The following is a 224,219-nucleotide window of genomic DNA, read 5'->3' as shown; positions in this document are numbered from 1 at the left end:
TGAGGAACTTTGTCACTCCCTCGAAGGTCCACCAATCATGCGTTTCGGCCTCGTGAGCGAGGTTCGTGGTGCTGCCGTGGTAGAGGCCTTTGTCGGTTAAGACGAAGATTCGGTTGGCCCAAGGTTTGTTCGCCATCCAATCGGCGAGCCTCTCCGGTAGTTGAGATGCTGCCGCCTTTTCCTGCTCACGGACAAACGCCACCAGGACCGTCTTGCAGTCGGGCTTGGCCATGGCCTCCTCGATCTGGAGGTCGACGTGTTCGTCGCCAAAGCTGTAGCCGCAGATCGCAAAGACCATCGGCTGGGGCGAACGCAGTGCCTCGCGCAGCTTCTCGAACAGTGAGGCGAAAGGGTCGCGCTGGGTGGCCACGTATTTGGTAGCTTGCGGATAGATCAGGACGTTGCCGGCTCGATCGGGATAGCTGCACCCCTCACGACAGCGGATCACCGATCCGTTGCCTTCGGCGTGCCAGTCAATCGAGCCGTGTAGCTTGATCAAGTGAGCGGCCACACGCCCGCCGGCGCCATTTTCCGCATAGGCTGTTTCGGGTGCCCAATAGGCCATCGCCCCGCCGCTGAACCCATCGGCGAAACTGATCCGCTCCAAGGCCAGCGCATCCTCGATAAGCGTATCATAGTTCAGGGTGAAGAAATGCACGGGACGCAGGGGCCGGCCCACCTTATCGCGAGCTGCAAAAAGGGTTCTCAAAAAGTTGCGATGGTGCTCGACCTTCACGACATGCTGCCCTTCTTCGGCGACCTTCGGAGCTTCGCCGCCCTCTCCAGGCAAATAGCCACGCTGGATCACGTCGCGGATCGCATCACGAATTCCGCCGTGCAGCCCCCGCAGCGTCTCCACCCCATAGCCCGCTCCGTCGATAGTGACCGTTTGGTCCCTCGACCTTTCCGCCAGAGCGATGAAGTCACCGAGGTGGCTGAGCACGTGTTCGATATGAGCCTCGTCAGGCAGGCTCGACCTCAGTGACGCGAAAAGCGCATGATGATCTGCACCCGCATCTGCATAATTCGCCGCAACCAGTTCGGTGAGCGGATACATCAGTGGGAGACCTGAGCGGCAGCTGATGCCGGCGCCAAAGAGCCAAGCCTGACGCTCCGAGGTGAGGTGTGCCGTCACATCCTCGACCGCTGCATCGAAGTCCGTCGTCATCTCGTACCTTCACACTCGGGCCGAAGGTCATATGCTCGACTGAGCATGCTATCGATACAAGCACGACCTTGAACTCCAACGTGCATTTTTCCGGGCTCACCTCCCCCCGGAAAGGTGACCGACAGCGTTAAGTTCACCAACTACGGCGGACCCTTCATTTGCAGAGCCAAACCCCGGAAAACGACCGCTCCGAAGGAGGAGAAGAAGAGGCAGAGCCGCACCAGGTCCGGCTAAGCTGGCTGCTCCGTGCCCAACACCGGACCTTCTAAAGGTCACTTGTGGGTCAGGCGTAGCCAGTCGCCGAAAGCCGCTTGGCGGCTGAAACGCGAAATTAGCAGATGGCGACCGCGGCCTGACTTCGGACGTCCCGGGCGCCTGCTATGGTCATGATTCGGCTGTTCTCCTTCGGTGAGGAGCTTCGCGCCAGGGCCTCAGGCGTCATCTAAGAGTCCTCCGAGTGCCGCCAGAAACGACTTCACTTCCCCGCCGAACAGAGCGTCAGTGTCGACGTCGTTGAGGGAGGTTTGGGCGTGTCGTCGAAGAAGCTCGGGAAGGTCTGCCTGCAGGCGATGATGCACCGGGTGGTGGAGAGCGGCGAGCGAGCGCGCGGCGCGCAGGAACTGTTGAAGCTCGGGCGCTTCGACGAGGCGATGGACATCGCTTACGACATCGAGCCGCTGCTCTATGAGGCAAACCACCTGATGCAGAGCGCCAGCCTCCTCAGGAGCGCCAGCAGGCGGAGAGAGAAGAGCGAGAAGGAAGCTTAAATCCACCTAGCGACCGGCAGGCCGGGCTTCTCCGGCGTCTTCTCCTAGCCCCGCGCTCGCGGGGTCGCGTCAGTGGCGGCGACCGATCGCCGCCTTCAATGATGAAGGAGAAGGTCTCATGACTAACGCAACCTCGTCCGCATGCACCATCAAGCTTACCGACGCGCAGCTCGTCCTGCTGTCCGCCGCATCCCAGCGCGAGGACAGCCTCGTGGTCCTTACCGACGCGCATCCCTCGGTCGCGCGGACCATCGCGGCGCTGCTGCGCAAGGATCTGCTGGCGGAGTTCGTCGTCCAGCGCCGGCAGCCGCACTGGCGGCAGGACGAGAATGGGAGACCCGTCGGACTGAAGCTCACCAGGCTCGGCTATGCCGCGATCGGGGCCGAGTACGAAGAGGCTGCTGAGGAGGAGGCTCCGCCCGCCGTCGCTCGGATCGACTCCGTCCGCTCCGGCACCAAGCAGGCGATCGTGATCAATCTGCTGGCGCGGCCGGGCGGGGCCACCCTAGGCGACCTGATCGACGCCACCGGCTGGCTGCCGCACACGACGCGAGCGGTGCTGAGCGGCCTGCGCAAGAAGGGTTTTGATCTCACCTCCGAAAAGCCGGACGAGGGCGAGCGTCGCTACTCCATCACGGCAGCGGCTCAGGCCTCGGCCCCGTGACCATGCGCGGCGATCCCGTGAAGATCGAAGTCGAGCTGGCTCGTCTAAGCGAGCTCGACTTAGCAACGCTGAAGGCGCGGTGGCGCAGCGTGACCGGCCGCGCTGCGCCAGCCGGCGTCCAGAAATTGCTGCTGCTGAAGATGCTGGCTTATCGGCTGCAAGCGGAAGTCTTCGGCGACCTCGATGCGGACACGGCGCGGTTCCTCGATCGCGTCGCTTCGGATCGCAATCTTGCGGGAGCGAAGACCCTGCCGCTGCCCGATAAGGCGCGGGCAGGGCAGGGGGCGATCTTCGTCCGCGAGTGGGAAGGTCGGGTCCATCACGTCATGCACATGACGGATGGCTACGCTTGGAACGGCTCGACCTACCGCAGCCTGTCCGAGGTGGCGCGGGCGATCACCGGAGTCCGCTGGAACGGGCCGCGCTTCTTCGGACTGCGCGACAGAGAGAAAGCGGCGTGAGCCGCGCTTCGGCGAGCACCAGTAACACACGCCGCTGCGCGGTCTACACCCGCGTCTCCACCGACCACCGTCTCGAGCAGGACTTCAACTCGCTCGATGCGCAGCGGGAGGCGGCGGAGGCTTATGTCCGCAGCCAGGCCGGCGAGGGATGGAAGCTCATCAGGAACGGCGTGTTTTCAGACGGCGGCTTCTCAGGTGGCTCGATGGAGCGTCCTGCGCTTCAGCGGCTGCTTGATCTGGTGCGATCGCGCAGCGTCGACGTGATCGTCGTCTACAAGGTCGATCGCATGACCCGCTCGCTCGCCGACTTTGCCAAGCTCGTGGAGCTGTTCGACGCAAACGGCGTGTCATTCGTGTCGGTGACGCAGTCGTTCAACACCACGACCAGCATGGGGCGGCTGACGCTCAACATGCTGCTATCCTTCGCCCAGTTTGAGCGGGAGGTCACGGGCGAGCGCATCCGGGACAAGATCGCGGCGTCGAAGAAGCGCGGCATCTGGGTGGGCGGGGTCGTGCCGCTCGGCTATCGCGTTGAGGCGAAGAAGCTGGTCATCGCCGAGGACGAAGCCGCCACCGTCCGGCTGATCTTCGAGCGGTATCTTGCGCTGGGGTCACTCTCAGCGCTGCAGCGGGAGCTTCGGGAGAGGGGCGTCGTCACCCGCGCGCGCAGTCTCGCCTCAGGCAGAACGATCGGCGGCGTGCCTCTTACCAACGGACCGCTCGCGCATCTGCTGGCGAACCGGGTCTACCTCGGCGAGATCAACCATAAGGGCCTGAGCTATCCGGCCGAGCATCCCGCGATCGTGTCGGCGGAGCTGTTCGCCGCAGTCGCCGCCAGGCTTGCCGAGAATCGGAATAACACTCGGACGCAGCGGGCGAGCTTGAGCGCACTGCTGCTCGGCCGGCTGTTCGACGATCGCAGAAACCCGATGACGCCGAGCGTCACCAACAAGAAGGGGATCCGGTATCGCTACTATGTCTCCTGCGTCGTGGCGCAGGGCAGGGGAGCCGACGCGGGATCGGTCAAGCGCATCTCGGCGCCGGCGATCGACAGCGCCGTCATCGCGGCGCTTCGTGCGAGATCATCGTCGGGCGCTGATGACCGCACGCTGATCGACGAACATCTGAGCCGAGCCAGCCTCTCTAGTGATGCCATCGAGCTCCAGCTCACTGATGGGGATGTGATTCGAATCGCGTCACCCAAACGATCGAGCGGGCGAGGCATCATGGGCCTTACGGACGCAGCTGCTCGTCCGATGAAAGCCGAGGCGCGCGCGGTCCTGCTGAGGTGCATCGCGCTCGGACGCCAATGCATCGTGGAGCTCGCGCGCGGGCTATCGGTCGATCTGGATCAGCTCGCCGCAAAACATGGCTGCAGCCGGCGGCACGTCGAGCGGATGATCGACTACGCCTTCCTCGCGCCGGACCTCGTGAAGGCCATTGCTGATGGTTGTCTGCCGCGCGGCGTCACCGCGAAGGCGCTCGCCGACGCCCCGATGCTGTGGTCCGCGCAGTGGCGGATGATCGGGCTCGAGCAGCCCTCAGCCTGAGCCTCGAATCCTTCCACGATCGCGTTGTGGATAAGCTCTGCGGCTGGCGGTCGGCCGCGCGCTCCGATGACGCCGCGAGTGCATCGCTCGCGCCGTACGACATTGCTCTCGGAGTGCGGAGACGGGAGGCGCTTGCGCGGCCTATTGAACCGCTCAGCCGAGGTCAGAGACAGCCGGAGGGGCGCACCCGGCAGCTAAGCCACGGAAAAGGCGGCACTATCCGTGCGGCCTGGAATATCCCGAGTTTTCAGAAAGTGTCTGGTGGAGCCAGGCGGAATCGAACCGCCGACCTCTTGAATGCCATTCAAGCGCTCTCCCAACTGAGCTATGGCCCCACCGGGGTGCGGTCGAAGGCGGGCGTTGGGATCGCCTTCGGCCGGACGTCTCGCGCCTCCTGGAAAGGCGCTTCGCCGGATCGCTCCGGCCAGTCGCTGCGTCGGCTAGGCCGGCGCGGCGCATCTCTCATCACGTTTCGGCGCGCCGTTCAAGCCTCGTCGTCTTTTTCGCGGTCGCCGATGATGTCCGTCATGTCGTCGTCGCTGTCCTCGTCCGGCTCGAGGAAGGTCTCGTCCGGCTCGTCGTCCCCGGAATCGATCTCGACCTCGTCGTCGTCCTCGGACGTCGCGACCTTCTCCGTCGCGGAGGCCTCCTCGTCGGCGTCCTCCAACGAGATCGCGTCGATGTCCTCGTCGGCGTCGAGCTTCTCGACGTCCTCCTCCTCGTCGACGACCGCCGCCTTGTTGCGGGCGGCGTCGGCCTTGGCGGCCCGGGCCACCGCGGCGCTCGACATGATCACCGTGGCGACGAAGGTGGCGCCGCATTTCGGGCACACCGGAGGGTCGCGCATCAGGTCGTAATATTTGGCGCTGCAGGACGGGCAGGTCCGTTTCACGCCGAGTTCAGGCTTGGCCAAAGCGTCATTCCGGGCTGTCGAAGCGAGGCGGTGGATTGACGTGACGGGACCGGACTGTCAAGAGCCAATCCGCAGCCAATCCGCCCGTGCGCGCCTCGCCGCGCCGCAAGACGAAGCGCTTCCGGTCCCGTGTCCTCAGCCTCCGCCGCCGTTTCCGCGCACGCCAGCCGCTCGCCTTCGCTCAGGGGCCGGATCCGGGTCCCGGGCGACAAGTCGATCTCGCACCGGTCGCTCATCCTCGGCCTGCTCGCGGTCGGGGAGACGCGGATCGAAGGGCTGCTCGAGGGCGAGGACGTGCTGGCCACCGCGCGCGCCTGCCGGGCGCTTGGCGCCGGGGTCGAACGTGTCGGGCAGGGCCGCTGGCGGGTCCAGGGCGTCGGCGTCGGGGGTCTTGGCGCGCCGGAAGCGCCGCTCGACTTCGGCAACGCCGGCACCGGCTCGCGCCTGATGATGGGCGTGGTGGCCGGTCACCCGATCGAGGCGACCTTTGATGGCGACGCGTCGCTGCGCTCGCGGCCGATGCGGCGCATCCTCGATCCGCTCGAGCGGATGGGCGCGACGGTCGTCTCATGTGCGGAAGGCGGCAGGCTGCCGCTGACGCTGCGCGGCGCCGAACGGGCGCTGCCGATCGAATATGAAAGCCCCGTCCCGTCCGCGCAGGTGAAATCCGCTGTGCTGCTCGCGGGGCTGAACGCGCCGGGCGAGACCGTGGTGCTGGAGCGCGAGGCGACCCGCGACCATACCGAGCGGATGCTGCGCGCGTTCGGCGCGGAGGTCGCGGTCGAGCCCTGGGGCGCGCATGGCCGGCGCGTCGCCCTCAAGGGCGAGCCGGAGCTGTCGGCGGTCGAGATCGTGGTCCCGGCCGATCCGTCCTCCGCGGCGTTCCCGCTCGTCGCCGCGCTCGTCGTTCCGGGGTCCGAAGTCACGCTCGAGGGCGTGATGACCAACCCGCTGCGGTCGGGCCTGCTGACGACGCTGCTCGAGATGGGCGCCGACATCCGCCTCGAGAACCCGCGCGAGGAGGGCGGCGAGGAGGTGGCCGATCTGGTCGCGCGCGGCGGCCCGCTGTCGGGCGTCGACGTCCCGCCCGAGCGCGCGCCCTCGATGATCGACGAATATCCGATCCTGGCGGTCGCGGCGGCCTACTCCTCGGGCGAGACCCGGATGCGCGGCCTGCACGAGCTGCGGGTGAAGGAGAGCGACCGGCTCGCCGCGGTTCATGCCGGCCTTGCCGCCTGCGGGGTGGAGGCGCGGGTCGAGGGCGACGACCTGGTGGTCGTCGGCCGCGGCGGCGTCCCGGGCGGCGGCCCGGCGATCGCGACCCATCTCGACCACCGAATCGCGATGAGCTTTCTTGTCATGGGTCTCGGGGCGGAGAAGCCCGTCACGGTCGACGACGCGGCGATGATCGCGACGAGTTTCCCGGCCTTCGGGCCGTTGATGCGCGAGCTCGGCGCGGAGATCCATCTGGGGGACGGGGCATGATCATTGCGATCGACGGTCCGGCGGCCTCCGGCAAGGGCACGCTCGCGCGCCGGCTCGCCGAGCGCTACCGGCTGAAACACCTCGATTCCGGCGTGCTCTACCGCGCGGTCGCGCAGCGGATGATCGATCTCGGCCTCGACCTCGCGGATCCGGCGGCCGCCGCCAGGGCGGCGCGCGAGATCGATCCGGCCGGCTTCGGCGACCCGGCGCTGCGCAGCCGGCGCACCGGGGAGGGCGCCTCAATCGTCTCCGCGGTGCCGGAGGTGCGGGCCGCGCTGCTCGACTTCCAGCGCCGTTTCGCGTCCGAACCGCCCGGAGCCGTGATCGACGGCCGCGACATCGGGACCGTGATCTGTCCCGACGCCGACGTGAAGCTGTTCGTGATAGCCTCCGCCGAGGAGCGCGCCCGGCGGCGGGCGCTCGAGCTCACCAGGGCCGGCGAGCCGGTCGACGAGGCGGCGATCCTGCTCGACATAAAGGCGCGCGACGAGCGCGACATGAACCGCGCCACGGCGCCGCTCAGGCCCGCGGAGGACGCCGTGCTGGTCGACACCACGACGCTCGACGCGGACGCGACCTTCGCAGCGGCGGTCGCCGTGGTCGAACGGCGGATGGCGACCGCTGGCTGACGGCCGCCGGCCGTTGCGCCGGAAAGCCTGATCTGGTAACGACGCGCGCATCCGGACGGCCTCGGGTCGGGACCGACGAACGGGCGCGCCTCACGCGCGCTTTTCGCGTTTCCCGGCCGCCATGGCCTCCGGTGGATTCTTCGCGGTTGCTGCGTCGTCGAGCGCCGGCCCGCCCCTAAGCCGGGGCGGCCATCAGGCGCGGCGATCGCGCCGGAATCCCGTTCAACGCCAACGCCGGCGCCGATAAGCCCGAAGACGGGCAGGAGATTGAATGAACGCCACCGCCGCAGCTGCAGCCAACCCGTCGCGCGATGATTTCGCTGCGATGCTGGAAGAGTCCTTCGACAAGCACGACGTCGCCGAAGGCTCGGTCGTCAAGGGCACCGTCACCGCGATCGAGAAGGACATGGCCGTCATCGACGTCGGCCTGAAGACCGAAGGCCGCGTCGCCATCAAGGAATTCGGCGGCCAGGGCCGCGAGAGCCCGCTCAAGGTCGGGGACGTGGTCGAGGTCTATCTCGAGCGCGTCGAGAACGCGCTCGGCGAAGCCGTGCTGTCGCGCGACAAGGCGCGCCGCGAGGAGAGCTGGGTCAAGCTCGAGGTCGCCTTCAACGAGAACCAGAAGGTCGAAGGCGTCATCTTCAACCAGGTCAAGGGCGGCTTCACGGTCGACCTCGAGGGCGCGACCGCCTTCCTGCCGCGCAGCCAGGTCGACATCCGTCCGGTGCGCGACGTCGGCCCGCTGATGGGCACGCCGCAGCCGTTCCAGATCCTCAAGATGGATCGCCGCCGCGGCAACATCGTCGTGTCGCGCCGCACCGTTCTTGAAGAGTCCCGCGCCGAGATGCGCCAGGAGCTGGTCCAGAACCTCGAAGAGGGCCAGGTCATCGAGGGCGTCGTCAAGAACATCACCGACTACGGCGCGTTCGTGGACCTCGGCGGCATCGACGGCCTGCTGCATGTCACCGACATCGCCTGGCGGCGCGTCAATCACCCGACCGAACTGCTGCAGATCGGCCAGCAGGTGAAGGTGAAGATCATCAAGATCAACCACGAGACGCACCGCATCTCGCTGGGCATGAAGCAGCTGCTCGACGATCCGTGGCAGGGCATCGAGGCCAAGTACCCGGCCGGCGCCCGCTTCACGGGCCGCGTCACGAATATCACCGACTACGGCGCGTTCGTGGAGCTCGAGCCGGGCATCGAAGGCCTGATCCACGTCTCCGAGATGTCGTGGACCAAGAAGAACGTGCACCCGGGCAAGATCGTCGCCACCTCCCAGGAGGTCGAGGTGATGGTGCTCGAGGTCGATCCGGTGAAGCGCCGCATCTCGCTCGGTCTCAAGCAGACCATGCAGAACCCTTGGGAGGCGTTCCTCGAGAACCACCCGGTCGGCTCCGAGGTCGAGGGCGAGGTCAAGAACAAGACCGAGTTCGGCCTGTTCCTGGGCCTCGACGGCGACGTCGACGGCATGGTCCACCTGTCGGATCTCGACTGGAACCGCGCCGGCGAGCTCGTCATCGAGGAGTTCAAGAAGGGCGACATCGTCCGCGCCCAGGTTCTCGACGTCGACGTCGAGAAGGAGCGCATCTCGCTCGGCGTGAAGCAGCTCGGCGGCGATCCGTTCGTCGACACCACCGGCGAAATGCGCAAGGGCTCGGTCGTCACCTGCGAGGTGACCGAGGTCAAGGAGGGCGGCCTCGAGGTCAAGATCGTCGACACCGAGCTCACCGCGTTCATCCGCCGCGCCGACCTCGCCCGCGACCGCGCGGACCAGCGGCCGGAGCGGTTCTCGGTCGGGCAGAAGTTCGACGCCCGCATCACCCAGTTCGACAAGAAGGCCCACAAGGTCGCCCTGTCGATCAAGGCGCTCGAGATTGCCGAGGAGAAGGAGGCCGTCGCGCAGTACGGTTCGTCCGACTCCGGGGCGTCGCTCGGCGACATCCTGGGCGCGGCCCTGCGCAAGCGCACCGAGGGCGGCGCGGAGGAGTGATCCTCCGCTTCGCGGCGTAAGCCGACTGACTTTGAAGGCCCGCGCGGAGGTTCCGCGCGGGCCTTTCTCATGTTAGGCCATCGGCTCACGATCAGCGCCGCATCGGGCGGCGCGCTTTTTTTCAGAGCCTGCATCCCATGGCACTCGACACCGACGCGATCCTGGAGCGGCGGGCGTTGCGGCGGCGGCTCGCCTTCTGGCGGGTCGGAGCGGTGGCGCTGGTCGGCGCGCTGATCATCGTCGCGGCTCTCGCGGTTCGCGACAGGTCCGGCCCTGAGGGTCCGCGTGGGCCGCACATCGCCAAGGTCAGCATCTCGGGCGTCATCCTCGACGACGAGAAGCGTCAGAAGCTGCTCAAGGACATCGCCAAGAGCGACGCCAAGGGCGTGCTGCTGATGATCGACAGCCCGGGCGGCGGCGTGACCGCCTCGGAGGAGATCTACGAGGCGGTGCGCACGATCGCCAAGGATCGGCCGGTCGCGGCGGTGGTCGGCTCGCTCGCGGCGTCGGGCGGCTACATCGCGGCGCTCGCCGCCGACCACATCGTGGCGCACAAGACCTCGATCACCGGATCGATCGGCGTGCTCGCGCAGTACCCGAATTTCACCGGCCTGCTGAAGAACATCGGCGTCGAGGTCGAAAGCGTGAAGTCGTCGCCGCTCAAGGCGTCGCCGAGCGGTCTCGAGCCGACGAGCCCCGAGGCCCGCAAGGCGATCGAGGCGCTGATCCTCGACAGCTTCGCCTGGTTTAAGGGCATCGTGCAGGAGCGGCGCGGGCTTGACCCGGCGGCGCTCGCGAACGTCTCCGACGGCCGCGTCTTCACCGGCCGGCAGGCGCTCGGGCTGAAGCTCATCGACGAGATCGGCGGCGAGCAGGAGGCGATCGCCTGGCTCGGCGGCAAGGGCGTCGACACCTCGCTGCCGGTGCGGGAGTGGAAGCCGAAATCGAGCGGTTTTGGCGTGTTCGGCGTCAGCGGCGCGGCCGCGGCGATGGCGGACGCCTTGGGACTGAATTCACTTGCGAATGCGCTCCGCCGGAATGGCGAGGGCGCCGTTCTTGACGGTCTTCTCGCCATCTGGCAACCTTCTTAATAATCATTAATCCTGTAGAAAACGTGTCTTCTTGAGAGCAATCCGGTCTGGGTCGGAGGGAACAATGATCAAGTCGGAACTCGTTACCCGCATCGCCGAGATGAACCCGCATCTCTACCAGCGCGATGTCGAGAATATCGTCAACGCTATACTTGACGGCATCGCCGACGCGCTGGCGCGCGGCGACCGGGTGGAGCTGCGCGGCTTCGGCGCGTTCTCGGTCAAGGCGCGGCCTGCGCGCCTCGGCCGGAACCCGAGGACCGGAGAGCACGTTCCGGTCGACGGCAAGGTCGTGCCGTTCTTCAAAACCGGCAAGGAGATGCGCGTGCGTCTGAACAAGGACGAGGCCGAGGGCGCCAGCGCATGACGTTCCGCCGTTTTCTCGCCGGGCTGATCGGGATTCCGCTCGCTCTCGTCATCGTGCTGTTCGCGGTTGCGAACCGGCAGGCTGTGGTGGTCGGCTTCGATCCGTTTTCGCCGGACGCGCCTGTGCTCTCGGTCACCCTGCCGCTGTTCGCGGTGATCCTGATCTCGCTGATGATCGGCGTCCTGGTGGGCGGCGTCGCCTCCTGGAGCCGGCAGGGCAAGTGGCGCCGCGAGGCGCGCCGCCGGCGCTCCGAGGTGTCGCGGCTCGAGAATGAGCGCGAGGCGGCCCGTCGCGAGGCCTCGATGGCGCGCGCCGCCCTGCCGGCGCCGCAGCGCGCGGCCTGAGCTCAGCCGGCTCGCGCCGGCTCGTTCCGTTCGACGATGATCTTCGCCACGATGGTGAGCAGCGCGATCGCGGCCAGCACGGTCGCGGCCGCGAAGGCGCCGGCCGAGTTGTAATCCTGGTAGAGCAGCTCGATCTGCAGCGGCAGGGTGTTGGTCACGCCGCGAATGTTGCCCGACACCACCGAGACCGCGCCGAACTCGCCCATCACCCGGGCGTTGGTGAGCACCACGCCGTAGAGCAGCGCCCAGCGGATGTTCGGCAGTGTGACGCTCCACAGCGTCCGCCAGCCTGACGCGCCGAGCGTCAGCGCCGCTTCTTCCTCGGCCGACCCCTGCGCCTGCATCAACGGCAGGATCTCGCGCGCCACGAACGGCGCGGTGACGAACAGGCTCGCCAGCACGATTGCCGGATAGGCGAACATGACCTTGATCCCGTGGTCGAGCAGCCAGGGTCCGAGCCAGCCCTGCGCGCCATAGACGAACAGATAGGCGACGCCGGCGACGATGGGCGACACCGAGAACGGCAGTTCGACCAGCGCGATGAGGAGCCCCTTGCCGCGGAACTCGAATTTGGCGATCGCCCAGGCGGCCGCGATCCCGAAGGCGGTGTTGATCGGCACGGCGACGAGCGCGGTCGCGACCGTCAGAAGGATGGCGTGGCGCGTGTCGGGAGCTGAGAGATTGGCCGCATAGGCGCCAAGACCGACCCGGAGCGCCTCGCTGAAGATCACCGCCAGGGGGCCGCCGATCAGCAGCGCCGCGACCAGCACGGCGAAACCGATGATCAGCGTGCGGGCCAGCAGCGAGTCGCCGACTCGCCGGCGCCGTTCGACGCTCATGACGCCCTCGCATAACGCAGCCGCCAAAGCTGGATGGCGTTGGTGATCAGCAGCATGACGAAGGCGGCGGCCAGCATCACGGTCGCGATCGCGGCGGCGGCCTGGTAGTCGTATTCCTCGAGCCGGATGAACACGAGCAGCGCAGCGATCTCGGTGCGGAACGGCTGATTGCCGGCGATGAAGATCACTGCGCCGAATTCGCCGAGCGAGCGCGCGAAGGCGAGGCTGCAGCCGGCCAGGAAGGCCGGGAAAATCTCCGGAAACAGCACGCTGCGGAAAATCCGCCAGGAGCCCGCGCCGAGCGTCTCGGCGGCCTCCTCATAGTCGCCGGTGATGTCCTGCAGCACCGGCTGGACCGACCGCACCACGAAGGGCAGGCTCGTGAACGCCATCGCGACCACGATGCCGAGCGGCGCATAGGCGACTTTTATGCCCAGCGGCTCCAGCAACGAGCCGTACCAGCCATTGCCGGCGAACAGCGCCGTGAGGGCGACGCCGGCCACCGCGGTCGGCAGCGCAAACGGCACGTCGACCAGCGCGTCGAGCAGCCGCTTGCCGGGGAACTCATAGCGGACCAGCGCCCAGGCGAGCGCGAGGCCCAGCACGGCGTTGAGCGCGGTGGCGGCGAGCGCTGTGAGAATGGTGACGCGGAAGGCGGCGAGCGCCCGGTCGCCGGTGACGACGGTGATGAAGCGCGCCGCGCCCATGCCCCGGGTTTCGAGCACGAGCGCCGCGAGCGGCAGCAGCACGATCACGCCCAGATAAGCGAGCGTCAGGCCGAGCGCGAGACGGAAGCCGGGGAGGGGAGAGCGGGGCATGAGGACTCAAGGCGTCGTCCCGGACGGCCCTGCGGCCGCGCCGGGATCGTCGGCGGGAGACGCCTTATACGCAACGCGCTCCCGGATCGCGACCCTTGGGTCCGCGTCCCGGGCGACGCGTCAGGATGGAGGGCTCAGCGGCCCACGAACACCTGGTCGAGCTTGCCGCCGGACGCGAAGTGGGTCTCGCTGGCCTTCTTCCAGCCGCCGAAGACGTCATCGACGGTCAGCAGCTCGACCTTCGGGAAGCGATCCTTGTTCGCCTCCATGATCTTCGGATCCTGCACGCGGTTGTTGAACGAGGCGATGATCTCCTGGCCCTTGGGGCTGTAGAGATAGTTGAGATATTCGGTCGCCAGCGCCCGGCTGCCGCGGCGGTCGACCACCTTGTCCACAATCGCGACCGGGAATTCGGCGAGCAGGCTGACCGGCGGCACCACGACGTCGACCTTGTCGGCGCCGTACTCCTTCTTCACCGCCGCAGTCTCGGCCTCGAAGGTCACTAGCACGTCGCCGATGCCGCGCTCCACGAAGGTCGTCGTCGAGCCGCGCCCGCCGGTGTCGAACACCGGCACGTTCGCGAGCAGCTTCTTCACGAAGGCGTCGGCCTTGGCCTCGTCGCCGCCATTCTGCTTCAGCGCGAAGGCGTAGGCGGCGAGGTAGGTGTAACGGGCGTTGCCGGAGGTCTTGGGGTTAGGGAACACCACCTTGACGTCGTCGCGGACCAGATCGTCCCAGTTCTTCACGTTCTTCGGGTTGCCGGCCCGCACCACGAAGGCGGGCAGCGAGTAGTAGGGCGAGGCGTTGTTCGGGAACTTGCTCTTCCAGTCCGCCGCGACCAAGCCGCCTTTGTCGGCGAGGATCTGGACGTCCAGCTCCTGGTTGAAGGTGACGACGTCGGCCTCGAGGCCTTCGAGGATGGCGCGCGCCTGCTTGGAGGTGCCGGCGTGGCTCTGGTTGACCGTGACGTCGCGGCCGTCCTTGGCCTTCAGATCCGCCGAGAATTGCTTGTCGATCGCGGCGTAGAGCTCGCGGCCGATGTCATAGGAGACATTGAGCAGGGTGTTGGGCTCGGCGGCCCAGACGGGCGACGTGGTGAGGCCGAGCAGGCCAAGCGCGAGAACGGCGCGGCGGACGAACAAGGCGGACATGATGCGGCTCCGAAACGGCCGCCGCGGATGCGCGACGGCGCGGGCGACCGCCCGCGGCTCCGGTGTACAGATGTACATCCTGAATGTCGAATTTAATGTGATGCACATATAATTTGTGTATTAACGAGCTCGTCGGCGCGAAGAACGCATTTCGCGTTGGACCTCCGCGGCGCGTCATGCGAAGCGAACCCGCGAAGGAGCCGGAGCGGGCGATGTCTCTCGAGATCAAGATCTGCGGGCTGTCGGAGCCTCGGACGCTCGACGCTGCGCTCGATGCGGGCGCGGATCTCGTCGGGCTGGTGTCGTTCCCGAAAAGCCCGCGCCATGTCTCGGTCGAACAGGCGGCGACGCTCGCCGCACAGGCGCGCGGCCGGGCCCGGGTGGCGCTGCTCACGGTGGACGCGGAGGATGACCTGATCGCGGAGCTGGTCGCCGCCACCATGGCGGACGTGCTGCAACTACATGGTCAGGAGAGCCCGGAGCGCGTGCGGGCGCTGCGGCTGATTTTCGGCCGCGAGGTCTGGAAGGCCGTGCCGATCGGCGGAGCCGAGGATCTCGCGCTGGCGGAGCCCTATTGGAGCGTCGCCGACCGGGTGCTGTTCGACGCCAGGCCTGCCCCGGGCGCCGATCTGCCCGGCGGCAACGGCGTCGCCTTCGACTGGCGCCTGCTCGCCGACCTTGACCCCAAGCGACCCTTCGTGCTTTCCGGAGGCCTTACGCCGGAGAGCGTGGCCGAGGCCGTTCGGACCACGAGGGCGTCTGCGGTCGACGTGTCTTCGGGCGTCGAGCGCGCGCCCGGCGTAAAGGATCCGGATCTGATCGCCGCCTTCGTGGCGCGCGCGCGGTCGGCCGCCATCCCGTCCAGCGAAAGGTGATCGTCTTGACTGCGCAGCCGCAGCCGAATTCGTTCCGGAACGGGCCCGACGAGCGCGGGCGCTTCGGCATCTTCGGCGGCCGTTTCGTCGCCGAGACGCTGATGCCGCTGATCCTCGATCTCGAGCGGGAGTACGAGGCCGCCAAGCAGGATCCGGTGTTCCACGCCGAGATGGCGTCCTACCGCACGCATTATATCGGTCGGCCGAGCCCGCTCTATTTCGCCGAGCGCCTCACCGAGCATCTCGGCGGCGCGAAGGTCTATCTCAAGCGCGAGGATCTGAACCACACCGGCTCCCACAAGGTGAACAACGTGCTCGGGCAGATCCTGCTCGCGCGCCGCATGGGCAAGAAGCGGGTCATCGCCGAGACCGGCGCCGGCCAGCATGGCGTCGCGACCGCGACGCTTTGCGCGCGCTTCGGGCTCGACTGCGTGGTGTTCATGGGCGCGGTCGACGTCGCGCGGCAGGCGCCCAACGTGTTCCGCATGAAGATGCTGGGGGCGACGGTCGTGCCGGTGCAGTCCGGGGCCAAGACGCTCAAGGACGCCATGAACGAGGCGCTCCGCGATTGGGTGACCAACGTCGCCGACACCTTCTACTGCATCGGCACGGTGGCGGGTCCGCACCCTTATCCGGCGATGGTGCGCGACTTCCAGTCGGTGATCGGCGTCGAGACCCGCGCGCAGATGCAGGAGATGGAAGGTCGGCTTCCCGACAGCCTGATCGCGTGCGTCGGCGGGGGCTCGAACGCGCTCGGCCTGTTCCACCACTTCCTGGACGATCCGGAAGTCGCGATCTACGGCGTCGAGGCCGCGGGCCACGGCCTGTCGGGGCTCAACGCGGCGTCGATCGCCGGCGGCGCGCCCGGCGTGCTGCACGGCAACCGCACCTATCTGCTGATGGACCAGGACGGCCAGATCGAGGAGGGCCATTCGATCTCCGCCGGCCTCGATTATCCCGGCATCGGCCCGGAGCACGCCTGGCTCAACGATGTCGGCCGGGTGAAATATCTCTCGGCGACCGACGACGAGGCCGTGAACGCGTTCCAGGTCCTGTCCAAGCTCGAGGGCATCATCCCGGCGCTCGAAAGCGCCCACGCCATCGCCAAGGTGCTCGAACTCGCGCCCGGCCTGCCGAAGGACCATCTGATGGTCGTCAACCTCTCCGGCCGCGGCGACAAGGACGTCCCCCAGGTCGCCGAGCTTCTGGGAACCAGCCTGTGAGCCGAGCAGAATCGGTCGCGGCTCTTCACCTCTCCCCGGCGGGGAGAGGTCGCCGCGCAGCGGCGGGTGAGGGGGCCTCAGCGTCCCGAAAGCTGAGCTACGATCGCCTCCAGCACGCCGTCCAGGTTTTCGTAGACATCGACGTTCGTGACGCGGATCACCATAAATCCAAGGCGCTCGAGTGCGTCCGCTCGCGCCGCGTCCCGCGTAATCTCCGCCCCGCCGCCATGCGTCACGCCATCAACCTCGATCACGAGCTTGCCCGGAAGGGTTACGAAGTCGACGACGTAGCGATCGATCGGATGCTGTCGCCGGAATTTCCAGCCTGCCAGTCTGCGGCCGCGGAGCGCCTGCCACAGCCGCGCCTCGGCGCTTGTCTCCCGCGCCCGCAGCGCTCGCGCCCTGTTATGGAAGCCGCTCATCCCCCTCACCCGCTCGCTTCGCTCGCGACCTCTCCCCGCCGGGGAGAGGTGAAGGCCCGCGCCACGTCCTCCCAGGATTCGAATATGATCGCGGCCGCCGCCGTGCGTCACCTCTCCCCAGCGGGGAGAGGTCGCCGCGCAGCGGCGGGTGAGGGGGCTTGGCCTCGGGAGAGTTGCGCATGAGCGCCCGCATCGACGCGCGTTTCGCGCTAACGGCTCGCGAGGGCCGGGCGGCGCTGGTGACCTTCGTCACGGCGGGCGACCCGGACCATGAGACCTCGCTCGAGATCCTGCGCGCGCTTCCGGGCGCGGGCGCGGATGTGATCGAACTCGGCATGCCGTTCACCGATCCGATGGCCGATGGGCCGGCGATTCAGGCGGCGGGGCTGAGGGCGCTCGCGGCCGGCGAGACGCTGGCCAAGACGCTAGACCTGGTGCGCGCCTTCCGGGAGCAGGACGACAGCACGCCGATCGTGCTGATGGGCTATTACAACCCGATCTATGTGCATGGCGTGCAGCGCTTCCTCCACGAGGCGCGAGAGGCGGGCGTGGACGGGCTGATCGTGGTCGACCTGCCGCCCGAGGAGGACGAGGAGCTCTGCCTTCCGGCGCTGCAGGCGGGCCTCGCCTTTATCCGGCTGGCGACGCCGACGACCGACGACGCGCGGCTGCCGGCGGTGCTGAAGAACACGGCCGGCTTCGTCTATTACGTCTCGATCGCCGGCGTCACCGGCGCGGCGACGCCCGACTTCAACCTCGTCGCCGGGGCCGTCGCGCGGCTGAAGCGTCACACCGCGCTGCCGGTGGCGGTCGGCTTCGGGGTCAAGACGCCCGAGCACGCCGCAGCGATCGCCGCCGGAGCGGACGGCGTGGTGGTCGGCTCTGCGCTGGTCGACGCCGTGCGCGCAAGCCTCGACGCTCAGGGCCGCGCCACGGAAAAGACCGTTCCGGCTGTCACCGATCTCGTCGCCGCGCTGGCGGCCGGCATCCGCCGCGCCCGAGCCGCCGCGTGAGCGACGACCGCGCCGAAGGAGTTTCCAGGCCGATGAACTGGCTGGTCAATGTCGTCCGTCCGAAGATCAACAGTCTCTGGACGCGGCGCGAGAGCACGCCCGAAAACCTCTGGATCAAGTGTCCGGAGACCGGGCAGCTCGTGTTCCACAAGGACGTGGAGGCCAATGACTGGGTGATCCCGGGCTCCGGCTACCACTTGCGCATGGGCGCCAAGCGTCGCCTCGTCGCAACCCTCGACGCCGGGTTCGAGGACATCGGGCTGCCGGACGTCGCGGCCGATCCGCTGCGCTTCCGGGACGAGAAGAAATACGCCGACCGCCTGAAGGACGCCCGCGCCAAGACCGGGATGTCGGACGCCGTGAAGGTCGCGGTCGGGACCATCGAGGGCGCGCCCGCCACCGTCGTGGTGCAGGATTTCGACTTCATGGGCGGCTCGCTCGGCATGGCGGCCGGCGAGGCGATCGTGCGCGGCTGCGAGACCGCGGTCGAGCGCGGCACGCCGTTGATCCTGTTCGCAGCCTCCGGCGGCGCCCGCATGCAGGAGGGCATCCTGTCCCTGATGCAGATGCCGCGCACCACCGTCGGCGTCGAGATGCTGCGCGAGGCGCGGCTCCCCTACATCGTGGTGCTGACCAACCCGACGACCGGCGGCGTCACGGCCTCCTACGCCATGCTGGGCGACGTCCACATCGCCGAGCCCGGCGCGCTGATCGGCTTCGCTGGTCCGCGGGTCATCGAGCAGACGATCCGCGAGAAGCTGCCGGAGGGTTTCCAGCGCGCCGAATATCTCAGGGACCACGGCATGGTCGACATGGTGGTCCACCGCAAGGACATGCGGGCGACGCTCGCCCGGCTCTGCCGGCTGCTGACCAAGGCGCCGTCGCCGGCGCTCGCTCCGGCCGAGCAAGGGTCCGACGAACTCCAGGCGGCGGCCGCCCACGCGTGAGCGCGCTGCCAGCCCGGACCGCGTCCCTCGGACCGAGCGACGCCTATCTGGAGCGCTTCCTCGCGCTGCACCCGAAGGAGATCGATCTCTCCCTCGGCCGCGTCGAGGGGCTGCTGGCCGCGCTCGGCCGCCCGCAGGATTCGCTGCCGCCTGCGATCCAGATCGCCGGCACGAACGGCAAAGGCTCCACCACCGCCTTTCTTCGGGCGATGCTGGAGGCCGCCGGCAAGAGCGTCCACGTCTACACATCGCCGCATCTGGTGCGGTTTCACGAGCGCATCCGGCTCGGTTCGCCGGGCGGCGGCGGCTTCGTGGACGAGGACCGGCTGGCGGAGACCTTCGAGGAGGTCGAGCGAGTCAATGACGGGCGCCCGATCACGCTGTTCGAGATCACCACCGCTGCGGCGTTCCTGCTGTTCGCCCGCAATCCGGCGGACGTGCTGCTGCTGGAAGTGGGGCTCGGCGGCCGCTACGACGCCACCAACGTGGTGACCAACGCGCTCGCCGGAATCATCACGCCCGTGAGCCTCGATCATCAGAAATTTCTCGGCGACACCCTCGGCGCGATCGCGCACGAGAAGGCCGGCATCCTCAAGAGCCTGGTGCCGGCGGTGATCGCGCGGCAGGAACCGGAGTCGCTGGCCGCGATCGAGCGCGAGGCCGCGCGGGTCGGATCGCCGCTCGCGATCTCCGGCCAGGACTGGCAGGCCCGCGAAGAGCGCGGCCGGCTGGTGTTCGAGGACGGCGACGGGCTGCTCGACCTGCCGCTGCCCCGGCTCGTGGGCCGCCACCAGATCGAAAACGCCGGCGCCGCGATCGCCGCACTGCGCGGCCTGCCGGGCCTCGGCGTCGGCGCCGGGGCGATCGAGGCCGGGCTCGGCGCCGTCAACTGGCCCGCCCGCATGCAGCGCGTCGCCGCGGGCGCCTTGCACGAGCTCCTGCCGCAGGGCGCGGAGCTCTGGCTCGACGGCGGCCACAATCCCGACGGCGGTCGCGCCGTAGCCTCCACCCTCGCCGAGCTCGACGAACGCTCGCCGAAGCCGATCGTGCTGGTGGTCGGCATGCTGAACACCAAGGATTCCGACGGCTTTCTGGAGGCGTTCGCCGGGCTCGCCGGCCGCGTCTACACGGTGCCGATCGGCTCCTCCGCCGCAGCCCTGCCGCCGGAAGAGGTGGTCGAGGCGGCCGAGCGCGCCGGCCTCGCGGCCGAGGCATGCGTCTCAATCGAGCAGGCCCTGACCAAGGCGGCGCGCGCCGCCGGTCCGGTTCCGCCGCGTGTGCTGATCACCGGCTCGCTTTATCTCGCGGGCGACGCGCTGGCTGCGAACGGCACGCCCCCGGCCTGAGCGTCGGCCGGTCCCGAGGCCTCAGATCGCCTGTGTCGGCAGCACGCGCTTGCGCAGCCGCCGGCCATGCTGCAGCAGACGTTTGGCGCCGTTCGCCATGCGCAGCCGGAACGTGTCCGCCGCCATTCTCCGGGCGGCGAGCTCCAACAGTTCGGCCACCGCCGGCGTCGCCGCGAGCGCAGCGCCGTCATAATAGGTCCAGCTGTCGGCCTCCGACTTGAAGATCCGGTCGCCCTGCGGGAGAGGCCGCATCTGCGGACGAAGCTTGGCGAGCAGCCGCTCCTCGAGCGCCAGCGTTCCGGCGGACTGGCGGGAGATTTCCAGGGTCCGGCGCGCGGCCGCGCCCTCTGTCCGCACCGTCTCGACGATCATGCGCCGCTCCTGCTCCGACGTCAGGTAGCGGACGCTCTCGCCGATATGCAGCGTCTCGCCGCCTTCCATGTGCGGGCTTCGCGCCGACAGCAGGCGGATGAACTCGGTCATCTCGATCGGCAGCCGCTGGTTGGCGTCGGCGTCTTTGAGCGGCTTCAGTCCCGAGACGCCGAGAATCTCCTCGCAGAACACCGAGAAGATATCGAGCCGGCGCCGGGCGATCTCGTCATAGAGCAGGAAGCTGTAGGGCAGACCGCGCCGCATCATCGGCTCGATCTCGATCAGCGGATTGAGGATTCGCGACCGCTCGTTCTTCCGCCGGTGGCGCTCGACCCAGCTCGGCAGATCCTCGGTGGCGCCGAGTTTCACCGCCTGGGCCCAGAGCGAATACATCACGCTCATCGGATCGCGCAGCGCATAGACGAGGCGGAGCTCGTGGGGCCGCGCAATCTCCCGCAGCGCCTCGTAGTGCTGCGGACGCCAGCGCCGAAAGCCTTCCGAGGACAGCAGGACGTCGAAGCCCTTGCGGGAGGCTTTGACGATGCGGACCAGATCGGCGCGGGCCGAGCCTTCGCCGGCGATCAGGTGCTCGCGGTGGTCCGAAATGTCGTGATGCGCGACGCCCACGCGCTCGCCGGTGGCCGGGTAGAGCCAGCCGCGCCTGCGCAGGGCGCTCCGCTGCGCGTGGAAGTTGGTTTGCAGATAGGTGGTCGCGGTCTTATGCGGCCCGACATGCAGAACCATCATCCGCGGCAGGCTCCTGGCGCGGCTGCGCGCGCAACGAAAAAGCTCTCCGGCCAGGGCCAGAGAGCTTTCTGCAGTCGGGTCGGTCGCAGCGGCGCGACCTCGATCAGACGGAGGTCTCGATCCAGCTGACGAGCTTGGACTTCGGCGCCGCGCCGCGCTGGGTGGCGACGTGCTGGCCGCCCTTGAACATCATCAGCATCGGGATCGCCGAGATGCCGAAACGGCTCGCCGTCTCAGGGTTCTCGTCGACGTTGAGCTTCACGATCTTCACCTTGCCGGCCATCTCATTCGAGATTTCCTCGAGCGCCGGCGCGATCGCGCGGCACGGGCCGCACCACTCCGCCCAGAAATCGACGACGACGGGTTCGGCCGACTTCAGCACCTCTTGCTCGAAGGTGGCGTCGGAGATCTTGCCGGTGGCCATGAAAAGCACCTCTGTGTGAGAGCGGCCAAAATGCGCGGCGGCCTCTCTGTTTCGCAGCGGAAGGTATGGAGGCCCCCCGTGAGCGTCAAGCAAGGGGCCTTCGCGGCTGCGCCGCGGCAGGCGCAGACCTGAGACGCTCAGCCGAGCGAGAGGCTGAGCTGCGCCGGGGCCGTTTCGGGCTCCGGCAGCAGGTCGAGTCGGGGCGCCGCGGTCCACAGAATCGCTGCCTGCACCGGCCGGTCCGGCCAGATCTGGCGCAGCAATTCGGCATAGGCGCCGAGCTGCGCCGCGTAGGACGCGGGCAGGGGCGCGTCGGGCGCAGGCGGCGCCCGGTCCGTCTTGTAGTCGACCACCAGCACCCGCTCCTCGCTGACCGAAAGCCGGTCGATCCGACCCGAGACCGGCCGTCCGTCAGACAGGCGGCCCACCACCGGGACCTCGCCGCGCCCGCCGGGGGCGAACACCTCCGCGAAAGCGGCGTCGGCCAGCACCGCAAGCGCCGCGCGGACGATTTCGTCGCGCGTTTCGTCTTCAAGAACGCCCGCCGCCGTCGCGACGATGCGGGCCGCGACCTCCGGCCGGCGCTCGGGATCGACGTCCGGCAGCGCCTTGAGCAGACGATGGAGCAGGACGCCGCGCAGTCGGGCGGCGTCCGCGCTCGGGCCCGGAACGAAGGCCGGCGACTCGCTGTCGTCCGCGACCAGCGCGGAGGGCGACAGCGGCGGTCCCGGCGCCGCCTCATACGGCGCCGCTTCGGCGAGCCAGGCGGGGGCGGGCTCGGGCGCCGCGCGCTCCGCCGCCGGAGCCAGAGCCGCCGCGCTCTCCTCGCCGGATTTCAGGCGCAGCAGCACGGCGCCATCCCCGGCGTCGAGCCGCTCGACATCGTCCGCCCCGGCGAGGCCGTCGCAGACCAGGTCGTACCAGGCGCCGTCTGGGCGTTTGCGCGACGTCTCGTGGCCGCAGACGATCAGCCGGTCCTTGGCGCGCGTCATCGCGACATAGAGCAGCCGCCGGTGCTCGGCCTCGGCGCGGGCGGCCACGACCGCGCGGGCGGAAGCGAGCGCCGGAGGATCGTCGTCCTTGCGGCCGGCCCATACGGGGATCTCCGGCGCGTCCCGGCCCGCATGCGGGCGCGGCAGCATGATGAGCGGGGAGCCGCGCCCGGCGGAGGCGCCGCCGCACGTGTCGGCGAGGATCACCAGCCCCGCCTCGAGCCCCTTGGCGCCGTGCACGGTCATCACCCGCACCTCGCCCGACGAGACGTCGAGGTCGCGCTTGATCTCGGCCGGAGCCGCCCGCATCCAGCGCAGGAAGCCCGCGAGCGTCGGGGGATGCGAACGGCCGAACTCGGCGGCGAGGTCCAGAAAGGCGTCTAGCGGATCATCGACCTCATGGCCGAGCCGCGCCCGATAGGCGCGCCGCGCGCCTGCGCTCGACAGCAGATGGGAGAAGAAGCCAAACGGCGTCCTCGTCCGCGCCTCGGCCTCATAGGCGCGATAGGCTTCGTAGGCCGCCCTCGCGCGCGCCGGCCCGTCGCGCAACGCCTCCAGCAGCCGCCCCGGCCGACGCGGCGCGACCTCGAGCAGGTCGCTGTCGTCGAGCCCGAACAGCGGGCTTTTGAGCGCGCAGGCGAGCGCGAGATCGTCGTCCGGCGTGACCAGCGCGTCGCCGAGTGCAAGCAGGTCCATCACCGCGATGTGCTCGCCGACGATCAGCCGGTCCGCGCCCGCGACCGGAACGCCGCGCGCCTTGAGCGCGCGCAGGATCGCCTCGAACAGCGCTTTGCGCTGGCGGACGAGGATGAGAATCTCCCCGAAGGGCGTCCCGTCCTCGCGGTGGGCGCGCGCGATCTCCTCCGCGATCTTCTGCGCGAGCCGCACCACGGCGCTTTGCGGGTTCACCCGGTCGAAGGGCGCGTCCCACGCCTCCTCGGCGAACACGGCCTTCTCTGCGGTGACGATCGGCCAGGCCTCCACCGAACCCGGCGCGTTCAGCCGCGTCGTGAAGTGCACCGTGCCGACGGCCTCGTCGGTGGACAGGCCCTGATGCGCGGCAGGGCGCGCGAACACGGCGTCGACGCCTTTCAGCACGGCGGCCGTCGAGCGGAAGCTCTCCTGCAGCCGGACGTCCTCGAACGCCTTCTCGACCGTCTGGTGCGCCGCCTGATAGGCGCGACGGGTGGAGCCGAAGGCCGCGGGCTCGGCGCCCTGGAAGCCGAAGATCGACTGCTTCTCGTCGCCCACTGCGAACACCGTGCGGTGCGACGGACGCGCGCTCGCGCCAGCGAGGAAATCCTCGGTCAGGCGCTGCACGATGTCCCACTGCGCGGGCGACGTGTCCTGCGCCTCGTCGACCAGGATGTGGTCGAGCCCGCCGTCGAGCTTGAACAGAACCCAGGCGGCGTCCGTGCGGGAGAGCAGGGCGCGGGCGCGCGAGATCAGGTCGTCATAGTCGAGCAGGCCCCGTGCGGCCTTGGCGCGGCCATAGGCTTCGATCGCGGCGTCCGCCAGCGTCAACAGCGCGTGCGTCCGCTCGACGATCGCAGCCGCCTTGAGCCGCGGTAGCAGGCTTGCGAGCCGCGCCATCTCGGCGTCGAGCGCGGCGGCGAGCGTCGGCCGCGCCTTGCGGGTCGCGGCGGTGACGAAGCGGCTCTGGGCGCGCACGCCGCCGGACGAGGTCGTGAACACGCAGAGATAGGCCGCGCGGCGGCCCGCCTCGTCGCGCGCGGCCGAGGCTGCCGAGAAGGCTGCGGCGAGGTCGCAGTCGGTTTTGGAGCCGGTCGCGAGCTCCGCCGCGAGCGCCGGCCATTCCGAGGCCGCTATGCCGTCGCCGAGGATGGCGGCCTCAAGCGCCGCCTCGGTGTCCGCGGGCCCCAGCGAGAACATCGACCGCAGCTCGCGCGCCGCGCCCGCAGCGTCTCCGACGCCGCCGGGGCCGGTGAACAGCTTGCGGATCACGTCCCGCTCCGCCACGGCGTCGGACAGCGCGTCGTCGATCGTCTGCTCCCCGAACCGGGCCACCAGGTAGCTGAGCGCCCGCCCGACCGGTCCGTCCGGCCGCCGCGCGGCCTGGCCCAGCACCTGCGCGCGCGCCTCCGCCATCAGCTCGGCCTGATCGCGGTCGTCGAGCTCCGCGAAGCCGGCCGGCACGTTCGCCTCGAACGGGAACTGGTGCAGCAGCCGGCCGCAGAAGGCGTGGATCGTGTAGATCTTGAGGCCGCCGGGGGTTTCGAGCGCGCGCGCGAACAGCTTGCGGGCGAGGGCGAGGCGCGCCGCGTCCGGCGGCTGGCCCTCGAGCGCGCCGATCTCCGCCGCGAGCGCGGCGTCGGAGGCGGTCGCCCAGCCGCGCAGCCGCTCGACCACGCGGTTCTGCATGTTGGCCGCCGCCGCCTTGGTGAAGGTCAGGCACAGGATGCGCGACGGCTCCGCGCCGGCGAGCAGCAGCCGGACGACACGCTGCACCAGCACGTAGGTCTTGCCCGAGCCGGCGTTGGCCGAGACCCAGGCGGACCTGCGCGGATCCGAGGCCGCGGCCTGCCGGGTCAGGGTTTCGGCGCTCGGACCGCTCATTCGCCGTAGCCCTCCGAGGCGCCGCCGGTCGCGGACCATTCCTTCACGCGGGCGAGGTGGCCGTAAGGCCCTTCCGGCCGGGCGAGGAACTTGGGATGCGACAGCGAGCGATAGGGCTCGTCCGGGTTCTCGAAGCGGTCCACCACCTGACGGAAGCGCTCGAGCGCCGTGGCGGCGATCTCGTCGGGCGCCTCGGTCTCGCCGCGGATCTCCACCAGCTCGCCGGCAGGGTCGCGGCCGATCAGCTTCACGAAGGCGAGCTCGCTCACCGTCGCGCCCTTGGCGGCGGCGTCCGCGAAGCCGCCTTCCTGAAGGATCGCGCCCTCCAGCGGCAGCTGCGGCGCGAAGCCCGCGAGCGCCTGCTTCAGGCCCGGGACCGCGCCGGTCTTGTAGTCGAGGAAGGCGAACGTGCCGTCCGTCAGCGCGTCGATGTGGTCCGCCCGGGCGCTCAGCCTGAAGCTCCGGCCGGCGACGGTCTCGAAGTGGATCTCGCCGCGTTTCTCGACATGGGACGTCTCGACCCTCTCGGCCCGGCCGCGGTGGAAGGCGAGCGTCCAGTCGGCGATCCGCTCGAAGCGCGGCCACCACAGCGTTCTGGCGTCCTCCCGCTCGAGGAGCGCTCCGAAGGCCTCGCGCCCGAAGGCCAGCAGCCTTTCGCGGGCGTCGGCCGCGTTGAGCGCGACGCCGGCCTTGGCGAAGCGCTCCAGCGCGCCGTGGATCGCGTTGCCGAGATCGGCCGCGTTCGGCTCCGGTCCGACGGCGCCGAGCTCCTCAAGATCGAGGATGTAGCGGGCGTAAATCGCATAAGGGTCGCGCAGCCAGGTCTCCACCGAGGTGACGCTCATGCGGCTCGGCCTGAGCTCGAGCGGCGGCCGCGGCTCGGGCGGCCGCGGCGCGGGCTCGCGCTCCGCGTGGCCAAGCTGTTCCGCGAGCGTGACCAGCCGGCGCCCGCGTTCGAGCGCCGCCTGATGGGCCGGGCCGGCCGCCACCGCGGCGATGCGCTGCAGCCAGCGCGAGGGAATCGTCGGCGCGCCGCCGACCTTGGCGGCGCGGGTGAGCACGACCTCCTCGGCGCCGAGGCCTTGCGAGAAATCGTGAGCCGAAAGGCCGATGCGGCGCTCCGGAGGCGCCAGGCCGAGCAGCGCGCGCAACGGCCGGTTGATCCACGGGTCCGCCTGCGGCACCGGCGGCCACACGCCCTCATTCAGGCCGCCGAGCACCACGCGGTCGAAGCGCAGCAGGCGGGCTTCGAGCGGTCCTAGGATGCGCAGCCGCGGATGCCGGTCCCGGGGAGGGCGCACGACGCGTCCCGCCATCAGCGCGTCGAGCACGCCCGGAAAAGCCCCGGGCGCGAGCGGGTCAGCCGCGGCCGCGGCGTCGGCAAGCTCTTCGAGGAAGCCCGCGACAGCCGCGTGGTCCTCGCTTTCGGCGCCTTCCGATAGCGCTCCATAGGCGTGGCCGAGCGCCCGGACGAGCGCGTCGAGCGGAACGGCCCGCTCCGCCGCCAGCGACGCCAGCGGCTCGAGCGCCGCCGCGAGCCGCTCCACCAGCGCCGCGGCCTCTGTCCTGTCCGCGGAACCGAACCGCTCGGGGATGGCGCTGCGGGGGTTGGATGGCGCCGCGACGCCGGCCCGCAGACCATCCAGGCCCGCGCCCGGCAGCGGCGCGCGCAGCACGCAAGAGTCGAGGAAGTCGAGCGCGCGCGGCGCGAGGCCGGCGGCGGAGGCGAGCCGGGAGGCGGGGGCGCGCAGCAGCGTCAGGATCGCCTCTGGCCGGGGGTCGAGGGCGGTCTCGGCCGCGAGCCGGAGCAGCGCGCCAGCGGGCGTGCAGGCGAGCGCCGCCCCCGCGCTGTCGTCGATCGTGACGCCCCAGCGTTCAAGCTCGCCGGCGACCCGCGCCGCGAGATCGCGGTCGGGCGTCACCAGCGCGGCGGTCTTGCCCGGGACCGCCAGCGCCTCGCGCAGCGCGATCGCGATCGCCGCCGCCTCGCCGCGCAGATGCGGCGCCTCGACGATCGTGACGCCCGCGAGCGCAGCCTCGGTGTCGGCCGCGGACCGGCCGCTGTTCGCCCAGAGATCAGTGGTCTCGGCCGGCCGCAGGGCATCGGCGACGAGCCTCGCGCGGGCCCGAAGCGCAGGCTTCTCCGCGCCGAGCGTCCGCACCGCGCGCCGGGCGAGGCCGAGCGCCTCGACGAGCCGCGCGAGGCCTCGCTGGGGGTGTCCGTAGAGTCCCGGCCCATCGCCGGAGAGCAGGGTGGCCCAGCCGGCCTCGTCGAGGCCGTCGGTGTCGAGGCCGGGCAGCACGACCGCCCCCAGCGGGTGGCGGGCGATCGACGCGATCAGCCGACGGGTCGCGGGCGCGGTGCCGGTCGAGCCGGCTGCGATCACCGGGGCCGCGCCGTCGGCGACGCGACGCGCGGCGGCGTCGAGCTGCAGCCGCCGCCTGCGGCTCGGGTCGAGCCGCCCGCGCTCCCCGACATGGTCGGGCCAGGCGGCGAGCGCGACCTGGAGGAAGGACTGGGTGATGGCCCAGTAGCGGTCATGCTCGCCGGGCACCAGCTGCGACAGGCCGGCGAGGTCGATCTCCTCGGTCTCGACGGCGTCAATCAACGTCTCGACGTCGCCCGCGAGGTGGATGGCGTCCGCGGCGGTCGCGGGGATCAGCGGGCCGTCATCCGCGGCTAGCGACAGGACCGACCGGTCGAGCGCCTCGGCGAAGCGCAGCACCAGCTTCGCCAGCACGAGCCGCCGCTCGAGCGGCGCGGCAGCCGGCGGCAGCTCGGCCTCTTGCGCGTCGAGCGGCTCGGCGAGGCTGAGATCCTCGTCCACGTCGCCAAGCGGCGCGATACGCGGCAGCAGGGTCGCGCGCCCGTCGAGCTCGGCCAGGAAGGCGTCGCGCAGCGCGCGCGCCGAGCGCCGGCTCGGCAGGAAGATCGTCGCGCCGGCGAGCGCGATCGGGTCGTTCCGCGGCGCGAAACCGGGAATCAGCTCACCGTCGAGCAAGCCCCGCGCGAGCGTCGGCAGGAACGCCGCGCCGGCCGGGATCGTGCGGACGTTTGGATCGCGAGAATCGGCCATTGGGCGCAGAATAGCGCGCCCAGCCGCAGCGGGTCAGGGGAAGCTCAGGCGGCCGAGAGCGCGATCGCCTGCTCGGCCTCGGTGATCGCCTCCGGCGTGCCGACATGCAGCCACAGCCCGTCGAGCCGCAGCCCGAACAGCCGGTCGCGCGCGATCGCCGCGTCCCAAAGCCGGTTCAGCGAGAACGGCCCGTCGGGCGCGTCCGCGAAGGCCGAGCGCGGCATCACGGCCGCGCCCGCATAGACGAAGGGCGCCACCTGCCGCTCCGGCCGCCGCTTGAGCCGACCGTCGGAGGCGAAGCTGAAATCGCCCGCGCCGTCGAACCCGACGCTGCCGGTAAGCGCCGCCACCAGTAGCAGCGCGTCCATCTCGGCGGGGTCCCACTGCGCCATCAGGCGCTTCAGGTTCGAGCTCGCGCCGTCGACCCAGAAGGTGTCGGCGTTGAGGATCAGAAACGCCTCGCCGTGGAGCAGCGGCAGCGCCTTCACGACTCCGCCGCCGGAATCGAGCAGCCGCGCGCGCTCGTCCGAGATCGCGATTTTCGGCGCCCGGCGGGCGGCGAGATGGGCCTCGACCTGCCCGGCGTGGTGATGGACGTTGACCACCGCGCGCTCGACGCCGGCGCGCGCCAGGCCGTCGAGCGCATGGTCGAGCAGCGTCCGGCCCCCGACCCTGACGAGCGGTTTTGGCAGCGTGTCGGTGATCGGCCGCATGCGCGTGCCGAGCCCGGCGGCGAGCACCATCGCGTCCGTGACGCCGGTCACGCCGCGTCCTCCGCGACCCCCAGATGGGCCTGGTACCAGGCGGCGAGCTCGGCGAGGTCGGGATGCGCGAGGTTCGTCGCCAGCGCCCGGCGCACGCGCGGCAGGTTCTTCAGATAGCCGGGCTTGCCGTCGCGCTTGGCGAGGCGGACGAAGATGCCGAGAATCTTGGTCGCGCGCTGCGCTCCCATCGTGGCGTAGGCGCGGGCGAATTGGCGCGGCTCGAAAGCCGGATCGGCGGCGCGACGGCCTGCCAGATAGCGGGCGGCGAGCGTCATCTCGAGCTGCTCGGGCATGTCGACGCGCGCGTCCTGCAGCAGCGAGACCACGTCATAGGCCGGCGGCCCCAGCACCATGTCCTGGAAGTCGAGCAGGCCAAGGCGCCTCAGGCCCTCGCGGTCCGGCCGCCAGGTCAGGTTCGGCGAGTGGTAGTCGCGCAGCGTCCAGGTCAGCGGCTCCGAAAGCACCGGCTGCAAAGCCGCAGCCCAGAGTTCGCGGAACGCCTGCCGGGCCTCCGGCTCCGGCGCGAAGCCCGCGACATGCGGCAGATACCACTCGTTCAGCAGGTCGCTCTCGGCGAGGAAGGCCGACAGGTCGTAGAAGGGCGGCCGGTAGAGCTCCTTGCCGACCGGCAGCTCCGTCGGCAGCGGCCGGCAGTGCAGGTCGGCGAGCAGGTCTACGGCGGCCTCGTAGCGGCCCGGTATCGGCGAATCGAGCGCCACCACCGGCTCGACGCCGAGGTCCTCGACCAGCAGGAACCCGGTCTTGATGTCCGAGGCGTAGATCTCCGGCGCGGCGTAGCCGAGCGCCCTCAGGCCGTTCGCCACCGCCACGAAGGGCCGCACGTCGGTCGCGAGCTTGGCGAGCTGCGCATAAGTCTTGCCGTCGCGGACGATCGGCCCCGGCGCGCGGGGCGGCGAGTCCATCAGGATGGCCGTGCGGCCGTCGAGCGTCAGGCGCTCATAGAGCCGGCTCGAGGCGTCGCCCTGGATGTGGTCGTGCGCGGCGGGGGCCCAGCCGGCGCTTTCGAGAAATTTCTGGCTGTCGCGCAGCCGCGCCAGCCGCGGCGCGAAGCTGCCGCGGCCGGTCAGCCGCGCCCGGCGCGCATTCGGATCAGGGCCGAGGTCGAGCTCGAGATCGAGCCTGTCGGGCGGCGGCTCGGCGCCCAGCCTGTCGGGCCACTCGACCAGCACGATCGCGTCCTCGCCGGCCTCCTCCCAGCCGAGCTCGTCGAGCTCCTCGGGGCCGGACAGCCGATACAGATCGGCGTGCACGATAACGCCACGCGGCAGATCGTAAATCTGCAGCAGCGTGAAGGTCGGACTCGGAGCCTCGAGCTCGGGATCGCCGGCGCGTGCCCGCACCAGCGCCCGCGCGAAGGTGGTCTTGCCGGCGCCGAGCTCGCCCGAAAGCGTCATCAGGTCGCCCGGCCTGAGAGCCCGGGCGACGACCGCGGCGAGCGCGGCGGTGGCCGCCTCGTCGGCGAGCGCGACATCCCAGCGCGCCTCGCCGAGGGTCTCGGGCTGAAGGGCGGTCTTGGTGCGCGCGGCGGGACCTCTCATTCGGCGGCCTCGGAGTTCATGGCGCGAAGCGGGAAGCGACAGGTCACCACCGTGCCTTCTCCGATCCTGGAGTCCAGCGAAACCGATCCGCCGTGCAGCTCCACGAAGGAGCGCACGATCGAAAGGCCGAGCCCGACGCCGCGGTGGGCCGCGCCCGCCGTGCGGCTTTCAAACCGGTCGAACACCTTGTCGGCGAGCTCCGGCGAGATGCCGCTGCCCTTGTCGGCGACCCTGAAGATCATCGCGTCCTGCGTGCGCTCGGCGCTCACCCTGATGGCGTGTCCGGGCTTCGAGAATCCGATCGCGTTGGCGAGCAGGTTGAACAGGATCTGGCGGACGCGCTTGCCGTCCGCCACGAAGGTTCCGACGCTCGGCGGCGCGTCGATCTCTAGCCCGAGACCGGCCTCCGCCAGCCGGTCGCGCACGCCCTCGACCGCGCCGTCGATCGCCTCGCGGGCGCTGACGGGGCCGAGTTCCAGCTCCATCGCGCCAGCGTCGATCGTGGTGAGGTCGAGGATGTCGTTGATGATCGCCAGCAGCGCCGAGGAGGACGACAGAATGTGGTCGACATATTCGCGCTGCTTGGGGCTGAGCGCGCCGAGCCGCGGGTCGCCGAGCAACTGCCCGAAACCGATGATGTTGGTGAGCGGCGACCGCAGCTCGTAGGAGACGTGGCTGGTGAAGTCCGCCTTGAGGCGGGCCGCGGCCTCGACCGCCTCCGCCCGATCGCGCAGCGCGCGCTCGACGTTCACCCGCGCCGTCACGTCGGTGAAGGTGGCGAGCGTGCCGCCGTCCGGCAGCGGGAGCGTCACGACGTCGATCACCGCGCCCTCGGCGCGATCGATGCGCGCCGTCAGCGGCTGGCGCTCGTCCGGCATCGCGGTCATCGCCATCTTGAGCCGGCGCCAGAGCTCGGCGTCGGCGTGGCGGGCGCCGCAGGCCGTCAGGATCTGGTCGGCGTGCGGCCGTTCGGCGAGTTCTTCTTCCGTCAGGTCCCACAGCGCCTGAAACGCCGGGTTGTGCAGCCGCAGCCGTCCGTCCGAGCCGAACACCGCGACCGCTTCCTGCAGATGGTCGATGGTCTCGCGCTGCACCTTCGAAAGCGCGTTGAACCGGCTTTCGAGCGCCAGCCGCTCGGTGACGTCATCGAACAGATAGGTGACGCCGCCACGCGGATTGGGCGCCGCCACCACGCGAAGCGTGCGGCCGTCCGGCAGGTGCCACCAGTGCTCGCGCGCCTCGATCGCCCGGTAGGCCTCGTGAAGCTGCGCCTTCCAGGTGCGGAAGTCCGCCTGCTCGGGCAGTTTGCGGTCCGCCCGCAGCCGGTCGAGGATCACGGCGTCGCTCGGAGACGTCTCCAGGAAGGCCGGGTCGAGCGACCAGAGCTGGCGGTAGGCCTGGTTGTGGAACACCAGAGCGCCATCCGACCCGAAGATCGCGACCGCGGTGGTGAGTTCGTCGAGCGTGCGGCGGTGAGCGTCCATCTGGCGGGAGAGATCGGCGCGCACATCCTCGAGCTCCGACACGTCGGTCGCGATCGCGGCTGAGCCGAACGCGGCCGGCGCCTCGACCACGTCGAAGATGCGCCGCGCGCCCGCGAACACAGCCGGGGCGCGTTTTCGGAAGACGTGGCCGGCGTCGTTGGCGCGGCGCGCCGCCGCCCGCTCGCCCTGGTCGAGGAACTCGGCGCCGCGCTCGACCGCGCTGCGGCCGTCGGACGCCTCGACGGCCCGGCCATAGGCCTCGTTGGCGTAGATCAGCCGGCCATTCTGGTCACGCAGCCACACCGGGTGCACCAACGCCTCGGCGAGCGCCGTGAAGCGGCCAAGCGAGGCCTGCAGCTCGGCGTTTCGAGCGTCGGTCTCGGCGCGCGCCAGCCGCTCGCCCGTGACGTCGCGCAGCCGCAGCATCACGGCCGAGCCGATCGCGCGGCCGTCTGCCTCGATATGCGCGCCCCTCAGCGTGCGCAGCATCAGGCGGAGCGGCTCCCCGCGACGGCGCAAGGCCTCCACGCCGGCCTCGATGAGCCGGGCCGAAGAGGCGTCGAGCCAGGTTCCGAAGGCGAGCAGCCGGGTTCCGGTCGGGGCGCCCGGCAGACGCGAAGCGTCGCCGACGATCTCCGGATCCTGCGCGCCGGCGCGCCAGATCACGATCGCCTGGACGTCGGCGGCGGCGAGCACTTCGGCGAGGTCGAGGCGGGCGCGCAGGCCGCCGATGGTCGCCTCGGCGGCGGCGCGCGTCTCTGCGATCCGCCGGCGAGCGCGGACCAGCAGCACGGAGCTCACCACTGCGGCGAGCACGGAGCCGGCGAACAGCGCGAGCGCGGCCGTCTCCGGCGCGCCGAGCGCCGCGGCTTGCGCCGGGCCTGGAATCAGAGCGCCGACGGCTGCTGCTGCGGCCGTCGGAAGAGCGGCGCGTGGCCGTTCGGACATGTGGCGAAGCCCCCGACGACGACGGGAGAGCTTCTGGCTCCCGCCTTCAGGCGCCTCGCCCCCGAGGGCGCCCGTCCCGAATCATCCTGAAGTTAGCCGAGGCCAAGGCCCCGCCCCAAGAGTCCGGAACGGGAACGGACAGCGAAAAACGCCGCCCGTGGCGCCTCAGTACCGGTAGGTCTCGGGCTTGAACGGCCCGGCCTGCGGCACGCCGATATATTTCGACTGCTTGTCGGACAGCTTCGAGAGCTTGACGCCGATCTTCTCCAGGTGGAGCGCGGCGACCTTCTCGTCGAGGGTCTTGGGCAGCACGTAGACCTGCTTGCCGTACTTGCCGTCCTTGTTGTTCGCCCAGAGCTCGATCTGCGCGAGCGTCTGGTTGGTGAACGACGCGGACATCACGAAGGACGGGTGGCCGGTCGCGTTGCCGAGATTCACCAGGCGGCCCTCGGACAGCACGATGATGCGCTTGCCGTCAGGGAACTCGACCTCGTCGACCTGCGGCTTGATGTTGTCCCACTTGAAGTTCTTCAGCGCGCCGATCTGAATCTCGCTGTCGAAGTGGCCGATGTTGCAGACGATCGCCCGGTCCTTCATGGCGCGCATGTGGTCGACGGTGATGACGTCGACATTGCCGGTCGCGGTGACGAAGATGTCCGCGCGCTTGGTCGCCTCTTCCATGGTGACGACCTCGTAGCCCTCCATCGCCGCCTGCAGCGCGCAGATCGGGTCGACCTCGGACACCATCACGCGGCAGCCGGCCTGGCGCAGCGAGGCGGCGGAGCCCTTGCCGACGTCGCCGAAGCCCGCGACCATCGCGACCTTGCCGGACATCATGACGTCGGTGCCGCGGCGGATCGCGTCGACCAGCGACTCACGGCAGCCGTAGAGGTTGTCGAACTTCGACTTGGTGACCGAGTCGTTGACGTTGATCGCCGGGAACAGCAGCTCGCCCTTCTTGGCGAACTCGTAGAGCCGGTGGACGCCGGTGGTGGTCTCCTCGGTCACGCCCTTAATGGCGTCGGCGTTCTTCGTGTACCAGCCCGGCGAAGACTTCAGGCGCTTCTTGATCGCGGCGAAGAGGATCTCCTCCTCCTCATTGGTCGCGCCTTCCAGGAAGGCGACGTCGCCGCCCTCGGCGCGCTTGCCGAGGTGGAGCAGGAGCGTGGCGTCGCCGCCATCGTCCAGGATCATGTTCGGGGTGCCGCCGTCGGCCCACTCGAAGATGCGGTGGGTGTACTCCCAGTACTCCTCGAGCGTCTCGCCCTTGACGGCGAACACCGGGGTGCCGGAGGCCGCGATCGCGGCGGCGGCGTGGTCCTGCGTCGAATAGATGTTGCACGACGCCCAACGGACGTCGGCGCCGAGCGCCTTGAGCGTCTCGATCAGCATCGCGGTCTGGATGGTCATGTGCAGCGAGCCGGCGATCCGGGCGCCCTTGAGCGGCTGCGACGGTCCGAACTCCTTGCGGCAAGCCATCAGGCCCGGCATCTCGGTCTCGGCGATCGCCAGCTCCTTGCGACCCCAATCAGCGAGAGAGATGTCTTTGACGACGTAATCGGGCTGGCTCATGCGGGGGATCCTTGCATCTAGGAGGCGCGCGTCAGCGCGCGCGGGCGCTCACGTTCGCCGCCGTCCGTAGCACGTCGCCGGACAGGGTTCAATAAAGACATAAAGAAGTCTTTATGTCGCGTCGGACGGGCAAACGGACGCGCGCGTCCGACGTTCCGGAGACGTTGAGCGGGGAGAGGAGGTGAGCGGGCGGCGCCCGCGGGTCACTCGCCGGGAGCGGCGTAGGCGAGGAGCGTCGGGAAGGCGACCAGGGCGCGCTGCTCGGCGGTGCGCACCACGGCGGCGCGCATCGAGGCGGTCACGAAGCCGTTCGCCCCATAGGCGAGGGCGTTCGCGTCGGCCGCCCCGAAATCCACGAACGCCAGGGCGACGCGGCGGTCCACGGGGCCGCTGGCGGCAGGCGTCGCAGCGGCGTCCGCCTCAAGCGGCGGCCGGGACAGACGCTCCTTGTCCGCGCGGACGGCGGCGGCGACGACTTCCGGCTGGAGGCTCGGATTGGAGGCAGGCGTCTCGAAGCCTGACGTGTCGAGTTCGCCGACCCGGATGGTCAGCAGCGCGGCGCGAAAGTCGCCGGCGAGCGCCGTAGGCGCGGCAGGCATGGCCGGGAACGGCGCGGGCGCAGGTCCCGCGTGGGCGGCCGCAGCGAAACCCGCCGCAGCGACGCAGATCAAAACCCGGTGAGAACGGCGAATCCGCCGAGCCATGCTCATACACAACCGATAGGTGATCCTCGCCGCGGAGCCGAGCACGAAATGCCGGGCCGAGGCGGTTCGTCGCACCCGTGGCATTTGGGCCGCACTGTGGCGAAAGCCGGGCCGCCGTGGGTCGGCGGATCTGCACGATGACATTTCGCCTTCGCATACCCATGTGATGCGCGAGGCGTATTTCACGCCCCGAAGGCGCAATGCGCCTGAAACGGATTGGAACATGACCGCTCGATCGTCTCGCCGCCTTGCCGCCATCGCGCTTGCGACCCTCGTCGCCGGAGCGGCGTTCGCGCCGCTCGACGCCGACGCGCGGGCGGGTCGGAGCGGGAGCTTCGGCAGCCGCGGCACGCGGACGTTCTCCGCGCCGCCTCCGACGGCCACGATGCCGGGCGCCGCGCCCATCCAGCGCTCGATCACCCAGCCGGGTCCGTCTATTGGAGCGCAGGCGCCTCTCCAGCAAGCGCCGCGCCGCGGCCTGTTCGGCGGCGGTCTCGGGGCGGGGCTGCTCGGCGGCTTCCTGGGCGCTGGTCTGTTCGGCATGCTGTTCGGCCATGGCCTGCTTGGCGGCCTCGGCTCGATGTCGTCTCTGTTCGGGCTGCTGCTGCAGGTCGGCCTGATCTTCCTAGCGGTGCGCTTCATCATGGGCTGGTTCGCGCGGCGCAACGGCCAGCAGCCGGCTGCGATCGGTCCCGCCGGCTATCGGTTCGACCCGCCCGAGGAGAGCCCGCGCAGCGCTTTCGGCGGGGGGTTCGGCGGCTCGGCCGCCGGCGCTTCGCAGCCGGTGACGCTGGAGAAGTCGGATTTCGACGCGTTCGAGCGGCTTCTCGGCGAGGTGCAGCGCGCCTGGTCCGATCAGGACATCAGCCGCATGCGGTCGCTCGCCACGCCCGAGATGGTGGAGGTGTTCGCCGAGGACGTCGCGCAGGACGCGAGCCGCGGCGTGATCAACCGCGTCTCCGACGTGAAGCTGCTGCAGGGCGACCTGGCGGAGGCTTGGCGCGAGAACGGCCGCGACTACGCGACCGTCGCGATGCGCTACCAGCTGAAGGACTGGACCGAGGATCTGGAAAGCGGACGGGTGGTGGACGGCGACCCGAACGTCCCGACCGAGGCGGTCGAGCTGTGGACCTTCGTGCGGGCCAATGGCGGTCGCTGGCTGCTCTCGGCGATCCAGCAGTCCGCCTGACGCAAAACCGGCGGGGAGGCGCTATTCCTCCTCGCCGAACCTGCTTTCGACCAGATGAGTCAGGGCGTTGAGCGCGGCTTCCGCGTCTGCGCCCTCGACCTCGACATGGATGGTGGTGCCGGGACCGGCCGCCAGCATCATGAGGCCCATGATCGAGGTGCCGCCGACCGTCTCGCCGGCGCGGCTGACACGCACAGAAGCCTCGAACTTCTCCACGGTCTGAACGAATTTGGCGGACGCGCGAGCATGAAGCCCGCGCTTGTTCACGATCGCAAGCTCGCGAGAGACGCTTTCACACGAGTCCACGAGCGTCTCCGCCTCCACGCGACGATCATTTGCCGGAGAGCACGCGGCTCGCGACGTTGATATATTTGCGCCCCGCCTCCTGAGCCTGGACGACCGCCGCGTCAAGCGGAAGATCGGAGCGTACGCTGGCGAGCTTGATCAGCATCGGCAGGTTTATGCCGGCGATCACCTCGACCTTCCGCCCATCCATGCACGATATCGCGAGGTTGGACGGGGTGCCGCCGAACATGTCTGTCAGCACCGCGACTCCATCGCCGGTATCGACGTCTCGGACCGCGGCGAGGATGTCCCCGCGGCGCAACTCCATATCGTCTTCCGGGTCGATGGTGATCGTCGCGATCTGTTGCTGAGGACCCACGACGTGCTCGAGCGCGGAGCGGAACTCACAGGCGAGACGACCGTGTGTCACAAGGACGAGGCCTATCATGCAGTCTCTGCGCAAAACTCATTGCGCTCCGGGTCGGGGCTGGCGGCCATAGGCCGTCCGGTCCGTTTGACAGGCGCGTGCGGCGCCGAACGCATCATTTTTCCATGTTGCGGCGCGAACGCAAGCTCTGATCCGTAGTGAACGACCGACGACCAGTTGCGCGCCGCGAAAAGCGCGACCGCCGCCGCCTCGGGATCGCCGCGCCTCACCGCGATCCGCGGCAAGGGCGCGTCCAGCAGGCGCGTCGTTGCGGACTCCGGCTCGGGCATCCGCTCCGGCAGATCCTCGATATCGACCACGAACCTCACCACGCACGCCCTCAGCGTCGGGAGCCGGAACAGGCCGACGCCGCGCCGCTCGATCAGCCCCTTGAGAGCTTCCGGCGGTTCCGCGAGCACCCGGCCGCCCACGCGGCTGAGCCGCGTCCTGTCGTCCGCAACGAGCCGCCCGAACAGTCCCTGAGCCTCGGCCCGGTCGATCAGGGCCGCCGAAAGGCTCGACTTGCCCGCGCCTGAGGGGCCCCGGATCAGCACGCCCGCTTCGCCGACGACCACGCAGCTGGCGTGAATGGTGGCGGGGGCCATCATTTCATCGCCGCCGGCAGCCGCACGGCGAAGCGGGCGCCTGTCACCTTCGGTTCGCCCGCGACCGTCTTCATGCGGTTCTCCGCCTTGATCCGCCCGCCATGGGCTTCGACGATCTGTTTCGAGATCGAGAGGCCAAGGCCGGAGTTCTGCCCGAAGCCCTGTTCCGGTCGATCGGTGTAGAAGCGGTCGAAGATCTTGTCGATGGCGTCGGGCCGGACGCCGGGCCCGGTGTCGTCGACCAGGATCTCGACTGAATTGCGCACCCGCCGGCACGTCACCTTCACGACCGCTCCGTTCGGCGAGAATGAGCGCGCATTGTCGATCAGATTGGTGACCACCTGGGCGAGCCGCGAGTCGTGGCCGAGCACCAGATAGGCGTCGCGGCCCTGGGCGGCGTCCACGACCTTGAGTTCGACCGTTACGCCGTTCTCGCGCGGCGCGCCGTTCTGCATGTCGATGACCGTGGTCAGCAGCTTGACCATGTCGACCGGCTCGGCGTCCTGCCGCTGCAGTTCGGCGTCGAGCCGGCTCGCGTCGGAGATGTCGCTGATCAGCCGGTCGAGCCGCCGCACGTCGTGCTGGATGACGCCGAGCAGCCGCTCGCGAGACTCCTCGGTCTTGGCGAGCGGCAGCGTCTCGACGGCCGAGCGGAGCGAAGTCAGTGGGTTCTTGAGCTCGTGCGCGACGTCCGCCGCGAAGCGCTCGATCGCCTCGATGCGACCGTAGAGAGCGCTCGTCATATCGCGCAGCGCGCCTGACAGGTGGCCGATCTCGTCCGAGCGGTTGGTGAAGTCCGGGATTTCGGCGCGGTGCTTGTAGCGGTGGCGCACGCGCTCGGCGCCGTCGGCGAGCTTGCGCACCGGACCGGCGATCGTGCTCGCGAGCAGCAGCGAGAGCAGCAGCATCACGGCGGCCGCCACCAGAAAGACACGCATGATCGCGAACCGCTCGGCCTGCACGATCGCGTCGATGTCGCCCCCCTGGGTCGACAGCAGCAGCACGCCCGTCACCGCCCGGAAGCGCTGGATCGGCACCGCGACGGAGACGATGATTTCGCCGGCGTCATTCACCCGCACGATGCTTTGCGGGGAGCCGGAGAGCGCCTTCGTCACCTCGGGATAGCCCCGCCCATTGGCGGCCCCGAGCTCCGCGTAAAGCGGGAGGTCGGAGCGCCGCAGCCAACTCTTGACGGTCCGCCCGATCTGCTCGAGCAGTCCGGGCTCCTGGGTCCGGGGCGGGGGCAGGTCGAACCGCAGGATGTCGCCGCGGGCGTAGAGCGAGCGCGAGTCGAGCAGCAGCGCGCCGTCGCGGTCGTAGATCCGCGCTCGCGTCCGGGTCGGCGTCACCAGCCGGCGCAGCACCGGCGCGACGCGCTCCGGATTGATCGGAAACTCCAGGCTCTGCAGCCCCTCGTCGCCGGGCGAGGCGGTCTGTCCCGCCTGCAGCTCCAGCAGCTTGTCGGGGTCGACATAGAGCTGGTTGGTCTCGACGGTCGCCGAGGAGGCGATCGCGCCGGCGATGATCTCGCCCTGGATCAGCAGGCTCTGAACGCGGGCGTCAATCAGCCCGGCGCGGAACTGGTTGAGGTAGAGGATGCCCGAGACCAGCGCGACCAGGCCGGCCAGGTTGAGCACCACGATGCGGCGCGTGAGGCTGGAGAAGCCGAGGACGCGCAGCGCGCGGAGCCCGCGCACGACCTTGGCGCGCCATGGCTCGCGCTGGCCGGCGTCCTCATCTGCGTCGGTCTGGACGATCTCGTCCGCCCGCTCGGCTTCCACGCTCATGAGTGATGGACTGAGGCGCCGCGCGAGCCGCCGGCGCTCAGATCTCCTTGAACCGGTAACCCACGCCGTAGAGCGTCTCGATCATGTCGAAATCGTCGTCGCACGATTTGAACTTCTTGCGCAGCCGCTTGATGTGGCTGTCGATCGTGCGGTCGTCGACATAGACCTGATCGTCATAGGCGGCGTCCATCAGAGCGTTGCGGCTCTTGACCACGCCGGGCCGCATGGCGAGCGCCTGCAGGATGAGGAACTCGGTGACGGTGAGCGTCACCGGCTCGCCCTTCCAGGTGCAGGTGTGGCGCTCCGGGTCCATCATCAGCTGACCGCGTTCGAGCGCCTTGGAATCGGGCCCTTTGGCGCCGCCGGGCACGATCGGCTCCTTGGCGGCGACGCGGCGCAGCACGGCCTTGACGCGCTCGACCAGCAGGCGCTGTGAGAACGGCTTACGGATGAAGTCGTCGGCGCCCATCTTGAGGCCGAACAGCTCGTCGATCTCCTCGTCCTTCGACGTCAGGAAGATCACCGGCAGCTCGGACTTCTGACGAAGCCGGCGAAGCAGCTCCATCCCGTCCATGCGCGGCATCTTGATGTCGAAGATCGCCAGATCGGGCGGCGAGGCGCGCAGACCCTCAAGCGCCGTCGCGCCGTCATTATAGGTCTGGATCCGGTATCCTTCGGCCTCGAGCGCGATGGAGACCGAGGTCAGGATGTTGCGGTCGTCATCGACCAGGGCGATCGTCGGCATGGCGCCTTCTTGTATAGCACAGAGTGCATGGCATGAACTGACTTGGCGTGGCTGAAATGTGACGCAAGGTCGGAAGGCCCTCTTTTTGGCCGCGTTGATGAGCGACAGGCCGGCCATCACGGCTGAAGGAGCGACAGTGACGACCTCGAACGCCTCTGCCACGCCGGGCGGGACCGCCGCCTTCGATCCGGCCGCGGCGGCCCGCGCGCTCGTCAGGTCCGCCCGCCGCGCCAGCCTCGGCACGATCGACCGCGGCTCGGGGCTGCCTCACGTGTCGCTCGTCGGGGTCGCGACCGCGCCCGACGGCGCGCCGCTCCTGCTCGTCTCGAATCTCGCGCGCCATGCGGCGAACCTCGCCGCCGATCCGCGAGCGAGCCTGCTGTGCGCAGAGGCCGGCGCCGGCGACCCGCTCGCCCATCCGCGCGTCACGCTGTTTGGACGCTGCGTGGCGGCGGAGAAGGCGACGCACAAGGCGCGCTGGCTCGCGCGCCAGCCGGACTCGGCGCTCTACTTCGACTTCGCCGACTTCAACATGCTCCGGCTTGAGCCCGAGGGCGCTCATCTGGTCGCCGGCTTCGGCCGGATCGTGGATCTCGCCTGGCCCGAGATCCGGACCGAGACGGCCGGCGCGGAGGCGTTGCTCGCGGCGGAGGACGGGATCGTCGAGCACATGAACGAGGACCACGCCGACGCGACGCGCCTCTACGCCACGGCGCTGCTCGGCGCGCCCGACGGCCCGTGGCGGATGCAGGGCGTCGATCCGCTCGGCTGCGAACTCGGCCTCGACGGACGGGCGCTCTATTTGGGCTTTCCCGAACGCGTCGCGAGCCCCGGCGAAATCCGCCGCGCGCTGGTCGCGCTCGTGAACGAGGCGAGGGCGGGCGCAGGGGCTGAGGGGCAGCCGGAGACCCCGCTCAAGGAAACCTGACTGTGGAGAACGCCCGATCGTCACGTTGACGTCTTTTTTGGCTGTTTGATGCCGCGCCTCGCGTGCTAGCCACGGCCCCCGGTCAGGCGGCCTTCTCAAGCCAAGGAGTGAGGCGTGAGGCAGATCGGCGTTTGGAATCAGGACTTCGGCGCGGAAGCGTTCGGCTTCGACGCGCTTGCCGGCGTGAACTGGAACCTCGGACCTGCGGCCCTCGTTGAGCGGGCGGTGCGGCGCGGCGAAGGCGCGCTGGGGTCGACCGGCGTCCTGGCGGTCGACACGGGCCCTCACACCGGCCGATCTCCGGATGACAAGTTCATCGTGCGCGACGAGGCGACCGAAGCCACGGTCGACTGGAACTCGCACGCCAGCCTGACGCCGGAACAGTTCAAGGCCCTCCGGCAGGACTTCCTGGCGCACGCCCAAGGCCGCGAACTGTTCGCTCAGGATCTTTATGTCGGGGCCGATCCAGAGCGCCTCCTTCCGGTCCGCACGTTCAGCGAATACGCCTGGCGCTCGATGGCGGCGCGCACCCTCCTGATCGAGCCGCGGCAGGACGAGCTTGCCGGCTTCACGCCGGAGCTGACCGTGCTGGACATGCCGTCATTCCGTGCTGATCCGGCGCGCCATGGCGTGCGTTCCGCTGCGGTCGTGGCGATCGATCTGACGCGCCGCGAGGTGCTGATCGGCGGCACGTCCTATGTGGGCGAGGTCAAGCACGCGATCCTGACCGTCATGAACCACCTGCTGCCGGAGCGCGGCGCGCTGCCGCTGCACTGCGCGGCCTCGGTCGGTCCTGACGGGGACGTCGCGCTGTTCATCGGTCTCTCGGCCACCGGCAAGACGACGCTTGCGGCCGATCCGGAGCGCAGCCTGATCGGCGATGACGCGCATGGCTGGGGGCCGGATGGGGTCTTTAATCTCGAGGGCGGCTGCTACGCCCGGGCGGCGGATCTGTCGGCCGAGGCCGAGCCTGCGCTTCATGCCGCCGCGCAGCGTTTCGGCGCCCTGCTGGAGAACGTGCCGCTCGATCCGGAGACGCGCGAGCCCAACTTTGCGGCGCGCGGCAGGACCGAAAACACCCGCTGCGCCTTCCCGCTGAGCGCTTATCCTCGCGCCAGCGCGGCTGCGGTCGCCGGCCATCCGAAAAACCTTGTGCTGCTGACCTGCGATCCGCATGGGGTGATGCCGCCGATCGCGCGCCTCACGCCCGAGCAGGCCGTCTATCACTTCCTGTCGGGCTATACGGCCCGCATCGCCGACGCCGAAAAGGGCGCGCGCGAGCCGCAGGCGACGTTCTCCGCCTGCTATGCGGCGCCCTTCATGCCGCGTCCGGCGGCGATCTATGGCGAGATGCTGAGCCGCCTGATCGCGGAGCACGGCGTCAATTGCTGGCTGGTGAACACCGGCTGGACCGGAGGCGCCTACGGCGCCGGCCAGCGCGTGCCCATCGAGGCGACGCGCGCGCTGATCGCCGCGGCTTTCGACGGCTCGCTCGACGCCGTGGAGACCTACACGGACAAGTTTTTCGGCTTCACCGTGCCGCTCAGCGTGCCGGGCGTGGACACGCTGTTGTTCCGGCCCCGCAAGGCGTGGGCCGACAAGCGCGTCTACATCGGGACCGCCCGGCGAGTCCTGGGGATGTTCCAGTCGAACTTTGCTTCCTTCGGCGATGCGGTCGATCCCGAGATCGCCGCGGCCGGGCCGCACGAATACCGCGAGGCCGCGGAGTAGCGACGCCGCGAAGCGCCAAGCAGCGTCGACCGCCTTACATCAGGGTAAGGACGGTGACCACGGCGAAGCAGGGCATCAGCACGATCGACGACCAGACCATGTAGCCGAAGAAGCTCGGCATCGCGACGCCGCGGTTCCGGGCGATCGACAGCACCATGAAGTTCGGCGCGTTGCCGATATAGGTCAGCGCGCCCATGAACACCGCGCCGCCCGAGATCGCCGCAAGCGTCTTGGCCTTCACGGTCATCAACTCCACGGCGTCGCCCCCCGCCAGGTTGAAGAACACCAGATAGGTCGGCGCGTTGTCGAGCAGGCTCGACAGCAGGCCCGTCAGCCAGAAATAGACCGCGGGCCGGGGCGCGCCGGCCTCGTCGGAGACCAGCGCCACGAGCGGCGCGGCGGCGCCGTCGACGCCGGCCTTCAGGATCAGAAGCGCCGGGATCAGCGTCACGAAGATTCCGGCGAACAGCTTCGCCACTTCGCGGATCGGCTCCCAGTCGAAGCCATTGCGCTCGCGGTACTCCGTCGGCGTGATCTTCAGCGAGACCAGCGCGAGGGCGATCAGCGTCACGTCGCGCGCGACCGCCTGAAGCGAGACGTGAGCGCCGTAAACGTCGAACTCGACGCCGGACTTCCAGAACCCGCTCATCAGGATCGTCGCCACCGCCAGGGCGAGCACCGGGATGTTGCGCACGCCCGACAGGCCCAGCCGCGCGTCGGGCGAGGGATCCGGCTTCGGGATGAAGCCCTCCCGGGCATAGAACCAGCGGTCCAGCAGATAGAACAGCGGCAGCAGGATCGCGACCAGGATGGCCGTCTCGGGCCCGAGATGCGTCGTCGTCCAGAAGAAGTCGACGCCCTGCAGGAACCCGAGAAACAGCGGCGGATCGCCGAGCGGCGTCAGCGAGCCGCCGATGTTCGAGACCAGGAAGATGAAGAACACCACCACATGGGCGTTGCGCCGGCGCTGGTCGTTGGCGCGGATCAGGGGGCGGATCAGCACCATCGAGGCGCCGGTCGTGCCGATCACGCTCGCAAGCAGCGACCCGACCGCGAGCAGGGCGGTGTTGACCGCCGGGCTGCCGTGCAGATTGCCGCGCACCAGCACGCCGCCCGAGATCGTGAACAGCGTGAACAGCAGCACGACGAACGGGATGTATTCGGCGACGGCGGCGTGGACCAGTTCGGAGGAAGCGGGCCCGACGCCGTGGACGAACCCGAACGGGATCAGCAGCATCGCTGCCCAGAAGGCCGCGACCTTGCCGTAGTGGTGGTGCCAGAAATGGGGCGCCGCGAGCGGCATCACGGCGATCGACCCGAGCAGCCCGACAAGCGGCGCGACCCAGACCAGCGACAGGTCCCGCCCGTCGACATGCCCGGAGATCAGCCGGCGCAGCGCCGGGTCGAAACCATAGAGCACGGCCGCGAGGACGACGATGAAGGCCGCGATCTGCGGGAGAAGCCGTCGCTCGGCGCGGCGGGTGTTCATGCGGACCTCGTCGGCGGCGTGGCGGGGATCAAGGTCCTAGACGGCGGCGCGACGCGCGCCAAGGGCTAGCGCGCGGGCGCCGCGCCGGACGCCCTTGAACAATCCGAGAGCAGTTCACCTGTCAGGGCTTCAGGTCCATCGGGATCGCGCCCGGCGCGGCGGTGAGCGCGATCGTGACGCGGCGGTTGGCGGCGATCTGCGGCGCGTCGGGGAACATCGGCTCGGTCGCCGCCTTGCCCTGCACGGTCGCGAAGCGGCTGTCCGGCACGCCGCCGGCCGCCAGCAGTCCGCGCACGGCGCTCGCGCGTTCGGCCGAAAGCCGCCAGGGATCGGTGTTGGCGCCTTCGGAGACGCCCGCGGCGGTGTGGCCGGTGATCGAGATCGGATAATTCAGCGCCCGCAGCGAGGGGGCGAGCGCCGCCAGCGCGTCAATCACGCGCTGCGAGGGCGCGGACGATCCGGCCGTGAACATCGAGCGGCCGTCCTGGTCGACGATCGCGATCGAGACGCCGTCGGAGGTGTCCTCGACCACGATCTGGCTCGAGACGTCGGCGATCTCCGGCATCGAACGCAGCGCCTGTCGCAGCGTCGCGGCGGCGCGGGCGAAGCCGCGCGCGGCCGGCTCGGTGTCGCGCCGGTCGGGCGACAGGGGACCGGCGAGGTCGGAGGTCTCGTCAGGGGTCCGCGCCGTGTTGTTGAGCAGTTCGGTGCGCGCGGGGGAGCCCGAGATGTCGATCACGCCGTCGGCGATGATCTGCTTCTGGGAGCCGAAGGCCTCGCGCATCGAGCCCGCGACGATCGCCATCTTCTTCTTGTCCTGGGACGAGAACGCCACCAGGACGACGAAGAACGCCATCAGCAGACCCATCAGGTCCGCGAAGGTGACGAACCAGCCGTGACCGCCGCCATGCGCGTCATGCTTCTTGCGCGCCATCAGGCCGCCGCTTCGAGCAGGTCGGCGCGATGCTTCTCCGGCAGGTAGGCGAGCAGCATCTCCTTGATGACCGCCGGGCTCTTCGACGCCCTGAGCTGCAGCACGCCGTCGATCACCAGCGTCTGGTTGAGCTCGTCATGCGCGAACTTGATGGTCAGCTTGTCGGCGATCGGCAGGAAGAAGAAGTTCGCCACCACCGCGCCGTAAAGCGTCGCGAGCAGCGCGATCGCCATGAAGGTGCCGAGCTTCGAGGGGTCGGACATCTCGGCGAACATCTGCACCATGCCGATCAGCGTGCCGATCATGCCGAAGGCGGGCGCGCAGTCGCCGATCCCGCGGAACACCTTCGCGGCCATCTCGAGCCGGTGCAGGTTCAGGTCGCGCTCGCGCTCGAGCGTCTCGCGGATGAAGTTCTCGTCGAAGCCGTCGGCGACGTAGCGCACGCCTTTGGCGAGGAACGCGTCGTGCGGCGTCGCCTTGTCGAGGCCGACCGGGCCGGCCTTCCGCACGATCGCCGCCATTTCGGCGATCTCGGAGATCAGGTCGCGCGGATTGGTGTGCTGGCCCTTTACCACGGTCTTGATCGCGGTCGGGAAGGCCGACAGGATCGCCGAGAGCTCGAAGCGGATGAAGGTCGCCGCGAAGGCGCCGCCGAAGATCACGATGACGGCGTGTTCGGAATAGTAGCGCTCGAGCCCGCCGCCCTCGTGGATCAGGAACGCCAGGACGCCCGTGCCGAAGACGAAGCCGATGATGGTGGCGAGATCCATGCCCGTCCCTCAGGCGCGCCGGAGAGGCGGCGACGCCCGCATCCTGAGGAGTTACGGTTAAGGGGCGTTTAAGGCGCGCGGCCGTCGGAGGATCTCGCCGGGACGGATCGCCTTTCCGACACGGACGTTTGGAAGGCGTCGCACCCGAACCAGAGGTCCCGATGCCCGAAGCGGCCGCCGCCGACCGCCAGCCGATCCAAAAGCCTGAGATCACCGAACAGCGGCCGCTCAAGGTGCTGATCGTCGCCGCGTCGCAACGCCGGCTGAACAGCTGTCCGGGCCTCGACTCGAAAGCCCGCGCGCTGATGCACAGGATGCTGGCGCGGCTGCCGCTCGGCTGGCAGATCGATCACGAGGACATCGGCAACGAGCACGGCAAGCCGAAGATCCAGAGCTGCAACGCCTGCGTGAGCTCCTCGATGGCGCTGTGCGTCTGGCCCTGCAACTGCTACGGGCCGGAGAGCGATCATCAGCCCGACCTGCTCTGGAACCTGCACCTCTACGAGCGGCTGGCGCGGGCCGACGCCTGGGCGTTCATCGGACCGATCAACTGGTACGGCCCGAGCAGCAATCTCAAGCTGCTGTTCGACCGGCTGGTGTGCATGAACGGCGGCAATCCGCGCCCCGACCTGATCGAGAAGAAGAGCACGCTGCTCGCGCAGGCGCTTGAGCGCTCGCCGCAGTGGCGCGAGCTCTCCCGCAATCACCTGGAGGGCCGCACCGCCGGCTTCTTCTGCTATGGCGACCGGGGAGCGGACGAGATGGACGCCGACGGCCGCCCGCGCCTTCTGGCGCACAAATCCTGGTTCGATCCTGCGGAGGAGCCGTTTCCGGCCGAGCGGCTCGCCTATCAGCCGGTGGTCTGGCAGTGCCGCTATTCGGGGATCGAGGTTCCGGACGCCCTGTGGCGTCACGCTGATATGGGACTGGGCCGCCCTTATGCGGACGACCAGGCCGCCGACATGGCGAGCGAGCCCGCGGCGCTCGCCGCCTTCGACGCCTGGACGGACGCCTTCGCGGCCCATGTGTCAGCGAAAGGGCCGGTCGAGGGCACGACCGAGGCCGAGCGCGGCGCGCGCTCGACCACGCAGTAGCTGACGCGCCGCCTCAGGCGAGGCCGAGCTTCAGCAGGTCGTGGATGTGCACGAGGCCGGCGGGCTTGCCCTTGTCGACGACGAACAGCGCCGTGATGGCGCGGCTCTGCAGCTCGCTCAGCGCGCTCGCGGCAAGATCGTCCGGCGTGATCGCCCGCGGGGCGCGGGTCATCACCGTCTCGACAGGCTTGGCGGTGAGGTCGGGCCCCATATGACGGCGCAGGTCGCCGTCCGTCACGATCCCGACCAGCGCCCCCGCCGGATCGATGACGCCGACGCAGCCGAAGCTCTTGGTCGTCATCACGATCAGCGCCTCCGACATCGGCGTGCCGACGGGCACGAGCGGCACCGCGTCGCCGACATGCATGACGTCGCGCACGAAGGTCAGCACCGCGCCGAGCTTCCCGCCCGGATGGAAGCGCTTGAAGTCGCCCGGCGTGAACTCGCGGCTTTCGAGCAGCGCGACGGCAAGAGCGTCACCGAGCGCAAGCTGCATCGTGGTCGAGGTGGTCGGCGCAAGTCCGTTCGGACAGGCTTCCCCGACGCGCGGCAGGACCAGCGCGACGTCGGCGGCGCGCGCGAGCGCGCTGCGCGCATTCGAGGTGATCGCCACCACCGGCACCCGGAAACGCCGCGAATATTGCACGATGTCGCGCAGCTCGGCGGTCTCGCCCGACCATGACAGCGCCAGCACCACATCATCCGGCGTGATCATGCCGAGATCGCCATGGCTGGCTTCCGCCGGATGCACGAAGAACGCGGGCGTCCCGGTCGAGGCGAGCGTCGCCGCGATCTTGCGCCCGATATGGCCGCTCTTGCCCATCCCGCTCACGATCGTGCGGCCGCGGGCCGAGGCGATCCTCTCGACCGCCGCCGCGAACGGGCCGCCGAGCTCTTCGCGCAGCGCCCGTCCGAGCCGCTCGAGTCCCGCCGCCTCGATGTCGATGGTGCGTGTGGCCGACGCCACGGTTGCGGCCTGCGCGGCCGGATCGCCGAGGGATCGCACGCTCTCGCCGGACGGCGGAAGGGGCGACGGGGAAAGCAGCGGTTGAGCCATTCGGGACGCGGACTCCAGCGGACGCAGTGACGAAAGTTGGACGGTAGCACTTTTGATCCGGCCGCGCAGCGACGCGCTGAAGCGCAAGGCTTTGTTAACCATGCCGGTTTCATCCTCGTTAACCATGCAGGGGCGCACGGCGCCATGTTCCTCCGCGGTCAAAGGAAGAGATGTCCCGTCGCCGGGCGATCTGTGTCGGCCTGCTGATCGGCGGCGCGCTCGTCGCGTGCGGAGGCGCGCGCGCGCAACAGGCGCAAACAGGCGCCGCTCAGGCAACGAACGCCCCCGGAGAGGAGCCGCTGCGCCGGCTCGATCCCGCGACGCTCGCGGGCGGCGATTATGGCGGAACAGAACCCGTGCCGCTCGCCGGCGGCGATTACGGCAGGCAGACGCCGACCGAACCCGACACCGCCGCTCCTGGCCCGACGCTGATCGGCGACCCGCTGGCGTCCCCGCCGGGCGGCGCCCGGCCGCGGCGGCCTCAGCCGCCGGGCTTCGAAGCCGACGACGCCTATGCGCCGACCGCGGTGCGCGCGGGCGCGTTCATCCTGCGGCCGTCGCTAGAGACCGCGGGCGGTTATGACAGCAATCCGCTGCGCGATCCGGCGGGCGGCAAGAGCTCGCCCTTCTACCGCCTGCGAGGGGCCATCGAGGCCCAGTCCGACTGGGATCGGCACGAGGTCGACGTCAGGCTCGACGGCCAGATCCGCCGCTACACCGATCTGCCGTCGCCGGGATACGAGCCCAATCTGAGCGCTATCATCGACGGCCGGCTCGACGTCAGCGACCGGACGCAGATCAATTCCGAGCTTCGCGCCTCGCTCACCACGCCGCGGCGCGGCGATCCGGACACGCCGACCAACATCAAGGGCGACGAGGTCGACAAGTCGATCGGCGCGACGCTCGGCGTGTCGCACGCCTTCAACCGGCTGAGCTTCAAGGTCGAGGGCCTCGCCGACCGCTATCTGTTCAACGACGCCAAACTCCAGAATGGCGGGACGCTCGACAACTCCGACCGGATCTACAACGCCTACGAACTCAGGCTGCGCGGCGCCTATGAACTGTCGCCGGGGCTGCAACCCTTCGCCGAGGTCGCGGTCGACACCCGCGACTACGACAAGACGTTCGGCGACGACGGCCGCAGGCTGGGCTCGAGCGGCTACGCGATCCGCGGCGGCGCGCGCTTCGAGGCGACCCGGCTGATCACCGGCGAGGCGGCGATCGGCTACGGCCGGCAGACCCCGAAGGACAAGGGTCTGAAGCCTGTCGACGGGCTGATCCTGGACGGCACGGTGGCCTGGGCCGCGACCGGGCTGACGACGGTGCGGCTCGACGCCAAGACGTCGTTTCAGGAGACCACGCTGCCGGGCGCCGGCGGCGTCCTGGGGCGCAGCGCCGGCATCGCGGTCGAGCACCGGCTGCGACGCAACCTCATCCTGACCGCGCGGGCCGATTTCGAGCGTTCGAGCTACCGCGGCATCGGCCGCGTCGACGACGGCCTGACGCTGGCGCTCGAGGGCGAGTACCGGCTGAACCGCACGCTCTCGATGATCGGCAGCTTCCAGCACGAGCGGCTCAACAGCAACCTTGCGGGCGAGGACTACCGCGCGTCGATCGTCGAGTTCGGTATGCGGATGCGGCGCTGAGGCCGCCGTTTGCGCATGGCCGGCATGCGCCAAAAATCGCGTTTGGTTGACGCGCGTTAAGCTTCGCTGGGGTAGCTAAAGGCCTCCTCCCGCTCCCCGGCGCATATCTTCATGTCAGTCACCGATATCGGCTTTTCGGCGCGCGGCCGCACGCTCGATCCAACCACGCGCGGCGTCATCGCCATGGTCGTGGGCATGGCGTTCCAGGTGACCAACGACGCCATCGTGAAGCTCGTCTCTGCGCGGCTGCCCGCCTCCGAGATCATGGCGATCCGCGGCGTGATGGCGGTCGGGCTGATGCTCGCCATCATCCTCTCGGTCGGGCAGGGGGCGCGGCTCAAGGCGGTCGCGAACCCGCTTGTCGCGCTGCGCTCGGTGCTGGAGGCGGCGTGCTGCGTGGTTTACCTCACGGCGCTCTCCGGCCTCGGCCTCGCGGAGTTCACCAGCATCGTGCAGGCGACGCCGCTGATCATGACCGCCTTCGCGGTCGCGCTCGGCTGGCAGAAGGTCGGCCCGCGCAGATGGGCGGCGATCGGCGTCGGCTTCGTCGGCGTGCTGCTGGTGGCCAAGCCCTCGCCGACGGGGGTCAACGCTTATGCGGGGCTGGCGCTGCTGGCGGCGGTCATCATGGCGGTGCGCGATCTCGTGACGCGCCGAATCCCGCCGCACGCGCCGTCGCTGGTGGTGACCCTCGGGGCGACCGTCACGGTGACGCTCGTCGGAGCGGCGGGCGGCCTGCTCGAGCCGTCCGCCTGGGTCGCGCCGAACGCGCGCGAGATCGTCCTGCTGACCTCCGTGGCGGCGCTCGTCTGCGCCTGCAACATGATGATCGTGCTGGCGTTCCGGCTCGGCGACATGGCCGTCGTCGGCCCCTTCCGCTACAGCGTCATCCTGGGCTCGCTGATCCTGGGCTATGCGGTGTGGGGCGACAGGCCGGACGCGCTCGGCCTCGCCGGCGCGGCGCTGATCGTCGGCTCGGGACTTTACGCCCTGCGGCGCGAAAGAGTCCGCGGCGAACCGGCGAGCGCCGCGGAAGGCGCCGCCGGACCGGTCTGAGCCGGCCCGGTCTGAGCGGGCGCGCTCACGCCTTCAGCAGGGTCTCGAGCTCGGCGCGGAAGTCGTCCGCCATGTCGGCGCGCGCGAGCGCATAGGCGACGTTCGCGGTCAGGAAGCCGATCTTGGAGCCGGTGTCGTAGACCTTGCCCGGGAAGGCGTAACCCGAGAAGGGCTGCGTCTCCGTCAGCCTGAGCATCGAGTCGGTGAGCTGGATCTCGCCGCCCGCGCCGGCCTCCTGCTTGCTCAGCAGCTCGAAGATCTCGGGCTGCAGGATGTAGCGCCCGGAAATCGCGAGGTTGGATTCGGCCGTGCCGGGCTTTGGCTTCTCGACCATCGAGGTCATCCGAAAGCCCTTGCCGACCTTCTCGCCGGCGCCGACGATGCCGTACTGGTGCGTCTGGTCCTCCGGGACCTCGTAGACCGACACGACGTTGCCGCCGCCGGCCTCCTCGTAGACGTCGATCATGTCGGCGAGGCAGCCGCGCGGCGACTGGTGCAGCATGTCGGGCAGCAGCAGCGCGAACGGCTCGTCCCCGACGATGTCGCGGGCGCACCATACGGCGTGGCCGAGGCCGAGCGGCTCCTGCTGGCGCGTGAAGCTCGTCTGGCCGGCGGCCGGGAGGCTTTCCCTCAGCAGCTCCAGCTCCTTGGACTTGCCGCGCCGCTCAAGCGTCGCGTCGAGCTCGAAATGCTTGTCGAAGTGATCTTCGATCACGCTTTTGTTGCGTCCGGTCACGAAAATGAAATGTTCGACGCCGGCAGCGCGAGCCTCCTCGACCACATGCTGGATCGCTGGGCGGTCGACGATGGTCAGCATCTCCTTCGGCACCGCCTTGGTGGCGGGAAGGAAGCGGGTTCCGAGGCCAGCGACGGGGAACACAGCTTTGCGGATCTTGCGAGACATGAGGGCTCCGAAGGGCTGCAGCCGCAGATTGGCCGCGGTCGGCGTGTAGATTTGTGTCGCAATCCCGGTCCGTAAAGAGCGCGGGCCGCGATCGGCGTATCAAAGCGGGATTGGAACGCGGTTAACGGAATGCAAACTCTGAAGCGTATTCTCGGGCCGAACATCCAGAGCAGCGGCGCCGGCCGCCTTAAGGGCCGGACGTCGCCGGGAGACTGCGCCATGACGATCGGAACCCGCACGCGCGTGCTGCGCGTCCTCGCCGCCGCAGCCATGGGGCTGGCCGCCACGATGGCGGTCACTCCGGCGTCCGCCCAGGCGGACCCGCGGCTCGCGGCCTTCATCGCGGGGCTCAAGCCCGACGCCGCCCGCGCCGGCGTCAGCCCCGCCACGGTGGATCGCGCCTTCCGCAACGTCCGGCTCGACACCGAAGCGATCGCCAAGTCGCAGACGCAGCTCGAGTTCAAGCTGACGATCGCTCAATATGTCGACACCCAAGTCTCCGACACTCGCATCGCGGCCGGCAAGCAGAACTATGCGCAGTGGAACGACCTGCTGGGGCGCATCGAGCGCGCCTACGGCGTCGACCGCTACGCCGTGCTGGCGGTGTGGGGTATGGAGACCAATTACGGCGCCTCGATGGGCGGCCATAACGTGATCGAGGCGCTCGCGACGCTCGCCTGCTGCCAGCCGAAGCGCCCGCAATTCTTCCGTAAGGAGCTCATCGCCGCCCTCCAGATCCTGCAGCACGGCGACATCACGCCCGACCGGATGGTCGGCTCATGGGCTGGCGCGATGGGCCAGACGCAGTTCATGCCGACGAGCTACAAGGCCTACGCAGCCGACGGCGACGGCGACGGCAAGCGCGACATCTGGACCTCGGTTCCGGACGCGCTGGCGTCGACGGCCAATTATCTGCACAAGCACGGCTGGCAGCCTGGGCAGACCTGGGGCTACGAGGTCGCGCCGCCTCCGGGCGCGAAGTCGGGCCAGACCATGTCGCTGGCGCAGTGGCGCGCCGCCGGCGCAGAGCGCGTCGCCGGGCGCCCGCTGCCGGGCGGCGCCGCACGCGCGACGCTGTTCATGCCTGGAGGGGCGGGCGGGCCCGCCTTCCTGATGCTGCAGAACTACCGGGTCATCAAACGCTACAACAACGCCGACGCCTATGCGCTGGCGGTCGGCCATCTCTCCGATCGCATCCGCGGCGGCGGCCCCTTCGTGACCGAGTGGCTGAACCACGATCGCCCGCTGGACGAACAGAGCCGTTTCGAGCTGCAGGCGCGGCTCGCCCGCATGGGCTTCGAGGTGGGCGAGCCGGACGGCAAGATCGGTCCGGCGACGCGGTTGGCGATCATGTCCTACCAGAAGGCCCAAGGGCTCGCGCCGACCGGCTACGCCAGCGTCTCTCTGCTGCGCCGTCTCCAGACGGCGCGCTGAGCGCCGGCCCGCCGCGTTGGCGGGTTGAGCGTGGCGTGGTAGCGTGATCCGCATGAAACGGCTGCTCCTGGGCGCGCTGCTGGCGATCTTCGCCGCTCAGATGCTCGCCTTCGCGCCGAGCGCGGGGGCGCAGGATTATTACCGCCGCTACTATGAGGGTCCGCCGCCCTCTGAGCGGGCCGTGCGTCAGCGCCGCTATGCGGACGACGACGCCTACTTTCAGCAACGGCTGCAATATTACCGCCGCGATCAGGTGGCGCGTCGCCAGGCGGAGGCGCGGCGCTCCGCCGAGTCCTCCCGGCCCCGCTCCGTGTTCCCGATCCCGTTCCTGCAGCGGCTGTTCGGCTCGCGCGAGGATGACGACGACGCCGGCGACTGGCGGGCGCGTCGCGATCCCGGCGCCGTCGAGGTCCGGCCCCAGCGCAGAACCGTGCGGCGCAGGCCGCCGCCGACCGATCCGGCCAAGACGCCGCTGCCGCCGAACGTGGTCGCGCTGCCCAAGGCCGCGCCGGACACCTTCGTGGCCGTGTTCGGCGACACGGTGGCCGACGAACTCGCGGGCGGGCTGGAGGAGGCTTTCGTGGATGCGCCGGGCCTTGCGGTCCGCCGTCACGTAAAAGCCAATGCGGGTCTCGTGCGGTCGGATTATTTCGACGTGGTCGAGGACGCCAGAAAGGCGGTCGAGAACGAGCAGATCACTTATGCGGTGATCGATGTCGGCGTGAACGACCGGCAGCCCTTTATCGACATGCGCCAGGCCGCGCCGCTTTCGGGTGATTGGACCAGGCGCTATGTCGGCCGGATCGACGCGCTGCTCGCCCCGTTCAAGGAAAAGAAGATCCCGGTCTACTGGGTCGGGCTCGCGCCAAGCGAGAGCCGCAAGGCCAGCGCCGACCACACCGCGCTGAACGCGCTGATCAAGGAGCGCGTCGAGGCCGCGGGCGGCGTCTATGTGGACGTCTGGGAGGGCTTCGTCGACGAGGACGGCGGCTATATGGCCGACGGCCCGCAACTCGACGGGCAGATCGGCCGACTGAGGCTCGACGACGGCGTGCATTTCTCGCGCGCCGGCGCCCGCAAACTCGCGCACTATGTCGAGCGCGAGATCCGCAAGGTCTACCGGCCTTCGACGGCGGATCCAGCGGCCATGATCGGCGCGGTCGCGCCTGAAGGCGATCCGCAGCCGGCGCCTGGCGCGCCGGACGATGTGAACCGCCCGCGCCCGATCTCGAGCCCGCTGATCGTGCTGACCGCGCCGCGCAAGGCGGAAGGCGGCGCGCTCGCAGCCGCCGCCATGGCGGTCCCGGCGCGCGACGCTTCGCCGGACGCCGAGCGGGTGCTGGTGAAGGGCGAGACCCTGGACGCCGAGCCGGGTCGGCTCGACGACCACCGCTGGCCTGCGGCGACGCCGGCCAAGGCGGACGCCAAGCCGGAAGCGGAGGCTAAGCCGGCCGCCCCGGCGGCGCCCGAAGCGGCGCCTCAGGCGGGCGCCCACGACGCGACGCCACCCGAGCCGCCCGCAGGCGCGCCGCCTCCCCAGGAGCCGCAGGCGCGGCCCTGAACGAGATCTGCGGTTCGCGCTCCGTCAGCGCGGCAGGGTGGTGGCGCCGGTCAGAAACACGTCGATCGCGCGCGCGGCCTGCCGGCCCTCGCGGATCGCCCACACCACCAGCGACTGGCCGCGACGCATGTCGCCGGCCGCGAACACCTTGGGGTTCGAGGTGACGTAGTTCTCATCGTCCGCCAGCACGTTGCCGCGCTTGTCGAGCGCGACCCCCGACTGCTCGACCAGGCCTTCGAACACGGGGCCCGAGAAGCCGAGCGCGATGAAGACGAGGTCGGCCTTGATGACGAACTCGGTGCCGGGGATGGGCTGGCGCTTGGCGTCGGCGCGCGCGCAGCGCACGCCCGTGACCCTGCCGTTCTTGCCCTCGATGCCGAGCGTGACGGCGGCGAACTCGCGCTCGGCGCCTTCCGCCTGGCTCGACGAGGTGCGGAACTTCGTCGGCCAATAGGGCCAGGTGATCAGCTTGTCCTCGATCTTCGGCGGCACCGGCCGGATGTCGAGCTGCGTGACCCGGATCGCGCCCTGGCGGAACGCGGTGCCGACGCAGTCCGAGGCCGTGTCGCCGCCGCCGATCACCACCACATGCTTGGCGCTGGCCTCGACCGTCGCCTCGGGGACATGGTTCTCGAATCCGTTGCGACGGTTCTGCTGGACGAGATACGGCATCGCGTAGTGGACGCCCTCGAGCTCCTGGCCCGGCAGCTGCGGGTCGCGCGGCTTCTCGGCGCCGCCGGCGAACAGCACGGCGTCATGGCCGGCGACCAGCTCGTCGACGCTCATGTCGACGCCGACATTGACGCCGTAATGGAAGACCACGCCCTCGGCCTCCATCTGCTCGATCCGGCGATCGATGTGGCGCTTCTCCATCTTGAAGTCCGGGATGCCGTAGCGCATCAGGCCGCCGGCCTTCGGCTCGCGCTCATAGACGTGGACCTCGTGGCCGACGCGGGCGAGCTGCTGGGCGGCCGCCATGCCGGCCGGGCCCGAGCCCACGATGGCGACCTTGCGGCCCGTCTTGTGCTCCGCCGGCTCCGGGACGACCCAGCCGTTGGCCCACGCCTTGTCGCCGATCGCCTGCTCGATCGTCTTGATCGCGACCGGGATGTTTTCGAGGTTCAGCGTGCAGGCCTCCTCGCAAGGAGCCGGGCAGATGCGCCCGGTGAACTCCGGAAAGTTGTTGGTGGAATGGAGGTTGCGAGAGGCCTCCTGCCAGTCGTCGGCGTAGATCAGGTCGTTCCAGTCCGGGATCTGGTTGTGGACCGGACAGCCCTGCGGGCCGTGGCAGAACGGAATGCCGCAATCCATGCAGCGCGCCGCCTGCTTGCCGACTTCCGCGTCCGACAGCGGCAGGGTGAATTCGCGGAAATGACGGATCCGGTCGGAGGCCGGCTGATACCGCGCCTCCTGCCGCTCGATCTCGAGAAAACCTGTGACCTTGCCCATTTCCTGGCTTCCTCCTCGCGGAGGCCCCGTTCGTGTGTCCGCGCGCCACGGCCGTCGCGGTCTTCAGACCCGGCGGGCGTGGCGATTAGACCCGTTCTGATAAGGGTCCCGGAGCGGCCCTATTAGGCTGTCCGGGACGAGGACGCTAGTCGCGGCGGCGCTTCACTCCGCCGCCTGCAGGCTGCGCGCCTTCTCCATTTCGCGCAGCGCGCGGCGGTACTCGACCGGCATCACCTTGACGAACTTGTTCCGATAGGAGGCCCAGTCGTCGAGGATCGCCTTGGCGCGCGCCGACCCGGTGTGGGCGAGATGCGCCGAGATGAGCTGCTTCAGCCGCTCCTCGTCGTGGCGCGTCATGTCCGGATCGACATGGATTCGGCCCTTGAACTCCAGGTCGCCGCCATGGTGATGAAGCTCCTCGAGAAGCTCCTCCTCTTCAGGCACCGGCTCGAGATCGACCATCGAGAGGTTGCAGCGCGCGGCGAAGTCGCCAGCCTCGTCCAGCACATAGGCGACGCCGCCCGACATGCCGGCCGCGAAGTTGCGCCCGGTCTTGCCGAGCACCACCACGACGCCGCCTGTCATGTATTCGCAGCCATGATCGCCTGCGCCTTCCACGACCGCGATCGCGCCCGAATTGCGCACCGCGAAGCGCTCGCCGGCGACGCCGCGGAAGTAGCACTCGCCCTCGATCGCGCCGTACAGCACGGTGTTGCCGACGATGATCGAGTCCTCAGCGGTGATGCCGGCGTTGTCCGCGGGCTTGATGACGATGCGGCCGCCCGAGAGCCCCTTGCCGACATAGTCGTTGGCCTCGCCGGTCAGCTCGATCGTCACGCCGGCGGCGAGGAACGCCCCGAAGCTCTGGCCGGCGGTGCCGGTCAGCTTGACCGTGATGGTGTCGTCCGGAAGGCCCTGGCTGCCGTAGCGCTTGGCGACCTCGCCCGAAAGCATCGCGCCCGCGGCCCGGTTTCGGCTGATGATCTTGTGCTCGATCACCACCGGCTCGCCATTCTCGAGCGCGGGACGCGCCGCCTCGATCAGCGTGCGGTCGAGCACCTGCTCGAGATGGTGGTCCTGCCGCTCGGCGTGCCGGATCGCGACGTCGGCGCCGACGACGGGCTTCGCGAACAGCTTGGTGAAGTCGAGGCCGCGCGCCTTCCAGTGTCCGATGGCCTCGCGCTTGTCGAGCAGGTCGGCGCGGCCGACCACCTCGCCGAGGCTGGTGAAGCCCATCTCGGCGAGCAGCAGGCGGACCTCTTCGGCGACGAAGAACAGATAGTCGATGACGTTCTCGGGCGTGCCCTTGAAGCGCTTGCGCAGCACCGGGTCCTGCGTGGCGATGCCGACCGGGCAGGTATTGAGGTGGCACTTGCGCATCATCAGACAGCCGGCGGCGATCAGCGGCGCGGTCGAGAAGCCGTACTCGTCGGCGCCGAGCAGCGCGCCGATGACGACGTCGCGACCCGTGCGGAGGCCGCCGTCGACCTGCAGGCGGACGCGGCCGCGCAGCCGGTTCATGACCAGCGTCTGCTGGGTTTCGGCGAGGCCGGTCTCCCACGGGCCGCCCGCGTGCTTGAGCGAGGTCAGCGGGCTCGCCCCGGTGCCGCCCTCGAAGCCCGAGATGGTGATGTGGTCGGCGCGCGCCTTGGCGACGCCCGCCGCGACCGTGCCCACGCCGACCTCGGAGACGAGCTTGACCGAGACGTCAGCCGCCGGGTTGACGTTCTTCAGGTCGTAGATGAGCTGCGCCAGGTCCTCGATCGAGTAGATGTCATGATGCGGCGGCGGCGAGATCAGGCCGACCCCCGGGGTCGAGCGCCGCACCTTCGCGATCGCCGCGTCGACCTTGTGGCCGGGCAACTGGCCGCCTTCGCCGGGCTTGGCGCCCTGCGCGACCTTGATCTGGATCATGTCGCCATTGACCAAGTACTCGGCCGAGACGCCGAACCGGCCGGACGCCACCTGCTTGATGGCCGAGCGCTTGGAATCGCCGTTCGGCAGACGCGTGAAGCGCTCCGGCTCCTCGCCGCCCTCGCCGGTGTTCGACTTGCCGCCGATCCGATTCATGGCGATCGCGAGCGTCTCGTGGGCCTCGCGCGAGATCGAGCCGAACGACATCGCGCCGGTCGAGAACCGCTTGACGATCTCGGAAGCCGGCTCGACGTCCTCGATCGCGACCGGCTCGCGGCCGCGCTCCTGAGCCGGGCGGATCCGGAACAGGCCGCGCAGCGTCAGCAGCCGCTCGGCCTGCTCGTTCATCTCGCGCGCGAAGTCGGAATATTTGGCGAAGGAGCGCTGCCGCACGGCGTGCTGAAGGTCGGCGACCGACTCCGGCGTCCAGGCGTGGTCCTCGCCGCGCATCCGGTAGGCGTACTCGCCGCCCACCTCAAGCGCGGAGCGCAGCACCGGCACGTCGGAGAAGGCGAGCGTGTGCCGCCGCACAGTCTCCTCGGCGATCTCCGGCAGGCCGACGCCGCCAATGGGGGTCGCGGTGCCGTAGAAGAACTTGTCGACGAATTCCTTCGACAGACCGACCGCGTCGAAGATCTGCGCGCCGCAATAGGACTGGTAGGTCGAGATGCCCATCTTGGACATGACCTTGAGCAGCCCCTTGCCGATCGACTTGATGTAGCGGGTCTGCACTTCGCGCGCGTCGACCCGCTCGGGGAAGTCGAGCGCCTTGTGCATCGACTCGAGCGTCTCGAAGGCGAGATAGGGGTTAATGGCCTCGGCGCCGTAGCCCGCCAGCACCGCGAAGTGATGGATCTCGCGCGGCTCGCCGGACTCGACCACGAGGCCGACCGAGGTGCGCAGGCCCTTGCGGATCAGGTGGTGGTGCACGGCCGCGGTCGCCAGCAGCGCAGGGATCGCGATGCGGCTCGGGCCGACCAGCCGGTCGGAGAGCACGACGATGTTGAAGCCGCCATGGACCGCGGCCTCGGCGCGCTCGCACAGCCGCTCGATGGCGTCCGCCATGCCGGCGGCGCCCTTTTCGGCCGGGTAGGTGGTGTCAAGCGTCCGGGTCTGGAAATGGCTTTCGGCGAGGTCGTCGATCGCCCGGATCTTCTCCAGATCCTCATTGGTGAGGATCGGCTGGCGCACCTCGAGCCGCTTCTTCTTCGAGGAGCCCTCGAGATCGAACAGGTTCGGCCGCGGCCCGATGAACGACACGAGGCTCATCACGAGCTCCTCGCGGATCGGGTCGATCGGCGGGTTCGTGACCTGCGCGAAGTTCTGCTTGAAGTAGGTGTAGAGCAGCTTGGAGCGCGTCGAGAGCGCCGACAGCGGGGTGTCGGTGCCCATCGAGCCGACCGCCTCCTGGCCGATCGTGGCCATCGGGGGCAGCAGCAGCTTGACGTCTTCCTGGGTGTAGCCGAACGCCTGCTGGCGATCGACGAGGCTCGCCTGGGCGCGCGGCCGCGGGGCCGGCGCGTCAGGCAGGTCCTCCAGCACCAGCTGAGTCTTCTTCAGCCACTCCTTGTAGGGCCGCGCCGCCGCGAGCTCGGCCTTGATCTCCTCGTCGGAGACGATGCGGCCCTGCTCGAGGTCGATCAGCAGCATGCGGCCTGGCTGCAGCCGCCACTTGCGGACGATCTTCTCCTCCGGAACCGGCAGCACGCCCATCTCGGACGCCATGACGACGAGGTCGTCGTCGGTCTGGAACCAGCGCGCGGGGCGCAGGCCGTTGCGGTCGAGCGTCGCGCCGATCTGCCGGCCGTCCGTGAAGGCGACCGCGGCCGGTCCGTCCCACGGCTCCATCATGGCGGCGTGGTACTCGTAGAAGGAGCGCCGCTGCTCATCCATCAGCGGGTTGCCGGCCCAGGCCTCGGGCACGAGCATCATCACCGCGTGGGTCAGCGAGTAGCCGCCCAGCACGAGGAATTCGAGCGCGTTGTCGAGGCAGGCGGTGTCGGACTGGCCCTCGTAGGAAATCGGCCAAAGCTTCGAGATGTCGTTGCCGTAGAGCTCGCTGTCGAGCGAAGCCTGGCGCGCGGCCATCCAGTTGACGTTGCCGCGCAGCGTGTTGATCTCGCCATTATGCGCGACCATCCGGTAGGGGTGGCTGAGCGACCAGGTCGGGAAGGTGTTGGTCGAGAAGCGCTGATGCACAAGAGCGAGCGCGCTCTCGAACCGCTCATCCTTCAGGTCCGGGTAATAGGCCGCCAACTGGTCGGCCAGGAACATGCCCTTGTAGACGATGGTCCGGCAGGACAGCGAGACGGGGTAGTAGCTCGAAGCGCGCGGATCGGCGCCGTAGATCTCGGTCGACACCACCTTGCGCAGGATGAACAGCCGGCGCTCGAAATCGTCCTCGCTCTCGATCGAGGGGGAGCGGCCGACAAACAGCTGGAGCTGCGCAGGCTCGGTCGGCTTCACGCTCTCGCCGAGCGAGGAATTGTCGGTCGGCACCTCGCGCCAGCCGAGGAAGATCTGGCCCTCGTCGGCGATGACGCGTTCGAACACCGCCTTGACGTGCGCGATCGCCTCCGCGTCGCGCGGCGCGAACACGTGGCCGACCGCGTAATGGCCGGGCTCCGGCAGGGTGAAGCCGAGCCGCTCGGCTTCCGCGGCGAAGAACCTGTGGGGGATCTGGACCAGCATGCCGGCGCCGTCGCCGGCGCGCGGGTCGGCGCCCACGGCGCCGCGATGCTCGAGATTCTCGAGGATCTTGATGCCGTGCTCGATGATCTGGTGGCTCTTGCGGCCCTTCATGTCGACCACGAAGCCGACGCCGCAGGAATCCTTCTCGTGGCGCGGGTCGTAAAGCCCCTGCGACGCCGGCAGGCCGGAGTCGATCGCCGTCGGCGCGCGACGCGTGGCGGTCGCAACGGGACCGGGATTCCGCAGGTCGCTCTCGCTGGTCTTCGTCATCGCCGTTCCTCGCGCTGGGACGGCTTCCGCCGCTCCCGCCAATCGGCCGCACACACGTTTGGCGGCCGAAACGGGGCCGGCCGGTCCGAGACCGCCCGCCGCCGCACCGTCCGCAATCGCCCGAACACAGCCGCAGCTCGCAAATGGACAGCCTTGCTGTCCTATCGCGCACCTTTAATCAGAAAACCGTCGGTCGGTAAAGCGTCCGCGTCAACCCGTCCCCGACAGATGCACAAGTCGGCGGGAGCGGCCCCGCGCGAATAAAAAAGGCGCCCCGGTCGCCCGGGACGCCTCTGGCAGGGCCGTTCAGCGGGTTACGCGGCCTGAGCCTGGGGCTCCACCACCTGCGCGTCGATCTGAGCCGGCTTCGCGCCGGCGCCGATCGGGATGGTGCGAGGCTTCTTGGCCTCCGGCACCTCACGCACGAGCTCGATGTGGAGCAGCCCGTTCTCCAGGTTCGCGCCCGTCACCTGGACGTGGTCGGCGAGCTGGAACCGGCGCTCAAAGGCGCGCGCGGCGATCCCCTGGTGGAGAACTTCGCTCTGCCGCTGCTCCGCGGCCTTCTCGCCGCGCACGGTAAGCGTGCTCTCCTTGACCTCGATGTTGAGGTCCTTCTCGCTGAAGCCGGCGACCGCGACCGTGATCCGGTACGCGTTCTCGGCGGTGCGCTCGATGTTGTAGGGGGGATAGCCCGGCGTCGACGCATCCCCGCCCGCCACGCTGTCCAGCAGCGAGAACAGACGGTCGAACCCGACGGTCGAACGGTAAAGCGGGGCAAGGTCGAACTGGCGCATTCTCATATCCTCCGAAAGAAGCGACACAAGCTCGGTCCGCCATCATGGCCGGACCGGATTTCACCTGTCGTCACAGCCGGTTGGCCTGTGACGGACAAAACGTGGGAAGTCCGCCGCAGAGCGTCAAGAGGGGAGCGGCGACGGCGCGAGTGATGTTTGATAAGAGGGACGGGGAGCGGCCCGGCCGCTCGATCTCTGGCCGGTCCGCGATGCCGTTTTTCATCCCACGACGCCCTGCGCCGCCGCGTCAGGCGTTCGACTCGCTGCTGTTTCCGCCCGGGGCCGCCGCGCCGGCGGGCGCTCGCCTCCGGATTCTTACGGCCGCCGACGGCGTGCGGCTGCGCGCCGCCTCATGGCGCCCCGCCGGGGCTGCGCGCGGCACCGTCTGCGTGTTTCACGGCCGCATCGAGTTCATCGAGAAATACGCTGAGGTCGTCGGCGACCTGCTGGCGCGGGGCTTTGCGGTCGCGACGCTTGATTTTCGCGGGCAGGGCGGATCGCAGCGCCTGCTGCGCAACCCGCTGAAGGGGCACGTCGCGGATTTCGCCGACTATCGGCTCGACGCCGAGGCGCTGATGCGCCAGCTCGTCTTCACCGACTGCCCGCCGCCCTTCTTCGCGCTCGGCCATTCGATGTCGGCGCCGGTCCTGCTCAGCTTGGGCGAGCGCCAGCCGCAATGGTTCGAGCGCATGGTGCTGACCGCGCCGCTGATCGGCGTTCCCCGCCGGGTGAGCGGCGCATGGGCGCGCGGCCTTGCAGCGGGCCTGAGCGGGATCGGCCTTTCGGGAGCCTACGTGCCGGGCGGGACCAACCGGCCGATGTCCCTACTGCCGTTTCAGGGCAATCCGGTCACCTCCGATCAGGCGCGCTATGAGCGGACCGCGGCCCTGATCCGGCACGCGCCGGAGCTCGGCCTCGGCGCGCCGACGATCGGCTGGTTGCGGGCCGCCTATCGGGCGACGGCGTCGATCGCTGCGCGCGGCCGGCCCGAGTCGTTCCGCGTGCCGACGCTGATCATGACCGCCAGCGACGACCGCATCGTCGATCCGCTCGCCGGCGCCAGCTTCACGGCGCGGCTCAGGGGCGGAGGGCATCTGATGATGCGCGGGGCGCGCCATGAGATCATGAGCGAGCGCGACGACATCCGCGACCTGTTCTGGGCGGCCTTCGACGCCTTCGTGCCGGGCAGCCGCACGCTCCGCTGAGCGCTCTTCAGGCGAGCGGGTCGGGACCGTAGTGGTTGGCCCTGCGCGAGCCGCGGACGAAGCCGAGATAGACGAAGAGCGCGAGGCTGACGGCGCCGCCCAGCACAGCCGCATAAGGCGGCGCGAGGCCGAACTGGCCCGCATAGGCGACCGCCGCCGCGGCGACCAGCACGCCGAGCCCGAGCCAGCCATTGCGGCCGTGGTCCTGGAACCGCCGCACCGAGAGCGACGCCAGCGTCAGCGCGGAGATCGCGAAAGCGAGCGCGTCCAGGATCAGGAAGCCCGGCTGGCTGTAGGGCGCGAGCAGCCAGCCCGCGGCGACCAGCAGGAAGCTGACGACGCCGGCCGCGAGCGAGCGCCGCCAGTAGACGAGCCGGGGAATGCGGCCCGCAAATCCGAGATAGTCGCGCTTGATGCGCCCGAGCATGAGGCCGCTCAGCCGCGCGCGAGCCGCTCGAGCGCGGCCTCATGCAGCCGGCGATCGCCCGCCGCCACGATTCGGCCGCCCCGGCTGGCGGGCTCGCCCTCCCAATTCGTCACCACCCCGCCGGCGCCCTCGATCAGCGGGATCAGGGCGACGATGTCGAACGGCTTCAGGTCCGCCTCGATGATCAGGTCGAGATGGCCGGAGGCCAGCATGGCGTAGGCGTAGCAGTCGGCGCTCCAGCGCGTCAGCCGGGTCTGCGCCGAGACCGCGTCGAAGGCGGCGCGCTCCGCTTCGTTGAACATGGTCGGCGAGGTCGCCATCAGCATCGCGTCCTCAAGCCTGCGGCAGCCGCGCGTCCTGAGCCGGCGCGTGCCGGCCGGGCCACGATAGGAGGCGCTCATCCCGTCGCCCGAGAAGCTTTCGCCGATGAAGGGTTGATGCATCAGCCCGAAGCATGGCGTGCCGCGGCGCAGCAATCCGATCAGAGTGCCCCAGATCGGCAGCCCGAGGATGAAGGAGCGTGTGCCGTCGATCGGATCCAGCACCCAGACGAATTCGGAATCCGTCGCCTCGTCGCCGTGCTCTTCGCCGATCACGCCATGGCCCGGGAAGGTGTCCCGGATGATAGCGCGCATCACGCTCTCGCCGGCCTTGTCGGCGGCCGTCACGGGATCGAAGCCCGAGCCGCGACCCTTATCCTCGATCCCGATGGAGGTTCTGAAGAAAGGCAGGATGGCCTGCGCCGAGGCGGCGGCGAGGCGATCGACGAAGGCGGAGAAGTCGACGGCGGTCATCCGGTGTATCCGCTGAACAGCGACTCGGGAGCGCGCCCGGCCGACCGTGTATAGCGCCGGTCACGCCTCTTCGGCGCAGGGCGCAAAAAAATCGCCGGCTAATGCGACAGGCCGTCGCATCCGGCGATTAGAGCGTTTTGCCCTTGCTTTTTGTGCGGCGCAGCCGCATTTTATTGCGGCGCGGCATTGCGATCTTCGATCGTAGCGCCGCTGCCCTCCTTGGGCGTTTCCTCCCTAGACTTGGCCGCTCGCTTAACTGCGGGCGGCCTTTTTTTAGGTCATTTTGTCCAGGCAGCGGGACATTGGCGTCATCCGCGGCGGATTGCAACGATTTTTCCTATCAGACGATAGGAGGCCGTCCGAAGCGCCTATTCGGCGGCGGCGCGCGGCGCGGCGAGAGCCCCGAAAGGGGCCTCAACCAGCTGCTGGACAAACCCCGTCAGCTTCTGGCGAAGCTGCTCGAAACCCCCGGTCTTGCAGTGGTTTCGCTCGTCCATATAGAGCGCGCGGTTGATCTCGATCTGCAGGGCGTGGAAGTCGCTCGCAGGCGCGCCGTAATGTTCGGTGATGTAGCCGCCCGCATAGGGCCGATTGCGGACCACGCTGAAGCCGAGGCTCCGCAGCGTCTCTTCCGCAAAGCCGATGAGCGCCGGAGAGCAGCTCGCCCCGTAGCGGTCGCCGAGCACGATATCGGCGCGTGAGCGCTCGTCGCGCGCCAGTCCGACCGACGGCATGGAGTGGCAGTCGACCAGCACGGCGACGCCGTGCAGCCGGTGGGCGCGCGCGAGCACGCGCCGCAGCGTGCGGTGATAGGGCTTGTAGATGAGCTCGATGCGGTCGAGCGCTTCGCCGACCGGCAGTCGGGCGCCGTAGATCTCCTGCGCCTCGCCGACGATCCGGGCGATCGTGCCGAGGCCGCCCGCGACCCGCAGCGAGCGGGTGTTGGCGAAAGGCGGCAGCCGCCCTTCGAACATGCGCGGATCGAGCTCGTAGGGCTCGCGGTTGACGTCCAGGAACGCGCGGGGGAAATGCGCCCGCATCAGCGGCGCGCCGAACTCCGGGGCGGCCCCGAACAGCTCGTCGACGAAGGCGTCTTCCGAGCGCCGCAGCGCCCGCGCGTCGAGCCGCGAGGCGGCGAGAAAACGCGCCGGGTAACGCGCTCCGGAATGCGGCGAGTTGAACGTCACGGCCGCGGGGGAGCCGTCAGGCTCGATGACCTCGAATGCCGGGTCGAGGAGATCCGGTTCGTCCAAGAACGTCGCTTTCCTCAATGCCGCTCGCCGCGGTGATCGAACGATTGTGGCCCGCGGAAGACGCTGCTGTCCATCGTCGTGGCGGCGGAAACCATCTGTTTACCAAAGCGTCCCCTTATGGGATGAATCCGTGGTCCTCGCGCGAACATGCAGAGCTCTTTCTCAGTGAACGCCAACACCAAGATCCTCCTCGCCGAAGACGACGACGACATGCGCCGCTTCCTGGTCCGGGCGCTCGAGAACGCCGGCCACTCGGTCGTCTCGTTCGACAATGGCCTGTCGGCCTATCACCGGCTGCGGGAAGAGCCGTTCGAGCTGCTCCTCACCGACATCGTGATGCCGGAGATGGACGGCATCGAGCTCGCGCGCCGCGCGACCCAGCTCGACCCCGACATCAAGGTGATGTTCATCACCGGATTCGCGGCGGTCGCCCTCAACCCGGACTCGCAGACCCCGAAGGACGCCAAGATCCTGTCGAAGCCGTTCCACCTGCGCGAGCTGGTGACGGAAGTCGACAAGCTGCTGGCCGCCTGAGCGCCGTTCTGCTCTCCACACGCGATATCGTCCCGCTGGCGTTAATCGTCGGCGCGATTCTGCTCTGGGCGTCCGGCGTTCTGGATCGCCTCGGCCTCGAGGGCGCAGGCGAGGGCCTCGCGCTCGGCGCCGCCATCTGCACGCCGCTCTGGCTGCTCCGATTGTGGCGCAGCCGTCGGCAATGACGGAAGCCGCGCAGAGGGCGTTCTGTTCCGCTCCATGCGCTTGCCAGCTTTGCGGCGATCCGATATAGCCGCGCTCTCTTCGGGGCCGTCCCGCGCGGACCTCGGAACGACATCATCGCCGGCCTTCGGGCCGGCGAATGGGCGTGTAGCTCAGCGGGAGAGCACTACCTTGACATGGTAGGGGTCACAGGTTCGATCCCTGTCACGCCCACCACTCTGATCCCCGGCCGTGCGGCGACGCGCGCGCCGGGGATTTCGTTTCCGCCGATTCGATTACCGTCGCCGATATGACGCCGAGGCGCGTTGTAGGCCTGCCGCGAACGCCGGAGGCCAGCCGCCATGAAGATCGCGACTTTCAACGTCAACGGCGTCAACGGCCGCCTGGACGTGCTGCTGCGCTGGCTCGCGCAGGCCCAGCCGGACGTCGTCTGTCTCCAGGAGCTGAAGGCCCCGCAGGAGAAGTTTCCCGAGGCGGCGATCCGGGAAGCCGGCTACGGCGCCGTCTGGCACGGCCAGAAGAGCTGGAACGGCGTCGCGATTCTCGCGCGCGGCCGTGAGCCGGTCGAGACGCGCCGCGGCCTGCCTGGGGACCCCGAGGATTCGCACAGCCGCTATATCGAGGCGGCGGTGAACGGGGTGCTGGTCGGCTGCCTCTACCTTCCGAACGGCAATCCCGCGCCCGGCCCGAAGTTCGACTACAAGCTGCGCTGGTTCGAGCGCCTCGCCGCGCATGCGGCCGAGCTCCTCGGAAGCGGCGCGCCGGTCGCGCTGGTCGGCGACTTCAACGTCATGCCGACCGAACTCGACGTCTACAAGCCTGAGCGCTGGACCGACGACGCGCTGTTCCGGCCGGAGGTCCGCGAGGCGTTCCGTCGGCTGGTCGCGCAGGGCTGGACGGACGCTCTACGCGCGCTCCACCCGGACGAGCGAATCTACACGTTCTGGGACTACTTCCGGAACGCCTGGGGTCGCGACGCCGGGCTCAGGATCGATCACCTGCTGCTGAGCCCGCCGCTCGCCGGCCGGCTCGTCGCAGCCGGCGTCGACCGCGAGGTCCGGGGCTGGGAGCATGCGAGCGACCACGCGCCGACCTGGGCGGAGCTTGCCGACGAGGACGCCGCCCCGACGCCCCGCCGCGCCGCCCGCAAGGGAGCGAGCTGATGACTCGAGACGATCCCTATGATCTCGAACGCTTCGTGGCGGCGCAGGCGCCGGTCTTCGAGCAGGCGGTCGCCGAAATCCGCGCTGGCGAGAAGCGCAGCCACTGGATGTGGTTCATCTTGCCGCAGCTCCGCGGCCTCGGCTCATCGCCGGTGGCGAGCTTCTACGGACTCGCATCGCTCGACGAGGCGCGCGCCTATCTGGCGCATCCGACGCTGGGGCCGCGACTTGCGCGCTGCGTCGAGGCCGTATTGAGCGTGCAGGGCCGCTCGCTGCGCGACATCTTCGGGACGCCGGACGACATGAAGTTCAGGTCGTCGATGACGCTGTTCGCGCGCGCCGCCGGCGGCGGTTCTGGGGACGTCTTCCGCCGCGCGCTCGCGCGCTATTGCGATGGGGCCGAGGACGAGCGGACGCTGGCGCTTCTCGGCGGCTGACCGGCGCGGGGCGCCGCGGCCCAGCACGGCGAGAGCTCAAGCCCGCGCGGCGCGCTCTCGGCCGCCTGCGAGCCGCCCGCCACGAAGGCCAGTGCGGCGGCGATGTCGGCTGGCGCATAGGGCTTCGCGATCACGCCCAGCGCGCCCGCGAAATCATCAGGCACTTGCGCGCGGCGGCTCGTGGTCAGCAGGGCCGCCACGCCTCGGTCGGCGGCGGCGCGGGCGACTTCGAGTCCCGTCTGACCGTCGGCGAGGCCGAGATCGATCAGAGCGAGGTGTACGCGCGCGGCGCCCAGCAGGGCGATCGCCGAGTCCCGGTCGGCCGCGAGCCCCACCACCTGATGCCCCGCCTCGACGACGACCGGCTTCAGGCAGCCCGCGACGACCATGTCGTCCTCGACGATCAACACCCGCATCAAGTCCCCCCGAATCGTCTCCCTCCGGTGTTACCGCCATGGCCGCGCGGGCGCCACGTACCTCCGCGGGAGGGGCGCACCGGACGCTGACGTTTGGTCGCGGAGCGCGGCGCCGAAGAGACATGTTAAGCATCGCTCTGGGGAGAGTTCGACCTTGCATCGGGGCCGCAAACTCACACGGCTGCTCGGCGTCTGGATCGTCGCTTATGTGCTGATCGCACAGGCGGCGCTGGGCGCGTTCGGGATGGTCGGCCAGGCGCACGCCTCGCCGGACGATCCGTTCGGCGTCCACTGCCTGAACGGGGCCGCCGCGGCCGACGAGCAGGATTCCGGCGACGGCCAGCTGCATCACGGTTCGTGCTGCACGGCCGCCTGTCTGAGTCATGCGGCGGCTCCGCCGCCCGAACCGGCCGCCTTCGCCTTCGTCTATGCGCCGCCGCCGCCCGCGCCGCGGCCCTCGCTCGCGTCGGAACGGCCGCGGCGATCGATCGCCGAACAAACGCCGGCGCGTCCGCGCGACCCTCCCTCGGCCGCCTGATCACCACGCAGCGGGACGTTCGGCGCGCCAGGGCGCCCGCGTTCTGCGATCGCGTGGCCGCTGCGTAACGGCTCGCCCGGTGGAACCGCGCGAGCCGACGCGACCGATCGGCCGTCCGGACCTTCAGAAAAGATGTCGAGACCTGTCCTGTTCGCGGGGGTCGCGCTGTGCTGCGCAGGCCTGCCGCAATCCGCTTATCCGCAATCCGCCGACAGCACCGAGCTTCAGGAGATCGTCGTGCAGGGCGCCGGCGCCGCCCGCAGCCTGACCTCTCCGCCGCTCGATGAGCGTCGCAAGGAGATCGAGCGCACGCCCGGCGCCGTCGAGGTGATCGACGCCGACGGCTACAAGAAGTCGACGCCGGCGCTCACCATCAAGGATGCGCTCGACTTCACGCCGGGCGTCTTCGCTCAGCCCAAATGGGGCGACGACACGCGGCTCTCGATCCGCGGCTCGGGCCTGTCGCGCAACTTCCACCTGCGCGGCGTCCAGCTCTACATGGACGGCATCCCGATCAACACGGCGGACGGCTACGGCGATTTCCAGGAAATCGACCCGTCCGCCTATCGGATGATCGAGGTCTACAAGGGCGCCAACGCGCTGCGCTTCGGCGCCAACGCGCTTGGCGGCGCGATCAACTTCGTCACCGCCACCGGCCGCGACGCAGACGCGAGCCTCGCCCAGGGCGCGGTGGACGTCGGATCGTTCGGGACATACCGGCTGCAGGCGAGCTCCGGCGGCGCATACGGCGCGGCCGACTACTTTCTCACCGGCTCATGGAAGCAAACCGACGGATTCCGCGACCACAGCGACGGCCACGCGGCGCGCTTCAGCGGCAATGTCGGCTACCGCATCGGCGACAATGTCGAGACGCGCTTCTACCTGAACGCCAACGAGGTCCGGCAGAACATCCCGGGCAGCGTGTCCCGCAGCGCCGCTCTGCACGACCCGAAGGCTGCGGCGCCGAACAACCTGTCGATGGATCAGGAACGCAACATCGACACCGTCCGCTTCGCGAACAAGACGACGATCCGGCTCGCCGAGACCACCTCGGTCGATTTCGGAGCCTTCGTAGTCGACCGCCATCTGCGCCACCCGATCTACCAGTGGCTCGACTACAAGTACCTCAACTATGGCGGTTTCGCCCGGGTGACGGACGAGCGCGAAATCGGCGGGCGCGCCAACCGCTTCGTGGCTGGCGCGAACGTGCTGGCGGGGACCACGGACGCCAGGCAGTACGTCAATGTCGGCGGCCGGAAGGGCGTCAAGACCTTCGACGCCGACCAGTTCTCGAACAACGTCTCGCTCTACGCCGAGAACACGTTCTACGTCGTCCCGAATGTCGGCGTGGTGACTGCGCTCCAGTACCTCTACGCGAGACGCAAGCAGGACGACCACTTCCTCACCGAGGCGGGCCTGCCGGACGACGCCGACGATTCCGGCGCGAAATCCTTCAATCTCGCGAGCCCGAAGCTCGGCCTGCTGTGGGACATCGACCCGACCTGGCAGGCCTTCGCCAATGTCTCGCGCAGCGTCGAGGCGCCGAGCTTCGGCGAAAACAACTTCGCCGGCCCTGCGCTCGCCAAGCCCCAGAAGGCCTGGAGCTACGAGATCGGCACGCGCGGGCGGCGCGAAGACGTCACCTGGGACGTCGCGCTCTATCGCATGAACATCCGCGACGAGTTCTTCTGCAGGGACAGCGGGACGAACGCCGGGTCGTGCATGGTCGTCAACCTAGACAAGACGGTCCATCAGGGCGTCGAGCTCGGCTTCGGCGCCGTCCTGCTGAAGGACATCTTCGCGAAGGGCGGCGCCAGCGGCTCGTCCGGGGACAAGCTCTGGCTGAACCTCGCCTACACGTTCAACGACTTCCGCTTCGACGACGACGCCGATTTCGGGAACAACAAGCTGCCCGGCGCGCCGCGGCACTATCTGCGGACCGAACTGCTCTACCGGCACGCGGCCGGCTTCTACGCCGGCCCGAACGTGGAGTGGGTCCCGCAGGCCTATTACGTCGACAGCGCCAACACGCTGAAGACGAAGGCCTATGCGCTGCTTGGCGCGAAGGCCGGGTACGACGCCGGCGGGCCGTTCTCGGCCTATGTCGAAGCCCGCAACCTCGCGGACAAGAAATACATCGCGAGCGTCAGCGTCACCGACCGCGCGAACCCGCAATCCGCGCTGTTCGAGCCGGGCTCCGGCCGAGCCTTCTACGCCGGCGTCAAATACCGCTGGTGAGCCGCCGCCCCTCGGCCGGCGGTCGCCGCCGGCCGCGCTCTACGACGACATCCCCGATCCCGATGAGGCTGATGCCGATGCTGAAACCCGCTCTCGTTCTCGCCGCCGTCGCGCTGGGAAGCGCCACGGCCGCAGCCCACATCGTGGTCGATCCGGCCGAGGCGCCGGTCGGCTCGAGCGTGCGGGCGACGTTCCGCGTGACCCATGGCTGCGACGGCGCAGCCACGACCGGGCTGCGGGTGGTCGTTCCGGAAGGCTTCATCGGCGTGAAGCCGATGCCGAAGCCGGGTTGGTCGCTGAAGACCGAGACCGGCAAATATCAAGGCTCCTACGCCTACTATCACGGCAAGACGCTGAGCGAGGGCGTGACGGCGGTCGCCTGGTCGGGCGGAGAGTTGCCGGACGCCTATGTCGACGAGTTCACCCTGTTCGGCTTCGCGGCCCGCGAACTGAAGCCGGGCGAGGTGCTGCGCTTCGCGGTGATCCAGGACTGCGCCGGCGGCAAGACGACCCAGTGGACCGAAATCGCCAAATCAGCCGACGATCATCCGGAGCGGCCGGCGCCGGGCGTCACGCTCACGCCCGGCGCCGAGCCGCATCACCACTGAGCCGCAAGCGGCGTTAGCCGCCCCGGGCGGCGATCGCCTCGTGCCAGGCGACGGCGCGGCGCGCCATGCCGATGTGCTGGCGCTCATACATCCGGCCTTCGACCCGGATCGCGCCGCGCTTGGCGTTCTCCGGCAGGTCGAAGGCCGCGATCACCTTGCGGGCGCGCTCGACCTCCTGGAGGGAAGGCGCGAAGCAGGTGTTCGCCGGCTCGATCTGGTTCGGGTGAATGATGGTCTTCCCGTCGAAACCGAGATCGCGGGACTGCCGGCATTCCTCGCGGCAGCCCTCGACGTCGTCGAGGTCGTTGAACACGCCGTCGAGGATCGCGAGGCCCTCCGCGCGCGCCGCCGCGAGCGCGAACATGATCCAGGGCATCATCGGCGCGCGGCCCTTCACGATCTGCGCCCAGGTGTCCTTGGCGAGATCGTTGGTGCCAAGCACGAGGCAGGACAGCCGGCAGCCCGGCACGGTCCTGCGCGAGGCGGCGACCTCCTTGATGTTGAGGATCGAGGCCGGGGTTTCGATCATCGCCCAGACGGCGATGCTCTCGGGCGCGTCGAGCGCCTCGAGCCGGTTGGCGATGCTCTCCAGAACGGCCGGCGAATTCACCTTCGGCATCAGGATCGCGTCCGGCCGCGCCTCGATCGCAGCCTTCAGGTCCTCCTCGCCCCAGGGCGTCTGCGGGGCGTTGACGCGGATCACGATCTCGCGGTCGCCATAGCCGCCGGCCTTTACCGCAGCGCACACTTGGTGGCGGGCAAGTTCCTTGGCGTCCGGGGCGACGGCGTCTTCGAGGTCGAGGATCAGCGCGTCCGCAGGCAGCTGTCTGGCCTTCTCGAGAGCGCGCTGATTCGAGCCCGGCATGTAGAGCACGCTGCGGCGGAGACGGAGATCGGCCATGTGAAAGCGTCCGTTCGATTGACGACGCCGATCACCTAGCAAAGTTTTTGCGCGTGCGAAGCCCCGCCTATGGCAGGACCCAAAAAGCGGTCAGGCGCCGCGACGCGCCGGATCGTTCTTGAGGGCCGTCCGCACGAAGGAGGTGACGGCCCAGACGCCGAGGCACAGGCCGATCGCCTCAAACGCGTAGGCGGCGTACTCGCCAAGGCCGAGGAAGCCGGCGATCGCCCACCCGCCGGCGACCGAGGCCGCGATCGTCTGGGTCGCGATCAGGATCGTCGCCGAGGCGAGCGTGACGATCCTGGCGAGGCCGCTCGAGGGAACCTGATCGGGCGCGTCGGACACGGGGAGCATGCTCCAGAGAGAGCGGCGGAGAGCCGCCGGGGCCGTCCTTTTAGCATGGCGGCGGCGTGCGTCGAGGCCTGCGGGTTGCTCCCCGCGGGCCGGGCCTATAGGCCTTGCGCCTTCTTCGACAGCAGGACTTGATCGCTGATGGAAGCAGCCCGTTCGGATCGCGGCGTCGTCGCCGCGCCTCATGCGGCCGCCGCCGAGACGGGGCGCGCGATTCTCGCCGAGGGCGGCAACGCCTATGAGGCGATGACCGCCATGGCGGCGACCATCGCGGTCGTCTACCCGCACATGAACGCTATCGGCGGCGACGGCTTCTGGCTGGTGCGCGAGCCGTCCGGCGAAGTGCGCTACATCGAGGCCTGCTGCCGCGCCGGCTCCCGCGCCACCATCGCGTTCTACCGCGACCGTGGCCGCGACGTGATTCCGCCGCGCGGCGCCATGTCGGCGCTCGCCGTGCCGGGCGCGATCAACGGCTGGCGGCTCGCGCTCGAACTCGCAGCGGCCGCGCGCGGAAGGCTGCCGCTCGACGTGCTGACCTCGGACGCGGTGCGGCTCGCCCGTGAGGGGACGCCTTTGTCGCGCAGCCAGGGCCGCACCAAGCCGAAGGCCTGGGAGGATCTGGTCGAGGCGCCGGGCTTCCGGGAGACCTTCATGCGCGAGGGCAAGCTGCTCGCCGCGGGCGAGATCCTCGTCCAGGCCAAGCTCGCCGATACGCTCGAGCATCTGACGCGCGCCGGCCTGAAGGATTTCTACGAGGGCGACATTGCTCGCGAGATGGCGGCCGATCTCGACCGAATCGGCGCGCCGGTGTCGCGCGAGGACTTCGCAGCGCACCGCGCGCGCCTGCTGCCGCCGCTCGAGATGCGCATTCGCGGCGGGACCATCTACAACGCGCCGCCGCCGACCCAGGGCCTCGCCTCGCTGATCATCCTCGGCGTGCTCGACCGGTTGACGCTCGCCGAAGACGGCAGCGTCGGCTTCGTGCACGCGGTAGTGGAGGCGACCAAGCGCGCCTTCCGCATCCGCGATCATGTCTGCGTCGACCATGACCGCGTCCCGGTCGACCCGCAGAGCTTCCTCACGCCCGAGCGGCTCGACCGCGAGGCCGCGGCCATCGATCTCGCGCGCGCCGCGCCGTTCCCCACGCCGAAATTCGACGAGGGCGACACGGTCTGGATGGGGGCGATCGACGCCGAGGGCAGGGCGGTGAGTTACATCCAGAGCATCTTCTGGGAATATGGCTCCGGTTGCGTGCTGCCGGGGACCGGCGTGCTGATCCAGAACCGCGGCGCCGCCTTCTCGCTCGATCCGGAAGACCGCAACCCGCTCGCGCCGGGCCGCCAGCCGTTCCACACGCTGAATCCGCCGCTCGCCGTCATGGACGACGGCCGGGTGATCTCCTACGGGACGATGGGCGGCGAGGGGCAGCCGCAGACCCAGGCGATGACGTTCGCGCGCCATGTATGGCTGAAGCGCTCGATCGAGGACGCGCTGTCGGCGCCGCGCGTGCGGCTAGGCCGCTCCTGGGGGGAGGACGACGCCTCGCTCAAGTACGAGCCGCGCTTCGACGGCGAGACGCTCGACCGGCTGGCCGCCATGGGCCATGAGCTCTCGGCGTTCGAGGAAGGCTTCAGCGACGAGGCGGGCCATGCCGGCATGATCGTGCGCGACGCCGCGGGCCGGATCGAGGGCGCGCATGACCCGCGCTCCGACGGCGGCGCGCTCGGCGTCTAGGCGCGCCGGCGGAACCGGAATGGCCCCCATGGAGACGATCCTCACCAATGCGCGCCTGGTCCTTGAGGACCGCGTCGCGACCGGCACGCTCGTGCATGCGGACGGGCTGATCCGGGACGTCTCGGAGGGGCTCTCACGTGCGCCCGGCGCCGTCGACCTTGAGGGCGACCTTCTGGCGCCGGGGCTGATTGAGGTCCACACCGACAATCTCGAGAAGCATTTCGTGCCGCGGCCGGGCGTGATCTGGCCGAATCCGCTCGCGGCGGCGCTGGTGCACGACATGCAGATGGCGGCGGCCGGCGTCACCACCGTCTGCGACGCCGTCTGCGCCGGCGGCTACGACGCCGACAATGATTATCGCCGGGCGATCTTCCACGACATGGTCGCGGCGATCGAACGCGGCGTCGCGGAAGGCGTGTTCCGTATCGATCACAGGCTGCATCTGCGCTGCGAACTCAGCGACCCGAACTTCGCCGAGGACGTCGCTCCGCATGTCGCGCGGCCGCTGGTGGCGCTCGCCTCGCTGATGGACCACACGCCGGGCCAGCGGCAGTGGCGCAACGTCGCCGATCTCAAGCGCTTCATGGCGGGAGAGGGGCTCCGCGGGGCCGACGCCGACGCGCTGCTCGCAAAACGCATCGCAATCGGCGCGGACGCCTCGGCGGCGAACTGGCCGCACGCCGTAAGGCTGTTCCGCGAGCAGGGCATCCCGCTCGCGAGCCATGACGACACCACCGTGGAACATGTCCGGCAGGCGGTCGCGGCCGGCTGCGCGATCTCGGAGTTTCCGACCACGCTCGAAGCCGCGCGGGCGGCGCGCGCCGCGGGGCTCGGAACGGTCGCCGGCGCGCCCAACGTGGTGCGCGGCGGCTCCCACACCGGCGGGGTCGCAGCCGAGGAGCTCGCGCGCGCCGGCCTGCTCGATGCGCTCTCCTCCGACTACGTGCCGGCGAGCCTGCTGCAGGCGGTCGAGCGGCTGACCCGCTCGCCCGGGCTGCCGCTCCACGAGGCCTTCGGGCTGGTGACCGCGCGGCCCGCGGCGATGCTCGGCCTCGCAGATCGCGGGCGCCTGGCAGCCGGGCTGCGGGCGGACCTGGTCCAGCTGCGCTTCCTCGACGGGACGCCGGTGGTCAGGAGCCTCACGGTCGCCGGACGCCGCGCCTTATGAACGCGGCCCGCTATGCGATCTACTATGCGCCCGCGCCCGAGAGCCCGCTCTGGGGGTTCGGCTCCGACGTGCTCGGCTATGACGCCGCCACGGGCGCCACGCGCTTGCCCCTCGCGCCGGCGGGTTTTTCGCCGGAAGACTGGCTGCGGCTGACCGCGCAACCCCGCCGCTACGGATTTCACGCCACCCTGAAGGCCCCGTTCCGGCTGGCCGAAGGCGCGACAGAGGACGACCTGGTGGCGGCCGGGCGGGCCTTTGCGCGCAAGCGCCGCGGCTTCGAGCTCCCGGAACTCGCCGTGCGGCCGATCGAGACCTTCGTGGCGCTGACGCCGAAGGAGCCTTCCGAGGCGCTCTCGGGGCTCGCCGCCGCCTGCGTCGAAGCCTTTGAGCCGTTCCGCGCCCCGCACTCCCCGGAAGAGCTCGCGCGGCGCCGGCTGGCGGGGCTGACGGAGCGCCAGCAGGCCAATCTCGATCGCTGGGGCTATCCCTACGTGTTCGAGGATTTCCGGTTCCACATGACGCTGACCGGCAGCCTGCCGGAGGCGCGCGTGCCGGCGGCCGTCGACGGCCTCGCCGCGCTCTACGCCGAGCAGGTCGGCGCTGCCGTCTCGACGGTCAAGGCCGTGACGCTCTATGTAGAGGAGGCGCTCGAGGACGGCTTCAGGATCGTGGACCGGTTCGTCTTCGGAAGCTGACGGAAGGGGAAGCGGGCATGATCGCCGTGATCTTCGAGGTGACGCCGCACGAGGGCCGCGCCGCGGACTATTTCGCCATGGCGGCGGCGCTGAAGGCCGAGGTCGAGCAGGCCGACGGCTTCATCTCGGTCGAGCGGTTCGAAAGCGTCACGCAGCCCGGCAAATTCGTGTCGCTGTCGTTCTGGCGCGACGAGGAGGCGCTGAGGAAGTGGCGCGCGCACGCCCGGCATCAGAACGCGCAGAAGGCGGGGCGCGGCGAAGTGTTCGCCGACTACCGGCTGCGCGTGGCGTCCGTCGTCCGGGACTACGGCATGGACGCGCGCGCCGAGGCGCCGGAGGACTCAGTCGCCCTGCACGGCTGAGCCGGCCTCTGCGAAGGGCAGTCCCTCGAAAAGGTCGATGGAAGCGAGCCGGCAGCCGATCTCGGGCAGCTCGATCACCGCGCCGAGCTCGTCATGCGTCCGCATCGCCATTGAGCGCCTTCGCGCACATAAAGCGTGATCTGCGGCCTGTGGTGTCGAGCAGCAGAATATAGGCGAGCGACGGGACGGTCTTGTATTCCTCGAGCTTGCGGAACCGGTCGAGGTTCATCGTGGAGGGCGACAGCACCTCGGCGCGCCCGTCATCGCCTTCAGCGGCAGGACAGGCAGCCCGTCGACGAGCTCGAAATTCTGCTCCTGATCCTGCTGCCAGACCAGAAACTCGTCCGCCGTCATGGCTTCAGCTCGGCTCGCCCATCCGCAGCTCCCGTCTCTCGGGCCCTTCTAGCACGGCCCATGCGGACGGCGGAGGCGCTCGCCGTGACAGGCGCGTCCGCGAGCCCTATCTAGCGGCTCGCGAAACAGAGAAATTCCGATGAACGCGCCCCTGCCTGCCGGCGACGCCCGCGCCGTCCGTCTCCCGATCGATCATCCGCCCGTGAAGGTCGGCCGCATCGGCGTGCTGCTCGTCAACCTGGGCACCCCGGACGGGACTGACTATTGGTCGATGCGGCGCTACCTCAGGGAGTTCCTGTCGGACCGGCGCGTGATCGAGACGCCGCGGATCATCTGGTGGCCGCTGCTGAACGGGATCATCCTGACCACCCGGCCGGGCCGCAAGGGCAAGGATTACGCCTCGATCTGGAACCGCGAGCGCGACGAGAGCCCGCTCAGGACGATCACGCGCAGCCAGGCCGAGAAGCTCGCCGCGAGCCTCGCCTCGGCCGCGCCGAAGCTCGTGGTCGATTGGGCGATGCGCTACGGCAATCCGTCGATCGCCTCGCGGATCGAGGCGCTTCAGAAGGAAGGCTGCGACCGCATCCTGCTCGTGCCGCTCTACCCGCAATACGCCGCCGCGACCTCGGCGACCGTGTGCGACAAGGCGTTCGACGCGCTCAAGGCGATGCGCTGGCAGCCGGTGCTGCGCGTCGCGCCGCCCTGGGCTGACGACCCCGTCTATATCGACGCCGTCACGAGCGCGCTGAAGAAGGAGCTGGCGAAGCTCGCCTTCGAGCCGGAGATCATCCTGGCCTCGTTCCACGGCGTGCCGCAGTCCTATCTGGCCAAGGGCGACCCGTATCACTGCCAATGCCAGAAGACTGCGCGGCTGATGCGTGAGGCGCTCGGGCTCGACGACAGCCGTTTCCGGATCACCTTCCAGTCGCGTTTCGGCCCGGAGGAGTGGCTGAAGCCCTACACCGACAAGACCGTCGAGGCGCTCGCCAAGGAGGGCGTGAAGAACCTCGCTGTGGTAATGCCGGGCTTCACCGCCGACTGCCTTGAGACGCTGGAGGAGATCGCCGGCGAGAACGCCGAGATCTTCCATCACAATGGCGGCGAGAACTTCGCCGCGATCCCGTGCCTCAACGATTCCGAGGAGGGCATGCGGGTGATCGAGCACGTCGTCCGGCGCGAGCTGATGGGCTGGATCTGAGCCCCGCGGCCGCGCTGCGGCGCTGATCGTCCGACACGAGGACGTCATCGGGCGGGCGGCTTGCCTTCGGGCGGCCCGTGGCGCCTCATGCGGCGAAGCAGGGGGAGCGAGCCATGCCGTTGTCGGGCTTCGACATCGCCGCCATCGTCGTCGCGGCGCTGGTGATCTTCGTCATCTTCGCCGGCGTCAAGACGGTGCCGCAGGGCTACAACTACACGGTCGAGCGCTTCCAGAAGTATACCCGCACGCTGCGCCCCGGCTTGACCCTGATCATCCCGTTCATCGACCAGATCGGTCGGCGGATGAACATGATGGAGCAGGTGCTCGACATTCCGAGCCAGGAGGTGATCACCCGCGACAACGCCTCCGTGCAGGTCGACGGCGTGGCCTTCTACCAGGTGGTCGACGCGGCCCAGGCGTCCTACGAGGTCACGAACCTCGAACGCGCCATCATGGCGCTGACCATGACCAACATCCGCTCGGTGCTGGGCTCGATGGACCTCGACCACGTGCTGTCGCAGCGCGACGAGATCAACACGCGCCTGCTGCACGTGGTGGACGCGGCCGCTTCGCCCTGGGGCGTCAAGGTCACGCGCATCGAGATCAAGGACATCACTCCGCCCGCCGACCTTGTCGCCTCGATGGGCCGGCAGATGAAGGCGGAGCGCGAGAAGCGCGCCTCCATCCTGGTGGCGGAGGGCGCCAAGCAGGCGCAGATTCTCGAGGCGGAGGGGCGCAAGGAGGCGGCCTTCCGCGACGCCGAGGCGCGCGAGCGGTCGGCGGAAGCCGAGGCCAAGGCGACGACGTTGGTGAGCGAGGCGGTGGCGCGCGGCGACACAGCCGCGTTGAACTACTTCATCGCCCAGAAATATGTCGAGGCGCTGAAGAGCATGGCGACTTCGCCCAACCAGAAGACTTTCGTGCTGCCTTATGAGGCGACCGCGCTGCTCGGCTCGCTCGGCGGCATCGCCGAAATCGCGCGCGACGCGCTCGGCCGCGCGGCGCCGGGCCCGACGGAGCGGCCCGTGCGGCAGCGCGGCAGCGTGCCGGCGAGCGGATCGGTCCCGCCGGGGCCGGAGAGCGCCTGAGCATGCTCCCGAACGTTGTCGTCGCGCTGGGCGCCTGGCGCTGGTTCGTGTTCGGCCTGCTGCTGCTGACGGCGGAACTGATCATCCCGGGCAGCGTGCTGCTGTGGCTCGGCATCGCGGCGATCCTGGTCGGCTTCGTGGCCTTCCTGTTCGATCCGGGCTGGCAGATCGAACTGGTGGCCTTCGCGGTGCTTGGGCTCGTGGCCGCGATCGCCTGGTGGCGCATCGGCCGACCCCGCGACGAGCCAAGCGACGAGCGGCCCATGCTGAACCGGCGGGCCGAGCGCCAGATCGGCAGGGTGTTCACCCTCGAGGCGCCGATCGCCGGCGGCGACGGCCGGGTCAGGATCGACGACACGTCGTGGCGGATCTCCGGGCCGGACCTGCCGTCCGGCACGCGCGTCAAGGTCGTCGCGGTCGACGGCGCCACCCTGCTGGTGCTTCCTGAGGTCTGACCGCGCCTCCTAGAGGTCGAACCGCACGCCCTGCGCGAGCGGCAGGGCGCCGCCGAAATTGATCGTGTTGGTCGCGCGCCGCATGTAGGCCCTCCAGGCGTCCGAGCCGGACTCGCGGCCGCCGCCGGTGTCCTTCTCGCCGCCGAACGCGCCGCCGATCTCCGCGCCGGACGGGCCGATATTGACGTTGGCGATGCCGCAGTCGGAGCCGCGGGCGGACAGGAACAGCTCCGCCTCGCGCAGATCGTTGGTGAAGATCGAGGACGACAGGCCCTGGCCGACGGCGTTGTGCAGCCGGATCGCCGTGTCGAGCTCCGAATGGCGCATGACGTAGAGGATCGGCGCGAAGGTCTCCTGCAGCACCGGTCCGGCCTGCTCCGGCGCTTCGACCAGCGCAGGCCGGACATAGAACGCGTCCGGATCTTCAGTCTCCACGCGCTCGCCGCCATAGACCACGCCGCCGGCGGTCTCCGCGACGGCGAGGGCGGCCCGCATGTCCTCGAACGCCGCGCCGTCGATCAGCGGCCCGACCAGCGTCCGCTCGTCCAGCGGATTTCCGACCGCGACGCTCGCATAGGCGGCCTTCAGGCGCCGCAGCAGAGCGTCATAGACCGCGTCGTGCACGAACAGCCGCCGCAGCGTGGTGCAGCGCTGGCCGGCCGTGCCCATCGCGGCGAATGCGACGGCGCGTACGGTCAGGTCGATGTCCGCCGAAGGACAGACGATCGCGCCATTGTTGCCGCCGAGTTCGAGGATCGCGCGCGCGAAACGGCCGGCCAGGCGGGGCGCGACGGCGCGGCCCATCTGGGTCGAGCCGGTGGCGGAGACGAGCGGAACCGCCGGATGGTCGACCAGCGCCTGACCCACGTCTGGACCGCCGACCAGCACGCTCGACAGGTTTTCGGGCGCGCGCGCGAAGCGGGCGGCGGCGCGTTGGAAGAGCGCCTGGCAGGCGAGGGCGGTGAGCGGCGTCTTCTCCGACGGCTTCCAGACGATCGGGTTCCCGCAGACGAGCGCGAGCGCCGCGTTCCAGGCCCAGACCGCCACGGGGAAGTTGAAGGCCGAGATGATCCCGACCGGGCCGAGCGGGTGCCAGGTCTCCATCATGCGGTGGCCGGGGCGCTCGCTCGCGATGGTGAGCCCGTGAAGCTGGCGCGAGAGGCCGACCGCGAAGTCGCAGATGTCGATCATCTCCTGGACCTCTCCGAGGCCCTCGGAAAGTATCTTGCCGCACTCGATGGTGACGAGCCCGCCCAGCGCCGCCTTGTGGACGCGCAGCTCCTCGCCGAACAGCCGCACCAGCTCGCCGCGGACGGGGGCCGGCGTGTCGCGCCACGCCGGGAAGGCGCGGTGCGCGGCCGCGATCTTCGCCGCGGCGTCCGCCGGGCCGTCCTCGGCGACGCGGCCGATCGGTCGCCCGTCGATCGGCGAGCGCACCTCGAGAGTTCCATCCGCCGGCGGCGCGGCGCCGAGCGCCACGAGCAGCGTTTCGGTCTCGACGGCGAGCGAGGTGCGGAGCGTCATCGCTCTCCCATATCAGGAGAGCGGGGCCGCGCAGAAGCGGGCCCGCAAGACGAGGGCCATCGCATGCAGAAGTCCTTCCCGGCCGGGAGGCCCTTTGCGGACTTCGTGGAGCTGCCCGAGCGCGGGCCTCTGCGCGCCGCGATCACGGCCGCGAACCTTCGCCCGGAGCCGGATTGCGTGCCGCCGCTGATCGAGGCGGCGCGTCTTGCGCCCGAACAGATCGCTGCGGCGCAGGCGACTGCCGGCCGTCTCGTCGAGGCGTTGCGCGCCAAGCGCTCCTTCGAGGGCATGGAGGGGCTGATCCACGAATTCTCGCTGTCGAGCCAGGAGGGCGTCGCGCTGATGTGCCTGGCCGAGGCGCTGCTGCGCATCCCGGACGCCGCGACGCGGGATGCGCTGATCCGCGAGAAGATCGGTCGCGGCGACTGGCGCGCGCATCTCGGCCACAGCCCGTCGCTGTCCGTGAACGCCGCCACCTGGGGCCTGCTGGTCACCGGCCGGCTGGCCGCGCCCGCCGAGGATGCGACTCTTTGGGGAGCGCTGAAGCGGCTCGTGGCGCGCGGCGGCGAGCCGCTGGTGCGGGCGGCGGTCGACCTCGCGATGCGCCTGCTCGGGGAGCAGTTCGTCACCGGCCGCACGATCGAGGAGGCGCTGGGTCGCGCCCGAAGACGCGAGCGCGCTGGCTTCCGGCATTCCTTCGACATGCTGGGCGAGGCGGCGCTGACCGCCGCCGACGCGCAGAACTATTTCGAGGCCTATCGAGAGGCGATCGGCGCGATCGGTCAGGAGGCTGCCGGCCGCGGTTGGCGCGAAGGGCCGGGCATCTCGATCAAGCTGTCCGCCCTGCATCCGCGGTACCAGCGCGCGCAACGCGGCCGGGTGATGGCGGAGCTCGTCCCGCGGCTTACGGCGCTCGCCCGGATGGCGCGCGATGTCGACATCGGCCTCAACATCGACGCCGAGGAAGCGGACCGGCTGGAGCTGTCGCTCGACGTGTTCGAGGCGCTCTGCCTCGACCCGGAGCTCGCCGGCTGGGACGGGGCCGGATTCGTGGTGCAGGCCTACATGAAGCGCGCGCCTTTCGTGATCGACTGGCTCGCCGATCTCGCCCGGCGCTCGGACCGCCGGATCATGACGCGTCTAGTCAAGGGCGCCTATTGGGACAGCGAGATCAAGCGCGCGCAGACGCTGGGGCTCGCGGACTTCCCGGTCTTCACCCGAAAAGTCCACACCGACGTCAGCTTCCTCGCCTGCGCGCGAAAGATGCTGGCGGCGGGCGACGCGCTCTACCCGCAATTCGCCACCCATAATGCGATGACGCTCGCCTCGGTGCTCGAAATGGCCGGGCGCGACAGGCCGCCGGAGGACTACGAGTTCCAGTGCCTGCACGGCATGGGCGAGCCGCTCTACGAGGAGGTCGTGGGCCCGGCGAAGCTCGGAAGGCCGTGCCGCATCTATGCGCCCGTCGGCGACCATGAGACGCTGCTCGCCTATCTGGTGCGGCGGCTGCTCGAGAACGGCGCGAACTCCTCCTTCGTCAACCGCATCACGGACGAGACGGTCCCGCCGGCGGAACTGCTCGCCGACCCGGTCGCGGCGGCGCGCGCCGTTTCACCGGTCGGCGCGCCGCACGAGGCGATCGCCGCGCCCGCCGATCTGTTCGCGCCCGAGCGCGTGAACGCGGCGGGTCTCGACTTTTCGGACGAGCGCGCTCTCGCCGGTTTGGCCGAGGGTCTCGACGCCAGCGGACGCGCGGACTGGTCCGCAGCCCCTGCGGCCGGGGAGGGGATGCCCCGGCCGGTCCGCAATCCGGCCCGGCCCGACGACGTCGTCGGCCATGTGGCGGAGGCCTCGCCCGCGGCCGTCGTCGAGATGCTCGACCGGGCGGAGCAGGCCGCGACGCGCTGGCCCGAGAGCCCGCCGATGGTCCGGGCGGCCATTCTGGAGCGCGCCGCTGCGCTGATGGAGGCGCGGCGCGGCGAACTGATCGGCCTCATCGTCCGCGAGGCGGGCCGCACAGCGCCGAACGCGCTCGCCGAACTGCGCGAGGCGGTCGACTTCCTGCGCTATTATGCGGGCCAAATCCGCGGCTGGTCGGAAGCCGCGCACCGGCCGCTCGGGCCCGTCGTCTGCATCAGCCCGTGGAATTTCCCGCTCTCGATCTTCACCGGACAGGTCGCGGCGGCGCTTGCGGCCGGCGACGCGGTTCTGGCCAAGCCCGCCGAGGAAACGCCGCTGACGGCCGCCGCTGCGGTCGCGCTGCTGCACGAGGCGGGGGTCCCGAAGGACGCGCTGCAGCTCGCTCCGGGTGGCGGCGAGGTCGGTGCGGCGCTGGTGGACGATCCGCGCGTGCAGGGCGTGCTGTTCACCGGCTCGACCGAGGTCGCGCGGCTCATCCAGAAGCAGCTGTCGCGGAGGCTCGGGCCGAACGGCGCGCCGGTTCCGCTCATCGCCGAGACGGGAGGGCAGAACGCGCTGATCGCGGACTCCTCGGCGCTGCCCGAGCAGGTCGTGACGGATGCGCTAGCCTCCGCCTTCGACTCCGCCGGCCAGCGCTGCTCGGCGCTGCGGGTGCTGTGCCTGCAGGAGGAGGTCGCGGACCGGCTTCTCGGCATGCTGAAGGGCGCGATGGCGGAGCTCGCGGTCGGCGATCCCGCCAGGTTGGCCACCGACGTCGGACCGGTGATCTCCGGGGAGGCGCGGCGGACGATCGAGGCGCATGTCGAGGCCATGCGCCAGCGCGGCTTCGTGGTCACCCGCGCGCCGCTGCCGGGGGATTGCGCGGCCGGGACTTTCGTGGCGCCGACGCTGATCGAGATTCCGCGGGTGTCGGAGCTGCGGCGCGAAGTGTTCGGACCGACGCTGCACGTCGTCCGCTACGCCCGCGACCAACTGGACGAACTGATCGACGAGCTCAACGCGACCGGCTACGCGCTCACCTTCGGGCTGCACACCCGGATCGACGAGACGATGACCCGCGCCCTGGCCCGGATCGCGGCCGGCAATGTCTACGTCAACCGCAACATCATTGGCGCGGTGGTGGGGGCTCAGCCCTTCGGCGGCCATGGGCTGTCGGGAACCGGGCCGAAAGCCGGCGGGCCGCTCTATCTGCGGCGGCTGCTCGCCTGGACGGTGCCGGATCCGGAGCTCGTCGGCGAGGCGGCCCCGGCCGCTGACCCTTGGGCGCAGTGGCTGTTCGAAGCCGGCTTCGAGGACGCCGCGGCGCGCTGCCGTCGGCTCGCGGCGCGCTCTCCGCTCGGGCTCAGCCTGAAGCTGCCTGGCCCGGTCGGCGAACAGAACGTCTATGAGCTCCGCCCGCGCGGCGCGCTGCTGTGCCGCGCGCGGAGCGCCGAAGCTCTGTTCGTCCAGATCGGCGCCGCGCTCGCGACCGGCAATGTCGCGCTGGTCGACGCGCCGCCGCAGGTCGAGGCGCTGCTCGACGGCCTGCCCGAGGATCTTTCAGCCGTCGTGCGCCTCGCGCGGTTGGACCGGTCACGGCCGTTGGCCGCAGCTCTTGTCGAGGATCAGCCGGAGGAGACGCTTGCGCTGCTGCGCGAGATGGCGGCCCGGCCCGGACCTGTCACGCCGGTCCATGTGGTCCCGGCCCCGGCGGGCGACGACGCGATCGGGCTCGAATGGCTCGTGGCCGAACGCAGCGTCAGCGTGAACATCGCGGCGGTAGGCGGCGACGCGAGCCTGATGTCGCTCGCGCCCTGAACTCAGGCGCGCTGCAGCGCCTCGGTCGCGTCGGGCAGGTCCGGAACGTTGATGCGCCGGTAAAGCGCCTGCACCACGCCAAACGCTCCGAAGGCGAACAGGCCGAGCGCGACGGCGCCGAGCAGCGCCCATCCGTAGGGCTGGCTTTCGAGGCTCTGCAGCGCGCCGCCAAGTCCCTTCGCCTCCTTGGAATTGCCGTGCAGGGCCGCGAGCGCAAGAAAGCCGCCGATCAGGATGAAGGTCAGTCCTCGGGCCGCATAGCCGACCCGCCCCAGGTTTCGCGCAAGCCGCTCCCGCGCGGGCGGAACGGAGAGCCGCTTCAGCACGTCGCCGCGCCAGCCCTTCAGCGCGTGGATGCAGCCGCCGACGACGAAGCCCAGTCCGACAGCCGCAACGAGCCAGCGCCCGAAGGAATGCGCGAGCGCCCATTCGGTCCAGTCCTGCGCAGCCTGATCGTCGCCGCCGGAGCTGAAGCCGAGGCCGAGCGCAAGGCTGATCGCCGAAACCGCGAGGGCGCCATTGGCGAGGCCGCTCAGCGCGTGGACGGCGCGCGTCGCAAGCCCCTTGGCCGACGAGCCGCAGCCGTCGGCGTCGGCCGCCGCCTCGACGAGCCGCCAGATGGCGAAGAAGGCGAGGCCCAGCCCGACCGCGAACAGCATCGCCGCGCCGAAGGGCTGGCCGAGCAGCGAGCGCAGCGCGCTCTTGCCGCCGCCGACATCGCCGCCGGAACCTATCGCGGCCAGGAGCGCGAGCCCGCCCACCAGGCAGTACACGACGCCGCGCGCCGCAAATCCGGCGCGGGCGAAATGTTCGAGGCGAAGGGCGGTGGGCGGCGTCACCCAAGGATCATCGGTCGCGGCGGCCGACCTTCAAGTCGGGAGCGCAGCAGAAGTGGAAAAAAGCTAATGCGCGCTCGCTGTTAGCTTGCAGGCGCGGACCGCCCGCCCCACATTGGCGCTGTCGTCAACAACCGAAAGGAGGTGATCCAGTGTCTCATTGCGCCAATCGCCGTTCGCAGAACGCCGTGACCTGGATCTTGGCCTCAGCCGGGATTCACGCCTGATCAAGGCGAAGGCCGCGGCCTTCTCGAAGCCGCGATCTGCAATGTGAAGGGCCGTCCCTCCGGGGGCGGCCCTTCTTCTTTTCAGGCGACGGCGGCGGCGCGCGCGCCGAGCGGCCGCAGGTTCACGGTCGGCAGGATTTCGAAGCCAGGCCGGGCGAACAGATAGCCCTGCATCAGCCTGACGCCCATCTCGTGCAGGCGGCGGAACTCGGCGTCGGTCTCGATGCCTTCGGCGATGAGCTCGATCTTCAGCTCGCGCGCCATGCGCACGATGCTCGCCACGATCGCCTGGCGGGGGCGGTCGTTCGCGATGCCGCGGACCAGATCCATGTCGAGCTTGATCACGTCCGGCTGGAACTCGGCGAGCAGGTTGAGGCCCGAATGCCCGGCGCCGAAATCGTCGATTGCGGTCGTGAAGCCCTGCCGCTTGTACTCGTTGAGGATGCGGACGAGATGCGGCCGGTCCTCGATCCGCTCGCCTTCCGTCACCTCGAACATAATGCGCTCGATCGGGAAGGCGTGCCGGCGGGCGGCGGCGAGCGTGGTGCCGAGGCAGAGGCTCGGCTGGTAGACCGCGTTGGGCATGAAGTTGATGCTGACCCGGCTCTCGATCCCGAGCCGGGCGGCGTGCTCGACCGCGGTTCGGCGGCAGAGCTGGTCGAAGGCGAAGCGGTTGTCGGGCGTGACGCGCGAGAGCACGGCGCCTGCGCCGGAGCCGTCGGCGCCGCGCACCAGCGCCTCATAGGCGAAGACCGATCCGTCGGCGACGTCCACGATCGGCTGGAACGCCATCGTGATGGCGGTCTCGAAGGGGGCGCGGCATCCGGGGCAGCCGGTCTCCGCCAAGAGATCAGATGATTCCTGTCCCTCGGTCATGCCATTCTTTCAGCAAGAGGAGTTGGGGTTTGGTGCTCGGCTACCACCCTGCGGCCAAAATCTTACGAGCCGGTTACTCCGCGGGCAGGATGCGTTCGATGACGAGCAAGTATTACGACGTCTACAAGGCTTCGCTGGACGATCGGGACGGATTTTGGCTGAAGGCCGCGGAGGCGATCGACTGGTTCGAGAAGCCGCTCAAGGCCTTCGATCCCGCGCTCGGGGCCTATGGCCGCTGGTTCCCGGACGGAATGACCAACGCCTGCCACAACGCGCTCGACCGTCACGTGGAGGATGGCCGGGGGGAGCGGGCGGCGCTGATCTATGACAGCCCGGTCACCGGCGCGAAGCGGACCTACAGCTATTCCGAGCTACTCGACGAGGTGTCGAGCTTCGCCGCGATCCTGCAGGATCTGGGGGTCCGCAAGGGCGACCGCGTCGTGATCTACATGCCGATGGTCCCGGAGGCGGTCGTCGGCATGTTCGCCTGCGCGCGGCTCGGCGCCATTCATTCGGTGGTGTTCGGCGGCTTTGCGGCGAACGAACTCGCCAAGCGCATCGACGACGCCAAGCCCAAGGTGATCCTCACCGCCTCCTGCGGCATCGAGCCGACCAGAAAGGTCGCCTACAAGCCGCTGCTCGACGAGGCGATCCGGCTGTCGAGCCACGCGCCCGACGCGGTCGTCCTGCTGCAGCGGCCGCAGCTCGACGCGGAGCTCGTCGCCGGCCGCGACCATGACTGGGCGGCGCTGCGCGAGGCCGCCCGCGGCCGTGAGACTCAGTGCGAGCCCATGCGGGCGACCGACCCGCTCTACATCCTCTACACCTCCGGCACGACCGGAACGCCAAAGGGCGTGGTGCGCGACACCGGCGGCTATCTGGTCGCGCTCGCCTGGTCGATGGAGGCGCTCTACGGGGTGAAGGCCGGGGAAACCTTCTTCTGCGCCTCCGACATCGGCTGGGTGGTGGGACATTCCTACATCGTCTATGCGCCGCTGCTCGCGGGCTGCACGACCATTCTCTATGAGGGCAAGCCCGTCGGCACGCCTGACGCCGGCGCGCTGTGGCGGGTCGCCGCCGAGCATGGCGCGGTCGCGCTGTTCACCGCGCCGACCGCGATCCGCGCCGTCAAGAAGGAGGACCCGAGCGGCGACAAACTCGCGGGCCACGATCTATCGAGGATGCGCGCGCTGTTCCTGGCCGGCGAACGCGCCGATCCCGCGACCGTCGCCTGGGCCGAAAAGCTGCTCGGAGTTCCGGTGATCGACCATTGCTGGCAGACCGAGACCGGCTGGGCGATCGTGGCGAACCCGCTCGGCCTCGGCCTGCTGCCGGTGAAGCACGGCTCGCCGACCGTGCCGATGCCGGGCTACGACGTGCGGATCCTGGACGACGCGGGCCATGAGGTCGCGCCCGGAACGCTCGGCAACATCGTGATCCGCCTGCCGCTGCCGCCGGGCTGCCTGCCGACGCTGTGGAACGACGAGGCGCGCTTCCGGTCGGCCTATCTCGCCGGCTTCCCGGGCTACTACCAGACCTCGGACGCAGGCTTCATCGACGAGGACGGCTATGTGTTCTTCATGGCCCGCACCGACGACATCATCAATGTCGCGGGGCACCGGCTGTCGACCGGCGGTATGGAGGAGGCGATCGCCAGCCACCCCGACGTCGCGGAGTGCGCCGTGGTCGGCGTCGCCGACGCGCTGAAGGGCCAGACGCCGCTCGGCTTCGTGGTGCTGAAGGCCGGAGTCGAGAAATCGGCGGAGCAGATCGAACGCGAGATCGTCGCGCTGGTGCGCGACCGGGTCGGCCCGGTCGCCTCGTTCAAGCACGCGGTGACGGTGCCGCGCCTGCCCAAGACGCGCTCCGGCAAGATCCTGCGCGGCACGATCCAGAAGATCGCCGACGGCGAAGACTGGACCATGCCGGCGACGATCGAGGACCCCAGCGCCCTCGACGACATCGGGGGGGCGCTCGCGGACCGGCGCTAGCGCGGCGGGAGGAGCTCGTCGGGCGCTCCGACGCCTTTGCGAGCGCACTGAGGGCCATCCAGCCGCTCATACTTCACGCCGAGTTCCGCGGCGATGAGCATCCAGATCTGCCGCAGACGATGAACGTGCAGATCGTCCATCATCAGGCGGACAAGGCGCCGAACGCCCTCGGTCGACAACGCCGAGGCCGTGAAGGCGAAGCGGTCGCGCCCGTCCGCGGGAGCCGACCCCGCGTAGGTGGGTGCGAGCCTGAAGCCGCTCCGGCAGCGAACATTGCGGTCGTAATCGCTGAGCAGAACCGTGCCGACGAGCTCGATCAGCGTCTCGTCTTCGTCCTTCGGGAACACGGCGCGCTCGAGGTCGAAGATCGTGCGAACGTTGTAGGACTTGAGCAGCAGAAAGCGTTCCGGCCCGACGACCGTGCAGAGCTGGGCCTGCGCCACCCAGTCGATGGCCTCATAGATCCCATACGGGTTTTCGATGTGGACCATGATCGGATTGGCGGTCGCGAGGTTCTGCACATCGAAGATGTTGGACTCTTCGAGCCGGAACGCCGTGAAGGCGTCTATGCCGTCGAGGATCGTCAGCGGGATCGTCTTGGCGTGATCTTCGAGCTCGACATATTGCGCCTTGAAACGCACGCCTGAGCGCTGCAGCACATATTGCAGCGCCGAGTCCGGCACGAAGCCGAGCGCGAAGGACAGCATCAGCCAGACGGAATTGACACCGTCGCGAGGGTCCGGGCCGGCGCCGGCGGAAGGCTTGTCTGTGAGCCCGACAGCAGCCGCGCTCTCCCTGATGAAATCGGCCGCGCCTTCGGCGCTCGGAAACACCCGGTAGAGGACCACCGCAAGGGTCGTCGCGAGCACCATATGGGCGAACGCCCGCAGGAAGGTGAGCGGGGAAAGGTCGAACACCGCCACCGCCCTGAGCAGCAGCCTGACGCAGTAGAAATACGCGCCCGCGAAACAGAACGCGCCGACGGTCAGCAGATTGGCGTGCGCGGCGGCGAACATTTCGGGGTGGCGGATGAGCTTTGTCGGCGCTCCTCCGAGAGCGAGGAAGCTCGCCCACAGCCAGCTGCTGATGCTCTTCTGGGGATCGAGCACCTCGATGATCGGCGCGAACAGGATGAAGCCCCAGAAGAACGAATACGCCATCAGGGGAAGCGCGCAGACCAGCAGCATCCAGTCCGCGTGCAGCATCATCGGAAAGCGGGGGATCGCCTCGAGCTTCGGCTCCTCTCCCTCCCGCAGGTCGAGATCGACGTAGTACTTGCCCTTCACGAACTCGAACGAGACCGGAGCCTTGCCGCGGCTAGGGTCTCCCGGTGCAGCCTTGCTGAGATTGAACGTGGTCGCGAACAGGTTGATCAGCTTGATGCGCGTCAGCCGGATCTGGTGCCGGATCGCGATCGTCGTCACCGGCAGGATGACGGCGAGGAACAGGCTCGTCACGATCGGAAACAGCAGCTGGGTCTGCCGGCCGAGCGCGGTGAAGACCAGCAGCCCGATCAGCGCCGCCAGCGCAGCGAAGCCGAGAAATCCCAGAACGCCGACGACGGCGCCTCGTCTCCGGTAGGCTTCCATCGTTGTTCCCCCAGATCATGCCCGCACCGCGAGCTCTCTTGGGGAAATGCTACCTAAGATTGTATATCGGAAAAGGCGTACAACTACGTACCGGCGGAAGCCGGTCCGGCGGCTTTCAGAAAATCTGAGGTCGGTGGTGAGAGGCCCCGACGAGACGGCAAGCCGCCTCGCCGGGCGGACGGCGTTAGCGGCCGTCCTCGTCCTCGTCCGGGTTGTCGCGCTTGAGCTGGTTGAGCTTGGCGAACACGCTCTGGACGTCGAGCTCGGCCTCCGCGGCCGGCTCGGCGGTCGTGACCTCGGCCGGCAGCAGCGTATCGTCCGGCTCATCCTTGCGGAGGACGGCGTCCGGATTGGCCTTGGCGGCCTTGCTGACCTCGAAGTCCAGATCGATCTGGGAGCACAGGCCGAGCGTCACCGGATCGGCCGGCGCGAGGTTCTGCGCGTTCCAGTGGGTGCGGTCGCGGATCGCGGCGATCGTGGTCTTGGTGGTGCCGACCAGCCGCATAATCTGGCTGTCCTTGAGCTCCGGATGGTTGCGCACCAGCCAGAGGATCGCGTTAGGACGGTCCTGGCGGCGCGACACCGGCGTGTAGCGCGGTCCCTTGCGGGGCTTCACCGGCGGCAGGCGCACCTTCGAGACGGCGACGTTGAGGCGATAGTTCGGGTCTTTCTGCCCGCGCTCGAGCTCTTCGCGGGTCAACTGGCCCGACGTGATCGGATCGAGCCCGCGGATGCCCTGCGCCGCCTCGCCGTCGGCCACCGCCTTCACCTCGAGCTCGTGCAGTTTGCAGAAATCGGCGATCTGCGCGAACGACAGCGACGTGTTCTCGACAAGCCAGACCGCGGTCGCTTTCGGCATCAGCGGCGCGTTCGACATCTTGCAAAACTCCTCTCGCTCCGTCCGCCGGAACTGCGACGGAGCCCTGACCGATATCTCGATGACGGGATGGCCTCGATATAGGCCTTTCGGCATAGCGGCGCAACGGAGCCGGCAGGCCTCGCGCGCCGCGCCCGCCGGACGGACGGCGGCGCCGGATCGGGACTCAGGCGCCCGCCCCTTGCGGCCGGACGTCCCGCTGCGGCACGGTGCCGGGCCCGGCGCGACAGGAGATGAGACATGGCGGCGTTCGACGACGATCTCCCCCGCACCCCGGGCCCGCTGCGCGAGCATGTGATCGGGCAGGATCTCTCGGTCCTGTCGGTGGAGGATCTGACGCAGCGGGTTGCGGCTCTGAGGTCGGAGATCGAGCGGCTCGAAGCGGCCATCGCCGCCAAGACCGCGCAGCGGAGCGCGGCGGATTCCTTGTTTCGCCTCTAGGCTGATGGCCTTAACCGGACGTTAACCTTTCGGTCGGCTCAATATTGGCGAGTGGTTTTCCTGCCCACTCGGGACGCCTCCCTAGATCAGCCTGCGGCCGCCTCTCCCGGCGGCCTTTTTTTGGCTTAACGATTCGGTAACCCTCGCTTCGCATGCGCTGGGGACAAGCCGCCGATTGGTCCGGCGTTTGCCCCTTGGGCCGCGTTGATGCGAGGATCGGGGGCCGCTAAGCGTGCGGCGCCCGCGTGGCGTTCCGGAAGGGTGGCGAGGATGACGGACAGAACCGCGAAAGCGGATGACGGCGGCGCGGTCTCGTTCGGCGCGCGGCTGGTCGGCTCTGCGGGCTTCACCTCGCTGTTCCGCGAGGGCATGGCGCTGGTCGAGGAGACCGCCGCCTATCTGGACGGCGATGGCCGGTCCGAATCCCGCAATCTCGGCCGGCCGGAATCGATCGCCTACGCCACCGAGAGCATGCGGCTCACCACGCGGCTGATGCAGATCGCCTCCTGGCTGCTGGTGCAGCGCGCGGTCAATGACGGCGAGATGTCGGCCGACCAGGCGCGGGACGAGAAGCGCAAGGTCCGCCTCAGCCCGATCGCGTCGACCTTGTCGCCGGACATCTTCGAGCGGCTCCCCGAGCGTCTGCGCGACATCGTCGAGCGCGCCGGCCGGCTGCAGGAGCGGGTCCAGATCCTCGACGCCCAGCTCGACGGGAAGTTCGTCGCCGAAGAGCCGTCGCGCAATCCGCTCGAAGGCCAGATGGAGCTGCTGCGCCAGGCGTTCGGCGGCCGCGGCTGACGGCGCAAACGAAAACCCCGGCCGCAGGGCCGGGGTCAGGCAGGCCGGGCTTGTTAGGCCGGCGTCACTTCTTCGAGATGCCGAAATTCGCAAAGCGCTTGTTGAAGCGCGACAGCCGGCCGCCGCGGTCAGTCAGCTGGGCGGAGCCGCCGGTCCACGCCGGATGCGTGTTGGGATCGATGTCGAGCTGGAGCGTGTCGCCCTCTTTGCCGTAGGTCGAACGCGTCTCGTACTCGGTGCCATCGGTCATCACGACCTTGATGGCATGGTAGTCGGGATGGATGTCGGCCTTCATGGGTCGTCTCTATCGGTTGCGCGCGAAAAGCCGCTGCGCGTCTCAAATCGTCGCGATGGCGTAAGGCGGCAGCCTATAGCGCAAAGGCCGCCGTCGAACAACCGCGCAGGACGAAGCCGGGCGCGGGCTTGTTCTTCGGCGCCCAAGGGCTCAATAAGGCCGCGCATGCAGCTTGGAACCACCCGAAAGAAGGGCGCCCATGGCTCGACGCCGCTCCGCCGCTGACGCCGAGACGACGGCCGCGCCCCGCTCCCGCTCGCTGAGGCCGCTCGCGGCCCTCAAGCCCTATGCGCTCGCCCACAAGGGCCGGGTCCTGGGCGCGCTCGTGGCGCTGACCGCCGCCTCGGCCGCGACGCTCGCAATCCCGGTCGCGGTCCGCAGGCTGATCGACTTCGGTTTTTCGCGCGACCACCCGGGCATGGTGGACGCCTATTTCGGCGCGGTGCTGGCGGTCGTCGCCGTGCTCGCGCTCGCAAGCGCCGCCCGCTACTGGTTCGTGACCACGCTCGGCGAGCGCGTGGTGGCGGATCTGCGCAAGGCGGTGTTCGCCCACCTCACACGCCTGTCGCCCGCCTTCTACGACGCCACGCGCTCTGGCGAGATCGTCTCGCGGCTCACCGCCGATACGACCCAGATCAAGTCCGCCTTCGGGGTCAGCGCCTCCCAGGCGCTGAGAAACCTGTTCCTGTTCATCGGCGCGGCCGTGATGATGGTGGTCACGAGCCCGAAGCTCTCCGCCATGGTGCTGATCGCGATCCCGGTGATCGTGCTGCCGCTCGCGGCCTTCGGGCGTTCGGTCCGGCGCCGCTCCCGCGCCGCCCAGGACACGCTCGCCGAGGCTTCGGCGCTCGCCGCCGAAGCGGTGGGCTCGATGCGCGGCGTGCAGGCCTTCACGGCCGAGCGCAGCGTCACCGCGCGCTTCTCGGCGGCGGTCGAGGACGCCTATGCGGCCGCGCAGGGCTCGATCAGCGCGCGCGCCGTGCTGACCTTCATCGCCATCTTCCTGATCTTCGCGAGCGTGGTCGGCGTGCTGTGGTATGGCGCGACCGGCGTGCTGACCGGCGAGATGACGCCCGGCACGCTCGGCCAGTTCGTGCTCTACGCCGTGTTCGGCGCGGCGGCGATCGGCGAACTCTCCAATGTCTGGGGCGAGATCTCGCAGGCGGCGGGCTCCGCGGAGCGGCTGAACGAGTTGCTCCTGACGCAGCCCGCGGTGACCGACCCTGCCGCGCCGCGCCGGCTGCCGGCGCCGCCGCGCGGCGCGCTGGCCTTCGAGGACGTCGGCTTCTCCTATCCGGCCGAGCCCGCCGCCGGCGTGCTGAACGGCGTTACGCTCGCCGTCGCGCCGGGCGAGACCGTCGCGATCGTCGGACCGTCCGGCGCGGGCAAGAGCACGCTGTTCCACCTCGCGCTGCGGTTCTACGACCCGCTCAGCGGGCGGGTGACGCTCGACGGCGTCGATCTGCGCGAGGCGGCGCTCGCCGAGATCCGCTCCCGCATCGCGCTGGTGCCGCAGGATCCGGTGATCTTCGCCGCGAGCGTGCGCGACAACATCCGGCTCGGCCAGGACGAGGCCGCCGACGCCGACGTCGAAGCCGCCGCGCGGCTGGCCGGCTGCGAGCGCTTCGTGTCCAAACTCCCGCAGGGCTACGACACGCCGCTCGGCGAGCGTGGCGTCAACCTTTCCGGCGGGCAGCGCCAGCGGATCGCGCTCGCGCGCGCGCTGCTGAAGGACGCGCCGGTGCTGCTGCTCGACGAAGCCACCTCCGCGCTCGACGCCGAAAGCGAGACGCTGGTCCAGGAGGCGCTCGCCGCCACCCGCGCCGGCCGCACCACCCTCGTGATCGCCCACCGGCTCGCGACCGTGCTCGCCGCCGATCGCATCGTCGTGCTCGACGGCGGCCGGATCGTCGAGGAGGGCGCCCATGCCGAGCTCGTCGCGCGGCGCGGCCTCTATGCGCGCCTCGCCGAGCTGCAGTTCGGCGGCCATGAGCGCATGCGCCGCGCGGAGACCGCGGCCGGCTGAGGTGGCGCTCGATATCGTCCTCGCCGATCCGCCCTCGGCGGACGACCACGCCGCGATCGCGCGGCCGCTGGTCGCCTTCAACACCGCCGCCTTCGGCCCTTCGGGCTATCACCCGCTGGCGCTGTTGCTGCGCGATGAGTCCGGCCAGACGAGAGGCGGGCTGTGGGCGCGGGCGAGCTTCGGCTGGCTCTATGTCGAGCTGCTGGTCGTGCCGGAAGCCGAGCGGGGCAGGGGGCTCGGCGCCGAACTCATGGGCCGCGCCGAAACTGAGGCGCGCCGTCTCGGCTGCCGCGGCCTGTGGGTCGACTGCTTCGGCCAGATGCGCGGCTTTTACGAGAAGCTCGGCTACGCGGCCTTCGGCGCGATCCCGGACCACCCCGAGGGCGTCGAGCGCGTGTTTCTGAAGAAGCCGCTCTGAGCCGCGACCGTCGCGGCCTCAGCGTTCCGTCAGCTTGAGCTCGATGCGGCGGTTGCGCTTGTAGGCGTCCTCGTTCTGCGCCGTGTCGAGCGGCTGGAACTCGCCGAAGCCGGCCGCGAGCAGCCGCTGCGGCGCGACGCCCTTCGAGACCAGATACTGCACCACCGCGATCGCGCGGGCGGCGGAGAGCGACCAGTTCGACGGGAAGGCGCCGCGCGTCGGGCGGATGTCGGTATGGCCGTCGACCCGCATCACCCAGTTGATGTCCGGCGGGATCTCCTTGGTGAGCTCGATCAGCGCTGTCGCGATCTTGTCCAGCTCGGGCTTGGCGGCCTCGTTGAGGTCGGCCTGGCCGGTCGCGAACAGAACCTCCGACTGGAACACGAAGCGGTCGCCCACCACCCGCACGTCCGGCCGGTCGGCGAGGATCTGGCGCAGCCGGCCGAAGAAATCCGACCGGTAGCGGTTGAGCTCCTGGACACGCTGGGCGAGCGCCACGTTGAGGCGGGAGCCGAGGTCGGCGATCTTGGCCTGGCTCTCGCGGTCGCGGGATTCGGAAGCGTTGAGCGCGTCCTCGAGCGCGCCGATCTGGCGGCGGAGCGCGGCGATCTGCTGGTTCAGCAGGTCGACCTGGCTGAGCGCGCGGGCGCTCGCCTCCTTCTCCTGGTCGAGCTGGCTCGCGAGCCCGCTCGCCTTGTCGCCCTCGGCCCTGGCGCGATCCGCACCGCTCGCCGCGTCGGCCTTGAGCTTCTCGTTCTCCGCCTGCAGCGCGCCGAGATTGGCCTGCAGGCTGGTGAGCTCGTCCTTGGCGGAGCGCGCCGTGCCGCGCTCCAGCGCCAGCAGCTCGGTCAGCTCCTCGATCTGCGCGTTCAGCCGCTGCAGCGCGGTGTCCTTGCCCGTGACCTCCCGGCCGAGCAGGAACTGCGCGATCATGAACACGGTCAGCAGGAAGATGATGACGAGCAGCAGCGTCGACAGCGCGTCGACAAAGCCGGGCCAGTAGTCGACCGCCCGGTAGCGTCGCCGGGAGCTCAGCGCCATCAGGCGCGCTCCGGGTAAATCACGGCTCGACCTTGGCGCGCTGCTCCAGCAGGCGCTCGAGCAGCGCCTTGAGGTCGCCCTGCTGGTTCGACTGCGCCTCGACCCAGTCGCGGATCATCTGCTGCTCGGAGCGCATGTGCTTCACGAGGCCCTGGATGCCTTCGGCGAGATGGGCGGTCGCCTGCGTCGCCGTCTTGGTCCCGGATTCCGACAGCGTCTTGTTGAGCCGCTCAAGCGCCGCCACCAGCTCCGCCGGCTCGCCGCCGCCGGCGGCGACGCGCACCGCGGACTCGTCGTCGAGCTCGAGGTCGGAGGAGACCACCGCGGCGAGCCAGTCCTCGAGCTCGTTGTGAAACCGGTTCTGCGCCTGCCCGGCCTGCAGGTCGAGGAAGCCCAGAATAAGCGAGCCCGACAGGCCGAACAGCGAGGCGGAGAACGAGGTGCCCATGCCGGCGAGCGGCCCTGCGAGGCCGGACTTCAGCTCCTCGAACAGCGCCGCCGTGTCCTGCGTGCCGTTGCCGCCGAGGGTGGAGATCACGTTGGAGATCGAGCCGACGGTCTCCAACAAGCCCCAGAAGGTGCCGAGCAGGCCGAGGAACACGAGCAGCCCGGTAAGATAGCGCCCGATCTCGCGCGCCTCGTCGAGCCGGGTGCCGATCGAATCGAGGATCGAGCGCATAAGCGCCGTGCCGATCGGCGCGTTGCCGAGCCGGTCGCCGAGCAGCGAGGCCATGGGCGCAAGCAGCCGCGGCTGCTCGCGCAGCGCCAGCCCCGGCTCGTTCATGCGGAAGCCGTTGACCCAGCGGACCTCGGGAAACAGCCGGATCACCTGCCGGAACGCCAGCAGCACGCCGATCACCAGCACCGCGAAGATCAGCGCGTTGAGCCCGGGATTGGACAGGAAGGCGCGCTTGATCTGCTGGTTCAGGATCAGCGCGACGAACCCCGCCAGCGCGAGGAAGATCACCATCCGGAGCAGGAAGACCCGGGGCGACGACAGCTTGTAAGGGTCGAGCTCGGACAAGGACATCGCGGACCGGCGGCCGTGTTGAACGCTAACGCGGCCATCATTGTGCACGGTTTGCGCCCGCGAAGAAGTGCGATGCAGCCACGCAGGCCGACAGACCGTGAGGTGAGGCTTTACGCGCCTCCGCCGTCAGGCCTTGACCAGCTTCAGCAGCTCGCCATGCATCGCCTCGTTGCCGGCGACGATCGAGCCGTTCGTCAGCATGGCGTCGCCGCCCTGGGCGTCGGTGACGAAGCCGCCGGCCTCGCGCACCAGCAGCACGCCGGCCGCCATGTCCCACGATTTCAGGTGGCGCTCCCAGAAGCCGTCGACCCGTCCCGAGGCCACCCAGGCGAGATCGAGCGCGGCCGAGCCGAAGCGGCGGATGCCCGAAACCTTGATCTGGACGCGCGCCAGCTCCTCGCGGAAGCGGTCATGGTTGGGCTTGCCGAGATGCGGCACGCCGGTCGCGATCACGGCGTCGGCGAAGTCGCGCCGCGCCGCGACGCGCAGCCGGCGGTCGTTCATATAAGCGCCGCCGCCGCGCTCGGCGGTGTAGAGCTCGTCGGTCGCCGGGTTGAAGATGACGGCCGCCACCAGTACGCCGGCGCGCTCGAGCGCGACCGAGATCGCGAACACCGGAATGCCGTGCAGGAAATTGGTGGTGCCGTCGAGCGGGTCGATAATCCAGCGATGGTCGGGGTCGGTGCCCTCGATCACGCCGCCTTCTTCCATCACAAAGCCATAGCCGGGCCGCGCGCGCGAAAGCTCGGCGCGCAGCGCTTCTTCGGCGCGGCGGTCGGCGACGGAGACGAAGTCGCCCGGCCCCTTGGTGGAGACCTGCAGCTGCTCGACCTCGCCGAAATCGCGCCGCAGCGCGCGGCCGGCCTTCATGACGGCCTGGACCATGACTTGGAGAACGGGGGAACGGGCCATGGGCTCTTTCGTGTCGGAGGCGCGCGGCCTTGAGCGTCGTCCCGACCGACACGTAGGCGGCGGGGCGCAAGCGAACGCCTCCACGGCGCTCATTTGGGGCCGTCGGCGCGCTCTGGAAGGCGCGCCGACGTCCTAGATCTCAGTCCGCGCGGCGGAGATAGGTGACTTCGTTGGTGTCGACCACGATGCGCTCGCCGGAGGCGATGAAGGGCGGCACCATCACGCGCAGCCCGTTCTCGAGCTTCGCGGGCTTGTAGGAGGAGGCGGCGGTCTGGCCCTTCACGACCGGATCCGCCTCGACGATCTCGAGCGTCACCTGGTCGGGCAGCTTGACGCCGATCGGGCGGTCCTCGTGCATCTCCACCGTGACCGCCATGCCGTCCTGCAGGAAGGCGGCGCGCTCGCCGACGAAATCCGTCGCGAGCTGGATCTGCTCGTAGGTGTCGAGGTCCATGAACACCAGGCTGTCGCCCTCGGCGTAGAGGAACTGGAAGTCCTTCTGCTCCAGCCGGACGCGCTCGACGGTCTCGTCCGCGCGGAAACGCTCGTTGAGCTTGCGGCCGTCGATCAGGTTCTTGAGTTCGACCTGATTGAAGGCGCCGCCCTTGCCGGGCTTCACGGCGTTGGTCTTGACGGCGGCCCAGAGGCCGCCCTGGTGCTCGATGACCATGCCGGGGGTGATCTGGTTGCCGTTGATCTTCATTCGTCAGGTCTTTCGAGAGAGGCGGCGCCGTGCGCGCGGAGCGCCGCGTCGGCGCCCGCTCGTTTGCCCGCGGATCCGTGCGGCGTCAAGGTTTGGGGGCGGCGGCCTCGGCCGTCGCGCCCTGAGCGATTGGCCCGAAGCCCTCGCTCCATTTCGCGATCAGTTTGTCGGCCGCGTCGCGGTCTGTCGCGGGCAGGCTCGCCACGAAGCCGTCGAGCCACGCGTCGCCGAGGCCCTGCCGGCGGGCGAGCTGGTGCCAGGCGGCGGCGCGCGCCGGATCGCGATCGAGCCCCCGGCCATGCGCGTAAAGCCGGGCGAGCCGGTTCTGGGCGACCGCGTTTCCGCGCTCGGCGGCCCGCCGGAACAGCTGGGCCGCGGCCGCTTCGTCCTTGTCGACGCCGGCTCCGTTGAACAGCGCGATGCCGTATTCGACCATCGCGGGGATGTCGTCCTGCGCCGCGGCGCGCTTGAGCCATTCGGCGGCGGCCGTAGGATCGCGCTCGACGCCCTGGCCCTCCCTCAGCAGGACCGCATAGGCGTACTGGGCCTGCGCCTCGCCGAGCTCGGCCGCGGCTTTCATGTGCTTGGCGGCCGCCGCGAAGTCCTGCGGCCGGCCCTGGCCCTGAAGTTCGATGACGGCGAGGTTGTAGAGCGCCTCCGGCTCGCCGAGCGCGCCCGCCTTCTCGAACAGTTTTGAAGCCCCCGCGACGTCGCGCGCGTCGTCCGCGCCCTGGAGCTTGAGCAGGCCGAGCTGCAGCATCGCCTCCCGATCGCCCTTGGCGACGGCGCGCTCGTACCAGCGGGCGGCCTGTTTCGGATCACGCGCCACGCCCGCTCCGTCGGCGTAGAGCTGGCCCAGCAGCGTCATCGCGGCGGCGCTCGGCGGATTCGCCTCGGCGCGCTTCTTCGCCTCCTGGAAGGCGGCGCGGTAGAGCCCGCGCTGATAGGCCCCGTAGGCGAGGTCGGCGTTGGGATCCGCCGGGCCTTCATCGTCGGCGGCGTCGGTGGGGGCCTTCTGATCCGCCTGCCACGGCTTCACCAGCATCATGTCCCGGAAGCTCGGCACCGGCGTCGCGGGCTGCTGCAGGTCCGAGGCCGAGGGAACCGGCGCAGACAGCGCCTTCTTGGGCGCGTTTGCCGCGAACGCCGCGCCGGAGGCGACCATCAGCGCCGTCGCTGCGAGCAGCGCCGGCTTCATGGCGCGGGCTGGCGGGCGAGCGACAGCATGGCCTCGGCGGAGGCGACCGCGGCGGCCGGCCCCTCCTCATGGCGCCAGACGGCATCGCCGAGCGCTGCGAACTCGGCGTCCGCCGCCGCGAGCGCCGCGACGTCGTCGATGCTGCGGGCGAGGCCGACGCAGGGCACCTCGAAGATCGGGACCCACCAGGAGACGCGTTCAAGCGTCGTCTCGAAAGCCTCCTCGCGCGACGGATCGCCAAACAGCACGTAGTCCGCGCCGGCCTCGCCGGCCTCCATCGCGTCGTCGCGCGCTCCCTGCGCGACCGCGCCGACGATCTTCTCCGGCTTGAACCGCTCGATCAGCTCCCGGAAGCCGTCGCCGGCGTTCGCCTGCAGACCGTCCGCGCCGGACTTGCCCACAATGTCCTCGACGCCGTCGCCCGCGAGCAGCGCCGCCGCTCCGGCGTCCTGCACCGTCTGCACCAGCGTCTTGGCGCGGGCGAGCCGGGCCCGTTCATCGGCCGGCGCGAGCCGGATCACGACGGCCGCGATGTCGCCCGCGGCGAGCGCCGCCCGCAGCATCGGCTCGAACGCCTCGATCTCGGCGAGCTCCGGCGTGATCAGCATCAGGCGTGTGGCGGGCGTGGCGGCCATGGGCGGGGACTCGGGATGGGGAACGGGGTTCTCGCGAAGCCCGGTGGCGAAAGCGGGGCGAGGCGGGCCGGATCGGCCTCCGGAACGACAAAGGCGCGGCAGTCGCCGCGCCCTATCTGGTCTTATCCGCTCCCGAATGGGCGGGAGGCGGCGCGAAGCCCGATCACGCCTTGGCGTAGATGTCCATGATCTGGTGCAGAAGCTGGATCGCCTCGTCCTTCGGGCGCTGGAACGCGTTGCGGCCCATGATAGAGCCGAAGGCGCCGCCCGCCGCGATCTGGCGGATTTCGTCGAGCACGGCGTTCGGGTCGCTCTTCGCCTCGCCGCCCGAAAAGATCACGATGCGGCGGCCGTTGAAGCAGCTCTTCACCACGTCGCGGATGCGATCCGTCAGCGTGCCGAGCTCGATGTCGCCGGCCTTGTAGGCCTTCTTGGCGGCGTCGAGCGCGATGTGGTCCGACGGCGGCTTGACCTTGATGATGTGGGCGCCGAGGAGCGCAGCCATGTGGGCCGCATAGGCGATCACGTCGGCCGCGGTCTCGCCCTTCTTGTCGAGCGTGCCGCCGCGCGCATAGGACCAGATCACGACCGCCAGGCCGACCGACTTGGCCTCGGCGGCGAGCTGGCGGATCTCCTCCATCTGCGCGTAGGCGCGGTCGGAGCCCGGATAGATGGTGAAGCCGATAGCCGAGCAGCCGAGCCGCACCGCGTCGGCCACCGAGGCGGTGACCGCCTGGTCGGCGTCCTCGTTGAGGCGCGACAGCGAGTTCGCGCTGTTCATCTTGAGGATGGTCGGGATCTGGCCGGCGAAGGTGTCGGCGCCGGCCTCCAGCATGCCGAGCGGCGCGGCGTAGGCGTTCAGCCCGGCGTCGATCGCGAGCTGGAAGTGGTAGTGCGGGTCATAGGCCGCAGGGTTGACCGAGAAGGAGCGCGCAGGGCCGTGCTCAAAGCCCTGGTCGACGGGCAGGATCACAAGCTTGCCGGTGCCGGCGAGCCGGCCCGTCATCAGCAGCCGGACCAGATTGCCCTTCGTCCCCGGATTGTCGCTCTCATACCAGGACAGGATCTCGCGCACCCGCGGGGTGATCGCGAGGCGGCGTTCGGCGGTGATGGGGGTGGAGACGTTCATCGTACTCTCGGCAGCGCGTTTTTGATTGGGCGCGGAATATAGTGCGGCAAGGCTACTTTGTCGCGCCCAAGGCTGCGACGCCGGGCAGTTCCTTGCCCTCGAGCCATTCGAGGAACGCCCCGCCGGCGGTCGAGATGTAGGAGAAATCGTTCGCCGCGCCCGCCGCATGCAGCGCCGCGACAGTGTCGCCGCCGCCTGCGACCGTGAGCAGCCGGCCCGCGCGGGTGAGCGCCGCCGCCTTCTGGGCAACCGCCACCGTGCCCTCGTCGAAGGGCTGCATCTCAAACGCGCCGAACGGACCGTTCCACACCAGCGTCTTGGCGCCTTCGAGGACTTCAGCGACGCGCTCGACCGACTTGGGTCCGATGTCGAGGATCATCTCGTCGGCGCCGACCTGGTCGGCCGGCACGACTCGGTTCTCCGCATGGGCCCGGAACTCCTTCGCGACGCGGCCGTCGACCGGCAGCACGATCTCGCAGCCGGCCTCCCGAGCCTTCGTCACGATCTCGCGAGCGGTGTCCAGCAGATCGCGCTCGCACAGCGACTTGCCGATCTCGGCGCCGTTCGCGGCGAGGAAGGTGTTAGCCATGCCGCCGCCGATCACCAGCGCGTCGACCCGCTTCACCAGGTTGCCGAGCAGGTCGAGCTTGGTCGACACCTTGGCGCCGCCGACGATCGCCACCACTGGCCGCTCCGGCGACGACAGCGCCTTGCCGAGCGCCTCGAGCTCGGCCTGCATCGACCGCCCCGCGTAGGACGGCAGCAGCCGCGCCACGCCCTCGGTCGAGGCGTGCGCCCGATGCGCGGCCGAGAAGGCGTCGTTGACATAGATGTCGCCGAGCTTCGCCAGAGCTTTGGCGAAATCCGGATCGTTCTTCTCCTCGCCGGCGTGGAAGCGGGTGTTTTCGAGCAGCAGCACGTCGCCGGGCGTGAGCTTGGCGACCGCGGCTTCCGCAGCTTCGCCGACGCAATCATCGGCGAAGCGAACGTCCTGCTTCAGCGTCGCCTCAAGCGCGGCGACCACGACCTTCAGCGACTGGCTGTCGTCGCGCTTGCCCTTCGGCCGGCCGAAATGCGCGAGCAGGATGGTCTTGGCGCCCTTCTGAGCGAGTTCGTTGATGGTGGGGGCGATCGCGCGCAGGCGGGTGTCGTCGGTGACGCGGGCGCCGTCCATCGGCACGTTGAGGTCGACCCGCACCAGCACGCGCTTGCCGGCGACGTTGACGTCGTCGAGGGTCTTGAAGGCGGTCATGAACAAAAATCCCCGGAGCGGACTTGGCCGTCGTTCTTTGGCTGTCGTTCTAGAGAACTTTGCGCGCGCCGCCACCCGTTCCCGACCGTGAGCGACTGAATCCCGGAACGCCGGGCGCCGGCTCCCGCACTTGCTGCAAGGACCAAACGCCCTGTTCACAGGAGGAGCGTCATGGTCCGGCTTGATCGGACCATCCATCTTTGGCGTCGCGCCCAACGTAAGACGTGGATCCTCCGGTCACGCCGGAGGATGACGCCTTGTCTCGAACCGCGCGGCTCCGCATCCCGGCTCACGGCCGGGACGCGGAACTGGCGTTCGATCCTCAGCCGAGCAGCTTGCCCATCGCGACCGCCGTGTCCGACATGCGGGACGAGAAGCCCCACTCGTTGTCGTACCAGCTGAGCACGCGCACGAAGGTGCCCTCGAGCACCTTCGTCTGGTCGAGCGCGAAGCTCGACGAGTGCGGGTTGTGGTTGAAGTCGGACGAGACGAGCGGCGCGTCGACGACGTCCAGAATGCCCTTCATCGGGCCGGCGGCGGCGGCCTTGATGGCCTCGTTCACCTCCTGCACGGAGGTCTGCTTCTTCGCCACGAACTTGAAGTCGATGCACGACACGTTCGGCGTCGGCACACGGATCGAGACGCCGTCGAGCTTGCCCTTGAGCTCCGGCAACACGAGGCCGACCGCCTTGGCGGCGCCCGTCGAGGTCGGGATCATGCTGAGGGCCGCTGCGCGGGCGCGGTAAAGGTCCTTGTGCATCGTGTCGAGCGTCGGCTGGTCGCCCGTGTAGGAGTGGATCGTCGTCATGAAGCCGTGCTCGATGCCGATCGCGTCGTTCAGCACCTTGGCGACGGGCGCCAGGCAGTTGGTGGTGCAGGACGCGTTCGAGACGATGACGTGATCCTTGGTCAGCTTGTCCTGGTTGACGCCGAACACGACCGTCAGGTCGACGCCGTCGCCCGGCGCCGAGACGATCACGCGCTTGGCGCCGGCCTGAAGATGGGCCGCGGCCTTGTCCTTGGCCGTGAACAGGCCGGTGCATTCCAGCGCGATGTCGACGCCGAGATCCTTGTGCGGCAGCTCGGCCGGGTTGCGGATCGCGGTCGCCTTGATGTCGCCGTGGCCGGCGACCGTGATGACGTCGCCATTGACCGTGACGTCTGCAGGGAAGCGGCCATGCACCGAATCGTAGCGCAGCAGATGCGCGTTGGTCTCGACCGGCCCGAGGTCGTTGATCGCGACCACCTGGATGTCCTTGCGCCCGGACTCGACGATCGCCCGGAGCACCAGCCGACCGATGCGCCCGAAGCCGTTGATCGCGACCTTCACCGCCATTTTCGTGATTTCCTTCCTGAACCTGTGCGCGGCGGGGCCGCCGCGAGCCTTATCTAGGCGCCGACTGCCCGTTTTTCCTTAGCGAGCGCGACGATCGCGTCGGTCGTGATGCCGAAAAGCTGGAAAACCTCCTTGTAGGGGCCGCTTTCGCCAAAACCGCTCATGCCGACGAAGCCGCCGTCCGAGCCGACGATCGCGTCCCAGCCCTGCCGGATCGCCGCCTCGATCGCGATCTTGACCGGCGCCGTGCCGATCACCTCGGCGCGGTAGGCGCCGGGCTGGTCGAAGAACAGGTCCATGCACGGAACGGAGACAACCCGCGTCGGCAGGCCCTCGGCGTCGAGCCGCTGCTTGGCCTCCATGGCGAGGCTGACCTCCGAGCCGCTCGCGAACAGGCTGACCGCCGCGACGCCGTCGGCCGGCGCGAGCTCATAGGCCCCCCTCGCGGTCAGGTTCTCGCCGGCGTCCGTCAGGCGCAGCTGCGGCAGGTTCTGGCGGGTCAGCGCCATGACGCTCGGCCGGGTCTTGCTGGCGACCGCGATCTCCCAGGCCTCCGCGGTCTCGATCGGGTCGCAGGGGCGGAACACATTGAGGTTCGGGATCGCCCGCAGCGCCGCCAGATGCTCGACCGGCTGATGGGTCGGGCCGTCCTCGCCCACGCCGATCGAGTCATGCGTGAAGACGTGCACGACGCGGATCTTCATCAGCGCCGCGAGCCGGATCGCCGGCCGGCAATAGTCGGAGAACACCAGGAAGGTGGAGTCGACCGGCAGCAGCCCGCCATGGATCGCGAGGCCGTTCGCGGCCCCCGCCATGCCGTGCTCGCGGATGCCCCAGTGCATGAAGGAGCCGCCATACGCGCTGGGGCGAATCACCGTCATGTTCTTGGTGAGCGTGTTGTTGGACGGCGTCAGGTCGGCGGAGCCCGAGATCAGCTCCGGCAACTGGCCCTTGACCACGGTGAGCGCGGCCTCGCCGGCCTTGCGCGTCGCCATCTCCTTGGGCTCGGCGTAGAGCTTCGCCTTGTAGTCGGCCATCGCGGCCGAAAAGCCTTCCGGCAGATCGGCGCGCATGCGGCGCTCGAGATCGGCCAAAACCGCGGGGTCGAGCGCGTCGCGCCGCTTCTCCCAGGCCTCGCGCGCGGCCGCGCCGCGGCGGCCTGCTTCAAGCCAGAGCGCGCGCAGATCATCCGGGATCTCGAACGGCGGGTGGTCCCAGCCGAGCGCCTTGCGGGCGCCTTCGATCTCCTCCGCGCCGAGCGGCGAGCCATGCGCCTTCTCGGTGCCGGCCTTCTTGGGCGCGCCGAAGCCGATCACGGTCTTGCAGGCGATCAGGGTCGGCTTGTCGGCGTTCTCGGTCGCCTTCAGGGCCGCCTCGATGGCGTCGGCGTCGTGGCCGTCAACTCGAACCGCATTCCAGCCGCAGGCCTTGAATCGAGCGATCTGGTCGACCGAGTCCGACAGCGACGTGTCGCCGTCGATCGAGATGGAATTGTCGTCCCACAGGAAGACCAGCTTGTTCAGCCGGTAATGGCCGGCGATCGCGATCGCCTCCTGGCTGATGCCCTCCATCAGGTCGCCGTCGGAGCACAGCGCGAAGGTGCGGTGGTCGAACAGCGTAGGGTATTCGGCCGCGAGGATGCGCTCGGCGAGCGCGAGGCCGACCGAGTTCGAGATCCCGGCGCCGAGCGGCCCAGTGGTGGTCTCGACGCTCTCGGTGTGGCCGCGCTCCGGATGGCCGGGCGTCTTCGAGCCGACCTGCCGGAAACGCTTCAGCTGGTCGATCGTCATCTCCTTCGAGCCTGTCAGGTGAAGGAGCGCGTAGAGCAGCATCGAGCCGTGACCGGCCGACAGGATGAAGCGGTCGCGGTCGATCCAGTGCGGGTCGGCCGCATCGTATTTCAGGACCTTGGTCCACAGCACGGTCGCCACGTCCGCCATGCCCATCGGCATGCCGGGATGGCCGGAATTCGCCTTCTCGACCGCGTCCATGGCGAGCGCGCGGATCGCGTTCGCCATCCGCCGGGTCGTGGTCGCATCAGTCATTGCGAGAAGTCCGATCCTGGATATGCGGGCCGCGCCCGCCTGCGTCCGATCCTGGCGAGGTCCGGAGCCGTCGCGGCGGACGTTTAAAGTGGACCTAGGGCATGTCAATACAGCGAAGCCCTGCGGTTTTGCGGAAACTCCCGTGGACGAAGCCGACCACGGATTGACGGCTTTTCAAGGCGGCTTCTAAAGTCGTCCGCGCAAAGCGTTGCGGAGCCGTCCGTTTCGCCGCGCAGCGTGGCCTGCGACTTTGGCCCGAGGGGGATGGGTGAGCGATCTCGACGTGGCGCTGCGGCGCCTCGACCAGGCGCTGGAGGCGGCGGAAGCCGCGGTCGGCCGCGCGCTCGACGCCGCTGACGCCGCCCGCGCCCGCGAGCAGGAGCTGACCGCCTTCGCGGACGACCGGCAGCGGCTCGCCGAGCTGCTCGACGTCTCCGCCGCGCAGGCCGAATCCGCCAAGGCGGTGCGCGACGAGGTCAAGACCAGGCTCGACGCCGCGATTTCGACCGTGGAGTCGGTGCTGGCCGAGGCGGGGGGCTGACGCCATGGCGCAGGTGACGGTGCAGATCGGCGGCCGCGACTACAAGATGGCCTGCGGCGAGGGCGAGGAGCAGCACCTGCTGTCGCTCGCCCAGAGCGTCGATGAGCGCCACGCGCGGCTGAAGCGGCAGTTCGGCGAGGTCGGCGACATCCGCCTGTCGATCATGACGGCGATCATGATGGCCGACGAGCTCAACGAAGCCAGCCGGATGCGGGCCGAGCTCGAAGCCGAGATCGTGGCCCTCAAGGCCGCCGATCAGAACGCCGTGGAGGCCTTCGACGCCCGCCACGCCGATGTCGCCGAGCAGATCACCAACGCCGCCGCCCGGCTCGAGCGCCTCGCCGAAGAACTCGCCGACGGCGTTCGCCGGGAGTGATGCGCCCGTCCCACTAGCGCGACGCTTCCCGGTCCCTTATCTTCGGTGGCGCGGTGCTGCGGGGTGCGTCAGGAAACTAGAATCCCCGGGCCCTTACGATTCCGAACGGGAGCTGTCACTGGCCTCGACCGTGGTCTTGGCCACAACGGCGCCCACCTACTCTGTAGGTGTCCCGGGATCAAAACTCCAACGGCCATCGTGGCTCCGCGCTCAGTTCCTTGATGATCCAGCAGGCCTTTCAGACCACCGCCGCCGACGAGCAGAAGGCGGCGCTCCGCGCCAGCGCCCTGAAGGCGCGCTCGGAGCTCGCCGAGTCCACCCGCGCAGCGGCAGGCCAGGCGATCGCGGCCGAAGGCGCGGCGCTGGTCGCCCGCCACAAGCCGAAGCGCGTCTCTCTGTTCTTCTCCGTCCGCGGCGAGATCGACGCGCTGCCGCTCGCGCGCCGTCTTGCGGAGCAGGGCGTTCCGCTTTGCCTGCCGGTGATCGTGAAGAAGGCCGCCCCGCTGGTGTTCCGCGAGTGGCGGCCGGGCGACGCGCTCGAGGACAGGCCGTTCGGCCTCAAGGAGCCGCCCGCTGGCGTCGCTGAGGTCACGCCGGACTTCGTGTTCGTGCCGCTCGCGGCTTTCGACGCCGCCGGCGGCCGGCTGGGCTATGGCGGCGGGTTTTACGACCGCACGCTTCAACAGCTGCGCGCGAAGGAGCGCGTGGTTGCGGTCGGCCTCGCCTTCGCGGCGCAGGAGGTCGAGGCTGTCCCGACGCTCGAGCACGACGCGCCGCTCGACGGCGTGCTGACCGAACTCGGCTTCCGCCCCACCGCCGGAGCGGACGTCTGATGCGCTTCCTGTTTCTGGGCGACGTGGTCGGCCGCGCCGGCCGCAACGCCGTGGCCGAGCGTCTGCCGGAACTGCGAGAGCGCTGGTCCCTCGACCTCGTCGTGATCAATGGCGAGAACGCCGCCGGCGGTTTCGGCATCACCGAGCAGATCTACGACGACCTGCTGACCGCCGGGGCGGACGCCGTCACGCTCGGCAACCATTCCTTCGATCAGCGCGAGGCGCTGGTGTTTTCCGAGCGCGCCGAGCGGCTCGTCCGGCCGATGAACTTTCCGCCCGGCACGCCAGGGCGCGGGGCCGCGGTCGTCGAGGCCCGCAACGGCGCGCGCGTGCTCGTGGTCAACGTCATGGGCAATGTGTTCATGGGCCAGGCGCTCGCCGATCCGTTCCGCTCGATCGACGCCGAGCTCGAGGCCTGCCCCCTCGGCCGCGGCGCGGACGCCGTGATCGTCGACTTCCACGCCGAGGCGACGAGCGAGAAGCAGGCGTTCGGGCATTTCCTCGACGGGCGCGCGAGCGTCGTGGTCGGCACCCACACCCATGCGCCGACCTCGGACCACCGCATCCTGCCGGGCGGCACCGCCTTCATGTCCGACGCCGGCATGTGCGGCGACTATGACAGCGTGCTCGGCATGCGGAAGGACGAGCCGATCCACCGCTTCCTGACTAAGCTTTCCGCCGGCCGGTTCGAGCCCGCCGACGGCGAGGCGACGCTCTCGGGCCTTGCGGTCGAGATCGACGCCGGCGGTCTTGCGGCGAAGGTCGCGCCGGTCCGTGTCGGCGGCGTGCTGAGCGAGGCGCTGCCGGAGTTCTGGGAAGCCTGAGCCGCTGCTTCCCGGATTGCCGGATCACGGACTTTCCGCAGCGCCGCCGCGCCTGCCGCGCAGGACCGCAACGGCCCGCCCGGCTTGCCAATCCCCCTGCCAGGCGGTATGTATTCATCGTCGATCTTGTCCGTTGGATGTTGTTGAGCGCCTCTGCGCGGCGGCGAACTTCCTCTCAATATCGATGTTTCAGCGCCGTCGGATTTGTCCCGGCGGAGTAAATCCGCGTCGATTTTAAAAGGAAATCGCCATGACCACCGGAACCGTCAAGTTTTTCAACGTCCAGAAGGGCTACGGCTTCATCCAGCCGGACGGCGGCTCGACCGACGTGTTCGTTCACATCTCCGCTGTCGAGCGTTCGGGCCTCCACACCCTCGTCGAAGGCCAGAAGGTCAGTTTCGAGATCGTGCAGGACAAGCGCTCCGGGAAGAGCGCCGCCGAGAACCTGCAGGCCGCGTAAGGCCTGATCCGTCGTGGGGAGACGCGATGCGATCCCCTCGGCCGTTCAAACGCTTCGAAGGCCGGGTCCCGACCCGGCCTTTTTGTCTTTCAGGCGGAGGTGACCGGCATGCAGAAGATGTCCAAGGAGACGTTGTTCAAGCCGTCCCGCGGTGAGGTGAAGGGCGACGCCACCACGCGCGCGGCCCGCGAGATCATCGATCGCGAGCGCACCGAGCGCGACGCCAAGACCGAACGGCTGCGCACGGCGCGCCTCGCCAAGGAGGCCGCTGACGAGGAGGCCGCCCGGCTCGCCCCGCCGCCGGCTCCGCGTCGCGCGGCCAAGAGCCCGGCCAAAAGCTCGACCAAGACCGCCGCGAAGGCGAAGCAGTCCGCCTGATCGCAGAAGGGCTTACGCCGCGAGCGCCGCGCCTTCAAGGAGGCGTGCGCCGGCGTCGGTGAGCTCGAGTCGCGTGCGCTGCGTGCGCGGATCGCACCCCGTCACGGCGACCAGCCCGAACGCCTCCGAAAGCTCGCTCGTGGCGCGCAGCACCAGCGCGTGCGGCACCCCAAACACCTTCGCGAAGCCGCGCGTGTCGCCGGCGACGCCGAAGCGCAGCGCCGCGAGCAGGCCCGCGTCGAGCGGCGACAGCTCCGGCGCGCGGCCGACCAGCGCCTCGACCGCCGCCATAAAGGCGCCGGCGTCGAGAGCCTCGGCCGCCATCAGGCCGCCTCGCGCGGGCGGAACGTCACCATCACGGATTTTGACAGCGGCGTGTCGCTGAGGTCGCCGGCATCCGAGAACGGCACCACGGCGTTGAGCTCCGGGTAGTAGCCCGCGACGCAGCCGCGCGGGATGTCGTAGGCGACGAGGCGGAAATCCTCGGCGATCCGGGTCCTGCCGTCCTCGTGCAGCCCAACCACGTCGACCCGCGCGTTCGGCGTCGCGCCCATCGCGGCGATGTCGTCCGGATGCGCGAACACCACCCGGCGCTCGCCATAGACGCCGCGATAGCGGTCATCCAGACCATAGATCGTCGTGTTGTACTGGTCGTGGCTGCGGAAGGTCTGCAGCACGTAGGCGCTCTTCCGGCGCCGCGCCTGCTGGTGCTCGATCTCGGCGGGCAGGGGCGCCGCCGAGAATTCCGCCTTGCCCGACGGGGTGTCCCACGCTCGCTCGGCGGCGGCGTTGCGCAGGCGGAAGCCGCGCGGCCTCCGGACGCGGACATTGTAGTCCTCGAAGCCCGGAATCACCCGCGCGATCGCGTCGCGGATGCGGTCGTAATCTGCGGCGAGCCCCGCCCAGTCGATCCGCTCCGAGCCCACTGTCGCGGCCGCCATGCCGGCGATGATGCCGATCTCAGACTTCAGATGCGGCGAGGCCGGCTTGTTGATGCCGCCGGAGCCGTGGACCATGCTCATCGAATCCTCGACGGTCACGATCTGCGGCTTGCCGGCGGCGTCGCGGTCGATCTCGGTGCGGCCGAGGCAGGGCAGCAGGTAAGCGACCTCGCCGACCGCCATGTGGCCGAGGTTCGGCTTGGTGGCGATCTGCACCGTCAGCCGGCAGCGCCGCAGGGCCTCGGCGACAAGCGCGGTGTCGGGGGTGGCGCGGGCGAAATTGCCGCCGAGGCCGATGAAGGCGCGGGCGCGGCCCTCCACCATGGCGTGGATCGCGTGCAGCACGTTGTGGCCGGGCTTGCGCGGAACCGCGACGCCGAATTCGCGCTCTAGCGCAGCAAGAAACCACTCGGGCGCATTCTCGTTGATGCCGACCGTGCGGTCGCCCTGCACGTTCGAATGGCCGCGCACCGGGCAGAGCCCCGCGCCCTCGCGGCCGACATGGCCGCGCAGCAGCAGCAGATTGGTGATCTCACGCACTGTGATCACCGAGTGGCGGTGCTGGGTCACGCCCATCGCCCAGGTGGCGATCACCCGTTCGGCGCCGAGATAGACCTCGGCGAGGGTCTGGATCTCGTAGAAGGTCAGGCCGGACTGGTCCTCGATCTGGCCCCACGAGGTGGCCTCGACCTCGGCCCGCCAGGCGTCGAGGCCGGTGGTGTGCTGCGCGATGAAGGCGTCGTCGAGCAGGCCCGGCTGGCCCGCCGCCCGGGCCTCGGCGTCGCGCATGAACACGATCTTGGCGACGCCGCGGATCGCGGCCATGTCGCCGCCGAGCTTCGGCTGGAAGTAATGCGTCGCGATCGAGGTCGAGCCGCCGCGCAGCATCTCGATCTTGGCCTGCGGATCGGCGAAGCGCTCCAGGCCGCGTTCGCGCACCGGGTTCAGCACCGCAACTTTCGCCCCGCGCTGCGCCGCCCGGCGCAAGTCGCCCAGCATGCGCGGATGGTTGGTGCCGGGATTCTGGCCGATGACGATGATCGCGTCGGCGTGCTCGAAATCCTCGAGCAGCACCGTGCCCTTGCCCACGCCGAGCGACTGCGTCAGCCCGACGCCCGAGGCCTCGTGGCACATGTTTGAGCAGTCGGGAAAATTGTTGGTCCCGTAGGCGCGGGCGAACAGCTGGTAGAGGAATGCCGCCTCGTTCGAGGCGCGGCCGGAGGTGTAGAACTCGGCCTCGTCCGGCGAGTTGAGGGCGCGCAGCTCGGCGCCGATCTCGGCGAACGCCTCGTCCCACGACACCGGCAGGTAGCGATCGGTCTTCGCGTCGTAGCGCATCGGCTCGGTCAGCCGGCCGACATTCTCGAGCTTGTAGTCGGTCCAGCCGCGCAGCTCGCTCACCGTGTGCTCGGCGAAGAAGGCGGGGGTGGCGCGGCGCGCCGTGGCCTCCCAGGAGACCGCCTTCACGCCGTTCTCGCAGAACTCGAAGGACGAGCCGTGCTCCGGGTCGCCCCAGGCGCAACCCGGGCAGTCGAAGCCGTCGGACTGGTTCGCCTTGAGCAGCGTCATCGCGCCGGTGAGCGCCGAGCCGCTCTTCAACAGGTGCTTGCCGCAGCTGCGAAGAGCGCCCCAGCCGCCGGCGGCGTGGGACTTCTTGAGAGGCGGCGCGATGTTCGCCATAGTGTTTACCTATTGGAAAGAAGCCCAGGTCCGGTCCAGGCCCGCCTTCGCCATCTACGTCCGAATGCACTGATGTTCAATAGGAAAGCAGCATTTTGGAAGCGGTGGAAGATACCAGAGGCCGATCGCTTGATTGAAGATCATGATCAAGCTGCTCACCTGCGTCGATAGACAAAGTCGATCGTGCAATTCGGCGAAGACCCTCTGTTGGCATTCCAGAGCGGGGCGCTCTTGCTGCGATGCAATGCAGAACAGGCGCCGGTCGGGCGCCGCGGGCTCACGGCCGCGCGCGCGGAGGCAGACGCTTCGGCTTCCTTTCGGGCCGGCCCGGTCCTATAAGGCCGCCTTCCTCAAGCGCCGGACGTCCGCCGCGCGCGCCTCGCCGGCGACCGGGACGTCCTCACATGTCGGAGGCGACCCGTGGCCGGGCATTCGCAGTTCAAGAACATCATGCACCGCAAGGGCCGCCAGGACGCGGTCCGGGCGAAGCTGTTCTCAAAGCTTGCGCGCGAGATCACGGTCGCGGCCAAGGCGGGCCTGCCCGACCCCGACATGAACGCCCGGCTGCGCCTCGCCATCCAGGCCGCCAAGGCCCAGTCCATGCCGAAGGACAACATCCAGCGCGCCATCAGCAAGGCGTCGGGCGCTGAAGGGGAGAACTATGAGGAGGTGCGCTACGAGGGCTACGGCCCCGGCGGCGTCGCGATCATCGTCGAGGCGCTGACCGACAACCGCAACCGCACCGCTTCGGCGGTCCGCTCCTACTTCACCAAATCAGGCGGGGCGCTCGGCGAGACCGGCTCGGTCGGCTTCATGTTCAATCGCGTCGGCGAGATCGTCTATCCTGCCAAGGCGGGCTCGGCCGACGACGTGCTGGAGGCCGCGATCGAGGCCGGCGCGGAGGACGTCCAGTCGGACGCGGAGAACCACGTGGTCACTTGCGCGTTCGAGGATCTGAACGAGGTCTCAAAGGGCCTCGAGGGGAAGCTCGGGGAGGCCGAGAGCGCCAAGGCGGTGTGGCGTCCGACCGTCACGACCGCGCTCGACGAGGACAAGGCGGCCTCGCTGATGAAGCTGCTCGACGCGCTCGACGACGATGACGACGTCCAGAACGTCCACGGCAATTACGAGATTCCCGACGACGTGATGGCCAAGCTCGGCGGCTGAGAGCGCGCTCAGCGCCAGATCGTGTCCCAGACCGGCGCCGAGAGCGCCGCCGCGAGCAGGATCACCGCATAGGCGGCGCGCCGGTAGCCGGCGTCGGTCGCCCCGACGAAGCGGCGGGCGCCGAGAAAGATGCCGATCCCGTAGGCCGGGCCGAGCCACAGGCAAAGCCACAGCACCTCGGTCGTCAAAAGTCCGGCCCAGAGCAGCGACGCGAAGGTCGCGAACGACACCAGGGCGAACAGCGCGATCATGTTGGCGCGGATCACGCCGCGCTCGCCCGGGCCGGCCAGCCAGTAGGCGGCGATCGGGGCGCCGGAGATCTGCGCCGAGCCGCCGAGAACGCCCGCGGCGGCGCCCACCGCTAGCGCCGCAGCGACCGGCGGCCGATGCGCGTAGCGCAGCCCGCTCGACAGCAGCGCCAGCGTTCCCGCGACCGCGATTGCGATCGCCCAGCGCAGCGTCACCGGATCGACCACGACCAGCGCATAGACGCCGAGCGGCGTGAAGGCCGCGGTCGTCAGCGCCATCGGGGCCACCTCCGGCCAGTCGCAGCGCCGGAACGCGCGCAGCGCCATGGGCGCCATCAGGGCCGCGTCTATCAGGCAGAACACCGGCGTCGCCCGCGCCGGGTCGTAGAGCGCCGAGATCAGCGGCACGAAGATCAGCGCGCTGCCGAAGCCCGAGAAGCCGCGGACGACGCCTGAGAGCAGCGCGATGGCGATGGCGAGAGCAAGCGTCATGGGAAGGCCGGCGGCGGGGCGTCCATCTAGCACTGGCCCGCGGGCAGCGACGACCCATCCTTTAGCCGGCGGCGCCGCGGCGCGGCGCTTCGTCCAATCGCCTTTGCGGACGTCCTGCGCGACAGGAGCGTCATGACAGCCTGCGGACTCGACTTCGGCACCTCCAACACCACGCTCGGACTCGCTGAGGCGGGACGGCCGACGCTCGTCCGGCTGGAGGGCGAAGAGACCACCATCCCGAGCGCGATCTTCTTCGCCCCCACCGCGGAGGCGAAGGTCGGCCGGGCGGCGATGAGCGCCTATCTGGACGGCGAGCCGGGCCGGCTGATGCGCAGCCTGAAATCCGTGCTCGGCACCGGGCTGATCGACGAGGCGACGCAGGTCGGCCGCGAACGCGTGAAGTTCCGCGAGGTCATCGCCCGCTACCTCGCCGTCGTGAAGCGCCGCGCCGAGGCGGCGGTTGGCCGCCCATTCGATTCCGTGGTGCACGGCCGCCCGGTGCATTTCGTCGACGGCGATCCGGAGGGCGACGCGCGGGCCGAGGACACGCTGCGGGAGATCGCGCTGTCGCTCGGCTTTCGGGAGGTGTCGTTCCAGTACGAGCCGGTCGCGGCGGCGCTCGACTATGAGCGCGCGGTGGCGCGCGAAGAACTCGCTCTGATCGCCGACATCGGCGGCGGCACCTCGGATTTCACGGTCATTCGGCTCGGCCCCGACCGCCACGGCCGCGACGACAGGGCCGGCGACATCCTCGCGAATGAGGGCGTGCGGGTCGGCGGCGTCGACTTCGACCGCCGGCTCAGCCTGGGCGCAGTGATGCCGCTGCTCGGCTACCGCTCGCCGATGAAGCGCGCGGAGCTCGAAGTCCCCTCGACCTACTTCCACGAACTCGCCACCTGGTCGAGCATCAACAGGCTCTATGACGGCCGCGCGGTCCGGCAGATCCGCGAGGTGCGGCGGGAGGCGGCGCGGCCGGATCTGCTCGATCGGCTGATCCGGGTGATCGACGACGAGCGCGGCCACGGACTCGCGGCCGAGGTCGAGAGCGCGAAGATCAGGCTGTCGGAGGCGGACGCCACGACGCTGCCGCTCGGCTGGGCGGAGAGGGGGCTCGAGGCCCCGATCCGCCGCGACGCGTTCGAACGGCACACATATGCGCTGGCGGAAAAGATCCGCGAGCGCATTGCCCGCTGCCTGATCGCCGCCGGAATCGCGGCCGAGCAGATCGACGCCGTGTTCCTCACCGGCGGCTCGACGCGCATTCCGCATGTCCGGGCCGCGATCCTCGGCGCGGTTCCGGCGGCGCTCGCGGTCGAAGGCGACACTTTCGGCGCGGTTGGGGCCGGGCTGACGATCGAGGCCGCCCGCCGCTACGGCTGAGGCAGCCGCGTTCCGCTTGTGTTCCGTCAACTTGTCCGCGGCTATGCTGGCCGCATGAGCCACGCCCCGATTCGCATCCTCGGCATCGATCCCGGACTTCGCCGCACCGGCTGGGGCGTGATCGGCGTCGCGGGCTCGCGGCTCTCCTTCGTGGCCGCCGGGGTGGTGAAGCCCGACGACGCGCTCGACCTCGCGCGCCGGCTGGCGCTGCTGCACGCCGGCCTCTCGGCTGTGCTCGCCGCCCACGCGCCCGACGAAGCGGCCGTGGAGGAGACCTTCGTCAACACCAACGCCTCCGCCACGCTGAAGCTCGGCCAGGCGCGCGGCGTCGCCATGCTGGTTCCCGCGCTCGCCGGCGTGCCGGTCGCCGAATATTCCCCGAACCTGATCAAGAAGACCGTGGTCGGCGCGGGCCACGCCGATAAGCGCCAGATCCAGGCGATGATCTCGATCCTGCTGCCCAAGGCGATCGTCAGCGGACCCGACGCCGCCGACGCGCTTGCGATCGCGATCTGCCACGCCCAGCACCGCGGCGCGGCCGCCCGCATCGCCGCTGCGAGGATCTCGGCATGATCGGAAAGCTCACGGGCAAGGTCGACTCTGTCGGGCCGGACTGGGTCATCCTCGACGTCGGCGGCGTGGGCTATGTGGTGCATTGCTCGAGCCGTACGCTCGGCCGCCTGCCCAAGGCCGGCGAGATCGCGCGGCTCTCGATCGAGACCCATGTGCGTGAGGATCGCATCCAGCTGTTCGGCTTCATGGCCGATCTCGAGCGTGAATGGTTCCGGCTGCTCAACACCGTGCAGGGCGTGGGCACGAAGGTCGCACTCGCGGTGCTGTCGACGCTCGACGCCTCCGACCTCGCGACGGCGATCGCGCTCCAGGACAAGGCGGCGATCTCGCGCGCGCCCGGCGTCGGCCCGAAAGTCGCGGTGCGGATCGTGACCGAGCTCAAGGACAAGGCGCCGCTGTTTTCCGACGTCGATCCGGGGCTTGCGCGCTTCGCCGGGGAGGTCGCGGAGGCGCGCGGTCCGCAGCCGGCGCGCGACGCCGTCTCCGCGCTCGTCAATCTCGGCTACGCGGCGCCGCAGGCGAGCGCCGCGATCGCCGCCGCCATGAAGGCCACCGGCGAAGACGCCACGACCGAGCGGCTGATCCGCGCTGGGCTGAAGGAGCTGGCGAAATAGCGAGCTTCAACGGACTCCCGGCGCCGTCGGCCGCTCGCGCGTTTGCCGATGGCCGCGGATGCCGTATCACCGAGCAGCCCTCTTCGCACCGATCGGCCGCATGACCGCTCCCAGCCCCGTCCGCGATCCCGCCGCACGCGAGGACGACGCGCTCGACGCGACGATCCGGCCGCAGACGCTCGCGGACTTCACCGGCCAGCGGCAGGCGCGCGAGAACCTGTCGGTGTTCATCCAGGCCGCCAAGGCGCGCGGCGAGGCGCTCGACCATGTGCTGCTCGCCGGCCCGCCCGGACTTGGCAAGACGACGCTCGCCCAGATTCTCGCCCGCGAGCTCGGCGTCGGTTTCCGGGCGACCTCCGGGCCCGTCATCGCCAAGGCGGGCGACCTCGCCGCGCTGCTGACTAATCTGGAAGAGCGCGACGTCCTGTTCATCGATGAGATTCATCGCCTCAACCCCGCGGTCGAGGAGATCCTCTATCCGGCGATGGAGGACTTTCAGCTCGATCTGATCATCGGCGAAGGCCCGGCGGCGCGCTCAGTCAGAATCGACCTGTCGAAGTTCACGCTGGTCGGCGCCACCACCCGCGCGGGCCTGCTCACCACCCCGCTGCGCGACCGCTTCGGCATTCCGATCCGGCTCAACTTCTATGAGGTCGATGAGCTCGAGCTGATCGTGGCGCGCGGCGCGCGGGTCCTCGGCCTGCCGATGAGCCGCGACGGCGCGCGCGAGATCGCCCGGCGCGCCCGCGGCACCCCGCGCATCGCCGGCCGCCTGCTGCGCCGCGTCCGCGATTTTGCGGCGGTCTCGGGAGAGGCCGAGGTGACGCGGGCTTCGGCCGACCGCGCGCTCAAGCTGCTGGACGTAGACGATCTCGGGCTCGACGCGATGGACCGCCGTTATCTTTCCGCCATAGCGATGAACTACGGCGGCGGACCGGTGGGCGTGGAGACGATGGCGGCGGCGCTGTCGGAGCCGCGCGACGCGATCGAGGAGATCATTGAGCCCTATTTGCTGCAGCAGGGCTTTTTGCAGCGCACCCCGAGAGGCCGCATGCTGACGGCGCACGCCTATCGGCACCTTGGCCTCGAGGCTCCGACCACGACCGGCCAGATGCCGCTGTTCGACGGGACTGAAGATTGAGCGCAGACGTGAATGACCCCCTCGGGGGACGGATGGACGGGGTGCGTCACGTGCTGACGCTCCGCATCTACTACGAAGACACCGATTTCTCGGGCGCGGTGTACCACGCCAGCTATCTGCGCTTCCTGGAGCGCGCCCGCACCGAAATTCTCCGCGCGATCGGCTTCGACCACCGCCGTCTCTACGAGACCCAGCGCGAGGGCTTCGTCGTTCGCCGCATGACGATCGACTATCTGAAGCCGGCGCGGATGGACGACGTCGTGGCGGTCGTGACCTCAGCCGAAAACGTCAAGGCGGCCTCGCTGGTGCTGCGCCAGACCGTCGTGCGCGACGGCGAAACGCTCGTCACCGCGCTCGCGCAATGCGCCTATCTGCGCGACGGCCGGCCCGCCCGCATGCCGGAGCGCATGCGCCAGGAAATGATGCGCACGGAGTAGCCGCTACGGAGTAGCCGCGCTCAGCTCGAGCGCTTGGCCTTCGCCAGCATGATCCTGAAGCCGCGCGAGCTCGGGTCGAGCACGGCCATGAACACGGTCGAGTTGCAGAGGCTCTTCTTCCGCACGATCGCGATCACCACGCCCCAGACGCCGGCGGACGAGGCGACCGGGCCGCCGCTGTCGCCGCGGCAGATCGAGCCGCCGGCGACGCCGAGCGCGACCGCCGTCGGTCCGTCGGTCACCACTTCGGCGCTGACCTTGGCGATGCGCAGATGGCCCGCCGAGCCTTCGTCTGCCGGAACCCGCAAGCCGGCGCCCAGCAGCACCGACGACCGCTTGGCGGCGTCGAGCGGCCGCGACGCGAGCGCGATCGGGCGGCGGTCGGCCGGGGCGGGGTCGGCGAGCCTCAGAATCGCGAGGTCGGCCCCGAGCAGTTCGGGCTTCGGGTCGTCGGCCGTCGCACGCCCCGCATAGTCGGGATGCAGCGTGCCCGACGCCACCTGTACGGTGCGGGCGACGCGATTGTAGCGGTCGAAGAACTGCGCGACCACGAGGCTCGGGCCGCCGAGGTCGGACAGGCAGTGGCCGGCGGTCAGCACCAGGTCCTTGTCGATCAGCACGCCGGTGCAGTTGCCGACCTCGGCGCGGTCGCGGCCGGAGGGCGTCAGGCTGGTGATGAACACCGTTGCGCGCGTCAGCCGGTCGCCGGTGCGGGCCGGCGAGCCGCCGGCGAGCGCGCCGGCCGGCGAGGCCACGCCCAACGACAGGCACGCCGCGACTGTCATACGCCACACCGTCGACCGCATGCTCACGCCGTCCCGTACGAGCCGCGATGGCGGCGGTCCCCGATGCGGCGCACCTTGGCACGCCAAAAACCGCACGCGCGATCACTAATCGTCTGCCTGAGCCCCGCGCGGCCGGGCTGTGGCCGCACGGCGACATCCCGTCAGGGCGCCGAAACGGCCGAGCGCATACGGACGAAGTCCGCCGAGGCAGGGTCGACCAGCGCCGCCGCAAAACGTCCGCCGCAGCCGGAGGCCGGGCGCAGAACCGCGACCGCCACCGCCCAGACATGCGCTCCGTCCGCCGCCGGCGCGGCGACAGGGCCGCCGGAATCGCCGCCGCAGACCGTTCCGCGCGACGTCGCGAACGCGATCCTGGCGCCGGTGCCGGTCGAGAGCCGGATCGCGCTCAGCGCGAGCCGCTTCTTCAGGCCGGAGCGCCCGCCGGGCGCCGCAGCGCCGGTTCCGGCGAGCGTCCCTTCCGGCGCGCCGGCTTGCGGCGGCGGCCCCAGCCGCGCGGGCGCGGCCCCGGCGAGCGGGGCGGCGAGGCGCAGCAGCGCAAGGTCGGCGGCGATCTCGCTCTGCCGCGTCTCGGGACCGCCGGGGCGCGCCCGCCAGCCGACGACGTGGTCCGGATGCCGGGCGAAGGCCGCGACGGCGAGCGGACGCGGGATCGGGCGCTCGCCCTGATAGGCGAAGGCCGCGACCTGCGCGGGAGCCGAGATCAGGTCTAGGCAGTGGCCTGCGGTCAGCACGAGGTCGGGCGCGATCAGGACGCCGCTGCACTCGGTGACCTGCGCGCGGCCGTCGGGCGCCGGCGCGACCGCCTGCACGGCGACCGTCGCGCCGGCTGGATCCTGCGCATGGACGGGCTGGGCCGCGAATGCGAGCGCCGCGGCGAGAAGGAGGAGAGGGCGCATGCGCGTCAGCCTAGCAGCCGCGGCGGCGGGGGCCGTCGCTCTGGGGCCACAGGGCCGCGCGGTAACGCCGTGTTAACCCTGACGGTCCATGAACGAAGCCGGACATGCGGGATCGGGTCGCAGTTTCAACACATTGACGCGCGACACGCGCCGTCGCTCCGAGCCTTGGGTCGAAGGATGCGGCCGGCGGCGGCGATGGCCGCGGCGCGCCTCCCGTGACCGCGGCCCGCGCGCGGAGACTGGAGACGACCTGACGATGCCAACTCCCGACATGTCGCTGTGGGGCCTGTTCCTGCAGGCCAGCATCATCGTGAAGTTCGTGATGCTCGGGCTGATCAGCGCCTCGATCTGGTGCTGGGCGATCGTCGTCGACAAGCAGCTGCTGTTCTCGCGCACCAAGCGGAACATGGACCGCTTCGAGAAGATCTTCTGGTCGGGCCAGAGCCTCGAGGAGCTTTATCGCTCGCTCGTCAATCGCCCCAACACCTCGATGGCCGCGCTGTTCGTCGCGGCGATGCGCGAGTGGAAGCGCTCCTATGAGGGCGGCGGCCGCTCGGTCGCGGGCCTCCAGCAGCGCATCGACAAGGTGCTCGACGTCACCATCGCGCGCGAGGTCGAGCGGCTTGAATCGAAGCTGCTGGTGCTCGCCACCGTCGGCTCGGCCGGCCCGTTCATCGGCCTGTTCGGCACGGTGTGGGGCATCATGACCTCGTTCCAGTCGATCGCCGCCTCGAAGAACACCTCGCTCGCCGTGGTCGCGCCCGGCATCGCGGAAGCGCTGTTCGCCACCGCGATCGGCCTCGTGGCCGCGATCCCGGCGGTTATTTTCTACAACAAGTTCTCCAACCAGGTGACGCGCCAGGCGAGCCGGATGGAGGGCTTCGCCGACGAGTTCTCCGCGATCCTGTCGCGCCAGATCGACGAGAGGGCCTGAGCCGCCATGGGCATGAGCGGCGCAGGCGGAGGATCGAGCGGCCACGGCGCCCGCAGGCGGCGTCGCACCCATGTGATGTCCGACATCAACGTGACGCCGATGGTCGACGTCATGCTGGTGCTGCTCATCATCTTCATGGTCTCGGCGCCGCTGCTGACGGTTGGCGTGCCGATCGACCTGCCGCAGACCTCCGCCAATCCCCTCAACGAGGAAAAGGAGCCGCTTACCATCACGGTGAAGAGCGACGGCGCCGTATTCCTTCAGGAGACCCCGATCGACGTCGACGAGCTCGCGCCGCGCCTCATTGCCATCACGAACTCTGGCTATGAGGAGCGCATCTACGTCCGGGGCGACCGCAACGTGAATTACGGCCAGGTGATGAAGGTGATGGGCACGCTGTCCTCGGCGGGCTTTCGCCGGGTGGCGCTCGTCACTGAGCTGGAGCAGGGGAGCTGACGGGTGAAAGTGCGGCCGGGCCTTGTCTGCTCGTGCGCCGGCCACGCGCTTATCCTGGCGTGGGGGCTGATCAATTTCTCGTCCGCGAAACCGTTTGACGTCGGCCCCACCGAGGCGCTGCCGATCGAGATCCTGACTCCTCAGGAATTCGACGCCATGACCAAGGGCTCCAAGGCCTCCAAGAAGGTCGACGCGCCCAAGGTCAAGGCCGACAAGGTCGCGGAAGCCGATCCCGAACCCGTCGACGACGACACGCCGGTCGCCAAGGAGGACGTGCAGGCTCCGCCGCCGCCGCCGGCCGCCGCGCCCGAGCCCGCCAAGGCCGAGGCGCCGCCGAAGCCGGAGCCGAAGCCCGAACCCAAGCCGGATCCGCAGATCGCTAAGGCGGAGGCCGAAAAGGCCGCCAAGGCCGAAGCCGAGAAGGCCGCGCAGGCGGAGGCCGCCAAAGCCGCCGAGGCGAAGGCCGCGCAGGAAAAGGCTGCCGCCGACAAGGCCGCGAAGGCCCAGGCCGAGAAGGCCGCCCAGGAAAAGGCCGAGAAGCTCGCGCAGGCCGCCGAGGCCGAGCGCCTCGCCAAGGCGGAGGCCGAGAAGGAAGCCAAGCAGAAGGCGGAGGCTGAAAAGGCGGCCGCCAAGGCGCAGGCCGACAAGGAAGCCAAGGAGGCCAAGGAGAAGGCGGACAAACTCGCCAAGGCCGAGGCCGAGAAGGCCGCGAAGGAGAAGGCCGAGAAGCTCGCCAAGGCCGAAGCCGAAAAGGCCGCCAAGGAGAAGGCGGAGGCCGCCAAGGCCAAGGAGCGCAAGTTCGACCCGTCCAAGATCGCGAGCCTGCTCGGCGACAAGCCGTCTTCGAGCGACAGCGCGATGAAGGATGCTCGCGAGGCGAGCCGCAAGGCCGCGGCGGCGCGCGAAACGGCGCCCGAGACCACCGCCGGCACCTCCCGCGGGACCGCGACGAAGCTGTCGATGTCGCAGCGCACGGGCATCGACAATGCGGTGCGCGAGCAGGTCATGCAGTGCTGGAACCCGCCCTTTGGCGCCTCGACCGACGGCAGCCTGGCGGTGCGGGTGCATTTCACGCTCAACGCCGACGGCTCGCTCGCCGGCGGCCCCGACGTGACGAACTCGTCGTCCAATCCTGCCTTCCGCGCCGCCGCGGACGCCGCCACGCGCGCGGTTCGTCGCTGCTCGCCCTTGAAGCTGCCGCCCGACGCCTACGATTACTGGCGGCAGGTGAACATCAATTTCGACCCCAAGGACATGATGGGCGGATGACGGCGTTCCGACGTTCTCCGTTCCGGCCGGTCCTGCTCGGCCCGACCTCCTATTCGCGTACGCGCTCCGTCGCCACTTCATTCCGGCGCCAGCGCGCCTCATCCGGAAGAGCCTGATGACGCTTCTTTCTGCACGCCTTCTTCGGGCCGCGCTGTTCGCGGCCGCCGCCCTGTTCGCCGCAGCCCCGCTCGCGCCGGCGCGTGCGCAGGTGTCGATCGACATCAACCAGGGCAATGTGCAGCCGCTGCCGATCGCGATCCCGGATTTCCTGCCGAACGGCAGCGACCCGAAGCTCGCGAGCGACATGGCGGGCGTCATCACCGCCGACCTGCAGCGCTCCGGCCTGTTCGCGCCGATCGACAAGCGCGCCTTCATCGAGAAGATCTCGAACTTCGACGCCGCGCCGCGGTTCGGCGACTGGCGCATCATCAACGCCCAGGCGCTGGTGACCGGGCAGATCGTCCGGCAGGGCGACGGCCGGCTGCGCACCGACTTCCGGCTGTGGGACGTGTTCGCCGGCAATCAGCTCGAGGGGCAGCAGTTCTTCACCGACAAGAACTGGCGGCGCGTCGCGCATCTGATCGCCGACATGATCTATGAGCGGCTGACGGGCGAGAAGGGCTATTTCGACACCCGCGTGGTCTATGTCGACGAAAGCGGCCCCAAGAACGCGCGCGTCAAGCGCCTCGCGATCATGGACCAGGACGGCTATGGCAGCCGTTTCATCACCTCCGGCAGCGAACTGGTGCTGACCCCGCGCTTCAGCCCGACCAGCCAAGAGATCACCTACATGTCGTTCGGGCAGGGCGACCCGCGGGTCTATCTGCTCAACATCGAGACCGGTCAGCGCGAGGCCGTCGGCAATTTCCCGGGCATGACCTTCGCCCCGCGCTTCTCGCCGGACGGCCAGAAGGTCGCGATGAGCCTGGAGCAGGGCGGCAACGCGTCGATTTACGTGATGGACCTACGCTCGCGCGCGACCACCAAGCTGACCGATTCCGGCGCGATCGACACTTCGCCCTCGTTCTCGCCGGACGGCTCCAAGATCGTGTTCGAGAGCGACCGCGGCGGCAACCAGCAGATCTATGTGATGAGCTCCTCCGGCGGCCCGGCGCAGCGCATCTCGTTCGGCGACGGCCGCTACTCGACGCCGGTCTGGTCGCCGCGCGGCGACCTGATCGCCTTCACGCGGCAGTCCGGCGGCAAGTTCGGCATCGGCGTCATGCGGCCGGACGGTTCGGGCGAACGCATCCTGACCGAGGGCTTCCACAATGAGGGCCCGACCTGGGCCCCCAACGGCCGCGTGCTGATGTTCTTCCGCGACGTCGGCCCGGGCCCGAAGATCTTCTCGATCGACATCACCGGCCGTAACGAGCAGCGCGTTCCGACCCCCGGCTTCGCCTCCGACCCCGCCTGGTCCCCGCTGCTGAACTGACGCTCTTCCGCGGCGCGACACCTCTCCACCCTCCTCGCGGCGCGGCCGCGGGGAGGGTGGACGCGTGCAACGCGGCCGGATGGGGCGTTTGGCCGTAGAGCGCACCCGAAAACCTTTTGGCCGTCGACGGTCGCGCCGGAGCGCATGCGGCCGTCCGCGGCTGTGGCCGTGCGGACTCACTCCGGGCGGAAACCACGCCGCGCCGCCGCCGCGCCACGATCCGGTCGCGTTCAGGCGGAACAAGGTTATCAGCACGGGCTTCTGAGGAAGCCGAAATAAACCTCTGTTTAAGCCTAACGGAACCTTCGGTTAAGGGGGAGAATGCTATGGATCGCGCAACCGACAGCCACAAGGAGTCATCGGGCATGTTGCGTACCATGCGTATTGGTCGGAGCGCGAAGATCGCCGTCGTGCTCTGCGCCGCGCTCGCTCTCGGCGCTTGCGCCAAGAAGTCGGGCGACGGCCTCGACGGGGCGAACGGGGCTTACGGGGCCGGCGGCCGCGGCGGCCCTCCCGGCAGCCAGCAGGATTTCGTCGTGAACGTCGGCGATCGCGTCTTCTTCGAGACCGACTCGACCGAGCTCACCTCCACCTCGCGCGCCACCCTGGACAAGCAGGCCCAGTGGCTGTCGCGCTATCCGCGCTACGCCATCACCATCGAGGGCCATGCGGACGAGCGCGGCACGCGCGAGTACAACTTCGCCCTCGGCGCCCGCCGCTCCCAGGTCACGCGCGACTACCTGACGGCCCGCGGCGTGCCGGCCAACCGGATGCGCACGATCTCCTACGGCAAGGAGCGGCCGGTCGCGGTGTGCGACGACATCTCCTGCTGGTCGCAGAACCGGCGCGCCGTCACGGTGCTGGGCGGCGCCGGATCGTGATGATCCTTCGATTCCGGCGGTCGCGCCTCTGGCGTCGGCCGCCGGAATCGGCCCTAATTCAGCCGAACTGCGAGCGTAGCGGCGTATGATAGCCCTCGCGTCTCAGCCGGGATTCTCACTCCAGATGTTCGACGTTCTGCGCTCTTCGCCCGTCCGACGCTTCGCGTTCGGCGCACTGCTGGCTTGCGGCGCGTCCGGCGCGGCGGTCGCCCAGCAGCCGCAGGAGACCAGGGCGCCGTCCTGGCTCGAGCAGCGGGTCAGCGGGCTCGAGCAGAAGCTCGCCTTCTTCGGCGATCGGGACGAACGCCGCGCCGCGCCGAGCTACGTTCAGCCGGCGCAGTCGTCCTCGATGGCCGACATCGCGGTCCGGCTCGACCGGCTCGAAAACCAGATGCGGCAGCTCAACGGCCGCCTTGAGGAGCTCGAGTATCAGGGCCGCAAGAATGACGAGGCGCTGAAGCGCTTCCAGGGCGACGTCGAGTACCGCTTCCAGGACATGGAAGGCGGCAAGGGCGGCGGGGCCAAGCCGACGCGGCGCGGCGACGCCGGACCTGCGTCGAGCCCGAGCAGCGCCGGCGGCTCGGCGCAGATCGGCTCGTCTTCGGGTTCTGGCGGCTCGTCGGGTCCCGGCGCGCCGCCGGCCTCGCTGGGCTCATCCCGCTCCGCCGACGGCGGCGACGCCATAGGCGGTCTGCTCGACGGCGATCCGGGCGACGACCCGGACGGGCCGATGAGCATCCAGCCGCCCGGCCTGTCGACCGGCGATTCCGGCTCCAGCCGTGCGCCCGGCGCGACCGCCGCGCTCGGCGACGGCGGCGGCGTGGTGGCCGGGTCGGGCAGCGCGCGCGACCAGTTCGACCTGGGCGTCGGATTCATGCAGCGCCGGAATTACGACCAGGCCGAATCCACCTTCCGGGACTTCCTCCGCAGCTACCCGAACGACGCCAAGGCGCCGGAGGCGCGCTACTGGCTCGGCGAGAGCCTTTATCAGCGCAAGAAATACACCGACGCAGCCGACAGCTTCTTCACGATCTACAAGGAGGCGCCGCAGTCCTCGAAGGCGCCCGAGAGCATGCTCAAGCTCGGCATGTCGCTGAACGGCATGGGCAAAAAGGAGGAGGCCTGCGCGACGATCGCGGAGGCCGGGCGCAAATATGCGCGCATCAAGGCCCAATCCGACCGCGAGCTGAAGCGCATCTCCTGCTAGTCTGAGACGCCGGCCGGTCAGCGCCGGAGCGGACCAGGCGATGCTGCAGAAGGTCGTGTCTCCCGAGACGTCGCAGCGCCCGATCGAGGCCGCTGAGGCTGACGCGCTGTTCTCCGCAGCGTTCGGCGGCGTTTCCCATCTGGTTCTGGCCGTCTCCGGCGGAGCCGATTCGATGGCGCTGCTCTGCCTCGCCGCCGAATGGGCGCGCCGAGCGCCCGCGCCGGCACTTTCGGTCGCGACCGTCCATCACGGACTGAGGCCGGAGGCCGAGCAGGAGGTTGCGCTGGTCGCCGCCCGCGCTGGGGCGTTCGGCTTGCCGCACGCCCGGCTCGACGCGCCGCTCGCCGACGGAGCGAGCCGCGTCGAGGAGACCGCCCGGGATCTGCGCTACGCCGCGCTCGCTTCCCATGCCCGGGCGATCGGCGCCGACGCGATCGCGACCGCCCATACGCTCGACGATCAGGCCGAAACCGTGCTGCTGCGGCTCGCCGCCGGCAGCGGCCCGCGCGGCCTCGCAGGCATGCGCAGCGCGATCAGACGGGAGGGACTCGGCCATCTTCGCCCGCTGCTCGGCGTCGCGAAGAGCCGGCTGGTCGCAAGTCTCCGGCTCCGGAACGTGGCCTGGGCCGAGGACGCCATGAACGCCGACCCGCGCTTCGCCCGCGCCCGGCTCCGGCGCTCGCGCGCCGCGCTGGAGCGGGAGGGCCTGACGGCCGAACGGCTCGCCACATTCGCCGCCCGGATGGCGCGCGCCGAGGCGGCGCTCGAGAGCGCGGCCGACGCCGCGGAGCGCGCGCATCTCGAGCGGAGCGGCGCCAGCTGGCGCATCGCCCCGGCGGTCGCTGCTCTGCCGGCCGAGATCCGCCTGCGGCTGCTCGAGCGCGCGCTTGCGGCAGGCGAGGGCGGCAGGGTGCGGCTCGACCGCCTGGAGCGGCTCGCCGCCCGGATCGCCTCAGAGCCGACAGGCGTCGCGACGCTCGCCGGGCGGCGCATCGTCTGGGCGGCCGACGGAGAAATCGCCGGGGCGCCGGCGCCGCCCCGGCGATGGCGCGGCGAGGCGTCCGAGCGTATGCAGCCCGTATGATCCGCCTGCTGCGCGGCCGCCGCCGCTTCGCCTACGCCATGGCCTCGATCTTCGCCGCCTATCTGATGGTGGCGGGCGTGACGCTCGGCGGCCACGCTGCGCGGGCGGCGGAGTTCGGCGCGCGCGTCACCTGCCTGGGCAAGATCGGCGGCGGCCTGCCGGCGGATCCGTCCTGTCCCTGCGCGGATCTCTGCCGGATCGCCGCGACGCCGCTGCTCGGCGCCTCCTCGCCCCAAGCGGCGGCCGGGCCCGCGCCGCTGGCGTTCCGGCCGGACGTCACGCTGCGCCGGCTGGCGCGCGCGGCGCCGCCGACCGAGCCCTCCGCCCGCGGTCCTCCGCGGCTCATCTGACTGCCTCTCGTCGTCAGATCGCAGCTTCGCGGCTCCGGCTCAGCCCGGCCGCGCTTGGAGGTTCCAAAATGCTCAAACTGCTCGTTTCCGCCCTCGCGGCGCTCGGCCTCGTCTGGGCCGGCGCGGCCGGTGCGCATGAATACAAGGCCGGCGACCTTCTGATCGGTCATCCCTGGTCGCGCGCCACGGCGCCCGGCTCGAAGGTCGGCGCGGGCTATTTTACCGTCGCCAACCAAGGGTCGACGCCCGATCGGTTGATGTCGGTCTCAAGCGCCTTCTCCGAGAAGGCCGAGATGCACGAGACCTCGACCGAGAACGGCGTCTCCCGCATGCGGCCGATCACGGGCGGGCTCGAGATCAAGCCGGGTGAGAAGATCGAGTTCGCCCCTGGCGGCAAGCACGTGATGTTTGTCGGGCTCAGGGAGCCGCTGACGCAGGGCGAGCGCGTCAAGGGCGCGCTGGTGTTCGAGAAGGCCGGCAAGGTGGACGTCGAGTTCGCTGTCGAGGCGGTCGGCGCCACCCCGAAGGCCGGCGACATGGGCGACATGAAGCACATGAACCACGCCAACTGAGGGCGGCGGCGGATCGCTTCCGGCCAGCGAATCTCCTAGACCGGCCTGATGACGGCGACAGTCCTTGCTCCGACGTCCGCCGCGCCTGTCCTGCAGCCGGCGGTCGAGGACGAGAAGCGGCGGGTGCTGAAGAGCGCTTTCGGCTTCGACGAATTCCGTCCCGGGCAGGAGCGCGTGATCGACGCGCTGCTGTCGGGGCGGGACGTGCTCGCCGTGATGCCGACCGGCGCGGGCAAGTCGCTGTGCTACCAGGTGCCGGCGCTGGTGATGGGCGGGCTGACGGTCGTCGTCTCGCCGCTGATCGCGCTGATGGAGGACCAGGTCGCGGCGCTCCGGCTGAACGGCGTCGCCGCCGAGGCGATCCACTCGGCGCGCAGCCGCGAGGACAACGTCGCCTCATGGCGGCGGGTCGCGTCCGGCGAGGCGCGGCTGCTCTACCTCGCGCCCGAGCGGCTGATGACCGAGCGGATGCTCTCCGCTCTGTCGCGCCTTCCGGTGTCGCTGATCGCGATCGACGAAGCGCACTGCATTTCCCAATGGGGCCACAGCTTCCGCGCCGAATATCTCGCGCTCGGCAGGGCGCGGGACGTTCTGCCGGCCGCCCGCCTGGTCGCGCTCACCGCCACCGCGGACGAGGCGACGCAGCAGGACGTGCTGCAAAAACTGTTCGGCGGCGAGGCCGAGGCCTTCGTCGCAGGCTTCGACCGGCCGAACATCGCGATCGGCGTCGCCGAGAAGCGCGACGCAGCGGCCTCGATCGAGCGCTATGTCGCCGCCCGAAAGGGCCAGAGCGGCGTCGTCTACCGGATATCGCGCAAGAAGGTGGAGGAGACGGCGGAGCGCCTCAGGCGGTCCGGCGTCAACGCGCTCGCCTACCATGCCGGCATGGACGCCGCGGCGCGCGCGGCGGCCCAGGAGGCGTTTCTGGCAGAGCCGGGCGTCGTGATGGTGGCGACCGTGGCGTTCGGCATGGGGATCGACAAGTCTGACGTGCGCTACGTCGTCCATGGCGACATCCCAGGCTCGCTCGAAGCCTATTACCAGGAGATCGGCCGGGCGGGCCGGGACGGCGCGCCGGCCGAGGCGCTGATGTTCTATGGGCTTGAGGACGTCCGCACGCGCCGCCGGTTCATCGACGAGCAGGACAGCGCGCCCGAGCGCAAGCGAGTCGAAGCCCGCCGGCTCGACGCGCTGATCGGCTTCTGCGAGACGACCTCCTGCCGGCGGCAGACGCTGCTCGCCTACTTTGGCGAGACGTCAGGCCCCTGCGGAAACTGCGACGTGTGCCTCAACCCGCCCGAGGTGGTCGACGGCACCGAGGAAGCGCGGCTCCTGCTGTCGCTCGTGTCGGACACCGGCGAACGCTTCGGTGCGGCGCATATCGTGGCGCTCGCGGTCGGCCATCTGTCGGAGACGGTGGAAGCGCGCGGACACGAGAAACTTCCGGGCTTCGGCCGTGGCGCGGACCGTCCGGCCGCCGAGTGGCGCGCGATCCTGCGCCAGCTGGTCGCCGCAGGCGCGTTGACGGTCGAAACCGGCGCCTATGGCGGGCTCACCATCACGCCCAAGGGCGCGCGCATCCTGCAGGCGGGCGAGCGGATCTCGATCGCCAAGCCGAAGCCGAAGACGCGCGAGCGCCGCCGCATGGCCGCCGAGGCGGTCGCGCCTGACGGTTACGACGCGGAGCTGCTCGCGCGGCTGAAGGCGCTCAGGCGCGAGCTCGCGATCGCGCGCGCGGTGCCGGCCTATGTGATCTTCTCCGACAAGACGCTTGTGGAGATGGCTGCAGGCAAGCCGCGCGACGCCGAAGCGCTCGCCCGCGTGAAGGGCGTGGGCGCCGCGAAGCTCGAGGCTTTCGGGGACGTCTTCCTGAAGCTCCTGCGGGGCGCCTGAGGCGTCACGCGCTGCGCGCCAGCCTGTAGAGCGCGATTCCGCTGGTGGTCGCCACGTTCAGGCTGTCGAAGCCGGCGGCCATCGGAATACGGACGGCGGCGGCGCGCGCCATCAGCTCGGCTGGAAGTCCGGGCCCCTCGGCGCCGAGCATCAGGCAGGTCCGGGCGGCCGGTCGCGCCTCCTCGAGCGTGCGAGCGCCGCTCGGGCTCAACGCGAAAGTGGCGAACCCCGCGGTCCCGAGTGCGTCCAGCAGCTCCGCGCCGGAGCCGCCGCGCGCGAATGGCGTGATCAGGCTTGCGCCGACCGAGACGCGGATCGCCTTGCGGTAAAGCGGGTCGCAGCTCGCGCGGTCGAGCAGCACGGCGTCAGCGCCGAACGCTGCCGCGTTGCGGAAGATCCCGCCGACATTGTCGTGGTTGGAGACGCCGATCAGCGCGACCACAAGAGCCTGCGGCGGAAGCCGCGCCAGCAGGACGGCGGCGTCCTCGGCGGGAGCGCGCCGGCCGATCGCCAGAACGCCACGATGGACGTGGAAGCCCGCGATGGCGTCCATCACGGCGGCGCTCGCGACATAGACGGGCGCGTCGGAGCCGGCGAGAAGAGCCTTGAGGGGCTCGGTCCGGTTTTCAGCCAAGAGGACGCTCTCGGGCCGATGCCGCGAGCGCCCGCCGAGCAGCAGGCGCAGCACGACCTCGCCCTCGGCGATGAAGCGCTCGCCGCGCCCGACGACGTCCCGCTCGCGCACCGCTCGATAGGCGGCGATCCGCGGGTCGTCGGGATCGTCGATGCGGATCACCCTGCGGCGAGCTCTTCCCGCAGCATTTCGAGCTCGAGCCAGCGGTCCTCCGCCGCCGCCCGCTCGCGCTGCGCCGCCGTCAGCGCCTCGCTCGCTGCGGCGAACGCGGCGGGGTCGGAGGCATACAGCGCCGGGTCGGCGAGCCGCGCCTCGAGCCGGGCGATCTCGCCTTCGAGCCTGGAGATGTTCGCGGGCAGCGTCTCCAGCGCGTGCTGGTCCTTGAAGGAGAGTTTTTTCCGGGCCGGCGGCGGAGCGGAAGGGGCCGTCAGCGAGGGAGACTTCCCACGGGGAGCGGCGGCTTCGGCGGCGGCGCGCGGATCGACGCCGCGGCCGCGCTGCGCGACCATGTCGCTGTATCCGCCCGCATACTCGACCCAGCGGCCGCCGCCTTCCGCGACGATCACCGAGCCCACGGTGCGGTCGAGAAAGTCACGGTCGTGGCTGACCAGCAGGATCGTGCCCGGATAGTCGGCGATCATCTCCTGCAGCAGGTCGAGGGTCTCGAGGTCGAGGTCGTTGGTGGGCTCGTCGAGGACGAGCAGGTTGGCCGGCTGGGCCAGCGCGCGGGCGAGCAGCAGCCGGCCGCGTTCGCCGCCCGACAGCGCGCGCACCGGCGAACCAGCCTGTTCAGGTCCGAACAGGAAGTCCTTCATGTAGCTGACGACGTGCTTTGTCTGGCCGCCGACCTCGACAGTGTCGCCGCGCCCGCCGGTGAGCGCGTCGCGTAGCGAAGTGTCGGGGTCGAGACTTGCGCGGCGCTGGTCGATCGTCGCGATGGCGACATTCGCGCCGATGCGCACCGTCCCCTCATCCGGGGCCAGGGCGCCGGTGAGCAGGTTGAGCAGGGTCGTCTTGCCGGCGCCGTTGGCCCCGACGAGGCCGATGCGGTCGCCACGGGCGATGCGGAGCGAGAAATCGGCGACGATCGGCCGTCCGCCAAAAGCCTTCGAGATGCGACGGGCCTCGATCACCAGCGCGCCCGAGGTCTCCGCCTCGGTGACCGTGAGCTGCACCGAGCCTTGAGCCCGACGCGCGTTGCGGCGCGTCTCGCGCAGCGCGTCGAGCGCGCGCATGCGGCCCTGATTACGCTTGCGGCGGGCGGTCACGCCATAGCGCAGCCAGTCCTTCTCCATCTCGATCTTGCGGTCGAGCTTGTGCCGATCGCGCTCCTCCTGGGCGAGCAAGTCGTCGCGCCAGGCCTCGAACGCGCCGAAGCCCTGATCCAGCCGGCGCGTGCGGCCGCGATCGAGCCAAAGCGTGGTGCGGGTCAGGTTCTGCAGGAAACGGCGGTCATGGCTGATCAGCACCAGCGCCGAGCGCGAGCCCTTGAGCTCGGCTTCGAGCCACTCGATCGCCGGCAGGTCCAGATGGTTGGTGGGTTCGTCCAGCAAGAGGATGTCGGGCTCCGGCGCGAGCGCGCGGGCGAGCGCTGCGCGGCGCGCTTCGCCGCCGGACAGCTTGTCGGTGGCGGCGTCGCCGGAGAGGCCGAGCGCGTCGAGCAGGTAAGCGCCGCGATAAGGGTCGTCGCCGGGCGCGAGCCCCGCGTCGACATAAGCGCGCAGCGTCGCAAAGCCCGACAGGTCGGGTTCCTGCGGCAGATAGCGGACGGTCGCGCCGGGCTGCAGGAAGCGTGAGCCGTCGTCCGGCTCGACCGCGCCGGCTGCGATCTTGAGCAGCGTCGACTTGCCGGAGCCGTTGCGGCCGACGAGGCCGAGCCGCTCTCCGGCCGACACCGACAGTTCGGCGCCGTCCAGCAGGGGCTGCCCGCCGAAGGTGAGCCGTACGTCTTTGAGCAATAAAAGGGGAGGGGCCATGGCGGTGGAGATAAGCCGGGGCGGCATGGTCCCGCAAGATCGGCGGCGGCGCTCAGGCCGCCGTTCGCGACCGCATGCCGATCGTGGGCTTCTCGGACGCGAGCGCGACCACCAATCGGATCGCGCCGCCGTCGAGCTCTTCGATCGCCGTCGAAAGCTGATCCGCATAGGCGCGGATCAGCCGCTGCGACAGGCTAGGCCCGGGCAGCCAGCCCGCCGCCGGCCCGGAGATCGTCAGCGCCAGCTTGCCCTGGGGCTCCGCAGCGGCCTGGACCGTCGCGGAATCCGCCGCGGCGGCAGCCGCGCTCAGAAGCTCGGTCAGCAGCAGGGCGAGCGAAACCGCCAGGTCGAGATCGACCTCGAAGGCGTCTTCAGGAAAGTGCGCCACGACCTCGAACAAGCGCGCGCCATTGGTCTGTCGCGCCTGGAGGGCCACGTCCCGGATCAGCTCGGCGACCGCCACATGGCCGATCTCGCCGGATGCGTAGGAGACCTTGTAGGCTGCGGCCATCGCGCGGACCCGATCTTCCGGCGCGCGGAGCACGGCGCTCAAGGTCTCAGGCGCTTCCTGGCGTTGCAAGGCGAGCAGGCTCGCGATCATCTGGAAGTTGTTCTTGACCCGGTGGTGCAGCTCGCGCAGCAGCCGGTCGCGCTCGTCGACCGCCGCCTCGAGCGCCAGCGAACGCTCCTCCACGCGCCGCGACATCGCCGCGAGCGTGTCGCCAAGCTCGGTGAGCTCCCGAGGCGCTCCCTGCAGCTTTGCGGCCTTGGTGTCGAGATGGCCGCCGTCGTAGGACGCGGCCGTCGCTCGCAACTCGCGGATCCAGCGCAGGACGAAACGTTCGATGCCGAACAGCACGAGGCCGACGCACAACAGCACCATCAGGGCGGGAAGCCCGAGCGCGAGAAGCAGCCATTGCGTCTGGCTGTGGCCGATCACGTCGAACGGCGCCGCGACGATCGCCAATGCCGACGAGTTCTTGATCGGCGCGACCGCATAGCGGTAGGCCCGGCCGTCCTCGCCCCGGGCCTTCAGGACGCGGTCGTCATTGTCGAGGCGCGCTGTCGGAAGACCGTCTTTCGGCAACCAGGCCGAGCCGTAGGGAGCCGTCTCATCGTCGCGAGCGAGCGGGCGGCCGTCCTTGTCGACGATCGCCGCGGCGATCTCCCCTCTCGAGCCGCGATCCAGGAAAATCTGGTCTCGCGCTGCCTGCTCGATCGGCCGCTCCCCCGGCGCAATGCCGGAGGCGCGCGCGGAAACCAGCTCCGCCGCCTGTACGAGTCTGTCGCGATCGAATCGATCCGAAAGCGCGAACTGCTGCAGCCCGATGGTGATCGCGAATGCGATCACCGGCAGATTTGCGGCGATCAGGAGAACCGCGATTCGGCTTCGAAGCGTCTTGAACATGAACCTACGATTCAGCGCGGTCGCGCCGGCTCAAGCGGTTCCGGAGCCGACCGTCGGACCTAGGGCAGCGCGAAGGGCGGGCTCGATGCCGATTTCTCCCACCTCGAGGTTGAGCCGACGCGCGAGCGCCGTGCGGGCCCGGTTGACCCGGCTCTTCACCGTGCCGACGGCGCAACCGGAGATTTCCGCCGCCTCCTCATAGGAGAATTCGGCGGCCCCGATCAAAATCAAGGCCTCGCGCTGCTCTTCTGGAAGGTCGGTGAGCGCCTTGCGGAAGTCCTCGAGGTCCATGTGGCCGTTCTGCTGCGGCGCGACGGCGACGTTCTCGGAGAACACGCCGTCGGTGTCCTGCACCTCGCGCCGGCGCCGGCGAATTTCCGAGATGTAGACGTTGCGCAGAATGGTGAACAGCCACGCGCGCATGTTCGTGCCCTCGGTGAAGCTTCCGAGGTTGCGCCAAGCTTTGACCAGCGTCTCCTGAACCAGGTCGTCGGCCCGGTCCAGCTGACCGGAGAGCGACACCGCGAATGCGCGGAGGCTCGGGATATGTACGAGAAGTTCGTCGCGCGGAGCGCGGCTGGCAGGTTCGCTCATCGAGAGCCGTTCTGACGCAGCTCGTCACTCGCCTGGTTGACTTCGCCCTCTCGCGTATCGAGCTCCGCAAGAAGTTCCAAAAAACGGTCCGGGACGGGCTGGTTGAGAATGTCCACGTATCCGGCCCGCAGTTGCCGGCCAATATGCGCCTGCACGTCCGGATCCAGCTTATTCTCGGGCTTTCGCTGGGTCATCCACTCACCTTCCCGCACGCTCGCAGGCTGCTGCAGCGAGGCGCGATGAACCCGCGCGTGATGCGCAGGCGCGCCGTTAACGGCGCTCGAACCATGATCGCCGACTGCGGTTGACGATCCGCTAACGATATTGGGGCGGCACGCGCCTCCGACGAGTGCCGCCTTGCCTTGATTTTGCCCCATCCTGAAGACGTCACTTCGTCGCATCGCCCAATGGCGAATAATGCGTCAGCGGCACGGTGGCCCCGCGCGAGACGGTCGTCGTCTGGGCGGCGGGATCATTCACATAGACGACGCGGCCGGCGCCGTCGCGGCGGATTTCGGCTCCGCCCGACAACCTGCCCGCGTCGGGGATCGCTGCCGCCATCTGGATCGGCGCGCCAGCGAGCCGATCACCCTTCCGCGCTGCCTCGCTCGAGAAATCGTGGCTGCTGAGACCGGCGCCGGACAGCGCCACCACCGCGGCGCCGGCCGCGATCGCGACCAGAGCCGAGCGGGCCAGAAGGCCGCCGGCCGCGGAAGCGTCTACTTCGTTACGGCGATCCACACGGTACGCGCGATATTGGCCTTGGCTGACATACGCCATGATCGGCTCCTTTGGTCAGTCGGCGACGATCGCCCTCAGCATCCAAATCGCCTTCTCGTGGAAGGCGAGACGCTCGGTGAGAAGGTCGTGCGTCACGAAGTCGTTGAGCTCTTCGGCCTGCGCCGCTCCCTCGCGGATGAGGCGCACCAGCGCCTCATGATCGTCGACGAGCTCCAGGACCATCGCCTTCGCGGTGAGCCGCGAGCCGAGGGAAAGCGCCTTGTCGAGACCGAGCGCGGCTTTGCCGGTCGGAACCGGGTAGCCCAGCGCACGAATGCGCTCCGCCAGCAGGTCGATCGCCGCGAACAGATCAGAGTAATGCTGTTCAGTGAGGGTATGGATCGGCTGGAAAAGCGGACCGACGACGTTCCAGTGCACGACCTGGGACCGCAGCAGCGTCCGATAGGTCTGGACCGTCAGTTCGCTCAGCGTTTCCGCCATAAACCGCCGGTCAGCGTCCGGCAGGCCCGTGTCCAGGCGCTCTGCGCCCGTCTTTACGTCAAGTACGACGCCCGCCTTTGACATGGACCGTTCCGCTGTTGAGAGCGGCAGGTCGGCTCCTGCGCCAGCCCGCCTTGCTCCCAACAACGTTGATGCAGCCAGATGGTTGCAGTGCGTCGTCCGCCTTCGTCAGGCCGCCCCGCGCTGATCGGAATTGCGCGCCCGCGCGCCGAAGAACAGCGCCTGGCTGACGATCGCCTTCACGGTGGAGGCCTGGAAGGGCTTGGTCACCAGGAACACCGGCTCCGGCCGCTGGCCGCTCAGCAGGCGCTCCGGATAGGCGGTGATGAAGATCACCGGCACTTCAAGATTGGGCAGAATCTCCTTCACGGCGTCCAGGCCGGAGCTGCCGTCCGCGAGCTGGATATCCGCCAGAACGAGCCCGGGCGACGTGCGCTCCGCGAGCGCCAGCGCCTCGGTGTGGGTCCGCGCCGTGCCCACGACCCGGTGGCCCAGCCCTTCGACGAGCTTCGCGAGGTCCATGGCGATGATCGGCTCGTCCTCGATGATGAGGACGTCGGTCGCGACCTGCTCGGCGATCTCGCGACCCGCCTCGTCGATCGCGCGCGCGATCTCGGCGTCCGACAGCGAGAGGATCTGGCCGGCTTCCGACGGCGTGAAGCCTTCGACCGAAACCAGCAGGAAGACCTGCCGGGAGCGCGGCGTCAGCGCCTCGATGGTGCGCTCGGAATAGGGCGCCTCAAGGCCGGTCTCGACGTTCAGGGCGACGGACGACCAGATGCGCGAGAAGATCGAATAAAGCCCGACCCGCGGCTCGCTGTCCGACGGGAAGATGCTGGGGTCCGCGATCAGCGCCTTGAGAACCGCTGCGACGTAAGCGTCGCCGCTGTCCTGTCGGCCGGTCAGCGCGCGGGCGTACCGCCGCAGGAACGGAAGATGGGGGGCGATGGTGTCGGCGAGAGCCATAGCGATGCGTTTCCAGGGGCGAAGTCGAGGACGAGCGAGGCCGGGCAGGCCGGCGCAAAATGGCGCGCGCCACGCAATGAGCAAGCCTTAGCGGTTGAAGTCAACGCCGATTGCTTGGCCGGGAATGGAGGTCTCCCACATCAAGCCGTCGCCATCGCTTCGCCTGACGGCCCCGCCGAGACTTCGCGCCAGTCCTTCCAGGAGAAGCTCGCCGAGCGCGCCCGACGCGGGCTCGGCGGCGGCGAGGGGATTTCCCTTCGTCAGCGCCCGCAGCTTCAGGGCTCCGTCGTGTTCGGCAAGGATGATCTCGGCATTGACGAGCTCGCTGCGGAAGATTCTCACCAGGAGCTCCGCGAGGATCTGAGCCAGGGTGCCGGTCTCGCGCGGCGCCAGCTGCAGCGGGCAAATCCTGATGTCGACGCGCCGGTGACGGTCCGGATCATAGAGCTGGCAAATCCGGTGGGCGAGCAGCGTCAGGAGGCGGTCGGCCGCCACTGTTCCGCCCGGCGCGGCTTCCTCCGGCGGGATGATCGTGAGCGCCTCGACGCGAGCGCGCAGATCTTCCAGCGCGGCGCGGCTCTCCTCGCCCGGCGCGCGCTGCGCCGCGAGGCTCACAAGGCTCGTCATTGTCTGAAGCTGGTTGCGGAAGTAATGGATCAGCGTCGAGACGTCGGGGCGCCGCTGTGCAACGTCAATTACCGAGACCGGCGGTTTCATGCTGTCCATTCAAGCGATCTAGCGCGCTCAGTTCGGCTTATATATGTGTTTTGACATAGCGCGGATGGGTAATTTCGTGGATGGCTCGCGCGCGCGCCGTTGGGCGTCTCCTCCCACCCTTTGAATCCGTTCATGTACGTACGTTGTTACGGTTGCCCGCTCCGCGCCAAGCCGGCGTTCCACGACAAGACGCAGGAAGAGATCGCGGTCATCGATCAGATGAAGAGCGATCATCTCCGCGTGGCGGCCGGCACCGAGTTTATCCATCCGGAGCAGACCGACGCGGAACTCTACACGCTCTTCTCCGGCTGGGCCTTCCGCTACAAGGAACTCGCCGACGGCCGGCGTCAGATTCTCAACTTTTCGTTGCCGGGCGATCTGATCGGGCTGCAGGCCGCGCTGCTCGACAAGTCGCTCTACGGCGCCGTGGCGCTGACCGACGCGGAGCTCTGCGTGGTGCCGAGGCGGCGCCTGTTCAAGCTGTTCGAGCACACTCCTAACGCGGCCTATGAGGTGACTTGGCTCGGCGCGCGCGAAGAGGCGCTGGTCGATGAAAATCTGCTGACCGCCGGCCGCCGCAACGCTCTGGAGCGCGTCGCCGCCCTGATCGCCGCGCTCTACAAACGGGCCGAGCAGCTCGACCTGGTGCGCGAAGCGACGATGGACTTTCCGCTGACGCAGCAGCATATCGCTGACGCGCTCGGCCTGTCGCTGGTCCACACCAACAAGACGCTCGCCCGCCTGCGCGCCCAAGGCCTGTTCAGGATAGCGGACGGCAGGCTCACCCTGCTGAACCCGCGCGCGATCGCCCGGCTGGCGCAATATTTCGAGAAGGAGCCGGCGCGGCGGCCCATCATCTGACGATCGGCCGCACCGCCTGCGGCCGACAGATGCCACTTGCGGCGGCGGCTCCTCCCGTGTCCTTTCCACGCCAGTGGACCCGTATCGGAGAGAGCAGCGATGACCGTCCTCGTCACCGGCGGCGCCGGCTATATCGGCAGCCACATGGTGCTCGCGCTGTCCGACGCCGGCCAGCCGGTCGTCGTGCTGGATAACCTTTCGACCGGATCGCGCGCCGCCGTGCCGCCTGCGGTCCCGCTCGTCGAGGGCTGCTGCGGCGACGAGGCGCTGGTCGATCAGGTGATCGGCGACCACGGCGTCACCGCGATCGTGCACTTCGCCGGATCGATCGTGGTTCCGGATTCGGTGACCGATCCGCTCGGCTACTATCTCAACAACACGGTGCGATCCCGCGCGCTGATCGCCGCCGCCGTCAGGGGCGGGGTGAAGAGCTTCGTGTTTTCGTCGACGGCGGCCGTCTATGGCGAAGGCGCCGCCGAGCCGCTGCGCGAGACGGCGACGCTCGACCCGGTGTCGCCCTATGGCGCGTCCAAGCTGATGACCGAGCGCATGCTCTCGGACGCGAGCCGCGCCCACGGCTTCGCCTATGCGGCGCTGCGCTACTTCAATGTCGCCGGCGCGGACCCGGCCGGCCGGGCGGGCCAGTCGACCCCGCGCGCGACCCATCTGATCAAGGTCGCCGCCGAGGCCGCGACCGGCAAGCGCGACAAGCTGCAGATCTTCGGCGACGACTATCCTACGCCGGACGGCACCTGCGTGCGCGACTACATCCATGTCAGCGACCTCGCCAAGGCCCATGTGCTGGCGCTCGATCATCTCGCCCGAACCGGAGAAAACCTGGTGGCGAACTGCGGCTATGGGCGCGGCGCCTCGGTGCTCGAGGTGATCGAGTCGGTGAAGCGGGTCTCGGGCGTCGATTTCCCCGTCGAGCGCGCGCCGCGTCGCGCCGGCGATCCCGCGCTGCTCGTCGCCGACCCCGCGCGGGCGCGGGCGGCGCTCGGCTGGCGCGCCGACTATGACGATCTCGACACCATCGTCGGCCACGCGCTCGCCTGGGAGAGGAAGATCGCAGGCCGAGCGGCCGTCGAGTGACGGCCCCGGGGGCGGCAGAGGGGCGAAGCGCTCCGGCGGTCGAGATCGACATCCCGGCCCGTATGGACCGGCTGCCGTGGTCCCGCTTCCATCTTCTTGTGGTTCTCGCCCTTGGCGTCACCTGGGCTCTCGACGGGCTCGAGGTGACCATCATCGGCGGGCTTGGCCCGCGGCTCCGGGATCCTGCGACGCTGGGGCTCTCCGAAGCCGACATCGGCGGGATCGCCTCGGCCTATCTGATCGGCGCCGTGGCGGGCGCGCTGGGCTTCGGCTGGCTGACAGATCGCTATGGCCGCCGCGTCATCTTCTTCGTGACGCTCGGGATCTACGTCGCGGGCGTGCTGTTTTCCGCCTTCGCCTGGGACGTCTGGAGCCTCGCGGCTTTCCGGCTGCTGACGGGCGTCGGCATCGGCGGGGAATATGCTGCGGTCAACTCGGCGATCGACGAACTGATGCCGGCGCGGCTGCGGGGGCGGATCGCGCTGATCGTGAACGGCAGTTTCTGGGCCGGCGCCGCGGTCGGCTCCGTTGCGACCATCGTCCTGCTCGATCCGGCGATTTTTGACGTCGACCTCGGCTGGCGGCTCGGCTTCGGCGTCGGCGCGGCGCTCGGGGTGGGGATCCTGCTGACGCGGCGCTTCGTGCCCGAAAGCCCGCGCTGGCTCGCGAGCCACGACCGGATCGCTGAAGGCGAGGCGGTGATGGACGAGATCGAGCGCAGGGTGCAGCAGGACTCTGGCGAGCGGCTCGCGCCCGCGGAGGGGCGCCTGACGATCCATCCGCAGAGGCATTTCGGCCTCGGCGTCATCTTCCGCGCGATGTTCCATCAATACCGCGCGCGCTCGCTGCTGGTGCTGCTGCTGATGGCGGCGCAGGCGTTTCTCTACAACGCGATCTTCTTCACCTATGGCTTGGTGCTCGCGCGGTTCTACGGCGTCGCTCCGGCGCATGTCGGGCTTTATCTGATCCCGTTCGCCATCGGGAACGTGCTCGGCCCGATCGTGCTCGGGCCGTTCTTCGACACGGTCGGGCGGCGGCGAATGATCATGCTGTCCTACGGGCTCGCTGGCGTGTTGCTGCTCGCGACCGGCTGGCTGTTCGCCGTCGGCGCGCTCAGCGCCGTCACCCAGACCGCGGCGTGGTGCGTGATCTTCTTCTTCGCGTCCGCGGCGGCGAGCGCCGCCTATCTGACCGCGAGCGAGGTGTTCCCGCTTGAAATGCGCGCGCTGGCCATCGCGGCCTTCTACGCGCTCGGCACGGCGATCGGCGGCGTGCTCGCCCCGTACCTGTTCGGCCTGCTGATCGGCGGCGGCGATCCATGGGCGATCTTCTGGGGATATGCCGGCGCGGCTATCCTGATGATCGTCGCGGGTGTCGCGGCGCTGCTCTACGGAGTGGATGCGGAGGGGCGCTCGCTCGAAGAGGTGGCGGCCCCGCTTTCGATGGCCGCCTGATCTTCGGCTGGCGCGCCGACGCAACCTTCGCCGTATTTTTGGCGTTCGCTTGACTGGCCGATTCGGCGTGCGCCCGGCGCGGCCGGCCTTAACATGCGGCGGCGGTGAGCCTGGGAGGATCGATGTCTCAAGGAGTTCCGGCCGCCGCCACGCCGCCTGCCGCCCCCGGCGCGAGCGCCCGGGACTGGCGCATCGACTTCTGGCGCGGCCTCGCCATCGTGTTCATCTTCTGGAACCACTCTGTCGACAACGTCATGAGCTGGTTCACGACCAAGAACTTTGGCGTCTCGGATTCCGCGGAACTGTTTGTCTTCCTGTCGGGCTTCGCGATGGCCGGCATGTTCACCGCCAAGTTCCTGAAGCGACCGGTGATGGCGATGCCATACGCGGTCGGCCGCGCATTCACGCTCTACCTGCATCATCTTTCGGCCTTCGTGGTGATCGCGACGCTCGCGGTTCTCTATCGCGGCTATGCGGGCTCGAGCGTGATGGAGCGCGACCTGTTCATCCGGCCGTTCCTGATCGCGACCGAGACGGTGCTGCCGAAACTCGCGACGCTCGCCTATCTGCCGCCGCTGCTCGACATTCTGCCGCTCTACATCCTGCTGACGCTGCTCGCGGGCGTGCTGTTCTTCGCCTTCCGCGCCCAGTGGCGGCTCTATGCGGTGTTCGCCGCCGTCGTCTGGCTGTTCGCGGAGGCGACGGGAGCGACTCTGTCGTCCTATCCGGACACGCGGCTCTGGACGTTCAATCCTTTCGCCTGGCAGGCGGTCTTCCTGGCTGGGTTCGTCGTCTGCCTTGCGCGCGACGAGCCATGGCTGCGCCGCGTCGCGGCGGCGCCCGCCACCGTCGCGCTGTCGATCACGATCCTGATCATCGGTTTCGTCGCGGCCGCCCCCTGGGCGACCTTGGGGCTTCTGGAATGGCGGCCGCTCCGCATCGTCACCGACTACGCCTCCAAGGCGAACGCGTCGCCGATCCGTCTGGCCCACTTCCTCGCCATGGCTCATCTCGCGACGCTGCTGCTGAAGCAGAGCAATCCGTTCGGCAAGACGCTGTTCGGGCGCTCGATGATCCTCATCGGCCGGCGCAGCCTGCCGATGTTCGTGATCTCCACCGTTTTCGCGGCCATGAGCCACGGCGTGTTCGACTGGTTCGGCAAGTCGATCCCCGTTCAGGCGATCTATTCGCTCGGCATGGCGGCTATCCTCGTCGGCCTCGCCTTTGTCGCGGACGCGCTCGGCCGGGCGAGCCGGGGCGGGCCCGGGACGCCGTCAGCCGACACGCGCGAAAGGGCTTCGGCGCGCGTGAAGGCCTCGCCAATGCTGCCGGCCGCCGCCACTGCGCCGGAATTCCGCTGAGCAGGGACCTCCGCTCCGGAACGACGTCGTTTTAGGCCGTTCCCTCGGCGCGACTTTCGTTTAACGTCGGCGCGGGCGGTCGCGGGGGGCGGGCGCTCTCCCGCCATTCGGCCGCCCGGCGGCCCGCGTCATTGAGGTCGCCGCTCACGATGAACGTCGAAAGGTCCGTAGCGTCCCGGAAGATCACCAAGCTTCTTGTCGCCAACAGGTCAGAGATCGCCATCCGGGTCTTCCGGGCGGCGGCGGAGCTCGGCATCCGCACGGTCGCGATCTATGCGGAGGAAGACAAGCTCTCGCTTCACCGGTTCAAGGCCGACGAGGCCTACCGCGTCGGCAAGGGCATGGGGCCGCTCGAAGCCTACCTCTCGATCCCCGAGGTGATCCGTGTCGCGCGCGAGGCCGGGGTCGACGCGATCCACCCCGGCTATGGCTTCCTCTCCGAGAGCCCGGAATTCGCCGACGCCTGCGCCGAGGCCGGCATCCTGTTCATCGGGCCCAGTCCCGAAACGATGCGCAAGCTCGGCAACAAGGTCGCCGCCCGCAATCTGGCGATCAGCGTCGGCGTTCCGGTGATGCCGGCCTCCGAGCCGCTGCCGGACGATCCGGAGGCGATCCGCAAGGCCGTCGAGGAGATCGGCCTGCCGGTGATGCTGAAGGCGTCCTGGGGCGGCGGCGGCCGCGGCATGCGCGTCATCCGCGACATCGCCAAGCTTCCGCAGGAGGTCATCAACGCCAAACGCGAGGCGAAATCCGCCTTCGGCAAGGATGACGTCTATCTCGAGAAGCTCGTCGAGCGCGCCCGCCACGTCGAGGTCCAGGTCCTTGGTGACCGGCACGGCAATGTGGTGCATCTCTTCGAGCGTGACTGTTCGGTCCAGCGTCGCCACCAGAAGGTCGTGGAGCGGGCGCCGGCGCCGTATCTGGAGGAAGAGCGCCGCGTCGCCCTTTGCGAAAGCGCGCTGAAGCTTGCGCGCGCGACCGACTATGTCGGGGCCGGCACCGTCGAATACCTGATGGACGCGGAAACCGGCGACTTCTACTTCATCGAGGTCAACCCGCGCATCCAGGTGGAGCACACCGTGACCGAGATGGTCACGGGCGTCGACATCGTGAAGGCGCAGATCAACGTCATCCAGGGCGCGGCGATCGGTTCGCCGGAGTCCGGCGTGCCGGCGCAGTCTGACATGCGGCTGAACGGCCACGCGCTGCAGTGCCGGATCACCACCGAAAACCCGGAAGACAACTTCATTCCCGACTACGGCCGGATCTCCGCCTATCGCGGCGCCATGGGCTTCGGCGTGCGGGTCGACGGCGGCACGGCCTATTCGGGCGCCGTCATCACCCGCTTCTACGATCCACTGCTCGAGAAGGTCACGACCTGGGCGCCGACGCCTGAAGAGGCGTGCCTGCGCATGAGCCGGGCGCTGCGCGAATACCGCATCCGCGGCGTCGCGACCAATCTGGCCTTCCTGGAGAACGTGGTCGAACATCCGGTGTTCCTGCGCGGCGAGACCACCACCCGCTTCATCGACGACACCAAGGAGCTGTTCGCCTTCGAGAAGCGGCAGGACCGCGCGACGCGGCTGCTGACCTACATCGCCGACGTCAGCGTCAACGGCCATCCGGAGGTGAAGGGCCGAGCGCGCCCGAAGGACGGCGCGCCGCGGCCCGAGGCGCCTGTATTCGGAGACGGCGAGCCTCCAGCGGGCTCGCGCCAGCTGCTGCAGGAGCTTGGACCGAAGAAGTTCGGCGAGTGGATGCGCGCCGAACAGCGCGTTCTGGTCACCGACACGACCATGCGCGACGCGCACCAATCGTTGCTCGCCACCCGCGTACGGACGGTCGACATCGCGGCTGCGGCCGCCTCCTATGCGACCGGCCTGCCGAACCTGCTGAGCCTCGAATGCTGGGGCGGCGCGACTTTCGACGTCGCGATGCGCTTCCTCACCGAGGATCCATGGGAGCGGCTCGCGAAGATCCGCGAGGGCGCCCCGAACCTGCTGCTGCAATGCCTCGTTCGCGGCTCGAACGGCGTGGGCTACGCCAATTACCCGGACAATGTCGTCGCCGCCTTCGTGAAGCAGGCGGCGAAGGAGGGCATGGATCTCTTCCGCGTCTTCGACTGCTTGAACTGGATCGAGAACATGCGCGTCACGATCGACGCGGTGAACGAGACCGGCGCGATCTGCGAGGCGGCGATCTGCTACACCGGCGACGTGCTCGATCCGTCTCGGGCGAAGTACGATCTCAAATATTATGTCGATCTCGCCAAGGAGCTCGAGCGCGCCGGGGCGCACGTCCTGTGCCTCAAGGACATGGCCGGACTGCTGAAGCCGGCCGCCGCGAGCGTGCTGATCCGCGCGCTGCGCGAAGAGGTCGGGCTTCCGCTGCACCTGCACACCCACGACACGTCCGGCATCTCGGGCGCGACCCTGATCGCAGCGATCGACGCCGGCGTCGACGCCGTCGACACGGCGATGGACTCGTTCTCCGGCATGACCTCGCAGCCCTGTCTCGGCTCCATTGTCGCCGCGCTCAAGGGAGGTCCGCGCGACAGCGGCCTCGACATGGACGCGATCCGCAAGATCTCGCTCTACTGGGAAGCGGCCCGCGCGCAATACGCTGCGTTTGAGAGCAACCTGCTCGCGCCTGCGTCGGAAGTGTACCTGCACGAGATGCCTGGCGGGCAGTTCACCAATCTCAAGGAGCAGGCGCGTTCGCTCGGGCTGGAGACGCGCTGGAACGAGGTCGCCACCACCTATCGCGAGGTCAACGACATGTTCGGCGACATCGTGAAGGTGACGCCCACCTCCAAGGTTGTCGGCGACATGGCGCTTGTAATGGTCTCCGCGGGCCTCACCCGCGAGGAGGTCGAGGACCCAAAGGTCGAGGTGTCCTTCCCCGAGAGCGTCGTGCAGCTGATGAAGGGCGAGCTCTCGATGCCTCCCGGCGGCTTCCCGGAGAAGATCCAGAAGAAGGTCCTGAAAGGCGAACCGCCCCTCAGCGAGCGCGCCGGCGCGCTGATGCCGCCGGCCGACTTCGGCGCGATCAGGGCGGAGCTCGAGGAGAAGATCGGCTACGCGCCATCGGACACGGACCTTGCGTCTTACCTGATGTATCCGAAGGTGTTCGTCGACTATGTGGCGGCGGAGAAGAAGTACGGCCCGGTATCGACGCTGCCGACGCCGATCTTCTTCTATGGCCTGCCGGTCGGAGAGGAGATCTCGGTCGAGATCGAGCGCGGCAAGACGCTGGTGATCCGCTGCCTAGGCGTCGGAGAGACCGACGAGGAAGGCCAGGTCAAGGTCTTCTTCGAGCTCAACGGCCAGCCGCGCGTCATCAAGGTGCCGGACCGGCACGCCACCAATGTGCGCGAGGCGCGGCGGAAGGCCGAGGAGGGCAATCCCGGCCATGTGGCGGCCCCGATGCCGGGCGTGATCTCGACCGTGTCGGTCAAGCCCGGGCAGGCGGTCAGCCAGGGCGACGTGATCTGTTCGATCGAGGCGATGAAGATGGAGACCGCGCTCCACGCCGAGCGCGGCGGCGTCGTGAAGGAGATCCTCGTCAGCCCCGGCACCCCGGTGGACGCCAAGGATCTTCTCGTGGTGCTCGGAGAATGATCAGCCGACTCCCGCGGCGCGCGCGGACCGGCTAGTCTCGCGGAATGCAGGACGAGGACGTCACGGGCAGGTCGCCCGAGAGAAGCCCGGGAGTGGGGCCGCTGCGCGAGGCGCTGCGGCGCGCCCGGGTCGAGGCCGCCGAGCGAGGCGACGTGGTGATCGATTTGCGCCAGGCGGAGATTGCACGGCTGGAAGTTCTGCAGGACGCGCTGCGTCCTGTATTCGCCGACGTGCCGGAGCAGATCGACATTTTCGACGTCGGTCTGGTCCCGGGCGAGCGGCCGCGCCTGTTCGTCGACATGGTCGCGTTCATCGAAATGGGGCGTGATCGCAAGCTCTACCGCTTCCTGCGCGATGGGCGGCATGGCCGCGCCGTCGTGGCGGAGAGCGAGCACGTCCAGCCCATCGTGGACGCGGTGACGGCCTATGTGGCGCGGCGTCTCGTGGAGCGCGAGCAACTGCTCGCCGATGAGGAGCGGTTCGGCCAGACGCACGGCGCGTCGACGTCCGCGCCGCCGACGGAGCCGGAGGCGCCTGAGCCCGTTCGGGCCGAGATCCCGCCCAGGGCGCCAGCGAGGCCTTCGGCCGGCGCCCGCTGGCTCCGGCTGGTGGCGATCCTGTTCGCCTTCTGCCTCGGCGGAGGACTTGGGGCCGCGGTCGTCGTGGGCCTGATGGTGGCCGCCGCGAAGGGACTGCTTCCGGGCGTCGGCTGACGCTTCAGGGCAGGTGGTAGCGGTCCGTCTCGCCGATCGTCCCGTCCGGCAGAAGGCCGCGCGTGACGACCTCGCAGCTCCACGCCGACGGCTCGCCTGTGACGCAGTAGAGGTTGTAGGCGGCGAGCGGTTCGTGGCTGAGCGGACCCGCCGAACAGGACGGCACGCCGATCACCGGAATCGGCTTTTCGGGGCCGCGCACCTCGGCCCGCGCCGGCTCGTGATTGTGGCCGTGAAGCACGATCTCCGCGCCCTCCCGCTCGAGCACCTCGCGCAGCAGATGAGCGTCTCTCAGCCGGCGGAGCCAGGGCGTGCCGTCTTCTGCGGTGGGATGATGCACCAGCACCATCCGAAAGAAGCCCTCCTGCTTCAGGCCGCGCAGCATCGGGCCGAGCGCGTCGAGCTGGATCGCTCCGACCTCGCCGGTCGCCGCGAGCGGCGCGGTCGCGACCGCCGAGGACAGGCCGATCAAGGCCACCGGTCCATGCCGTCGGATGAACGGAAAGCCGACGCGGCCGTCGTCGCTCGACATGTGAGCGCCCCAGACGCGCGCCGGAGCGCTCTTCACGGTCCGGACATAGGCGTCGTGGTTGCCCGGGATTGCGGCCACCCGCTCGGGCGGTCCCAGCTTGCCCAGGAAGGCGGCAGCGGGCAGGAACTCGGCTTGCAGCCCGAGATTGGTCAGATCGCCAGTCACCGCCACCGCGTCCGGCGTCTCGTCGATCACGTCCGCCACGATCTGCTCGAGCACGGCCATGTCGTGCCAGCGGCGGCGGCGGCGGAAATAGTTGATCGCGCCGAGGCCGCGCTTCGACATCATCTCGAGCAGCGTGAAGTTCGGCAGAGGCCCGAGATGCGGGTCCGACAGATGGGCTATGACCGTCACGAGGGCCGCCGGGTGAGAGCTCTGGGAAAAGCCGCGCCGGCTCGCAGTCCTGTGGCCGGCGCGCCGTCATGTGATGCCGTCAGGCGCGTATCCGCCTCAGTCCTTCGCGAATGTCGCGAGCGCCGCCACCGCGGCCCCGCTCGGGGTGCGCAGCGCGCTCAGCCAGAAATGAGCCGCCGAGGCTGCGCCCCGACGGAACGAGAAAAGCCAGAACATAATGATCCTCATCGATGCGAAGCCCCGCCCCCGATGGGCGTGCGGCTCCGCTGAGCTTGAGATGGCGACGCGCGGGCTCGTGCGCCAGCAGGCGGCACGGGTCAGCGTGCGCGGCGGGTCTATATCACGTCGCGGGAGGCCGTGGGAGGGGGACGCCTTGAGCTCGATCAGAAGCCGGATGGTTCGCGCCGCCGCCGCCCGATGGGGGCGCGTCCGCCGGGCGGTCACGCTCGGCGTCAGGGTGCTGGCGGTCGATCGCGAGCGCGCGCTGCTGGTCCGTCATGGCTATGTCGAGGGCTGGCACCTGCCGGGCGGCGCGGTCGAACCCGGCGAGACGGCGGAGGAGGCCGCCGCACGCGAACTGCTGGAGGAAACCGGCGTCGCGGCCGAGCAGCCCCTGCGGCTGATCGGGCTCTACTTCAATCCGGCTTTCGGCGGCCGCGATCATGTCGCGCTCTTCCGGGCGGAGCGTTTCGAGATCGGCCCGGCGCCCGCGGCGAACCGTGAGATCGTCGAAAGCGGGTGGTTCCCGGCCGCCGAGCTTCCCGAGGGAGCGACGCCCGCCACCCGCCGCCGGATCGCTGAGTTCCTGGGGCGCCGGGCTGCGGACGGCCGCTGGTGACGCGCGACGTCGAGGAGCGCTGGCGCCGCGCTCCGGGCTGTGCTAAGCGCGCGCCGTCATGGTCATGATCCGCCACACGCCTTCGCGACGACGCGCGGCGCGCCGCTTCCCGGCACCGATCCAGCGCGGCTGACCCACGCACAGGCGGCGGGCGGCCTCTCTCGACCCCTTCGCCCGAGCCCGCCATGACCTCCCTTCCGCTTGCCATCCTCCACGAGCACCCCGACGACCGGGCGGCCATCGACCGTCTGCAGGAGCGCGCCTTCGGGCCGGGACGCTACGCGCGGTCGGCCTATCGGCTGCGTGAGGGCGTCGAGCCGCTGGCGAAGCTGTCCTTCGTGGCCCGGGTCGGCACCTTCCTGGTCGGCTCCAACCGGATGACGCCGATCCGGATCGGCAGGACGCCGGCGCTGCTGCTCGGGCCGCTGGTCGTCGACCCGGCCTTCCGTGGCCGCGGCATCGGTCAGGCGCTGATCAGCGCATCGATCGCGGCTGCGGCGGACGCCGGCCACCGTCTCGTGCTGCTGGTCGGCGACGAGCCCTATTACGCGCGGCTCGGCTTCCGGCGCGTGCCGGACGGCCAGGTGGTGATGCCGGGACCGGTCGATCCCGATCGGGTGCTATGGCGCGCCCTGGTGGCGGATGCGGATGGCGACGCGCGGGGCCTCGTCTGGAAGACGTTCTGAGGCTCAGCGCCCCGTCAGCAGGCCACGGCTTCGACCGCCTCCAGGATCACGCCGATGCAGACGAGAAACAGGCCGATCGGGATGATCAGCAATCCGATGAGGTATTTGAGGGTTGCGACGCCGAACGCGACGACCTTCCAGCCGAAGTTTTTCGTGGCTTTGCCCTGGCCGCAGCCGTCGTCCTTCTTCTCCGCGTCAAGCGCCGGAACAGCCGGGGCCGACACGCTGACGGCATAGCCGGCCGCGCCGCTCACGCGCGTCCCGCCCGTAAGACAGAGCAGGCACAGCAGCGCGCGGATCAGCAGAGCGCCGTGAGCTTTCATGGCCGAAGTCCTTCCAGTTGCGCGGGTCATCGCGCAGGAACGCCGTGACCGCAAGCCGGGTAAGCAGCTGAAGAGCTCCTCACGAGCGCGCGACTCCGCCGTGGTCGGGGGAGGACGGAGCGCTATCTGTTCCGATCGCACCTCGGAAGGAGCAGTCGATGACGCGTTTCCGCACGCTCGCCTTTGCGGTCGCCCTGACGGGCGGCGCCACGAGCGCCGCACTCGCCGACGAGCCCGGGCCGGACTGGATGTCGGCCGAGCAGGTCAAGGAGAAGGTCCTGAAGTCAGGCTACACCGGCGTCGCGGAGATCAAGGCCGACAAGGACCACTGGCGCGGGGAGGGCGTGAAGAACGGCCAGAAGATGGAGTTCTTCGTCGACCCCAAGACGGGCGCTCTGGTGATCGAAAAGCCCGTGGTGGAGTGAAGCGTCACCGCAGTCCTGCGCCGACCCCAGCGGCGCGCAACGCGTCCAGCACGCCGTTGAGCGTGATCTGGACGCCGACGCACAGCAGGATGAAGGCGGCGAGCCGGGCGATGATCCGGATGCGCGCCTCGCCGAGCAGCCGGGTGATCCAGTCCGCCGAGGAATAGGCGAGCCAGACCACCACCGCGATGGCGATCGCGGCGAGCGAGACTCCGACCGCAAAGCCGAGAAACGCCGCTGGCTCGGAGGGTCTGTTGGCGCCCAATGCGATCGCCACAGAGATCGTCCCGGGGCCTGTGGTGAGCGGCAGGGTCAGCGGAAAGAACGCGACGTCGTCGGCGCCCATGGCGTGCCCCGCCTGGGCCTGCTTGTGCTCGTCGTGGTTTTCGGGCGCGATCAGGAGCCGCCAGCCGCTGACCGCGACCACGAGGCCGCCCGCGATGCGCAGAGCGGGGATCGTGATGCCGAAGAACGCCAGCACGTAGGCGCCGAGCCACAGCGAGAACAGCATCACGAGCGCCGAGTAGGTCCCGACGCGCCGGGCGAGCAGGATGCGTTCGCTATGGCTGCGGTCGCCCGTGACCTGCGCGAAGATCAGCGCGCCGCCCATCGGGTTGACGATCGAGAACAGCGCGGAGCCCGCGAGCAGGAAGCTCTGAAGCAGTTCGACCTGCCAGCTCACAGAGAACGCCTCTGCGCAGCCGAGCCGAGGCGCGCGTTCATCGGCCCTCCCGCGCCCAGGCGGCGGCGAAGGAGCCGAGCAGCAGCAGAAGGCCCAGCAGGCCGGCGAAGATCGGCAGGATGCCGAGGCCCCGCACCACGCTTGCGTCAGCCTGGCGGACGCCGATCCAGTCGGCGCCAGAGGCGCGCGCGCCTGCGCTCACGGGGACGACGCGCGGAATCTCCAATCCGCCCGCAGCGTCGGGCTGAATCCGGCGAACCGAACCGCCTGAGGCGGAGGCGGCCGCCTGCAACCGCTTGTCCGTGCTGGCGACCTCGGTGAACTCGCGCGGATTAGGGGGCCCGACATTGACCAGCGTCGTGAAGGTGCCGTCGGTCGCGCGGTGCAGGCCGAGTTCCGGCGTCTCAAGCGTGCCGCGCCAGAGGCCGGGCTCCGCTTCTGCGAGCGCGACGCGCCGCCGGTCGCCGCTTGGCAGCGTCACCTCGACCGGGCTGACCTCGGCCTTCAGCGTCTGCCGCTCGAAGGTGACGGTCTTGCCGACAGCCTTGGCGCGCAGCGCCTCCTCCTCCAGATCGGGCTCCTTCATCAGCCAGTGCGACAGCCGGCGCAGCAGATCGACATGCGGACCCCCGCCGTCGAACCCGCGCGCCCACAGCCACGCGTGGTCTGACAGCAGCACCGCGACGCGCCCCTTGTCCTCGCGCGCCAGGACGAGGAGCGGTCGCTCCTCAGGACCGTCGAGCACGGCCTCGCCCTCCCGCAGCCGGGAGTCCACCATTCGGAACCATGGCGCCCAACTCGGCGGGTCGGTCTCTGATCCCGTGAGCCCCCGGGTGACGGGATGCTTGCGGCCGATTTCGGAGAGCGTCGGCTTGAATTCCCGCTCGATGACGCCGCCCATCGGCTCCGCCGGCAGCACCTGCGAAAGCGGCGTCTCGTAGAGCGAGCCCGGGTCGGCATAGTCGGGCCCGCCCGCGACCAGCACGGCGCCGCCGTTCCGGACATAGCGGGCGATGTTGTCGAAATAGACGATCGGCAGGATGCCCTGCCGGGCGTAGCGATCGAAGATGATGAGGTCGAACTCGTCGATCTTCTGCGCGAACAGCTCCCGCGTCGGGAAGGCGATCAGCGACAGCTCGTTGATCGGCGTGCCGTCCTGCTTCTCCGGGGGGCGCAGAATGGTGAAGTGCACGAGGTCGACGCTGGCGTCTGCTTTCAACAGGTTGCGCCACGTGCGCTCGCCCGCGTGCGGCTCGCCTGAGACCAGCAGCACGCGAAGCTTTTCCCGCACGCCGTCGATCGGCAAGACGGCGCGGTTGTTGACCGTGGTGATCTCCCGGCCGGCGTCCTCGGCCTCGACCTCGATGAAGTTGACGCCGGGATGAACGATCGGCACCTCGATCGTGGTGACCGCCCCGGGCGTGGCGTTCAGCCGTTCGATCTCCTCGCCGTCGCGGCGGATGATCACCGGCGTCGGGCCGCCGAGGCCGGGCCCGACCTCTTCGATCCTAAAGCCGATCTTCTGCGTCTGTCCGACGATGCCGAAGCGCGGCGCGAGCGTCAGCGCAACGCGCCGATCGCGCTCGTCCGGATGCCCGGTGATCAGGGCATGCACGGGCGCGCTGAAGCCAAGCGACTTCGCGTCCGGCGGAGCGTCGTGGACGACCCCGTCGGTCAGGAACAGCGCGCCGGCGATCCGCTCCGGCGGCACATCGGCGATGCCGTCCCGAAGGGCCGCGAACAGCTCGGTGCCGTCGCTCGACGTCGCGTCCTGTCCGGCTTCGATCCAGCGTATTTCGGTGTTCGGCAGGCCGGCGAGGCGCTGCGCGAGCTGCTCGCGCGCAGCGTCGGTCTGGTCTTTGCGGCCGTCTAGGCTCTGGCTACCGGAGCGGTCGACCACCACCGGCAGCACATTCGTCAGCGTCTCCCGGTCCTCCCGGGTGAAGGACGGGTTCGCCAGCGCAAGCAATAGGCAGGCGACCGCGCCGGCGCGCAGCCATGCGCCGCGCGTGCGGCCGAGCAGGCAAAGCAGGGCGACCACCGCGCCGGCGATCGCAAGCGCGATCAGACCGGGGAGCGGGATCAGAGGCGAGAAGGCGACGTCGAGGTTCATGCGCTATGGCTTGGTCGCGCCGCGGGGCATCAGGGGCTCGCTCACTGGCCTAGCCTTTCCAGCAGAGCCGGCACGTGCACCTGGTCGGCCTTGTAGTTCCCTGTCAGCGTGTACATCACGATGTTGACGCCGACCCGGTAGGCCATCTCGCGCTGACGTTCGTCGCTCGAGGTCGGAAAAAGCGGCTCGCCATTGGCGCCGACCGCCCAGGCGCCGGCGAAGTCGGCTCCGGTGATCAGAATCGGCGAAACGCCGTCGCCAGCGCGCGCCGGGCGCTCTTCGCCCTCTTCGACCGGCGGCAGCGCCTCCACCCAGAGCGGGCTGCCGGAATAGCGGCCAGGAAAATCGTTCAGCAGATAGAAGGCCTTGGTCAGCACGTGGTCCGGCGGCGCCTTCTCCAGCGCGGGCACATCCAGACCCCCGAGCAGGCGCTTCAGCGTTTCGTTCTGCACGCCGGGCCCGCTTGTGAGCGCGTCCCGGGTGTCGAACAGGATCGTGCCGCCCTGCTTCATGTAAGCGTCGATCCGCGCCAGCGCCTCGGGGGAGGGCGTGGGCGCTCCCTGCACCACCGGCCAATAGAGCAGCGGAAAAAATGACAGCTCGTCCTTGGCGGGATCGACGGCCATCGGCGCGCCGGGCTCCAAGGCGGTGCGCTGACCCAAGGTCTGCGTAAGCCCTTCCAGGCCGGCTTTGCTGATGCGGTCGACCTCGAAGTCGCCGGTCGCCACATAAGCGAGCCGGGTGGAGAGCGTCGCCTCGAGCGCGAACCGCTCGTCGATCGGATCACGGCCGGCCGGCTCGGCGCGCACAACGCCGGGGGCGGCGAGCAGCGAAACGCCGACGGCCGCGAGGAGGATCGCCGCCGCCCTTGGACGGCGCGTCAGCAGCGCGGCGCCGCCGCCCAGCAGAAACACGACCAGGCTGTCGACGATCGCCGCGAGCGCCGCGAGCGTCAGCAGCCACGGCGCGATAGGCGTAGGCTCCTCGGTCGCGATCTGCGCCACGGACGCCTCAAGGCCCGCGAGATCGAGCCGCGCAAGCGATGCGTCCGCCGGCAGCGCGTTGATCGCCACGCCGGCGTCGACGGGGCCGTAAAAGCCGGGCGGATTGTCGGGCGTTGCGGCCGGACGGCCTTCGGCAGGCGCGGGACGCGCGGTCGCCGGCGGGCTGCGGAAGGCGCCGTAGCCGTCGAGCGTCCGCGTCGGCGGCAACGCCGGCCGGCGGGCCGCGGCGGGCGTCGTGGCGGCGGCGTCCGGCGCGGCGGCGGGACTGGAGCCCGCGAGATCGACGATCCGCCGCAGCATGTCGACGAACGCGCCCGAGAGCGGCAGGTTCGACCACCGCGTGTCGGACGTGACGTGGAACAGAACGCTCAGGCCCTTGCCCTCGCGAGCGCCGGTCACGAGCGGCGTGCCGTCGCCGAGCGTCGCCCACACCCGTTCCGGCAGGTCCGCGTCCGGCTCCGCCAAGACTTGGCGGCTGACCGTGACGTCGTTCGGCACGACCAGCGGCGCGAACGGCCCGTTCGGCGAGAAGCTCGCCAGCGGCTGCGGCGTCTCCCAGGCGAGGGCGCCGCCGAGCACGCGGCCGCCCTGCCGCAGCCGGACCGGCGAAAGATCGTCATCCGGCGCGCCGGCGAGCCGCGGCCCCGCGAAGCGGATCAGCACGCCGCCATTGCGCAGCCAGCCCGCAAGCGCCTCATGAGCTTCCTGCGTGAGCGCGCCGACATCGGCCAGAATGATCACGGGCAGCTTCTCCGAAACGAACCTCTCGACCGCCTGGCTCGCGCCCTGGCCGCTCGCCTCGCGCACGTCCGCAAACGGCTTCAGGGCTCGTGAGACGTAGTAGGTCGGCGACAGGAGAGGTTGGGCGACATCTGCGCTCGCGCCGGTGACGAGGCCGACCGTCCGCCGCTTCGACCTCTGGTCGAGAAGCTGCACTGCGCCGGCCGAGCGGGCGCCGACGATCTCCAGCCGCGCGACGTCATTGCGAAGCTCGACGGGCAGATCGAAGGTCGCCGTCGCGTCCCGCGCGCCGACCGCGAACGCTCCCTCCGCATCCGCGAGCGGCCGGCCGCGGAGGTCCGTCGCCCGGACGCGGAACGGCTCCTGGCCTGCCGCCTCGGCCCGCAGCGCCTTCACGGTCAGCGCCGCGGGCGCGTTCTCCGCCGCCACGATCGCGCGGGCCGAGTGCGCGGCGTCCACGCGGACCGAAAGGCGGCCGCCGCCGAGCTCCCTCTTCAGGCCCTCCGCGAAGGCGCGCGCCTCGCCTCCCGCAAGGCCGTCGGAGATCCACAGCGCTTCCGTCGTGGGATTGCCGGCGAGCAGCTTGCGGATCGGAGCCAGCAGCGGCGTCCGCTCCGGCATGAGCGGCTCCGGGGCGAGCACGCGCAGACGCTCTCTGGCTTCGCCCGCCGTGGTCAACGCGATGTCGCGGGGAGGTTCGGCGGTGGCGACCAGGGCCACCGGTCGACCGATATCGCCCGCCGCCGAGATAGCAGCGTCGGCCGCAGCCGTCCGCGCGCCCCAGTCCGGCGCCGAAGCCCAGCCATTGTCGATGACGACCAGCAGCGGACCGCTTTCGTTCGAGGCCGACGCAGCCGGGTTCCAGATCGGGCGCGCCAGCGCGACGATGATGAGCGCGGCGATCGCGAGGCGCAGCAGCAGGAGCCACCACGGCGTGCGCACCGGCGTCTCGCGTTTGGCGGTGACGTCGAGCAGCAGGCGCAGCGGCGGAAAATCGACCCGCCGCGGCCGCGGCGGCACGATGCGCAGCAGCAGCCACAAAGCCGGAAGCGTGAGCAGCGCCGCGAGCAGCCAGGGACTGAGGAATGCGAGCGGCAGCGCGCTCATTGCGGCGCCTCCCCGAGCTGCGCGTGCAGCGCGAGCAGCGCCTCTGTCGCCGGGCGGTCGGTCCGATGGACGATAAAGCTCCAGCCGTGCCGTCGCGCGATGTCGGCGACGGCCGCGCGATGGCGCGTGAGCCGCTCCTCATAGCCCGCGCGCCACTCCTCGGCCCGGCCGGCGATGAGGCTGATGCCGCCGTCCGGATCGACGAACTCAGTGCGGCCGGCGAACGGAAAGGTCTCTTCCGCGGGATCGGCGATCATCACGAGGTGGCCGCGGCCGCCGCGCCCGGCGAGAGCGGCCACCGCCGAGGCGATCTCATCCTCCGGCGCCAGCAGGTCGCCGATCACGACCGCCTCGGCGAGCCGCGCGATCGGGCTTGCGGCCGGCGGCAGGTGGCCGGCGTCGTCGGGCGCATAGGCGAGCGCCTGAGCAAGGCGTTCGATCGCGAGCCGGCTCGCGGTCGGCCGGCTGAGGCCAAGCAGGCCGACGCGTTCTCCGCCCCTGACGAGGAGATCGGCGAGCGCGAGGCCGAGCACCACGGCGCGTTCGATCTTCGGAAGCGGCGCCAGGCTCGACCGGAACGCCATGGAGCGGGACCGGTCGATCCAGATCCAGACGGTGTGGGCCGCCTCCCACTCCTGCTCCCGGACGTAGAGATGTTCGTCCCGCGCCGAGCGGCGCCAGTCGATCCGGCCCGGCGCGTCGCCGGCCGTGAAGCGGCGGAACTGCCAGAAATTCTCCCCGACTCCCGAGCGCCGTCGGCCATGCAACCCGTGCACCACGGTCGCCGAAGCGCGCCGCGCCGAGACCAGCAGCCGGGGCAGGCTTCCGGCGAGGTCGAGCGCGGCTTCCTCGTGTCGCGAGACGATCCGGACGGCCGAGGGGTCGACGAGCTCGGCGCGAACCGCCATCAGGGTCAGCCGAGCCGCTCGACGAGCTTCGCGATCACGGCCGTGAGCGTCTCGCCCGAGCTGCGTGCGGAGAATGTCAGCGCCATGCGGTGCTTCAGCACCGCCGTCGCGAGCGCCGCGACGTCGTCGATCGAGGGCGCGAACCGGCCGTCGAGCAGGGCGCGCGCGCGCACGGCGAGCATCAGGGCCTGGCTGGCCCGCGGACCGGGGCCCCAGGCGATCTTGTCCGCAAACGCCTTGTCGGCGGTCTCAGGGCGCGCCGACCGCACCAGGTCCAAGATCGCCTCGACCACCGACTCGCCGACCGGCAGGCGGCGAACCAGCCGCTGGGCGCTCATCAGGTCGTCGGCGCTGAGCGCCTGCCGCGGCCGGACTTCCTCGGCGCCGGTGGTGGCGAGCAGGATGCGCCGCTCGGCCTCACGATCCGGATAGTCGACGTCGATCTGAAGCAGGAACCGGTCGAGCTGGGCTTCGGGCAGGGGGTAGGTGCCCTCCTGCTCGAGCGGGTTCTGGGTGGCCAGGACGTGGAACGGGCGCGGCAGGTCGTGCCGGGCCCCGGCGACGGTGACATGGTACTCCTGCATGGCCTGCAGCAGCGCCGACTGCGTGCGCGGGCTGGCGCGGTTGATCTCGTCGGCCATCAGGAGCTGAGCGAACACCGGCCCCTGGATGAAGCGGAAGGAGCGGCGGCCATGCGCGTCCTCCTCGAGCACCTCCGATCCCAGAATGTCCGACGGCATCAGATCCGGCGTGAACTGTACGCGCCGCGCGTCGAGGCCGAGCACGGTGCCCATGGCTTCAACCAGCTTGGTCTTGGCGAGGCCGGGCACGCCCACGAGCAAGGCGTGCCCTCCGCACAGCACGGTGAGCAGCGCCTGGTCGACGACCTTGTCCTGGCCGAAGATGACCTCGCCGATGGCGGCGCGCGCGGCCGCGACATGGCCGCCGATCGCTTCGGCGCCCCGGACGATGGCGGCGTCCAGGTCAGTCGCGGGCTCGGTCATCCGAACTCTCCTCGATTCCGCTGTCGCGGACTTTTCGCCATCCGACGACCGTATGCGCGACATTGCAACCGCCGATCTTGCGGCGCAGCGAACCGCAGACCTTACCCGGCGCGCACGGACGCCATAACTTCAGACAAACCAGAGACGGACAAACCGGCGATGTTGAGGCCGGGCCGGTCGGCCACGAGAGGGTCAACCCTAAGTGAACATGGAAGTTCCAGAAGCGCGTTCCGGGCCGGCCGCAACCGACCGGATGCAGCTCCTTGCGGAGGCGGCGCGCGAGGCGTGCAGCCGGGGGGCGGCGCCGGTCGAGAAATGGCGCCCGCCCCATTGCGGAGCCCTCGACCTCGTCATCAAGGCGAACGGCGCTTGGATCTATCAGGGCTCGCCGATCGGCCGCCCGGCCATGGTGAAGCTGTTTTCGACCGTGCTTCGGCGGGACCCGGACGGCTACGTGCTGGTCACGCCTGCGGAAAAGCTGTCGATCACGGTGGAGGACGCGCCGTTCCTCGCGGTCGAGATGGCGAGCGACGGCGACAGGCTCGACCGGCGCATCCGCTTCCGCACCAATGTCGACGAGGTGATCGACGTCGGGCCGGACCACCCTCTGCGGTTCGATCAGTCGGGCGAGGGGCTGAAGCCCTATGTCCTCGTGCGCTCCAATCTCTGGGCGCTCGTCGCCCGCTCCGCGACCTATGATCTCGTGGAGCTGATGGAGGAGCGCGACGGCCAGCTTGGAGTGGCGGCCGGAGGAGCGTTCTTCCCCGTCGATTCGCCAGAGGCCGCGGCATGAGCGGCGCGCCTGCGATCGCCGAACAGGCGCAGCCCTTCGCGCTCGACGAGATCCGTCGCCGGGCGCGTCTGCACCTGTTGCCGGCGCCGCCGGATCCGGACGATCCCGAGACGGTGGTGACGGGCGAAAGCGAACTGCTGCCGGCGCACGTGACGCCGCGCGCGGCCGCCGTGCTGGTCGGACTGGTGGCGCGGCCGCGGCCGCAACTGCTGTTCACCCAGCGCGCCAAGGGCCTGCCGGTGCATGCAGGGCAGATCTCGTTTCCGGGCGGCAAGCGCGAGCCGGCCGACGCCTCGCCGCTCGACACTGCGCTGCGCGAGGCGGAGGAGGAGATCGGCCTCGAGCGCGCTCTCGTGCGCCCGCTGGGCTACCTCGACCTTTATGTGACGAACACAGGGTTCGGGATCGTCGGGGTCGTGGCGGAGATCGACCCGCTTTACCGCCTGACGCTCGACCCGGGCGAGGTCGACGACGCCTTCGAGGTTCCGTTCGATTTCCTGATGAGCGAAGAGAACCATAGCGTCGAGATGCGTGAGTGGCGCGGCGGTCTCCGGCGCATTCACCACATGCCTTGGCGCGAGCGGCACATCTGGGGCGTGACGGCCGGACTGCTGCGCAATCTGTTTGAAAGGCTGTACGGCTCATGAGCCGCATCGCGCTCCAGGCGTTTCTCTTCCTCTTGCCTTTCGGGGTTTATGCAGTCTGGCTCGGCGTGAGCGGTCGGGGTTGGCGCGCGCCGGAGCGCTGGCGCGGCGTCCCGCTGGCCTGGCTCGGCGCGGCCGGCGTGGCGCTCGTTCTGTCGAGCCTTCTCGCGCTCGCGCTGACCAGCGGCGGCTCCACCCGCGCGCTCTACATCCCCGCGCATGAGAAGGACGGCGTGTTCGTGCCCGGCCGGATCGTCGAGCCGGACGAACGATGACCGAAGCGCGCGACCGGATCGCGGATCTCGGGTGGCTCAAGGCGCGTCCGCTGGCCGATCTGCTGGCGGCGCTCGATTTTGAGGGCGAGCAGGCGCGCGTCAACGGCGGAGCGGTGCGGGACGCGCTGCTGGGAGATGCGCCGGGCGACATCGACATCGCGACCACCGCCACGCCGCAGGTCGTTCTGGCGCGCGCCGCCGCCCGCGGCTGGAAGACGGCCCCGACCGGGGCCGCGCACGGGACGATCACGGTCATCGTCGAGGGCAAGCCGTTCGAGGTGACGACCCTGCGCCGGGACGTGGCGACCGACGGGCGCCGGGCGGTCGTGGCCTTCACCCGCGACTGGGCTGAGGACGCTCAGCGGCGCGACCTCACGATCAACGGCCTCTATCTGGACCGCGAAGGCGTCGTGCACGACCACGTCGGAGGGTTGGCCGACCTGAAGGCCCGCCGCGTGCGGTTCATCGGCTCGGCGCGGGAGCGCATCTGTGAGGATTATCTCCGCATCCTGCGCTTCTTCCGCTTCCACGCCCGCTACGCCGAGGGCGCGCCGGATCCGGAAGGCCTTCTGGCCTCAATCCGAGAGCGGGCGGGGCTCGCCCGGCTCTCGCGCGAGCGAATCCGGTCCGAGTTGCTGAAGCTGCTGGTCGCTGCGCGCGCCGCCGAAACGGTCGCCATGATGGCCGAGGCCGGTCTGCTGGCGCCGCTGATCGGCGGCGTCTATCGCCTGTCCCGCCTGGCGCGGCTTGCAGCCCTCGACGTCCAACGCCCCGACGCGCTGCTACGGCTCTCGGCGCTCTCGCAGTTCGTCGCCGAAGACGCCAAGCGTCTGCGCGACCGCCTGCGGCTGTCGAACGCCGAGGCGGAACGGCTGGAGCGGATCGGCGACATGACGCCGGCCCTGTCGCCGTCGGAGAGCGAGGCGCCCGCGCGCCGCGCGCTTTATCGACTTGGGCCTCAGGGCTATCGGGATCGCGTCCGCCTCGCCTGGGCGGATGCCGCCGCCCCCGCCGACGATGCGCTATGGGCCGCGCTGCTGGAGCTCGCGGATCGGTGGAAGGCGCCGCCTCTCCCCATCTCGGCGGCCGATCTCGTTCAGCGAGGCGTGCCGCCCGGCCCGCAAATCGGGCGCGCGCTGCGGGCTGCGGAACGGGCGTGGATCGCAGCCGATTTTCCCGACAGCGCGGCGGCGATCGCCCAGATCATCGATGGCGCGCTCGACGCGGCGGATTGAGCTCAGGGCCAGGCCGCACATGGCGGCAGGGAGGAGAGGATCGAGGCGACATTGCCGCCGGTCTTCAGGCCGAAAATCGTGCCGCGGTCATAGAGCAGGTTGAACTCGACATAGCGGCCCCGCCGAACGAGCTGCTCCGCGCGGTCCGGCTCCGTCCACGGCGTCTCGGCGTTGGCGCGGACGATCTGCGGATAGATGTCGAGGAACTTCTCCCCGACGGAACGCGTGAACTCGAAGTCCGCCTCGAAGTCGCCGCTGTCCAGCCAGTCGTAGAAGATGCCGCCGATGCCGCGCGCCTCGCCGCGGTGCTTGAGGAAGAAATACTCGTCGCACCACGCCTTGTACTTGGCGTAGTCAGCGACCGCGTGACCGTCGCAGGCGCGCTGCATTGCGGCGTGAAACGCCTGTGAGTCCCGGTCCTCCTGCGTCCTGCGCCGGTCCAGTACGGGCGTGAGATCGGCTCCGCCGCCGAACCAGGCCCGACTCGTCACGACGAACCGGGTGTTCATGTGAACCGTCGGCACGTTCGGGTTGAGGGGGTGCGCGATCAGCGAGATGCCGGACGCCCAGAAGTCCGGCGCCTCCATTGCGCCCGGGATGTCCTTCCGGAACTCGGGCGCGAACTCGCCATGCACGGTCGAGACGTGAATGCCGACCTTCTCGAACACGCGGCCCTTCAACATGCCCATCACGCCGCCGCCGCCCGGTTTGCCGGTGTGATCGGTCCGGCTCCACGGCGTCCGCTCGAAGCGTCCTGCAGGGCCGTCGCCGGGCCCGGCCTCCTCCAGCGCCTCGAAGGCGGCGTGCAACCTGTCGCGCAGTTCCTCGAACCAGGCGCGGGCGCGCTCCTTGCGGTCGGCGATGTCGACGAGCGAGGCGGTCATATGGGGTGGTCTCCAGGCACGGTGCGTGCGGTCTACGCCGGCGGCGGCCAGGAGGGAAACTGGCCCGTCTGCCGGAGCGCTTCGGACAGAACCATGGCCGCTGCTATCGCGACATTGAGCGAGCGCAAGTCCGGCCGCATCGGCACCGCGACCCGAACATCCGCGGCGCTATGGACCTCCGGCGGCGCCCCGGCCGATTCGCGGCCGACCATCAACGTGTCGTCCGGGCTGAAGCTCGCATCGAGATAGGAGGTTTCAGCGCGGGTGGTCAGCAGCACGAGCCGGCCGCCGGCTGCGCGGCGCTCGACCTCGAACGCCCCGAACGACGCGTGGCGGACGATCGAGACCTTATCGAGATAATCCAGTCCGGCCCGGCGGAACGCGCGGTCCGAGACCGGGAAACCCGCCGGCTCCACGATGTCCGCTGCCAGCCCCAGGCAGGCTGCGAGCCGCAGCAGGGTTCCGGCGTTCTGTGGAATGTCCGGTTGGTACAACGCTAGGCGCATCGAGCCGAAGGCTCCTAAATCAGAGCGTGTTACCGCGCTGCGACATGGTGTCTCGATCTGTGCGACACCGTGTCGTAAGCAAGACCGCAGGGTGGACAGCCGATCCTTCCGGGTGCGAGAAGCCGGCGACTGTTTCGACTTTCTCTCATGACAAGCCGGTCACGAAACACGGCGCGTGAGACGACAAGAATTCGTGACTGGGAGCACGAGTGTGACAGCGATCGACGACGCGCAAGATCCGAATCGACGCGACTTTCTGTTTCTGGCGACAGGCGCGGCGGGAGCGGCCGGCGCCGCATTTCTGGCGTGGCCTTTCATCGCGCAGATGAATCCTGACCGGGCGGCGCTCGCGCTTGCTTCGACCGAGGTCGACCTTTCGCAGATTGCGGAAGGCCAGGTCGTGACCATCAAGTGGCGCGGCAAGCCCGTGTTTGTGTGGAACCGGACCAAGGAGCAGATCGAGGAGGCCAAGCAGGTCAAGCTCGACGAGCTGATCGATCCGGTCGCGCGCAACGACAACCTCCCGGCCGACGCGCCCGCAAGCGACGAGAACCGCGCGGCGGAGGGCAAGGAGAACTGGCTCATCGTCGTCGGCGTATGCACTCATCTCGGCTGTGTGCCGACCAGCAACGCCGGCGATTTCGGCGGCTGGTTCTGCCCCTGCCACGGTTCGCAATATGACAGCGCGGGCCGCGTCCGGCATGGACCTGCGCCGCAGAACCTTCAGGTTCCTACCTACGCATTCGAGTCGGACACCAAGATCAAAATCGGCTGAACCTTCATAATCATAAACAACGCCGATATTCGGGGACGGAACGTCGATGGAAGGGCACTCAACGTACCAGCCGAGGAGTCGGGCTGCGCGATGGCTCGAAGACCGGCTGCCGATCGCGGGACTGGTTCACTCCAGCGCAATCGCCTATCCGGTGCCGCGCAACCTCAACTATTTCTGGACGTTCGGCGCCATCCTGGTGGTCATGCTGGTCGCCCAGATCCTGACCGGCGTCGTGCTGGCGATGCACTACGACCCGAACGCGTCTAACGCGTTCCTGTCGGTCGAGAAGATCATGCGCGACGTCAACTACGGCTGGCTGCTGCGCTATATGCACGCCAACGGCGCCTCGATGTTCTTCCTCGCCGTGTTCATCCACATCTTCCGCGGCATGTATTACGGCTCCTACAAGGCGCCCCGCGAAGTGCTGTGGATCCTCGGAGTCATCATCCTGCTGCTGATGATGGCGACCGCCTTCATGGGCTACGTGCTGCCGTGGGGGCAGATGTCGTTCTGGGGCGCCACCGTCATCACCAATCTGTTCTCGGCCATCCCGCTCGTCGGCGAGACGATCGTGACCTGGCTGTGGGGCGGCTTCTCGGTCGACAACTCGACGCTGAACCGCTTCTTCGCGCTGCACTACCTGCTGCCGTTCATGATCGTCGGCGTGGTCGGGCTCCACATCTGGGCGCTGCACCATGTCGGCCAGAACAATCCGACGGGCGTCGAGGTCAAGGACATCCGCAAGGACACGGTCCCGTTCACGCCTTACGCCACGCTCAAGGATGCGTTCGCCGTCACCTGCTTCATGGTGGTGTTCGCCTGGTTCATCTTCTACACGCCGAACTATCTCGGCCATGCGGACAACTACGTCGAGGCGAACCCGCTGGTGACGCCGGCGCACATCGTGCCGGAGTGGTACTTCCTTCCGTTCTACGCGATCCTGCGGGCGATCCCGTCCAAGCTCGGCGGCGTCATGGCCCTGTTTGGGGCGGTCGCGATCCTGGCGTTCCTGCCATGGCTCGACACGTCCAAGGTCCGGTCTGCGAACTATCGGCCGCTCTACCGTCAGTTCTTCTGGGTGTTCGTCGGCGTCTGCATCCTGCTCGGCTGGCTGGGTTCGAAGCCGCCGGAGGGCGCCTATGTGGTGATCGCGCGGATTTGCACGGTCTACTACTTCGCGCACTTCCTGATCATTCTGCCGCTGCTCGGCTTCTTCGAGAAAACCAGGCCGCTGCCGCCGTCGATCGCAGACTCGGTGCTGAGCGTCGCGCGCGGTTCGGCGCCGGGCAATCCGGGGCTTGCGGCTCCGGCTACGGGGGCCCGGAGTTGAGCGCGGCGATGTCGGAGCGGATCACGGGGATGAGCATGAACGCCGGTTTCGCCGCGCGCACGGTCCGCGCCGCCGCGCTGGTCATGGGCGTCGGGCTGACGCTCGCCGGGCTCGGCGCCGGGGCGTCCGCCTCGGAGCAGGTTCAGCCGCCGCGCGAGAAGTGGTCGTTCTCAGGCCCGATGGGCAATTTCGACCCGGCGCAGCTCCAGCGCGGCTTCAAGGTCTATCGCGAAGTCTGTTCGAACTGCCACTCGCTCTCGATGGTCGCCTTCCGCAACCTCGCGGAGGAGGGCGGCCCCGGCTTTTCGGAAGCGCAGGCCAAGGCCATCGCCGAGGAATACAAGATCAAGGACGGCCCGAACGACCAGGGCGACATGTTCGAGCGCCCAGGGCGGCTGTCGGACTACTTCCCGTCTCCGTTCCCGAACGAGCAGGCGGCGCGCGCCGCCAATGGCGGGGCGCATCCGCCGGACATGTCGACGCTCGCCAAGGCGCGCACCTATGAGCGCGGCTTCCCGTGGTTCGTGTTCGACATCTTCACCCAGTACCAGGAGCAGGGGCCGGACTACATCCACGCCGTGCTCAACGGCTATGAGGATCCGCCGGAGGGCCAAAAGCCGGCTCAGTCGAACCTGCACTACAACGAGTACTTCCCCGGTCACTGGATCGCGATGCCCAAGCCGATCCAGGATGGTCAGGTCGAGTACACGGATGGAACGCCGACCACGGTCGAGCAGTACAGCCGGGACGTCTCGGCGTTTCTGGTGTGGGCCGCGGAGCCGCATCTCGTGGCGCGCAAGCGGCTCGGGCTGGTGGTGATGTTCTTCCTGATCGTGTTCGCCGGCCTGCTGTACTTCACGAAGCGGCGGGTGTGGGCCGCGGCTCACTGATCTGGTAAGCCAGAACAGGCATTTAGGAACGGCGGGCCCCGCGGTCCGCCGTTGCCATGTTCGGGGGCGGACATCATGCAGGCGACGCTCGGCATCATCGGCGGCTCCGGCGTCTATGACCTCGCAGAGCTGACCCGGGTCCGGGAGCTGGAGATCGCCAGCCCCTGGGGCGCCCCCTCCGCGCCGCCGAAGGAAGGGTGGCTCGGCGAGACGCGTGTCGTGTTCATGCCGCGCCATGGCGCGGGGCACCGTCTTTCGCCTTCGGACATCAACTACCGCGCCAATATCGACGTGCTGAAGCGCGCGGGCGTCACGGATCTGGTGTCGCTTTCTGCGTGCGGCTCCTACCGCGAGGAGCTGGCGCCTGGGACGTTCGTGCTTGTCGACCAGTTCATCGACCGCACGTTCCGCCGCGAGACCTCGTTCTTCGGCGCCGGGTGCGTCGCACATGTGGCGTTTTCAGACCCGGTTTCGCCGAACCTGGTCGCGCGGCTCGCGAACGCGGCGGCCGCGACCGGCGCGCGGCACTTCGTCGGCGGGACCTATGTGTGCATGGAAGGCCCGCAGTTCTCCACCCGGGCGGAATCGCTCGCCTACAAGGCGATGGGCGCGTCGGTCGTGGGCATGACCAACATGCCGGAAGCCAAGCTCGCCCGCGAGGCGGAGATCGCCTATGCGAGCGTCGCGATGGTGACGGACTACGACGCCTGGCGGCCGCACGAGGAGGGCGTGGGCGTGGCGGAGATCCTCGAGGTGATGCGGGAGAACGGCGCGGTCGCGCGCCGGCTGATCGCGCGTCTGGCCGCCGATTTCTCCAAGGCGCATGAGCCGTGCCCGGTCGGCTCGGACCGGGCGCTGGATTTCGCGATCGTCACCGCGCCCGAGCATCGCGATCCGGCTCTGCTCGCCAAGCTCGACGCCGTCGCCGGGCGTGTTCTGGCCTGAGGCCGGACGGCAGGTTCAGGCCGGGCGGCGCTCCACCAGCACCACGCTGGTGAACTCCAGAACTTCGGCGCCATCCTGGTTCACCGCGGAATTGCGGGCGCGAAGCACGCCCCAGCCAGGGCGCGAATCGCTCGCCCGCGCTTCCAGCACCTCGCTGAAATAGGTGATCGTGTCGCCGGCGTAGACCGGACGCTTCCAGCTCAGATCGGAGAAGCCCGGGGAGGGGCCGACGCGGCCGACCGGCAGCCCGGCCGCCATGCGCTCTTGCGCGAGCCGCGTCTGAAAGCCGACCAGCAACTTCATCCAGATGGAGCAGGTCTGCCAGCCGGAAGCGGCGAGCCGCTTGAACGGTCCGGCGCGGCCGCCCTCCTCGGAGAGGTGAAAGGGCTGCGGATCGTATTTCGACGCGAAGCGGATGATGTCCTCGGCGGTGAACAGGTGCGAGCCGAGTTCGGCCTTGTCGCCCACCGCATAATCTTCGAGATGCATCAGGCGGCGCTCCGGTCGCGGCGGCCGAGCATGACCGGGTTGACCTGGCGCATCGCGACCACGCCGTCCTGATTGATGACGTCGAAGGCGAAGGTGACGAAGCCCATCTCGGGCCGGGACTTCGAAGGCCGGGTCGCGAGCGTCGTGCGCCGGACCCGCAGCCGGTCGCCGGCCCGGACCGGGGCCAGCCATTCGACCGACTCGACGCCCGGCGCCCCCAGGGAAGCCGCGTGCAGCAGCATGTGATCGCAGTTGATCCGCATCAGCAGGGCGATCGTGTACCAGCCCGACGCGATCAGGCCGCCAAGCATGCTCTCGCGCGCGGCCTCTTCGAAGAGGTGCATCGGCTGCGGATCGTATTCGCGCGCGAAGGCCAGCATGTCGTCGCGGTCGACCAGCCAGTCGCCATATTCGGCGACTTCGCCCGGGGCGAAATCCTCGAAGGTCAGAAGCGGTTCGGCCATCTCGTTCTCCGCAGACCGACGGCTCCGACGGCCGCTGCTAGTTCGCGAACCGGAAGTGCAGCACGTCGCCGTCGGCGACCACGTAGTCCTTGCCTTCGAGCCGCATTTTGCCGGCCTCCTTCGCCCCGGTCTCGCCCTTGAGCGCGACATAATCGGCAAAGGAGATCGTCTCGGAGCGGATGAAGCCTTTCTCGAAATCGGAATGGATCACGCCGGCCGCTTGCGGCGCCCTCGTGCCGCGCTCGATCGTCCAGGCGCGCGCCTCCTTGGGCCCCACGGTGAAATAGGTGACGAGGCCGAGCAGCTGGTAGCCGGCGTTGATCAGGCGGTCGAGGCCGGTCTCGTGCAGTCCGAGCGCGTCGAGATACTCGGCGCGCTCCTCCGGCGGCAGCGTGGCGATCTCGCTTTCGATCTTGGCCGAGATCACAACGGCGACCGCGCCTTCCTCCTTGGCGCGCGCCTCCACGGTGGCCGAATAGGCGTTGCCGGTCCCGGCCGAGCCTTCGTCGACATTCGCGACATAGAGGACCGGCTTCGAGGTCAGCAGATTGAGGGCCGCGAAGGCCGCGCGCTCGTCGTCCGAGATCTTCGCGAGCCGGGCGGGCTTGCCGTCGCGCAGCAGCGGCAGCACCCGGTTGACCAGGTCGAGCTGCTCCTTGGCCTCCTTGTCGCCGCCGCGGGCGCGCTTCTCCAACCCGACGACGCGCTTCTCGAGGCTTTCGAGATCGGCGATCATCAGTTCGGTCTCGACCGTCTCGGCGTCGGACAGCGGGTCGATCCGGCCCTCGACATGGGTGATGTCGTCGTCTTCAAAGCAGCGCAGCACGTAGGCGATCGCGTCCACTTCGCGGATGTGGGCGAGGAACTGGTTGCCGAGGCCTTCGCCCTTTGAGGCGCCGCGAACAAGGCCTGCGATGTCCACGAAGGTCAGCCGTGTCGGGATGATCTGGGCGGACTTCGCGATCGCCGCGAGCTCCGTCAGGCGCGGATCAGGAACCGCGACCTCGCCGACATTCGGCTCGATCGTGCAGAACGGATAATTCGCGGCCTGCGCGGCGGCGGTCTGCGTGAGCGCGTTGAAAAGCGTCGACTTGCCGACGTTCGGCAGGCCGACGATGCCGCATTTGAAACCCATGGAACTCGCTCGTGACGTTCGAGAGATCGGCCGGCTTCTAGCACGCGCCGAAGATCATGCGCGAGCCTCGCCGATCCTTGGCGGACTGGCGAAGCCGGCGGCCTCCATCCGGAGATGGACCTTGTTCTGGAAGCTCTCGTCCTCGCCCCGCGCCAGGAGGTCGGCCGCCTCGGCCACGGCGTCGGTCAGCGCGTCCACCCAAGGCTGCTCCGACTTGCTGAAATCGTTCAGGACGTAAGAGAGCACCGCGTCCCGGCCAGGATGGCCGATGCCCAGCCGCACGCGTTTGTAGTCGTTGCCCATGTGGGCGGTGATCGAGCGCAGGCCGTTGTGGCCGGCGTTGCCGCCGCCGACTTTCACCCGGAGCTTGCCCGGAGCGAGGTCGAGTTCGTCGTGAAAGGCGATCACGTCGGCGAGCGCCGTCTTGTAAAAGCGCGCCGCTTCCGCGACGGCCCGGCCGCTCTCGTTCATGTAGGTGCGCGGCTTCATGAGCAGCGCCTTGACGCCGGCGATCGCGCCCTCCGCGACGTCCGCCTGAAAGCGCGCCCGCCAAGGGCCGAAGCCATGGCGGGCGGCGATCCGGTCGACGGCCATGAAGCCGATATTGTGCCGGTTCTTCGCGTATTTCGGCCCCGGATTGCCGAGGCCGACCAGGAGCAGCATTGGAAGTGGCTCCGGCAGCTTCGGTCAGCCCTCGGCGGGCGTCTCGCCTTCGCCGGCTTCCGCCTCGCCTTCAGGCTCGGCCGCGGCTTCAGTCTCAGCCTCGGCCGGCTCCTCAGCCTCGACCGGAACGGTCGGAGCGGCGATCGTCGCGATCGTGAAATCGCGGTCCTCGATCGCGAAGCGCACGCCTTCCGGCAGCTTCACCGCGGAGGCGTGCAGGCTGTCGCCGATGTTGAGGCCCGAGAGATCGACCTCGATATGCTCCGGCAGATGGCCGACATCGGTCGTCACCTCGACGGCGTGGCGGACGATGTTCAGCACGCCGCCGCGCTTGAGGCCGGGCGCCTTGTCCTCGTTGACGAAGTGCACCGGCACGTCGACATGGACCTTGCTGGTGGCCGAGACGCGGAAGAAGTCGACGTGCAGCAGCGTATCCTTGACGACGTCGCGCTGGTAGTCGCGCGGGATCGCCCGCTCGACGCCGGCGCCGGTGTCGATCTCGAACACGGTGGTCTTGAAGCCGCCGGCGTGCAGCAGGCGGAACATCTCATGGCCATCGAGCGCGATGGCGACAGGAGGCTTCTTCCCGCCATAGATGACGGCTGGAATCTTGCCTTCGCGGCGAAGCGCGCGGGCGGCCCCCTTGCCGGCCTTCTCGCGCGCGACCGCCTTCAGGGCCTTGGTCGCAGTCATTTCCGTTCTCCGAAATGAAATGGCCGCTCGCGACGAGCGGCCTGCCGCGGCGAACCCCTCCAGGGGTGTGGGACGCCGCGCGCGAGCCCTTAGCCCAAAACGCGCCCCAAGACAATCAGCGCGCCTGCGCCGAGCGTCAGTCGAACAGGCTCGAGACCGATTCCTCGGACGAGGTGCGGGCGATCGCTTCGCCGATCAGCGTGGCGATCGAGACCGTGCGGATGTTCTTGGCGACCCGCACCGCCTCGGTCGGCTGGATCGAGTCGGTGATCACCATCTCCTTGATGCGGGAGGCGGTGACGCGCGCCACGGCGCCGCCGGAAAGCACGCCATGCGTGAGGTAGGCGTAGACCTCCTTTGCGCCCTGGGCGAGCAGCGCATCCGCCGCGTTCACCAGGGTGCCGCCGGAATCGACGATGTCGTCGACCAGGATGCAGGAGCGGCCTTCGACCTCGCCGATGATGTTCATCACCTCGCTCTCGCCGGCGCGCTCGCGGCGCTTGTCGACGATCGCGAGCTGGGCGTCGATCCGCTTGGCGATGGCGCGCGCGCGCACCACGCCGCCGACGTCCGGAGACACCACCATGACGTTGTCCGTCGGCAGGCGCTCCTTGATGTCCCGCACCATGACAGGCGCGGCGAACAGATTGTCGGTCGGGATGTCGAAGAAGCCCTGGATCTGCCCGGCGTGGAGGTCGAGCGTCAGCACGCGGTCGGCGCCGGCCTGGGTGATCATGTTGGCGACGAGCTTGGCCGAGATCGGCGTGCGGCCGGCGGCGCGGCGGTCCTGCCGGGCGTAGCCGAAATAGGGCATCACCGCCGTGATGCGCCGGGCCGACGACCGCCTCAGCGCATCGATGATGATCAGGAGCTCCATCAGGTGATCGTTCGCCGGGAACGAGGTCGACTGGACGACGAAGACGTCCTCGCCGCGCACGTTCTCCAAGATCTCGACGAACACTTCCATGTCCGCGAAACGCCGTACGTTGCAGCGCGTCAGCGGCGTCGCGAGATAGGCGGCGACCGCCTCGGCGAGCGCGCGGTTGGAGTTGCCGGCGACGACCTTCATGCCACGTGTCCTGAAGTTCCGCGTCCCGCGGCCGTGACGGCGCGGGAGCCTCGAAGGGCGCTGCGCTCTTAACAGCGATTCAGAACGGTCTCAACATGAGGCGCGCCGCAGCCCGCGCCCTTGGGGCCTGGCGCGGGAAAAACTGTCGACATAGTTACGAGCTTCAGGGCCGGTTGATGAGAACGTTGGCCGTGGTCTCGAAGGTCCGCATGATCCGCGCGGCGATCTCCGCCGGTATCTCGGCGACCTCCAGCGCCTTCGTCATGCAGACGAGCCAGGCGTCGGCCTCTGTCCGGCCGATCGCGACGTGCTCGTGCATCTTCCTGACGTTCGAGTGACCGAACCGCTCGACGTAATATCGTGGCCCGCCGAAGAAGCCGCACAGAAACTCGAACTGCGCCTGCCGCAGATGCGCGATCCCAAAGCCGTCGAGGTGCAGGTCGTGCACCGGCTTGCCGATCGGATCGGTCTCCACGATGTCGTAGAAGGCCTCGACGATCCTGCGAACGGACTCGTCGCCACCAAGTTGTTCGTAGACGGTGGCGGGAAGCTTGCTCATGGCGGCGTCGATCGGCTGAGATCGCACGCATCGTAGAGAAAACTAGTTTCTTGTAAAGAAACTTGATCTCAGACGAGCGCGATGGCGGCGATCAGCCGACCGTAATCCGGCTCTGCCCGGTGGGTCGCGCGGCGGAAGCTGAAGAAGCGCGCTTCGTCCGAGTAGGTGTCGAGGCCGAGGTCGTCGACGCCGCCGACGCCCGCCGCGGCGAGACGACCCGTCACGTAGCCCCCGAGGTCGAACAGGGCGTGTCCGGGCCGGTCAGACGGCGCGAAGAACCGCGCGTTCTCCGGATCGGCGGCGGTGAAGCGGGCGGCGAATTCGGGACCCACCTCGTAGCTCGGCTGTCGGATGCAGGGGCCGAGCGCCGCCGTGACGTTCCGGCGGTTCGCGCCGAGTTCTTCCATGCGGGCGAGCGTCGCCTCCAGCACGCCTCCGATCGCGCCCTTCCAGCCCGCATGCGCGGCCGCGACCACCCCCGCCTTCGGATCGGCGAACAGGATCGGTCCGCAATCCGCGACCGTCACCGCGACCGCGAGGCCAGAGGTCGCGGTGACGACCGCATCGACATGCGGGGCCTCGTCGCGCGACCACGGGCCGACGGCGACGACCGCCTCCGCCGAGTGCACCTGCCACGGCACCGCCAGCCGGTCGGGGGCGAGGCCGAGCGCCGCCGTCATTCGACGCCGGTTCTCCCGCACGGCGGCCGGATCGTCATTCGACCCGAGGCCGCCATTGAGGCTGGCGTAGAGCCCGGCCGACACGCCGCCCTGTCGGGTGAAGAAGGCGTGACGAACGCCCGGCAGCCCAGCGAGCTTCTGCGACTGCACGAAGACCGCGGCGTCCGCGCTCGGCTCGCTCAAGGCGGCGTCGGTCATGGTCGGCTCCTTCACGTGGCGTTGGATTCCGCGAATCCCGGCAGCGGTCCGAGCCGAGGATCGGCGAAGGCGAGCGCCTTGAACAGCGCGCCCATGCCGGTCGGCGTTCGGTCCGTCAGACGGGCGGCCGCCGCGGCGATCGCGGCGCGCTGCTCCTCCGTGGCGGCCGAGGCGAGCCGGGCCGCGCGTTGCTCTAGCCCAAGGCGCTCAAGAAAATCCGCCTGCGGCAGCAGCTCCATGACCCCTGCGCCGGCGGCTGCGGCGGCGCGCGCGAGCGCCCCAAAATCCACATGCGCCGTGAGATCCGCCTCGCCGGGCGCGGAGAGCGGATCGGCGAAGCCATGGGCCCGGACCGCCTGCAGCGTGTCGCCGCCGGTCCCCGCCGCGCCATAGTCGATGGCGAGCGCCGCTCCCCGATGGGCGGCGAGGTGGCGGCCGATCCGGGCGGCGATCGCGATGCCGTCGGGGCAGGCTTCCAGAACTGCGCCGGCTGGTCGCTCCGGAAGCCGCATGTCCGCAGGCGCAGCGTCCGCCAGGACGAAAGCCAGCGCTCCTTCGCCGGACAGCCCGACCAGCCGCTCGCGCCAGCCGGCAGAAGTCCGGACGAACTGCCGGATGGGAAGCGCGTCAAAGAACTCGTTGGCGATGACGAGGGTGGGCAGGGGCGGCTCGAGCGCTTCCTCGACAGCCGTGACCCAGCGCAACGGGACCCCGGCGCCCGCAAGCGTCCGCGCCTGAACCTTGCTCAGGGTCGGGCTGGTCTCGACCAGCGTGAGCTCGATGGCGCTCCGGAACTCGGGCAGCGCCTTTGCGGCGCGGAGAAGGTCGTTCATCAGCGTCCCGCGGCCGGGGCCGAGCTCGACCAGCGCGATCCGGGCGGGCGCGCCCATCTGGCGCCAGACCTCGGCGCACCAGAGGCCGATCAGCTCGCCGAACATCTGGCTGATCTCGGGCGCGGTGATGAAATCGCCGCGCGCGCCGAACGGGTCTCGCGTCGCGTAGTAGCCCCGCGTGGGGTGGCCGAGGCAGAGCGCCATGTAGCGGGCGACGCTGATCGGGCCCTCATGGCCGATGAGCTCGATGATCTCCCGCTCGAGCGCCGTCATGCGGCCGCTGGTCGCTTCCAAGCCACGGCGACCAGCGCGAGGCCGGCGAGCAGCATGGGGAGCGACAGCAGCATCCCCATGGTGAGGCCGCCCGCCAGGAACCCGATCTGCGCGTCCGGCTGGCGGAACTCTTCCCCGATGATGCGCGCCACCGCGTAACCCGCCACAAAGGCCCCGGTGACGAGGCCCGGCCGCTTCAGCGCGCCCGAGCGCACGAGGATCTGGACCAGGACGAACAGGCAGACCCCTTCAAGCGCCGCCTGGTAGAGCTGGCTCGGATGGCGCGGCTCCGGGCCTCCATTCGGGAACGCCATCGCCCAGGGCACGTCGCTGACGCGGCCAAACAGCTCGCCATTGATGAAGTTCGCGATGCGGCCGAAGAACAGCCCGATCGGCGTGACCGCGGCCGCGAGGTCGAAGGCCGGCAGCACCGGCAGTTTCCGCGAACGGGCGAACAGCGCCAGCGCGAGGCCCGCGCCGAGCAGGCCGCCATGAAAGCTCATGCCGCCGCGCCAGATCTTCAGCGCCTCGAGCGGCGCCTCGGCATAGACCTCGAAGTCGTAGAACAGCACGTAGCCGATGCGGCCGCCGAGGATGACCCCGAAGGCCACCCAGACGATCAGATCGTCGACGTCGAGAGGCTTCGGATGCGTGGTCGAGCCCCAGAACGCGTCCCTGCCAGCGATGCGCTTCGCGAGCCACCAGCCGATCAGCAGCCCGGCGATATAGGCGAGCGCGTACCAGCGGATCGCGAGCGGCCCGACCTGAAGCGCGACCGGGTCGATCATCGGATAGGCGATCGCGAACAGCGGCATCGGACGCTCCGGGAGACCGGCGCGTGATGGTCGAAGCCGGTCGGGGCGTCAAGCCGAGGCTCGTCGAGCGCTCCGGACCGCTCGCTTTCTCCGCCCGGATTCACGGTTCCCAAACCCCGGAGGAGTCATCCAGACGCGTTCATGGAGGCGGATCATGACGCGAGGCGGATTGCTGGCGGCGCTTGCGGTTGGAGTCGCGACGGCGGCCGCTCCCGCGGCGGGGCAGGAGGCGGGCCCGCTGCAGAGCTTCAAGGACTGGGTGGTCGGTTGCGACAACCTCCGCTCCTGCGTCGCGCTCGGCCTTTCGCCGCAGGGTGAAGACAACGCCTATCTGAAGATCTCCCGCGGAGCGGCGGGCGCCGATGAGCCGACGGTCGCGTTCAGCGTCCTGCCTGACGCCGCGCCGGCCGCGCCGAGCCTTTCGCTCACGCTCGACGGCGCGCCCGTGGCGGGCGTCCCGGTCCTTCAAGGGGCCGCGAGCGGCTCCTATGTCACGGCCGCGCTGCCGGCGGGCAAGGCGCGCGCATTCGTGACGGCGCTCAAGCAGGCGAAGACCCTGACGCTCACGCTGAACGATGGCGGCAAGGCTTCGGGCTCGTTCAACGTCTCGCTTGCGGGCTCGGCCGCCGGGCTGCTGTTCATGGACGACCGGCAGGACCGGGTGGGCGGCGTCACGGCGCTGATAAAAACGGGCGCCGCGGCGGCGAGCGCGGTCCCGGCCGCTCCGCATGCGCCGGAGATCAAGGCCGTCGCGATGGCGCCGGTCGACCGGCCGGGTGCGCTGCCGGCGGGCGTCGCGAAGGCGACCGAGGACGACTGCCGCGACGCCGATCCCGTGGCGGTGCGGCTGTCGGGCGGAAGGACGCTGTGGGGCGTCTGCTCCTACCAGGCGGCTTACAATTTCGGCTTCCGGATGTGGATCGCGGGGCCGAAGGGCGCAGCGCTGGGGAATTTTGTGGCGCCTGGCGAGACGCCGGACGATCCGGCGGAACTCACCAATCCTTATCTTTCGGACGATCGCCTGACGCTCAACGCGCTCGCCAAGGGACGCGGGCTCGGCGATTGCGGCGAGGCGACCGCCTGGGCGTGGGACGGCTCGACCTTCCGGCTCGCCAGCCTGTCCCGCTTCGAGGACTGCCGCGGCGTGCCGTCCGAGGATTGGCCGGCGCTTTACCGAGCGGACCTCGTCCCGGCCGATTAGGCGGCTGACGGCGCCGCGTCAGTCGAGCTCTGACCGGCTCCAGGTTCGGACGTCGCGGCCGGCGTCGTTCCTGCTGGCCTCGCCTCGGGGCGGATGGCCAAGAGGCGCATCATGCCGCGGGCGATCTCGCGCTCGCCCATCACCACCTCGTCGGCGCCGAGCTTCATGAGGTGCTCGACCTCGGCGTCGGAATGGGCGCGCGCGATGATCTTCAGGTTCGGGTTCAGGGCGCGCGCCTGCTCGACCGTCTGGCCGGCCTCGAACGCCTCCGGGATCGCCACCACGAGCGCCTGCGCCTGCGACAGGTTCGTCAGCGCAAGCACCTGGGGGTCCGCGCCGTTGCCGACGATCGTTTCGACGCCGCGCTCGCGTAGCGCGGCCAGCGGCTTCTCGGAATCCTCGATGACAAGGAAGCGCGCGCCGCTCTCCGCGAGCCCCGCGCCGACCGCCCCGCCGACGCGGCCGAAGCCGACCAGCACGACATGGTCGGCGAGCGCGGTGGGGTGCGGCGCGCCTTCGTCCGCGGCGAATTCCGGCGTGGCCGAGGCACCACGATCCTGGGCGGTGGGCGCGGCCGCCGCCTCGAGCGGCGAGGGCGTGGCGGCGGCCGGCTGAGGCGCTTCGGGCGCCGCCGGCTTCGGTTGTCTGCGCCCGATGAGCGCCTCGATACGCGATCGGAGCCGCTCGGCCGCGAAGAACGCCAGCGGGTTCAGGACGATGGAGATCAACGCGCCAGCGAGGATGAGGTCGCGCCCGGCTTCAGGCAGAACTTTAAGTCCGACGCCCAGCTCGGCGAGGATGAAAGAGAATTCGCCGATCTGGGCGAGGCTCGCCGAAATCGTCAGCGCCGCCGACACCGTGCCGCGGAAGGCGAGCACGATCAGGAAGGCTGCAATCGATTTGCCGATGACGATGATGAACACCACCGCCGTGACGCTCCAGGGCTCGCGCAGGATGATCGACGGGTCGAACAGCATCCCGACGGAGACGAAGAACAGCACGGCGAAGGCGTCGCGCAGCGGCAGGCTCTCCTGCGCGGCGCGGTGGCTGAGCTCGCTTTCCGCAAGCACCATGCCGGCGAAGAAGGCGCCGAGCGCGAGCGACACGCCGAACAGCGCGGAGGAGCCGAAGGCGACGCCCAGCGCAATCGCCAGCACGCCGAGCCGGAACAGCTCGCGCGAGCCGCTGTGGGCGATGCGGTGGAGCACGGCGGGGATCAGGCGCCGTCCGACCACGAGCATCAAGCCAACGAACACCGCCACCTTGAGCAGGGTCAGGCCGACCACGCCGGCCATGCCGAGCTGGACGCCGAGCGCCTCGCTCACCGCCGCGGCGAGTGGCTCCGGGGCCTGGTCCGAGGGTCCGGCGAGCGCCGGAATCAGCACCAGCGCGAGCACCATCGCGAGGTCTTCGACGATCAGCCATCCGACGGCGATCTTGCCTCTCTCGCTGTCGAGCAGGCGACGGTCCTGCAGGGCCTTCAGCAGCACGACCGTCGAGGCGACCGAGAGCGCGAGGCCGAACACCAGTCCGCCGCCGGCCGGCCAGCCGAGCAGCCAGGCGAGCCCGCAGCCAAGCCCGGTCGCGGCCGCCATCTGCACGATCGCGCCCGGGATCGCGATGCCGCGGACCGACATCAAATCCTTGAGCGAGAAGTGCAGGCCGACGCCGAACATCAGCAGGATGACGCCGATCTCGGCGAGCTCCGGCGCAAGACTCTGGTCGGCGACGTAGCCTGGCGTGTGCGGACCGACCAGCACCCCAGCGAACAGATACCCGACCAGAGGCGGCAGCCGCAGGCGATGCGCGATCGCCCCGAAAACGAACGCCAGAACAAGCCCCGCCACGATGGTCGAGATCAGCGGGGTCGCGTGCGGCATCGGCTCAGGAGTCCTTGCAGGCTGCGGGAACCGCCGTTCTAAGTCATAGCGTCGCCGGCGGATATCCGGCCCGTCGGTCCGTCAATTCAACTTGTCGTAGAGGGCGCGGCTTGATCGCAGGCCCAGGACGGGCCACATCTCGGAAGAACAGAGAGGATGCCTCATGACCGAGCCCCGCGGGCGCATGTTCGATGAGATCGGACGGCTGATGACCGACGCCGCCGGCATGGCTTCCGGCCTGCGGCGCGAGGTCGAGACGGTCGTGCGGCAGCAGGCGTCACGGATCCTCTCGGACCTCGATCTCGTGCGTCGCGACGAGTTCGAGGCCGTTCGGGCGATGGCGAGCCGCGCCCGTGAGGAGAATGAGGCGCTGGCGGAGCGCGTCGCCGCGCTCGAGGCGCGCCTCGGCGCAGGCGTTTCGGAGGCCGAAAGGGTTTTCGGCGAGGACGCGCCGGAGCCCGCGCCGGTCGGAGCGCCCAAAGGCTTCGACGACGCGGTAGGGGAATGATCCCCCGCCGCGCTATAGCCTGTGTGCAGCGCCGCGACAGGCGCCATATACTGAAAAAGGCGGCTCGAATCGCCGGAGATTTTCCGGGGTCCGGAGTCGCGGTTGGCGAGCCGCGCACTGCGGCGCGTCCGTCACGCGCGACGTCGTTCCCACGCCCGTTCAAGGCGGGCCTCACCCGGGGAGGAGCTCATGGCTCTCATCGACGTGGACGCTGATCGCCAGGGGCATCCTGTCGACACGATCGAACGTATCGCGACGTTGAACGACTGGGTGTTCGACCGGTCGGGCGACGACGAGATCACGATCTCCGTCGACGGCGCATGGACCGACTACCACGTGTCGTTCACGTGGATGAGCGATCTGGAGTCCCTTCACCTCGCCTGCGCCTTCGATCTCAAGGTTCCCGATCGCCGGAAGACGGAGGTTCTGCAACTGCTGACGCTCGTCAACGAGCAGATGTGGCTCGGCCATTTCGACCTGTGGAGCCAGGAGGGCGTGGTGGCCTATCGCCACTCGCTGCTGCTGTCCGGAGGAGCCGAGGCGAGCGCGCCGCAATGCGAGGCTCTGCTCGAGGCTGCGATCGAATCCTGCGAGCGCCACTACCAGGCCTTCCAGTTCGTTCTGTGGGCCGGCAAGAGCGCCAAGGAGGCCATGGAGGTGGTGGCCTTCGAGACGGTGGGGGAGGCGTGACGACCTCAGGGTTCTCTTGAACGCGGATTGCTCCGGGCCGCTCGACGCGGGCGGCCCGGTTCTGCTGATCGGCGCCGGCCGAATGGGCGGCGCGCTGCTCGAGGGCTGGCTCGCGTGCGGGCTTGATCCGTCGAGCGTGTTCGTCATCGATCCCGCGCTTCCGGAATTTTCAGTCGAGCGCCTGAAGCGCGCGGGCGTCCGGCTCGGCCCCCAGCCGGGCGAGCTTTCGAATCCGGCGGCCATCCTGCTGGCGGTGAAGCCGCAGATGGCGCAGGGCGCGCTGCCGGCGGCGGCGACCTTCGCCGGGCCCGACACGGTCGTCGTCTCGGTGCTCGCCGGAACCACGCTCGCCACTCTGTCCGCTGGATTTCCCAAGGGCCAGGCGCTGGTGCGCGCGATGCCGAACACGCCGGCTGCGGTCGGGCGCGGCGTCACGGGCTGCGTCGCCGGGGCGGATGTCCGGCCGGAGCAGCGCGATCTCGCGGACCGGCTGCTGCGGGCGGTGGGCGACGTCGTCTGGGTCAAGGACGAAGGGCTGATCGACGCCGTCACCGGCGTCTCGGGTTCCGGTCCCGCTTACGTGTTTCTTCTCGTCGAGGCGCTGGCGAAGGCGGGCGTCGCGGCCGGGTTGCCGGCGGAGCTCGCCGAGACGCTCGCCCGCAAGACGGTCGAGGGCGCAGGCGAGCTGCTCGCCCGCTCCGCCGAGCCGCCCGAGATTCTCCGGAAGAACGTGACCTCCCCCAACGGCACCACGGCCGCCGCGCTCGAAGTTCTGATGGACGAGAACGGGCTTGCGCCGCTGATGGAGCGGGCGGTCGCCGCGGCGACGCGGCGCTCGCGCGAACTCGCCGGCTGACGCGGCCTTGGATGCGGGCCGGGTTCGGCCCTATCTTGCAAGGCGCGACCCCTGAGCCGAGGAGACAATTCCATGGCGGCCGATCTCAATGCGGGCGCCACGCCCGGCGCGAACGAGCCTGGTCCCGACGTTCTGAGCCCTGCCAGGCCGGCAGCCCCTGCGGACCCGCGCGATAAGATCGTGGACGCGCTTTTTGCGCTGCTCCGTGAGAAGAGCTGGACCGAGATCGGCCTCTATGAGGTTTCTCAGCGCGCCGGCGTATCGCTCGCGGAACTGCGCTCCTCCTTCCCTTCGAAGGGTGCGATCCTCGCTGGCTATCTGCGGAAGATCGACCTCGACGTGCTGTCGCACGACATGCGCGACATGGTGGGCGAGCCTGCGCGCGAGCGGCTGTTCGACGTGCTGATGCGCCGCTTCGAGGCCATGGCTCCGCAGCGCGAGGCGCTGCGCGCGGTGCGGGACGGACTGAGGACCGACCCGCTGGGGGCAAGCGCGCTGAACCAGGTCGCGGTCTCGTCGATGCAATGGATGCTCGCAGCCGCCGGGATCAACGAGGCGGGACCAATCGGCGCCGCGCGCGCGCAGGGACTGGTGCTGGTGATGGCGCGCGTCTTCGACACCTTCCTCAACGATCGGGAGCAGGGTCTGCCGGAGACCATGAAGGCGCTCGACGAAGAGCTGCGGAAGGCCGAACGCTGGGCGCAGCGGGCCGATGATCTCGGCCGCCTGACAGCTCCGCTGCGCTCCGCGCTCGACCGTATTCTCGGCCGCGACCCGCGCCGCCCGCGCGACCATGGCGGCGGCGACGACATGGCCTCCGCCGCGTGAGCGATGCGTCTGTCGCGCCGCAGATCGGGTTCGACGACTTCCTCAAGGTCGACGTCAGGGTAGGGACGGTCGTCGAGGCCGAGCCTTACCCCGAGGCCCGCAAGCCTGCGATCAAGCTCAGGATCGATTTTGGTCCGGAGATCGGGGTCAAGCGCTCCTCGGCCCAGATCACCCGCCACTACGAGCCTCAGGAACTGGTCGGGCGCCAGGTCGTGGCGGTGGTGAACTTTCCGCCGCGCCAGATCGGCAAGTTCATGTCCGAGGTGCTGACGCTCGGCGTCCCGGACGCCGCCGGCGAAGTGGTGCTGCTCGCGCCGACCCAGGTCGTGCCCGACGGCGGCCGGATGTTCTGAACCCGAGCCCCAGCCCGCTGCCGACGGCGGCCTCGTCGGCTCTCTTATCCCTGAACACGACGGGACGCCGAGCCTGCGTCCTGGAAGCTGATTTCAAACCAAACGAGATCAGCGCGCGGGCCGAGCTACGCCGGCACCCGCACCACGGCCCTGAGGCCGCCGAGCGGGCTTGCTTCGAGCGTCACGTCGCCGCCATGGCTGCGAGCGATGTCGCGCGTGATCGCGAGGCCGAGACCTGAGGCGCCGTGGCCGTCATCCTGGTTGCGCGACTCGTCGAGCCGCAGGAACGGCCGGAACACCTCCTCGCGCTTCTCCGGAGGAATGCCCGGACCATCGTCGTCGATCCGCACCTCGAGCCGACGGCCGTCATGAACGGCGACGATCGCGATCCGCTTGGCGTAGCGCGCGGCGTTGGCGACGAGGTTCTGCAGGCAGCGCCGGAACGCGTCGGGACGGACGATCGCCATGCTCTCGCCGTGGCTCTCGACGGTGGCGGTGACCCCGGAAGTCTCGGCCGCGCGCTTCAGGTCCTGCAGCATCTGCGGGATGTCGGTCGGCGAGGCGGGCTCGCCTGCGTCTCCCCTCATGAACGCCAGATAGCCTTCCAGCATCCGCGACATCTCCTCGACGTCGCGGTTGAGGTCCTCGACCTCGGGCGAGTCATCGAGCAGCGCGAGCTGCAGCCGGAAGCGCGTCAGGATGGTGCGGAGGTCATGGCTGACGCCCGCGAGCATCGTGGTGCGCTGCTCCATCGCGCGCTCGATCCGGTCGCGCATGTCGATGAAGGATTCCGCCGCCAGCCTGATCTCGCGCGCGCCGCGCGGCCGGAAGTCGGGCGCGGCCCTGCCTTTGCCGAAGCTCTCGGCCGCTTCCGAAAGCGCGAGGATCGGCCTCAGCTGCGCGCGCAGGAAGTAGATCGCAACGGCCAGCAGCACGAGCGATGCGCCCACCATCCAGATCAGGAAGATGTGGCTGTTCGAGGCGTAGGTCTGGTTGCGCCGCGCCAGCACCTTCATCACGGCGTCGCCGAGCTGGATGCGGATCTCGACGAAGTTCGAGCGGCCGACGGTGTCGATCCAGAACGGCAGCTTGATGTCGTCGGCGATCTCTCCCGACAGGCGCTCATCGAGAATCGAGAAGAACGGCCGCGGCAGAGGCGGGGGCAGCGCCTGGGGCGGAAGAAACTCGACCTGCAGCGACAACCGCTCCCGGGCGATCCGGACGATCTCGGCGTCGCTCACCGGCGTGGACTTAGACTGGTGGAGGTCGACGAGCGCGGCGATGTCGCGGCTGACGGCGGAGGAGAGCCTTTTGGTGACGAGCTCGTAGTGCCGCTCCAGAAACACGAACGCCACCACGCCCTGAAGCAGCACCATAGGGGCGATGATGATGATCAGCGATTGCGTGTAGAGCCCGCGGGGCGCCCGCCGGCGAAGCCAGCCTATGAAGCCGGTCTTCCTGCTCATTCGTCGGCGAGCAGCCGGTAGCCGAGCCCCCGCACGGTCTGCAGCAGGATCGGGTTTGTCGGGTCGGCTTCGATTTTGCGGCGGAGCCGCGTGACCACCACGTCGACCGCGCGGTCGCCCGGCGCGGCGTCGTCGCCCGCGATGGCCGCCCGCGGCACCGTCTGGCCGGGGCGCTCGGCGAGCGCGGCGAGCAGGTCGCGCTCCCGGTCGGTGAGCCGCACGACCTCGTCGCCGCGTTTCAGCTCGCCCCGGCCGCGATGGAAGGCGAACGGGCCGAAGCGCACCTCCGGAGCAGAGCCGGGCGTCGCCGGACCGGCGCGGCGCAGGATGCCGCCGACCCGCAGCAGCAACTCCCGCGGGTTAAACGGCTTGACCAGATAATCGTCCGCGCCGGTCTCCAGGCCCGCGATGCGGTCCTCGGCCTCGGAACGGGCCGTGAGCATCAGGATCGGAACGGCCGAGCGCGCCCGCACCGCGCGGGCGAGGTCGAGGCCGTTTTCGCCGGGCATCATCACGTCGAGCACGAGCAGGTCGAAGGACAGCGAGTCGAGCTTCAGCCGCGCCTCGCTTGCGGAAGAGGCGGTGGTGACCCGGTAGCCGTTCGTGGTCAGAAATTTGTGCAGCAGCGATCTGATCCGGGAGTCGTCGTCAACGACCAGCAGATGCGCTGCGTCGTCCGCGATCGGCCTGAGCTCCGCTGCCGTCACCGTCTCACCTCCGTCCGCCGCCTGGGCCGAAGCCGGAGAGACGCGCGACCTTACCGCGCTCCTCCGGGTCGATGATCTCGAACAGGAACCGTTTCACCGCGTCGCGTTCGGCGGGCTCGACGTCGGCGAGCGCGCGCGAGACGCGGCGCCCCTGAAGCCGGGCGAGCTCGCGCGCCAGCCGGTCCCCGCGGTCGGTCACGTAGAGCAGGCGCTGCCGGCGGTCGGCCGCGCCCTCGCGCTGTACGATGAACCCCTTGTCGACGAGCTCGCGCAGCACCCGTCCCAAGCTCTGCTTGGTGATCTTAAGGATGTCGAGCAGTTCCGTGACCCTGAGTCCCGGATTGCGGTCGACGAAATGCAGCACGCGGTGATGCGCGCGGCCGAAGCCATAGACGGCGAGCGCCTCGTCGGCGTCGCGCACGAAGTCCCGATAGGCGAAGAACAGCAGCTCGATGACGTCATAGGCGGTGCGTTCCGCCGCCTCTGGAGCCGCTGAGGCTGGCGGCGCCGCGCTCTCGGCCGAAATTACGTCAGCCATGTTGACTTATTTCGATCCCGTGGTCACAGTGCCGACCGCTTCCGGAGCCGTACGTCTCCGCTGCGCCGCCACGGCCTTCCGGCTTCTGCGGCGCTGCAGCCGAGGATACCGGCTCGTCGGCGCCGACGCAAAAGGGCTTGCCGCGGGCGGATTTTGCGACGATCTGATTTCCTGAGCCGCGCGCGCCCTCCGCGTGGTTCATGCGCAGCCGGCGATGAGCCGGCGACTTGTCAAGGAGCTCGAGCCATGGCGGACGCCCAACCCTTCGACAGCCGCGACGGCGTCATCTGGTTCGACGGCGCGTTCGTGCCCTGGTCCGACGCAAAGGTGCATGTGCTCACGCATGGGCTGCATTACGCCAGCGGCGTCTTCGAGGGCGAACGCGCCTATGGCGGCGTCATCTTCAAGATGCGCGAACACAACCAGCGGCTGATCGAGTCCGCGCGTCTGCTCGGCTTCGAGATCCCGTTCACGGTCGAGCAGATCGACCGCGCTTGCGAGGAGACGCTGGCGCGGCAGGGTTTTGAGGACGCCTATGTGCGGCCGATCGCCTGGCGCGGCAGCGAGATGATGGGCGTCGCGGCCCAGCAGAACACGATCCATCTGGCGATCGCGGTCTGGCAGTGGCCGAGCTATTTCGATCCGGCGCAGCGGCTCAAGGGCATCCGGGTTGATCTCGCCGAGTGGCGGCGTCCCGACCCGCGGACCGCGCCGTCGAAAGCCAAGGCGACCGGCCTCTACATGATCTGCACGCTGTCGAAGCACGCCGCGGAGCAGAAGGGCTACGCCGACGCGCTGATGCTCGACTGGCGCGGTCAGGTCGCCGAATGCACCGGCGCCAATGTGTTCTTCGTGAAGGACGGTGCCCTGCATACCCCGACGCCGGACTGCTTCCTCGACGGCATCACCCGCCGCACCGTGATCGATCTCGCCCGCAAGCGCGGCATCGAAGTGATCGAGCGGGCCATCATGCCCGAGGAGCTTGCGGGCTTCGAGCAGTGCTTCATCTGCGGCACGGCCGCCGAGGTGACGCCGGTCTCGGAGATCGCCGAATGGCGCTTCACGGTGGGCGACGTGACCAAGGCGCTGATGGACGATTATGCGGCGGCGGTTCGGCCGGCCGCGAAGGCGCAGGTCGCAGCCGCCTGACGCTCGCCGTCAGGCCGTCTCCAGCCTAGGAGACGGCCGGGCGCCGACGGGCGATCAGGCGCGCCAGCCGCGCCTCCATGCTGTCGGGGCCGTGACTGGCTTCGGCTTCGGCGACGAGCCGCGCCAGGCGCTCGGGCTCGGCCTCCAGGCAGACAGCGACCAGCACGCCCGCGTCATGCGCGATCAGCGCGCCGATCCGCGCAAGGATCGCGGCGCTCGGGATCATCGTGGCGAACCAGAGACCGGGGATCGACTGCAGCCCGTCGTCCTGCATCGGCAGGCGCAGGGCGTGCAGCGCCGCGCTGGTCAGCCCCGCCAGAGCATAAAGCGCTGCGATCGCGGTGAGATAGTTTAGGGCCTTGGCGACGCCGAGCGCCGCAGCGCCCTTATGGACGACGCCCCAGGCGAAGCCGCCCGCCGTCAGCGCGCCGATCAGCGCCCAGGAAAGCGAGGCGGTCAGCGCATAGAGGGCGGCGGCGCCGGGATGCCTGGCCATCTTGAGCGCCGCGACGCGGGCCACGGTGGTCTCCGACATCAGCCACGAAACCTGCGGTTCGTAGTGCCCGACGGCCTGCCAAAGATCACGCCCGACGCCGAAAACCAGCACGCTCATGATCGCCGCGTAGGCCCCCACGATCAGAGCCGTTCCGACGCGAAACGAAAAACCTTGGCTCATCACGCGGAGTCCTGCGGCCGCCCGCAGAAGCCGGCAGCGTTAACACTTGGTTAAGCTACCAGCATTTACCGCACGTCCCAAGACGGGACAGAAGACTTCAGATTATTTTTTCCACCGCTCAGCGGCCAGATCGTCGACCGCCTTGGAGGCGACCCAGGAGCGGCCGTCGGCGGTTTCCTCCTGCTTCCAGAACGGAGCGGAGGTCTTGAGGTAGTCCATCAGGAACTCGGCGGCGTCGAAGGCCGCCGCCCGGTGCGGCGCGAGGGTGACGACCAGGACGATCGGTTCGCCCGCAAGGATCCGGCCATGGCGGTGCACCACCAGGGCGTCGGCGAGGCTCCAGCGCGCGCGCGCTTCGGCCTCGATGCGCCCGAGTTCCTCCTCCACCATCCCCGGATAATGTTCGAGCGTCAGCGCGACGAGCTCGGCCCCGGAATCCGCCCGGTTCCGGCAAACGCCGGTGAAGGTCACGACAGCCCCGACGTCGGAGCGCCCCTCGGTCAGCCGCGCCACCTCTGCGCCGAGGTCGAACGGCTCCGTCTGCAGCCGCACCGCCATGGCCGGCTCAGCCGCCCGTCATGGGAGGGAAGAAGGCGATCTCGCGGGCGCCGGCGATCGGCGCGTCGGGGCGGGCGTGGCGCTTGTCGATCGCGGCCCGGATCGCGGGCCCGGCCTCGAAGGCGTGCTCATATTCGGGGCCGCGGCCGCGCAACCAGTCGATCAGCTCCGCGACGGTGCCGACGCCCGCCGGCGCTTCCGCCTCTTCCTCGGCCAGCCCGACGCGCTCTCGCACCCAGGCGAAATACAGCAGTTTCATTCCGACGGCTCCTCCAGGACGTAGCGAAGGCCCGCCCGGAGATAGTCATAGCCGGTGTAGAGCGTAAGGAGCGCCGAGGCCCACAGCAGCCCGAGGCCGATCTGGGTGTTGCCCGGGAGCACCTTGTCGCCGGCCGGGCCGGCGAGCAGGAAGCCGATCGCGATCAGCTGCGTCGTCGTCTTGTATTTGGCGAGCTGGGTGACCGGAACGCTGGCCTGAAGCTCGGCGAGGAACTCGCGCAAGCCCGAGACCAGAACCTCCCGGCAGAGGATGACCACGGCGGCCCAGAGCGACCAGCCGGAGATCGTGTTGTCGGCGGCAAGCATCAGCAGGCACGCCGCGACGAGCAGCTTGTCTGCGATCGAGTCCAGCATGCGCCCGAGCGGCGACTGCTGCTGCCACGCGCGCGCCAGATAGCCGTCGAAGAAGTCGGTGATCGCCGCCACCGCGAAGATTGCGAGCGACGCCCAGCGCAGCGGATGTCCGCCGACGAACAGGCATGCCGCCACCATCGGCACGGCCGCGATGCGCCCGTAGGTCAGGATGTTCGGCAGGCTCAGCGCGTGCAGCCGGGATGGATTGACGCGCGGACGACGGAGGCCCATCGGTGCGAGATGGCTCTCGGAACTCATGTTTTCGAAGCGAACTCAGGCGCAGGTGACGCAGGACACGACCACGCGGGGCGGCGGGCGTCAACACGCGGGTTTGATTGACAGAGCGGCGGGCGTAACCCGGCTTAGCCGCTTTCTCCCCGCGCGTGAAAAAAGTCGTAGATCGCCTTCGCCATCGCCTTGCTGACGCCGGGCGCCTTTTCGAGGTCGGCGAGGCCGGCGCGGGCGACCGCCTTGGCCGTCCCGAAATGGCGAAGCAGCGCCCGCTTGCGGGTGGGCCCGACGCCCGGGACCTCATTGAGCGGATTGGCGACGAACTCCTTCGATCGCCGCGCGCGATGCGTGCCGATCGCGAACCGATGCGCCTCGTCGCGCAGCCGCTGCACGTAATACAGCACCGGATCACGCGGCGGCAGGCGGAACGGCGTCTTGCCGTCGACGAAGAAGGTTTCGCGTCCCGCCTCGCGGTCGACGCCCTTGGCGATGCCGACGAGCGGCGCGTCAGTCAGGCCGAGCTCCGCGAGCGTCTCGCGCGCGGCGGTGAGCTGTCCCTGACCGCCGTCGATCAGCACGAGATCAGGCCAAGGCGGCGCATCCTGCGGCGCCCGTCCGTCCGCGTCGCGGGGCGATTCCTTCTGCAGCCGCGCGAAACGCCGTCGCAGCACCTGCCGCATCATGGCGGTGTCGTCCCCCGGGGTGACGTCTTCGGGACGGATGTTGAACTTGCGGTAGTGGTTCTTCTGGAAGCCCTCGGGCCCGGCGACGATCATCGCGCCGACCGCGGCCGTGCCCATGATGTGGCTGTTGTCGTAGACCTCGATCCGCTGCGGCGGGGAGGGCAGTCCGAACGCCTCGGCCACGCCCGCGAGCAGCTTCGCCTGGGTCGACGTCTCCGCAAGCCGCCGGCCGAGCGCTTCGCGCGCATTCGCAAGGGCGCGGGCGACCAGGTCGCGCTTTTCGCCGCGCGCCGGTACCGACACCTCGACTCTGCGGCCGGAGCGGATGGTCAGCGCCTCCGCAAGCAGCGCGCGATCCTCGATCTCCTCGCTCAGAAGGACGAGGCGCGGAGGCTCCTCGGCGTCATAGAACTGGGCGACGAAGGAGCCGAGAATCTCGCGCGGCTCGAGGGTTCGGTCCGCCTTGGGGAAATAGGCCCGCGCGCCCCAGTTCTGATAGGCGCGGAAGAAGAACGCCTCGACGCAGGTCTGCCCGCCGTCGCCATGGATGGCGAAGACGTCCGCCTCCTCGACGGTGCGCGGATTGACGCCTTGGTGGGATTGGATCGCCGCGAGCGCCGCCAGCCGGTCCCGGTAGACAGCCGCGCGCTCGAAGTCGAGCGTCTCGGACGCCTGCTCCATGGCGTGGGCGAGCTCCTGCTTCACCTTGTCGGTCTTGCCCGTCAGGAAGTCGCGCGCCTCCTGCACGAGTTCGCCATAAGCCTCCGGGGAAATCTCGCCGGTGCAAGGGGCGGAGCAGCGCTTGATCTGGAACAGCAGGCAGGGGCGCGTGCGGCCCTCAAAATAGCTGTCCGAGCAGGAGCGCAGCAGGAACGCCCGCTCCAGCGCGTTGATCGTGCGCCCGACCGCGCCGGCCGAAGCGAACGGGCCGAAATACTCGCCCTGCCGAACGCGGGCGCCGCGGTGCTTAGCGATCTGCGGCGCCGGGTGGTTGGTCGCGATCAGGATGTAGGGGAACGACTTGTCGTCACGCAGCAGCACGTTGTAGCGCGGCCGCAGGCGCTTGATGAGGTTCGCCTCGAGCAGCAGCGCCTCGGTCTCGGTTTCGGTCGAGACGAACTCCATCGAGCAGGTCTCGGCGATCATCCGGGCGATTCGGGTGTTGTGGCCGACGCCGCGGGCGTAGTTCGCGACCCGCTTCTTCAGCGAGCGCGCCTTGCCGACGTAGAGAACCTCGCCGGCGGCGTCGAACATGCGATAGACGCCGGGACCGTTCGGCAGGTGCCGAAGCTGCGCGCGAATGACCTCGACGCCGCGGCGCAGGCTCTCTGGCGCGGCTTCCAGCTCTCCCGCCTCCGACGAGGACAGCTGCAGGTCGCCGATGTCGTCGGCCTCGTCCGCTTCCGCGGGCGGCCTGTCTTGTTCGGTCATGGCGTCATGGTTGGGCGCGCGATCGCGCATTCGCTGTCTTCACATAAGGGCAGGCGGGCGCTTTGGCACGCCCGGCTGTCCGGCTCCCAGCCCGTGCAAGGTTCAGTCGCCGCTGCCGGCGATCCTTCCCGATCGGAGCGCATGGATGTCTGCGAAGGCAGGCTCCGCGACGCCCGCCGGCTCGCTCCGGCCGCAGGCCCGCCTCCGCACGAAGTCCACGAAGGCGCGCACCTTGGCGGGCGCAAGGCGCGCTGAGGGGTAGAGGGCGTAGAGCGGAAAACTGTCGCCAAGCCAGTCGGGCAGGATCTCGACCAGAGCTCCCTGCGCGAGCAGAGACTCGACCCCGATCGCCTTGACCCGCGCGACGCCAAAGCCGCCAAGGCAGGCGCTTAGCATCGTGCCGAACTCCGCGACGGTCAGGCGGCTGGCGGCGCGGACTTCGACGACGTCGCCGCCACGCCGGTAGCGCCACATGTCGACAAGCTGCCCTGTCAGCGAGTCCCGAACCTGGATGCAGGCGTGATGCGCCAGCTCCGCCGGCGCCGCAGGTCGTCCGCTGCGCTCCAGATAACCAGGCGAGGCGACCGTGATCGTGCGGGTCTCCAGAAGTTTTTGAGCGACGAGCGAGGAGGACGGCGGCGACCCGAACCGCACCGCCACGTCGAAACCTTCGCCGATGAGATCTCCCAATTGGTCGCGCGCGACCACTTCAAGCGAGAGATCCGGATAAAGAGAAAGAAAATCCGTCAGGTGGGGCGCAAACAGCAGCCGCGAAAAGAAGGGATCGACATTGGCGCGCAGCCGGCCGCGCACCGCGACCGACGATCCCGACGCGGTGGAGACGGCCTCCTCCACGCCCTCCAGCAGAGGCGCGATCTCCGAATAGAGCCTGCGGCCCTCGTCCGTAAGCGCGACCGCGCGGGTCGTGCGGTCGAGGAGACGGACGCCGACCCGGGCTTCGAGTCTAGCCACCGCCCGGCTCACGCCTGATCTGGAAAGCCCGAGGGCGTCGGCCGCTCGGGCGAAGCCGCCTGTCTCCACAACCGCGGCCAGAACGGAGACATTTGAGATGATGCGTCCGTCGAATGTCATGCGTCGCCCCGGTGACTCTGCGTCACCAATGAAATGATCTAAGGGCGCTCGGCGCAACCGGACGATTTGCGTATGGAGCCTGAGGAGCCGGCAGGCCGGCGGAACCTCAGGAGGTCCAAATGTACGCAGTGACCGGCGTCACCGGCCGGGTCGGCGGTGAAGTTGCTCGTGCGCTACTCGCCACGGGTCAGCCCGTGCGGGCGGTGGTTCGTGATCCACGCAAAGCTTCCGCATGGGCGGCGCTTGGCTGCGAGGTGGCCATTGCGTCCCTGCAGGACGCGGAAGCCCTGAAGGTCGCCTTCAGCGGCGCGACGGCGGCTTTCATCCTGCCGCCGCCAGTGTTCGATCCTGAGCCAGGCTATCCCGAAATAACGGCCGTGATGGCGGCGGTCACGGAAGCGCTTCGAACAGCGAAGCCCCGGAGGACGCTCAGCCTCTCGACCGTCGGCGCCGACGCGGGGAAGGACAATCTCCTATCGCAGCACACGATCGCAGAGGCGGCGATGCGTCAGCTGCCGATGCCCGTCACGATCCTTCGCCCCGCCTGGTTCATCGACAACGCGGAGTGGGATGCGGCCGACGCGCGGGAGAGAGGCGTGATCCGGTCATTCCTGCAGCCCCTCGACCGAGGAATGCCGATGGTGGCGGCTCGGGACGTCGGGCGCGTGGCGGCTCGCCTGATCCAGGAGGACTCGACGGATCTGCGCGTGGTTGAACTCGAAGGACCGTCCCGCGTCTCGCCGAATGATTTGGCGTCGGCCTTCTCTGACGCGCTCTCGCGCCCGGTCCGGGCGGAGGCGGTCCCGCGGCAGGCCTGGCCGGAGCTGTTCCGGCGGCAAGGCATGCGTAACGCGACGCCCCGCATGAGAATGCTCGATGGCTTCAACGAAGGATGGATCAAATTCTCAGCGCCCGAGAGCGTGCTGCGAGGCGAGCTGACGGCCGCGGAGGTCGTGAGGGAATTCGTGGCGAGATGACCGGAATGTTGCGCCGCGGCCACAGAGGGGCGACGCCATAGTTTGGTCGGTCCGACGCCACATTAGCGCGCGGGACGCCGCCTATCCGTCGCGGGTCTTGAATCGCAGGCGCTCCGTCACCTCATGGAACTAAGTTGATGTGGCGCGCGTTTGCGGGGCAGGTCAGGGCTCAGCCCGCGGCTGGTCGCTCGTCGGAGCGTCGGGGAGTTTAGGATGAAGCGCATTGCGGGGCTGGTCGGCGCGACACTCGCGCTGCTGACCGGAGGAGCGGCCGTCGCGGCCGACCTCGGGACGCCCGCGCCTGCGCTGGCTGCTTCCGTTCCGTCGTTTTCCTGGACTGGCCCCTATGCCGGCGTCCAGGCGGGCTACGACTGGTTCAAGGCCGATTCCAAGGTGAACGGCTTCTCCGCCAACTCGAGCCCGAGCGGCGTCACCGTCGGCGGCTACGTTGGCTACAATTATCAGCTCGACAACTCGCCCCTGGTGCTCGGCGTCGAGACCGATCTCAACTTCTCAGACTCCAAGGATACGGGACGTGGCGGCGGGACGCGGCTGCGGACCGATCTTGGGGTCAATGGAGCGGTGCGCGGTCGTGTCGGCTATGCCTTCGAGCGCTTTCTGGTCTATGGTGCCGGCGGACTTGCTTACGCCGACCGCGAGGTCAAGGCGCGGGGCGCGGCCATCGGCTCGGACGATACGATCGCCGTCGGCTGGACGATCGGCGGCGGCGTAGAGGCTGCGCTGAGCGACAATGTCACGGCGCGGGTGGAATATCGCTATTCGGACTTCGGCACCGATTCCTTTAGCGTCGCCGGGACTCGGATGAAGTCTGATGTTACTGACAATCGAGTTCTTCTCGGGCTTGGTTACAAATTCTCAACGGGTTGGTGACAATCGCTTGATCAAGCCAGCCTGTAAGTTTCGGCCATCTTTTGGACGCTGTTTGTCCGGAAACTAGTCGCAATTGGAGAGAAGTTCCTAGCCGACGTAGGAATGTGCAGGCGAAAAGGGGTGTTGCAGAAGCGTCACTGCTCTTCCCGTCTGTTAGCCCGGCGCTACCAATGTTCCGGGTCATGCACTACAAGTAACTCAAGTTTCTCAATCGGAGGGATTCACATGATCCGCCAAATCGTCCTCGGCGCTGCGTCCGCCGCGGTTCTCGCTCTCACTGTTCCGGCTGCCATGGCGGCGGATCTCCCTGCGTATGAGCCCGCTCCTGCGGTCATCGCTCCCGCCGCCTTCTCCTGGACCGGCCCGTATCTCGGCGTTCACGCCGGCTATGGCTGGGGCAACGCCGCCAAGGCCAGCCCGGATGGTTGGATGGTCGGCGGCTATCTCGGCTACAACTACCAGTTCGACGGCTCGCCGGTCGTGATCGGCATCGAAACCGACATCAACTACGCGAGCATCGACGACAAGCGTAACGCGCGCGGCGGCCGCACCAAGGTGTCGACCGACTGGAACGGCGCCACCCGCGCCCGCATCGGCTACGCCTTCGACCGCTTCCTGGTCTACGGGGCGGGCGGTCTGGCTTACGCGGATCGCGAGTTCAAGCGCAGCCCGGGCGACAAGGACAGCAAGACCGCGGTCGGCTGGACGGTCGGCGGCGGCATCGAGTACGCCGCGTCTGACAATGTCTCGGTCCGCGCCGAGTATCGCTACACCGACTACGGCAAGGACACCTTCAAGCTGGCCAACAGCCGTCCGAAGTCGAGCTACGACGAGCATCGCGTGATGGTCGGCGTCGCCTACAAGTTCGACTCGCCGTTCTGATCTGACATTGCGCCTTTAGAGGCGCTGTGCTCCGGAAACCCCGCGATGAAAGTCGCGGGGTTTTCTTTATTTTCGACTAACCTTCACCAATCGCTAAGGAATGGACAGGTACCGTCAGGCCAACGTTCGGGGGCGTGATCCCCGGCGTCCCCCAGCCACCGTTATGCGTTCCGGACTCCCCCGTTCCGGCTGTTGAGTATCGAGGTTCAAATGTTGCGTAACATCTTCATCATGGCGGCCTCCGCGGCCGCCGTCGTCGCCGCGGCCCCCGCCGCGATGGCCGCCGATCTTCCGGCCTATGAGCCCGCTCCCGCCTACGCCGCCCCGGCCCCCGCTTCGAACTGGAGCGGCGCCTATATCGGCGCGCAGGCCGGCTACGGCTGGGGCCACGCCACCAACAAGCAGGGCGCGCCGAACACCAAGCCGGACGGCGCCATCGTCGGCGGCTACGCCGGCTACGACCATCAGTTCGACGGCTCGCCCGTCGTGGTCGGCGTCGAGACCGACCTCAACTACAACACCGCCCATGATTCCAAGGCCAACGCCGGCGGCCGTATCCGTAACGACCTGAACTGGTCGGGCGCGACGCGGGCCCGCATCGGCTACGCGATGGACAACGTCATGGTCTACGGCGCCGGCGGCGTGGCTTACGGCGAGCACAAGGTGAAGGCGCGAGTCGGCGCCGCGAGCTCGAGCGACGACAAGACCGCGATCGGCTACACGGTCGGCGGCGGCGTCGAGGCGAAGGTCGCCGACAACGTCACCGCGCGCGTCGACTACCGCTACAACGACTACGGCACCGACAGCTTCAAGGTCCCGGGCGGCAAGGTGAAGTCCGACCTCACCGAAAACCGCCTCACCGCGGGCGTCGCCTACAAGTTCAGCTCCTGGTGAGCTGACGGCTCTGCCGGAACGCAAAGCCCCGCGGTTAGCGCCGCGGGGCTTTTTTCATGTCCGGCGCGTTAGGGCTTTGTTCAATCCTGCCGCTTCTACTCTGGATGGCTACGTTCCGTTAACCCAGCGCCCAAAGCGCAGCCCGGGCGCACCGCGTCACTGGACCGTTCATGTCGCTGCTGATCCGCTCAGCGCTTGCGGCCCTTCTGGTCTCGACGCCGGCGCCGCTCCGCGCCTGGGAGCGGACCGGCTCGCCGGCGGCCGATCATCCGGTCGAAAGCCCCTGGCTCAGCCTGAGGTCGCTCGGCTCCCTGCTGGGCGGCTCAACGCCCGACATCTCGGGCCCCCGCACCGCGTTCGACCGGATCGTGGTGGCAATCGACGGCGGAACGCTGGGCGGCGGCGCGGATGCGCGCTTCGTCGACAGCCCGCGTGACGGCCCCGCCTTCCCGGCGATCGAAGCCCGGATCGGCTATGCGTTCGGGCGCTTTGTCGCCTATGGAGCGGCCGGCGTGGCGTCGGCGTCCGCCGAATTCGCGCGAAGCGGACAGGCGCGGTCGGCCGCAGGCTGGAGCCTCGGCGGAGGGCTGGAGGCCCAGCTGTTCGGCGGCGTCACCGCTCGTCTCGAATATCTCTATGTCGACCTCGACCGCCGCAGCCTCGAAGCCAATGACGAGATCAGCCTCTCGCCCGCAGGCGGTCAGCTGAGGGCCGGGCTCAACTATCGGTTCTGAGACGCCTTCTCTTGCCGAGGCCGGACGGTATCTACGCCGGGCGACCACAAAAAGGAGAGGCCGCGCATGGGCGTGTTCGATTTTATCAAGGACGTGGGCGAGAAGCTGTTTGGCGCAAGCGAGGCTCAGGCCGCCAGCGCCGACAAGATCAAGGCGGAGATCGAGAAGCACGGTCTCGACGCCAAGGACCTCAAGGTCGACGTCTCGGGCGACACCGTAAAGATCAGCGGCACGGCCCCGTCCAACGAGGTCCGCGAAAAGATCATCCTCGCCGCCGGCAACACGCTCGGGACAGCAAAGGTCGAGGAGGCGCTTCAGGTCGAGAAGCCCGAGCCTGAATCGCGCTTCTACACCGTCAAAAAGGGCGACAACCTCTCGAAGATCGCCGAGGCCGAGTACGGCAAGGGCCACTCGGGACGCTACAAGGACATCTTCGAGGCTAACAAGCCGATGCTGAAGGACCCGGACAAGATCTATCCGGGGCAGGTGCTCCGCATCCCCGCCTGACGCTGCGGGCGCGCCTAGCCCGTCGGGCGCGTCTTGCCGAAGGCCGGCGTCGCCGCCTCGAAGGCGGCGAGCCATGCGGCGAGACGCGGATGCTGCTCGCGCCAACCCTCGCCGAACCGGAAGTCCAGATAACCGAGCGCGCAGGCGACCGCGATCGTTCCGACATCGTGACCGGGGTCCGGAAGGTCGGCCTCCAGCGCCGCCAGGGCGCGCGAGACCTTTTCCGCCTGCCGCGTCGTCCAGCGCGTCGAACGCTCGGCCTCGTCGCGGAACCTGACCTCGTAGATCTGCAGCAGCGCGGCGTCCAGAATGCCGTCCGCCAGCGCCTGCGTCCGCAGCGCGCGGAACCGCGCCGCTGGCTCTGTCGGGATGATTTTTCCGCCGCCCGCCAAGTGATCGAGATATTCGAGGATCACGCGGCTGTCGAACAGCGTGCTGCCGTCCTCGAGCTCGAGCGTCGGGATCTTGCCGAGCGGGTTGAGGCGGCGGATCGGATCGCTTTCCGCCACCGTGTCGGTCTGCACGACCTCGATCCTGTCGGACAGGCCGAGGATCGCCGCGGCGATCTTCACCTTGCGGCCATAAGGCGAGGGCGTCGCGGAGCGCAGGGTCAGCATTGGTCATTTCCGGCTATGGGCGGCGCGAGGCGCACCACCGCGGAGCCTCGCTTCTAGGCGATCCGCAGCGTCCGGAAAACCGCCTCCTGCACGAGCGCGTACGGCCCCGGCTGTCGCCGAGGCGGACGTTCCTGCGTCCGGAGATCGCCGCCCGGCCGCCGATCCGCCGGCCGCCGAGCCGGGGACCGCGGCGTCGCGTCAGCCGACGGAGATGTCGACGGCCTTGGGGCCCTTGCCCTTGCGGTCCGGCTCCACCTCGAAGCTCACATGCTGCCCTTCGGACAGGGTGGTCAGGCCCGAGCGCGTGACCGCGGAGACATGCACGAAGATGTCCGGCCCGCCGTCGTCCGGCTTGATGAAGCCGTACCCCTTCTCAGTATTGAAGAATTTTACTGTCCCGCTCTGCGCCATGGAGCGCCCCCCTGCAAGTCCCCCGGTCCCCCGTCATCCGCTGGGCGGCGCGGGAAGCTCCGGCAGATCGAGACGACGCGATGCGAATGCTGGCAAGGTATTCGCCGGCTGCGAGCCGCTAGAGCTTCTATTTGGTAGCGGCATGTTCATTCAGATGGCAAGGCGAAAAAGTGGCGTGTTCCGCGCCAAGGCGCTGCATTCCTAAGCGGCGCCGATGCTCTCTACTACCACCTGTGCGCCCGGGCCCTGCGACAGCGCCCGCGCCACCTCCGGCAGTCCGGAACGAAGATCGCTCTCGAGCGTCCATGGCGGGTTGGCGACGACGAGGCCCGAGCCTGAAAGAATCTTCGGATCGGAGGGCTCGCGCACCAGAAGGTCTATGCGCAGCAGCTTGGTCGCGCCGCTCGCGCGCAGGGCCTCGAGGAACGGCCGCGTTTCCGCCGGGTCCTTGATCGGTCGCCACAGGGCGTAGACGCCTGTCGGCCAGACCCGGTAGGCGCGCGAAAACGCCTCCGCCATGCGGCCGAGCTCGCCGGGCTCCTCGAAGGGCGGATCGATGAGCACGAGGCCACGGCGCTCGCGCGGCGGCAGCCAGGCGCCGAGCGCCGTCCAGCCGTCGATCTCGACGACCTTCACGCGGCGGTCGCGGCCCATGGCGTCGGACAGCGCGGCGGAGTCCTTCGGGTGCATCTCGCAGAGCCGAAGGCGGTCGTCGCGGCGCGCCATGCGGCGGACGATCTCGGGCGATCCCGGATAGAGCCGCGCGCCCGGATGATCCGCGGCGACGCGCGCGAGGACCTCGCGCCATGGCGCGAGGATCGCCTCGGCGGCTTTGCCGAGATTGCGGCCGTCGAGGCGGCCGACGCCGTTGCGCCACTCGCCGGTGCGCTCCGCCTGCTCCCCGGCGAGGTCGTAGATCCCGCAGCCGGCATGGGTGTCGAGATAGCTCCAGGGGGCGGGCTTGCCGTTCAGGTGGCGCACAATCAGCGCAAGAACGACGTGCTTCAGCACGTCCGCGAAGTTTCCGGCGTGGAACGCGTGACGGTAGTTCACGGGAACGCGGCGCGTCTCACGCGTCTTCAGCCGCTGGCGGCAGCATGACGACGAAGTCTTTGGCGCAGGGCTCGATCACCGACCAGACGCCGGTGAAGCCGGGCTCCAGCACCATGGCGTCGCCCGGACCAAGCGCCTTGGGCTCGCCGCCGTCGGGCGTGACCACGCACCGCCCGGAGCGCAGGCGGCACCATTCCCATTCGTCATAGGCGACCCGCCACGCCCCGGTCGTGGCTTCCCAGACGCCCGCGAACAGCCGGCCGTCGGGCGCCTCGTAATGCACATGGGTTCGGAAGGTCGGCGCGCCCTCGATCACGCGGTCGGGCGGCGGCGCGCTCTCCTCCGGCGGCTCGGCCGCGGTCCCCAGCAGGTGCAGCCGCATGGCGGCGTCGGGAGCGTCGGTCATCGTCCGTCTCCGCCAGAGGCCGGCATCACCACGGCGCCCGACCGGCAGGCGCGCCGGTCGACCTCCGCGCAGGGCCTGAATCGGAGATCCTTGGTCATGCAGATGCGCACTTCATTGAGCAGACGCCCCTGGCACTGAACGGCGATCATCGAGGGGCGGAGCGAGGGGTTGGCGGCGACGAAGGCCTCTTCCACTGCGGCCGGCGAGGTCTCGATCCGCGCGTCGCCCGCCGCGAAGGCGTCGGGCACCCGGACGCGCTCCGCAGCCGTCCTGATCTGCCTGAAATATGAGCTCGGATCGAGCCCCGTACAGGTCCCATGCCGTCGCCATTCATGCCGGACAAGTCCCGGGCTCGGCATCAGGTCCAGAACGCCGTCGATCTGCGCGCGCGTCGGGCTCCGGCCCGTGACGGCGCAGTCGCTCGGAAAACCTCGCTCATATTGCGGCCAGAGCCCGTGGACCACGAAGCCGCGGGGCTGCTGCGTTCCGCATTGCGCGGGATCCGCGCGCGAGCCCTTCGTCGCGCAATAGGTCGGCGACCAGGAGAGCGACAGGACGTAGAAGTCGAAACCGCCGGAGCGGCCGGATTGCGCCTGCGCCGGCCCTGAGCCCAGAACCGCAGCGGCCGCAAAGGCCGCCGCCAAAAGCCTCACGGGCGGGCCATCTTGCATTCGGGCGCGAAGGCGTAGTTGCGATCAAGCCCGGTCACGCACCAGTCGACGCCGGCTCCGAGGGAGAGCCACTGCTGCCCTTCGGCCACCAGCCAGAAGACATGGCGGCGCACGCCGTCATTCGTGACGGCCTCGGCCGAACAGAAGCGCCGCGGGATGAACTCAGCCCCCCAGCTGCGGTAGCCGAGCTCGGCGGGGCGGGTGAAGTCCGACAGCGCCAAGCCCGAATGCCAGTACATGCGCTCGCGCTTGGCGAACGCGTCGCGGATCTGATGATGAACACGCGGATCGGCGCAGGAGGGCAGGCGGCCGGTGAAGCCGCGGTACAATGAGGCGTGCGCGGTGTTGCCCCCGGCGCTGGCGCCGGAGCTGTAATCCGCCGCCGAGGCGGCGCCGTTCCCCGCGACGCAGAGCAGCGCCCCCGCCGCAGCCGCAATCAACGCGTTTCTCATCACCGAAACCCTCTGGCCGACGCCGTCGACCATCGTTCGGGCGGCGGCGCAAATCAAGCGGAGCGGCGGGCGGGACTTGGGATCGCGGCCGCGACCGCTACCTTCCGGCGCCCGGTCGTAACAAGGGCGTAACAGCATGGAAAAGTTCGAGACCGCTCGGGACGCGGCTCTGGCGCTGAGGCCGGACCGGCCGCTCTACGCCTTCCGGCCTTCGGTTCTGACGGCGGACGCCGCCGCGTTCCTCTCGGGCTTTCGCGGCCTCACCGCGTATGCGGTGAAGACCAATGGCGAGGACTTCGTGCTCGACGCTCTTGCCCGCGCTGGCGTCTCGGCGTTCGACGTCGCGAGCCCGGCGGAGTTCGCGGCGGCGCGCAAGGCCTCCGACACGGCCCGGCTGCTCTACATGCATCCCGTGAAGGCGCAGTCCGACGTGAGGCTCGCTCTCGAGACCTACGGGATCAGGTCGATCGCGGTCGACCATGAGGACGAGATCGCCAAGATCCTCCGCGTCGTGCGCGCCCAGGACATTGCGCCGGGCGATCTCACGCTGTTCGTCCGCCTCGCCACCAAGGGTCACGCCGCTTACGAGCTGTCGAAAAAGTTCGGCGCCGCGCCGGCCCACGCGGTCGAGCTGCTGCGGCGGATCGACGGGATCGGCTTCCGCGCCGGGCTGACATTCCATGTCGGCAGTCAGGTCGAGGATCTTGCAACCTATGACCGGGCGGTGGCGAGCGCCGCCTGGGTGCGGGGCCGCGCCGGCGTGGAGCTGGCGGAGCTCGACATCGGCGGAGGCTTTCCCGCGCCCTACGGCCATGATCCGAAGCGGCCCGCGCCGGCGGCCCCGGAGGTCGGCGCGTTGCTTGCGCGCGTCCAGCGCGAGATCGACGAGTGGGGGCTTGGCGACCTGCCGCTGGTCGCGGAGCCCGGGCGCGTCATCGTCGCGCGCTGCCTCTCGGTGGTGGTGCGGGTGCTGCTGAAGAAGGGTCAGCGGCTCTACATCAATGACGGGATCTGGAGCTCGCTGTCGGATTCCTGGACCGGCAAGATCATGCTGCCGGCGCAACTCATCCCCGATCCGGCCCGTGCGCGGCCGAAGCGCGCGTCAGCGGCGCGGCTCGCGCCGTTCCGCGTGTGCGGCGCGACCTGCGATTCGGTGGACATCCTGTCTAGGCCGTTCTGGCTGCCGGACACGGTCGGGACCGGAGACTGGATCGAGATCGGCCACATCGGGGCCTACAGCCTCGCCCTCAGGACCCACTTCAACGGCTTCTATCCGAACGACTTCGTCGAGGTCGCTGCGCCGTTCGAGACGTCCGAAGGCCTGGAAGGCGTCGCCAATGTCGAGCCGCGCGCCGCGATGGCGTGAGGCTCAGCGCTCGCCCCGGAACACGATGGGGAAATTCTCCGGCTTACCGGCGCCGTCGCACTCCTCCTTGGCGCGGTATTCGATCATCCGGAAGGCGGCGCCGACCCACTCCCAGGTCCCGACCGTGCCGCAGTCGCCAGCGGCGCGCCCCTTGTCGAACGCCGTGAGCTGCTTCTTGTCCGGGTCGTAGGCGACGTTCGAGAGGGTGTCGACGCCGGTCCAGCCGATCGACTCCACGAAGGAGGCGAACAGCAGCGGCTCGAACCGGTTGGCGGCGCGAGACGGGTCCTCGATGAACAGCGCCGATTCAACGTTGTAGGCGCCCGACGTGCAGACGATGGACCATAGCGTTCGTCCGCCGCCAAGATCGGCCGCGAACGACTCTTCGGCCAGGAAGGACGGGTCGCCCTCGGCGGTGTCCCAGACCGGGCAGTCCCGCTCCGCCATGGCCTGCTTGAGCGGCGCAGGCGCGGCGTCGCGGGGGACGTCTCTCAGGCGGCCCGACAGCGCCGCCGGGCTCGCGCCGCCGATCAGCGCCGAAAGCGCGTCGGGCCGCTCGGCGCGACCCTGCCGGTTGTCCATCTCGGCGGCGGCGGGTCCGAAGCCAGCGAGCGACAGCTCGGCCGAGACCGGATCGCCGCCTTCGCCGGACACCGTAGCGCTGAGCGCCTTGCCGCGCCGCAGGAAGGGCAGCAGCCGCCGCGTCGCGCCTTCGGACAGGCGCAAATCCGTCGCGCCGGGTTCTTCCCCCGGCGCCGCAGAGAGATCCGAACCCGAGGCGAGCCTCACCGGCGGTCCGCCGTCGATGGCGACCGCCAGCCTCGGCCGCGGCGGCGCGCTCAGGGGGCCGACGAGCGTCAGCGTAAGGCGCGGCTGCGCGTCCTTCGCCGGCTCGCGCGACACGGTCAGCCGCGCGCTCTGCGCGCCCGAGGCCGGCGCCTCGGTGGCGGCGTGGCAATTCGGTCCGCTCTTGGCGTCCGAGCATGCGGCGGTCCACGCCCCGAACCTCTGCTCGGAACCCAAAGCAGGTCCGGCCAGAAGAACCGAGAGCAGGAGAAGGAGCAGTCGCATGATCATGTCTTTCGGCTGCAGGAGACGCGGGAGTCTTCGATCGCCGCCGGTCGGGGAAGGCCCGTCTCCTTCACGAAGACGTTATAGAGCCGGCTGCGCCTGCCCAAGAAAAGTCGCAACCCGAAGGCTCCGGACGCAGTTCAGCTACGGGAGGACTGTGGGCGCGGCCACGCGCCGCGCATCAGAGGAGAAGAACAAATGAAGAAGGCTCTTACCTTAGCGTTCGCCGCCACCTTTGGGTTCGCGAGCTTTGCAGAGGCCGCGCCCCGCGCGCCAAGCAGGGATGCGGCGCCTGCTCCGTCGCTCGACCAGGTGCGGGCCGACGCAATGGCGCGGCTTAACGCCGGAGACATCCAAGAGGTTCGCGATCGTCATGGACATCGCGGCGGCCACCGTGGCTGGGGCGGCGGCGGCCACCGCGGCTGGCATGGCGGCGGACATCGTGGCGGCCATCGCGGGCACTGGAACCGCGGCTGGAACGGCGGGACCAACTATGGCTATCGGCGCTATCGCGGCCATCGGTATTATGGCGGCCGCCGCTACTATTATGGCCATCGCTACCGTCACCGGCATTCCGGTTACTGGGGCGCGGGAATCGCCGGGCTGGCTCTAGGAGCGGCCATCGCGAGCTCCGCGCGGCCCCGCTATCGCACCAAATCCTGGTGCGCGAGCCGCTACCGCAGCTACAACTGGCGCACCGAGACATTCATCGGACGGGGCGGTCGCCTCTACCGCTGCCCGTAAGCGTCAGGGCCCGCCTCACAGAGGCGGGCCCGCCTTTTCGCCGGAACCTCGCCGGGCGGACAGGCGTTCAGTGTGCGAACGAAACTAGAACGGAGGCGAGGATGACCGATCACAGCACCCCGCAAAGTCGGACCGACGCGCGCCGCGCCGCCGATCCCGATGCTCCCAAGCCGGGCGCGGGCGCCGAGTCTGTCGACGTCAATCCCAAAACGGCGCCTGATCCGGCCAGCAACACGGAGAAGGACCCGGCCGACTGGGTGTCCGGCGACGAGCCGATGACCGGCGCGCAGGCCTCCTATCTGAAGACCCTCTCGGAAGAGACCGGGTCCGCCGCCTTCAAGCCTGACCTGACCAAGGCCGAGGCTTCGATGCTGATCGACGAACTGAAAACGGCCCGGAACGAGCAGCGCTGAGCTTCGGCGGTAGGCTGACGTGTTCTTGGGCCCCCCTGAGCCAAGCCGAGGCCCAAGGCCGCGCTCGCGTTCGTCGGTTCTGTGGGGCGGGCTCGCGACATCCAAACGCGTTAGACGAGACTGCCTGTCGCTGCCGGCCGCGTGAGCATGGGCGGGATCGTCTTCCGTCGTGCGAGCGGTCTATAATTCGCGCCCACGGGTTGCGCGAAGCGGCATGGCGAAGACGAAGATCATCCCGGTCATCTTGTGCGGTGGGTCCGGGACGAGGCTGTGGCCGGCGTCGCGCGCGAGCTACCCGAAGCAATTTCTGCCGCTGGCGGGCGAGCGCACGCTGTTGCAGGACGCGGCCTTGCGGGTCGCGGACCCTGATCGCTTCCAGACGCCGATCGTGGTGGCCAATCACGAGCATCGTTTCATCGCCGCCGAGCAACTGGAGCAGATCGGCGTCAAGGCCGTGCTCGCGCTGGAGCCGGTGCGGCGCGACTCGGCGGCGGCCATCGGGGCCGCCGCGCGGATCGCCCTGGACCGCGACCCGAACGCCCTGATCCTCGTGGTCGCCTCCGATCACGTCATCACCGATCCGGCGGGATTTCTGGCCGCCGTCGATCGCGGTCTGCCGGCGGCGGGCGTCGGCCGGATCGTCACGTTCGGCGTCAAGCCGAGCAGGCCGACCTCCAAATACGGCTATATCCGCGCAGGCGCGCCGCTCGCCGGAGCAGACGGCGTGATGGAGGTCGCCGCGTTTGTGGAAAAGCCTGAGCCGGCGCTCGCGGAGAAACTGGTCGCCGAAGGCTGCGTCTGGAATTCCGGGAATTTTCTCGCCCGCGCCGAAACGCTCTTGTCGGAACTCGCGCGACTGGCGCCCGCGATCGCCGGCCCCGCGGCGGCAGCCGTGGAGCGCGCCACCAGCGACCTCGACTTCCTCAGGCTCGATCCCGAGAGCTTCGCCGCCGCCGAGGCGAACTCGATCGATTATGCGGTGATGGAGCGGACGCCGCTCGCCGCGGTCGCTCCGGCGGAGTTCGGCTGGTCGGATGTCGGCGGGTGGTCGGCGCTGTGGGACGTCGCGGAGCGCGACGCCGCCGGCAACGCGCTGATCGGCCCGAGCGCCGCCGCCGACAGTCGAAACTGCTACGTGCGCTCCGAAAAGCACTTCACGGCGGTGGTCGGCGTGGAGGATCTGGTGGTGGTTTCGACCGGCGACGCCGTGCTGGTCACCACGCGCGGGCGGTCCGACGAGGTGAAGGACCTCGTCGCCCGGCTCGCCGCGGACGGCGAGGGCACCGCGACGCAGGCCGCGTTCATGCACCGGCCATGGGGCTCGTACCAGATCATCGACCACGGCGGCCGCTTCCAGGTGAAGCGCATCACCGTGAAGCCCGGCCGCAAGCTGTCCCTGCAGAGCCACGCCCACCGCGCCGAGCACTGGATCGTGGTGCGGGGGGTTGCGCGCGTCACGATCAACGAGGAAGCCCGGCTCATCGGCGAGAATGAGTCGGTCTACATCCCGCTCGGCGCGCGCCACCGCCTGGAGAACCCGGGCGAGGAGCCGCTCGACCTGATCGAGGTTCAGTCCGGCGCCTATCTCGGCGAGGACGACATCGTCCGCTACGAGGACGACTACCGCCGGATCTGAGGCCTCAGAGGCCGAGTTCGCTCAGCGACGGATGATCATCCGGCTGGCGGCCGAGCGGCCAGTGGTATTTGCGGTCGGCTTCTGCGATCGGCAGATCGTTGATGCTGGCGATGCGCCGCCGCATCAGACCCGCGTCGTCGAACTCCCAGTTCTCGTTGCCGTAGCTGCGGAACCAGCTGCCGCTGTCGTCGCGCCACTCATAGGCGAACCGGACCGCGATCCGGTTCTCATGCCAGGCCCAGACCTCCTTGATCAGCCGGTAATCGAGCTCGCGCGCCCATTTGCGGGTCAGGAAGGCTTCGATGGCGTCGCGGCCCTGAAGGAATTCCGCCCGGTTCCGCCAGACGCTGTCGACCGTATAGGCCTGCGCGACGCGGTGCGGATCACGGGTGTTCCAGGCGTCCTCGGCCATCCGGGCCTTCTGGGCGGCGGTCTCGGCGGTGAACGGCGGGAAGGGCGGACGGCTCATCGACCACGGTCCTCGCGGCTGTCTTCAGTCGGCGCAGCTTTCAGCAAAATCGGCGGGAGTCCAGCGGCGGGAGCGCCTGCGCGCCGAGGGCGCCATGCGGCACGGCGCTAGGCGAGCCCCCCGGCGCGCTTGATGAACGCGACCACCGGCTCGACGCCGACCCCGTTCCGGACGCTCGCGAACACATATGGCCGGTCCTTGCGCATGCGGATCGTGTCGGCCTCCATCACTGAGAGGTCGGCGCCCACCATCGGGGCGAGGTCCGTCTTGTTGACGACCAGCATGTCCGACCGGGTGATGCCGGGGCCGCCCTTGCGCGGGATCTTCTCGCCGCCCGCGACGTCGATGACGTAGATCGTGATGTCCGCGAGCTCGGGCGAGAAGGTCGCTGCGAGATTGTCGCCGCCGGATTCGATCAGGATCAGGTCGAGGGCCGGGAACTTGCGGGTCATCTCCGCGATCGCCGCGAGGTTGATCGAGGCGTCCTCGCGGATCGCGGTGTGCGGGCAGCCGCCGGTCTCGACGCCCATGATCCGCTCCTCGGGCAGCGCGCCGGTCGCGGTGAGGATGCGGGCGTCCTCCTTGGTGTAGATGTCGTTGGTGATCGCGCAGATCTCGTAGGGGCCGTGGAAGGCGCGGCAGAGCGCCTCCAGCAGCGCGGTCTTGCCGGAGCCGACCGGGCCGCCCACGCCGACCCTCAGAGGTCCGTTCGAAGAGCTCATGAGCGGAAAAGCCTTGTGTACTGGGTCTGGTGGCGGGCGGAGCCGAGATCGAGCCTGAAGGTGGACGACGCAAGATCGTCGAGGGTGAGGCCGGCGCCCTCGGCCGCGAGGCGCCGGGCGAGCGGCGTGAGCCGCGCCACGATGGCCGCGCCCGCCGTCTGGCCGATGGGGGCGAGGCGGACCCCGGCCGAGACGAGCGCCTGCGTCAGCGCGGCGAGGTAGGCTGCGGCGGCGGTCTCGCCCGCGATCCCGTGGGCCGCAGACGCGGCCCCGACGGCGACCGGATAGGCGATCTCGCCGGACAGCTCCGAAGCGATCGTCCGGAGCGCGTCGTTCGGCCAGGCGGCCAGAACGGCGTCCAGAAAGCTGCGGCCCTGCTGCGCGGTCTCGAGATGAAGCTCCCGCGTGGGCGCGAAGGCGAGCGCGAGTTCGTTGGCTTCCTTGAGCGCGGTCAGGTCGCCGGCGGCCGCGGCGCGCTGCGCCGCTTGGAGCAGGATCGCGTCGTTGCGACCGAGCCCGAGCGACAGCGCCTCCTCGAGCCAGACTTCGAGCGACGCCGGGTCCGTGACGTCGCCATCCTCGACCGCCTGCTCGAGCCCGTGGCTGTAGGCGTAGCCGCCGACCGGAAAGGCGGGCGACAGCCAGACCATCAGCGCAAGCAGCGGGTCAGTCATGGCTGTGATAGGCGCCGTGTTCGGGCCGGAACGGGCGCTTCACCGCCCGCGCAGCGCCGCCGAGGCCGCGGACCATCTCGACCAGCACATGGTCAGGGGCGACATAGATCGCGTCCTCCGTCACCTCGGCCGGCGTGTGGCGGTTGCCGAGATGCCAGGCGATCTTGGCGAGCCGCAGCGGCGTCGCGGCGGTGATCTCGACCAGCTCCTCCTCCGCCGCGCGCACCAGCACCAGACGTCCGTCCTCGAGCTGCAGCGCGTCGCCGTCGTTGAGATTCGCCGGGCGGCGGAGGTCGAGCAGGAAGGCGAGGCCGCCATTCGTCGTCATGGCGAGCCGCCGCCGCCCGCGCGCCTCGTGGTCGAGGGTGATGGAGTCCGCTTCTGCGCCAGGCTTCACGGCGGGGCGGCGGATGACGGAGACGGCGCGGGTCACGATCCTAGCCAGTCGGGCAACCGCTCCCGCATCGTCTCCCGAATCTTAGCGCCCACGTCGTGCTTAGCGTAGAGTCCTGATGATCTCGACGCATGCGCCACCTCGAACATGTCGACCGCCGTTCCGGCTAGTGTTTGTCCTTGAGCATGGCCAAAAATAGGTGGGCCGCTCGGGGATAGGACAATGGGATCAGTCTTCATCTGCCAGCCTTTTCTAAAGACGGCGTCAGCCATCCCTCGTAGAGCCCCCTTACCGCAAACGATGACTGCATCCGGCTCCACGCGCTCCATGATTTCTTTTAGGAACGGTGCCGAGATCTTCTTCTCGTGACGGAAGTCAATGTCCTGAATGGACGCAGAACGCCGGAAGGCGAGGTTTGTTTTACAAACGGAAAACCTGATATCTTCTTTCCGAGTTAAGATGGCGGGTGATATCAGTTTAACAATGAGATTTTCGCGCCATTGGCAGTCAAGTAGATCATGTTCGTTGTTCTCATAGTACGCAGAAGAAGCTGCGGCTTTCCTGCCGGCTCTGGAATCGAAATCGCCGTTCGGAAGGTGATCGTTCGGATGGCCTCCTGGGTTCATCCCGAGCAGCATCAGAGGCGCCCTACGGATGCCATTATAGAATATCTTGTAGAAGGCACGGTTAGTCAGCCCTGAGGCCCGCTGGTAGCGTTCTTCGAGGCCCCTCATGAACTCAGTGTCGACCGGTTCAGGGGCGCTCAAAATAGAAAATACCGCTGCGCCATCGGGAGGACTTCGGCCGGCTCGCAGACCAGCAGTTCGCCGTCGGCGCGCACGTCGTAGGTCTCGGGGTCGATCTCGATGACGGGCGTGGCGTCGTTCAGGATCATGGCCTTCTTGCCGATGCCGCCGCGCACGTTCTCCACCGCCACCATCGGCTTGCGTCCAAAGATCTTCGACGGGAGGTCGTCCTCCAGGGCGGCGCGGGAGACGAAGGTCAGCGAGTTCGCGAGCGGCGCCGGGCCGAAGCCGCCGAACATCGGCCGGTAGTGCGCCGGCTGCGGCGTGGGGATCGAGGCGTTCGGTTCTCCCATGATCGCGCAGGCGATCACGCCGCCCTTGATCACGAGGTCCGGCTTCACGCCGAAGAAGGCCGGCGTCCAGACCACGAGGTCGGCGAGCTTGCCGGCCTCGACCGACCCGACATGCTTCGACACGCCATGCGCGATTGAGGGGTTGATCGTGTACTTCGCCACATAGCGGCGGGCGCGCAGATTGTCGTTGTCGCCAGTCTCGCCCGGCAGGGCGCCGCGCTGGCGCTTCATCTTGTCCGCCGTTTGCCAGGTGCGGATGATCACCTCGCCGACGCGGCCCATCGCTTGGCTGTCGGACGACATCATCGAGAGCGCGCCGAGGTCGTGCAGGATGTCCTCGGCCGCGATCGTTTCGCGGCGGATGCGGCTCTCCGCGAAGGCCAGATCTTCGGGGATCGACGGGTCGAGGTGGTGGCACACCATCAGCATGTCGAGATGCTCGTCGATGGTGTTGCGGGTGTAGGGCCGCGTCGGGTTGGTCGACGACGGCAGCACGTTGGCGAGCCCCGCGACCTTCATGATGTCCGGCGCGTGGCCGCCGCCGGCGCCCTCCGTGTGGAAGGCGTGGATGGTGCGGCCCTTGAACGCCGCGATCGTGCTCTCGACGAAGCCGCTCTCGTTCAGCGTGTCGGTGTGGATCATCACCTGCACGTCCATCGCGTCCGCGACCGAGAGGCAGCAGTCGATCGCGGCCGGCGTTGTGCCCCAGTCCTCGTGGAGCTTCAGCGCGCAGGCGCCGCCGCGCACCATCTCCTCGAGCCCGGCGGGCAGCGAGGCGTTGCCCTTGCCGGCGAAGCCCAGGTTCATCGGAAAGGCGTCCGCCGCCTCGATCATGCGCGCGAGGTGCCACGGGCCAGGGGTGCAGGTGGTGGCGTTGGTGCCGGTGGCCGGCCCCGTGCCGCCGCCGAGCATCGAGGTGATCCCCGAGGCCAGCGCCTCCTCGATCTGCTGCGGGCAGATGAAATGGATGTGGCTGTCGAAGCCGCCGGCGGTGATGATCTTGCCCTCGCCGGCGATCACCTCCGTGCCCGGTCCGACCACGATGTCGACGCCCGGCTGCACGTCGGGATTGCCCGCCTTGCCGACCTTGTGGATGCGCCCGTTCAGAATGCCGATGTCGGCCTTGATGATCCCGGCATGGTCGAGGATGACCGCATTGGTGATCACGGTGTCGACCGCGCCCTGCGCCCGCGTCGCCTGGCTCTGCCCCATGCCGTCGCGGATCGTCTTGCCGCCGCCGAACTTCACCTCCTCGCCATAGGTGGTGAAGTCGCGCTCGACCTCGATGAAGAGCGAGGTGTCAGCAAGGCGAATCCTGTCGCCGGTCGTCGGGCCGAACATGTCGGCATAGGCGGAACGGGAGATCTTCGCAGGCATCAGAGCGGCCCCATCACGTCCTGGCGGAAGCCGTACACCTGTCGCGCGCCCGAGAAAGGCACCAGCGTCACGGTGCGCGTCTGCCCGGGCTCGAAGCGCACGGCCGTGCCGGAGGCGATGTCGAGGCGCATGCCGCGGGCGCTCGCGCGGTCGAACTCCAGCGCCGGATTGGTCTCGGCGAAGTGGTAGTGGCTGCCGACCTGTATCGGCCGGTCGCCGGTGTTGGCGACCGTCACCGTCACGGCCTCCGCGCCGGCGTTCAGCTCGATCTCGCCCGGCGCGGGGATCACCTCTCCGGCGCTGAGCTCCGACGCCTCGCCTTGGATCGGATGATGCACGGTCACGAGCTTGGTGCCGTCCGGGAAGGTCGCCTCGACCTGGATGTCGTGGATCATCTCCGCCACGCCGTCCATGCACTGGTCGGCGGTGACGACATGCGCCCCGGCCTCCATCAGCTCCGCGACGGTGCGGCCGTCGCGCGCGCCTTCGACCACGAAGTCGGTGATCAGCGCGATCGCCTCGGGATGATTGAGCTTCACCCCGCGGGCGAGGCGGTTGCGCGCCACGATCGCCGCCATGGCGACCAGCAGCTTGTCCTTTTCGCGGGGAGTGAGGTTCACCGGATCCTCTCAGCAAGACCAGACGCGGGGCAGGGGACGGCCCAGGAGCAGCGGCAGGACCGCGCGCGCGGCGTCGCGCAAGCGCTCGGCGAGACAGGCGAGGAGGCGCACGACGAGCAGCCCGTTCCAGGCGCTGGCGCCGGCCTCGACGTCGCGGTTTTCGAGCGCTTGCCTAACCTCGTCGAGCTTCGCCTCCGCGTCCGGCGCGACGTAGAGCAGCGTGGCGAGGCAGGCGCGGCCGTCGGCCACGGTGCGCTTGGCCATCAGATCGCGGACTTGGCCGTTCAGGCGCAGCGTCTCGGCGAAGATCAGCCTGCCCCCGCGGCGGACGCGCCAGCGGTCCTCGAAATCGCCCTCCTGCACGGTCTCGCCGCGGGCGGCGCGACCGAACATCAGCGACTCCCAGGCGAGCAGCCGGCCGTCGGGAGCGACCTCGGCGTCGAGGCGGCGGGCGAGCCGCGCACGGTCGAACAGGATCGTCTCCTGCGGCACCCAGGCGAGCGCGCCGCCGGCCTCCACCGCAAGCCGCGTCGCAATCTCCGTGGTCGCGCCGTCGGAGCGATAGATGCGTTCGGCGCCCGGGGTCGAAAGCGTCAGCGCCGCGTGCGGCCCGACCTCCGCCTGGACGCTCATGCGGTCGCCGCAGGCGAGTCCGCCGGCGACGTTCAGCATCACGCCGTCGAGCCCGTGCTGGCCGCGCGGGAACCGGAGCCGGGACGTGCCGCTCTCCGCCACCCGGACGGCGCGCGAAACCCCGCGCGAGGCTTCGACGCGGAGGACGATGGCCCCCTCGGAGCGCTGGCGACGGAGGCCGGGCTCCCCCTCACCCGGAGGGCTGACGCCCTCCGACCTCTCCCCGCCGGGGAGAGGTGAAGAGGGAACGCCGCTTCCTCGACCTCTCCCCAGCGGGGAGAGGTCGGCCCGCAGGGCCGGGTGAGGGGGCTTTTCGCTTCTTGAATCCTCAGAACGCAAGGCGCTGCCGTACATCGTCCCCCTGCAGCGCCTTGGCGTCGCCGCTCTCGATGACCTCGCCGCGCTCCATGACGATGAAGCGGTCGGCGAGCTCCTGCGCGAAATCAAAATACTGCTCGACCAGCACGATGGCCATCTGGCCGGTGCCGCGCAAGAACCGGATGGCGCGGCCGATGTCCTTGATGATCGACGGCTGGATGCCTTCGGTGGGCTCGTCGAGCACCAGAAGCTTCGGGCGCATGACGAGGGCGCGGCCGATCGCGAGCTGCTGCTGTTGTCCGCCCGAGAGGTCGCCGCCGCGCCGGTGCAGCATCGACTTCAGCACCGGGAACAGCTCGAACACCTCGTCAGGAATCGTGCGCTGTCCGCGCTTGAGCGGCGCGAACCCGGTCTCGAGGTTCTCGCGCACCGTCAGCAGCGGGAAGATTTCGCGGCCTTGCGGCACATAGCCGACGCCGAGGCTCGCCCGCTCATACGGCCTGAGATGCGCGATCGACCTGCCGTCGAAGGAGATGCGGCCGCCCGAGATCGGCCGCTGCCCGGTGATGGCGCGCAGCAGCGAGCTCTTGCCGACCCCGTTGCGCCCGAGCACGCAGGTGACTTCCCCGACCTTCGCTGTCAGCGACACCCCCTTCAGCGCGCGCGACGAGCCGTAATGCAGCGAGACGTCCTCGACGGTCAGCATGGCGCGCCGCTCGCGCTTCCCGAACAAAGCGCGACGGTCTCGTCCCTTCTCCCGCTTGCGGGAGAAGGTGAGGATGAGGGGGCTTCAGCCGGCCGCTTTCCGAGCCACAGGCCCTCACCCTCTCCCGCTTGCGGGAGAGGGGGACATCCACGTCGCGCCATCATCCTCATCGCCCGAGATACACCTCGATCACCCGCTCGTTCGACGACACGGCGTCGAGCGAGCCCTCCGCCAGCACCGATCCCTCGTGCAGGCAGGTCACCTTCACTCCGAGGTCGCGCACGAAGGTCATGTCGTGCTCCACCACCACGACGGAGCGCGTCTTGGCGATCTCGCGCAGCAGGTCAGCGGTGTCGGCGGTCTCCTGGTCGGTCATGCCGGCGGCCGGTTCGTCGACCAGCAACAGCTTCGGCTCCTGCGCGAGCAGCATGCCGATCTCGAGCCACTGCTTCTGGCCGTGGCTGAGCTCGCCCGCGAGCCGATGGCGATGGCCCGTGAGGCGGACGCGCTCGAGCAGCGCGTCGATCCGCTCCTTCTCGGGCGGCGTGCGACGCGAGAACAGAACCGGGAAGGGGCGCCGGTCGGTCTTCAGCGCGAGCAGGATGTTGTCCTCGACCGTGTGCATCTCGAACACGGTGGGCGTCTGGAATTTCCGCCCGATGCCAAGCTCGGCGATCGACGCCTCGTCGAGCCGGGTCAGGTCGTGGCTCGCCTCGAACACCGCTTCGCCGGAGTTCGGCCGGGTCTTGCCGGTGATCACGTCCATCATCGTGGTCTTGCCCGCCCCGTTGGGGCCGATGATCGCGCGCATCTCGGCGTGGTCGATCGAAAGCGACAGCGCGTTCAGGGCGCGGAAGCCGTCGAACGTCACGGAGACGTTGTTGAGGTAGAGCAGGGCGTTGGTGGTGCGGCCGCCGATCACCATGGGCTCACTCCGCCGGGCTCTTTGCGGCCGCCACGATGCTCTGCGCGGCCGGCAGCTCGCTCTTGCGGCGGATGCCGAGAAGGTCCGTTACGGCGCCCACGACGCCCTTCGGGATCAGCAGCGTGGTGGCGACGAACAGCCCGCCGAGCGCGAACAGCCACAGATCCGGCAGCACGCCGGTGAACCAGGTCTTTCCGGCGTTGACCAGGAAGGCGCCGAGCGCGGCCCCCACCAGCGTGCCGCGGCCGCCGACGGCGACCCAGATCACCGCCTCGATGGAGTTCGCCGGCGCGAACTCGGACGGGTTGATGATGCCGACCTGCGGCACGTAGAGCGCGCCCGCGACGCCCGCGAGCATGGCTGACAGCGTGAACACCGCGAGTTTGTAGTTCTCGACCCGGTAGCCGATGAACCGGGTGCGGCTCTCTGCGTCGCGCACTGCGACCACCACCTTGCCGAGCTTCGACGTCACCACCCAGCGGCAGAGCAGGTAGGAGAGCGCGAGCGCGATCGCCGTGGCGGCGAACAGCGCCGCGCGCGTCCCCGGCGCCTGCACGGAGTAGCCGAGGATTTCCTTGAAGTCGGTGAGGCCGTTATTGCCGCCAAAGCCCATGTCGTTGCGGAAGAAGGCGAGCATCAGCGCGAAGGTCATGGCCTGCGTGATGATCGAGAGGTAGACGCCGGTGACGCGCGAGCGGAAGGCGAGCCAGCCGAAGCCGAAGGCGAGCGCGCCCGGAACCAGGATGGCCATCGCCGCCGCGAACCAGAAATGGTCGAAGCCGAGCCAGAACCAGGGCAGCTCCTGCCAGTTCAGGAACACCATGAAGTCCGGCAGAACCGGATTGCCGTAGACGCCGCGCGATCCGATCTGGCGCATCAGATACATGCCCATCGCGTAGCCGCCGAGCGCGAAGAACGCGCCGTGGCCGAGCGAGAGAATGCCGCAATAGCCCCACACCAGGTCGAGCGCGAGCGCCAGCATCGCGAAGGCCAGATATTTGCCGAGCAGCGGCACGAGGTAGTCGGAGACATGCAGGGCCGAGTCGGGCGGCAGAAGCAGGTTCGAGGCGGGGACCAGCGCGGCCATCGCGAGCACGACGGCGAGGAAGATCAGCCCGGCCGCGTCGAGGAAGCGGTAGCGGCTCATGCCTCCACCGCCCGGCCCTTGAGGGCGAACAGGCCCCTCGGCTTCTTCTGGATGAACAGGATGATGGCGACGAGCAGCACGATCTTGCCCAGCACCGCGCCCGCCCAGGGCTCGAGCAGCTTGTTCGCCACCCCGATCGAGAGCGCGCCGACCAGCGTGCCCCACAGATTGCCGACGCCGCCGAACACCACGACCAGAAAGCTGTCGATGATGTAGCCCTGTCCGAGGTTCGGGCTGACATTGTCGATCTGGCTGAGCGCCACGCCCGCGACGCCCGCCACTCCCGAGCCGAGCCCGAAGGTCAGCGCGTCGATCCGCGCGGTGCGGATGCCCATCGAGCCCGCCATGCGGCGGTTCTGGGTGACGGCGCGCACCTGCAGGCCGAGGCTGGTGCGCCGCAGGAGGAGCTGGAGCCCGGCGAACACCAGCAGCGCGAACAGCACGATCGCGATGCGGTTGAGCGTCAGCGAGACGCCGAGGATTTCGATCGAGCCCTGCAGCCATTCCGGCGTCTGCACTTCGCGATTGCTCGGGCCGAACAGCGTGCGGACAGCCTGCTGCAGGATCAGGCTCACGCCCCAGGTGGCGAGCAGCGTTTCGAGCGGGCGGCCGTAGAGGAAGCGAATGATGGTGCGCTCGATCAGCACGCCGACCGCGCCGGCGGCCAGAAAGGCCACGGGAATCGCGACCAGCAGCGAGGCGCCGTCGAGGCCCGGCGCATGCGCGCGGATGAAGCCCTGGGTGAGAAAGGTCGCGTAGGCGCCGATCATCACCATCTCGCCATGCGCCATGTTGATCACGCCCATCACGCCGAAGGTGATGGCCAGGCCGATCGCGGCGAGCAGCAGCACCGAACCAAGCGAGACGCCGTAGACCAGATCCTGGACCAGGTTCGCGACCGACTGCCAGCGCTGGATCTGGGCGACGCCGGCCGCCGCAGCCTCCCTGACGGCTTCGGGGGAATCCGCCGGCAGCGAGTTCAGGATCGCGAGCGCGTCCTGGTCGCCGGCGGCCGCGACCGCGTCGACCGCTGCGATCCGCTCGGCTTCCGTCGCGTCGGGCTTGCTCACGATGATGGCGGCGCGGGCCTGTTCGAGAGCGGCCCTTGCTCCGGCGTCGGTCTCGGCGGCCAGCGCGGCCTCGATCGCCGGCAACGCGGCCGCCTCGCGCGAGCGGAACACGGCGCGCGCCGAGGCTGCGCGCTTCGCCGGGTCGGGCGCGCGCAGCGCGAAGGCCCCGGCGCCCGCCTCGACCGCCCGCCGGATCCGGTTGTTCACCCGCACCGTCTTGAGCGGCTTGCTCGAAAGCTCCGCCGGCGCCGGGCCGCCGGTCCTGGCGAGCAGCAGCGCGCCATCCGGCTGCTTGATCAGGACGGTCCTGCTTTCAGGCTCATAGGCAAGGCGGCCGGCGCCGAGCGCGGCGAGGATCTCGGCGCCGTTCGGCGGCGCCGCGGCGACCAGCGCCTGAATGGCCTTTTCGGTGTCGTCATATTTCTCGGCCGTGAAGCCGGCGAGCGCGTCGTCTACCGCGTCCGCCCGCGCCGGGGCCGCCAGGCCGGCGAGCGCCAAGCCGAGCAGGAGGAGCAGCACGCCGCAGCGTCCGCTTCCGGAGGGTCGTCTCGCTCGCATGGCGTCGCCGGTCATGATGAAGGACAGCGGAGGGCGGCGGCAGGAGGAGGAGATCGCCGCCCTCCGCGAGGGCTCGCAGAATTCAGATCACGAGCCCTGACCGCCGCACTTCTTGGTCTTCGTGTTGTAGTTGCCGCATTTGAGGTTCACCCAGTCGGCCTCGAGGTCCTTCGAACCCGGCAGGAAGTCGGACCAGGCGTCGCCCGGCACCAGATCGTCGGTCTTGGAGACCACGTCGAACTGGCCGTCGTCGCGGATTTCGCCGATCAGCACGGGCTTGGTGATGTGGTGGTTCGGCAGCATCTTCGAGACGCCGCCGGTGAGGTTCGGCTGCTCGATCCCGGGCAGCGCGTCGATCACCTTGTCCGGGTCCGTCGTGCCGGCCTTCTCGACCGCCTTCACCCACATGTTGAAGCCGATGTAGTGCGCCTCCATCGGGTCGTTGGTGACGCGCTTCGGGTTCTTGGTGAACGCGCGCCACTTCTCGATGAACGCCTTGTTCTCGGGCGTGTCCACGCTCTCGAAGTAGTTCCAGGCCGCGAGATGGCCGACGAGCGGCGCGGTGTCGATGCCGGCGAGCTCCTCCTCGCCGACCGAGAACGCCACGACCGGGATGTCGGTCGCCTTGACGCCCTGATTGCCGAGCTCCTTGTAGAAGGGAACGTTGGCGTCGCCGTTGATGGTGGAGACCACCGCGGTCTTCTTGCCGGCCGAGCCGAACTTCTTGATGTCGGACACGATCGTCTGCCAGTCGGAATGACCGAACGGCGTGTAGTTGATCATGATGTCCTCGTCCTTGACGCCCTTCGCTTTGAGATAGGCCTCGAGGATCTTGTTCGTGGTGCGCGGATAGACGTAGTCGGTGCCGGCCAGCACCCAGCGCTGCACCTCTTCCTCCTTCATGAGGTAGTCGACGGCCGGGATCGCCTGCTGGTTCGGCGCGGCGCCGGTGTAGAACACGTTCCGCTCGCTCTCCTCGCCCTCATACTGGACGGGGTAGAACAGGATCGAGTTCAGCTCCTTGAACACCGGCAGCACGGATTTCCGGGACACCGAGGTCCAGCAGCCGAACACGACCGAGACCTTGTCCTTGGTGATCAGCTCGCGCGCTTTCTCGGCGAACAGCGGCCAGTTGGAGGCGGGATCGACGACCACCGGCTCCAGCTTCTTGCCGAGCACGCCGCCCTTCTTGTTCTGCTCGTCGATGAGCATGAGCATGGCGTCCTTCAGCGTCGTCTCGCTGATCGCCATGGTGCCGGAGAGCGAATGCAGGACGCCGACCTTGATGGTGTCGTCGGCCGCGGCAGCAGGCGCCGGCGCGGCTGCGCCGGCGAGAAGCGCCGCGGCCAGCGCGCCCGCTGCGGCCAGTCTCCCAAGGAAGCTTCGCATTATCGCTCTCCGTCGATCCGTTCGCCTTACCGGCGGCGACGTCTCGCAAGCGGGATGCCAAAGGCGGAAGGCGCGGCTGCGCCGCGCGGACGCTCGAAACACCGCCGCATTTCCGGCTCAGCGCTTGACCAATTCCTAGGCATAAACGCGGTTTCGCCTATGGAATAAGCAGCGGCCGCCGCGTCGCGCTCTGAAGGTCTTGAGCCGCAAGATGGCGCGCGCTTTGCTGGCTCTGGGCGGGCGGCGCCACGGCCACCGTCACCCGCCGACCGTCGCGCCGGAGTCCAGGAGCAGTCGATGCGCAGAACCGTTGTCAGATCCTTCCTCGCCCTTGGTGCGGCCTTCGTTCCCGCCGTCGCTCAGGCGCATGTCGGCGTCGGCGCGGCGCACGGTTTCGCTCATGGCCTCGCCCATCCGTTCAGCGGCCTCGACCACGTGCTGGCGATGACGTTGGTCGGCGTGCTTGCGGTCCAGCTTGGCGGCCGGGCGATCTGGATGGTTCCGGCGGCCTTTGTGAGCGTGATGATGGTCGGAGGAGCGCTCGGAGCCGCGGCCGTGAACATCCCGTTCGTGGAGACCGGCATCGCGCTTTCGATCATCGTGCTCGGCGCAATGGTGGCGTTCGACGTCAAGGCGTCCGCCGCAGCCGCGGCCGCGATCGCCGGCCTGTTCGCCCTGTTCCACGGCCACGCCCATGGGGCCGAGACGCCCGCGACCGCCAGCGGCCTGATCTACGGCGCAGGCTTCGTGCTGGCGACCGTCGTGCTTCACGCCATCGGCGTCTCTCTCGGCTTTGGGCTGCATCGTCTGGCCGAGACCAAGGCGAGGTTTCTGACCCGCAGCGCCGGCGGCGTCGCCGCGCTCCTCGGCGTTCTGGTCCTCGCCGGCGCCGCCTGATCAGGCGGCGCATGTTCAAGCCGGGCCAGTCGGCAAAGGGGCTTGACGCCGCCGCCTCCTAACTATACCTCGCGGTACGATACCGATCGGTATATTTCGAGGGGCGGGCGATGGCGCAGGTTCTTTTCGGATCGAGGTTCTGGCTCGGAGCCGCCGTCCTGGGACTTGCGGTCGGAGGTCTCGGCCTCCCAGCCGCCATCCCGGCCGGCGAGGCGACGGAAGCCGCCGCGGCGACTCCGCCGGCCGCGACACCGGCCGCGGTGGCCAAGGTCGAAGCGCGCGACATCGTCTCGTGGTCGGAGTTCTCCGGCCGGCTGGAGGCGGTGGACCGCGTCGAGATTCGTTCGCGCGTCGCCGGGCAGATCCAGGCCGTGAATTTCCGTGAAGGCGCGCTGGTGCCGCAAGGCGCGCCCCTGTTCACGATCGATCCCGCGCCGTTCCAGGCGGAGGTCGATCGGGCGAAGGCCGACGTCGCGGCGGCCGAGGCGCGCGTCACGCTGGCGCGCTCCGACGTCGAGCGCGGCCAGAAGATGACGGCGCTCGCGACCATTTCGCAGCGCGATCTCGACCAGCGGCAGAGCGCTCTGCGCGAGGCGGAGGCGAGCCGGCAGGCGGCCGCCGCCGCGCTCAGGACCGCGGAGCTCAATCTCGGCTACACGCAAATTCGCGCGCCGATCGCCGGCCGCGTCGGCAAGATCGAGATCACGCCCGGCAATCTGGTGGCGGCCGGACCCGGCGCGCCGGTGCTGACGCGGCTCGTCTCGGTCGATCCGATCTATGCCAGCTTCGACGCCGACGAGCGGGCCGTCCTGGCGGCGGTCGAAACCCTCCCCAGCGAAGGCGACCTTTCGGCCAAGATCGACGCGATCCCCGTCGAGATGACCACGACCGGCCGCGAGGCCGTTCGCGGCAAGCTTCAATATGTCGATCCGTCGGTGGACCCGGCCACGGGCTCGGTCCGCGTCCGCGCGGCGTTCGCCAATCCGGACGGCCGGCTGATGCCGGGCCAGTTCGCCCGGCTTCGCATGGGACAGGCGAAGCCCGAGCAGGCGGTGCTGGTGAGCGAACGGGCCGTCGGCGTCGACCAGGACAAGAAGTTCGTGCTCGTGGTCGGCGCAGACGACAAGGCCGCCTACCGCGAGGTGAAGCTCGGGCCGTCCGCCGACGGGCTCAAGATCGTGCTGAGCGGGCTGCAGGCCGGCGAGCGGATCGTGGTCAACGGCCTGCAGAAGATCAGGCCCGGCGCGCTTGTGGCGCCCGAACCGGCCGCAATGGACGGCTCGCCGCTCGCCGAGCGACAGGCTTCCGCCGCGCACTGACCGCAAGGCGCCCGAAACGATCACGGCGCCGCGTCGCTCGTGACGCGGATGACGGCGCTCACCGAGCAAAGAGCCGGCCATGAACATCTCAAAATTCTTCATCGACCGGCCCGTCTTTGCAGGCGTGCTGTCGACCGTCATCTTCCTCGCCGGGCTCCTGTCCGTGCGGGTGCTGCCGATCTCCGAATATCCGGACGTCGTGCCGCCGCAGATCGTGGTGCGGGCGACGTACCCGGGCGCGAGCCCGAAGGTCATCTCCGAGACCACTGCGACGCCGATCGAGGAGCAGATCAACGGCGTCGAGGGCATGCTCTACATGGCGAGCCAGGCGACGACCGACGGCGTCATGACGCTGACGGTGACGTTCGCGCTGGGCACCGATCCGGACAAGGCGCAGCAGCTCGTCCAGAACCGCGTCAGCCAGGCCGAGCCGCGGCTGCCCGAGGAGGTGAGGGCGCTCGGCGTCACCACGGTGAAGTCGTCGCCCGACCTGACGCTGGTCGTGCATCTGACCTCGCCGAACGGCCGCTACGACATGACGTATCTGCGCAATTACGCGGTGCTCAACGTCAAGGACCGGCTCGCGCGGATTCCCGGCGTGGGCCAGGTCCAGCTGTTCGGCTCGGGCGACTACTCGATGCGCGTCTGGCTCGACCCGCAGAAGGTGGCGGAGAACGGGCTGTCGGCATCCGACGTGGTCAACGAGATCCGCGCCCAGAACGTGCAGGCCGCAGCCGGCATCGTCGGCGGCTCGCCGACTCCCTCCGACGTCGATCTGCAGCTCTCGCTGAACGCGCAGGGCCGGCTGCAGAGCGAGGAAGAGTTCGGCGACATCATCGTCAAGACGGGCGCGAACGGCGAGATCGTGCGGCTGCGCGACGTCGCCCGCATCGAGATGGGCGCGGCCGACTACGCGCTGCGCTCGCTGCTCGACAACAAGTCAGCCGTCGCCGTGCCGATCTTCCAGGCCCCGGGCTCCAACGCCATCGACATCGCCGATCGCGTGCAGGCCGAAATGCGCGACATCAAGGCCAACATGCCGGACGGCGTGGACTATTCGATCGTCTACGACACCACGCAGTTCGTGCGCGCGTCGATCGAGGCGGTGATCCACACGCTGCTCGAGGCGGTGGCGCTGGTCGTGCTCGTGGTCGTGCTCTTCCTGCAGACCTGGCGGGCCTCGATCATCCCGCTCGTCGCGGTGCCGGTCTCGGTGATCGGCACCTTTGCGGTGATGCATCTGCTCGGCTTCTCGATCAACGCGCTCAGCCTGTTCGGCCTGGTGCTCGCGATCGGCATCGTGGTCGACGACGCGATCGTCGTGGTCGAGAACGTCGAGCGCAACATCGAGGAGGGCCTGCAGCCGCGTGAAGCGGCGCTCAAGGCGATGCAGGAAGTCTCGGGGCCGATCATCGCGATCGCGCTCGTGCTGGTCGCGGTGTTCGTGCCGCTCGCCTTCATCAGCGGCCTGACCGGGCAGTTCTACCGCCAGTTCGCGCTGACGATCGCGATCTCGACCGTGATCTCCGCGATCAACTCGCTCACCCTGTCGCCCGCGCTGGCGGCGCTGCTGCTGAAGGGGCACGGCGCGCCCAAGGACCGACTGACGCGGGTGCTGGACTTCACGTTCGGCTGGTTCTTCCGCGGCTTCAACCGCGCCTTCGGCTGGGGCGCGCAGACCTATAGCCGCGGCGTCACCTTCGCGATCGGCCGCAAGCTTGTGATGCTGGCGCTCTACGTCGCGCTACTCGGCGTCACCGGGCATCTGTTCCGCGTCATCCCGGGCGGCTTCGTGCCGGCCCAGGACAAGCAGTACCTCGTCGGCTTCGCGCAGCTCCCCGACGCCGCCACCCTCGACCGCACCGAGGACGTCATCCGCCGCATGGGCGACATCGCGCTCAAGCAGCCGGGCGTGCAGAGCGCCGTCGCCTTTCCGGGCCTCTCGATCAACGGCTTCACCAACTCGTCCAACGCCGGCATCGTGTTCGTCACGCTGACGCCGTTCGAGGAGCGGCGCGACCCGTCGCTCAGCGCCGGCGCGATCGCCATGAACCTGAACCGGCAATATGCCGGCATCCAGGACGCGGTGATCGCGATGTTCCCGCCGCCGCCGGTGCAGGGGCTCGGCACGATCGGCGGCTTCAAGCTCGAGATCGAGGACAAGGCCGGCCTAGGCTATGACGCGCTCGACCAGGCCACCAAGGCGTTCCTCGCCAAGGCGCAGGCTGCGCCGGAGCTCGCCGGGCTGTTCTCGTCCTATCAGGTGAACGTGCCGCAGCTTTTCGCCGACATCGACCGCACCAAGGCGCGCCAGCTCGGGGTGCCGATCACGGAAGTCTTCAACACGCTGCAGATCTATTTCGGGTCGCTCTACGTCAACGACTTCAACAAGTTCGGCCGCACCTACTCGGTTCGCGTGCAGGCGGATTCGAATTATCGCGCCCGCGCTGAGGACGTCGGCTTCCTGAAGGTGCGCTCCAATTCGGGCGAGATGATCCCACTCTCCGCGCTGATGACCGTCAGGCCGAGCGCGGGGCCGGAGCGCGCCATGCGCTACAACGGCTTCCTGTCCGCCGACATCAATGGCGGCGCGGCGCCGGGCTATTCGACCGGCCAGGCGCAGGCCGCCGTGACGAAGATCGCCGCCGAGACCCTGCCGAAGGGTTTTGCGTTCGAGTGGACCGAACTCACCTATCAGGAGTTCATCGCCGGCAATTCCGGGCTGATCGTGTTCCCGGTCGCGATCCTGCTCGTCTTCCTGGTGCTCGCCGCCCAGTATGAGAGCCTGACGCTGCCGATCGCGATCATCCTGATCGTCCCGATGGGCATTCTGGCGGCGCTCACCGGCGTGTGGCTGTCGGGCGGCGACAACAACGTCTTCACCCAGATCGGCCTGATCGTGCTGGTCGGCCTGTCGGCCAAGAACGCGATCCTGATCGTGGAGTTCGCGCGCGAGCTGGAGCTCGCCGGGCGCACGCCCGTGCAGGCGGCGGTCGAGGCGAGCCGGCTGCGGCTCCGCCCGATCCTGATGACCTCGCTCGCCTTCATCATGGGCGTGCTGCCGCTCGTCACCTCGGTCGGCGCAGGGGCGGAGATGCGCGCCGCGATGGGCGTCGCGGTGTTCGCCGGCATGATCGGCGTGACGGCGTTCGGACTGTTCCTGACGCCGGTTTTCTACGTCGTCATTCGCATGTTGGCGGGCGGCCGCAAGCTCAAGGGGACCGGCGGGCACGCGCCGTTGGCCGAAGAGCACGCGCCGGCGGCGGGCGCCGGATCGCCGCTCTCCATAGGTTAGGGCCTTGCGAGGCGAAAGCGTCCCCACGCGCTCGCCAGGCCCTACGGTGGCGGCCGCCGACGACAGCTCGGCGGCCGCCACGCAGCCCTGACTTTCAGCTGAATTCGTGAAGCGCCGGAGCCTGAGCCCTCAGGCGACTTTGGCGTCTTGTCGGGCCGTTGGGAGCGCCCGGAGCGCCAGTTCGGCGACGCGCTCGAGTTCAGCGCGGCTCGCCCCGGAGGCGGCCTTGACCGCCATGCCGAGCCCGACCGACATCACATAACGCGCCCAGTCCGCAGGATCTTCGCCAGGCGGCAGTTCGCCCTCGGCGGCGGCCCGCTCCAGCCGCTCGCGCAGCGTGTCCTCGCTCAGCGAGCGCCGGGCGATCAGCTCCTGCCGTATCGCGCCGCTGCCTTCGCCGCCGCACACGGCGCTGTTGACGCCGAGGCAGCCCGGAGGATGCATCGGGTCGGTCAGCACGTCCGCATAGCCCTTGAGCAGCTTCTCGATGGTCGAGCGCACGCTCGGCTCCGCCAGCGCCTGCGCCACGAAGCACATGTGGCTCTGCTCGTAGCGGTCGAGCACCTTGCGGAACAGCTCCTCCTTGTTGCCATAGGTGGCGTAGAGGCTGGGCCTCGTGATGCCCATCGCGTCGGTCAGTTCGGTGAGCGAGGCGCCCTCATAGCCGTGCCGCCAGAACACCTGCAGCGCAGCGCAAAGCGCCTCGTCGACGTCGAATTCCTTGGGCCTGCCCATGGTCGCGGTCGTTCCGTCCGAATTCTATACCGACCGATATAGTGTCAACCGCGGCCCGCGTCGAGGCTTCGGCGGCGGCTCAAGCCGGATTGCGGTTCGACATCGCCGCCGCGATCACCTGGACGATCTCGCCTTGGGCGAAGGGCTTGGCGAGCTTGGGGAGCGTGATGTCCATGTTCTCGGACAGCTCCGCATAGCCCGAGGTGAGGATGATCGGCAGATCCGGCCGCTCGACCCGGATTGCGCGAGCGAGCTCGATCCCGGTCATCTGCGGCATCGCCTGATCGGTGATGACGAAGTCGATCGAGGGTTCGCGCCGTAGGGTGGCGAGCGCCTCGTCTCCGGATGCGGCGGAGAACACCGTGAAGCCGAGGTCCTCCAGCATCGCGGTGGTATTGACCAGCACCAGCGGATCATCGTCGACGGCGAGCGCCACGAAACGATGCAGATCGTCGGCGGAATGCGAGGGGCCGCCGCGCGCCGCGGAGGCTCCGGCGAGGGCAGGCGTCTCGGAAGCCGGCATCCAGAGCTCGACCGTGGTGCCTTCGCCGGGCTGGCTCTTGAGCGTCATGCGGCCGCCGAGCTGCTCCATCGTGCCATGGACCATCGAGAGGCCGAGGCCCGTGCCCTTGCCGACGCCCTTGGTGGTGAAGAAGGGCTCGATCGCCCGGGCGAGGGTCGCCTCGTCCATGCCGGCGCCGGTGTCGGAGACCGAGAGCCGCACGTAGCGGCCCGGCTTGAGACCGCCTGGCGCGCTTTCCGTGATCTCGTCCGGACGGGCTTCGATGACGATGGCGCCCCCGTCGGGCATGGCGTCGCGCGCATTCACGACGAGGTTCAGCAGCGTGAGCTCGAGCTGATTGGCGTCGGCCTGAACCGCGTCGAGCGCGCCCGGGAACCGGGTCTCCAGCGTGATCGAGGGTCCGAGGGAGCGCATCAGGAGGTCCATCATGCTCCGGACGAGTTCCGGAACATCGATCGGCGTCAGCGTCAGTTCCTGGCGGCGGGCGAAGGCCAGCATGCGCTGCGTCAGCGAGGCGCCGCGCCGGGCGCCCTGGAGCGCATTGTCGATCAGCCGGCTGGTGCGGGAATCCGAGGGCGCGTGTTTGCGCAGCATCTCGAGGCTGCCGATGATCACCATCAGCAGGTTGTTGAAGTCGTGCGCGACGCCGCCGGTGAGCTGGCCGATCGCCTCCATCTTCTGGGCCTGGAAAAAGGCCTCGCGAACCTTCTCCAGCTCGCGTTGCGCCTCGCGGCGTTCGGTGATGTCGCGCGTCACCTTGGCGAAGCCGATGAGCTTGCCGTCGTCGTCACGGATCGCGTCGATCACGATGTTGGCCCAGAAGCGGGTGCCGTCCTTCCGGACGCGCCAGCCCTCCTTCTCGAACCGTCCGTCGCGGATCGCGATGCCCAGTCCGCGCGCCGGCTCTCCGGCGGCGGCGTCCTCCTCGGTGTAGAAGCGCGAGAAGTGCTGCCCGATGATCTCGTCCGGACGATAGCCCTTGATGCGCTGGGCGCCCGCGTTCCAGCTCACGATCCGTCCGTCGGCGTCCAGCATGTAGATCGCGTAGTCGGTGACGCTCTGCACCAGAAGCCGGAACTGCTCCTCGCTGCGCTCGAGCGCAGCGGTCGCCCGGATCCGTTCGCTGAGGTCGCGGGTGATCTTCGCAAAGCCGATCAGTTCGCCGGCTTCGTCCCGAACCGGGTCGAGCACGATATGGGCCCAGAACCGCTGGCCGTCCTTGCGGACGCGCCAACCCTCCGCCTCGAACCGTCCTTCGCGCGCCGCGGTCTCGAGCGCCCGCTCCGGCAGTTTCGTCTGCCGGTCCTCTTCGGTGTAAAATAGCGAGAAGTGCTTTCCGAGGATCTCCGCGGGGGCGTAGCCCTTGATGCGCTGGGCGCCCGAATTCCAGCTCGAGACCCGGCCCGTCGGATCGATCATATAGATCGCGTAGTCGGTCACCGCCTCGACGAGCAGCCGATAGCGCTTCTCTTCAGTCTGCGCGTCGTCGAGCCGCTCTTGTAGCGCCATTACATTCCCTTGAGGACCGCCCCGCCCGCCGTCCGGGGCCGTTCATCCGCCTGTGTGACGCAAGTTGCAAGCCGATTGTGGTCAACCGCCCGTCGTCGTCAGCCCGTTCGGGTCACTTCTCCACGAAGGCCTTTTCGATGACGAAGTGGCCGGCCTCGCCGTGGTTGCCCTCCTGGTAGCCGCCCTCGATCAGCAGCGCCCGCGTGTCGCGGATCATCTC

General features: G+C 69.4%; 219 protein-coding genes, 2 tRNA genes, 1 other RNA gene and 1 pseudogene (1 of these 223 running past the window's edge). 104 read left to right on the top strand and 119 right to left on the bottom strand.

The window, feature by feature from the left end:
* Positions 1-1,168, bottom strand: partial view of an SIR2 family protein gene (locus VM780_RS04285; protein WP_325445466.1) — the 5' portion only. The gene continues 95 nt to the left of window position 1, outside the view; 1,168 of the gene's 1,263 nt are visible here — the first part of the coding sequence; it begins with the start codon at positions 1,166-1,168; its stop codon lies off the left edge, out of view.
* Between the two features lie 530 nt (positions 1,169-1,698).
* Between VM780_RS04285 and VM780_RS04280 the strand changes: the two genes are divergently transcribed.
* The 4 genes from VM780_RS04280 to VM780_RS04265 all read left to right on the top strand — a co-directional run bounded on the left by VM780_RS04280 (position 1,699) and on the right by VM780_RS04265 (position 4,610).
* Positions 1,699-1,935 (top strand): hypothetical protein, encoded by a 237-nt coding sequence (locus tag VM780_RS04280; RefSeq protein WP_325445464.1) that lies wholly within the window; start codon positions 1,699-1,701, stop codon positions 1,933-1,935.
* A gap of 118 nt (positions 1,936-2,053) precedes the next feature.
* The gene (locus VM780_RS04275) at positions 2,054-2,599 is read left to right on the top strand and encodes a DUF3489 domain-containing protein (RefSeq protein ID WP_325445462.1); all 546 of its coding nucleotides are present in this window, start codon (positions 2,054-2,056) and stop codon (positions 2,597-2,599) included.
* A gap of 17 nt (positions 2,600-2,616) precedes the next feature.
* Entirely contained in the window at positions 2,617-3,060 is a 444-nt protein-coding gene (locus VM780_RS04270; RefSeq protein WP_325445460.1) for a DUF2924 domain-containing protein, read from the top strand.
* Positions 3,057-4,610 (top strand): recombinase family protein, encoded by a 1,554-nt coding sequence (locus VM780_RS04265; protein ID WP_325445458.1) that lies wholly within the window; start codon positions 3,057-3,059, stop codon positions 4,608-4,610. Before VM780_RS04270 ends, VM780_RS04265 begins: the two co-directional genes overlap by 4 nt.
* 259 nt (positions 4,611-4,869) lie before the next feature.
* Here VM780_RS04265 and VM780_RS04260 read toward each other — a convergent pair.
* Both VM780_RS04260 and VM780_RS04255 read right to left on the bottom strand, forming a co-directional pair.
* Positions 4,870-4,945: transfer RNA gene (locus VM780_RS04260), tRNA-Ala, on the bottom strand.
* Between the two features lie 149 nt (positions 4,946-5,094).
* Complete coding sequence (locus VM780_RS04255) at positions 5,095-5,523, bottom strand: TIGR02300 family protein (RefSeq protein WP_325445456.1); 429 nt, start codon at positions 5,521-5,523, stop codon at positions 5,095-5,097.
* 129 nt (positions 5,524-5,652) lie between these two features.
* Between VM780_RS04255 and aroA the strand changes: the two genes are divergently transcribed.
* From aroA to VM780_RS04225, 6 genes are all read left to right on the top strand, one after another.
* Positions 5,653-7,008 (top strand): 3-phosphoshikimate 1-carboxyvinyltransferase, encoded by a 1,356-nt coding sequence (gene aroA, locus VM780_RS04250; RefSeq protein ID WP_325445454.1) that lies wholly within the window; start codon positions 5,653-5,655, stop codon positions 7,006-7,008.
* Complete coding sequence (locus tag VM780_RS04245; RefSeq protein ID WP_325445452.1) at positions 7,005-7,637, top strand: d(CMP) kinase; 633 nt, start codon at positions 7,005-7,007, stop codon at positions 7,635-7,637. Before aroA ends, VM780_RS04245 begins: the two co-directional genes overlap by 4 nt.
* 271 nt (positions 7,638-7,908) lie before the next feature.
* Positions 7,909-9,630: a 30S ribosomal protein S1 gene (rpsA, locus tag VM780_RS04240; RefSeq protein ID WP_325445450.1), complete on the top strand. Its 1,722-nt coding sequence runs from the start codon at positions 7,909-7,911 to the stop codon at positions 9,628-9,630.
* A 137-nt stretch (positions 9,631-9,767) separates the two neighbouring features.
* Positions 9,768-10,721: a signal peptide peptidase SppA gene (sppA, locus tag VM780_RS04235; protein ID WP_325445448.1), complete on the top strand. Its 954-nt coding sequence runs from the start codon at positions 9,768-9,770 to the stop codon at positions 10,719-10,721.
* Between the two features lie 40 nt (positions 10,722-10,761).
* Positions 10,762-11,088 carry an integration host factor subunit beta gene (gene ihfB / locus VM780_RS04230; RefSeq protein WP_325445582.1) on the top strand — a complete coding sequence of 109 codons (327 nt, stop codon included), beginning with the start codon at positions 10,762-10,764 and terminating at the stop codon, positions 11,086-11,088.
* Complete coding sequence (locus VM780_RS04225) at positions 11,085-11,432, top strand: LapA family protein (RefSeq protein WP_325445446.1); 348 nt, start codon at positions 11,085-11,087, stop codon at positions 11,430-11,432. The genes ihfB and VM780_RS04225 overlap by 4 nt, the downstream gene beginning before the upstream one ends.
* A 2-nt stretch (positions 11,433-11,434) precedes the next feature.
* On the opposite strand, the gene cysW is transcribed toward VM780_RS04225, so the two are convergent.
* From cysW to cysP, 3 genes are all read right to left on the bottom strand, one after another.
* Positions 11,435-12,271: a sulfate ABC transporter permease subunit CysW gene (gene cysW / locus VM780_RS04220; protein WP_325445444.1), complete on the bottom strand. Its 837-nt coding sequence runs from the start codon at positions 12,269-12,271 to the stop codon at positions 11,435-11,437.
* Positions 12,268-13,089 (bottom strand): sulfate ABC transporter permease subunit CysT, encoded by an 822-nt coding sequence (gene cysT / locus VM780_RS04215; RefSeq protein ID WP_325445442.1) that lies wholly within the window; start codon positions 13,087-13,089, stop codon positions 12,268-12,270. The genes cysW and cysT overlap by 4 nt, the downstream gene beginning before the upstream one ends.
* 134 nt (positions 13,090-13,223) lie before the next feature.
* Positions 13,224-14,240: a thiosulfate ABC transporter substrate-binding protein CysP gene (gene cysP, locus VM780_RS04210; protein WP_325445440.1), complete on the bottom strand. Its 1,017-nt coding sequence runs from the start codon at positions 14,238-14,240 to the stop codon at positions 13,224-13,226.
* 212 nt (positions 14,241-14,452) lie between these two features.
* Here cysP and VM780_RS04205 point away from each other — a divergent pair, with 212 nt between their 5' ends.
* Both VM780_RS04205 and trpB read left to right on the top strand, forming a co-directional pair.
* A complete protein-coding gene (locus VM780_RS04205) occupies positions 14,453-15,115 on the top strand; it encodes a phosphoribosylanthranilate isomerase (RefSeq protein ID WP_325445438.1) in 663 nt (220 codons plus the stop codon).
* A 5-nt stretch (positions 15,116-15,120) separates the two neighbouring features.
* A complete protein-coding gene (gene trpB, locus VM780_RS04200) occupies positions 15,121-16,338 on the top strand; it encodes a tryptophan synthase subunit beta (RefSeq protein WP_325445436.1) in 1,218 nt (405 codons plus the stop codon).
* A 77-nt stretch (positions 16,339-16,415) separates the two neighbouring features.
* Here the strand turns inward: trpB and VM780_RS04195 are convergent, their stop codons facing one another.
* Entirely contained in the window at positions 16,416-16,760 is a 345-nt protein-coding gene (locus tag VM780_RS04195; protein ID WP_325445434.1) for an endonuclease domain-containing protein, read from the bottom strand.
* Between the two features lie 179 nt (positions 16,761-16,939).
* Between VM780_RS04195 and trpA the strand changes: the two genes are divergently transcribed.
* From trpA to VM780_RS04180, 3 genes are read left to right on the top strand one after another with little or no spacing between them, the layout of a single operon-like run.
* The gene (trpA, locus tag VM780_RS04190; protein ID WP_325445433.1) at positions 16,940-17,773 is read left to right on the top strand and encodes a tryptophan synthase subunit alpha; all 834 of its coding nucleotides are present in this window, start codon (positions 16,940-16,942) and stop codon (positions 17,771-17,773) included.
* A 32-nt stretch (positions 17,774-17,805) separates the two neighbouring features.
* Positions 17,806-18,720: an acetyl-CoA carboxylase, carboxyltransferase subunit beta gene (accD, locus tag VM780_RS04185; protein WP_325445431.1), complete on the top strand. Its 915-nt coding sequence runs from the start codon at positions 17,806-17,808 to the stop codon at positions 18,718-18,720.
* The gene (locus VM780_RS04180; RefSeq protein ID WP_325445429.1) at positions 18,717-20,066 is read left to right on the top strand and encodes a folylpolyglutamate synthase/dihydrofolate synthase family protein; all 1,350 of its coding nucleotides are present in this window, start codon (positions 18,717-18,719) and stop codon (positions 20,064-20,066) included. The genes accD and VM780_RS04180 overlap by 4 nt, the downstream gene beginning before the upstream one ends.
* A 21-nt stretch (positions 20,067-20,087) precedes the next feature.
* On the opposite strand, the gene VM780_RS04175 is transcribed toward VM780_RS04180, so the two are convergent.
* The 9 genes from VM780_RS04175 to VM780_RS04135 all read right to left on the bottom strand — a co-directional run bounded on the left by VM780_RS04175 (position 20,088) and on the right by VM780_RS04135 (position 35,181).
* Positions 20,088-21,185, bottom strand: a complete 1,098-nt coding sequence (locus VM780_RS04175) for a hypothetical protein (protein ID WP_325445427.1) — start codon at positions 21,183-21,185, stop codon at positions 20,088-20,090.
* Positions 21,186-21,288: 103 nt separating this feature from the next.
* Positions 21,289-21,609 carry a thioredoxin gene (gene trxA / locus VM780_RS04170; RefSeq protein ID WP_325445425.1) on the bottom strand — a complete coding sequence of 107 codons (321 nt, stop codon included), beginning with the start codon at positions 21,607-21,609 and terminating at the stop codon, positions 21,289-21,291.
* Between the two features lie 137 nt (positions 21,610-21,746).
* A complete protein-coding gene (gene addA / locus VM780_RS04165; protein WP_325445423.1) occupies positions 21,747-25,178 on the bottom strand; it encodes a double-strand break repair helicase AddA in 3,432 nt (1,143 codons plus the stop codon).
* The gene (gene addB, locus VM780_RS04160) at positions 25,175-28,255 is read right to left on the bottom strand and encodes a double-strand break repair protein AddB (protein ID WP_325445421.1); all 3,081 of its coding nucleotides are present in this window, start codon (positions 28,253-28,255) and stop codon (positions 25,175-25,177) included. Before addB ends, addA begins: the two co-directional genes overlap by 4 nt.
* 44 nt (positions 28,256-28,299) lie before the next feature.
* The gene (locus VM780_RS04155; RefSeq protein ID WP_325445580.1) at positions 28,300-28,998 is read right to left on the bottom strand and encodes a nucleotidyltransferase family protein; all 699 of its coding nucleotides are present in this window, start codon (positions 28,996-28,998) and stop codon (positions 28,300-28,302) included.
* Positions 28,999-29,015: 17 nt separating this feature from the next.
* A complete protein-coding gene (gene tsaE / locus VM780_RS04150) occupies positions 29,016-30,578 on the bottom strand; it encodes a tRNA (adenosine(37)-N6)-threonylcarbamoyltransferase complex ATPase subunit type 1 TsaE (protein ID WP_325445418.1) in 1,563 nt (520 codons plus the stop codon).
* Positions 30,575-33,010 (bottom strand): PAS-domain containing protein, encoded by a 2,436-nt coding sequence (locus VM780_RS04145; RefSeq protein ID WP_325445416.1) that lies wholly within the window; start codon positions 33,008-33,010, stop codon positions 30,575-30,577. Before VM780_RS04145 ends, tsaE begins: the two co-directional genes overlap by 4 nt.
* Positions 33,011-33,175: 165 nt before the next feature.
* Positions 33,176-34,582 (bottom strand): adenosylhomocysteinase, encoded by a 1,407-nt coding sequence (ahcY, locus tag VM780_RS04140; RefSeq protein WP_325445414.1) that lies wholly within the window; start codon positions 34,580-34,582, stop codon positions 33,176-33,178.
* A 203-nt stretch (positions 34,583-34,785) separates the two neighbouring features.
* The gene (locus VM780_RS04135; protein WP_325445412.1) at positions 34,786-35,181 is read right to left on the bottom strand and encodes a hypothetical protein; all 396 of its coding nucleotides are present in this window, start codon (positions 35,179-35,181) and stop codon (positions 34,786-34,788) included.
* A gap of 328 nt (positions 35,182-35,509) precedes the next feature.
* Here VM780_RS04135 and VM780_RS04130 point away from each other — a divergent pair, with 328 nt between their 5' ends.
* Positions 35,510-36,475, top strand: coding sequence for a Tim44 domain-containing protein (locus tag VM780_RS04130; RefSeq protein WP_325445410.1), 966 nt, complete (start codon positions 35,510-35,512; stop codon positions 36,473-36,475).
* 21 nt (positions 36,476-36,496) lie between these two features.
* Here VM780_RS04130 and VM780_RS04125 read toward each other — a convergent pair whose 3' ends face one another.
* The 5 genes from VM780_RS04125 to VM780_RS04105 are packed head-to-tail and all read right to left on the bottom strand — an operon-like array spanning position 36,497 to position 40,324.
* Entirely contained in the window at positions 36,497-36,781 is a 285-nt protein-coding gene (locus tag VM780_RS04125) for an HPr family phosphocarrier protein (RefSeq protein WP_325445408.1), read from the bottom strand.
* Between the two features lie 25 nt (positions 36,782-36,806).
* Positions 36,807-37,208: a PTS sugar transporter subunit IIA gene (locus VM780_RS04120; RefSeq protein ID WP_325445406.1), complete on the bottom strand. Its 402-nt coding sequence runs from the start codon at positions 37,206-37,208 to the stop codon at positions 36,807-36,809.
* The gene (locus tag VM780_RS04115) at positions 37,205-37,795 is read right to left on the bottom strand and encodes an HPr kinase/phosphatase C-terminal domain-containing protein (RefSeq protein ID WP_325445404.1); all 591 of its coding nucleotides are present in this window, start codon (positions 37,793-37,795) and stop codon (positions 37,205-37,207) included. The genes VM780_RS04120 and VM780_RS04115 overlap by 4 nt, the downstream gene beginning before the upstream one ends.
* Positions 37,792-39,579: a sensor histidine kinase gene (locus tag VM780_RS04110; RefSeq protein WP_325445402.1), complete on the bottom strand. Its 1,788-nt coding sequence runs from the start codon at positions 39,577-39,579 to the stop codon at positions 37,792-37,794. The genes VM780_RS04115 and VM780_RS04110 overlap by 4 nt, the downstream gene beginning before the upstream one ends.
* 37 nt (positions 39,580-39,616) lie before the next feature.
* A complete protein-coding gene (locus tag VM780_RS04105; RefSeq protein ID WP_325445400.1) occupies positions 39,617-40,324 on the bottom strand; it encodes a response regulator transcription factor in 708 nt (235 codons plus the stop codon).
* Positions 40,325-40,460: 136 nt separating this feature from the next.
* Between VM780_RS04105 and VM780_RS04100 the strand changes: the two genes are divergently transcribed.
* Together VM780_RS04100 and VM780_RS04095 are read left to right on the top strand one after the other, a co-directional pair.
* The gene (locus VM780_RS04100; protein ID WP_325445398.1) at positions 40,461-41,252 is read left to right on the top strand and encodes a HugZ family protein; all 792 of its coding nucleotides are present in this window, start codon (positions 40,461-40,463) and stop codon (positions 41,250-41,252) included.
* Positions 41,253-41,366: 114 nt separating this feature from the next.
* Complete coding sequence (locus tag VM780_RS04095; RefSeq protein WP_325445396.1) at positions 41,367-42,983, top strand: phosphoenolpyruvate carboxykinase (ATP); 1,617 nt, start codon at positions 41,367-41,369, stop codon at positions 42,981-42,983.
* A 34-nt stretch (positions 42,984-43,017) separates the two neighbouring features.
* On the opposite strand, the gene VM780_RS04090 is transcribed toward VM780_RS04095, so the two are convergent.
* The 3 genes from VM780_RS04090 to VM780_RS04080 all read right to left on the bottom strand — a co-directional run bounded on the left by VM780_RS04090 (position 43,018) and on the right by VM780_RS04080 (position 46,176).
* Positions 43,018-44,472, bottom strand: coding sequence for a sodium:proton antiporter (locus VM780_RS04090; protein ID WP_325445395.1), 1,455 nt, complete (start codon positions 44,470-44,472; stop codon positions 43,018-43,020).
* A gap of 121 nt (positions 44,473-44,593) precedes the next feature.
* Positions 44,594-45,406, bottom strand: a complete 813-nt coding sequence (locus VM780_RS04085) for a flagellar motor protein MotB (protein ID WP_325445394.1) — start codon at positions 45,404-45,406, stop codon at positions 44,594-44,596.
* A complete protein-coding gene (locus VM780_RS04080; RefSeq protein ID WP_325445392.1) occupies positions 45,406-46,176 on the bottom strand; it encodes a motility protein A in 771 nt (256 codons plus the stop codon). Before VM780_RS04080 ends, VM780_RS04085 begins: the two co-directional genes overlap by 1 nt.
* A 161-nt stretch (positions 46,177-46,337) precedes the next feature.
* On the opposite strand from VM780_RS04080, the gene VM780_RS04075 reads away from it, so the two are divergent.
* Positions 46,338-47,270 (top strand): NAD(P)H-dependent oxidoreductase, encoded by a 933-nt coding sequence (locus tag VM780_RS04075; RefSeq protein WP_325445390.1) that lies wholly within the window; start codon positions 46,338-46,340, stop codon positions 47,268-47,270.
* A gap of 13 nt (positions 47,271-47,283) precedes the next feature.
* On the opposite strand, the gene VM780_RS04070 is transcribed toward VM780_RS04075, so the two are convergent.
* On the bottom strand, positions 47,284-48,327 hold the full coding sequence (locus tag VM780_RS04070) for a KpsF/GutQ family sugar-phosphate isomerase (RefSeq protein ID WP_325445388.1): 1,044 nt from the start codon (positions 48,325-48,327) through the stop codon (positions 47,284-47,286).
* A 170-nt stretch (positions 48,328-48,497) separates the two neighbouring features.
* Between VM780_RS04070 and VM780_RS04065 the strand changes: the two genes are divergently transcribed.
* Together VM780_RS04065 and VM780_RS04060 are read left to right on the top strand one after the other, a co-directional pair.
* Entirely contained in the window at positions 48,498-49,973 is a 1,476-nt protein-coding gene (locus VM780_RS04065; RefSeq protein WP_325445386.1) for an outer membrane beta-barrel protein, read from the top strand.
* Positions 49,974-50,084: 111 nt separating this feature from the next.
* A complete protein-coding gene (locus VM780_RS04060; RefSeq protein WP_325445384.1) occupies positions 50,085-51,029 on the top strand; it encodes a DMT family transporter in 945 nt (314 codons plus the stop codon).
* Between the two features lie 25 nt (positions 51,030-51,054).
* Here the strand turns inward: VM780_RS04060 and galU are convergent, their stop codons facing one another.
* Positions 51,055-51,933 carry a UTP--glucose-1-phosphate uridylyltransferase GalU gene (galU, locus tag VM780_RS04055; RefSeq protein WP_325445382.1) on the bottom strand — a complete coding sequence of 293 codons (879 nt, stop codon included), beginning with the start codon at positions 51,931-51,933 and terminating at the stop codon, positions 51,055-51,057.
* 219 nt (positions 51,934-52,152) lie between these two features.
* Here galU and VM780_RS04050 point away from each other — a divergent pair, with 219 nt between their 5' ends.
* The gene (locus tag VM780_RS04050; protein ID WP_325445380.1) at positions 52,153-53,367 is read left to right on the top strand and encodes a lytic murein transglycosylase; all 1,215 of its coding nucleotides are present in this window, start codon (positions 52,153-52,155) and stop codon (positions 53,365-53,367) included.
* Between the two features lie 52 nt (positions 53,368-53,419).
* Entirely contained in the window at positions 53,420-54,928 is a 1,509-nt protein-coding gene (locus VM780_RS04045; RefSeq protein ID WP_325445378.1) for a GDSL-type esterase/lipase family protein, read from the top strand.
* Between the two features lie 24 nt (positions 54,929-54,952).
* On the opposite strand, the gene VM780_RS04040 is transcribed toward VM780_RS04045, so the two are convergent.
* The 3 genes from VM780_RS04040 to VM780_RS04030 all read right to left on the bottom strand — a co-directional run bounded on the left by VM780_RS04040 (position 54,953) and on the right by VM780_RS04030 (position 62,046).
* Positions 54,953-56,377: a glutamate synthase subunit beta gene (locus VM780_RS04040; RefSeq protein WP_325445376.1), complete on the bottom strand. Its 1,425-nt coding sequence runs from the start codon at positions 56,375-56,377 to the stop codon at positions 54,953-54,955.
* Between the two features lie 162 nt (positions 56,378-56,539).
* Positions 56,540-61,252 (bottom strand): glutamate synthase large subunit, encoded by a 4,713-nt coding sequence (gene gltB, locus VM780_RS04035; RefSeq protein ID WP_414652785.1) that lies wholly within the window; start codon positions 61,250-61,252, stop codon positions 56,540-56,542.
* A gap of 314 nt (positions 61,253-61,566) precedes the next feature.
* Positions 61,567-62,046: an Hsp20 family protein gene (locus VM780_RS04030; protein ID WP_325445374.1), complete on the bottom strand. Its 480-nt coding sequence runs from the start codon at positions 62,044-62,046 to the stop codon at positions 61,567-61,569.
* Positions 62,047-62,255: 209 nt separating this feature from the next.
* On the opposite strand from VM780_RS04030, the gene VM780_RS04025 reads away from it, so the two are divergent.
* On the top strand, positions 62,256-63,251 hold the full coding sequence (locus tag VM780_RS04025) for an alpha/beta hydrolase (protein ID WP_325445372.1): 996 nt from the start codon (positions 62,256-62,258) through the stop codon (positions 63,249-63,251).
* Between the two features lie 7 nt (positions 63,252-63,258).
* Here VM780_RS04025 and VM780_RS04020 read toward each other — a convergent pair whose 3' ends face one another.
* The 3 genes from VM780_RS04020 to VM780_RS04010 all read right to left on the bottom strand — a co-directional run bounded on the left by VM780_RS04020 (position 63,259) and on the right by VM780_RS04010 (position 65,725).
* A complete protein-coding gene (locus tag VM780_RS04020; protein ID WP_325445370.1) occupies positions 63,259-63,678 on the bottom strand; it encodes a DUF805 domain-containing protein in 420 nt (139 codons plus the stop codon).
* An 8-nt stretch (positions 63,679-63,686) separates the two neighbouring features.
* Positions 63,687-64,472: a histidinol-phosphatase gene (gene hisN / locus VM780_RS04015; RefSeq protein ID WP_325445368.1), complete on the bottom strand. Its 786-nt coding sequence runs from the start codon at positions 64,470-64,472 to the stop codon at positions 63,687-63,689.
* 368 nt (positions 64,473-64,840) lie between these two features.
* Positions 64,841-65,725, bottom strand: coding sequence for an N-formylglutamate amidohydrolase (locus VM780_RS04010; RefSeq protein WP_414652784.1), 885 nt, complete (start codon positions 65,723-65,725; stop codon positions 64,841-64,843).
* A gap of 165 nt (positions 65,726-65,890) precedes the next feature.
* Between VM780_RS04010 and cpdR the strand changes: the two genes are divergently transcribed.
* The 4 genes from cpdR (at position 65,891) to VM780_RS03990 (ending at position 68,042) form a co-directional block, all read left to right on the top strand.
* Positions 65,891-66,259: a cell cycle two-component system response regulator CpdR gene (gene cpdR / locus VM780_RS04005; protein WP_325445366.1), complete on the top strand. Its 369-nt coding sequence runs from the start codon at positions 65,891-65,893 to the stop codon at positions 66,257-66,259.
* A gap of 324 nt (positions 66,260-66,583) precedes the next feature.
* Positions 66,584-66,658 (top strand) — tRNA-Val (locus VM780_RS04000).
* 125 nt (positions 66,659-66,783) lie between these two features.
* Positions 66,784-67,605, top strand: a complete 822-nt coding sequence (xth, locus tag VM780_RS03995; RefSeq protein WP_325445365.1) for an exodeoxyribonuclease III — start codon at positions 66,784-66,786, stop codon at positions 67,603-67,605.
* Complete coding sequence (locus VM780_RS03990; RefSeq protein ID WP_325445364.1) at positions 67,605-68,042, top strand: DUF1810 domain-containing protein; 438 nt, start codon at positions 67,605-67,607, stop codon at positions 68,040-68,042. The genes xth and VM780_RS03990 overlap by 1 nt, the downstream gene beginning before the upstream one ends.
* Here VM780_RS03990 and VM780_RS03985 read toward each other — a convergent pair.
* Entirely contained in the window at positions 67,991-68,458 is a 468-nt protein-coding gene (locus VM780_RS03985; RefSeq protein ID WP_325445362.1) for a response regulator, read from the bottom strand. The genes VM780_RS03990 and VM780_RS03985 overlap by 52 nt on opposite strands.
* Positions 68,459-68,612: 154 nt before the next feature.
* On the opposite strand from VM780_RS03985, the gene VM780_RS03980 reads away from it, so the two are divergent.
* The 3 genes from VM780_RS03980 (at position 68,613) to VM780_RS03970 (ending at position 71,842) form a co-directional block, all read left to right on the top strand.
* Positions 68,613-68,996: a hypothetical protein gene (locus VM780_RS03980; protein ID WP_325445360.1), complete on the top strand. Its 384-nt coding sequence runs from the start codon at positions 68,613-68,615 to the stop codon at positions 68,994-68,996.
* A 132-nt stretch (positions 68,997-69,128) separates the two neighbouring features.
* Positions 69,129-71,234, top strand: a complete 2,106-nt coding sequence (locus VM780_RS03975) for a TonB-dependent receptor (protein ID WP_325445358.1) — start codon at positions 69,129-69,131, stop codon at positions 71,232-71,234.
* A gap of 77 nt (positions 71,235-71,311) precedes the next feature.
* Complete coding sequence (locus VM780_RS03970; RefSeq protein ID WP_325445356.1) at positions 71,312-71,842, top strand: YcnI family protein; 531 nt, start codon at positions 71,312-71,314, stop codon at positions 71,840-71,842.
* A 13-nt stretch (positions 71,843-71,855) separates the two neighbouring features.
* On the opposite strand, the gene VM780_RS03965 is transcribed toward VM780_RS03970, so the two are convergent.
* The gene (locus VM780_RS03965) at positions 71,856-72,743 is read right to left on the bottom strand and encodes a CoA ester lyase (protein WP_325445354.1); all 888 of its coding nucleotides are present in this window, start codon (positions 72,741-72,743) and stop codon (positions 71,856-71,858) included.
* 90 nt (positions 72,744-72,833) lie between these two features.
* Positions 72,834-73,088, bottom strand: a complete 255-nt coding sequence (locus VM780_RS03960) for a hypothetical protein (protein ID WP_325445352.1) — start codon at positions 73,086-73,088, stop codon at positions 72,834-72,836.
* Positions 73,089-73,235: 147 nt separating this feature from the next.
* On the opposite strand from VM780_RS03960, the gene VM780_RS03955 reads away from it, so the two are divergent.
* From VM780_RS03955 to VM780_RS03940, 4 genes are read left to right on the top strand one after another with little or no spacing between them, the layout of a single operon-like run.
* A complete protein-coding gene (locus tag VM780_RS03955; RefSeq protein ID WP_325445350.1) occupies positions 73,236-74,828 on the top strand; it encodes a gamma-glutamyltransferase family protein in 1,593 nt (530 codons plus the stop codon).
* Between the two features lie 19 nt (positions 74,829-74,847).
* Complete coding sequence (locus VM780_RS03950; RefSeq protein WP_325445348.1) at positions 74,848-75,996, top strand: alpha-D-ribose 1-methylphosphonate 5-triphosphate diphosphatase; 1,149 nt, start codon at positions 74,848-74,850, stop codon at positions 75,994-75,996.
* Positions 75,993-76,691, top strand: a complete 699-nt coding sequence (locus VM780_RS03945; protein WP_325445346.1) for a DUF1045 domain-containing protein — start codon at positions 75,993-75,995, stop codon at positions 76,689-76,691. Before VM780_RS03950 ends, VM780_RS03945 begins: the two co-directional genes overlap by 4 nt.
* Before the next feature lie 17 nt (positions 76,692-76,708).
* Positions 76,709-77,053, top strand: a complete 345-nt coding sequence (locus VM780_RS03940) for an antibiotic biosynthesis monooxygenase (protein WP_325445344.1) — start codon at positions 76,709-76,711, stop codon at positions 77,051-77,053.
* On the opposite strand, the gene VM780_RS03935 is transcribed toward VM780_RS03940, so the two are convergent.
* Together VM780_RS03935 and VM780_RS03930 are read right to left on the bottom strand one after the other, a co-directional pair.
* Positions 77,033-77,164 carry a hypothetical protein gene (locus tag VM780_RS03935; RefSeq protein ID WP_325445342.1) on the bottom strand — a complete coding sequence of 44 codons (132 nt, stop codon included), beginning with the start codon at positions 77,162-77,164 and terminating at the stop codon, positions 77,033-77,035. The two genes, VM780_RS03940 and VM780_RS03935, sit on opposite strands and share 21 nt — an antisense overlap.
* The gene (locus VM780_RS03930; RefSeq protein WP_325445340.1) at positions 77,145-77,300 is read right to left on the bottom strand and encodes a hypothetical protein; all 156 of its coding nucleotides are present in this window, start codon (positions 77,298-77,300) and stop codon (positions 77,145-77,147) included. Before VM780_RS03930 ends, VM780_RS03935 begins: the two co-directional genes overlap by 20 nt.
* A 246-nt stretch (positions 77,301-77,546) precedes the next feature.
* Between VM780_RS03930 and hemH the strand changes: the two genes are divergently transcribed.
* The 3 genes from hemH to VM780_RS03915 all read left to right on the top strand — a co-directional run bounded on the left by hemH (position 77,547) and on the right by VM780_RS03915 (position 80,148).
* On the top strand, positions 77,547-78,605 hold the full coding sequence (gene hemH / locus VM780_RS03925; RefSeq protein ID WP_325445339.1) for a ferrochelatase: 1,059 nt from the start codon (positions 77,547-77,549) through the stop codon (positions 78,603-78,605).
* A 113-nt stretch (positions 78,606-78,718) separates the two neighbouring features.
* The gene (locus VM780_RS03920) at positions 78,719-79,693 is read left to right on the top strand and encodes an SPFH domain-containing protein (RefSeq protein WP_325445337.1); all 975 of its coding nucleotides are present in this window, start codon (positions 78,719-78,721) and stop codon (positions 79,691-79,693) included.
* Between the two features lie 2 nt (positions 79,694-79,695).
* Complete coding sequence (locus tag VM780_RS03915) at positions 79,696-80,148, top strand: NfeD family protein (protein WP_325445335.1); 453 nt, start codon at positions 79,696-79,698, stop codon at positions 80,146-80,148.
* A gap of 9 nt (positions 80,149-80,157) precedes the next feature.
* Here VM780_RS03915 and VM780_RS03910 read toward each other — a convergent pair whose 3' ends face one another.
* Complete coding sequence (locus VM780_RS03910) at positions 80,158-81,672, bottom strand: aldehyde dehydrogenase family protein (protein WP_325445333.1); 1,515 nt, start codon at positions 81,670-81,672, stop codon at positions 80,158-80,160.
* 63 nt (positions 81,673-81,735) lie between these two features.
* On the opposite strand from VM780_RS03910, the gene putA reads away from it, so the two are divergent.
* Positions 81,736-85,389 (top strand): bifunctional proline dehydrogenase/L-glutamate gamma-semialdehyde dehydrogenase PutA, encoded by a 3,654-nt coding sequence (gene putA, locus VM780_RS03905; protein ID WP_325445331.1) that lies wholly within the window; start codon positions 81,736-81,738, stop codon positions 85,387-85,389.
* 2 nt (positions 85,390-85,391) lie between these two features.
* Here putA and VM780_RS03900 read toward each other — a convergent pair whose 3' ends face one another.
* A complete protein-coding gene (locus tag VM780_RS03900) occupies positions 85,392-86,228 on the bottom strand; it encodes a DUF1206 domain-containing protein (protein ID WP_325445329.1) in 837 nt (278 codons plus the stop codon).
* 305 nt (positions 86,229-86,533) lie between these two features.
* Positions 86,534-87,328 carry an EAL domain-containing protein gene (locus tag VM780_RS03895; protein WP_414652782.1) on the bottom strand — a complete coding sequence of 265 codons (795 nt, stop codon included), beginning with the start codon at positions 87,326-87,328 and terminating at the stop codon, positions 86,534-86,536.
* A gap of 98 nt (positions 87,329-87,426) precedes the next feature.
* Between VM780_RS03895 and VM780_RS03890 the strand changes: the two genes are divergently transcribed.
* Positions 87,427-89,319, top strand: coding sequence for a propionyl-CoA synthetase (locus tag VM780_RS03890; RefSeq protein WP_325445326.1), 1,893 nt, complete (start codon positions 87,427-87,429; stop codon positions 89,317-89,319).
* Here the strand turns inward: VM780_RS03890 and VM780_RS03885 are convergent.
* Both VM780_RS03885 and VM780_RS03880 read right to left on the bottom strand, forming a co-directional pair.
* Entirely contained in the window at positions 89,316-90,908 is a 1,593-nt protein-coding gene (locus VM780_RS03885; RefSeq protein ID WP_325445324.1) for a hypothetical protein, read from the bottom strand. The two genes, VM780_RS03890 and VM780_RS03885, sit on opposite strands and share 4 nt — an antisense overlap.
* A 184-nt stretch (positions 90,909-91,092) precedes the next feature.
* Positions 91,093-91,785 (bottom strand): DUF1013 domain-containing protein, encoded by a 693-nt coding sequence (locus VM780_RS03880; protein ID WP_325445322.1) that lies wholly within the window; start codon positions 91,783-91,785, stop codon positions 91,093-91,095.
* Between the two features lie 240 nt (positions 91,786-92,025).
* Here VM780_RS03880 and VM780_RS03875 point away from each other — a divergent pair, with 240 nt between their 5' ends.
* Both VM780_RS03875 and VM780_RS03870 read left to right on the top strand, forming a co-directional pair.
* The gene (locus tag VM780_RS03875; RefSeq protein ID WP_325445319.1) at positions 92,026-92,226 is read left to right on the top strand and encodes a DUF1192 domain-containing protein; all 201 of its coding nucleotides are present in this window, start codon (positions 92,026-92,028) and stop codon (positions 92,224-92,226) included.
* A 270-nt stretch (positions 92,227-92,496) separates the two neighbouring features.
* Positions 92,497-93,024 carry a DUF1465 family protein gene (locus VM780_RS03870; protein ID WP_325445317.1) on the top strand — a complete coding sequence of 176 codons (528 nt, stop codon included), beginning with the start codon at positions 92,497-92,499 and terminating at the stop codon, positions 93,022-93,024.
* Positions 93,025-93,088: 64 nt separating this feature from the next.
* Here the strand turns inward: VM780_RS03870 and rpmE are convergent, their stop codons facing one another.
* A complete protein-coding gene (gene rpmE, locus VM780_RS03865; protein ID WP_325445315.1) occupies positions 93,089-93,319 on the bottom strand; it encodes a 50S ribosomal protein L31 in 231 nt (76 codons plus the stop codon).
* Between the two features lie 199 nt (positions 93,320-93,518).
* On the opposite strand from rpmE, the gene VM780_RS03860 reads away from it, so the two are divergent.
* Together VM780_RS03860 and VM780_RS03855 are read left to right on the top strand one after the other, a co-directional pair.
* Positions 93,519-95,345, top strand: coding sequence for an ABC transporter transmembrane domain-containing protein (locus tag VM780_RS03860; RefSeq protein WP_325445313.1), 1,827 nt, complete (start codon positions 93,519-93,521; stop codon positions 95,343-95,345).
* Position 95,346: 1 nt separating this feature from the next.
* Entirely contained in the window at positions 95,347-95,763 is a 417-nt protein-coding gene (locus tag VM780_RS03855) for a GNAT family N-acetyltransferase (protein WP_325445311.1), read from the top strand.
* Between the two features lie 18 nt (positions 95,764-95,781).
* Here VM780_RS03855 and VM780_RS03850 read toward each other — a convergent pair whose 3' ends face one another.
* The 10 genes from VM780_RS03850 to tkt form a co-directional block, all read right to left on the bottom strand.
* Positions 95,782-96,804, bottom strand: coding sequence for a peptidoglycan -binding protein (locus VM780_RS03850; RefSeq protein ID WP_325445309.1), 1,023 nt, complete (start codon positions 96,802-96,804; stop codon positions 95,782-95,784).
* Between the two features lie 19 nt (positions 96,805-96,823).
* Positions 96,824-97,834, bottom strand: coding sequence for a flagellar motor protein MotA (locus tag VM780_RS03845; protein ID WP_325445307.1), 1,011 nt, complete (start codon positions 97,832-97,834; stop codon positions 96,824-96,826).
* Between the two features lie 126 nt (positions 97,835-97,960).
* Complete coding sequence (locus tag VM780_RS03840) at positions 97,961-98,746, bottom strand: inositol monophosphatase family protein (RefSeq protein ID WP_325445305.1); 786 nt, start codon at positions 98,744-98,746, stop codon at positions 97,961-97,963.
* Positions 98,747-98,885: 139 nt separating this feature from the next.
* Positions 98,886-99,449 carry an elongation factor P gene (gene efp / locus VM780_RS03835; RefSeq protein ID WP_325445303.1) on the bottom strand — a complete coding sequence of 188 codons (564 nt, stop codon included), beginning with the start codon at positions 99,447-99,449 and terminating at the stop codon, positions 98,886-98,888.
* 85 nt (positions 99,450-99,534) lie between these two features.
* Positions 99,535-100,647 carry a tetratricopeptide repeat protein gene (locus VM780_RS03830; RefSeq protein ID WP_325445301.1) on the bottom strand — a complete coding sequence of 371 codons (1,113 nt, stop codon included), beginning with the start codon at positions 100,645-100,647 and terminating at the stop codon, positions 99,535-99,537.
* Positions 100,644-101,282 (bottom strand): thiamine phosphate synthase, encoded by a 639-nt coding sequence (locus VM780_RS03825; RefSeq protein ID WP_325445299.1) that lies wholly within the window; start codon positions 101,280-101,282, stop codon positions 100,644-100,646. Before VM780_RS03825 ends, VM780_RS03830 begins: the two co-directional genes overlap by 4 nt.
* A 163-nt stretch (positions 101,283-101,445) precedes the next feature.
* Positions 101,446-102,411: a class I fructose-bisphosphate aldolase gene (locus tag VM780_RS03820; RefSeq protein ID WP_325445297.1), complete on the bottom strand. Its 966-nt coding sequence runs from the start codon at positions 102,409-102,411 to the stop codon at positions 101,446-101,448.
* Positions 102,412-102,463: 52 nt separating this feature from the next.
* Positions 102,464-103,663: a phosphoglycerate kinase gene (locus VM780_RS03815; protein ID WP_325445295.1), complete on the bottom strand. Its 1,200-nt coding sequence runs from the start codon at positions 103,661-103,663 to the stop codon at positions 102,464-102,466.
* 322 nt (positions 103,664-103,985) lie between these two features.
* Positions 103,986-104,999, bottom strand: a complete 1,014-nt coding sequence (gene gap / locus VM780_RS03810; RefSeq protein ID WP_325445293.1) for a type I glyceraldehyde-3-phosphate dehydrogenase — start codon at positions 104,997-104,999, stop codon at positions 103,986-103,988.
* Positions 105,000-105,052: 53 nt separating this feature from the next.
* Positions 105,053-107,044 (bottom strand): transketolase, encoded by a 1,992-nt coding sequence (tkt, locus tag VM780_RS03805; RefSeq protein ID WP_325445291.1) that lies wholly within the window; start codon positions 107,042-107,044, stop codon positions 105,053-105,055.
* 268 nt (positions 107,045-107,312) lie between these two features.
* Here tkt and VM780_RS03800 point away from each other — a divergent pair, with 268 nt between their 5' ends.
* From VM780_RS03800 to VM780_RS03770, 7 genes are all read left to right on the top strand, one after another.
* Positions 107,313-107,585, top strand: coding sequence for a DUF4164 family protein (locus VM780_RS03800; protein ID WP_325445289.1), 273 nt, complete (start codon positions 107,313-107,315; stop codon positions 107,583-107,585).
* Positions 107,586-107,589: 4 nt separating this feature from the next.
* A complete protein-coding gene (locus VM780_RS03795; protein ID WP_325445287.1) occupies positions 107,590-107,961 on the top strand; it encodes a cell division protein ZapA in 372 nt (123 codons plus the stop codon).
* Positions 107,962-108,011: 50 nt separating this feature from the next.
* A non-coding RNA gene (ssrS, locus tag VM780_RS03790) (6S RNA) lies at positions 108,012-108,170 on the top strand.
* A gap of 12 nt (positions 108,171-108,182) precedes the next feature.
* A complete protein-coding gene (locus VM780_RS03785; protein ID WP_325445285.1) occupies positions 108,183-108,794 on the top strand; it encodes a 5-formyltetrahydrofolate cyclo-ligase in 612 nt (203 codons plus the stop codon).
* Positions 108,794-109,618, top strand: a complete 825-nt coding sequence (locus VM780_RS03780) for a TIGR00282 family metallophosphoesterase (RefSeq protein ID WP_325445283.1) — start codon at positions 108,794-108,796, stop codon at positions 109,616-109,618. The genes VM780_RS03785 and VM780_RS03780 overlap by 1 nt, the downstream gene beginning before the upstream one ends.
* Positions 109,619-109,868: 250 nt before the next feature.
* Complete coding sequence (locus tag VM780_RS03775; RefSeq protein WP_183393366.1) at positions 109,869-110,078, top strand: cold-shock protein; 210 nt, start codon at positions 109,869-109,871, stop codon at positions 110,076-110,078.
* 108 nt (positions 110,079-110,186) lie between these two features.
* A complete protein-coding gene (locus tag VM780_RS03770) occupies positions 110,187-110,456 on the top strand; it encodes a hypothetical protein (protein WP_325445278.1) in 270 nt (89 codons plus the stop codon).
* Positions 110,457-110,468: 12 nt separating this feature from the next.
* Here VM780_RS03770 and VM780_RS03765 read toward each other — a convergent pair whose 3' ends face one another.
* Positions 110,469-110,780: a hypothetical protein gene (locus tag VM780_RS03765; protein WP_325445276.1), complete on the bottom strand. Its 312-nt coding sequence runs from the start codon at positions 110,778-110,780 to the stop codon at positions 110,469-110,471.
* Entirely contained in the window at positions 110,780-113,077 is a 2,298-nt protein-coding gene (locus tag VM780_RS03760) for an FdhF/YdeP family oxidoreductase (protein ID WP_325445273.1), read from the bottom strand. Before VM780_RS03760 ends, VM780_RS03765 begins: the two co-directional genes overlap by 1 nt.
* 420 nt (positions 113,078-113,497) lie before the next feature.
* Between VM780_RS03760 and VM780_RS03755 the strand changes: the two genes are divergently transcribed.
* The gene (locus VM780_RS03755; protein WP_325445271.1) at positions 113,498-114,244 is read left to right on the top strand and encodes a YebC/PmpR family DNA-binding transcriptional regulator; all 747 of its coding nucleotides are present in this window, start codon (positions 113,498-113,500) and stop codon (positions 114,242-114,244) included.
* Between the two features lie 8 nt (positions 114,245-114,252).
* On the opposite strand, the gene VM780_RS03750 is transcribed toward VM780_RS03755, so the two are convergent.
* Positions 114,253-114,984, bottom strand: coding sequence for a sulfite exporter TauE/SafE family protein (locus tag VM780_RS03750; RefSeq protein WP_325445269.1), 732 nt, complete (start codon positions 114,982-114,984; stop codon positions 114,253-114,255).
* A 132-nt stretch (positions 114,985-115,116) separates the two neighbouring features.
* On the opposite strand from VM780_RS03750, the gene VM780_RS03745 reads away from it, so the two are divergent.
* The 5 genes from VM780_RS03745 to ybgC all read left to right on the top strand — a co-directional run bounded on the left by VM780_RS03745 (position 115,117) and on the right by ybgC (position 119,129).
* Complete coding sequence (locus VM780_RS03745) at positions 115,117-116,364, top strand: Hsp70 family protein (protein ID WP_325445267.1); 1,248 nt, start codon at positions 115,117-115,119, stop codon at positions 116,362-116,364.
* A 54-nt stretch (positions 116,365-116,418) separates the two neighbouring features.
* Entirely contained in the window at positions 116,419-116,937 is a 519-nt protein-coding gene (gene ruvC / locus VM780_RS03740) for a crossover junction endodeoxyribonuclease RuvC (protein WP_325445265.1), read from the top strand.
* Positions 116,934-117,551: a Holliday junction branch migration protein RuvA gene (ruvA, locus tag VM780_RS03735; RefSeq protein WP_325445263.1), complete on the top strand. Its 618-nt coding sequence runs from the start codon at positions 116,934-116,936 to the stop codon at positions 117,549-117,551. Before ruvC ends, ruvA begins: the two co-directional genes overlap by 4 nt.
* A 100-nt stretch (positions 117,552-117,651) precedes the next feature.
* A complete protein-coding gene (ruvB, locus tag VM780_RS03730; RefSeq protein WP_325445261.1) occupies positions 117,652-118,692 on the top strand; it encodes a Holliday junction branch migration DNA helicase RuvB in 1,041 nt (346 codons plus the stop codon).
* Positions 118,693-118,724: 32 nt separating this feature from the next.
* Positions 118,725-119,129 carry a tol-pal system-associated acyl-CoA thioesterase gene (gene ybgC, locus VM780_RS03725; RefSeq protein WP_325445571.1) on the top strand — a complete coding sequence of 135 codons (405 nt, stop codon included), beginning with the start codon at positions 118,725-118,727 and terminating at the stop codon, positions 119,127-119,129.
* Positions 119,130-119,149: 20 nt separating this feature from the next.
* Here ybgC and VM780_RS03720 read toward each other — a convergent pair whose 3' ends face one another.
* Positions 119,150-119,935: a S1 family peptidase gene (locus VM780_RS03720; protein WP_325445569.1), complete on the bottom strand. Its 786-nt coding sequence runs from the start codon at positions 119,933-119,935 to the stop codon at positions 119,150-119,152.
* A 140-nt stretch (positions 119,936-120,075) separates the two neighbouring features.
* A complete protein-coding gene (locus VM780_RS03715) occupies positions 120,076-120,831 on the bottom strand; it encodes a trypsin-like serine protease (protein WP_325445259.1) in 756 nt (251 codons plus the stop codon).
* A gap of 256 nt (positions 120,832-121,087) precedes the next feature.
* Between VM780_RS03715 and tolQ the strand changes: the two genes are divergently transcribed.
* The 10 genes from tolQ (at position 121,088) to recQ (ending at position 130,912) form a co-directional block, all read left to right on the top strand.
* Positions 121,088-121,765 (top strand): protein TolQ, encoded by a 678-nt coding sequence (gene tolQ, locus VM780_RS03710; RefSeq protein ID WP_325445257.1) that lies wholly within the window; start codon positions 121,088-121,090, stop codon positions 121,763-121,765.
* Positions 121,766-121,771: 6 nt separating this feature from the next.
* Complete coding sequence (gene tolR, locus VM780_RS03705; protein ID WP_325445255.1) at positions 121,772-122,221, top strand: protein TolR; 450 nt, start codon at positions 121,772-121,774, stop codon at positions 122,219-122,221.
* A 3-nt stretch (positions 122,222-122,224) separates the two neighbouring features.
* Positions 122,225-123,490, top strand: a complete 1,266-nt coding sequence (gene tolA / locus VM780_RS03700) for a cell envelope integrity protein TolA (protein ID WP_325445253.1) — start codon at positions 122,225-122,227, stop codon at positions 123,488-123,490.
* A 115-nt stretch (positions 123,491-123,605) separates the two neighbouring features.
* Positions 123,606-124,925, top strand: a complete 1,320-nt coding sequence (gene tolB / locus VM780_RS03695) for a Tol-Pal system beta propeller repeat protein TolB (RefSeq protein WP_325445251.1) — start codon at positions 123,606-123,608, stop codon at positions 124,923-124,925.
* 365 nt (positions 124,926-125,290) lie between these two features.
* A complete protein-coding gene (gene pal / locus VM780_RS03690) occupies positions 125,291-125,806 on the top strand; it encodes a peptidoglycan-associated lipoprotein Pal (protein WP_325445249.1) in 516 nt (171 codons plus the stop codon).
* Between the two features lie 124 nt (positions 125,807-125,930).
* Positions 125,931-127,013: a tol-pal system protein YbgF gene (gene ybgF / locus VM780_RS03685; RefSeq protein ID WP_325445247.1), complete on the top strand. Its 1,083-nt coding sequence runs from the start codon at positions 125,931-125,933 to the stop codon at positions 127,011-127,013.
* A gap of 40 nt (positions 127,014-127,053) precedes the next feature.
* Complete coding sequence (gene tilS / locus VM780_RS03680; protein ID WP_325445245.1) at positions 127,054-128,097, top strand: tRNA lysidine(34) synthetase TilS; 1,044 nt, start codon at positions 127,054-127,056, stop codon at positions 128,095-128,097.
* Complete coding sequence (locus tag VM780_RS03675; protein WP_325445243.1) at positions 128,094-128,447, top strand: hypothetical protein; 354 nt, start codon at positions 128,094-128,096, stop codon at positions 128,445-128,447. Before tilS ends, VM780_RS03675 begins: the two co-directional genes overlap by 4 nt.
* Before the next feature lie 68 nt (positions 128,448-128,515).
* Positions 128,516-129,019: a copper chaperone PCu(A)C gene (locus VM780_RS03670; RefSeq protein WP_325445241.1), complete on the top strand. Its 504-nt coding sequence runs from the start codon at positions 128,516-128,518 to the stop codon at positions 129,017-129,019.
* Positions 129,020-129,067: 48 nt separating this feature from the next.
* Positions 129,068-130,912 (top strand): DNA helicase RecQ, encoded by a 1,845-nt coding sequence (recQ, locus tag VM780_RS03665; RefSeq protein ID WP_325445239.1) that lies wholly within the window; start codon positions 129,068-129,070, stop codon positions 130,910-130,912.
* A gap of 4 nt (positions 130,913-130,916) precedes the next feature.
* Here the strand turns inward: recQ and VM780_RS03660 are convergent, their stop codons facing one another.
* The 9 genes from VM780_RS03660 to VM780_RS03620 form a co-directional block, all read right to left on the bottom strand.
* Entirely contained in the window at positions 130,917-131,708 is a 792-nt protein-coding gene (locus VM780_RS03660; protein ID WP_325445237.1) for an RNA methyltransferase, read from the bottom strand.
* Entirely contained in the window at positions 131,705-133,522 is a 1,818-nt protein-coding gene (locus VM780_RS03655) for an ABC-F family ATP-binding cassette domain-containing protein (RefSeq protein WP_325445566.1), read from the bottom strand. Before VM780_RS03655 ends, VM780_RS03660 begins: the two co-directional genes overlap by 4 nt.
* Positions 133,523-133,574: 52 nt before the next feature.
* A complete protein-coding gene (locus VM780_RS03650; RefSeq protein ID WP_325445234.1) occupies positions 133,575-134,930 on the bottom strand; it encodes a sensor histidine kinase in 1,356 nt (451 codons plus the stop codon).
* Positions 134,931-134,960: 30 nt separating this feature from the next.
* Positions 134,961-135,524: a sigma-70 family RNA polymerase sigma factor gene (locus tag VM780_RS03645; protein ID WP_325445232.1), complete on the bottom strand. Its 564-nt coding sequence runs from the start codon at positions 135,522-135,524 to the stop codon at positions 134,961-134,963.
* Positions 135,521-135,718 carry a NepR family anti-sigma factor gene (locus tag VM780_RS03640; RefSeq protein ID WP_325445230.1) on the bottom strand — a complete coding sequence of 66 codons (198 nt, stop codon included), beginning with the start codon at positions 135,716-135,718 and terminating at the stop codon, positions 135,521-135,523. The genes VM780_RS03645 and VM780_RS03640 overlap by 4 nt, the downstream gene beginning before the upstream one ends.
* 193 nt (positions 135,719-135,911) lie before the next feature.
* On the bottom strand, positions 135,912-136,304 hold the full coding sequence (locus VM780_RS03635) for a hypothetical protein (protein ID WP_325445228.1): 393 nt from the start codon (positions 136,302-136,304) through the stop codon (positions 135,912-135,914).
* A gap of 15 nt (positions 136,305-136,319) precedes the next feature.
* Entirely contained in the window at positions 136,320-136,829 is a 510-nt protein-coding gene (locus tag VM780_RS03630; protein WP_325445226.1) for a Dps family protein, read from the bottom strand.
* A 105-nt stretch (positions 136,830-136,934) separates the two neighbouring features.
* Entirely contained in the window at positions 136,935-137,732 is a 798-nt protein-coding gene (locus tag VM780_RS03625; RefSeq protein WP_325445224.1) for a response regulator, read from the bottom strand.
* A gap of 87 nt (positions 137,733-137,819) precedes the next feature.
* On the bottom strand, positions 137,820-138,458 hold the full coding sequence (locus tag VM780_RS03620; RefSeq protein WP_325445222.1) for a histidine kinase dimerization/phosphoacceptor domain -containing protein: 639 nt from the start codon (positions 138,456-138,458) through the stop codon (positions 137,820-137,822).
* 123 nt (positions 138,459-138,581) lie between these two features.
* Between VM780_RS03620 and VM780_RS03615 the strand changes: the two genes are divergently transcribed.
* The 6 genes from VM780_RS03615 (at position 138,582) to VM780_RS03590 (ending at position 147,550) form a co-directional block, all read left to right on the top strand.
* Positions 138,582-139,310 carry a Crp/Fnr family transcriptional regulator gene (locus tag VM780_RS03615; protein ID WP_325445220.1) on the top strand — a complete coding sequence of 243 codons (729 nt, stop codon included), beginning with the start codon at positions 138,582-138,584 and terminating at the stop codon, positions 139,308-139,310.
* 99 nt (positions 139,311-139,409) lie between these two features.
* Positions 139,410-140,402: a UDP-glucose 4-epimerase GalE gene (gene galE, locus VM780_RS03610; RefSeq protein ID WP_325445218.1), complete on the top strand. Its 993-nt coding sequence runs from the start codon at positions 139,410-139,412 to the stop codon at positions 140,400-140,402.
* Positions 140,399-141,856: an MFS transporter gene (locus VM780_RS03605; protein WP_325445216.1), complete on the top strand. Its 1,458-nt coding sequence runs from the start codon at positions 140,399-140,401 to the stop codon at positions 141,854-141,856. The genes galE and VM780_RS03605 overlap by 4 nt, the downstream gene beginning before the upstream one ends.
* A gap of 122 nt (positions 141,857-141,978) precedes the next feature.
* Positions 141,979-143,217 (top strand): OpgC domain-containing protein, encoded by a 1,239-nt coding sequence (gene opgC / locus VM780_RS03600; RefSeq protein WP_325445214.1) that lies wholly within the window; start codon positions 141,979-141,981, stop codon positions 143,215-143,217.
* Positions 143,218-143,366: 149 nt separating this feature from the next.
* Positions 143,367-146,837, top strand: coding sequence for a pyruvate carboxylase (gene pyc, locus VM780_RS03595; protein ID WP_325445212.1), 3,471 nt, complete (start codon positions 143,367-143,369; stop codon positions 146,835-146,837).
* Positions 146,838-146,881: 44 nt separating this feature from the next.
* On the top strand, positions 146,882-147,550 hold the full coding sequence (locus VM780_RS03590; protein WP_325445210.1) for a hypothetical protein: 669 nt from the start codon (positions 146,882-146,884) through the stop codon (positions 147,548-147,550).
* Positions 147,551-147,554: 4 nt separating this feature from the next.
* Here the strand turns inward: VM780_RS03590 and VM780_RS03585 are convergent, their stop codons facing one another.
* Positions 147,555-148,436, bottom strand: a complete 882-nt coding sequence (locus tag VM780_RS03585; protein WP_325445208.1) for a metallophosphoesterase — start codon at positions 148,434-148,436, stop codon at positions 147,555-147,557.
* A 373-nt stretch (positions 148,437-148,809) separates the two neighbouring features.
* On the opposite strand from VM780_RS03585, the gene VM780_RS03580 reads away from it, so the two are divergent.
* Together VM780_RS03580 and VM780_RS03575 are read left to right on the top strand one after the other, a co-directional pair.
* Positions 148,810-149,274, top strand: coding sequence for an NUDIX domain-containing protein (locus VM780_RS03580; protein ID WP_325445206.1), 465 nt, complete (start codon positions 148,810-148,812; stop codon positions 149,272-149,274).
* Between the two features lie 185 nt (positions 149,275-149,459).
* On the top strand, positions 149,460-149,960 hold the full coding sequence (locus VM780_RS03575) for an N-acetyltransferase (protein ID WP_325445204.1): 501 nt from the start codon (positions 149,460-149,462) through the stop codon (positions 149,958-149,960).
* Positions 149,961-149,974: 14 nt separating this feature from the next.
* Here the strand turns inward: VM780_RS03575 and VM780_RS03570 are convergent, their stop codons facing one another.
* The gene (locus VM780_RS03570) at positions 149,975-150,283 is read right to left on the bottom strand and encodes a hypothetical protein (RefSeq protein ID WP_325445202.1); all 309 of its coding nucleotides are present in this window, start codon (positions 150,281-150,283) and stop codon (positions 149,975-149,977) included.
* 158 nt (positions 150,284-150,441) lie between these two features.
* Between VM780_RS03570 and VM780_RS03565 the strand changes: the two genes are divergently transcribed.
* A complete protein-coding gene (locus VM780_RS03565) occupies positions 150,442-150,708 on the top strand; it encodes a PepSY domain-containing protein (protein WP_325445200.1) in 267 nt (88 codons plus the stop codon).
* A 4-nt stretch (positions 150,709-150,712) separates the two neighbouring features.
* Here VM780_RS03565 and VM780_RS03560 read toward each other — a convergent pair whose 3' ends face one another.
* From VM780_RS03560 to VM780_RS03540, 5 genes are read right to left on the bottom strand one after another with little or no spacing between them, the layout of a single operon-like run.
* Positions 150,713-151,390, bottom strand: a complete 678-nt coding sequence (locus VM780_RS03560) for a MarC family protein (protein ID WP_325445198.1) — start codon at positions 151,388-151,390, stop codon at positions 150,713-150,715.
* A 37-nt stretch (positions 151,391-151,427) separates the two neighbouring features.
* Entirely contained in the window at positions 151,428-153,503 is a 2,076-nt protein-coding gene (locus VM780_RS03555; protein WP_325445196.1) for a hypothetical protein, read from the bottom strand.
* Positions 153,504-153,544: 41 nt separating this feature from the next.
* A complete protein-coding gene (locus tag VM780_RS03550; protein WP_325445194.1) occupies positions 153,545-156,355 on the bottom strand; it encodes a DUF4159 domain-containing protein in 2,811 nt (936 codons plus the stop codon).
* Entirely contained in the window at positions 156,352-157,263 is a 912-nt protein-coding gene (locus tag VM780_RS03545; protein ID WP_325445192.1) for a DUF58 domain-containing protein, read from the bottom strand. Before VM780_RS03545 ends, VM780_RS03550 begins: the two co-directional genes overlap by 4 nt.
* Positions 157,264-157,268: 5 nt before the next feature.
* Entirely contained in the window at positions 157,269-158,267 is a 999-nt protein-coding gene (locus VM780_RS03540) for a MoxR family ATPase (RefSeq protein ID WP_325445190.1), read from the bottom strand.
* A 208-nt stretch (positions 158,268-158,475) separates the two neighbouring features.
* Between VM780_RS03540 and VM780_RS03535 the strand changes: the two genes are divergently transcribed.
* Genes VM780_RS03535 through VM780_RS03520 form a run of 4 tightly spaced genes read left to right on the top strand, consistent with a single transcriptional unit; the run spans position 158,476 to position 161,214 of the window.
* A complete protein-coding gene (locus tag VM780_RS03535; RefSeq protein ID WP_325445564.1) occupies positions 158,476-159,060 on the top strand; it encodes a DUF1285 domain-containing protein in 585 nt (194 codons plus the stop codon).
* Positions 159,057-159,707: a CoA pyrophosphatase gene (locus tag VM780_RS03530; RefSeq protein WP_325445188.1), complete on the top strand. Its 651-nt coding sequence runs from the start codon at positions 159,057-159,059 to the stop codon at positions 159,705-159,707. The genes VM780_RS03535 and VM780_RS03530 overlap by 4 nt, the downstream gene beginning before the upstream one ends.
* Positions 159,704-159,979 carry a DUF6111 family protein gene (locus VM780_RS03525; RefSeq protein WP_325445186.1) on the top strand — a complete coding sequence of 92 codons (276 nt, stop codon included), beginning with the start codon at positions 159,704-159,706 and terminating at the stop codon, positions 159,977-159,979. Before VM780_RS03530 ends, VM780_RS03525 begins: the two co-directional genes overlap by 4 nt.
* Complete coding sequence (locus VM780_RS03520) at positions 159,976-161,214, top strand: CCA tRNA nucleotidyltransferase (RefSeq protein ID WP_325445184.1); 1,239 nt, start codon at positions 159,976-159,978, stop codon at positions 161,212-161,214. The genes VM780_RS03525 and VM780_RS03520 overlap by 4 nt, the downstream gene beginning before the upstream one ends.
* A gap of 2 nt (positions 161,215-161,216) precedes the next feature.
* Here the strand turns inward: VM780_RS03520 and hemF are convergent, their stop codons facing one another.
* Both hemF and VM780_RS03510 read right to left on the bottom strand, forming a co-directional pair.
* Positions 161,217-162,098 carry an oxygen-dependent coproporphyrinogen oxidase gene (gene hemF / locus VM780_RS03515; protein ID WP_325445182.1) on the bottom strand — a complete coding sequence of 294 codons (882 nt, stop codon included), beginning with the start codon at positions 162,096-162,098 and terminating at the stop codon, positions 161,217-161,219.
* Positions 162,099-162,130: 32 nt separating this feature from the next.
* Positions 162,131-162,604, bottom strand: coding sequence for a tRNA (cytidine(34)-2'-O)-methyltransferase (locus VM780_RS03510; protein WP_325445180.1), 474 nt, complete (start codon positions 162,602-162,604; stop codon positions 162,131-162,133).
* 211 nt (positions 162,605-162,815) lie between these two features.
* Here VM780_RS03510 and petA point away from each other — a divergent pair, with 211 nt between their 5' ends.
* From petA to VM780_RS03490, 4 genes are all read left to right on the top strand, one after another.
* Positions 162,816-163,379: a ubiquinol-cytochrome c reductase iron-sulfur subunit gene (petA, locus tag VM780_RS03505; protein ID WP_325445178.1), complete on the top strand. Its 564-nt coding sequence runs from the start codon at positions 162,816-162,818 to the stop codon at positions 163,377-163,379.
* A gap of 46 nt (positions 163,380-163,425) precedes the next feature.
* Positions 163,426-164,709, top strand: a complete 1,284-nt coding sequence (locus VM780_RS03500; RefSeq protein ID WP_325445176.1) for a cytochrome b/b6 — start codon at positions 163,426-163,428, stop codon at positions 164,707-164,709.
* 29 nt (positions 164,710-164,738) lie between these two features.
* Complete coding sequence (locus VM780_RS03495; RefSeq protein ID WP_414652775.1) at positions 164,739-165,599, top strand: cytochrome c1; 861 nt, start codon at positions 164,739-164,741, stop codon at positions 165,597-165,599.
* Between the two features lie 72 nt (positions 165,600-165,671).
* The gene (locus VM780_RS03490) at positions 165,672-166,544 is read left to right on the top strand and encodes an S-methyl-5'-thioadenosine phosphorylase (RefSeq protein ID WP_325445562.1); all 873 of its coding nucleotides are present in this window, start codon (positions 165,672-165,674) and stop codon (positions 166,542-166,544) included.
* Between the two features lie 15 nt (positions 166,545-166,559).
* On the opposite strand, the gene VM780_RS03485 is transcribed toward VM780_RS03490, so the two are convergent.
* From VM780_RS03485 to lgt, 10 genes are all read right to left on the bottom strand, one after another.
* A complete protein-coding gene (locus tag VM780_RS03485; protein WP_325445174.1) occupies positions 166,560-167,033 on the bottom strand; it encodes a MaoC family dehydratase in 474 nt (157 codons plus the stop codon).
* Entirely contained in the window at positions 167,033-167,497 is a 465-nt protein-coding gene (locus tag VM780_RS03480) for a MaoC family dehydratase (RefSeq protein ID WP_325445172.1), read from the bottom strand. Before VM780_RS03480 ends, VM780_RS03485 begins: the two co-directional genes overlap by 1 nt.
* Before the next feature lie 37 nt (positions 167,498-167,534).
* A complete protein-coding gene (gene ychF / locus VM780_RS03475) occupies positions 167,535-168,632 on the bottom strand; it encodes a redox-regulated ATPase YchF (RefSeq protein ID WP_325445170.1) in 1,098 nt (365 codons plus the stop codon).
* Positions 168,633-168,686: 54 nt separating this feature from the next.
* Entirely contained in the window at positions 168,687-169,295 is a 609-nt protein-coding gene (pth, locus tag VM780_RS03470) for an aminoacyl-tRNA hydrolase (protein ID WP_325445168.1), read from the bottom strand.
* Between the two features lie 24 nt (positions 169,296-169,319).
* Complete coding sequence (locus VM780_RS03465; protein ID WP_325445166.1) at positions 169,320-169,988, bottom strand: 50S ribosomal protein L25/general stress protein Ctc; 669 nt, start codon at positions 169,986-169,988, stop codon at positions 169,320-169,322.
* A gap of 136 nt (positions 169,989-170,124) precedes the next feature.
* Complete coding sequence (locus tag VM780_RS03460) at positions 170,125-171,057, bottom strand: ribose-phosphate pyrophosphokinase (protein ID WP_325445164.1); 933 nt, start codon at positions 171,055-171,057, stop codon at positions 170,125-170,127.
* A 163-nt stretch (positions 171,058-171,220) separates the two neighbouring features.
* Positions 171,221-171,616 (bottom strand): group II truncated hemoglobin, encoded by a 396-nt coding sequence (locus VM780_RS03455; protein ID WP_325445162.1) that lies wholly within the window; start codon positions 171,614-171,616, stop codon positions 171,221-171,223.
* A gap of 68 nt (positions 171,617-171,684) precedes the next feature.
* Positions 171,685-172,494, bottom strand: a complete 810-nt coding sequence (gene pgeF, locus VM780_RS03450; RefSeq protein WP_325445160.1) for a peptidoglycan editing factor PgeF — start codon at positions 172,492-172,494, stop codon at positions 171,685-171,687.
* A gap of 11 nt (positions 172,495-172,505) precedes the next feature.
* Positions 172,506-173,600: a class I SAM-dependent methyltransferase gene (locus VM780_RS03445; protein WP_325445158.1), complete on the bottom strand. Its 1,095-nt coding sequence runs from the start codon at positions 173,598-173,600 to the stop codon at positions 172,506-172,508.
* Complete coding sequence (gene lgt, locus VM780_RS03440; protein ID WP_325445156.1) at positions 173,597-174,415, bottom strand: prolipoprotein diacylglyceryl transferase; 819 nt, start codon at positions 174,413-174,415, stop codon at positions 173,597-173,599. Before lgt ends, VM780_RS03445 begins: the two co-directional genes overlap by 4 nt.
* A gap of 154 nt (positions 174,416-174,569) precedes the next feature.
* On the opposite strand from lgt, the gene VM780_RS03435 reads away from it, so the two are divergent.
* Positions 174,570-175,616, top strand: a complete 1,047-nt coding sequence (locus VM780_RS03435; protein ID WP_325445154.1) for a DUF1176 domain-containing protein — start codon at positions 174,570-174,572, stop codon at positions 175,614-175,616.
* On the opposite strand, the gene VM780_RS03430 is transcribed toward VM780_RS03435, so the two are convergent.
* Entirely contained in the window at positions 175,613-177,496 is a 1,884-nt protein-coding gene (locus VM780_RS03430) for a cation:proton antiporter (RefSeq protein WP_325445152.1), read from the bottom strand. The genes VM780_RS03435 and VM780_RS03430 overlap by 4 nt on opposite strands.
* 163 nt (positions 177,497-177,659) lie before the next feature.
* Here VM780_RS03430 and VM780_RS03425 point away from each other — a divergent pair, with 163 nt between their 5' ends.
* From VM780_RS03425 to VM780_RS03405, 5 genes are all read left to right on the top strand, one after another.
* Complete coding sequence (locus VM780_RS03425; RefSeq protein ID WP_325445150.1) at positions 177,660-178,004, top strand: accessory factor UbiK family protein; 345 nt, start codon at positions 177,660-177,662, stop codon at positions 178,002-178,004.
* Positions 178,005-178,193: 189 nt separating this feature from the next.
* Positions 178,194-178,694 carry a YbjN domain-containing protein gene (locus VM780_RS03420; protein ID WP_325445148.1) on the top strand — a complete coding sequence of 167 codons (501 nt, stop codon included), beginning with the start codon at positions 178,194-178,196 and terminating at the stop codon, positions 178,692-178,694.
* 16 nt (positions 178,695-178,710) lie between these two features.
* Positions 178,711-179,550: a pyrroline-5-carboxylate reductase gene (gene proC / locus VM780_RS03415; protein ID WP_325445146.1), complete on the top strand. Its 840-nt coding sequence runs from the start codon at positions 178,711-178,713 to the stop codon at positions 179,548-179,550.
* Positions 179,551-179,622: 72 nt separating this feature from the next.
* Positions 179,623-180,378: a TetR/AcrR family transcriptional regulator gene (locus VM780_RS03410; RefSeq protein WP_325445144.1), complete on the top strand. Its 756-nt coding sequence runs from the start codon at positions 179,623-179,625 to the stop codon at positions 180,376-180,378.
* Positions 180,375-180,731: a tRNA-binding protein gene (locus tag VM780_RS03405; RefSeq protein ID WP_325445142.1), complete on the top strand. Its 357-nt coding sequence runs from the start codon at positions 180,375-180,377 to the stop codon at positions 180,729-180,731. Before VM780_RS03410 ends, VM780_RS03405 begins: the two co-directional genes overlap by 4 nt.
* 125 nt (positions 180,732-180,856) lie before the next feature.
* Here VM780_RS03405 and VM780_RS03400 read toward each other — a convergent pair whose 3' ends face one another.
* From VM780_RS03400 to VM780_RS03390, 3 genes are read right to left on the bottom strand one after another with little or no spacing between them, the layout of a single operon-like run.
* A complete protein-coding gene (locus tag VM780_RS03400) occupies positions 180,857-182,197 on the bottom strand; it encodes an ATP-binding protein (RefSeq protein WP_325445140.1) in 1,341 nt (446 codons plus the stop codon).
* Positions 182,194-182,904, bottom strand: coding sequence for a response regulator transcription factor (locus tag VM780_RS03395; protein ID WP_325445138.1), 711 nt, complete (start codon positions 182,902-182,904; stop codon positions 182,194-182,196). The genes VM780_RS03400 and VM780_RS03395 overlap by 4 nt, the downstream gene beginning before the upstream one ends.
* Before the next feature lie 4 nt (positions 182,905-182,908).
* Positions 182,909-183,442 carry a MarR family winged helix-turn-helix transcriptional regulator gene (locus VM780_RS03390; protein ID WP_325445136.1) on the bottom strand — a complete coding sequence of 178 codons (534 nt, stop codon included), beginning with the start codon at positions 183,440-183,442 and terminating at the stop codon, positions 182,909-182,911.
* A gap of 246 nt (positions 183,443-183,688) precedes the next feature.
* Here VM780_RS03390 and VM780_RS03385 point away from each other — a divergent pair, with 246 nt between their 5' ends.
* Positions 183,689-184,591 carry a branched-chain amino acid aminotransferase gene (locus VM780_RS03385; RefSeq protein ID WP_325445134.1) on the top strand — a complete coding sequence of 301 codons (903 nt, stop codon included), beginning with the start codon at positions 183,689-183,691 and terminating at the stop codon, positions 184,589-184,591.
* A 25-nt stretch (positions 184,592-184,616) separates the two neighbouring features.
* Here the strand turns inward: VM780_RS03385 and VM780_RS03380 are convergent, their stop codons facing one another.
* From VM780_RS03380 to VM780_RS03355, 6 genes are all read right to left on the bottom strand, one after another.
* A complete protein-coding gene (locus VM780_RS03380; RefSeq protein WP_325445132.1) occupies positions 184,617-185,267 on the bottom strand; it encodes a hypothetical protein in 651 nt (216 codons plus the stop codon).
* Between the two features lie 102 nt (positions 185,268-185,369).
* Complete coding sequence (locus VM780_RS03375; protein WP_325445130.1) at positions 185,370-185,825, bottom strand: molybdenum cofactor biosynthesis protein MoaE; 456 nt, start codon at positions 185,823-185,825, stop codon at positions 185,370-185,372.
* Between the two features lie 7 nt (positions 185,826-185,832).
* Positions 185,833-186,084, bottom strand: coding sequence for a molybdopterin converting factor subunit 1 (gene moaD / locus VM780_RS03370; RefSeq protein ID WP_325445128.1), 252 nt, complete (start codon positions 186,082-186,084; stop codon positions 185,833-185,835).
* Complete coding sequence (gene pgsA, locus VM780_RS03365) at positions 186,081-186,689, bottom strand: CDP-diacylglycerol--glycerol-3-phosphate 3-phosphatidyltransferase (protein WP_325445126.1); 609 nt, start codon at positions 186,687-186,689, stop codon at positions 186,081-186,083. The genes moaD and pgsA overlap by 4 nt, the downstream gene beginning before the upstream one ends.
* A gap of 131 nt (positions 186,690-186,820) precedes the next feature.
* The gene (uvrC, locus tag VM780_RS03360; RefSeq protein WP_325445124.1) at positions 186,821-188,833 is read right to left on the bottom strand and encodes an excinuclease ABC subunit UvrC; all 2,013 of its coding nucleotides are present in this window, start codon (positions 188,831-188,833) and stop codon (positions 186,821-186,823) included.
* Positions 188,834-188,905: 72 nt separating this feature from the next.
* Positions 188,906-189,895, bottom strand: a complete 990-nt coding sequence (locus VM780_RS03355; RefSeq protein WP_325445122.1) for a LysR family transcriptional regulator — start codon at positions 189,893-189,895, stop codon at positions 188,906-188,908.
* A 119-nt stretch (positions 189,896-190,014) separates the two neighbouring features.
* Between VM780_RS03355 and VM780_RS03350 the strand changes: the two genes are divergently transcribed.
* From VM780_RS03350 to lysM, 6 genes are all read left to right on the top strand, one after another.
* Positions 190,015-190,872, top strand: coding sequence for an NAD(P)H-binding protein (locus VM780_RS03350; protein WP_325445120.1), 858 nt, complete (start codon positions 190,015-190,017; stop codon positions 190,870-190,872).
* 213 nt (positions 190,873-191,085) lie between these two features.
* Positions 191,086-191,763, top strand: a complete 678-nt coding sequence (locus VM780_RS03345) for an outer membrane protein (protein ID WP_325445118.1) — start codon at positions 191,086-191,088, stop codon at positions 191,761-191,763.
* Between the two features lie 225 nt (positions 191,764-191,988).
* On the top strand, positions 191,989-192,645 hold the full coding sequence (locus tag VM780_RS03340) for an outer membrane protein (RefSeq protein WP_325445116.1): 657 nt from the start codon (positions 191,989-191,991) through the stop codon (positions 192,643-192,645).
* A gap of 210 nt (positions 192,646-192,855) precedes the next feature.
* A complete protein-coding gene (locus VM780_RS03335; protein WP_325445114.1) occupies positions 192,856-193,539 on the top strand; it encodes an outer membrane protein in 684 nt (227 codons plus the stop codon).
* A gap of 170 nt (positions 193,540-193,709) precedes the next feature.
* Positions 193,710-194,273, top strand: coding sequence for an outer membrane protein (locus tag VM780_RS03330; protein ID WP_325445112.1), 564 nt, complete (start codon positions 193,710-193,712; stop codon positions 194,271-194,273).
* 66 nt (positions 194,274-194,339) lie between these two features.
* On the top strand, positions 194,340-194,780 hold the full coding sequence (gene lysM / locus VM780_RS03325; protein ID WP_325445110.1) for a peptidoglycan-binding protein LysM: 441 nt from the start codon (positions 194,340-194,342) through the stop codon (positions 194,778-194,780).
* A gap of 14 nt (positions 194,781-194,794) precedes the next feature.
* On the opposite strand, the gene VM780_RS03320 is transcribed toward lysM, so the two are convergent.
* From VM780_RS03320 to VM780_RS03295, 6 genes are all read right to left on the bottom strand, one after another.
* Positions 194,795-195,397: a glutathione S-transferase family protein gene (locus tag VM780_RS03320; RefSeq protein ID WP_325445108.1), complete on the bottom strand. Its 603-nt coding sequence runs from the start codon at positions 195,395-195,397 to the stop codon at positions 194,795-194,797.
* Positions 195,398-195,595: 198 nt separating this feature from the next.
* A complete protein-coding gene (locus VM780_RS03315) occupies positions 195,596-195,808 on the bottom strand; it encodes a cold-shock protein (RefSeq protein WP_325445106.1) in 213 nt (70 codons plus the stop codon).
* Between the two features lie 201 nt (positions 195,809-196,009).
* Entirely contained in the window at positions 196,010-196,861 is an 852-nt protein-coding gene (locus VM780_RS03310; protein WP_325445104.1) for a 23S rRNA (adenine(2030)-N(6))-methyltransferase RlmJ, read from the bottom strand.
* 16 nt (positions 196,862-196,877) lie between these two features.
* On the bottom strand, positions 196,878-197,267 hold the full coding sequence (locus VM780_RS03305; RefSeq protein ID WP_325445102.1) for a cupin domain-containing protein: 390 nt from the start codon (positions 197,265-197,267) through the stop codon (positions 196,878-196,880).
* Positions 197,264-197,920, bottom strand: a complete 657-nt coding sequence (locus VM780_RS03300; protein ID WP_325445100.1) for a ribonuclease T2 — start codon at positions 197,918-197,920, stop codon at positions 197,264-197,266. The genes VM780_RS03305 and VM780_RS03300 overlap by 4 nt, the downstream gene beginning before the upstream one ends.
* Positions 197,917-198,390 carry a hypothetical protein gene (locus tag VM780_RS03295; RefSeq protein WP_325445098.1) on the bottom strand — a complete coding sequence of 158 codons (474 nt, stop codon included), beginning with the start codon at positions 198,388-198,390 and terminating at the stop codon, positions 197,917-197,919. The genes VM780_RS03300 and VM780_RS03295 overlap by 4 nt, the downstream gene beginning before the upstream one ends.
* Before the next feature lie 136 nt (positions 198,391-198,526).
* Between VM780_RS03295 and VM780_RS03290 the strand changes: the two genes are divergently transcribed.
* Complete coding sequence (locus VM780_RS03290; RefSeq protein WP_325445096.1) at positions 198,527-199,756, top strand: ornithine decarboxylase; 1,230 nt, start codon at positions 198,527-198,529, stop codon at positions 199,754-199,756.
* 3 nt (positions 199,757-199,759) lie between these two features.
* On the opposite strand, the gene VM780_RS03285 is transcribed toward VM780_RS03290, so the two are convergent.
* On the bottom strand, positions 199,760-200,827 hold the full coding sequence (locus VM780_RS03285) for a DUF1176 domain-containing protein (RefSeq protein WP_325445094.1): 1,068 nt from the start codon (positions 200,825-200,827) through the stop codon (positions 199,760-199,762).
* A gap of 198 nt (positions 200,828-201,025) precedes the next feature.
* Here VM780_RS03285 and VM780_RS03280 point away from each other — a divergent pair, with 198 nt between their 5' ends.
* From VM780_RS03280 to VM780_RS03270, 3 genes are all read left to right on the top strand, one after another.
* Positions 201,026-201,571 (top strand): BA14K family protein, encoded by a 546-nt coding sequence (locus tag VM780_RS03280; RefSeq protein ID WP_325445092.1) that lies wholly within the window; start codon positions 201,026-201,028, stop codon positions 201,569-201,571.
* Positions 201,572-201,672: 101 nt separating this feature from the next.
* The gene (locus tag VM780_RS03275) at positions 201,673-201,984 is read left to right on the top strand and encodes a DUF3072 domain-containing protein (RefSeq protein WP_325445090.1); all 312 of its coding nucleotides are present in this window, start codon (positions 201,673-201,675) and stop codon (positions 201,982-201,984) included.
* 214 nt (positions 201,985-202,198) lie between these two features.
* On the top strand, positions 202,199-203,620 hold the full coding sequence (locus VM780_RS03270; RefSeq protein WP_325445088.1) for a mannose-1-phosphate guanylyltransferase/mannose-6-phosphate isomerase: 1,422 nt from the start codon (positions 202,199-202,201) through the stop codon (positions 203,618-203,620).
* A 4-nt stretch (positions 203,621-203,624) separates the two neighbouring features.
* On the opposite strand, the gene VM780_RS03265 is transcribed toward VM780_RS03270, so the two are convergent.
* From VM780_RS03265 to urtA, 13 genes are all read right to left on the bottom strand, one after another.
* Positions 203,625-204,089 (bottom strand): nuclear transport factor 2 family protein, encoded by a 465-nt coding sequence (locus tag VM780_RS03265; RefSeq protein WP_325445086.1) that lies wholly within the window; start codon positions 204,087-204,089, stop codon positions 203,625-203,627.
* Positions 204,090-204,196: 107 nt separating this feature from the next.
* The gene (gene ureG, locus VM780_RS03260; protein ID WP_325445084.1) at positions 204,197-204,811 is read right to left on the bottom strand and encodes an urease accessory protein UreG; all 615 of its coding nucleotides are present in this window, start codon (positions 204,809-204,811) and stop codon (positions 204,197-204,199) included.
* Entirely contained in the window at positions 204,808-205,485 is a 678-nt protein-coding gene (locus VM780_RS03255) for an urease accessory protein UreF (RefSeq protein WP_325445082.1), read from the bottom strand. Before VM780_RS03255 ends, ureG begins: the two co-directional genes overlap by 4 nt.
* Positions 205,478-205,918, bottom strand: coding sequence for an urease accessory protein UreE (locus tag VM780_RS03250; protein ID WP_325445080.1), 441 nt, complete (start codon positions 205,916-205,918; stop codon positions 205,478-205,480). The genes VM780_RS03255 and VM780_RS03250 overlap by 8 nt, the downstream gene beginning before the upstream one ends.
* The gene (locus tag VM780_RS03245; protein ID WP_325445078.1) at positions 205,915-206,517 is read right to left on the bottom strand and encodes a hypothetical protein; all 603 of its coding nucleotides are present in this window, start codon (positions 206,515-206,517) and stop codon (positions 205,915-205,917) included. The genes VM780_RS03250 and VM780_RS03245 overlap by 4 nt, the downstream gene beginning before the upstream one ends.
* Before the next feature lie 125 nt (positions 206,518-206,642).
* Positions 206,643-208,355, bottom strand: a complete 1,713-nt coding sequence (gene ureC / locus VM780_RS03240) for an urease subunit alpha (protein ID WP_325445076.1) — start codon at positions 208,353-208,355, stop codon at positions 206,643-206,645.
* On the bottom strand, positions 208,355-208,975 hold the full coding sequence (locus tag VM780_RS03235) for an urease subunit gamma (RefSeq protein WP_325445074.1): 621 nt from the start codon (positions 208,973-208,975) through the stop codon (positions 208,355-208,357). The genes ureC and VM780_RS03235 overlap by 1 nt, the downstream gene beginning before the upstream one ends.
* A gap of 9 nt (positions 208,976-208,984) precedes the next feature.
* Positions 208,985-209,710 carry an urease accessory protein UreD gene (locus VM780_RS03230; protein WP_325445072.1) on the bottom strand — a complete coding sequence of 242 codons (726 nt, stop codon included), beginning with the start codon at positions 209,708-209,710 and terminating at the stop codon, positions 208,985-208,987.
* 226 nt (positions 209,711-209,936) lie between these two features.
* The gene (gene urtE / locus VM780_RS03225; RefSeq protein ID WP_325445560.1) at positions 209,937-210,632 is read right to left on the bottom strand and encodes an urea ABC transporter ATP-binding subunit UrtE; all 696 of its coding nucleotides are present in this window, start codon (positions 210,630-210,632) and stop codon (positions 209,937-209,939) included.
* A 166-nt stretch (positions 210,633-210,798) separates the two neighbouring features.
* Positions 210,799-211,557, bottom strand: coding sequence for an urea ABC transporter ATP-binding protein UrtD (urtD, locus tag VM780_RS03220; protein ID WP_325445070.1), 759 nt, complete (start codon positions 211,555-211,557; stop codon positions 210,799-210,801).
* A gap of 4 nt (positions 211,558-211,561) precedes the next feature.
* Positions 211,562-212,704, bottom strand: coding sequence for an urea ABC transporter permease subunit UrtC (gene urtC / locus VM780_RS03215; protein WP_325445068.1), 1,143 nt, complete (start codon positions 212,702-212,704; stop codon positions 211,562-211,564).
* Positions 212,701-214,332, bottom strand: coding sequence for an urea ABC transporter permease subunit UrtB (urtB, locus tag VM780_RS03210; RefSeq protein ID WP_414652771.1), 1,632 nt, complete (start codon positions 214,330-214,332; stop codon positions 212,701-212,703). Before urtB ends, urtC begins: the two co-directional genes overlap by 4 nt.
* Positions 214,333-214,419: 87 nt before the next feature.
* On the bottom strand, positions 214,420-215,721 hold the full coding sequence (gene urtA, locus VM780_RS03205) for an urea ABC transporter substrate-binding protein (RefSeq protein ID WP_325445066.1): 1,302 nt from the start codon (positions 215,719-215,721) through the stop codon (positions 214,420-214,422).
* A gap of 297 nt (positions 215,722-216,018) precedes the next feature.
* Here urtA and VM780_RS03200 point away from each other — a divergent pair, with 297 nt between their 5' ends.
* The 3 genes from VM780_RS03200 to VM780_RS03190 all read left to right on the top strand — a co-directional run bounded on the left by VM780_RS03200 (position 216,019) and on the right by VM780_RS03190 (position 221,232).
* On the top strand, positions 216,019-216,618 hold the full coding sequence (locus VM780_RS03200) for a HupE/UreJ family protein (protein WP_325445064.1): 600 nt from the start codon (positions 216,019-216,021) through the stop codon (positions 216,616-216,618).
* A 110-nt stretch (positions 216,619-216,728) separates the two neighbouring features.
* Positions 216,729-217,937, top strand: coding sequence for an efflux RND transporter periplasmic adaptor subunit (locus VM780_RS03195; RefSeq protein ID WP_325445061.1), 1,209 nt, complete (start codon positions 216,729-216,731; stop codon positions 217,935-217,937).
* A 79-nt stretch (positions 217,938-218,016) separates the two neighbouring features.
* On the top strand, positions 218,017-221,232 hold the full coding sequence (locus VM780_RS03190; protein ID WP_325445059.1) for an efflux RND transporter permease subunit: 3,216 nt from the start codon (positions 218,017-218,019) through the stop codon (positions 221,230-221,232).
* A 129-nt stretch (positions 221,233-221,361) separates the two neighbouring features.
* Here the strand turns inward: VM780_RS03190 and VM780_RS03185 are convergent, their stop codons facing one another.
* The 3 genes and pseudogenes from VM780_RS03185 to VM780_RS03175 all read right to left on the bottom strand — a co-directional run.
* On the bottom strand, positions 221,362-221,967 hold the full coding sequence (locus VM780_RS03185; protein WP_325445058.1) for a TetR/AcrR family transcriptional regulator: 606 nt from the start codon (positions 221,965-221,967) through the stop codon (positions 221,362-221,364).
* A 79-nt stretch (positions 221,968-222,046) separates the two neighbouring features.
* On the bottom strand, positions 222,047-223,999 hold the full coding sequence (locus VM780_RS03180) for a PAS domain S-box protein (RefSeq protein WP_325445056.1): 1,953 nt from the start codon (positions 223,997-223,999) through the stop codon (positions 222,047-222,049).
* A gap of 112 nt (positions 224,000-224,111) precedes the next feature.
* Positions 224,112-224,219: pseudogene (locus tag VM780_RS03175) on the bottom strand (ferredoxin--NADP reductase); the annotation flags it as partial.

This window comes from Hansschlegelia sp., assembly GCF_035538955.1.
In the GTDB taxonomy this organism is placed as follows: Bacteria; Pseudomonadota; Alphaproteobacteria; order Rhizobiales; family Methylopilaceae; genus Methylopila.
Note: the sequence above shows the minus strand (reverse complement) of the source record. Positions and strands in the feature narration are given on the sequence as shown.

Coding starts and splice junctions, on each gene's coding strand:
- VM780_RS04130 (WP_325445410.1), top strand. CDS start 35,510: ATGACCGCTCGATCGTCTCGCCGCCTTGCCGCCATCGCGCTTGCGACC.
- VM780_RS04135 (WP_325445412.1), bottom strand. CDS start 35,181: ATGCCTGCCGCGCCTACGGCGCTCGCCGGCGACTTTCGCGCCGCGCTG.
- VM780_RS03500 (WP_325445176.1), top strand. CDS start 163,426: ATGGAAGGGCACTCAACGTACCAGCCGAGGAGTCGGGCTGCGCGATGG.
- VM780_RS03320 (WP_325445108.1), bottom strand. CDS start 195,397: ATGCTGACCCTGCGCTCCGCGACGCCCTCGCCTTATGGCCGCAAGGTG.
- tolQ (WP_325445257.1), top strand. CDS start 121,088: ATGCCAACTCCCGACATGTCGCTGTGGGGCCTGTTCCTGCAGGCCAGC.
- VM780_RS03750 (WP_325445269.1), bottom strand. CDS start 114,984: ATGACGCTTGCTCTCGCCATCGCCATCGCGCTGCTCTCAGGCGTCGTC.
- tkt (WP_325445291.1), bottom strand. CDS start 107,044: ATGACTGATGCGACCACGACCCGGCGGATGGCGAACGCGATCCGCGCG.
- VM780_RS04065 (WP_325445386.1), top strand. CDS start 48,498: ATGTCCCGTCGCCGGGCGATCTGTGTCGGCCTGCTGATCGGCGGCGCG.
- tsaE (WP_325445418.1), bottom strand. CDS start 30,578: ATGAGAGGTCCCGCCGCGCGCACCAAGACCGCCCTTCAGCCCGAGACC.
- VM780_RS03870 (WP_325445317.1), top strand. CDS start 92,497: ATGACGGACAGAACCGCGAAAGCGGATGACGGCGGCGCGGTCTCGTTC.
- VM780_RS03350 (WP_325445120.1), top strand. CDS start 190,015: ATGTACGCAGTGACCGGCGTCACCGGCCGGGTCGGCGGTGAAGTTGCT.
- putA (WP_325445331.1), top strand. CDS start 81,736: ATGCAGAAGTCCTTCCCGGCCGGGAGGCCCTTTGCGGACTTCGTGGAG.
- VM780_RS03315 (WP_325445106.1), bottom strand. CDS start 195,808: ATGGCGCAGAGCGGGACAGTAAAATTCTTCAATACTGAGAAGGGGTAC.
- VM780_RS03295 (WP_325445098.1), bottom strand. CDS start 198,390: ATGAGAAACGCGTTGATTGCGGCTGCGGCGGGGGCGCTGCTCTGCGTC.
- VM780_RS03990 (WP_325445364.1), top strand. CDS start 67,605: ATGACTCGAGACGATCCCTATGATCTCGAACGCTTCGTGGCGGCGCAG.
- VM780_RS03890 (WP_325445326.1), top strand. CDS start 87,427: ATGACGAGCAAGTATTACGACGTCTACAAGGCTTCGCTGGACGATCGG.
- urtD (WP_325445070.1), bottom strand. CDS start 211,557: ATGGTGATCGGCGGCCGCACCACCAACGCCCTGCTCTACCTCAACAAC.
- VM780_RS03355 (WP_325445122.1), bottom strand. CDS start 189,895: ATGACATTCGACGGACGCATCATCTCAAATGTCTCCGTTCTGGCCGCG.
- VM780_RS03265 (WP_325445086.1), bottom strand. CDS start 204,089: ATGAGCCGTCCGCCCTTCCCGCCGTTCACCGCCGAGACCGCCGCCCAG.
- VM780_RS03410 (WP_325445144.1), top strand. CDS start 179,623: ATGGCGGCCGATCTCAATGCGGGCGCCACGCCCGGCGCGAACGAGCCT.
- VM780_RS03305 (WP_325445102.1), bottom strand. CDS start 197,267: ATGACCGACGCTCCCGACGCCGCCATGCGGCTGCACCTGCTGGGGACC.
- VM780_RS04050 (WP_325445380.1), top strand. CDS start 52,153: ATGACGATCGGAACCCGCACGCGCGTGCTGCGCGTCCTCGCCGCCGCA.
- ybgF (WP_325445247.1), top strand. CDS start 125,931: ATGTTCGACGTTCTGCGCTCTTCGCCCGTCCGACGCTTCGCGTTCGGC.
- VM780_RS03420 (WP_325445148.1), top strand. CDS start 178,194: ATGGCTCTCATCGACGTGGACGCTGATCGCCAGGGGCATCCTGTCGAC.
- ruvC (WP_325445265.1), top strand. CDS start 116,419: ATGAGCCACGCCCCGATTCGCATCCTCGGCATCGATCCCGGACTTCGC.
- VM780_RS03190 (WP_325445059.1), top strand. CDS start 218,017: ATGAACATCTCAAAATTCTTCATCGACCGGCCCGTCTTTGCAGGCGTG.
- VM780_RS03525 (WP_325445186.1), top strand. CDS start 159,704: ATGAGCCGCATCGCGCTCCAGGCGTTTCTCTTCCTCTTGCCTTTCGGG.
- VM780_RS03285 (WP_325445094.1), bottom strand. CDS start 200,827: ATGCGACTGCTCCTTCTCCTGCTCTCGGTTCTTCTGGCCGGACCTGCT.
- VM780_RS03780 (WP_325445283.1), top strand. CDS start 108,794: ATGCGCTTCCTGTTTCTGGGCGACGTGGTCGGCCGCGCCGGCCGCAAC.
- VM780_RS03650 (WP_325445234.1), bottom strand. CDS start 134,930: ATGTTCAAGACGCTTCGAAGCCGAATCGCGGTTCTCCTGATCGCCGCA.
- VM780_RS03850 (WP_325445309.1), bottom strand. CDS start 96,804: ATGGCGCTGAGCTCCCGGCGACGCTACCGGGCGGTCGACTACTGGCCC.
- recQ (WP_325445239.1), top strand. CDS start 129,068: ATGACGGCGACAGTCCTTGCTCCGACGTCCGCCGCGCCTGTCCTGCAG.
- rpsA (WP_325445450.1), top strand. CDS start 7,909: ATGAACGCCACCGCCGCAGCTGCAGCCAACCCGTCGCGCGATGATTTC.
- cysT (WP_325445442.1), bottom strand. CDS start 13,089: ATGCCCCGCTCTCCCCTCCCCGGCTTCCGTCTCGCGCTCGGCCTGACG.
- VM780_RS03615 (WP_325445220.1), top strand. CDS start 138,582: ATGTACGTACGTTGTTACGGTTGCCCGCTCCGCGCCAAGCCGGCGTTC.
- VM780_RS03335 (WP_325445114.1), top strand. CDS start 192,856: ATGTTGCGTAACATCTTCATCATGGCGGCCTCCGCGGCCGCCGTCGTC.
- VM780_RS03830 (WP_325445301.1), bottom strand. CDS start 100,647: ATGAAGCCGGCGCTGCTCGCAGCGACGGCGCTGATGGTCGCCTCCGGC.
- VM780_RS03770 (WP_325445278.1), top strand. CDS start 110,187: ATGCAGAAGATGTCCAAGGAGACGTTGTTCAAGCCGTCCCGCGGTGAG.
- tolR (WP_325445255.1), top strand. CDS start 121,772: ATGGGCATGAGCGGCGCAGGCGGAGGATCGAGCGGCCACGGCGCCCGC.
- VM780_RS04105 (WP_325445400.1), bottom strand. CDS start 40,324: ATGCCGACGATCGCCCTGGTCGATGACGACCGCAACATCCTGACCTCG.
- xth (WP_325445365.1), top strand. CDS start 66,784: ATGAAGATCGCGACTTTCAACGTCAACGGCGTCAACGGCCGCCTGGAC.
- VM780_RS03570 (WP_325445202.1), bottom strand. CDS start 150,283: ATGAAAGCTCACGGCGCTCTGCTGATCCGCGCGCTGCTGTGCCTGCTC.
- VM780_RS03875 (WP_325445319.1), top strand. CDS start 92,026: ATGGCGGCGTTCGACGACGATCTCCCCCGCACCCCGGGCCCGCTGCGC.
- tolB (WP_325445251.1), top strand. CDS start 123,606: ATGACGCTTCTTTCTGCACGCCTTCTTCGGGCCGCGCTGTTCGCGGCC.
- efp (WP_325445303.1), bottom strand. CDS start 99,449: ATGAAGATCAACGGCAACCAGATCACCCCCGGCATGGTCATCGAGCAC.
- VM780_RS03935 (WP_325445342.1), bottom strand. CDS start 77,164: ATGGCGATGCGGACGCATGACGAGCTCGGCGCGGTGATCGAGCTGCCC.
- VM780_RS03640 (WP_325445230.1), bottom strand. CDS start 135,718: ATGACCCAGCGAAAGCCCGAGAATAAGCTGGATCCGGACGTGCAGGCG.
- VM780_RS04225 (WP_325445446.1), top strand. CDS start 11,085: ATGACGTTCCGCCGTTTTCTCGCCGGGCTGATCGGGATTCCGCTCGCT.
- VM780_RS03975 (WP_325445358.1), top strand. CDS start 69,129: ATGTCGAGACCTGTCCTGTTCGCGGGGGTCGCGCTGTGCTGCGCAGGC.
- lysM (WP_325445110.1), top strand. CDS start 194,340: ATGGGCGTGTTCGATTTTATCAAGGACGTGGGCGAGAAGCTGTTTGGC.
- trxA (WP_325445425.1), bottom strand. CDS start 21,609: ATGGCCACCGGCAAGATCTCCGACGCCACCTTCGAGCAAGAGGTGCTG.
- gltB (WP_414652785.1), bottom strand. CDS start 61,252: ATGACGAAGACCAGCGAGAGCGACCTGCGGAATCCCGGTCCCGTTGCG.
- VM780_RS03430 (WP_325445152.1), bottom strand. CDS start 177,496: ATGCCGCACGCGACCCCGCTGATCTCGACCATCGTGGCGGGGCTTGTT.
- VM780_RS03765 (WP_325445276.1), bottom strand. CDS start 110,780: ATGGCGGCCGAGGCTCTCGACGCCGGCGCCTTTATGGCGGCGGTCGAG.
- VM780_RS03545 (WP_325445192.1), bottom strand. CDS start 157,263: ATGGCGGTTCGCGCCGAGCTCGTCGACCCCTCGGCCGTCCGGATCGTC.
- VM780_RS04020 (WP_325445370.1), bottom strand. CDS start 63,678: ATGCTCGGGCGCATCAAGCGCGACTATCTCGGATTTGCGGGCCGCATT.
- VM780_RS03720 (WP_325445569.1), bottom strand. CDS start 119,935: ATGCGGTCGACGGTGTGGCGTATGACAGTCGCGGCGTGCCTGTCGTTG.
- VM780_RS04175 (WP_325445427.1), bottom strand. CDS start 21,185: ATGATGGTTCTGCATGTCGGGCCGCATAAGACCGCGACCACCTATCTG.
- VM780_RS03530 (WP_325445188.1), top strand. CDS start 159,057: ATGAGCGGCGCGCCTGCGATCGCCGAACAGGCGCAGCCCTTCGCGCTC.
- VM780_RS04090 (WP_325445395.1), bottom strand. CDS start 44,472: ATGAACACCCGCCGCGCCGAGCGACGGCTTCTCCCGCAGATCGCGGCC.
- rpmE (WP_325445315.1), bottom strand. CDS start 93,319: ATGAAGGCCGACATCCATCCCGACTACCATGCCATCAAGGTCGTGATG.
- VM780_RS03195 (WP_325445061.1), top strand. CDS start 216,729: ATGGCGCAGGTTCTTTTCGGATCGAGGTTCTGGCTCGGAGCCGCCGTC.
- VM780_RS04075 (WP_325445390.1), top strand. CDS start 46,338: ATGCCCGAAGCGGCCGCCGCCGACCGCCAGCCGATCCAAAAGCCTGAG.
- VM780_RS04205 (WP_325445438.1), top strand. CDS start 14,453: ATGTCTCTCGAGATCAAGATCTGCGGGCTGTCGGAGCCTCGGACGCTC.
- VM780_RS03945 (WP_325445346.1), top strand. CDS start 75,993: ATGAACGCGGCCCGCTATGCGATCTACTATGCGCCCGCGCCCGAGAGC.
- VM780_RS03445 (WP_325445158.1), bottom strand. CDS start 173,600: ATGACGGCGCTCGAGCGGGAGATCATCGAGCTCATCGGCCATGAGGGC.
- VM780_RS03185 (WP_325445058.1), bottom strand. CDS start 221,967: ATGGGCAGGCCCAAGGAATTCGACGTCGACGAGGCGCTTTGCGCTGCG.
- VM780_RS04045 (WP_325445378.1), top strand. CDS start 53,420: ATGAAACGGCTGCTCCTGGGCGCGCTGCTGGCGATCTTCGCCGCTCAG.
- tilS (WP_325445245.1), top strand. CDS start 127,054: ATGCTGCAGAAGGTCGTGTCTCCCGAGACGTCGCAGCGCCCGATCGAG.
- VM780_RS03955 (WP_325445350.1), top strand. CDS start 73,236: ATGGAAGCAGCCCGTTCGGATCGCGGCGTCGTCGCCGCGCCTCATGCG.
- galE (WP_325445218.1), top strand. CDS start 139,410: ATGACCGTCCTCGTCACCGGCGGCGCCGGCTATATCGGCAGCCACATG.
- VM780_RS03745 (WP_325445267.1), top strand. CDS start 115,117: ATGACAGCCTGCGGACTCGACTTCGGCACCTCCAACACCACGCTCGGA.
- ruvA (WP_325445263.1), top strand. CDS start 116,934: ATGATCGGAAAGCTCACGGGCAAGGTCGACTCTGTCGGGCCGGACTGG.
- ruvB (WP_325445261.1), top strand. CDS start 117,652: ATGACCGCTCCCAGCCCCGTCCGCGATCCCGCCGCACGCGAGGACGAC.
- VM780_RS03565 (WP_325445200.1), top strand. CDS start 150,442: ATGACGCGTTTCCGCACGCTCGCCTTTGCGGTCGCCCTGACGGGCGGC.
- hisN (WP_325445368.1), bottom strand. CDS start 64,472: ATGACCGCCGTCGACTTCTCCGCCTTCGTCGATCGCCTCGCCGCCGCC.
- VM780_RS03825 (WP_325445299.1), bottom strand. CDS start 101,282: ATGGCCGCCACGCCCGCCACACGCCTGATGCTGATCACGCCGGAGCTC.
- opgC (WP_325445214.1), top strand. CDS start 141,979: ATGTCTCAAGGAGTTCCGGCCGCCGCCACGCCGCCTGCCGCCCCCGGC.
- VM780_RS03485 (WP_325445174.1), bottom strand. CDS start 167,033: ATGCATCTCGAAGATTATGCGGTGGGCGACAAGGCCGAACTCGGCTCG.
- VM780_RS03280 (WP_325445092.1), top strand. CDS start 201,026: ATGAAGAAGGCTCTTACCTTAGCGTTCGCCGCCACCTTTGGGTTCGCG.
- VM780_RS03965 (WP_325445354.1), bottom strand. CDS start 72,743: ATGGCCGATCTCCGTCTCCGCCGCAGCGTGCTCTACATGCCGGGCTCG.
- cysP (WP_325445440.1), bottom strand. CDS start 14,240: ATGTCCGCCTTGTTCGTCCGCCGCGCCGTTCTCGCGCTTGGCCTGCTC.
- VM780_RS03460 (WP_325445164.1), bottom strand. CDS start 171,057: ATGAAGGTCGTCGCCGGCAACTCCAACCGCGCGCTCGCCGAGGCGGTC.
- VM780_RS03915 (WP_325445335.1), top strand. CDS start 79,696: ATGCTCCCGAACGTTGTCGTCGCGCTGGGCGCCTGGCGCTGGTTCGTG.
- VM780_RS03970 (WP_325445356.1), top strand. CDS start 71,312: ATGCTGAAACCCGCTCTCGTTCTCGCCGCCGTCGCGCTGGGAAGCGCC.
- VM780_RS04145 (WP_325445416.1), bottom strand. CDS start 33,010: ATGTCCGAACGGCCACGCGCCGCTCTTCCGACGGCCGCAGCAGCAGCC.
- VM780_RS03670 (WP_325445241.1), top strand. CDS start 128,516: ATGCTCAAACTGCTCGTTTCCGCCCTCGCGGCGCTCGGCCTCGTCTGG.
- VM780_RS03880 (WP_325445322.1), bottom strand. CDS start 91,785: ATGTCGAACGCGCCGCTGATGCCGAAAGCGACCGCGGTCTGGCTTGTC.
- cysW (WP_325445444.1), bottom strand. CDS start 12,271: ATGAGCGTCGAACGGCGCCGGCGAGTCGGCGACTCGCTGCTGGCCCGC.
- VM780_RS03380 (WP_325445132.1), bottom strand. CDS start 185,267: ATGAGCCAAGGTTTTTCGTTTCGCGTCGGAACGGCTCTGATCGTGGGG.
- VM780_RS03275 (WP_325445090.1), top strand. CDS start 201,673: ATGACCGATCACAGCACCCCGCAAAGTCGGACCGACGCGCGCCGCGCC.
- VM780_RS03255 (WP_325445082.1), bottom strand. CDS start 205,485: ATGACTGACCCGCTGCTTGCGCTGATGGTCTGGCTGTCGCCCGCCTTT.
- pgsA (WP_325445126.1), bottom strand. CDS start 186,689: ATGGGCCTCCGTCGTCCGCGCGTCAATCCATCCCGGCTGCACGCGCTG.
- VM780_RS04025 (WP_325445372.1), top strand. CDS start 62,256: ATGCCGTTTTTCATCCCACGACGCCCTGCGCCGCCGCGTCAGGCGTTC.
- VM780_RS04245 (WP_325445452.1), top strand. CDS start 7,005: ATGATCATTGCGATCGACGGTCCGGCGGCCTCCGGCAAGGGCACGCTC.
- VM780_RS03535 (WP_325445564.1), top strand. CDS start 158,476: ATGGAAGTTCCAGAAGCGCGTTCCGGGCCGGCCGCAACCGACCGGATG.
- hemH (WP_325445339.1), top strand. CDS start 77,547: ATGAACGCGCCCCTGCCTGCCGGCGACGCCCGCGCCGTCCGTCTCCCG.
- VM780_RS03385 (WP_325445134.1), top strand. CDS start 183,689: ATGGCGGACGCCCAACCCTTCGACAGCCGCGACGGCGTCATCTGGTTC.
- VM780_RS03795 (WP_325445287.1), top strand. CDS start 107,590: ATGGCGCAGGTGACGGTGCAGATCGGCGGCCGCGACTACAAGATGGCC.
- galU (WP_325445382.1), bottom strand. CDS start 51,933: ATGTCTCGCAAGATCCGCAAAGCTGTGTTCCCCGTCGCTGGCCTCGGA.
- VM780_RS03200 (WP_325445064.1), top strand. CDS start 216,019: ATGCGCAGAACCGTTGTCAGATCCTTCCTCGCCCTTGGTGCGGCCTTC.
- VM780_RS04120 (WP_325445406.1), bottom strand. CDS start 37,208: ATGATAGGCCTCGTCCTTGTGACACACGGTCGTCTCGCCTGTGAGTTC.
- VM780_RS03245 (WP_325445078.1), bottom strand. CDS start 206,517: ATGCTGCTCGGGATGAACCCAGGAGGCCATCCGAACGATCACCTTCCG.
- lgt (WP_325445156.1), bottom strand. CDS start 174,415: ATGCCGCTGTTCGCGATCGCCTATCCGATGATCGACCCGGTCGCGCTT.
- VM780_RS03540 (WP_325445190.1), bottom strand. CDS start 158,267: ATGACCGAGCCCGCGACTGACCTGGACGCCGCCATCGTCCGGGGCGCC.
- VM780_RS03555 (WP_325445196.1), bottom strand. CDS start 153,503: ATGAACCTCGACGTCGCCTTCTCGCCTCTGATCCCGCTCCCCGGTCTG.
- VM780_RS03435 (WP_325445154.1), top strand. CDS start 174,570: ATGACGCGAGGCGGATTGCTGGCGGCGCTTGCGGTTGGAGTCGCGACG.
- addA (WP_325445423.1), bottom strand. CDS start 25,178: ATGAGCGGTCCGAGCGCCGAAACCCTGACCCGGCAGGCCGCGGCCTCG.
- VM780_RS04155 (WP_325445580.1), bottom strand. CDS start 28,998: ATGGTGCTCGCCGCCGGGCTCGGCACGCGCATGCGGCCGATCACCGAC.
- VM780_RS03425 (WP_325445150.1), top strand. CDS start 177,660: ATGACCGAGCCCCGCGGGCGCATGTTCGATGAGATCGGACGGCTGATG.
- VM780_RS03340 (WP_325445116.1), top strand. CDS start 191,989: ATGATCCGCCAAATCGTCCTCGGCGCTGCGTCCGCCGCGGTTCTCGCT.
- VM780_RS03950 (WP_325445348.1), top strand. CDS start 74,848: ATGGCCCCCATGGAGACGATCCTCACCAATGCGCGCCTGGTCCTTGAG.
- VM780_RS03375 (WP_325445130.1), bottom strand. CDS start 185,825: ATGGCGGTGCGGCTGCAGACGGAGCCGTTCGACCTCGGCGCAGAGGTG.
- VM780_RS04060 (WP_325445384.1), top strand. CDS start 50,085: ATGTCAGTCACCGATATCGGCTTTTCGGCGCGCGGCCGCACGCTCGAT.
- addB (WP_325445421.1), bottom strand. CDS start 28,255: ATGGCCGATTCTCGCGATCCAAACGTCCGCACGATCCCGGCCGGCGCG.
- VM780_RS03465 (WP_325445166.1), bottom strand. CDS start 169,988: ATGACTGCGACCAAGGCCCTGAAGGCGGTCGCGCGCGAGAAGGCCGGC.
- pth (WP_325445168.1), bottom strand. CDS start 169,295: ATGCTGCTCCTGGTCGGCCTCGGCAATCCGGGGCCGAAATACGCGAAG.
- uvrC (WP_325445124.1), bottom strand. CDS start 188,833: ATGCGCGATCGCGCGCCCAACCATGACGCCATGACCGAACAAGACAGG.
- VM780_RS04085 (WP_325445394.1), bottom strand. CDS start 45,406: ATGGCGCGCAAGAAGCATGACGCGCATGGCGGCGGTCACGGCTGGTTC.
- urtA (WP_325445066.1), bottom strand. CDS start 215,721: ATGCGAAGCTTCCTTGGGAGACTGGCCGCAGCGGGCGCGCTGGCCGCG.
- VM780_RS03625 (WP_325445224.1), bottom strand. CDS start 137,732: ATGGCTCTCGCCGACACCATCGCCCCCCATCTTCCGTTCCTGCGGCGG.
- VM780_RS03270 (WP_325445088.1), top strand. CDS start 202,199: ATGGCGAAGACGAAGATCATCCCGGTCATCTTGTGCGGTGGGTCCGGG.
- VM780_RS03180 (WP_325445056.1), bottom strand. CDS start 223,999: ATGGCGCTACAAGAGCGGCTCGACGACGCGCAGACTGAAGAGAAGCGC.
- VM780_RS03480 (WP_325445172.1), bottom strand. CDS start 167,497: ATGGCCGAACCGCTTCTGACCTTCGAGGATTTCGCCCCGGGCGAAGTC.
- ureC (WP_325445076.1), bottom strand. CDS start 208,355: ATGCCTGCGAAGATCTCCCGTTCCGCCTATGCCGACATGTTCGGCCCG.
- ahcY (WP_325445414.1), bottom strand. CDS start 34,582: ATGAGCCAGCCCGATTACGTCGTCAAAGACATCTCTCTCGCTGATTGG.
- VM780_RS03815 (WP_325445295.1), bottom strand. CDS start 103,663: ATGACCGCCTTCAAGACCCTCGACGACGTCAACGTCGCCGGCAAGCGC.
- VM780_RS04195 (WP_325445434.1), bottom strand. CDS start 16,760: ATGAGCGGCTTCCATAACAGGGCGCGAGCGCTGCGGGCGCGGGAGACA.
- VM780_RS03785 (WP_325445285.1), top strand. CDS start 108,183: ATGATCCAGCAGGCCTTTCAGACCACCGCCGCCGACGAGCAGAAGGCG.
- VM780_RS03885 (WP_325445324.1), bottom strand. CDS start 90,908: ATGGAAGCCTACCGGAGACGAGGCGCCGTCGTCGGCGTTCTGGGATTT.
- VM780_RS03390 (WP_325445136.1), bottom strand. CDS start 183,442: ATGGCTGACGTAATTTCGGCCGAGAGCGCGGCGCCGCCAGCCTCAGCG.
- sppA (WP_325445448.1), top strand. CDS start 9,768: ATGGCACTCGACACCGACGCGATCCTGGAGCGGCGGGCGTTGCGGCGG.
- accD (WP_325445431.1), top strand. CDS start 17,806: ATGAACTGGCTGGTCAATGTCGTCCGTCCGAAGATCAACAGTCTCTGG.
- VM780_RS03620 (WP_325445222.1), bottom strand. CDS start 138,458: ATGGACAGCATGAAACCGCCGGTCTCGGTAATTGACGTTGCACAGCGG.
- VM780_RS03760 (WP_325445273.1), bottom strand. CDS start 113,077: ATGGCGAACATCGCGCCGCCTCTCAAGAAGTCCCACGCCGCCGGCGGC.
- VM780_RS03920 (WP_325445337.1), top strand. CDS start 78,719: ATGCCGTTGTCGGGCTTCGACATCGCCGCCATCGTCGTCGCGGCGCTG.
- VM780_RS03550 (WP_325445194.1), bottom strand. CDS start 156,355: ATGAGCGCGCTGCCGCTCGCATTCCTCAGTCCCTGGCTGCTCGCGGCG.
- VM780_RS03940 (WP_325445344.1), top strand. CDS start 76,709: ATGATCGCCGTGATCTTCGAGGTGACGCCGCACGAGGGCCGCGCCGCG.
- VM780_RS03985 (WP_325445362.1), bottom strand. CDS start 68,458: ATGCGGGTGTTGATCGTCGAGGACGACATGGTCGTCGCGGGCTGCCTG.
- VM780_RS03675 (WP_325445243.1), top strand. CDS start 128,094: ATGATCCGCCTGCTGCGCGGCCGCCGCCGCTTCGCCTACGCCATGGCC.
- VM780_RS03590 (WP_325445210.1), top strand. CDS start 146,882: ATGCAGGACGAGGACGTCACGGGCAGGTCGCCCGAGAGAAGCCCGGGA.
- VM780_RS03645 (WP_325445232.1), bottom strand. CDS start 135,524: ATGAGCGAACCTGCCAGCCGCGCTCCGCGCGACGAACTTCTCGTACAT.
- VM780_RS03630 (WP_325445226.1), bottom strand. CDS start 136,829: ATGTCAAAGGCGGGCGTCGTACTTGACGTAAAGACGGGCGCAGAGCGC.
- VM780_RS03290 (WP_325445096.1), top strand. CDS start 198,527: ATGGAAAAGTTCGAGACCGCTCGGGACGCGGCTCTGGCGCTGAGGCCG.
- VM780_RS03860 (WP_325445313.1), top strand. CDS start 93,519: ATGGCTCGACGCCGCTCCGCCGCTGACGCCGAGACGACGGCCGCGCCC.
- ychF (WP_325445170.1), bottom strand. CDS start 168,632: ATGGGTTTCAAATGCGGCATCGTCGGCCTGCCGAACGTCGGCAAGTCG.
- VM780_RS03575 (WP_325445204.1), top strand. CDS start 149,460: ATGACCTCCCTTCCGCTTGCCATCCTCCACGAGCACCCCGACGACCGG.
- VM780_RS03520 (WP_325445184.1), top strand. CDS start 159,976: ATGACCGAAGCGCGCGACCGGATCGCGGATCTCGGGTGGCTCAAGGCG.
- VM780_RS03895 (WP_414652782.1), bottom strand. CDS start 87,328: ATGACCGAGGGACAGGAATCATCTGATCTCTTGGCGGAGACCGGCTGC.
- VM780_RS04275 (WP_325445462.1), top strand. CDS start 2,054: ATGACTAACGCAACCTCGTCCGCATGCACCATCAAGCTTACCGACGCG.
- VM780_RS04040 (WP_325445376.1), bottom strand. CDS start 56,377: ATGGGCAAGGTCACAGGTTTTCTCGAGATCGAGCGGCAGGAGGCGCGG.
- VM780_RS03845 (WP_325445307.1), bottom strand. CDS start 97,834: ATGTCCTTGTCCGAGCTCGACCCTTACAAGCTGTCGTCGCCCCGGGTC.
- VM780_RS04030 (WP_325445374.1), bottom strand. CDS start 62,046: ATGCGCCAGTTCGACCTTGCCCCGCTTTACCGTTCGACCGTCGGGTTC.
- VM780_RS03330 (WP_325445112.1), top strand. CDS start 193,710: ATGTCGCTGCTGATCCGCTCAGCGCTTGCGGCCCTTCTGGTCTCGACG.
- VM780_RS03655 (WP_325445566.1), bottom strand. CDS start 133,522: ATGGCCCCTCCCCTTTTATTGCTCAAAGACGTACGGCTCACCTTCGGC.
- moaD (WP_325445128.1), bottom strand. CDS start 186,084: ATGAAACTGCTGTATTTCGCCTGGGTGCGAGAGCGCGTCGGGCTGGCC.
- urtE (WP_325445560.1), bottom strand. CDS start 210,632: ATGCTGACCGTCGAGGACGTCTCGCTGCATTACGGCTCGTCGCGCGCG.
- VM780_RS03455 (WP_325445162.1), bottom strand. CDS start 171,616: ATGAGCAAGCTTCCCGCCACCGTCTACGAACAACTTGGTGGCGACGAG.
- hemF (WP_325445182.1), bottom strand. CDS start 162,098: ATGACCGCCTCGCTCGTCGACATCGCCGACCGCAAGGAGCGCGCCCGC.
- VM780_RS03820 (WP_325445297.1), bottom strand. CDS start 102,411: ATGAACGTCTCCACCCCCATCACCGCCGAACGCCGCCTCGCGATCACC.
- VM780_RS04115 (WP_325445404.1), bottom strand. CDS start 37,795: ATGATGGCCCCCGCCACCATTCACGCCAGCTGCGTGGTCGTCGGCGAA.
- VM780_RS03635 (WP_325445228.1), bottom strand. CDS start 136,304: ATGGCGTATGTCAGCCAAGGCCAATATCGCGCGTACCGTGTGGATCGC.
- VM780_RS04080 (WP_325445392.1), bottom strand. CDS start 46,176: ATGGATCTCGCCACCATCATCGGCTTCGTCTTCGGCACGGGCGTCCTG.
- pyc (WP_325445212.1), top strand. CDS start 143,367: ATGAACGTCGAAAGGTCCGTAGCGTCCCGGAAGATCACCAAGCTTCTT.
- VM780_RS03510 (WP_325445180.1), bottom strand. CDS start 162,604: ATGCGCCTAGCGTTGTACCAACCGGACATTCCACAGAACGCCGGAACC.
- pgeF (WP_325445160.1), bottom strand. CDS start 172,494: ATGACCGACGCCGCCTTGAGCGAGCCGAGCGCGGACGCCGCGGTCTTC.
- urtB (WP_414652771.1), bottom strand. CDS start 214,332: ATGCGAGCGAGACGACCCTCCGGAAGCGGACGCTGCGGCGTGCTGCTC.
- urtC (WP_325445068.1), bottom strand. CDS start 212,704: ATGAGCCGCTACCGCTTCCTCGACGCGGCCGGGCTGATCTTCCTCGCC.
- VM780_RS03345 (WP_325445118.1), top strand. CDS start 191,086: ATGAAGCGCATTGCGGGGCTGGTCGGCGCGACACTCGCGCTGCTGACC.
- VM780_RS04070 (WP_325445388.1), bottom strand. CDS start 48,327: ATGGCTCAACCGCTGCTTTCCCCGTCGCCCCTTCCGCCGTCCGGCGAG.
- pal (WP_325445249.1), top strand. CDS start 125,291: ATGTTGCGTACCATGCGTATTGGTCGGAGCGCGAAGATCGCCGTCGTG.
- VM780_RS03910 (WP_325445333.1), bottom strand. CDS start 81,672: ATGACGCTCCGCACCTCGCTCGCCGTCGAGACCGAAACGCTGCTCGTG.
- gap (WP_325445293.1), bottom strand. CDS start 104,999: ATGGCGGTGAAGGTCGCGATCAACGGCTTCGGGCGCATCGGTCGGCTG.
- VM780_RS04110 (WP_325445402.1), bottom strand. CDS start 39,579: ATGAGCGTGGAAGCCGAGCGGGCGGACGAGATCGTCCAGACCGACGCA.
- VM780_RS03495 (WP_414652775.1), top strand. CDS start 164,739: ATGAGCATGAACGCCGGTTTCGCCGCGCGCACGGTCCGCGCCGCCGCG.
- VM780_RS03400 (WP_325445140.1), bottom strand. CDS start 182,197: ATGAGCAGGAAGACCGGCTTCATAGGCTGGCTTCGCCGGCGGGCGCCC.
- VM780_RS03715 (WP_325445259.1), bottom strand. CDS start 120,831: ATGCGCCCTCTCCTCCTTCTCGCCGCGGCGCTCGCATTCGCGGCCCAG.
- VM780_RS03840 (WP_325445305.1), bottom strand. CDS start 98,746: ATGGCCCGTTCCCCCGTTCTCCAAGTCATGGTCCAGGCCGTCATGAAG.
- ybgC (WP_325445571.1), top strand. CDS start 118,725: ATGGACGGGGTGCGTCACGTGCTGACGCTCCGCATCTACTACGAAGAC.
- VM780_RS03775 (WP_183393366.1), top strand. CDS start 109,869: ATGACCACCGGAACCGTCAAGTTTTTCAACGTCCAGAAGGGCTACGGC.
- ureG (WP_325445084.1), bottom strand. CDS start 204,811: ATGAGCTCTTCGAACGGACCTCTGAGGGTCGGCGTGGGCGGCCCGGTC.
- trpA (WP_325445433.1), top strand. CDS start 16,940: ATGAGCGCCCGCATCGACGCGCGTTTCGCGCTAACGGCTCGCGAGGGC.